Source organism: Lacrimispora sp., from assembly GCF_036758025.1.
Taxonomy (GTDB): domain Bacteria; phylum Bacillota; class Clostridia; order Lachnospirales; family Lachnospiraceae; genus Lacrimispora.
On record NZ_DAIOXM010000006.1, the window covers coordinates 1 to 182,167 of the forward strand.

The 182,167-nt window shown below is 45.3% G+C and carries 175 protein-coding genes, 3 tRNA genes, 1 pseudogene, 1 riboswitch and 1 other annotated feature; of the genes and pseudogenes, 145 read left to right on the top strand and 34 right to left on the bottom strand.

Annotated elements, in window-relative coordinates:
- Positions 1-179 precede the first annotated feature (179 nt).
- The 3 genes from V7M78_RS06915 (at position 180) to V7M78_RS06925 (ending at position 540) form a co-directional block, all read left to right on the top strand.
- Positions 180-252: transfer RNA gene (locus tag V7M78_RS06915), tRNA-Val, on the top strand.
- Positions 253-351: 99 nt separating this feature from the next.
- Positions 352-437, top strand: a tRNA-Leu gene (locus V7M78_RS06920).
- Positions 438-466: 29 nt separating this feature from the next.
- Positions 467-540: transfer RNA gene (locus V7M78_RS06925), tRNA-Arg, on the top strand.
- Positions 541-631: 91 nt separating this feature from the next.
- Here the strand turns inward: V7M78_RS06925 and V7M78_RS06930 are convergent.
- Complete coding sequence (locus V7M78_RS06930) at positions 632-1,555, bottom strand: LysR family transcriptional regulator (protein WP_333647799.1); 924 nt, start codon at positions 1,553-1,555, stop codon at positions 632-634.
- A 288-nt stretch (positions 1,556-1,843) separates the two neighbouring features.
- Between V7M78_RS06930 and V7M78_RS06935 the strand changes: the two genes are divergently transcribed.
- The 23 genes from V7M78_RS06935 to V7M78_RS07045 all read left to right on the top strand — a co-directional run bounded on the left by V7M78_RS06935 (position 1,844) and on the right by V7M78_RS07045 (position 31,338).
- Positions 1,844-2,788 carry an ABC transporter permease gene (locus V7M78_RS06935; RefSeq protein ID WP_333647800.1) on the top strand — a complete coding sequence of 315 codons (945 nt, stop codon included), beginning with the start codon at positions 1,844-1,846 and terminating at the stop codon, positions 2,786-2,788.
- Between the two features lie 12 nt (positions 2,789-2,800).
- Positions 2,801-3,655 carry an ABC transporter permease gene (locus tag V7M78_RS06940; protein WP_333647802.1) on the top strand — a complete coding sequence of 285 codons (855 nt, stop codon included), beginning with the start codon at positions 2,801-2,803 and terminating at the stop codon, positions 3,653-3,655.
- 14 nt (positions 3,656-3,669) lie between these two features.
- Positions 3,670-5,694, top strand: a complete 2,025-nt coding sequence (locus V7M78_RS06945; protein ID WP_333647804.1) for an ABC transporter ATP-binding protein — start codon at positions 3,670-3,672, stop codon at positions 5,692-5,694.
- A gap of 52 nt (positions 5,695-5,746) precedes the next feature.
- Positions 5,747-7,360 carry an ABC transporter substrate-binding protein gene (locus tag V7M78_RS06950; RefSeq protein WP_333647806.1) on the top strand — a complete coding sequence of 538 codons (1,614 nt, stop codon included), beginning with the start codon at positions 5,747-5,749 and terminating at the stop codon, positions 7,358-7,360.
- A gap of 30 nt (positions 7,361-7,390) precedes the next feature.
- Positions 7,391-8,374, top strand: a complete 984-nt coding sequence (locus tag V7M78_RS06955; protein ID WP_333647808.1) for a mannonate dehydratase — start codon at positions 7,391-7,393, stop codon at positions 8,372-8,374.
- Between the two features lie 12 nt (positions 8,375-8,386).
- Positions 8,387-9,502 (top strand): alginate lyase family protein, encoded by a 1,116-nt coding sequence (locus V7M78_RS06960; RefSeq protein WP_333647810.1) that lies wholly within the window; start codon positions 8,387-8,389, stop codon positions 9,500-9,502.
- 239 nt (positions 9,503-9,741) lie between these two features.
- Entirely contained in the window at positions 9,742-10,518 is a 777-nt protein-coding gene (locus tag V7M78_RS06965; RefSeq protein ID WP_333647812.1) for a serine hydrolase, read from the top strand.
- 18 nt (positions 10,519-10,536) lie between these two features.
- Positions 10,537-11,622 (top strand): dipeptide epimerase, encoded by a 1,086-nt coding sequence (locus V7M78_RS06970; RefSeq protein WP_333647814.1) that lies wholly within the window; start codon positions 10,537-10,539, stop codon positions 11,620-11,622.
- A 53-nt stretch (positions 11,623-11,675) separates the two neighbouring features.
- The gene (locus V7M78_RS06975; protein ID WP_333647816.1) at positions 11,676-13,604 is read left to right on the top strand and encodes a peptide ABC transporter substrate-binding protein; all 1,929 of its coding nucleotides are present in this window, start codon (positions 11,676-11,678) and stop codon (positions 13,602-13,604) included.
- A 161-nt stretch (positions 13,605-13,765) separates the two neighbouring features.
- A complete protein-coding gene (locus V7M78_RS06980; RefSeq protein ID WP_333647819.1) occupies positions 13,766-14,707 on the top strand; it encodes an ABC transporter permease in 942 nt (313 codons plus the stop codon).
- The gene (locus V7M78_RS06985; protein ID WP_333647821.1) at positions 14,704-15,690 is read left to right on the top strand and encodes an ABC transporter permease; all 987 of its coding nucleotides are present in this window, start codon (positions 14,704-14,706) and stop codon (positions 15,688-15,690) included. The genes V7M78_RS06980 and V7M78_RS06985 overlap by 4 nt, the downstream gene beginning before the upstream one ends.
- 11 nt (positions 15,691-15,701) lie before the next feature.
- The gene (locus tag V7M78_RS06990) at positions 15,702-16,754 is read left to right on the top strand and encodes an ABC transporter ATP-binding protein (RefSeq protein WP_333647823.1); all 1,053 of its coding nucleotides are present in this window, start codon (positions 15,702-15,704) and stop codon (positions 16,752-16,754) included.
- A complete protein-coding gene (locus V7M78_RS06995) occupies positions 16,754-17,683 on the top strand; it encodes an ATP-binding cassette domain-containing protein (RefSeq protein WP_333647825.1) in 930 nt (309 codons plus the stop codon). The genes V7M78_RS06990 and V7M78_RS06995 overlap by 1 nt, the downstream gene beginning before the upstream one ends.
- A gap of 116 nt (positions 17,684-17,799) precedes the next feature.
- Positions 17,800-19,839, top strand: coding sequence for a methyl-accepting chemotaxis protein (locus tag V7M78_RS07000; protein WP_333647827.1), 2,040 nt, complete (start codon positions 17,800-17,802; stop codon positions 19,837-19,839).
- Positions 19,840-19,986: 147 nt separating this feature from the next.
- Positions 19,987-20,877: a C40 family peptidase gene (locus V7M78_RS07005; protein WP_333647829.1), complete on the top strand. Its 891-nt coding sequence runs from the start codon at positions 19,987-19,989 to the stop codon at positions 20,875-20,877.
- On the top strand, positions 20,855-21,754 hold the full coding sequence (locus V7M78_RS07010; RefSeq protein ID WP_333647831.1) for a serine hydrolase: 900 nt from the start codon (positions 20,855-20,857) through the stop codon (positions 21,752-21,754). Before V7M78_RS07005 ends, V7M78_RS07010 begins: the two co-directional genes overlap by 23 nt.
- A 716-nt stretch (positions 21,755-22,470) precedes the next feature.
- On the top strand, positions 22,471-23,100 hold the full coding sequence (locus V7M78_RS07015; RefSeq protein ID WP_333647833.1) for a hypothetical protein: 630 nt from the start codon (positions 22,471-22,473) through the stop codon (positions 23,098-23,100).
- 520 nt (positions 23,101-23,620) lie between these two features.
- On the top strand, positions 23,621-24,790 hold the full coding sequence (locus V7M78_RS07020) for an ABC transporter substrate-binding protein (RefSeq protein ID WP_333647835.1): 1,170 nt from the start codon (positions 23,621-23,623) through the stop codon (positions 24,788-24,790).
- A 174-nt stretch (positions 24,791-24,964) separates the two neighbouring features.
- Positions 24,965-26,683, top strand: a complete 1,719-nt coding sequence (locus tag V7M78_RS07025; RefSeq protein ID WP_333647837.1) for an ABC transporter permease — start codon at positions 24,965-24,967, stop codon at positions 26,681-26,683.
- 15 nt (positions 26,684-26,698) lie between these two features.
- Positions 26,699-27,775, top strand: a complete 1,077-nt coding sequence (locus V7M78_RS07030) for an ABC transporter ATP-binding protein (protein ID WP_333647839.1) — start codon at positions 26,699-26,701, stop codon at positions 27,773-27,775.
- The gene (locus V7M78_RS07035; RefSeq protein ID WP_442914632.1) at positions 27,717-28,853 is read left to right on the top strand and encodes an extracellular solute-binding protein; all 1,137 of its coding nucleotides are present in this window, start codon (positions 27,717-27,719) and stop codon (positions 28,851-28,853) included. Before V7M78_RS07030 ends, V7M78_RS07035 begins: the two co-directional genes overlap by 59 nt.
- A 15-nt stretch (positions 28,854-28,868) precedes the next feature.
- The gene (locus V7M78_RS07040; protein ID WP_333647842.1) at positions 28,869-30,587 is read left to right on the top strand and encodes a sensor histidine kinase; all 1,719 of its coding nucleotides are present in this window, start codon (positions 28,869-28,871) and stop codon (positions 30,585-30,587) included.
- Entirely contained in the window at positions 30,559-31,338 is a 780-nt protein-coding gene (locus tag V7M78_RS07045; protein ID WP_333647844.1) for a response regulator transcription factor, read from the top strand. Before V7M78_RS07040 ends, V7M78_RS07045 begins: the two co-directional genes overlap by 29 nt.
- On the opposite strand, the gene V7M78_RS07050 is transcribed toward V7M78_RS07045, so the two are convergent.
- Complete coding sequence (locus V7M78_RS07050) at positions 31,335-32,012, bottom strand: YjjG family noncanonical pyrimidine nucleotidase (protein ID WP_333647845.1); 678 nt, start codon at positions 32,010-32,012, stop codon at positions 31,335-31,337. The genes V7M78_RS07045 and V7M78_RS07050 overlap by 4 nt on opposite strands.
- Positions 32,013-32,155: 143 nt before the next feature.
- On the opposite strand from V7M78_RS07050, the gene V7M78_RS07055 reads away from it, so the two are divergent.
- The 3 genes from V7M78_RS07055 to glyA all read left to right on the top strand — a co-directional run bounded on the left by V7M78_RS07055 (position 32,156) and on the right by glyA (position 36,124).
- Positions 32,156-32,968, top strand: a complete 813-nt coding sequence (locus V7M78_RS07055) for a M48 family metallopeptidase (RefSeq protein WP_333647847.1) — start codon at positions 32,156-32,158, stop codon at positions 32,966-32,968.
- A 67-nt stretch (positions 32,969-33,035) separates the two neighbouring features.
- On the top strand, positions 33,036-34,754 hold the full coding sequence (gene recJ / locus V7M78_RS07060; RefSeq protein ID WP_333647849.1) for a single-stranded-DNA-specific exonuclease RecJ: 1,719 nt from the start codon (positions 33,036-33,038) through the stop codon (positions 34,752-34,754).
- A 122-nt stretch (positions 34,755-34,876) separates the two neighbouring features.
- Complete coding sequence (glyA, locus tag V7M78_RS07065; RefSeq protein ID WP_333648135.1) at positions 34,877-36,124, top strand: serine hydroxymethyltransferase; 1,248 nt, start codon at positions 34,877-34,879, stop codon at positions 36,122-36,124.
- A gap of 58 nt (positions 36,125-36,182) precedes the next feature.
- Here the strand turns inward: glyA and V7M78_RS07070 are convergent, their stop codons facing one another.
- Both V7M78_RS07070 and V7M78_RS07075 read right to left on the bottom strand, forming a co-directional pair.
- Positions 36,183-36,689: an HD domain-containing protein gene (locus tag V7M78_RS07070; RefSeq protein ID WP_333647851.1), complete on the bottom strand. Its 507-nt coding sequence runs from the start codon at positions 36,687-36,689 to the stop codon at positions 36,183-36,185.
- Positions 36,690-36,842: 153 nt separating this feature from the next.
- A complete protein-coding gene (locus V7M78_RS07075) occupies positions 36,843-37,013 on the bottom strand; it encodes a DUF1540 domain-containing protein (protein WP_333647853.1) in 171 nt (56 codons plus the stop codon).
- A gap of 315 nt (positions 37,014-37,328) precedes the next feature.
- Here V7M78_RS07075 and V7M78_RS07080 point away from each other — a divergent pair, with 315 nt between their 5' ends.
- The 9 genes from V7M78_RS07080 (at position 37,329) to V7M78_RS07120 (ending at position 48,376) form a co-directional block, all read left to right on the top strand.
- Entirely contained in the window at positions 37,329-38,105 is a 777-nt protein-coding gene (locus V7M78_RS07080) for an FAD binding domain-containing protein (RefSeq protein WP_333647855.1), read from the top strand.
- Complete coding sequence (locus V7M78_RS07085; protein WP_333647857.1) at positions 38,106-38,567, top strand: (2Fe-2S)-binding protein; 462 nt, start codon at positions 38,106-38,108, stop codon at positions 38,565-38,567.
- Positions 38,568-38,575: 8 nt separating this feature from the next.
- Positions 38,576-40,849 (top strand): xanthine dehydrogenase family protein molybdopterin-binding subunit, encoded by a 2,274-nt coding sequence (locus V7M78_RS07090; protein ID WP_333648137.1) that lies wholly within the window; start codon positions 38,576-38,578, stop codon positions 40,847-40,849.
- 173 nt (positions 40,850-41,022) lie between these two features.
- Positions 41,023-41,994: an ABC transporter substrate-binding protein gene (locus V7M78_RS07095; RefSeq protein WP_333647859.1), complete on the top strand. Its 972-nt coding sequence runs from the start codon at positions 41,023-41,025 to the stop codon at positions 41,992-41,994.
- 47 nt (positions 41,995-42,041) lie between these two features.
- A complete protein-coding gene (locus V7M78_RS07100) occupies positions 42,042-43,040 on the top strand; it encodes a FecCD family ABC transporter permease (protein WP_333647861.1) in 999 nt (332 codons plus the stop codon).
- Positions 43,033-43,791 (top strand): ABC transporter ATP-binding protein, encoded by a 759-nt coding sequence (locus tag V7M78_RS07105; protein WP_333647863.1) that lies wholly within the window; start codon positions 43,033-43,035, stop codon positions 43,789-43,791. The genes V7M78_RS07100 and V7M78_RS07105 overlap by 8 nt, the downstream gene beginning before the upstream one ends.
- A gap of 199 nt (positions 43,792-43,990) precedes the next feature.
- Complete coding sequence (locus V7M78_RS07110) at positions 43,991-44,695, top strand: ABC transporter ATP-binding protein (protein WP_333647865.1); 705 nt, start codon at positions 43,991-43,993, stop codon at positions 44,693-44,695.
- Entirely contained in the window at positions 44,695-47,040 is a 2,346-nt protein-coding gene (locus V7M78_RS07115; RefSeq protein WP_333647867.1) for an ABC transporter permease, read from the top strand. Before V7M78_RS07110 ends, V7M78_RS07115 begins: the two co-directional genes overlap by 1 nt.
- Before the next feature lie 4 nt (positions 47,041-47,044).
- A complete protein-coding gene (locus tag V7M78_RS07120; RefSeq protein WP_333647869.1) occupies positions 47,045-48,376 on the top strand; it encodes an efflux RND transporter periplasmic adaptor subunit in 1,332 nt (443 codons plus the stop codon).
- An 80-nt stretch (positions 48,377-48,456) separates the two neighbouring features.
- On the opposite strand, the gene V7M78_RS07125 is transcribed toward V7M78_RS07120, so the two are convergent.
- On the bottom strand, positions 48,457-49,098 hold the full coding sequence (locus V7M78_RS07125) for a helix-turn-helix transcriptional regulator (RefSeq protein WP_333647871.1): 642 nt from the start codon (positions 49,096-49,098) through the stop codon (positions 48,457-48,459).
- Positions 49,099-49,348: 250 nt separating this feature from the next.
- Between V7M78_RS07125 and V7M78_RS07130 the strand changes: the two genes are divergently transcribed.
- The 14 genes from V7M78_RS07130 (at position 49,349) to V7M78_RS07195 (ending at position 67,779) form a co-directional block, all read left to right on the top strand.
- On the top strand, positions 49,349-50,689 hold the full coding sequence (locus V7M78_RS07130) for an ABC transporter substrate-binding protein (RefSeq protein WP_333647873.1): 1,341 nt from the start codon (positions 49,349-49,351) through the stop codon (positions 50,687-50,689).
- Positions 50,690-50,781: 92 nt separating this feature from the next.
- Positions 50,782-51,705, top strand: a complete 924-nt coding sequence (locus V7M78_RS07135) for a carbohydrate ABC transporter permease (RefSeq protein WP_333647875.1) — start codon at positions 50,782-50,784, stop codon at positions 51,703-51,705.
- A 2-nt stretch (positions 51,706-51,707) separates the two neighbouring features.
- Positions 51,708-52,532 (top strand): carbohydrate ABC transporter permease, encoded by an 825-nt coding sequence (locus tag V7M78_RS07140; protein ID WP_333647877.1) that lies wholly within the window; start codon positions 51,708-51,710, stop codon positions 52,530-52,532.
- A 15-nt stretch (positions 52,533-52,547) separates the two neighbouring features.
- A complete protein-coding gene (locus V7M78_RS07145; RefSeq protein WP_333647879.1) occupies positions 52,548-55,055 on the top strand; it encodes a beta-mannosidase in 2,508 nt (835 codons plus the stop codon).
- Between the two features lie 18 nt (positions 55,056-55,073).
- Positions 55,074-56,195 carry an alanine racemase gene (locus tag V7M78_RS07150; protein WP_333647881.1) on the top strand — a complete coding sequence of 374 codons (1,122 nt, stop codon included), beginning with the start codon at positions 55,074-55,076 and terminating at the stop codon, positions 56,193-56,195.
- A complete protein-coding gene (locus tag V7M78_RS07155) occupies positions 56,192-57,802 on the top strand; it encodes an N-acyl-D-amino-acid deacylase family protein (RefSeq protein ID WP_333647883.1) in 1,611 nt (536 codons plus the stop codon). The genes V7M78_RS07150 and V7M78_RS07155 overlap by 4 nt, the downstream gene beginning before the upstream one ends.
- 24 nt (positions 57,803-57,826) lie before the next feature.
- Positions 57,827-58,288 (top strand): RidA family protein, encoded by a 462-nt coding sequence (locus V7M78_RS07160; protein WP_333647885.1) that lies wholly within the window; start codon positions 57,827-57,829, stop codon positions 58,286-58,288.
- 19 nt (positions 58,289-58,307) lie between these two features.
- Positions 58,308-60,680 (top strand): glycoside hydrolase family 9 protein, encoded by a 2,373-nt coding sequence (locus V7M78_RS07165; RefSeq protein ID WP_333647887.1) that lies wholly within the window; start codon positions 58,308-58,310, stop codon positions 60,678-60,680.
- 75 nt (positions 60,681-60,755) lie between these two features.
- Positions 60,756-61,688 carry a BadF/BadG/BcrA/BcrD ATPase family protein gene (locus V7M78_RS07170; RefSeq protein WP_333647889.1) on the top strand — a complete coding sequence of 311 codons (933 nt, stop codon included), beginning with the start codon at positions 60,756-60,758 and terminating at the stop codon, positions 61,686-61,688.
- Between the two features lie 273 nt (positions 61,689-61,961).
- Positions 61,962-63,644 carry a peptide ABC transporter substrate-binding protein gene (locus tag V7M78_RS07175; protein WP_333647891.1) on the top strand — a complete coding sequence of 561 codons (1,683 nt, stop codon included), beginning with the start codon at positions 61,962-61,964 and terminating at the stop codon, positions 63,642-63,644.
- A 120-nt stretch (positions 63,645-63,764) separates the two neighbouring features.
- The gene (locus tag V7M78_RS07180; RefSeq protein ID WP_333647893.1) at positions 63,765-64,706 is read left to right on the top strand and encodes an ABC transporter permease; all 942 of its coding nucleotides are present in this window, start codon (positions 63,765-63,767) and stop codon (positions 64,704-64,706) included.
- Positions 64,699-65,751, top strand: coding sequence for an oligopeptide ABC transporter permease (opp3C, locus tag V7M78_RS07185; protein ID WP_333647895.1), 1,053 nt, complete (start codon positions 64,699-64,701; stop codon positions 65,749-65,751). The genes V7M78_RS07180 and opp3C overlap by 8 nt, the downstream gene beginning before the upstream one ends.
- A gap of 10 nt (positions 65,752-65,761) precedes the next feature.
- Positions 65,762-66,853, top strand: coding sequence for an ABC transporter ATP-binding protein (locus tag V7M78_RS07190; RefSeq protein ID WP_333647897.1), 1,092 nt, complete (start codon positions 65,762-65,764; stop codon positions 66,851-66,853).
- Positions 66,853-67,779 carry an ABC transporter ATP-binding protein gene (locus V7M78_RS07195; RefSeq protein WP_333647899.1) on the top strand — a complete coding sequence of 309 codons (927 nt, stop codon included), beginning with the start codon at positions 66,853-66,855 and terminating at the stop codon, positions 67,777-67,779. Before V7M78_RS07190 ends, V7M78_RS07195 begins: the two co-directional genes overlap by 1 nt.
- A gap of 68 nt (positions 67,780-67,847) precedes the next feature.
- On the opposite strand, the gene V7M78_RS07200 is transcribed toward V7M78_RS07195, so the two are convergent.
- The gene (locus V7M78_RS07200) at positions 67,848-68,492 is read right to left on the bottom strand and encodes a flavodoxin family protein (RefSeq protein ID WP_333647902.1); all 645 of its coding nucleotides are present in this window, start codon (positions 68,490-68,492) and stop codon (positions 67,848-67,850) included.
- A gap of 128 nt (positions 68,493-68,620) precedes the next feature.
- Between V7M78_RS07200 and V7M78_RS07205 the strand changes: the two genes are divergently transcribed.
- The 5 genes from V7M78_RS07205 (at position 68,621) to V7M78_RS07225 (ending at position 74,958) form a co-directional block, all read left to right on the top strand.
- A complete protein-coding gene (locus V7M78_RS07205; protein ID WP_333647904.1) occupies positions 68,621-68,986 on the top strand; it encodes a winged helix-turn-helix transcriptional regulator in 366 nt (121 codons plus the stop codon).
- A gap of 217 nt (positions 68,987-69,203) precedes the next feature.
- On the top strand, positions 69,204-70,967 hold the full coding sequence (locus tag V7M78_RS07210) for an EAL domain-containing protein (RefSeq protein ID WP_333648139.1): 1,764 nt from the start codon (positions 69,204-69,206) through the stop codon (positions 70,965-70,967).
- A 418-nt stretch (positions 70,968-71,385) separates the two neighbouring features.
- Positions 71,386-72,012, top strand: a complete 627-nt coding sequence (locus V7M78_RS07215) for a TetR/AcrR family transcriptional regulator (RefSeq protein WP_333647906.1) — start codon at positions 71,386-71,388, stop codon at positions 72,010-72,012.
- Between the two features lies 1 nt (position 72,013).
- Positions 72,014-72,709 carry an ABC transporter ATP-binding protein gene (locus V7M78_RS07220; RefSeq protein ID WP_333647908.1) on the top strand — a complete coding sequence of 232 codons (696 nt, stop codon included), beginning with the start codon at positions 72,014-72,016 and terminating at the stop codon, positions 72,707-72,709.
- Positions 72,709-74,958 carry an ABC transporter permease gene (locus V7M78_RS07225; RefSeq protein WP_333647910.1) on the top strand — a complete coding sequence of 750 codons (2,250 nt, stop codon included), beginning with the start codon at positions 72,709-72,711 and terminating at the stop codon, positions 74,956-74,958. The genes V7M78_RS07220 and V7M78_RS07225 overlap by 1 nt, the downstream gene beginning before the upstream one ends.
- A 377-nt stretch (positions 74,959-75,335) precedes the next feature.
- Here V7M78_RS07225 and V7M78_RS07230 read toward each other — a convergent pair whose 3' ends face one another.
- Both V7M78_RS07230 and V7M78_RS07235 read right to left on the bottom strand, forming a co-directional pair.
- The gene (locus V7M78_RS07230) at positions 75,336-76,751 is read right to left on the bottom strand and encodes a cell wall-binding protein (RefSeq protein ID WP_333647912.1); all 1,416 of its coding nucleotides are present in this window, start codon (positions 76,749-76,751) and stop codon (positions 75,336-75,338) included.
- 267 nt (positions 76,752-77,018) lie between these two features.
- The gene (locus tag V7M78_RS07235) at positions 77,019-78,917 is read right to left on the bottom strand and encodes a PfkB family carbohydrate kinase (protein ID WP_333647914.1); all 1,899 of its coding nucleotides are present in this window, start codon (positions 78,915-78,917) and stop codon (positions 77,019-77,021) included.
- A gap of 312 nt (positions 78,918-79,229) precedes the next feature.
- Here V7M78_RS07235 and V7M78_RS07240 point away from each other — a divergent pair, with 312 nt between their 5' ends.
- From V7M78_RS07240 to V7M78_RS07285, 10 genes are all read left to right on the top strand, one after another.
- Positions 79,230-80,342 (top strand): BMP family lipoprotein, encoded by a 1,113-nt coding sequence (locus V7M78_RS07240; protein ID WP_333647916.1) that lies wholly within the window; start codon positions 79,230-79,232, stop codon positions 80,340-80,342.
- 142 nt (positions 80,343-80,484) lie between these two features.
- Positions 80,485-82,002, top strand: a complete 1,518-nt coding sequence (locus tag V7M78_RS07245) for an ABC transporter ATP-binding protein (protein ID WP_333648141.1) — start codon at positions 80,485-80,487, stop codon at positions 82,000-82,002.
- Positions 81,999-83,030 carry an ABC transporter permease gene (locus V7M78_RS07250; protein ID WP_333647918.1) on the top strand — a complete coding sequence of 344 codons (1,032 nt, stop codon included), beginning with the start codon at positions 81,999-82,001 and terminating at the stop codon, positions 83,028-83,030. The genes V7M78_RS07245 and V7M78_RS07250 overlap by 4 nt, the downstream gene beginning before the upstream one ends.
- A 14-nt stretch (positions 83,031-83,044) precedes the next feature.
- Complete coding sequence (locus V7M78_RS07255) at positions 83,045-83,977, top strand: ABC transporter permease (RefSeq protein ID WP_333647920.1); 933 nt, start codon at positions 83,045-83,047, stop codon at positions 83,975-83,977.
- A gap of 15 nt (positions 83,978-83,992) precedes the next feature.
- Entirely contained in the window at positions 83,993-84,931 is a 939-nt protein-coding gene (locus V7M78_RS07260) for a nucleoside hydrolase (protein ID WP_333647922.1), read from the top strand.
- Between the two features lie 5 nt (positions 84,932-84,936).
- A complete protein-coding gene (locus V7M78_RS07265) occupies positions 84,937-86,220 on the top strand; it encodes a M20 family metallopeptidase (protein ID WP_333647924.1) in 1,284 nt (427 codons plus the stop codon).
- Positions 86,213-86,959 (top strand): glutamine amidotransferase, encoded by a 747-nt coding sequence (locus V7M78_RS07270; protein ID WP_333647926.1) that lies wholly within the window; start codon positions 86,213-86,215, stop codon positions 86,957-86,959. The genes V7M78_RS07265 and V7M78_RS07270 overlap by 8 nt, the downstream gene beginning before the upstream one ends.
- 93 nt (positions 86,960-87,052) lie before the next feature.
- Positions 87,053-88,228, top strand: coding sequence for a M20 family metallopeptidase (locus V7M78_RS07275; protein ID WP_333647928.1), 1,176 nt, complete (start codon positions 87,053-87,055; stop codon positions 88,226-88,228).
- On the top strand, positions 88,212-89,243 hold the full coding sequence (locus V7M78_RS07280; protein WP_333647930.1) for a LacI family DNA-binding transcriptional regulator: 1,032 nt from the start codon (positions 88,212-88,214) through the stop codon (positions 89,241-89,243). Before V7M78_RS07275 ends, V7M78_RS07280 begins: the two co-directional genes overlap by 17 nt.
- Complete coding sequence (locus tag V7M78_RS07285) at positions 89,240-90,127, top strand: ribokinase (RefSeq protein WP_333647932.1); 888 nt, start codon at positions 89,240-89,242, stop codon at positions 90,125-90,127. Before V7M78_RS07280 ends, V7M78_RS07285 begins: the two co-directional genes overlap by 4 nt.
- Here V7M78_RS07285 and V7M78_RS07290 read toward each other — a convergent pair.
- The 4 genes from V7M78_RS07290 to V7M78_RS07305 form a co-directional block, all read right to left on the bottom strand.
- Positions 90,111-90,617, bottom strand: coding sequence for an ECF transporter S component (locus V7M78_RS07290; protein ID WP_333647934.1), 507 nt, complete (start codon positions 90,615-90,617; stop codon positions 90,111-90,113). The two genes, V7M78_RS07285 and V7M78_RS07290, sit on opposite strands and share 17 nt — an antisense overlap.
- A 222-nt stretch (positions 90,618-90,839) precedes the next feature.
- The gene (locus V7M78_RS07295; RefSeq protein WP_333647936.1) at positions 90,840-92,165 is read right to left on the bottom strand and encodes a GntP family permease; all 1,326 of its coding nucleotides are present in this window, start codon (positions 92,163-92,165) and stop codon (positions 90,840-90,842) included.
- Positions 92,166-92,188: 23 nt separating this feature from the next.
- On the bottom strand, positions 92,189-92,689 hold the full coding sequence (locus tag V7M78_RS07300; protein ID WP_333647938.1) for a LeuD/DmdB family oxidoreductase small subunit: 501 nt from the start codon (positions 92,687-92,689) through the stop codon (positions 92,189-92,191).
- Positions 92,690-92,701: 12 nt separating this feature from the next.
- A complete protein-coding gene (locus V7M78_RS07305) occupies positions 92,702-93,952 on the bottom strand; it encodes a 3-isopropylmalate dehydratase large subunit (RefSeq protein ID WP_333647940.1) in 1,251 nt (416 codons plus the stop codon).
- A gap of 233 nt (positions 93,953-94,185) precedes the next feature.
- Between V7M78_RS07305 and V7M78_RS07310 the strand changes: the two genes are divergently transcribed.
- The 4 genes from V7M78_RS07310 to V7M78_RS07325 all read left to right on the top strand — a co-directional run bounded on the left by V7M78_RS07310 (position 94,186) and on the right by V7M78_RS07325 (position 98,175).
- Positions 94,186-94,842 (top strand): GntR family transcriptional regulator, encoded by a 657-nt coding sequence (locus V7M78_RS07310; protein ID WP_333647942.1) that lies wholly within the window; start codon positions 94,186-94,188, stop codon positions 94,840-94,842.
- Between the two features lie 234 nt (positions 94,843-95,076).
- Entirely contained in the window at positions 95,077-95,535 is a 459-nt protein-coding gene (locus tag V7M78_RS07315) for a DUF6323 family protein (protein ID WP_333647944.1), read from the top strand.
- The gene (locus V7M78_RS07320) at positions 95,522-96,385 is read left to right on the top strand and encodes a DUF6179 domain-containing protein (RefSeq protein ID WP_333647946.1); all 864 of its coding nucleotides are present in this window, start codon (positions 95,522-95,524) and stop codon (positions 96,383-96,385) included. Before V7M78_RS07315 ends, V7M78_RS07320 begins: the two co-directional genes overlap by 14 nt.
- A gap of 251 nt (positions 96,386-96,636) precedes the next feature.
- Positions 96,637-98,175, top strand: a complete 1,539-nt coding sequence (locus V7M78_RS07325) for an ATP-binding protein (RefSeq protein WP_333647948.1) — start codon at positions 96,637-96,639, stop codon at positions 98,173-98,175.
- Positions 98,176-98,253: 78 nt separating this feature from the next.
- Here V7M78_RS07325 and V7M78_RS07330 read toward each other — a convergent pair whose 3' ends face one another.
- Positions 98,254-102,525, bottom strand: coding sequence for an acyl-CoA dehydratase activase-related protein (locus V7M78_RS07330; RefSeq protein ID WP_333647950.1), 4,272 nt, complete (start codon positions 102,523-102,525; stop codon positions 98,254-98,256).
- Between the two features lie 243 nt (positions 102,526-102,768).
- Here V7M78_RS07330 and V7M78_RS07335 point away from each other — a divergent pair, with 243 nt between their 5' ends.
- The 5 genes from V7M78_RS07335 to V7M78_RS07355 all read left to right on the top strand — a co-directional run bounded on the left by V7M78_RS07335 (position 102,769) and on the right by V7M78_RS07355 (position 108,806).
- Positions 102,769-103,710, top strand: a complete 942-nt coding sequence (locus V7M78_RS07335; protein ID WP_333647952.1) for a magnesium transporter CorA family protein — start codon at positions 102,769-102,771, stop codon at positions 103,708-103,710.
- Positions 103,711-103,722: 12 nt separating this feature from the next.
- On the top strand, positions 103,723-104,568 hold the full coding sequence (locus V7M78_RS07340; protein ID WP_333647954.1) for a rhomboid family intramembrane serine protease: 846 nt from the start codon (positions 103,723-103,725) through the stop codon (positions 104,566-104,568).
- Positions 104,569-104,584: 16 nt separating this feature from the next.
- Positions 104,585-106,021, top strand: coding sequence for a pyruvate kinase (gene pyk / locus V7M78_RS07345; protein WP_333647956.1), 1,437 nt, complete (start codon positions 104,585-104,587; stop codon positions 106,019-106,021).
- Positions 106,022-106,158: 137 nt separating this feature from the next.
- Positions 106,159-107,430: a diaminopimelate decarboxylase gene (locus tag V7M78_RS07350; RefSeq protein ID WP_333647958.1), complete on the top strand. Its 1,272-nt coding sequence runs from the start codon at positions 106,159-106,161 to the stop codon at positions 107,428-107,430.
- Positions 107,431-107,597: 167 nt separating this feature from the next.
- Positions 107,598-108,806 (top strand): methyl-accepting chemotaxis protein, encoded by a 1,209-nt coding sequence (locus V7M78_RS07355; RefSeq protein WP_333647960.1) that lies wholly within the window; start codon positions 107,598-107,600, stop codon positions 108,804-108,806.
- A gap of 373 nt (positions 108,807-109,179) precedes the next feature.
- On the opposite strand, the gene V7M78_RS07360 is transcribed toward V7M78_RS07355, so the two are convergent.
- The 3 genes from V7M78_RS07360 to V7M78_RS07370 all read right to left on the bottom strand — a co-directional run bounded on the left by V7M78_RS07360 (position 109,180) and on the right by V7M78_RS07370 (position 111,744).
- Entirely contained in the window at positions 109,180-110,172 is a 993-nt protein-coding gene (locus V7M78_RS07360; protein ID WP_333647962.1) for a tyrosine-type recombinase/integrase, read from the bottom strand.
- A 348-nt stretch (positions 110,173-110,520) separates the two neighbouring features.
- Positions 110,521-110,994, bottom strand: coding sequence for an ImmA/IrrE family metallo-endopeptidase (locus tag V7M78_RS07365; RefSeq protein ID WP_333647964.1), 474 nt, complete (start codon positions 110,992-110,994; stop codon positions 110,521-110,523).
- Positions 110,995-110,997: 3 nt separating this feature from the next.
- Positions 110,998-111,744, bottom strand: coding sequence for a helix-turn-helix domain-containing protein (locus V7M78_RS07370; protein WP_333647966.1), 747 nt, complete (start codon positions 111,742-111,744; stop codon positions 110,998-111,000).
- A 210-nt stretch (positions 111,745-111,954) separates the two neighbouring features.
- Between V7M78_RS07370 and V7M78_RS07375 the strand changes: the two genes are divergently transcribed.
- The 19 genes from V7M78_RS07375 to V7M78_RS07465 all read left to right on the top strand — a co-directional run bounded on the left by V7M78_RS07375 (position 111,955) and on the right by V7M78_RS07465 (position 124,853).
- A complete protein-coding gene (locus tag V7M78_RS07375) occupies positions 111,955-112,161 on the top strand; it encodes a helix-turn-helix domain-containing protein (protein WP_333647968.1) in 207 nt (68 codons plus the stop codon).
- Positions 112,162-112,281: 120 nt separating this feature from the next.
- Positions 112,282-112,590, top strand: coding sequence for a hypothetical protein (locus tag V7M78_RS07380; protein WP_333647970.1), 309 nt, complete (start codon positions 112,282-112,284; stop codon positions 112,588-112,590).
- Complete coding sequence (locus V7M78_RS07385; RefSeq protein ID WP_333647972.1) at positions 112,590-112,736, top strand: hypothetical protein; 147 nt, start codon at positions 112,590-112,592, stop codon at positions 112,734-112,736. The genes V7M78_RS07380 and V7M78_RS07385 overlap by 1 nt, the downstream gene beginning before the upstream one ends.
- A 15-nt stretch (positions 112,737-112,751) precedes the next feature.
- Complete coding sequence (locus tag V7M78_RS07390; RefSeq protein ID WP_333647974.1) at positions 112,752-113,174, top strand: hypothetical protein; 423 nt, start codon at positions 112,752-112,754, stop codon at positions 113,172-113,174.
- A gap of 49 nt (positions 113,175-113,223) precedes the next feature.
- Positions 113,224-113,400 (top strand): hypothetical protein, encoded by a 177-nt coding sequence (locus V7M78_RS07395; protein ID WP_333647976.1) that lies wholly within the window; start codon positions 113,224-113,226, stop codon positions 113,398-113,400.
- The gene (locus V7M78_RS07400) at positions 113,393-113,545 is read left to right on the top strand and encodes a hypothetical protein (RefSeq protein ID WP_333647978.1); all 153 of its coding nucleotides are present in this window, start codon (positions 113,393-113,395) and stop codon (positions 113,543-113,545) included. The genes V7M78_RS07395 and V7M78_RS07400 overlap by 8 nt, the downstream gene beginning before the upstream one ends.
- Before the next feature lie 3 nt (positions 113,546-113,548).
- Positions 113,549-113,728: a hypothetical protein gene (locus V7M78_RS07405; protein ID WP_333647980.1), complete on the top strand. Its 180-nt coding sequence runs from the start codon at positions 113,549-113,551 to the stop codon at positions 113,726-113,728.
- Complete coding sequence (locus tag V7M78_RS07410; RefSeq protein WP_333647982.1) at positions 113,676-114,374, top strand: HD family phosphohydrolase; 699 nt, start codon at positions 113,676-113,678, stop codon at positions 114,372-114,374. The genes V7M78_RS07405 and V7M78_RS07410 overlap by 53 nt, the downstream gene beginning before the upstream one ends.
- Positions 114,361-115,143: a hypothetical protein gene (locus V7M78_RS07415; protein ID WP_333647984.1), complete on the top strand. Its 783-nt coding sequence runs from the start codon at positions 114,361-114,363 to the stop codon at positions 115,141-115,143. Before V7M78_RS07410 ends, V7M78_RS07415 begins: the two co-directional genes overlap by 14 nt.
- Positions 115,136-115,558 (top strand): single-stranded DNA-binding protein, encoded by a 423-nt coding sequence (locus V7M78_RS07420; RefSeq protein WP_333647986.1) that lies wholly within the window; start codon positions 115,136-115,138, stop codon positions 115,556-115,558. Before V7M78_RS07415 ends, V7M78_RS07420 begins: the two co-directional genes overlap by 8 nt.
- An 11-nt stretch (positions 115,559-115,569) precedes the next feature.
- Positions 115,570-116,088, top strand: coding sequence for an ERCC4 domain-containing protein (locus tag V7M78_RS07425; RefSeq protein ID WP_333647988.1), 519 nt, complete (start codon positions 115,570-115,572; stop codon positions 116,086-116,088).
- Positions 116,069-116,560, top strand: a complete 492-nt coding sequence (locus V7M78_RS07430; RefSeq protein ID WP_333647990.1) for a CHC2 zinc finger domain-containing protein — start codon at positions 116,069-116,071, stop codon at positions 116,558-116,560. Before V7M78_RS07425 ends, V7M78_RS07430 begins: the two co-directional genes overlap by 20 nt.
- A gap of 1 nt (position 116,561) precedes the next feature.
- Complete coding sequence (locus tag V7M78_RS07435) at positions 116,562-118,451, top strand: DUF927 domain-containing protein (protein ID WP_333647991.1); 1,890 nt, start codon at positions 116,562-116,564, stop codon at positions 118,449-118,451.
- Between the two features lie 304 nt (positions 118,452-118,755).
- On the top strand, positions 118,756-119,292 hold the full coding sequence (locus tag V7M78_RS07440; RefSeq protein ID WP_333647992.1) for a hypothetical protein: 537 nt from the start codon (positions 118,756-118,758) through the stop codon (positions 119,290-119,292).
- Complete coding sequence (locus V7M78_RS07445; protein ID WP_333647993.1) at positions 119,285-119,659, top strand: zinc-finger-containing protein; 375 nt, start codon at positions 119,285-119,287, stop codon at positions 119,657-119,659. Before V7M78_RS07440 ends, V7M78_RS07445 begins: the two co-directional genes overlap by 8 nt.
- A gap of 4 nt (positions 119,660-119,663) precedes the next feature.
- Positions 119,664-119,870, top strand: coding sequence for a hypothetical protein (locus tag V7M78_RS07450; RefSeq protein ID WP_333647995.1), 207 nt, complete (start codon positions 119,664-119,666; stop codon positions 119,868-119,870).
- A gap of 123 nt (positions 119,871-119,993) precedes the next feature.
- On the top strand, positions 119,994-122,306 hold the full coding sequence (locus V7M78_RS07455; RefSeq protein ID WP_333647997.1) for a hypothetical protein: 2,313 nt from the start codon (positions 119,994-119,996) through the stop codon (positions 122,304-122,306).
- Between the two features lie 61 nt (positions 122,307-122,367).
- On the top strand, positions 122,368-124,005 hold the full coding sequence (locus V7M78_RS07460; protein WP_333647999.1) for a DNA cytosine methyltransferase: 1,638 nt from the start codon (positions 122,368-122,370) through the stop codon (positions 124,003-124,005).
- A 101-nt stretch (positions 124,006-124,106) separates the two neighbouring features.
- Positions 124,107-124,853: a DUF2971 domain-containing protein gene (locus V7M78_RS07465; RefSeq protein WP_333648001.1), complete on the top strand. Its 747-nt coding sequence runs from the start codon at positions 124,107-124,109 to the stop codon at positions 124,851-124,853.
- A gap of 65 nt (positions 124,854-124,918) precedes the next feature.
- On the opposite strand, the gene V7M78_RS07470 is transcribed toward V7M78_RS07465, so the two are convergent.
- Complete coding sequence (locus V7M78_RS07470) at positions 124,919-125,209, bottom strand: hypothetical protein (RefSeq protein ID WP_333648003.1); 291 nt, start codon at positions 125,207-125,209, stop codon at positions 124,919-124,921.
- A gap of 83 nt (positions 125,210-125,292) precedes the next feature.
- Here V7M78_RS07470 and V7M78_RS07475 point away from each other — a divergent pair, with 83 nt between their 5' ends.
- From V7M78_RS07475 to V7M78_RS07640, 34 genes are all read left to right on the top strand, one after another.
- Positions 125,293-125,523 (top strand): hypothetical protein, encoded by a 231-nt coding sequence (locus tag V7M78_RS07475; protein WP_333648005.1) that lies wholly within the window; start codon positions 125,293-125,295, stop codon positions 125,521-125,523.
- A complete protein-coding gene (locus V7M78_RS07480) occupies positions 125,507-125,884 on the top strand; it encodes a hypothetical protein (RefSeq protein ID WP_333648007.1) in 378 nt (125 codons plus the stop codon). Before V7M78_RS07475 ends, V7M78_RS07480 begins: the two co-directional genes overlap by 17 nt.
- 15 nt (positions 125,885-125,899) lie before the next feature.
- The gene (locus V7M78_RS07485) at positions 125,900-126,109 is read left to right on the top strand and encodes a hypothetical protein (RefSeq protein WP_333648008.1); all 210 of its coding nucleotides are present in this window, start codon (positions 125,900-125,902) and stop codon (positions 126,107-126,109) included.
- Positions 126,110-126,142: 33 nt separating this feature from the next.
- Positions 126,143-126,595: a hypothetical protein gene (locus tag V7M78_RS07490; protein ID WP_333648010.1), complete on the top strand. Its 453-nt coding sequence runs from the start codon at positions 126,143-126,145 to the stop codon at positions 126,593-126,595.
- A gap of 378 nt (positions 126,596-126,973) precedes the next feature.
- Positions 126,974-127,909 carry a DUF4062 domain-containing protein gene (locus V7M78_RS07495; RefSeq protein ID WP_333648012.1) on the top strand — a complete coding sequence of 312 codons (936 nt, stop codon included), beginning with the start codon at positions 126,974-126,976 and terminating at the stop codon, positions 127,907-127,909.
- A gap of 233 nt (positions 127,910-128,142) precedes the next feature.
- Complete coding sequence (locus tag V7M78_RS07500) at positions 128,143-128,628, top strand: KGG domain-containing protein (RefSeq protein ID WP_333648014.1); 486 nt, start codon at positions 128,143-128,145, stop codon at positions 128,626-128,628.
- Complete coding sequence (locus V7M78_RS07505) at positions 128,603-129,946, top strand: PBSX family phage terminase large subunit (protein ID WP_333648016.1); 1,344 nt, start codon at positions 128,603-128,605, stop codon at positions 129,944-129,946. Before V7M78_RS07500 ends, V7M78_RS07505 begins: the two co-directional genes overlap by 26 nt.
- Positions 129,946-131,379 carry a phage portal protein gene (locus V7M78_RS07510; protein ID WP_333648018.1) on the top strand — a complete coding sequence of 478 codons (1,434 nt, stop codon included), beginning with the start codon at positions 129,946-129,948 and terminating at the stop codon, positions 131,377-131,379. The genes V7M78_RS07505 and V7M78_RS07510 overlap by 1 nt, the downstream gene beginning before the upstream one ends.
- On the top strand, positions 131,379-133,049 hold the full coding sequence (locus V7M78_RS07515; RefSeq protein WP_333648020.1) for a phage minor capsid protein: 1,671 nt from the start codon (positions 131,379-131,381) through the stop codon (positions 133,047-133,049). Before V7M78_RS07510 ends, V7M78_RS07515 begins: the two co-directional genes overlap by 1 nt.
- Positions 133,046-133,294 carry a hypothetical protein gene (locus tag V7M78_RS07520; protein WP_333648022.1) on the top strand — a complete coding sequence of 83 codons (249 nt, stop codon included), beginning with the start codon at positions 133,046-133,048 and terminating at the stop codon, positions 133,292-133,294. Before V7M78_RS07515 ends, V7M78_RS07520 begins: the two co-directional genes overlap by 4 nt.
- Positions 133,295-133,372: 78 nt before the next feature.
- A complete protein-coding gene (locus V7M78_RS07525; RefSeq protein WP_333648024.1) occupies positions 133,373-134,566 on the top strand; it encodes a DUF2213 domain-containing protein in 1,194 nt (397 codons plus the stop codon).
- Entirely contained in the window at positions 134,566-135,075 is a 510-nt protein-coding gene (locus tag V7M78_RS07530) for a structural cement protein Gp24 (RefSeq protein ID WP_333648026.1), read from the top strand. The genes V7M78_RS07525 and V7M78_RS07530 overlap by 1 nt, the downstream gene beginning before the upstream one ends.
- Before the next feature lie 14 nt (positions 135,076-135,089).
- Positions 135,090-136,130: a DUF2184 domain-containing protein gene (locus V7M78_RS07535; protein ID WP_333648028.1), complete on the top strand. Its 1,041-nt coding sequence runs from the start codon at positions 135,090-135,092 to the stop codon at positions 136,128-136,130.
- Between the two features lie 11 nt (positions 136,131-136,141).
- Entirely contained in the window at positions 136,142-136,375 is a 234-nt protein-coding gene (locus V7M78_RS07540) for a hypothetical protein (protein ID WP_333648030.1), read from the top strand.
- Between the two features lie 12 nt (positions 136,376-136,387).
- A complete protein-coding gene (locus V7M78_RS07545) occupies positions 136,388-136,900 on the top strand; it encodes a DUF4054 domain-containing protein (protein WP_333648032.1) in 513 nt (170 codons plus the stop codon).
- Positions 136,890-137,288, top strand: a complete 399-nt coding sequence (locus tag V7M78_RS07550; protein ID WP_333648034.1) for a hypothetical protein — start codon at positions 136,890-136,892, stop codon at positions 137,286-137,288. Before V7M78_RS07545 ends, V7M78_RS07550 begins: the two co-directional genes overlap by 11 nt.
- A gap of 13 nt (positions 137,289-137,301) precedes the next feature.
- On the top strand, positions 137,302-137,799 hold the full coding sequence (locus V7M78_RS07555; RefSeq protein WP_333648036.1) for an HK97 gp10 family phage protein: 498 nt from the start codon (positions 137,302-137,304) through the stop codon (positions 137,797-137,799).
- On the top strand, positions 137,796-138,242 hold the full coding sequence (locus tag V7M78_RS07560; protein WP_333648038.1) for a phage tail terminator family protein: 447 nt from the start codon (positions 137,796-137,798) through the stop codon (positions 138,240-138,242). The genes V7M78_RS07555 and V7M78_RS07560 overlap by 4 nt, the downstream gene beginning before the upstream one ends.
- Positions 138,232-138,405, top strand: coding sequence for a hypothetical protein (locus V7M78_RS07565; RefSeq protein ID WP_333648040.1), 174 nt, complete (start codon positions 138,232-138,234; stop codon positions 138,403-138,405). The genes V7M78_RS07560 and V7M78_RS07565 overlap by 11 nt, the downstream gene beginning before the upstream one ends.
- Positions 138,406-139,743, top strand: a complete 1,338-nt coding sequence (locus V7M78_RS07570) for a phage tail sheath family protein (protein WP_333648042.1) — start codon at positions 138,406-138,408, stop codon at positions 139,741-139,743. It abuts the gene before it with no gap.
- A 14-nt stretch (positions 139,744-139,757) separates the two neighbouring features.
- On the top strand, positions 139,758-140,228 hold the full coding sequence (locus tag V7M78_RS07575) for a phage tail tube protein (RefSeq protein WP_333648044.1): 471 nt from the start codon (positions 139,758-139,760) through the stop codon (positions 140,226-140,228).
- An 8-nt stretch (positions 140,229-140,236) separates the two neighbouring features.
- The gene (locus tag V7M78_RS07580) at positions 140,237-140,653 is read left to right on the top strand and encodes a phage tail assembly chaperone (protein ID WP_333648046.1); all 417 of its coding nucleotides are present in this window, start codon (positions 140,237-140,239) and stop codon (positions 140,651-140,653) included.
- Between the two features lie 158 nt (positions 140,654-140,811).
- Positions 140,812-142,890 carry a tape measure protein gene (locus tag V7M78_RS07585; RefSeq protein ID WP_333648048.1) on the top strand — a complete coding sequence of 693 codons (2,079 nt, stop codon included), beginning with the start codon at positions 140,812-140,814 and terminating at the stop codon, positions 142,888-142,890.
- 12 nt (positions 142,891-142,902) lie between these two features.
- On the top strand, positions 142,903-143,625 hold the full coding sequence (locus V7M78_RS07590) for a hypothetical protein (RefSeq protein ID WP_333648050.1): 723 nt from the start codon (positions 142,903-142,905) through the stop codon (positions 143,623-143,625).
- A complete protein-coding gene (locus tag V7M78_RS07595) occupies positions 143,622-144,599 on the top strand; it encodes an XkdQ/YqbQ family protein (protein ID WP_333648052.1) in 978 nt (325 codons plus the stop codon). Before V7M78_RS07590 ends, V7M78_RS07595 begins: the two co-directional genes overlap by 4 nt.
- Positions 144,600-144,614: 15 nt before the next feature.
- On the top strand, positions 144,615-144,908 hold the full coding sequence (locus V7M78_RS07600) for a DUF2577 family protein (RefSeq protein WP_333648054.1): 294 nt from the start codon (positions 144,615-144,617) through the stop codon (positions 144,906-144,908).
- An 8-nt stretch (positions 144,909-144,916) separates the two neighbouring features.
- A complete protein-coding gene (locus tag V7M78_RS07605) occupies positions 144,917-145,321 on the top strand; it encodes a DUF2634 domain-containing protein (RefSeq protein WP_333648056.1) in 405 nt (134 codons plus the stop codon).
- Complete coding sequence (locus tag V7M78_RS07610) at positions 145,318-146,466, top strand: baseplate J/gp47 family protein (protein ID WP_333648058.1); 1,149 nt, start codon at positions 145,318-145,320, stop codon at positions 146,464-146,466. Before V7M78_RS07605 ends, V7M78_RS07610 begins: the two co-directional genes overlap by 4 nt.
- Entirely contained in the window at positions 146,456-146,980 is a 525-nt protein-coding gene (locus V7M78_RS07615; RefSeq protein ID WP_333648060.1) for a putative phage tail protein, read from the top strand. Before V7M78_RS07610 ends, V7M78_RS07615 begins: the two co-directional genes overlap by 11 nt.
- Before the next feature lie 10 nt (positions 146,981-146,990).
- Positions 146,991-148,583: a hypothetical protein gene (locus V7M78_RS07620; RefSeq protein WP_333648063.1), complete on the top strand. Its 1,593-nt coding sequence runs from the start codon at positions 146,991-146,993 to the stop codon at positions 148,581-148,583.
- A gap of 18 nt (positions 148,584-148,601) precedes the next feature.
- Positions 148,602-149,486, top strand: a complete 885-nt coding sequence (locus V7M78_RS07625; RefSeq protein WP_333648065.1) for a DUF4376 domain-containing protein — start codon at positions 148,602-148,604, stop codon at positions 149,484-149,486.
- Entirely contained in the window at positions 149,470-149,886 is a 417-nt protein-coding gene (locus V7M78_RS07630) for a putative ABC transporter permease (RefSeq protein ID WP_442914633.1), read from the top strand. The genes V7M78_RS07625 and V7M78_RS07630 overlap by 17 nt, the downstream gene beginning before the upstream one ends.
- A 21-nt stretch (positions 149,887-149,907) precedes the next feature.
- Positions 149,908-150,327, top strand: coding sequence for a phage holin family protein (locus V7M78_RS07635; RefSeq protein WP_333648069.1), 420 nt, complete (start codon positions 149,908-149,910; stop codon positions 150,325-150,327).
- A gap of 86 nt (positions 150,328-150,413) precedes the next feature.
- Complete coding sequence (locus V7M78_RS07640) at positions 150,414-151,268, top strand: CHAP domain-containing protein (protein ID WP_333648071.1); 855 nt, start codon at positions 150,414-150,416, stop codon at positions 151,266-151,268.
- Positions 151,269-151,291: 23 nt separating this feature from the next.
- Here the strand turns inward: V7M78_RS07640 and V7M78_RS07645 are convergent, their stop codons facing one another.
- Positions 151,292-151,786, bottom strand: coding sequence for a hypothetical protein (locus V7M78_RS07645; protein WP_333648073.1), 495 nt, complete (start codon positions 151,784-151,786; stop codon positions 151,292-151,294).
- Positions 151,787-152,037: 251 nt separating this feature from the next.
- Here V7M78_RS07645 and V7M78_RS07650 point away from each other — a divergent pair, with 251 nt between their 5' ends.
- Positions 152,038-152,229, top strand: a complete 192-nt coding sequence (locus V7M78_RS07650; RefSeq protein WP_333648075.1) for a hypothetical protein — start codon at positions 152,038-152,040, stop codon at positions 152,227-152,229.
- 100 nt (positions 152,230-152,329) lie between these two features.
- Here the strand turns inward: V7M78_RS07650 and V7M78_RS07655 are convergent, their stop codons facing one another.
- Positions 152,330-152,809: a cupin domain-containing protein gene (locus V7M78_RS07655; RefSeq protein WP_333648077.1), complete on the bottom strand. Its 480-nt coding sequence runs from the start codon at positions 152,807-152,809 to the stop codon at positions 152,330-152,332.
- 90 nt (positions 152,810-152,899) lie between these two features.
- On the opposite strand from V7M78_RS07655, the gene V7M78_RS07660 reads away from it, so the two are divergent.
- From V7M78_RS07660 to V7M78_RS07680, 5 genes are all read left to right on the top strand, one after another.
- The gene (locus V7M78_RS07660; protein WP_333648079.1) at positions 152,900-153,133 is read left to right on the top strand and encodes a hypothetical protein; all 234 of its coding nucleotides are present in this window, start codon (positions 152,900-152,902) and stop codon (positions 153,131-153,133) included.
- An 88-nt stretch (positions 153,134-153,221) separates the two neighbouring features.
- Positions 153,222-153,413, top strand: coding sequence for a hypothetical protein (locus V7M78_RS07665; RefSeq protein ID WP_333648081.1), 192 nt, complete (start codon positions 153,222-153,224; stop codon positions 153,411-153,413).
- Positions 153,414-153,612: 199 nt separating this feature from the next.
- Positions 153,613-153,783 carry a hypothetical protein gene (locus V7M78_RS07670; protein WP_333648083.1) on the top strand — a complete coding sequence of 57 codons (171 nt, stop codon included), beginning with the start codon at positions 153,613-153,615 and terminating at the stop codon, positions 153,781-153,783.
- A 240-nt stretch (positions 153,784-154,023) separates the two neighbouring features.
- Complete coding sequence (locus V7M78_RS07675; RefSeq protein ID WP_333648085.1) at positions 154,024-154,449, top strand: hypothetical protein; 426 nt, start codon at positions 154,024-154,026, stop codon at positions 154,447-154,449.
- Positions 154,450-154,690: 241 nt separating this feature from the next.
- Positions 154,691-155,197, top strand: a complete 507-nt coding sequence (locus V7M78_RS07680; RefSeq protein ID WP_333648087.1) for a terminase small subunit — start codon at positions 154,691-154,693, stop codon at positions 155,195-155,197.
- 251 nt (positions 155,198-155,448) lie between these two features.
- Here V7M78_RS07680 and V7M78_RS07685 read toward each other — a convergent pair whose 3' ends face one another.
- Positions 155,449-156,627: a M20 family metallopeptidase gene (locus V7M78_RS07685; RefSeq protein WP_333648089.1), complete on the bottom strand. Its 1,179-nt coding sequence runs from the start codon at positions 156,625-156,627 to the stop codon at positions 155,449-155,451.
- A gap of 164 nt (positions 156,628-156,791) precedes the next feature.
- Here V7M78_RS07685 and V7M78_RS07690 point away from each other — a divergent pair, with 164 nt between their 5' ends.
- From V7M78_RS07690 to V7M78_RS07710, 5 genes are all read left to right on the top strand, one after another.
- On the top strand, positions 156,792-157,685 hold the full coding sequence (locus V7M78_RS07690) for a S8 family peptidase (RefSeq protein WP_333648091.1): 894 nt from the start codon (positions 156,792-156,794) through the stop codon (positions 157,683-157,685).
- A 303-nt stretch (positions 157,686-157,988) separates the two neighbouring features.
- Positions 157,989-159,083 (top strand): recombinase RecA, encoded by a 1,095-nt coding sequence (gene recA, locus V7M78_RS07695; RefSeq protein ID WP_333648093.1) that lies wholly within the window; start codon positions 157,989-157,991, stop codon positions 159,081-159,083.
- A 47-nt stretch (positions 159,084-159,130) separates the two neighbouring features.
- Positions 159,131-159,739: a regulatory protein RecX gene (locus V7M78_RS07700; RefSeq protein ID WP_333648095.1), complete on the top strand. Its 609-nt coding sequence runs from the start codon at positions 159,131-159,133 to the stop codon at positions 159,737-159,739.
- 125 nt (positions 159,740-159,864) lie between these two features.
- The gene (gene rny, locus V7M78_RS07705; RefSeq protein ID WP_333648097.1) at positions 159,865-161,424 is read left to right on the top strand and encodes a ribonuclease Y; all 1,560 of its coding nucleotides are present in this window, start codon (positions 159,865-159,867) and stop codon (positions 161,422-161,424) included.
- A gap of 76 nt (positions 161,425-161,500) precedes the next feature.
- Positions 161,501-162,937: a D-alanyl-D-alanine carboxypeptidase family protein gene (locus V7M78_RS07710; protein ID WP_333648099.1), complete on the top strand. Its 1,437-nt coding sequence runs from the start codon at positions 161,501-161,503 to the stop codon at positions 162,935-162,937.
- Positions 162,938-163,268: 331 nt separating this feature from the next.
- Here V7M78_RS07710 and thiD read toward each other — a convergent pair whose 3' ends face one another.
- The 6 genes from thiD to V7M78_RS07740 all read right to left on the bottom strand — a co-directional run bounded on the left by thiD (position 163,269) and on the right by V7M78_RS07740 (position 168,793).
- Positions 163,269-164,063 (bottom strand): bifunctional hydroxymethylpyrimidine kinase/phosphomethylpyrimidine kinase, encoded by a 795-nt coding sequence (thiD, locus tag V7M78_RS07715; RefSeq protein ID WP_333648143.1) that lies wholly within the window; start codon positions 164,061-164,063, stop codon positions 163,269-163,271.
- A gap of 8 nt (positions 164,064-164,071) precedes the next feature.
- The gene (thiE, locus tag V7M78_RS07720) at positions 164,072-164,713 is read right to left on the bottom strand and encodes a thiamine phosphate synthase (protein ID WP_333648101.1); all 642 of its coding nucleotides are present in this window, start codon (positions 164,711-164,713) and stop codon (positions 164,072-164,074) included.
- A complete protein-coding gene (thiM, locus tag V7M78_RS07725; protein WP_333648103.1) occupies positions 164,700-165,596 on the bottom strand; it encodes a hydroxyethylthiazole kinase in 897 nt (298 codons plus the stop codon). The genes thiE and thiM overlap by 14 nt, the downstream gene beginning before the upstream one ends.
- A gap of 10 nt (positions 165,597-165,606) precedes the next feature.
- A complete protein-coding gene (gene thiW, locus V7M78_RS07730; protein WP_442914634.1) occupies positions 165,607-166,107 on the bottom strand; it encodes an energy coupling factor transporter S component ThiW in 501 nt (166 codons plus the stop codon).
- A gap of 137 nt (positions 166,108-166,244) precedes the next feature.
- On the bottom strand, positions 166,245-167,552 hold the full coding sequence (gene thiC / locus V7M78_RS07735; protein WP_333648107.1) for a phosphomethylpyrimidine synthase ThiC: 1,308 nt from the start codon (positions 167,550-167,552) through the stop codon (positions 166,245-166,247).
- Between the two features lie 92 nt (positions 167,553-167,644).
- Positions 167,645-167,753, bottom strand: a riboswitch (TPP riboswitch).
- Positions 167,754-167,824: 71 nt separating this feature from the next.
- On the bottom strand, positions 167,825-168,793 hold the full coding sequence (locus tag V7M78_RS07740) for a helix-turn-helix transcriptional regulator (protein WP_333648109.1): 969 nt from the start codon (positions 168,791-168,793) through the stop codon (positions 167,825-167,827).
- A 325-nt stretch (positions 168,794-169,118) separates the two neighbouring features.
- Between V7M78_RS07740 and V7M78_RS07745 the strand changes: the two genes are divergently transcribed.
- From V7M78_RS07745 to V7M78_RS07765, 5 genes are read left to right on the top strand one after another with little or no spacing between them, the layout of a single operon-like run.
- The gene (locus V7M78_RS07745) at positions 169,119-170,051 is read left to right on the top strand and encodes an ABC transporter substrate-binding protein (protein ID WP_333648111.1); all 933 of its coding nucleotides are present in this window, start codon (positions 169,119-169,121) and stop codon (positions 170,049-170,051) included.
- A 33-nt stretch (positions 170,052-170,084) separates the two neighbouring features.
- The gene (locus V7M78_RS07750; protein ID WP_333648113.1) at positions 170,085-171,113 is read left to right on the top strand and encodes a FecCD family ABC transporter permease; all 1,029 of its coding nucleotides are present in this window, start codon (positions 170,085-170,087) and stop codon (positions 171,111-171,113) included.
- Positions 171,110-172,123: a FecCD family ABC transporter permease gene (locus tag V7M78_RS07755; protein ID WP_333648115.1), complete on the top strand. Its 1,014-nt coding sequence runs from the start codon at positions 171,110-171,112 to the stop codon at positions 172,121-172,123. Before V7M78_RS07750 ends, V7M78_RS07755 begins: the two co-directional genes overlap by 4 nt.
- A 10-nt stretch (positions 172,124-172,133) precedes the next feature.
- Positions 172,134-172,955, top strand: a complete 822-nt coding sequence (locus V7M78_RS07760; RefSeq protein ID WP_333648117.1) for an ABC transporter ATP-binding protein — start codon at positions 172,134-172,136, stop codon at positions 172,953-172,955.
- On the top strand, positions 172,952-174,676 hold the full coding sequence (locus V7M78_RS07765; protein WP_333648119.1) for an ABC transporter ATP-binding protein: 1,725 nt from the start codon (positions 172,952-172,954) through the stop codon (positions 174,674-174,676). Before V7M78_RS07760 ends, V7M78_RS07765 begins: the two co-directional genes overlap by 4 nt.
- A gap of 117 nt (positions 174,677-174,793) precedes the next feature.
- Here V7M78_RS07765 and trpA read toward each other — a convergent pair whose 3' ends face one another.
- The 8 genes and pseudogenes from trpA to V7M78_RS07805 form a co-directional block, all read right to left on the bottom strand.
- Positions 174,794-175,567, bottom strand: a complete 774-nt coding sequence (trpA, locus tag V7M78_RS07770) for a tryptophan synthase subunit alpha (protein ID WP_333648121.1) — start codon at positions 175,565-175,567, stop codon at positions 174,794-174,796.
- Positions 175,560-176,744, bottom strand: coding sequence for a tryptophan synthase subunit beta (trpB, locus tag V7M78_RS07775; RefSeq protein WP_333648123.1), 1,185 nt, complete (start codon positions 176,742-176,744; stop codon positions 175,560-175,562). Before trpB ends, trpA begins: the two co-directional genes overlap by 8 nt.
- Complete coding sequence (locus tag V7M78_RS07780; RefSeq protein WP_333648145.1) at positions 176,744-177,367, bottom strand: phosphoribosylanthranilate isomerase; 624 nt, start codon at positions 177,365-177,367, stop codon at positions 176,744-176,746. The genes trpB and V7M78_RS07780 overlap by 1 nt, the downstream gene beginning before the upstream one ends.
- 2 nt (positions 177,368-177,369) lie before the next feature.
- Positions 177,370-178,164 carry an indole-3-glycerol phosphate synthase TrpC gene (gene trpC, locus V7M78_RS07785; RefSeq protein ID WP_333648125.1) on the bottom strand — a complete coding sequence of 265 codons (795 nt, stop codon included), beginning with the start codon at positions 178,162-178,164 and terminating at the stop codon, positions 177,370-177,372.
- Positions 178,161-179,180: an anthranilate phosphoribosyltransferase gene (gene trpD, locus V7M78_RS07790; protein WP_333648127.1), complete on the bottom strand. Its 1,020-nt coding sequence runs from the start codon at positions 179,178-179,180 to the stop codon at positions 178,161-178,163. The genes trpC and trpD overlap by 4 nt, the downstream gene beginning before the upstream one ends.
- Positions 179,181-179,194: 14 nt before the next feature.
- On the bottom strand, positions 179,195-179,764 hold the full coding sequence (locus tag V7M78_RS07795; RefSeq protein WP_333648129.1) for an anthranilate synthase component II: 570 nt from the start codon (positions 179,762-179,764) through the stop codon (positions 179,195-179,197).
- A complete protein-coding gene (locus tag V7M78_RS07800) occupies positions 179,764-181,236 on the bottom strand; it encodes an anthranilate synthase component I family protein (protein WP_333648131.1) in 1,473 nt (490 codons plus the stop codon). The genes V7M78_RS07795 and V7M78_RS07800 overlap by 1 nt, the downstream gene beginning before the upstream one ends.
- Positions 181,237-181,358: 122 nt before the next feature.
- Positions 181,359-181,620 (bottom strand) — a binding site (T-box leader).
- Positions 181,621-181,667: 47 nt separating this feature from the next.
- Positions 181,668-182,167, bottom strand: a pseudogene (locus tag V7M78_RS07805) (hypothetical protein); the annotation flags it as partial.

Genomic DNA, 182,167 nt, shown 5'->3' on the forward strand with positions numbered 1-182,167 from the left:
TAGAGCGCCGCCCTGTCACGGCGGAGGTCGTGGGTTCGAATCCCATCCGGGTCGTAGGTATAATTTCTCAAAAAGAAGTTTGCCGTTCGATAAGCCAGAAGCAAGTCGAAATTCATTTTTTTAGCAATACAAGCTTTACAAACCAGTATGTAAGTTGTATAATACTTACTAGATTATTTGGGATCTTAGCTCAGCTGGGAGAGCATCTGCCTTACAAGCAGAGGGTCATAGGTTCGAGCCCTATAGGTCCCACTTTCATGAATGGACGAGTTTCACTCGTTGCCGCAGCAGTCGCCAACTGAACATGCAAGCATGTTCGCCTGGTTCGTTGTTTGCGCAAATCATGAAAATGCCGGCGTGGCGGAACAGGCAGACGCACAGGACTTAAAATCCTGCGGGCTTAATCGCCCGTACCGGTTCGATTCCGGTCGCCGGCACTTGCCTATAAAGGTAAACAATCAGATATGTGTGTGTAGCTCAGCTGGATAGAGCACTTGGCTACGGACCAAGGTGTCGGGAGTTCGAATCTTCTCACGCACGTAGGGAAAACCCTTTTCAATAAGGGTTTACAAAAAAGACATCCTGTAAAGGGTGTCTTTTTTGCGTTCAAATAAATATTTAAAAGGACTTCTCATTTAGGCAAGTGGTTCCAGTTTGTATCCACATATTTTTTGGCCAATTCAATCAGGAATTTATGGGGAGGATCCATGATTAGGTCTTTTCGGTAAAGTATGGAATGAATCCGGTATATTTTAGGTTCCAGAGAAAAGAAGGTGATCTGATCTGAGGAAATTCCATTCCATGACGGAATAAAGCCTACGCCAATATTATTGGATACCATATCACAAATGGATTGGGCGTGGGAAGTGCTGCAGGCTATGGTAGGATTAAAATCCTGCTTATCAAAAAAGTCTTCAATCAGATATCTGATACAGGAACCTTTGTGCTGTAAGATAAATGGAAATTTGGAGAACTGTTCTAAAAGAAGCTGGCTGTCTAAGGTGCGGCTCCGGCTTCCGCTCAGCTTTTGACAATAGGGATGAATGCTGGGTGCAGCGAATATAACTTCTTCTTTTTTTAATTCAATATTCTGGCCTTTATACTGTTCCAGAGAATTGGCTGCAATAAGAGCCAGGTCTAATTCGCCTCTGGAAATGAGATTGCTGGTGGACCGCAGATTATCATCCGATAGGACCAGTTCTACCTTGGGATAATATTTGCGGAAGTCCGCCAGGATATATGAGAGCATCTGCATGGAGCTGGAAGAAGAGGTACCTATTCGAATGCGGCTGGTATTGGATACACGCTTTATGTCCTTTTCCAGGTTTTCCGTTAAGGAAATTATCTTTTTGGCATACTCTGCGTAAAGACTGCCCACTGGTGTCAGTGTATATGTACCGCTGGATCTTTGGAACAGGGGAGTTCCCAGCTCAGTTTCCTGTTTAGTGAGAAATTGACTGAGGGTAGGCTGTGATACGTAAAGTTTTTTGGCAGCCTTGGTCATATTTCCGGTCTCAGCCAAGGCAAGTATGTATTCCAGATATCTGATGTCCATAGAATCTCCTGTTTTCTTGAAAAAAATAGATTTATTATAAGCGTGGACTATAATAAAAATAGGGAAGGGTTATTGGAAAAGGTGCACAAATCCAGATATAATTATAACATAAAAGTGATTGAAAAGTACATTAAAAAGGAAGGTGAAGTAATTTTATTTAAAAATAGGCTATTTTTTTATTATATCAAAGAAGATCAATAATAAAAATGGCAAAAAGGGTACAAATAAAAGGAGTGTTGTTCAGGAGGGAGGAATATGGCAGGATATAAGCTCCTGCTATAGAAAGAAATGAAAGCATACATAGCAAAACGCTCAGGTCAGATGATATTGATTATTTTTCTGATATCCATCTTTACATTTATGCTGGTATCGTTAATTCCCGGAGATCCGGTATATGCCATGCTGGGATCAGAAGTATCCCAGGAAGAGTATGACAGGGTATATCGGGAATTAAGACTGGATCAGCCTGTAATAAGCAGATATTTTGGCTGGCTTGGGGGAGCACTCCAGGGCGACTGGGGGCAATCCACACAGTTTCATAAAAGTACCTTGGAAGTAATCAATGAGCGAATACCCATTACTTTATTTTTTTCAATCACTGCATTTATAATAAGCATTCCTCTTGGAATATTTTTTGGGGTTATCAGTGCAGTATACAGAGGGCGGCCTGCGGATACGGCGGTGACTCTGATTGCTAATATAACAGCCTGTCTGCCCCAGTTCTGGATCGCTTTATTAGTGATGTATGTATTTGCTATGAAGCTGGGATGGCTTCCTTCTTACGGGTTTACATGGTTTCATGTGGATTTGGTAACGGGAATCAGACAGACCATAATGCCGTTGTTCTGTCTTGCCCTTGGGGGAATTGCAACAGTGACGAGACAGACACGTTCCAGTATGCTGGAGGTAATCCGTCAGGATTATGTCAGGACAGCAAGGAGTAAGGGAATTTCAAAGAGAAAGGTGATTTATATCCATGCCCTTAAGAATGCTTTGATTCCTGTTATTACGATTCTGGGGATGCGGCTTGGTTCTATGCTGGCGGGTTCCATGTTCGTAGAATCTGTTTTTAACATTCCGGGAATGGGCTCTTTATTTGTAAAGGCAATCCAGTCAAGGGACATTCCAGTTGTACAGGCATGTGTTCTGATTACGGCTCTTGTGTCCTGTATTATCAACCTTATGACGGATATTTTATATGCAGTGGTTGACCCGAGAGTCCGCTATGAATAAGGAGGCAGAATCATGAAAAATTCCGGAAGATGGAAAAAGACAGTTAAAACATTGTTTTCAAGGAAAATTGCTGCGTTTAGCGCCATTGTGGTTGCAATCTTCGTTCTCATGGCTATATTTGCTCCTTTGATAGCACCTTATGATCCTAATTATCCGGATTTTGCTGCCTTTTTACAAGGACCAGGTAAGGATCATATTCTGGGAACTGATAATTATGGACGGGACGTATTAAGCCGGATCATATATGGAACACGGGTCAGTCTGATTATCGGTGTCCTTGCAGTTATCATTGCCTGTATTGCCGGAACATTTTTTGGAATGGTGGCAGGATATTTCGGCGGGATTATAGATGATGTGATTACACGAATTATGGAAGCTATCCGTGCTATTCCTCAGATCATCCTGGCTATGGCCCTGACGGCCGTATTTGGAAGCGGAATCCGCAATCTGGCCATTATCCTGGGAGTTTCCTCTATGGCAGGTTACGTCAGGATGATGAGAGGACAGGTTCTTACCATAAAACAGGCAGATTATATTATGGCAGGAAAGCTGCAGGGGAATAAAAACTTCAGGTTAATGCTGAAACACATTTTACCTAACAGTATTTCTCCTATTATTGTAATGATGACCCAGCAGGTAGGACAGACCATTCTGGCGGAAGCGGGACTTAGCTTTCTTGGGCTGGGAATCAGTGCACCTACTGCTTCCTGGGGAGGTATGGTCAGTGACGGCAGGTTGTTTCTTCTCCAAAACCCGGTGTTTGCACTTACTCCCGGTGTCTGTGTGGCAGTTCTGGTCATATGCCTTAATATGTTTGGCGATGGAGTAAGAGATGCTTTGGATCCAAGACTTAGGGGAGAGGTTTGATAGGAGGAGACAAAATGGAACACTTGTTGGAAATAAAAAACATCGAAGCATGTTTTAAAACAGACGGACAGCGTGTAAAGGCTGTAGATGACGTATCTATGTATTTGAATCCGGGGGAGATTATCGGCATTGTGGGAGAATCCGGAAGCGGGAAATCCGTGACCATGATGAGCATGCTGCAGCTGATCAGTTCTCCTGGAAAAGTTACCGCAGGAAAGGTCTATATCCGGGGAGACCAACGCAATATGCTGGATTATGATCAGGACAGTGAAGAAATGCGTCATATGCGGGGCGGAAAGGTGAGCATGATTTTCCAGGAGCCTATGACCTCTTTAAACCCTGTCCTGACTATAGGTTATCAGATCCAGGAAAATATTATGGAGCATCTTAAGCTAAACAAGGAAGAGGCGAAAAAGCGTACCATTGAGATGCTGAAGCTGGTGAATATACCGGATGCAGAAGAGCGTTTCAACTATTATCCTCAGCAGTTTTCAGGAGGCATGCGTCAGCGTATTATGATTGCCATGGCCATGTCATCAAAGCCTATGGTACTGGTAGCAGATGAAGCAACTACGGCTCTGGATGTAACGACTCAGGCGCAGTTGTTGGAAATGATCAGGGATATTGCCAAGAAAACCAATACTGCAGTTATTATTGTCACTCATAACCTGGGAATTGTGGCAAGATTTGCAGAGCGCATTTATGTTATGTATTCAGGCAGTGTTGTAGAAACGACAGATGCAAAGAGGTTATTTGCAAATCCGGAACATCCTTATACCAGGGCACTGCTCCGGGCGATCCCAAGGCTTGATGATCCTAAAGACCGTATCCTTATCCCTATTGATGGTCTTCCGCCCAACCCCGCATCCAGACCGGATTACTGTCCCTTTTATGAACGATGCGAATACCGCATGGATAAATGCAAGGAACAGCCAAGGCCGGCCCTTAAGGAGAATGAAGAAGGGCATTTTGCGGCCTGTCATCTGTCAGAAGAAGAAAAGCTGGTAAAAGCGGAAGAAATTGCGGCCAAAGAAATAAAAAAATCTCCAAGAATTGAGATCGGAGAGGATATTTGCCTGGAAGTTAAAAATGTACGAAAGTATTTTCCCATCTACAAAGGTATGGTACGAAAGAAGGTGGGGGAGGTAAAAGCCATAGAGGAAATAAACTTTTCAGTCAGAAAAGGGGAAACTCTTGGCATTGTAGGAGAATCGGGATGCGGGAAAACAACCCTGGCCAGATGTATTATGAGGGTATATAAGCCGGAGGAAGGTCAGATTATTTTTAATGGTACGGATATTGCCGTTTTTAATGACAAACAGATGTATCCTTTCCGGAGAAAGTTATCCATGATCTTTCAGGACCCGTTCTCATCTCTGGATCCAAGGCAGACTGCTGAGTCCATTGTGGGAGAATCCCTTCTTCTTCATAAGCTGGTGAAGAATAAAGAAGAATATAATAACCGGGTGGATGAGCTGTTTCGCATTGTAGGACTGGATCCTGCTTTAAAGTACCGGGTGCCCCATGAGTTTTCCGGTGGACAGAGGCAGAGGATCGGAATTGCAAGAGCTCTTTCTTCAGAACCGGATTTAATTCTTTGCGATGAGCCTATTTCTGCGCTGGATGTTTCTATTCAGGCACAGATCATTAATTTGCTGGAGGAACTGCAATCTAAGCTGGGTCTTACCTACTTGTTTATTGCTCATGACCTGGCAGTTGTAAAACACATCAGCAACCGGATTCTGGTCATGTATCTGGGAAGGGTGGTGGAGATTGCAGATTGTGAAGAGTTGTATAGCAATACGCTTCATCCTTATACAAAAACATTGCTGAGTGCTGTCCCGGTAGCAGATCCTTCTGTTGAGGAGTCCAGAGAGCGGGTTCCCATCAGGGGAGAGGTGCCCAGTCTTACAAACCGGCCTGCCGGCTGTCCCTTCCATGACAGATGTGATCAGGCCCAGGAACGGTGCAGCAAGGAAATTCCTGAGCTTCGTGATGTTGGGAACCGCCATGAAGTAGCATGTTTCTTATATAACTAAAAGCTGTATGATCTATTAAATATAAGCTATTAATTAAAAGGAGGATTACATTATGAAACTAACAAAGAAAATTGCGTCCCTGGCACTGGCAGCAGTTATGGCAGCAGGTATAACTGCCGGATGCGGTGGAGGAAATACTGAGAACACCTCTAAAGCCGATTCACAAAGCAGTGAAACGACAGCAGCAGAATCCAAGGAAGGACAATCTTCTGCAGAGATTGCGGAGGGAGGTAAATTGGTAGTCGCAATTCCTCAGGTTCATAATACATTCTTTATGCCTCAGTCCACAACTACAAGCGACCGTTTTGCAGTACAGCCTGTTATTGAATCGTTGGGAAGAGCAGATGAAGATGGCAACTATTATCCATGGCTGGCAGAAGAATTTTATGCAGATCCGGAGGCTCTTACTTTTAACATTAAGCTGAGAGAAGGGGTGAAGTTCCATGATGGATCGGATTGCAATGCTGAAGCAGTGGCCTGGAACCTTCAAAAATATATTGATAATGGAAAAGCCAGTGAATTGGGGTCACCCAAAGAGATAACAGTAGTGGATGACAGGAACATTGTTATTCAGTACGAAGGATGGGCAAATAACTGGGACAATGTTATAGGAGATATTTTTGTTATTTCTAAAGAGGCCTATGATAAGAACGGAGAAGAATGGTGTAAAACTCATGCAGTTGGAACCGGCCCATTTATTCTGGAATCCTTTATTGCGGATAATAAGATTACATACGTTAAGAACCCGGACTACAGAATTGAAGGACTTCCCCATATTGACAATTTGGAAATTGATTTGATTATGGATACCAATACTTTGATGTCAGCCCTTATGAATAAAGAAGTCAGTGTGGCAATGAAGTTTGAAAATGATGCTATTATCAATACAATTAAACAGGCTGGATTTGAGAATATAGGAAGAAAAAATGCAAACTGTGCGGATATTAAGCATATTATCTGGAACAGCAAAAGCGATAAGCATCCAATGGGGGATTTAAAGGTCAGACAGGCGATTATGCATGCAATCCAGTGGGAACAGGTAGCTAAAGCTTTATCAGGCGGTCTGGGTGAGGCTACACCTCTGTTCTGTACTTCTGACTCCTGGGCTTACTCACCGGTAGATTTTTATGAATATAATCTGGATCTGGCAAAGCAAATGCTTTCTGAAGCAGGATATCCTGACGGATTTGAGACAACTATTTACACCAAGTCCAAGGACAATGATACGGCAACTGCATTTCAGGCTATATTGTCCCAGATCGGGATTAGGGCATCTGTAGAAACGTTGGATGCTTCTGCTCTTGATGCAATGCAGAAGGAAGACGATATTGACGGCTTTATTGCAAACCGCGGAGCAAGCAAGATGGATTTTACAAATAACTACATTCGTCTGTATTCTTCAGAGGGAATTAAAAATCATGGTATTATGCTTCGTCCTGCAGAATTTGAAGAGCCTCTGTTTGCCGCACGTGCAGCTGTAACAGTAGAAGAGAAGAAAGAAAATCTTCAGAAGGCAGCCAAAGCTCTTGTGTCGGATTACGTAATGATTACTCCTCTGGCAGTTATTTATTACGAATCATTTTCAGTTCCGGGTCTGGAAGACAGCGGAATCTATGATGTAAGTCTGGAGCAGTGGACACCGGAACAGGCCTACTGGACAAAATAGCTGATTATTTGACTTTAAGGAGGACCCAACATGCTGGGAGATAAGATAAAGGTACAGTCCAAGGTTGTTTCAGACTATACGGACGAACAGTTGCGATTCATTAAACAGATGGGTGTAAAATATGTGTATGTTATTTTTAATGATGAACACACCACCTATGATTCAGTTATGTCATTTCTGGAACGGCTTCATAAATTTGGATTAACAGTAACTGATGCAGGAAATGTGCATTTGTACAAAAGTGATGCCATCCATTTGGGGCTGCCCGGCCGGGACGAAGCCATTGAATCGTATAATAATTTTAACAGGATATTGGGAAAAGCAGGAATCCCGGTAGGATATATGACATGGGAGCCTAACCAGGTATTGACTACAAGATTTGGAGTAGGTGAGCATACAAGAGGCAGTATTGGCCGTATTGTAGATATTGAGGAGATGGAAAGACGGCCCTATTCTCACGGCAGACTTTATACAAAAGAGGAGATGTGGGAAAACTTTAAATATTTCATCGACAGGGCCTTGCCTGTATGCGAGGAAGCAAATATAAAGATCGCTCTTCACCCCAATGATCCTCCGGTGGACTGCCTCCTTGGAATTTCCAATCTGATTACTTCTGCTGAAGATTACAAGCACGCCTTTAAACTGGCAGGAAACAGTCCTTACCTGGGTATGAAAATGTGTCTGGGATGCTGGCTGGAAGGCGGAGAAAAGTTTGGAAATGTGATGGAAGACATTAAGTATTTTGTGGAAAACCAGAAGGTACTTCTGGTACACTTTAGAAATGTCAGTGCTGCAATTCCCTATTTTGAGGAGACACTTCTGGAAGATGGCTATATGGATATGTACGAAGTGATGAAGCAGCTGGTGCGTTATGATTATGACGGAGCTCTTCATGTGGACCATGTGCCCATCTGGGGAGAGGGGGTAGGCGGAGAAAATTCTGCCTGGGCCTACAGCACAGGATATATGAAGGCGCTTTTAAAGTGTGCAACAGCAGAATTAAATAAACCGTGAAGGTAAATATAAATGATACAGTATGAAAAGCGATATAAAATTGTTCCTGACTGGCGCAATAAGGAATGGGTGATGGAAAAGGCCCAGATAGCTATGAAAGCTCCTATGCTCCATATCACCGATGTGCCCAGCCCAAGAAGTGAAGGGGGGGCTCATGACTATTACTCCAATGGAGATTACTGGTGGCCGGATCCCAATTCTCCCGATGGGCTGCCCTATATTCAGAAAGACGGACAGACCAATCCCGGTAATTTTAACAGCCATAGAATCATTATGCGTCAGATGAGAACAAATGTGGTGTTTCTTACGTCAGCCTATTGTCTTACAGGAAAAGAAGAATTTGCAGAAAAGGCAGTGCAGCATTTAAACGAATTTTTTCTTGATAAAGAAACGTATATGGCTCCTCACTTGTCGTATGCCCAGGCAATCCTGGGCGTATGCTCAGGAAGGGGAATTGGAATCATAGACACTCTTCATCTGGTAGATGTGGTATTTGCAGTGGAGAAGCTGAAGACATCTCATTTTATGAAAACTGATACATATGAAGGTTTAAAAAAGTGGTTTGCCAGATATCTTGGCTGGATGCTGACTGACAGTAACGGAATTGAAGAAATGAACAAGGATAATAACCATGGTGTTTGCTTTTTTGTTCAGGCGGCGGCATTTGCTTTGTTTACGGACAATGAGCGGATTGCAGATTTTTGCAGGGATTTCTATAAAAAACATCTTTTAAGGCAGGAGGCAGAGGATGGTTCTTTTCCCAGAGAGCTGGGGAGGACAAAGCCTTATAATTACTCCATCTTTGTGGTAGATAATATGGCAGCTTTATGCCATCTGCTTTCTAAGCCGGACGATGACCTGTGGGAATATGTATCGGAGGATGGAAGAAGTATAAAAAAAGCATTGGATTTCATTACTCCTTATGTATTGGATAAGGAATCGTGGCCTTATCCGCCGGATGTGATGCATTTTAATGCGTTTCCGGCCAGAACAGGTTTTATGATGCTTGCGGGGTGTTCATTAGGCAGAAGCGAGCTTTTAGAACTTTATGACCGCCTTCCGGCTGAATCTACAGATGAAGAAGCCAGACGCAACATTGCTGCACGCCAGCCAATGCTATGGATATAATACTTATGGGGGTGGGATTCAAATGAATCCTGCTCCTTTTATTTTAGGCAGGAAATATCACTTTGCCAAAATTATCCCTTGATTTTTTTTGAAAATTTATTATACTTATAAATAGGGCTTTGGAAGATTTTCAAAGGTTTGAATCAGGTGCGATGAGGTAGCTGTATATTATGGGTGCAGTGCCTCTTTTTTTATATAAGGTTTCCAGATTTTACCTATTGGGAGTGGGACGGATATTGATGAGAGACAGCATAGTAAAGAAATTGGAAGGGCTTCCCGGAAGGGTCAGTTTTTTATATGAGAATCTGGCCACAGGGGACAAGGCTTCCTATAAGGAAGACGAGCCTATGATGGCGGCCAGTGTCATTAAGTTATTTGTTATGGCGGCGGCTTTTGATCGAATAGAAAAAGGACTTTTGGATCGGTCGGAAATGATAGGGGTAAGGCGGGAAGAGTGTGTGCCTTCTTGCGGAGCATTGACTTATCTTCATGATGGGATTTTAGTTACTGTTATGGATTTGATTACGCTGATGATTATTTTCAGCGATAATACGGCTACCAATTTGTTGATTGACCTTTTGGGAATGGAACAGATCAATGGGTTTATCAAGGATCAGGGGTTTGAAAAGACCCTGCTTCAGAGAAAGATGTATGATCTGGAGTTATCCAGCCGGGGAATTCAAAATTACATAACTGCCGGTGAGACTGGCAGGCTTTTAAAGATGATGTATGAAGGAAAATTGGTCAGCGGACAGGCCAGCGAGAAGATGATTGGTATTTTGAAAAACCAGCAGCTTTGCAGCAAGATTCCTTTTTATCTCCAGGCCCTTCCTGAGGAGCCGGAGATTGCCCATAAGACGGGAGAGGACCGGGGAATTACCCATGACGTTGGGATTGTTTATGGAAAAGAGCCATTTTTGATCTGCTTTTGCGGCAATGAAACGGATACTCCGGCTTTTGAGCGGGTTATGGCTGAGGTTTCTCTGGAATTATATGAGGGCTTAAATGAGATTTAGAAAAATGAGGTAGTCAGGATGAAAATTACAAAGATCGATACGGCGGAAATCAGCATTCCTTTGGTAACGCCTTTTAAAACAGCTCTCAGGACCGTAGACAGCGTCAATGATGTTGTGGTCAGAATTACTACGGACGACGGGCATGCAGGTTTTGGAGAGGCCCCTCCTACGGCAGTGATTACGGGGGATACCAGAGGGTCTATTCTCTGTGCCATTGAAGATTTTATTGCTCCAAGCCTGATTGGGATGGAGATTGAGGATTTAGATGGGATTATGGGACGGATTCATGGCTGTATATTGAAGAATACGTCTGCAAAGGCAGCGGTGGATATGGCTGTTTATGACCTTTTTGCAAAGTCCTGTAATAAGCCCTTATACAAGGTTTTGGGAGGACGGAAAAAGGAAATAGAGACAGACTTGACCATCAGCGTCAATGGCGTGGAGGAAATGGTTGAGGACAGCGTAAAGGCAGTGTCCCAGGGCTTTCGCATCTTAAAGATTAAGGTGGGCAAGGATGGAGCCGGGGATGTGGAGCGGATCAGGGCCATTCGTCAGGCTGTAGGGCCGGATATTAAGCTGCGCATTGATGCTAACCAGGGCTGGTCTTCTAAAGAGGCAGTCCGGATTATAAGAACCATGGAGGACATGGGAATTGGGATGGATCTGGTGGAGCAGCCGGTAAAGGCCCATGATTTTGAAGGAATGAAATTTGTGACGGGTCAGGTGGATACACCTATTCTGGCTGATGAGAGCGTTTTTTCTTCAGAGGATGCCATCCGCATTATTCAGGAGCGGGCGGCTGATCTCATTAATATTAAGCTTATGAAAACAGGGGGCATCCATGAAGCGTTAAAGATCTGTGCTATTGCGGAAAGCTTTGGTGTGGAGTGCATGATTGGATGTATGTTGGAGAGCAAGATTGCGGTCAGTGCTGCGGCCCATTTGGCGGCAGGAAAGGGAGTTATTACCAGGGCAGATTTGGATGGCCCGTCGCTTTGTAAGGAAGATCCCTATACAGGAGGCCCGGTTTTTGATGGTCCCAGGATTCTTATGGGGGAAGAGGCTGGACTGGGTATTACCAGGGTTCCCGTGTTTTTTGACTGAAAGTGATACTAATCCCAATGGGTTTAGAATATTAGGAAAATGGAGGAGTATTTATGAAGAAGAGAAGATTAATCGCTTCTATGCTATGTGCTGTTCTCACTGCTTCTGTGGCTTTAAGCGGATGCGGAGGAAAGACGGGAGGCAGTTCCCAGGGCGCAGGAAAGGAAACTGAAGCAGGTGGAGGCGAGGCTCCTGCAGTCTATACCAGACTGTATGGTTCTGAGGCTACCACAGTAAATTACCTGGTTACTTCATCACAGAATGACCATTGGCTGCCTGCAAATACCATCGACACCCTGATTGAATATGACAACAAGGGACAGATTAAGCCGGGGCTTGCTACCGAATGGGAGCATGATGAAGCTGCTCTGACCTGGACTTTTACTCTGAGAGAAGCTAAATGGGTTGATCATACAGGTGCTGAGGCGGCTGATGTGACTGCCCAGGATTTTGTGGATGCTATGAAATATGAGCTGACTCCTGAGTATGAAAGCGCAAACGTACAGAACCTTTTCGGTGTTATTGCAAATGCGGAAAAGTATTATAACGGTCTTGTTTACAATGGCGGCGCTGACGAAGACGGCAATGTGTGGGAGCCTATTGATTTCTCGGAAGTAGGTGTGAAGGCAGTTGATGAACATACACTGGTCTATACTTTGGAAGAAGAGGTTCCATACTTCCTTTCTTCTCTTGCTTATGTAGTATATATGCCTGCTTACGGCCCGCAGCTTGAGGAACTTGGCAAGGAGTTCGGAACCGGTGCTGACAAGATGTATTATAATGGCGCATATTATTTGTCAGAGTTTTCTCCTCAGGAAAGACAGATCATGAAGAAGAATCCTCTGAATTATGATGCGGATACGGTGTACATAGACGAAATCCACAGAGTCTACAACGCAGAGTATAATACCATTGGGCCTGAAATGGTAAAGCGTGGAGAAGTGGATTACGCAGAGATTCCTGCAGATATTCTGGATGACTGGTTAAGCGGTGAGGATACTAAGAACTTAATCAGCCGGGAAAGACCGAGAACCAGCTATTCTTATTTCTATGCCTTTAACTTTAATCCTCAGTTTGATGCTCAGTATGAGCCGGATAACTGGAAAAAGGCTGTAAATAATGAAAACTTCCGTAAGTCTTTATTTGCAGCGCTGAATAAGGTAAACCCAATCGCAATTACAGACGCCAATGCGCCTGAGGATTTTGCAATCAATTCCATTACACCGGCTAACTTTACTTTTAATGCAGATGGTGAAGATTTTACCACAGTAGGTGATATGGCAGCATTGGGACAGACTTTTGACGAGACAAAGGCAAAGGAATACCGGGATTTGGCAAAGACGGAGCTGGAGGCAGAAGGAGCAACCTTCCCTGTAAAGATTCTGATGCCTTATAATCCTTCTGAGCTTAACTGGGATAAAGAGTGCCAGATCGTAGAACAGCAGATGGAAGCACTTCTTGGATCAGATTACATTGACATTATTGTTGAGGCAGGTCCTGCTGACGGATTCTTAACAGAAGTACGCCGCAATGGCAAGTTTGCATTTATGAAGTGCAACTGGGGTGCTGATTATGCAGATCCGGAAACCTGGACAGACCCATTCTACCAGAAAAAAGGGGAAGAAGGATATGATCTGGGATATAAGTATGGAAATATTGCAAAAGCCATTGAAGAGGGAACTCCTTCTGCAGATGCAGCTTTGGAATACTTTACTCTGGTAGATGAAGCTAAGAGCCTTAAGACAGAAATTAATTCCCGTTATGAGGCTTTTGCCAAGGCAGAGGCAAGCCTTATTAACCATGCTTTTGTTATTCCTTTCAGTATTACCGTCAGCAGATATGTTGCGGACACCCTGAATGCATTTGACGGTCAGTATGCACCATTTGGTGTATCTAACCTTCGCTATAAGGGACAGACCATCAATGATCATTACATTTCTATGGATGAGTTTAAGGCCAACCAGGAAGCAAATGAAAAATAAACTGTAAAAATGACCGCCGGACCAGGCGTAAGGTTTCCTGGTCCGGCGAAAAATGCCGTCTGAAAGAGATGTGCGCAGTACGTCTTTTTCAGAGAGTATTTTTACTATGAGGAAGTATAATACTTGATTAAGAAAACTACATAAAAGGAGCCGAAAAACTGATGATAAAGTATTTAGGAAAAAGAATCGCCCGTTCACTTCTTACACTGGTCATTATTTTGACAGTGGTCTTTTGTCTGCTTCGTCTGATGCCCATTGAAGGGTATTTCCAGAATTTCGATAAAATGACAGAACAGCAAATACAGGTTGGCTTAAAGGAAATGGGGCTGACTGATCCTCTTCCGGTTCAAGTTCTTCGCTTTTTCAAGGATCTTCTTCGGGGAGATTTAGGCATGTCCAGAATTTATAGGGCCAATGTTCCGGTATCACAGGTTTTGGCTGATAAGATTCCTGTTTCCATTAAGCTGGGTTCCTGGTCCATGGTGGTGTCTCTTCTGGTAGGACTTCCTATGGGCGCTTTGATGGCCAGGTATAAATACCGGTGGTTTGACCGGATCGGAACACTTTTTATTGTCTGCATCCAGGCGGTGCCGGCGGCGGTTTATTTTCTGTATATCCAGCTTTATGGAACCAAGCTGCTTGATGTGGGACTGCTGTTTCAGATCAATGATCCTAAATACTGGGTGCTTCCGGTAATTTCCATGTCTCTTGGAAATATTGCTTTTTACGGCATGTGGCTGAGGCGGTATATGGTGGATGAGAGCAATAAGGATTATGTGAAATTAGCTAAAGCAAAGGGAATGTCTGAGGGAAGTGTGATGTTTAAGCATATTTTCCGCAATGCCTTTGTGCCTTTGGCTCAGTATATTCCTACGGCATTTTTAAATACGGTTATCGGCTCCATTTATATTGAGTCTCTTTACAGCATTCCGGGAATGGGAGGTCTGCTGGTTACAGTCATTAAAAAGCATGACAATACCATGGTTCAGGGAATTGTTCTGCTTTATGCCTGTGTGGGCGTCCTGGGACTTTTATTCGGAGATTTACTTATGGTGCTGTTAGACCCCAGAATCAGTCTGGGAAAGAAGGAAGGTGACAGATGATGAAGCAGTTTTCATACCGCCACTCAAAGGAAGCAGAGTTTATGGAGACCATGGAGGAGGCAGAGTTATTCTCTTTTCAGGAATTCAATGAGATGGAAGTGGAGAAGACGGGGTACAGCAATTACTCCTACTGGAACAGCACTCTTCATGCCTTTCTGAAAAACCGGGGAGCCTTTATTCTTTTGGTGCTTTTGGCACTTCTTCTGGCGTTTACCTTTATTCAGCCCTATTTACCGGGACAGTATGATCCTAATAAAATCATCAATGATGCATCAGGAATGCAGTTTAGAAATGTGCCTCCGGGAGAGGAATTCATTTTGGGAACCAACTCCATTGGGCAGGACTTGTGGGCCAGAATCTGGGCGGGGACAAGAACCTCTCTTATGATCGGCTTGTCAGTGGCTCTTGCAGAGGCTGTTATCGGCATCACCGTAGGCGTGATCTGGGGTTATGTGAGGAAAGCAGACTTTATTTTAACAGAAATTTACAACATCATTGACAATATTCCAAATACGATTATCCTGATTCTGATTTCTTATATTTTAAAGCCCAGCATTAAGACTTTGGTGTTTGCCATGTGCCTTACCGGCTGGATTCAGATGGCCCGGTTTATCCGGAACCAGATTCTCATTATCAGGGACAGGGATTATAATGTTGCCAGCCGATGTCTGGGAACTCCGGTAAGCCGGATTATTATTAAGAACCTGCTGCCTTATCTGGTGTCGGTTATTATGCTGAGAATGGCTCTTACCATTCCGGCTGCCATTGGAAATGAGGTATTTATTACCTATATCGGCCTGGGGCTTCCGGTCAATATTCCCAGCCTTGGAAACCTGATCAATGAGGGAAGGGCTTTGATCACCAGCCCGGCTCTGCGGTATCAGTTGGTTTATCCGACCATCATCCTTTCATTTGTCACCATTTCCTTTTATATCATCGGCAACGCTTTCTCCGATGCTGCTGATCCCAAGAACCACGTTTAAGGAGGACCGGAATGAATCAAGAGAAGATTTTAGAAGTAAATGACCTGGATATTAAGTTTGAGCTGAGGGGCAAAACTCTTCACGCCATTCGAGGAATATCTCTGGATTTATATAAAGGAGAAATTCTGGCTATTGTGGGGGAATCGGGAAGCGGAAAGTCTGTGTTTACCAAGTCCTTTATGGGCCTTTTGGAGAAAAACGGGCGTGTGGACGGAGGAAATGCCGTTTATTACGGATCTGATGACGGGAAGGAAATAACCCTGACTGATGTGAAAAGGGAAAGGGACTGGCTTAATATCCGGGGGCATGAGATTGCCATGATCATGCAGGACCCTATGACCAGTTTGAATCCTTTAAAGACCATTGGGGTGCAGATTATGGAAGCCGTGCTCATTCATCAGAAGGTGAATCGGGCGGAGGCTAAGAAGCGTACCCTTAAATATCTGATGGACGTAGGAATTCAGGACCCGGAACGGCGTTTTTCCCAGTATCCCCATGAATTTTCAGGAGGAATGAGGCAGAGGGTGGTAATTGCCATCGCCATTGCCTGTAATCCTCAGGTTCTCATTTGTGATGAGCCTACTACGGCTTTAGATGTGACCATTCAGGCTCAGATTTTGGATTTGCTTAAGGAGCTGCGCCATAAGTATAAATTGTCCGTCATTTTGATCACCCATGATCTGGGAGTGGTGGCTAATATTGCGGACCGGGTGGCTGTTATGTATGCCGGTGATATTGTGGAGATCGGCACATGCGAGGATATTTTTTATGATCCAAGGCATCCCTATACCTGGGCTCTGCTTTCTTCCCTGCCTCAGGTGGGAGTTAAGGGAACAGATCTCTTTTCCATTCCGGGCACTCCTCCCAATCTCTATACAGAGGTAAAGGGAGATGCATTTGCACCCAGAAATCCCAAAGCCCTTAAGATTGATTTTGTGAAGCAGCCCCCTTATTTTGAAGTGTCGCCCACCCATAAGGCAAAGACCTGGCTGCTGGACCCAAGGGCGCCTAAGCTGGACCCGCCGGAGGTGGTGGCTAAAATCAGGAATGGAGGTCTGATCTGATGGAACGGGAAGTATTATTAGATGTAAAGGATTTGGATGTGACCTTTGGAGAGCGCAGAAAAAAGTATGAAGCAGTGAAAAAGGTCAATTTTAAGATATACAAGGGAGAAACCTTTGGACTGGTGGGAGAGTCAGGCTCAGGGAAGACCACCATTGGCCGGGCCATTATGAGGATTGTTCCCAGCTCAGGCGGGGAGATTCTTTATAAAGGCCATAAAATAAACGGGAAGATTCCGGCAGAGCTGGACCGTCAGGTGATCAGAGAAATACAGATGATCTTCCAGGACCCTCAGGCTTCTTTAAATGAAAGGGCCAAGGTGGATTACATCATCAGCGAGGGGCTGATGAACTTGGAAAAGGGATTGGATGAGAGCGAGAGGAAAAAACGGGTGGATCAGGCTCTTTTGGATGTGGGTCTGCTGCCGGAGTTCTCAAGCCGTTTTCCTCACGAATTTTCGGGAGGTCAAAGGCAGAGAATCGGTATCGCAAGGTCTCTCATTATGAATCCGGAGTTTGTCATTGCCGATGAGCCTATTTCTGCCCTGGATGTATCGGTCCGGGCCCAGGTGCTGAACCTTCTTGCGGATATGCAGAAGAAGCGCCAGATTACCTATTTGTTCATTGCCCATGATTTGTCTGTTATGCGGTTCATTACGGACCGGATTGCGGTGATCAGGAAGGGTGAGATTGTGGAGATGGCGGAAACTGAGGAATTGATCACTCACCCCCTCCATCCCTATACCAGAGCTTTGCTTTCTGCAATTCCCATGCCTGATCCCAAGCATGAGAAGGAGAAGAAGCTTTTGGTTTACGAGCCTTCTATTCATGATTATTCAAAGGATGAGGCTTCCTGGCAGGAAATCAGGAAGGAGCACTTTGTTCTGGCAAATCAGAAAGAGGCAGAAGCGTATAAACGGTTATATGAATAATCAGGTTCTTATATAAAAAAAATTAATAGGCAAAGGGGTATACCTCATATTACTTTATAAGTGAAACTCTGGTATAATGAGAGAGATTTCAAAATCACGAAAGAGGAGAAAGCAGTATGAAGGTAAACCTTTTTAAAACGCTTCGGTTTAAGCTGAGTTTTATGCTGATTTTTTTTGCAATTGTTCCTTTGATAGGCATAAGTATTTTGTTTATAAGGAACCTGGAAGAAACGTCGTTTGCAGATCAGAAAAGTTCGGTTAACAAGCAGTTGTCTATGGTGAATAACAACGTGGATGCTGTGTTTAACGAAATGCTGAACAATGTCCGTTATTTTGCAGAAGGCAGTCTGCTTCAGACAACGGACCAGTCTATTACCAGTTACGCAGGAACCAAATCCCCTACCAAGATGACACCTGGGCAAAATGGTCTGGTAGAACGGGAGATATATAAAAGCTTTTCAGAATTTGGAAAGAGCCATCCGGATTACCAGTACGTTTATATGGGAACGGAACAAGGCGGTTATATCCAGTACCCTGACTCGGAGATAGGCGCTGCCTTTGATCCCAGGGTCCGCCCATGGTATCCAAGCGCCAAGGCAGCGCCGGGAGCGCCTGTTCTGGGAGAACCTTATTATTTTGAAACGGATGATATTGTTATTATCGGTGCATCTCAGGCTATTGTGGACAGCCGGGGAAATGTGATCGGGGTTATGGCAGCGGATATGAGTGTGGATTCTGTTACAAGGCTGTTTGAAATGGCGACTCAGGATTCTAAGGGCTACTATATGCTGGCTTCCGGTGACGGCACCATTATAGCGGACCCCAGCAATCCTGAGAATAACTTTAAAAACCTTTCTGAAGCATATGGAGAGGAATTTTTAAAGGCAGTCAGTCAGAATGCTGATTTTCAGAAAATTACTATAGAAGGACAGAGCTATTTTCTTAAGAGCATCAAGTCTGAAAAGACCGGTTGGAATTATATTTCCGTAGTGTCGGAAGCCGCCTTGTTTGAAAGCGTGCACCGTTTGCAAGGTGTTATTTACGTGGCTCTGGCAGTTATATTTTTCATCGTGCTGGCTGCGGGAGCTGTGGTGAGCAACAGCATTGCAAGGCCCATTAAGGCTGTAACCAAATCGGCCAGGGAGGTTTCAGAAGGAAACTTCAATGTGGATATTAAGGTTAAGGCTGACGGGGAAATTGGGCTTTTGATTGATGCATTTCAAAAGATCGGGGTGACCCTGAAGGAGTATAAAAAGTATATTGAGGAAATTTCTTCGGTTTTGAATCAGATTGCCCAGGGAAATATGGCATTTGAACTGGAGTCGGATTATGTGGGAGAGTTCTATTCCATAAAGACTGCCCTCTTAAATATTTCCGGAACTCTTACAGATACGTTGGAGCAGATTAAGGTGGCATCGGACCAGATCGCTTCCGGCTCCGGTCAGGTGGCTTCCGGGGCCCAGATGCTGAGCCAGGGTGCCACAGAGCAGGCGGCTTCCGTGGAGGAGCTTTCTTCTACCATCAGTGAGGTAACCAGGCAGATCAGTTCCAATGCGGAAATGGCTCAAAAGGCCAACGGACTTTCCAGAGTGACGGTTTCCGGGGTTCTGGAAGGAAACCAGCAGATGCAGAACATGATAAGCGCCATGGAGGAAATCAACTCCAGGACAAATGAGATCAACAGAATTATAAAGATTATTGATGATATTGCGTTTCAGACCAATATTTTGGCGCTGAATGCGGCAGTGGAGGCGGCCAGAGCCGGAGATGCAGGCAAGGGCTTTGCTGTTGTTGCAGATGAGGTGCGGAACTTGGCACAAAAGACGGCAAATGCAACCCATGATACGGCAGAGCTGATTGAAGGCTCTATCCGTTCTACCAGACGGGGAAGCAGCCTTGTTGGGAAGACGGCAGAGTCTCTGTCCAGCATTGTAGAGCATGTGGAGCAGGTGGCAGGAATGCTGGAGGAAATATCCAATGCTTCCCTGCAGCAGTCGGAGACTATGGAACAGGTGGCATTGGGAGTGGATCAGATTTCTTCAGTCGTACAGATCAATGCGGCTACGGCAGAGGAATCTGCGGCTGCCAGCCAGGAGCTTTCCAGCCAGTCTGTCCTGCTTAACGGTCTTGTGGGACATTTCCGGTTGAGAAAATAACAGGAAGGCATCTGGAACAGAAGTAATTGCTGACGAAAATTGAGGTATGCTCCCCTTGCTGCAGGTGGTTTTAATGAAAAGCCTGTCTGCTGCAGGGCGGGGCATATTTTTGTGGAATTAAGATGAAAAGGACGGGAGGAAATTGCTATGGAATGCTATGGAATTGTTAAAATACCGGTTGCCGTGATCTGGGAGGTACCGGGAGAAATTAAGGAGAACCGTTATGGAGAAGCGGTGTCTGCCATTGCTGATGAGGGCCTGTACGGCATGGGGCTGGCAATAACCGGGGAAGAGGTACGGGGATTTTATCCGGTGCGGACTTTTTATGAGTATACCGGATTTGTCAGGAAAGAGGATATTGAAATTACGGATCTGGCTGGGATGAAAGGCTGGGAGGAGAGCTGCCTGATGGTGGTGGATGGAATCCATGTGGATGTTCTTTCTCTTTCAAAGGTACAGGGGGTCTGCCTCATAAGCCTTTTTAAGGGGGCTGTTATAAAGGTGCTGGCTTTTGATTCCGAGGAAGAGGGTTGGGCTAAGGTGGAGCTTTTAGACGGACGGATCGGATATATGAGGAACCAGTATTTAAGGAAAAAGGAGTTTTCTCAGGCCGGATTGTGGACGGGAAAGCCGGTTCAGAAGAAAATTGTGGATGAAAACTCTTTCCGGAAGGCAGTAGTGGAGACGGCAAAGCAGTATTTAGGGGTTCAGTACCGCTGGGGAGGAAGGTCTACGGCAGGAATTGACTGTTCGGGGCTGACTTCGGAAAGCTATATGCTCAATGGAATCCTGACCTACCGGGATGCCAGGATTGAGCCTGGATTTCCGGTGCATCAGATTCCCAAGGAGGAAATGCTGCCCGGAGATTTGATGTATTTTCCGGGGCATATTGCCATGTATATGGGAAATGGGGCTTATATCCACTCCACTGGAAAGGTGGGAAGCGGAGGTGTGGTTATAAACAGCTTGAACCCGGAGGCAGAGGATTACAGGGCGGATCTGGTGGAAAGCTGGTATGCGTCAGGAAGCATTTTTTAATATAAGAAAAAAGAAAGGGCCTTATTATATGGATTCCAGACTTACATTAGAGAAAAGAATTGAAGCAGAGCTTATGAGCTATGACGGGAAAATGGGGATTTATCTGGATGATTTCAACGGCAATGTGATTTCCGTTCATGGTGATGAAGCCTTTGAAACTGCCAGTGCGATCAAGACCTATATTCTGGTATGTTTATTTGACCAGGTGGAAAAGGGGAATAAAAGCCTTGAGGATGTGATTGAATATAAGCAGGAGCACGTTGTGGATGGAAGCGGTGTGCTGCCTGCCCTGGAGCCGGGGGCTGTGCTGAGGGTCAAGGATGCAGCTACCTTTATGATCATTGTGAGTGATAACATTGCCACCAATATGATCATTGATTATCTGGGGCTTGAGACCATTAATCAATGCATCAGGGACCTTGGATGCAGGGATACGGTGCTTCACAATCCTATTCATTTTGAGAAATATGACAAGCTGGGAACCAGTACGCCCAGGGATTATGCCAGCATATTTGCCCGTTTGGCAAAGGGAGAGCTGATCAGCCCGTCGGCGGATGGGAAGATGGTGGAGATATTGAAGAAGCAGCATTACAACACCATGATCACCAGGGATTTTCCTCCTGTTTATATGGACAGCGACAATACGGATGACATTCTTATTTCCGTTGCCTCCAAAAGCGGAAGCATGGATGCCTGCAGAAATGACGGGGGAATCGTGTTCACTCCTTACGGGCCTTATGTGATTGTCATGTTTCATAAGGAATTTTCTGATGCCATGTATTATCCAGCTCATCCGGCTACTGTGTTCGGTGCCAGGGTCAGCCGGATGATCCTGGATCAGTTTTTGGCCCTGGAGGGTAGGTTTTATAGTAAATGATCTTATTGCTTAAGTTATGGTAGAGGCTTACAAAGAACATAGCAAAAGTGACTGATACAAAGAGTTAAAAAGGGTAGACATGCGATAGTGATATCTTTGGTTTTTCAAGAAGATTATATGCAGAAGATTCAAGAACAAGATTTTTGTATATATTCTAGAAAATAGGAAGATTATTAGTAGCTTTTTGCGATGGAGAAAAACTATCTTCAGAACAAGGCGAACAATTGAAGAAGATATTGAAGGATATGTGTGATAATTGATGTTTTGACTGTGTTACTGACACTGTTAAAATTCATATGCTGGGTTTATCTATTATGGAATGTTAGGAAATAACAATTATTATTTGCTATTCTCCAAATATGAACAATAAAGGGGCGTTGCAAAAACAATGTCGATAAGTCTATCATTTTAAATGTTAAAAACGTTCTTGACAAAAATAAGATAGTGTTATATTATTTAAATATAAAATTAAAAACTGTTTTTAATTATATGATATAATTTTATGGAACGTTATCAATACTAAAATTATAAGAGAAGTAACGATTTGAACATAAGATCACTTCAATTTTAAAATTATTATTAAATAGGCTTATATTGATGCTTTTATACATATCAAAAGAAAGGTGTGATGCCAATGCACGATCAATAAGGATTTAAGGGGGAGTCGATAAATATCTTTAAACTATTAATTAAAAAGTAAAGGGAGGATTAATATTATGAAAAAGTTTAAAAATATTTTTACATTTATTATCGCAGCTGTATTGTCTTTAAACAGCTTCAATTTTGTCCATGCTTCTGTAGCCATTGAGGATTTGAAAAAACAAGAAATTACCGAAGTGACAGAATATTTGAAAGATTTAGGGCCGGTAGCTTTAGAATTTAAAGAACAGAAGATGGTTTACTTTATTCCACTATCCACTGGTGGTACTGCTACCTACACTATAGAGATGAGAAAGCTGCCGTCTGCACAGACAGTAATGGAGGCGAAAGTGGGAAGGTGGAATATTGATACAAGCTTTTCTATACCAGTTAATGGTTCAATTAAGGCATCGGCTGTTCTTAATGTAACCTACGTTCCAAACATGAGTTCATCGGGGCTTGATTGTCCTAAATTTACGGTAAGTTCGCCGAGTATATCTGTAACACCACCTCAAGGTGCTAAGCTTCTAAGCTCAAGCTGTAGTGTGAAAGAAGTACAAACAAATCATGAATATCATTATGATGGATACTCCTCACTTGATTTTCTTGGTTTAACCATTAACCATTATCCTCATGTAACCTATGCGTGTCTGGGAAACAGTGGCACTAATAGAAATAAGTTGCTTGTGGATTCTTACTGGAAGTAATGAGGTATTAGTGTGCTTAGTGTTCTTGGATATTTATATGCCATATTGAAAATCTCTGCGATTATTTTATTAATAATTTGTAGCATTATCTATATAAAAGATAAAATGAAAAATAGATGACCATTCATTTGTTAATTATTATATTTTTATAGCATGGACTTTTGAGTTATAGTTGAGTTTTTATCAATTATGAAGCAAGAGTCCATTCTATTTGCTCCTAAAAAAATAATTGAAAGTAGGACCTTATGCGTTTTGCTCCATGATTGTATTTATAACTAATTCAATGGGCCATTTTACGATTATTTGTCTGGACTTTAAAGATTTTGTGAAAGTTGAAGTGGGCGATATTACTAATTTATAGCTAAAGGATATAAGGATATAAGGTAAAGATGTATAGGGTGTTAGACATTATAATAGTCGTGCAGTTCAAAAATTACGACATTATTACTGAATTCTCGGTATTTTCCTGAACCGTTTTTTGGTAAAATAAAAATAAAAAGAACGGAGGGAGAAATCTGTTATGAAGAAAAAAATGGCACTTTTAATGGCATGTGCGGCTGCTCTCAGCCTTGCTGCATGCGGATCCAAGGGAGGGGAGACATCTGCTCCTACGACAACGGCTGCGGCCAACGCAGAGACAACAACGGCGGCTGCCGGAGAGTCCGGAGGAACTGATGATTTATCAGCTCTTATTGAGGCTGCAAAGGCAGAAGGGGAACTGACCGTATACGGTTCCTGTGAAGAGGAGCATTTAGCAGCAGTATGCAAGAACTTTGAAAAGATCTATGGAATTAAGACCAAATTCCAGAGACTTTCCACTTCTGAAGTGTACACTAAGGTTTCAGAAGAGGGCGGAAAGCCGTCTGCTGATGTGTGGTTCGGAGGAACTACCGATCCTTACAATGAGGCTGTTGCCGCAGGACTTTTAATGCCATATGATGCTGTCAATGCAAAGAACTTAATCAGTGACCAGTATAAGGACACCACAAATTCCTGGTATGGTATCTATAAGGGAATCTTAGGCTTTATGGTAAATACGGAAGAGTTAGAAAGACTTGGCCTGGAAGCTCCGAAGACCTGGGATGACCTGACAAAGGAAGAATACAAGGGACTGATCATGCTGTCCAATCCCAATACTGCCGGTACAGCAAAGCTGGTAATCAACACCATGATCCAGATGAAGGGCCACGACGAGGCAATGGAGTACTTTAAGAAACTGGACAAGAACGTTGCACAGTACACAAAATCAGGTTCCGGACCTTCCAAGATGGTAGGACCTGGAGAGTGCGTAATCGGAATCGGCTTCCTTCATGATGGAATTTACCAGATCCTTCAGGGATATGATAACATTCAGCTCATCGTTCCTGAGGATGGAACCTCTTATGAAGTTGGTGCTACGGCAATCTTTAACGGCGCAACCCATCCCAACGCTGCAAAGCTGTGGGTTGAATACGCTCTGACTCCTGATGCTGTTGATATTGCCAAGGAAAACGGCGCTTACCAGTTCCTGGTACTCAGCAATGCAACTCAGCCGGAAGAGGCCGCTCAGTTTAATCTGGATATGAACAATACCATTGAATATGACTTTGAGGATGCAAAGGCAAACAGTGCAAAGTATGTAGAGGACTTCTTTGAAGCTCTTGGAAGCTCTGCTGAAAGCGCTGACGGAGGCCGTTTCCTGACAGAGTAATGCGGTATTTTAGCTCCGGCATAGCTGAACCGTAATGTATATGGCAGGGCGGGAATGCTGCCTGCCGGAGAGAAAAAGGATGCTGCGTAATATGGATGAGAACCATTACGCAGCATCTTTTGTATATGCGGGAGCAGGACGGTTCTGCTCAAACGGAAGAAAGGGGGTCTTTTTGTGGCCAGTTCTCAAAGTGTTCGCTTGGAACGTAAAAAGTTTTTTTCAGATCCAATTTTGGTCAGCATGATCGTGGTGCTGTTGATTTTCCTGGCCCTGTTTATTCTCTATCCTCTGCTTATGCTTTTGGTAGACAGCTTTTATGCGGAGGGAACCATTACCCTGGCTGTTTTTCAGAGGGTATTGAATTTACAGAGGTTTAGAAATGCATTTAATAATACCCTTGCCCTGGGCTTTATTACAGGGCTTGCCTCCACTGCCATCGGTCTTTTATTCGCCTATGTGGAGGTGTATGTGAAGCTTCGCACAAGGCTTTTAGAGAAGCTGTTTGGCTTGGTTTCCATGCTTCCGGTGGTATCCCCGCCCTTTGTTTTGTCCTTGTCCATGATTATGCTTTTTGGACGAAGCGGCATTATCAGCCGTTCCTTGCTGGGAATTTATGATTCTGATGTATACGGGCTTAAGGGAATTGCAATTGTTCAGACGCTGACCTTTTTCCCGGTATGCTACCTGATGTTAAAGGGGCTTTTGAAAAACATTGATCCTTCTTTGGAAGAGGCGGCAAGAGATATGGGAGCGACCCGCTGGAAGGTGTTTACAAGCGTTACCCTTCCCTTGCTTCTTCCCGGTCTTGGAAATGCATTTTTGGTGACCTTTATTGAGTCTGTAGCGGATTTTGCAAATCCTATGCTCATCGGCGGTTCTTATGACACACTGGCTACCACCATTTATCTCCAGGTGACCGGTGCTTACGATTCCACCGGAGCTGCGGCCATGTCTGTAGTTCTGTTGATGCTCACTGTGGTTCTGTTTTTGATTCAGAAGTATTATCTGGAGAGGAAGACGGCAGCTACCTTGACGGGAAAAGCTTCCCGTGTGAGAATGCTGATTGAGGAAAAAAGCGTTACGGTTCCTCTGACTGTATTCTGCGGGCTGGTAGCGGCTTTCGTACTGCTCATGTACATTATGATTCCTTTTGGGGCCATGTTTACGCTTTGGGGAAGGGATTACAGCTTAAGCCTTAAGTGGTTCCAGTACATGTTTAAGACCAGCGGGTTGAAGGCATTTAAGGACTCCTTTATGCTTTCCATGATTGCAGCGCCTTTGACAGCTTTCCTCTCCATGGTTATTTCTTATCTGGTGGTTAAGAAACAGTTTAAGGCCAAGGGCTTTATTGAGTCTGTTTCCATGCTGGCTATGGCTGTTCCGGGAACGGTTCTGGGTATCGGATACATTCGCGGATATGCCAACGGACTGTTCCGGTCAGGTTTTATGAGCGGGCTTTACGGGACGGGACTGATTCTTATTATCGTATTCATTGTTCGAAGCCTTCCGACAGGAACCAGAAGCGGTATTTCAGCCCTGAGGCAGATTGATAAGTCCATAGAGGAATCGGCTTATGATATGGGTGCCAATTCTGCCAAGGTATTTATGACAGTGACTCTTCCGCTGATCAAGGATTCGTTCTTCAGCGGTCTGGTAACGGCTTTTGTGCGGAGTATTACTGCTATTTCAGCCATTATTCTGCTGGTGACTCCGGAATTTTTGCTGATCACCTGCCAGATCAACGAACAGGCGGAAAAGGGAAATTACGGCGTGGCCTGTGCTTATGCAACCGTATTGATCATGATTACCTATGGCGCAGTTCTTATTATGAATACTGCCATGAAGTTCTTTGGTGTCAGCAGGAAGATTAAAGACGATAAAGAACCGGCTTAAACAGGAGGAAACAAAATGGATAAACAGAAAAAAGGGGTTCGTTTGGAGAACATTTCAAAAATATATAAGGACCCTAAGACGGGAAAGGATTTTTATGCGGTAAAGGAGACTTCTCTGGACATTGAGCCGGGATCCTTTGTCACCCTGCTGGGACCGTCAGGCTGCGGAAAGACCACGACCCTGCGTATGATTGCAGGTTTTGAAAGCCCGGATCAGGGAGAAATCTATCTGGGAGAGGAGGCCATCAACAGCCTGACTCCCAACAAAAGGGATACTGCCATGGTATTTCAAAGCTATGCCCTTTTGCCTCATTACAATGTTTTTGACAATGTGGCCTATGGACTTCAGATCAGGAAGGTGCCAAAGGATGAGATCAGGGAACGGGTTATGAACATCTTAAAGCTGGTGGAGATGGAAGGAATGGAATCCCGTATGACAAACCAGCTTTCCGGCGGTCAGCAGCAGAGAGTGGCTTTGGCAAGGGCTTTGGTCATTGAGCCGGGAGTTCTGCTCTTTGATGAGCCTTTGAGCAACCTGGATGCCAAACTGCGTGTAACCATGAGGACGGAGATCAGAAAGATCCAGCAGAAAGTAGGTATTACGGCCATTTACGTGACTCATGACCAGTCTGAGGCCATGAGCATATCCGATAAAATCATTATCATGAATAGGGGAGAGGTGGAGCAGATGGGAAGCCCGAGGGAGATTTATTACCATCCTGCTTCCAGATTTGTGGCTGATTTCATCGGAGAGGCAAACTTCTTAAAGGCAGAAGTTTTGGAAGGAAGGGGAGAAAAGGCTACCATCCGGGTGGCAGGAAATACTATTGAGGTCAACAATTTTGCCAAGGCAAACTCCGGTGACGAGGCAACTCTGGTAATCCGTCCGGAGGGTGCAACCCTGGCGGAAAGCGGAGTGCTGGAAGGCCATGTTACCCTTTCCACCTTTATGGGCTCCTATCAGTATTATCAGGTTATGGTAGGAGATATGGAGATTCAGATTACAGACTATAATCCGGTTAACCGGAGGATTTATGAAGTGGGAGAAAAAGCATATCTGGATTTTGACCCCAAGGGGGTTTACATTCTGTAACGGCATTGCTAAAATAAGATTATACATTGACAGGGCGGAGACGGGGCAGATGAAAAAATGGATCAGATACGCAGGAGCGGTTTTGTGCATGGCCTGTTTGGCTGGCTGTGCCTCCAAGCCCCCTGTTCCATCGGCAGAACTGAATATGGACAAGGAACTGGTGGTATACAGCCCCCATCCCCTGGAATTAATAAATCCTATTGTTTCTGAATTTGAGGAACGGACGGGAATCGGGGTGGAGGTATATACGGGAGGAACCGGGAAGCTGTTGCGGATGATAAAAGAAGGGGAGGAGCCTGAATGTGATGTTTTATGGGGTGGCTCCCTTTCTTCTGCTATGCCCGAAGGGGATTTATTTGAGCCCTATATCAGTGAAAACGAGTCTATGGTTCAGGAGGATTTTAAGAACAAGGAAGGGAATATGCCCCGGTTTACTGACATGCCCAGTATCCTTATGGTCAATACTAATCTGGCAGGGGACATTGTAATCCAAGGTTATGAAGATTTATTGAAACCGGAGCTGAAAGGGAAAATAGCCATGTGTGATCCTTCTGTTTCTTCTTCGGCTTACGAGCATGTGATCAATATGCTGTATGCCATGGGAGAGGGAGAGCCTGAGGCCGGCTGGGGCTATGTGGAAGAGTTTTGCAACAATTTAGACGGAATACTTCTCAAAAGTTCCCAGGAGGTGTATCAGGGAGTTGCAGATGGTCGCTTTACTGTGGGACTGACCTTTGAAGAGGGAGCGACCCATTACATTGCCTCCGGTTATCCGGTTAAAGTGGTGTATATGATGGAGGGAGTCATATCCAAGCCTGATGTGGTGTGTATCATAAAAGGAACCGGGCGCAGAGAGGATGCGGAGAAATTTGTGGATTTTGTGACGGGAAAGGATGCACAGACTGTCATATCCACCCGCTTGGGGCGGCGTTCTGTCAGGATCGATGTGGAGGAGCCGGGATATCTGCCTGATAAGCGGGAGATTTATTTGATTCACGACCAGGAAGATGTGGTGAGGGAAAATAAAGACAGGTGGTCCTCCCGTTTTTCAGATATTTTTCAGGGCACCTTGAAATAGAAGGGGGGCGGACTGATGAAAAAGGAACGGTATTTTAAGGATGAACTGCGGCAGTTGTTTATGGGTTATGCTATTATTCCGGCGGTAGGCTTTACTCTGGTCTGTACCCTGGTATTTTTCGGGGCTTTGATTTATGGAAAGAAAAGCGGAAATGAGTCCCATAATTCCTATGTGGCACAGGAGCTGGACCGGGCTTTAAGAGGATATGAAGAGAATCTGGAACGGCTGGCTTTGGATAAAAGGCTTTTTGAAAAAAGTCTGGAGGCTTCCGGGAGGATGGAGATATTTCAGGAGTTTTATCAGGTTTCCAATGGGCTGGGATATAAGGCGGATGTGTTTATCCTGGACCGGGAGAAGCAGCTTTTGCTCTCCAGCGGAGAGGTACCGGGGTATTTATCAGCTTCAGACGGCATTCAATGGGGGCTTATTGGGGCCATGGATGAGGAGCCTGAAAAGACAAAGGTGTTTCTGGCAGAGCCATGGAAGCGTTCTGACCGGGATATCGCCATGGGCCGGGCGGTTATCAATGGGACGGAAAAAACGGGATATGTGATTTTTACCATTAACAGCAGCCAGTTTAAGGCGGTGCTGGACCGGTCTGAGAGCCGCACCATCATTGCAGACCGGTTTGGCTGGGTCTATTTAAGCAATGATTACGGACTGCAGGATACCAGCAACCAGGTGGTAAAAGAGCTTAAAACGGCGGGCCAATATTTGTCCTATGACAAAAAGCTGTTTCTTGTATCCACACAGCCTGCATACGGCGGACGGTTTTTTGTTTATTCGGCAACAGATATCCACAATATTGTGATTTCCCTGGGGCTGAGCAGCACATTGATTATAACGGCCCTTGTGTTAATGACGGTATGGGTGTTCATCAGCACAAAGAAGGTGACGGAGAAAAAGACCAGGGATTTTTATAAGATTCTGGAAGTGATGGAAATGACCAGAAACGGAAACCTGGACACCCCGATTCAGTTGGAGAGGGAAAATGAGTTCCGGATTATAGCTGATGCTTATAATAAAACCATGGACAGCTTGAAACACCAGATGGAGAATAATAAGAGGATGGCGGAGCTTTTGGCAGCAGCTCAGAATAAACAGCTGGAGTCCCAGTTTAACCCCCATTTCTTATACAATACTCTGGAGAATATCCGGTATATGTGCAAGATTGAGCCGGAGACAGCGGGCAGGATGGTATTCAGCCTGTCAAATCTTTTGCGCTACAGCTTAGATGGAAGCAAGGCGGAGGTGACTCTGGAGGAAGATATGGAGCACCTGGAAAATTATCTGACCATTTTAAAATACCGGTTTAACCGCCGTTTTTCCTGCGTTGTTGAGGTGGAGCCGGAGGCCATGGGCTGCCGGATTCCCAAGCTGGTGCTGCAGCCTATGATTGAAAATGCCGTCAAATATGGCTTTGGCAGGCAGGAAAGTTTGAATGTGGAGATCAAGGTCTATATTCATGAGGAGCGCCTGATGATGATTTGCCGGGATGACGGGGCGGGAATGACCATGGGAGTTCTCAGGGAAGTTCTGTCACTTTTGGAGCAGGAGGAAAATAACAGCAGGCATTCGGGGCTTTATAATATCCACAGACGGTGCAGGATTCTATACGGCAGGCCCTACGGCGTGGATATACGGAGTACAGAAGGAATTGGAACCACCTTGATTGTCACTCTTCCGGTGAATAAGGAGGAACAGGATGTTACGGGTAATGATAGCAGAGGATGAGGATATTATAAGAAAAGGTCTGGTTTATATGACGGACTGGATCGGCATGGACTGTGTGGTTGTGGCAGAAGCGGCCAATGGGCAGGAAGGGCTTTTGAAAATACAGGAGCATAAGCCGGATGTGGTGATTACGGATATCTGTATGCCCTTTATGGACGGAATTGAAATGATAAAGGAAGCTTCTAAAAGCGTGAAGTTTAAAAGCATTCTGCTGACCAGCTATGCGGATTTTGAATATGCAAGAAGAGCCATTGAGGCAAGGGTCAGCGAATACCTTTTAAAGCCTGTGGATGAAGAAAAGCTGGCAGTCCTCATGAAAAAGCTGGGTGAGGAGATTGCCAGCAGCCGTCAGATGGAGTTTGCCATGGAAAAGGCAGATACAGAGGCCGGGGTCATGAATCTGGAATATTACATGAAGCTGGATGTTTCGGAAAACAAGTATGTTTCCAAAGCATTGGAGGAGATTCGCTCCCGCTATGGGGACAAGCTGAGCCTGGAGTCCATTTCCGAAGAATTGGGGGTCAGCACCAGCTATTTAAGCCGTAAGTTTAAGGAGGTGACGGGGCAGACCTTTCTGGATTTTTTAAATAAGTACAGGATTTCCCAGGCCATTGTCCTGTTAAATACGGGCCAGTATCGGATCTTTGAGGTGTCTGACGCCACCGGTTTTACGGATTATAAGCACTTTTGTTCAGTATTTAAAAAGTACACTTTAAAGTCACCTTCTAAGTTTATGAAGGGGATTGGTTAGTGGCTTAATTCGATCAATTCCGAAAGGTCTGTGATCTGGTAAGTGGCTTTGGTGGTGGCAGGGGCCTTTGGAGGGCTGATGAGGCAGGAGTCGATTCCGGCGTTGATGGCTCCCTGGATGTCAGAGGATAAGCTGTCTCCCACCATGATGGTTTTTTCCTTTGAAAAATCAGAAATATGCTTAAAGCAGTGTTCAAAAAAGGAAGGAGAGGGCTTTTCATACCCAATCTTTTCGGATATGAACATTCCGTCAAACAGGTCATAGATTCCTGCTTTTTTCAGCCTTTGTATCTGGGTGTGATAGACGCCGTTGGAGGCTGGATACAGCTTTTTCCCCTTCTGCTTTAAGTGCAGAAGGGTTTCTTTTGTGTGGGGCAGCAGGTCCGCGCCTTCTCCCAGATGGAGACGGTAGCGGGACTCTGCTTCTGCTCCGTTTATTTCTAAGCCGAAGGAGTGAAAGAGGCGGGTGAACCGGGTGTTTAAGAGTTCATCCCGGCTGATCTTTTCCTGCTCAAGCAGATCCCAAAGATCCCGGTTTAATTTTTTATATTCTTCCAGCATTCTGCTGCGGTATTCTATTCCATAGGATTCTATAAGCTTTTCAAATCCCCGCTTTTCGGCGGCATCAAAATCAAGGAGAGTGTTGTCGATATCCAGTAAGAAAATTTGGTACATGGTTGATTCCTCCGTATCAGAGAGTTGGGTGTTTTGAGGTTTCTACTATTATGATATCATAAGAAATGGGGGAATGACCAGAGGAAGTTTGAAAGAAGGCCGTTGTTTCTTTTGCTTTTTTTCGCTATAATGGGGGATATGGGATGAAAGCTATGATAGATGATGACGCAGAAAAAATGGAGATTGGATACATGCCGGTAAATAAGAAGGAAAAGGAAGAAGGGCTTCTTTCGTTTGAAGATGGGAGCAGCTATTCTTATGAGATTATAAAGTCAGACAGGCGCACCATGGCACTTCAGGTTAAAAAAAGCGGGGAAGTGGTGGTGAGGATTCCCAAGGGACTATCCTTTCGCTCCGGTCATGAGCTGGCGCAGAAAAATAAAAGCTGGGTTTATACTCACATGAAAGGGATTCAGGCCTCTTTAAAAAAGAAGGAAGAGTTTCACTGGGAAGAAGGGGCGAAGGTGCTTCTTTTGGGAAAGAGTTATATTCTCCGTGTGGTGCCCGACTCCTGGAGAAAGAATTTTCGGGTTTCTATAAGGGAGAGGGAATTGATCCTTGCGGGGCCGGCGGAGAAACAGGCAGGGCCTGAACTGGAAATGGTCATCAAGGAAGTGATGAAGCTGTTCTACCGGCAGGAGGCCAGGAAGTATCTGGAGAAAAAGACGGCTGGGTGGGCTGCGGATATGAAGATAGGCTATAGCCGTATTGCAGTCAGGGATCAGGCAACCAGATGGGGAAGCTGCAGCACAAAGGGAAATTTGAATTTTAACTGGAGGCTGGTGCTTTTGCCGGAGGAGCTGGCTGATTATGTGGTGGTTCATGAACTGGCTCACCGGATACATATGAACCATTCCAGAGCGTTCTGGGGAGTGGTGGAAGGAAAGCTGCCGGATTACCGGTTAAGGCGGAAGCTGTTAAAGAGCTATGAAGAAGAGATTTACGGAAATTATTAAGATGCAGGAACTATGGTTAGCCTGGCAGGGCTGAACCGGATGGATTGAAGCAAAGGAGATGTGAAAAGTGGCAGCAGAGAGATGGATGCTTCAAACGAAACGGGCTGATTTTGACGAGATAGCAAGGTGCCATCACATATCCCCGGTAACGGCAAGAATTATACGAAACCGGGATGTGGTTGGACAGGAAGCAGTAGAACGGTATTTAAGGGGAGGGCTGAGGGAATTATACAGCCCTTATTTATTAAAGGATATGGAACTGACTGTGGCAATTCTTAAGGAGAAGACCAGGGAGTCGAAACCGATCAGGATTGTTGGAGATTACGATATAGATGGGGTTTGCTCTACTTACCTTTTATACCAGGCATTGACCCAGGTGGGAGCTGTGGTGGATTATGAGATTCCGGACAGAATTAAGGATGGGTATGGAATCAATGAATCTATTATCAGGGCTGCGGCAGAGGATGGGATTGATACCATACTAACCTGTGACAATGGGATTGCTGCGGTTCAGCAGATACGCCTTGCAAAGGAATTGGGGCTTACGGTTCTGGTTACGGATCACCATGATATTATGAAGGAGGGGGACGGAGATATTCTGCCGCCTGCTGATGCGGTGGTGAATCCAAAGAGGAGCGACTGTTCCTACCCCTATCCGGAGATTTGCGGGGGGCTGGTGGCTTACAAGCTGGTTCAGGCACTTTATGAAGCTTTTGGCGTTCCTGTGGAGAAATGGCTGGAGATGTTGGAGTTTGCAGCTATTGCAACGGTTGGGGATGTGATGAAGCTGCAGGATGAAAACAGGATCATTGTAAAGGAAGGTCTGAAACGGATGGGGCAGACCAAAAGCCTGGGGCTTTTAAAGCTGATGGAGAAAAATAATCTGGATAAGAACCAGATCACTGCCTATCAGATCGGATTTGTCATTGGGCCATGTTTAAATGCGGGAGGCAGGCTGCATACTGCAAAATTGGCCTTATCCCTGCTTTTATCCCAGGATGAGGAGGAAGCGGACCGGATGGCTCTTGAGTTAAAGGCGCTTAATGATCAGAGAAAGGATATGACTAAGGAGGGGACTCTGGAGGCTGTCAGACAGGTGGAAGAGAACTATGCTGATGACAAGGTTTTGGTGGTGTATCTGCCGGATTGTCATGAATCTTTGGCAGGGATTATTGCCGGAAGATTGAGGGAGCATTTTCAGAAGCCGTCCTTTGTTTTGACAGATGGAGAGGAATCAGTAAAAGGGTCTGGACGTTCTATTGAATCTTACCATATGTTTGAGGCATTGGTGGAGGTGAAGGAGCTGCTGCTTAAGTTTGGGGGGCATCCCATGGCAGCGGGGCTATCTTTGTTAGAGGAGAATGTGGAGGAGTTTCGCAGGCGCTTAAATAAAGGGGCAGAGCTGACAGAGGAGGACTTTGTGCGGAAGGTCTGGATTGACGTTCCCATGCCTTTGGAGTACATAAATGAGCCTTTGATTGAGGAACTGGAGCTTTTGGAGCCTTTTGGACAGGGGAATGAGAAGCCGTTGTTTGCTCAGAAGGGGCTGCATATAAGGAGTGTGAGAGTACTTGGGAAGAACAGAAATGCGGTGAAAATGTCTCTGGCAACGGAGCAGGGGACGCCTATGGATGGGATGCTGTTTACGGATGGGGACTTATTTCTGGAGGAGTTGGGGGATAAGCGGAGGCTTGATGTGGTTTATTATCCAGGGGTGAATGAATATAACGGAAATAAGGCTTTGCAGATTGTAATTAGAAATTATAAGATTCCGGGGGAAGTGTAAGGAAGAAATCTTGAAATTTATTGACAAAAGAGAAAATAAGAAATAGAATACAGTAATATCAGTTAAAATTATAAAAGGTTTATTACATGAGCTGAGACAAAAGGGAAAGTGAGGGAATGAACGTGGTAAATGAAGTGATGAAGTTTATTACCGGATATGACAGGGAAGTGGGAGAGGCTATTGAAAAAGAGTGCGCCCGCCAGAGAAGAAATCTGGAGCTGATTGCATCAGAAAATATTGTTTCTGAGCCTGTTATGATGGCAATGGGAACTGTGCTTACCAACAAATATGCGGAAGGATATCCCGGAAAGCGTTATTACGGCGGATGTGAGGTCGTGGACGTTGTTGAAACTATTGCTATAGAGCGGGCGAAAGAAATATTTGGATGTGATTATGCCAATGTTCAGCCTCATTCCGGTGCTCAGGCCAATATGGCGGCTTTTGTTGCCATGCTGGAGCCGGGAGATACTGTTTTAGGCATGAATTTAAATCATGGCGGACATTTGACCCATGGAAGTCCGGTGAACTTCTCAGGTCTGTATTTTAATATTATTCCTTACGGCGTAGATGATCAGGGCTTCCTTGATTATGATGAGATGGAACGCCTGGCTCTGGAGCATAAGCCGAAGCTGATTGTAGCAGGCGCCAGTGCCTACGGACGTGAGATTGATTTTAAAAGATTCCGTGAGGTTGCTGATAAGGCAGGCTCTTATCTCATGGTAGATATGGCTCATATTGCCGGTCTGGTGGCAGCAGGCGTTCATCCAAGCCCCATTCCTTATGCTGATGTGACCACCACTACGACTCATAAAACCCTTCGTGGACCAAGAGGCGGAATGATTTTAGCCAATCAGGCTGCAGCGGATAAGTTTAATTTTAACAAGGCCATTTTCCCAGGCATCCAGGGCGGTCCTTTGGAGCATGTAATTGCAGGAAAAGCCGTATGCTTTGGCGAGGTGTTAAAGCCTGAGTTTAAAACTTATCAGGAACAGGTGGTAAAAAATGCAAAGGCTCTGGCTGCTGCTCTTATGAAGCAGGGCTTTAATATTCTGACAGGAGGAACCGACAACCATCTTATGCTCATTGATTTAAGAGGTATGGAGGTAACCGGAAAAGAATTGCAGAACCGCTGTGATGAGGTTTACCTCACCTTGAATAAGAACGCTGTTCCAAATGATCCAAGAAGTCCTTTTGTCACCTCCGGTGTCCGGGTAGGAACTCCGGCCATTACTTCAAGGGGATTAAAGGAAGATGATATGGAAAAGATCGCGGAGTGCATCTGGCTGGCTGCTACGGATTTTGAGAATAAGGCTGATTATATCAGAGGCGAAGTGACAAAGATCTGTGATAAGTATCCGTTGTATGAATAAAGAAATGTAAAAAAGAAGGCCGTAAAAGAATCATTCTTTTACGGCCTTCTTTTTGATTTTAAGGAGTTTCCGGAGCGTTGGCAAACATCTGGTTAAGCAGCCTTTTCCCTGCTTCTGTTTTAAAGATATTATGATAAGTATTTTGTATGGTTTCTTTTTGGCACTGGTTTTCGTATAGATTTACGAGAAAATCAGCTTCTACTAAAATCTGATAATCCATACCGTCAATATTTGAGTAAGTATGGTGATGGGCCACCAGGTAACTGACTCTTTCAATGACCTTCTGGTTAAAATCCAGGTTTTTCAGTAATTCTTCTGCATAGGCAGGGCCTTCCTGTTCCTGAAGCTTGCCGTTGCATTTTCCGTACTTTTCCATAGAAACTTTAATTCCGATATCGTGAACAATGGCAGCAGCTTCTAAGATTTCCATGTCATCAGATGGAATGTTTTCCATGGAACCAATCAATTTAGCAAATTGATGTACTTTTATAAAATGCTGGATGAGCTCTGGTTCTCCTGCGTCAAATTGGATCATTTCTAAAATCAGATTGCTTATCTTATCCATAGTGAATGCTCCTTTATTATTATTGTGGATACCTGCCATAACTGTCTGCATTATATCATCCCACATAAAAAGGAACAAGTTTATATTTTACACATGAAATACTGCGCAGTATGAGGCTGCGCAGTATTTTCAGGAGGAAACAAAATCTGGCTGTTATGCCTGGTTCTTAAAGGATTCGCAGTCAGTACACTCTTTTTTTACCGGATTTTTCTCGTGGGTTCCCACTTTGATCTGATCCAGAGTGCAGTAGTCTTCACTCTTTGCGTGATAAGCGCAGTTGTCGATGGAACATCTAATACATTCATTTTTCCCGTTTACTAACATAGATAAGCCCTCCTTAATTGATTGTTACATCTGTTATTGTGGACGGAAAATGACGAATTATTATACCAATTTTTTCTTAATAAAGGATTGTTTTGCAGCATTGATTTGAAAGAAATAGAATTTTGACGAATTTTAGAAAAAACAGGCAGAACCATTGCCAAAGCAGGCAAAGTTATGATATACTCTTTCGTGTTTTTAATATATAAAACCTTATTTATAAGTAGTACTAATTAAAAGTGAAGAATTTTAATGATAAATAAGGCCAGAACCGGATAGAAACAACGAGAAAAGTCAGAGAGTCAATAGGAGGTTCCAGTGATTCGATTTAAAAATTATGTAAAAGCGGGAAGTCTGGAAGAGGCTTACACCCTGAATCAGAAAAAAAGCAGCGCCATAGGCGGCGGGATGATGTGGATGAAGATGCAGAAACGGATGCGGATGACGCTGGTGGATTTAGTCGGATTGGGACTGGATGGAATAGAGGAAACAGAGGAAGAGTTCTCCATAGGGGCCATGTGCAGTCTGCGCCAGTTGGAGATTCATGAAGGTCTGAATGAATATTTTGGCGGCATTTTTAAGGAATGTACCCGTTCTATTGTGGGAATTCAGTTTCGAAACGGGGCCACTGTAGGAGGAAGCGTATTCGGACGCTTTGGATTTTCTGATATTATTACCTGCCTTTTGGCTCTCGACACCTATGTGGAGCTTTACCAGGGCGGGCTGGTTTCTCTGGAGGAATTCTGCCGGATGAAGCAGGACAGAGATATTCTTGTAAGGATTCGGATAAAAAAGGATGGGAGACAGGCGGCTTATGGATCCCAGAGAATAGCTAAAACAGACTTTCCCCAGATTGCCTGCTGTGTGGCGAAAAAGGGAGATCAGGTTTACGTTTCCATAGGTGCAAGGCCGGGTCTTGCTGAGGTTGTGGCTTTGAAAAAGACAGAGGACAGCGGTTTGGAAGAGCTTGCAAAAAAGGCTTCCGACAGCTTCCGCTACGGCACAAATATGAGAGGCAGTGCAGATTACCGGAAGCATCTGGCTGAGGTATATACCAGAAGGCTTTTAGCAGGACTTCATAAGGAGGAAAAGTAAATGAGAATCGAATTCACCTTAAACGGAAAGCTGATCTATGCGGAGGCAAAGGCTGATACCACATTATTTCAGCTTCTCAGGAAGAAGAACTGCTATAGTGTAAAATGCGGATGTGAAACGGAAAACTGCGGACTTTGTACGGTCTTAGTGGATGGAAAGTCCAGGCTCTCATGTTCCCTGCTGGCAGTGAGGGTAAATGGCTGCGAGGTAGTGACTTTGGAAGGCGTTCAGAAGGAAGCCGAGGAATTCGGTACATTTCTGGCGGGAGAAGGAGTGGAGCAGTGCGGATTTTGCAGTCCCGGTCTGATCATGAACGTGCTGGCAATGGAAAAGGAAGAAGGCGTTCTGGAGGACCAGGATATAAAGGAGTATTTATCCGGAAATTTATGCCGGTGCAGCGGTTATATGGGACAGCTTAGGGCGGTGAAAAAGTATTTAAGCAGAGGAGGAGACAGGGCATGAACTATAAAATGAAAAGCGTCAATACTTCTGTAGTGAAAAAGGATGCCATGGCATTGGTGACCGGAAAGCCGGTTTATACCGATGATCTGGTTCCTAAGGACTGTCTCATTGTAAAGGTGCTGAGAAGCCCTCACGCCCACGCATTGATCCAGGAAATTGACTGTTCCAGAGCTGAAAAATTGTCTGGAATTGCCTGTGTACTGACTTATAAGGATGTGCCGGGAAAACGGTTTACTATGGCAGGCCAGTCCTATCCTGAACCAAGCCCTTATGACAGGCTGATTCTGGATCAGAGATTGCGGTTTATGGGAGATGCGGTTGCCATTGTGGCCGGCGAGACAGAGGAAGAAGTGGATCAGGCCCTGAATCTTATTAAGGTAAAGTATGAGGTTTTGGAGCCGGTTCTGGATTTTAGGCAGGCAAAAGATAATCCTGTTCTGATTCATCCGGAGGAGGACTGGCAGAGTCTTCTTCCAGTGGGAGCGGATAATAAACGAAACCTGTGTGCTTCCGGAGGAAAGGAGCAGGGGGACGTAGATGAGGTTTTAGACCAGTGCGATTATGTGGTGGATCACGTTTACCATACAAAGGCCAACCAGCAGGCTATGATGGAAACATTCCGTGCCTACTGCTATCTGGATACATACGGACGTTTGAATATGGTGTCCTCCACCCAGATCACCTTTCATGTGAGAAGGATTCTGGCCCATGCCCTGGATATTCCAAAGTCAAAAATCCGTGTGGTAAAGCCCAGAATCGGCGGCGGCTTCGGAGCCAAGCAGACGGTTGTGGCTGAGGTTTACCCGGCTGTTGTTACCATGAAAACAGGAAGGCCTGCTAAGATGATTTTCAGCCGGTATGAATCCCAGATCGCTTCCTCTCCCCGTCATGAAATGGAAATCCGGGTCAGGATCGGTGCAAATAAGGACGGAATTCTCCAGGCTATTGACGTACATACCTTGTCTAATACAGGTGCCTTCGGAGAACATGGGCCAACTACCGTAGGACTTTCCGGAGAAAAAACCATACCTCTTTACCGGACGCCAAAGGCTTTCCGGTTTGCTTATGACGTGGTTTATACCAATGTGATGTCTTCCGGTGCTTACCGGGGCTACGGGGCGACCCAGGGAATCTTTGCAGTGGAGTCTGCGGTCAATGAGCTGGCAAAAAAGATGGGAATGGATTCGGTGAAGTTAAGGGAAATGAATATGGTAAAAGAGGGGGATTACCTTCCTGCTTATCATGGAGAAACCTTAAATAGCTGCGCCCTTGACCGATGTATGGCAAAGGCAAAGGAAATGATCGGCTGGGATAAAAAGTATCCGTCAGTGGATATGGGAAATGGAAAGGTCCGGGGCGTAGGTGTTGCCATGTCCATGCAGGGCTCTGCGATTTCCGGTCTGGATGTGGCTTCGGTGGAGCTGCGCCTGAATGATGACGGCTTTTATACCCTGATGATCGGGGCTTCTGATATGGGAACGGGATGTGATACTACCCTTGCCCAGGTGGGAGCGGATTGTCTGGAGTGTGATGTGGAGGACATTGTGGTTCATGGTACGGATACGGATGTGTCTCCTTATGATTCCGGTTCTTATGCTTCCAGCACCATGTATCTGACGGGAATGGCAGTTGTGAAGGCCTGTACGGAGATGAGGGAGAAGATTATAAGCAAGGCAGCCCAGTATCTTTCCTGTGATAAGGATTCCTTGGAGTTTGACGGAAAGAGGGTATATCAGCCGGAGGGAGAGCTGGAAATATCTCTAAAAGATATTGGAAACAGAGTTATGTGCTCTAATGAGGACATGCTGTCCGCAGGCGCTTCCCACACCTCCCCTGTATCTCCGCCGCCTTTTATGGTGGGAATGGCAGAGGTGGAAGTGGATCAGGAAACCGGCGAGATGGAATTGGTGGACTATGTGGCAGTTGTGGACTGCGGAACCCCTATTAATCCAAACCTTGCAAGAATTCAGACAGAGGGCGGCATTGCCCAGGGTATTGGTATGGCCATGTATGAGGATGTGACTTATACGGATAAGGGGCAGATGGTTCAGAATTCCCTTATGCAGTACAAGATTCCCACCAGATTGGATGTGGGAAATATCCGGGTGGAATTTGAAAGCAGCTATGAGCCTACAGGGCCTTTTGGGGCTAAATCCATTGGGGAGATTGTAATTAATACTCCTTCTCCGGCTATTGCAGATGCTGTTGCAAATGCGGTGGGGGCAAGGGTGAGAGAACTTCCTATTACAGCGGAGAAGGTTTACAGACATATGAGGGGATGAATTTAATATAAATGCTTTAAGCTTTGCCGCAGGATGCAGGAATTGTATTCTGCGGCTTTTTACCGATTTTAGGAAGAATAATTAATCCTGAAATATGTTGACTTAATAGGTTTATAGTGTTAGGATTAGAAAAATCTAGATTGAAAAGACTGTTTTGAAAGCGAGAAGGATATATGATAAAAAGATTTTTAAGATTAACCATGATTACTATTACACTTGCAGCCGCATTGTCCGGTTGCGGGAGTAATGAAAAAGCTGCTGCGAACGTGGAAACAACTGGAGAAATCATAGCAGAGGAGACAGGAGAATATACCTTTCAGGATGACTTGGGAAGAACCGTAACGGTAAAAAGCCATGAGCGTGTGGCAACTCTGATGGGAAGCTTTGCTGATATCTGGCTTTTAGCAGGCGGTGATATCGTTGCTTCTTCCAGGGATACCTGGACTTCTTTTGATTTGGGTCTGTCTGAAGATGTAGTTAATATCGGGAACTTGCTGGAGCCTGATATGGAACAGTTAATTGCGGTTCAGCCGGATTTGGTTATTGCCAGTGCCAATCTTGATGCACAAATAGAATTAGAGGAGACTCTTGCTCAGGCGGGAATTGCAACTGCATATTTTGATGTGAATAATTTTGACGACTATCTTCACATGCTGGATATCTGTACACAGATTACGGGAGAAACAGAACGGTATGATACATACGGAACTGCTGTGCAGAAGCAGGTGGATGGAGCCATTGCCAAAGCGGATGGAAGTACACCTAAAATCCTGTATTTAAGAGCATCTTCTGACAATGTGAAAGCAAAAGGAAGTGTAGGAAATGTGGGTTCTGAAATTCTCAGAGAACTTGGATGTCTGAATATTGCAGATTCCGATGAGAGCCGGTTGGAAGATATCAGTATGGAGACAATTATTGCAGAAGATCCGGATTATATCTTTGTGACCACGCAGGGAGAAAACACAGAACAGGCAATGCAGGTGGTGGAGGATATCTTGCTGACAAACCCGGCATGGAATTCTCTGACGGCAGTGAAAAATGGAAATTATTATGTATTAGATAAAAGGCTGTACAATTCCAAACCAAATGCAAAATGGGGAGAAGCCTATGAGCAATTGGCGGATATTCTATATAGTAAAGAGTAAAGGTTAGGCGTTGGCTGCAGCTAAAACAGAAGAATGGTCTATTGGATATGAGGAAACATAAAGGATTAATTATTATTTTATTAGTTATCCTGCTGTGTGTATCGGTTTTGGCAGGGATTTTACTGGGAAGTGTTTCTATTTCGGCACAGGATATTTTTGATTGTCTGACAGGAAAGGACACTTCCTCAAAGAATTATATATTGATTACGGCTGTCCGTCTTCCACGGGTGTTAGGTGGATTGGCGGCAGGAGTGGGTCTGGCAACTGCCGGAGTAATCCTGCAGGGAGTTATGAACAATGCCCTTGCAAGCCCCAATACCATTGGCGTAAATTCCGGTGCAGGATTCGCAGTAATGCTTGCCATGGCATTTTGGCCAGGTAATATGACGGCAACTGCGTCAATGGCTTTTCTTGGTGCATTAATTACCACACTTCTGATTTTCCTATTGGCATATCTTGCGGATAGTTCCAGAACCACCATCATTCTTGCCGGTGTTACGGTTTCCAGCTTTTTAAGTGCGGGGATTAACACAATTAAATTGATGGATGCGGATATTACGGTAAACATGACTTCGTTCATGATTGGATCATTATCGGGAATAACCTTCAAGAAGCTGATTCTGCCTGGGTATGCGGTAATGATTGCGGTAATTCTGGCGTGTATGCTGGCAAGAGCACTGAATATTCTGGGGTTGGGGGATGATATAGCAAGGTCATTGGGCCTGCGTGTGAATCTGGTGAGGTTTGTTCTGCTTGTCATAGCAAGTGTATTAGCCGGTGTGGTAGTAAGTTATGCGGGATTGCTCAGCTTCGTTGGATTGATTGTGCCTCATATATGCAGACATCTGTTTGGAAATGATAACCGCTTACTGCTTCCGTGCAGTGCGTTGCTTGGAGGAAGCTTTGTGCTGATTTGTGATATGATTGGAAGGACCCTGTTTGCACCGTATGAACTGCCGGTGGGCATTATTATGTCTTTCCTGGGAGGACCGTTTTTCTTATATCTTCTTCGGCGTAAGAATGGGGGGCGAAGGGTCAATGCTTAAATTTGAACAGGTCAGCATAGGGTATAGAAATACTCAGGTACTGGACAATATAACAGTAGAATTTCCGGAAGGGAAGATTACTTCTCTGATTGGTCCAAATGGCTGTGGGAAAACCACACTTTTACAGGCTCTCAATGGAAGCTGCAGGGTGGTATCAGGGAAAATATGGGTCAATGATTCTGATTTATTCTCATTATCCCCCAAAGAACGGGCAAGGCAAATCGCATTTCTGCCCCAGGTGCGAACTACCATACCGGCTCTTTCTGTCCGGGTATTGGTAGAGCATGGCAGATTTCCGTATATGGGTTTCTCCAGAAAACAGTCTTTAAAAGACAGGGAAAAGGTACATCAGGCTATGGAATATGCCAATGTTTTGCAGTATGCAGATGAGCAGGTAGATAAACTGTCGGGCGGAATAAGACAGCGTGTGTTTTTCGCCATGGTTTTGGCTCAGGATAGTGAGTATATTATTTTGGATGAACCGACTACTTTTTTAGATATCAAAGGACAGCGTGATTTCCTGAAACTGACAGGCGGATTAAAGGAGCAAGGGAAAACGGTGGTAATGGTATTACACGACATTCATCAGGCAATGGAAGTGTCGGATCATATTATTCTCATGAAGGACAGGCAGATCATTGCCCAGGGGACACCTGCGGAATGTATTGAAAATGGAATGGTAGAAAGGGCTTTTGATGTAAACTGTCTGCGGTTTAAGAAAGGTGAGAAGGAATATTATTTTTTCGAATAATATTCCTTCTCACCTTTTCTGCGTTTTCTCATATAAATTGCAGACATCTTTGACTGCAATGACCCTGATTCATTTCCGGGAGGTAAATCAGAGATAAGGCATTTGTCGATAAAAACAATCGTCAAGATTTATTGACGGATGCTTATATCATATAGTAACATTGTTATATATATGAATAAAAGGGGAGAAAGGAGGAGCTATGGAAGTTCTCATAAAGGCGGAGCAGGTTTGCAAGGATTATGTCCTGGGTGAGGTCAAGGTAGAAGCCTTAAAAAATGTGTCTTTTGAAATTCACCGGGGAGAGTTTATTGTCATATTGGGGCCCAGCGGGTCCGGGAAGAGCACTCTTTTAAATATCCTGGGCGGCATTGAAACGGTTACCAAAGGCGCTGTTTACTACGAGGGAACCCCTCTTTCCTGGGAGGATTTAAAAAGCCTTACGGCTTACCGCAGGGCCCATGCGGGATTCATTTTCCAGTTTTATAACCTGATGCCCGGGCTTACGGCACTGGAAAATGTGCAGTTGGCAGCAGAGCTTTCCAAAGATCCTCTGGACCCGGAAACACTTCTCGGACAGGTAGGGCTTCTGGACCGGGCGGGTCATTTCCCAAGCAGGCTGTCGGGAGGGCAGCAGCAGAGAGTGGCTATTGCCAGGGCATTGTGCAAGAATCCGGATATTCTCCTCTGCGATGAACCGACAGGGGCTTTAGACAGCGGCACCGGAAGCCAGATTTTAAAGCTTTTATCGGATTTTAACAGGACATATAAGAAGACAGTTCTTTTAATTACCCATAATGAGAACATTGCGGAGATTGCAGACCGGGTTTTTTATTTTAAGGATGGGTATCTGGAACGGATCAGGGTCAATGAGAAACCCTTAAAGCCGGAGGAGGTGGCCTGGTAGTGAAAAGCTTCCGCAAAAATGTATTTCGGTGTGCCATGCAGAATCCGGGGTCTTTTTTAGGAGCAGTCTTTATCATTGCCATCGGCATATTCGTATATGCGGCAATGATGGATACCCTGAGAAATTTAAGGGATCAGGTGGAGCACTATTATGAAAACAGTTCTATGGCCGATGTATTTGCCCAGGTATCGGGAATACCGGAGGTGGAGCTGGAGCGGCTGAAGGAAATTCCGGGAATATCAGAGGTTTCGGGGAAAATGGGGGCTGATGTAAGGCTGCTGGCTCCCTCCCAGACGGATATTGTGACAGTCCATTTGTTGTCCTATGATTCTTCTGATACCTTAAACCAACTGCTTTTTAAGGGGGTGGAGGCTGGGGAGGATGGCATTTACTTAGGAACCAGGATGGCGGGGATCTATCAATATGAAACCGGGACTCCTATGACCCTTTTGATTGACGGAAAAAGCGTGAAACTGGAGCTGGCAGGGACCTGCTATGGGCCGGAATACATATATGCCATTCCTCCGGGAGGGGCCATGATACCCGATGGCAAGATATACGATATTGCCTGTATGGAAAAGAGCAGAATGGAGGAACTGACCGGAAAAAGAGACTCCATGAATGAGCTGGGTTTTAAGCTGGAAAAGGGATACCGGTACGAGGATGTCCGTTACCAATTGACAGACCGCCTTCAGGGGTACGGCCTCATTTCCCTTTCTTCCAGAGAAAACCAGGCCAGCTATCAGATGGTGGAAGGAGAAATCAATGAGCTGTATTCCATGGGTACGGTCCTTCCCATCCTGTTTATGTCTATTTCCGTATTCATGCTTTACGTGGTTTTGAGGAAGATGATTGACAGGGACCAGAGCCTGATCGGAACCATGAAAGCCTTTGGAATGAGTGACGGTGAGCTGATTACAGCCTACTTATACCAAGGGGCAGAGGTGGGGCTTTTGGGAGCCATCCTTGGAAATATTCTGGCAGCACCCTTTGGGCGGTATATGTTTCAGATTTATGTGGGTATTTTTAACCTGCCCAATACCGTGTATCACAGCTATTGGAGCACCAGGTTTGGCAGCACGGCAATGGCTTTGGCAACGGGGTTTTTTGCAGTATATCTGGGAGTCCGGGGAATCTTAAAGATCAATCCGGCCCAGGCCATGAGGGCTAAGACTCCTTCATCTGCGGCCATATTACGCCTTCCCGGTTTTTTGGCTGATAGGCTGGATTCCATGGGAAAAATGGGAGTCCGCTCCATTGTAAGAAACCCCTTTCGGGGATTTTTGATCGTGTTAGCCATTGGGTTTCCCTTTTCTATGTCATCTGTGCTTTTTTCCTTTGAAGGGGTAGCCAATCAGATGTTTTTTGACCAGTTCAGCAAGGTGCAGACCTATGATTTGCAGATATCTCTGGACCGTTACGTGTCCCCTGTACGCGGAGAAACAGCAGGGGAGGGGCTGAGAGGAGTGGCAAAAAGTGAAGCTATCATTCATATGGCGGCGGAATTAAAGCATGAAAATTTATCGGAATTTGCCATGGTCTATGGCTTGAACCGGGAATCTGACATGTGGCGGATTATGGATTTATACGGGCAGTATCATGAACCGCCTGATGATGGGATGATCATAAACAGCCGGATCGCAGGTAAACTTCATCTGAAGGAAGGGGACTTAATGGAAATATCCGTTCCCGGTCTGACGGCAGAGCGGGTCAAGGTTCCGGTGAAATCTGTTATAGAGGAAAGCCTGGGCAGCGGATGTTATTTATCAACCAAGGCCTTTTACCGATTTTTCAATTCTGATCCCTTGGCGGGAACCGTTCTTTTAAAGGTGGAAAAGGGAAAAATGGAAGAGGTACGGGAACAGCTTTTAAAAACCAGCCGGGTGACCTGGATGGTGGATACGGACCGAATCAGAAGCGGTTACCAGGATATGATGGGCAGCATGATGGCCATGATTCAGATGTTTGCCTTTATGTCGGTGGCAGCGGGAGGAATTCTCATTTATAATATATCCATGATCAATATCCGGGAAAGGATTACGGAGCTTGGGACTCTGGTTATCATGGGAGGAACAGACCGGGAAATCGGAAGGATTCTTTTATTTGAGCAGGCGGTTTACTTTGTACTGGGAATCTTTACGGGAATATTGGGAAGCAGGGGAGTGAAATATCTGATTGAGCATCTGGTTGTATCTGATGCCTACACCATTGATCTGGCCATCAGTTCTTCCAGCTATCTGACCGCATTTCTCACCTGTCTGGGAATGGCAGGAGTTTCTTTGCTGGCTCAGACCAGGTTTGTGAAGAAGATCAAGCTTACGGATATTTTAAAGGAAAGGGAATAGGCTTATGAAAATCCGATTGGAAGGAAGAAAAAAGAAAATTTGTCTTTTAGCAGCAGGAGCCGTTGCCCTTCTGTTTGTGGGAGGAACGGTGATAAAGGGCTTAAGGGGAATGAAGGTGGAAACAACGGCGGCCTCCTTGCAGACAGTGGAAGACCGTTATACGGAAGAGGGGATTATCACATCGGGAGGAGAATTCCGTCTGGTTTCAGAGGTACCGGGCCCGGTAAAGGAGGTTCTGGTACGGGAAAATGATATGATAAAGGAAGGGGATACTCTGTTTACGATTGATGATTCCGACCTTCTGAGGGAAAAGTCCCTTTGTGAAAGTACCTTATCCGGCTACAGGGCCAAGCTGGAACAGAGCCGGATCGGACAGGTGATGACCTCGTCTCCTCAAGAGTATTTAGATTCCATCAGACAGGAAGTGGCTGCCAAAGAAGCCGATTACCAGGCGGCAAAAACCGTTTATGATGCCTCCCGGACCTTGTATGAGGCAGGAAGTATTTCTAAAGTGGAGTGGGAGCAGAACCGGGCTTCTTACGAATATTCGGCTTTGGCCTGGGAGCAGGCCAAGGGCAGGTATGAGGAGAGCCGCCGTTTTCTGGAGAGCTTAAAGACCCAGGGAATTGATGAAACCACCATTAACGGAAGGTTCTATGAGAGCGTGGAGGAACAGCTGAATGCCCAGATCAAGTCTCAGGAAACCACCTTGGAGCAGTTGGAAAGCAGGCTGCAAAAGTCTGTGGTAACCGCCGACAGGGATGGCATTGTGACTTCTCTTCCTGTTAAGGATATGTCTTATATACAGGCAGGAGAAACAGCGGCAATGATAAGCGGGCAGGGAAGTATTCAGGCTGAGTCCGACGTGCTTACCAGCATAGCGCCTTATCTGACGCCGGGGGACCTGGTTACAGTGGTTTTACAGCTTAGAAATCAGGATGTAACGTACAGCGGAACCATCAGCCAGGTCTATGATTATGCGGCTAAGGGAATCTCTGCTCTGGGAATGGAGGAATACCGGGTTCATGTGAAAATTGACATGGATGAGTCGGAAGACTTAAAGGGAAAAGAAGGATATGGAGTCAACATCCGCTTTCTGTTATACCAGGGGGAAAATAAGCTGGTGATTCCCTCCAGCGCCATATTTGAAGCTGACGGTCAGAATTATGTCTATGTGATTCAAAACGGAAGGGCGGTCAAACTGCCGGTGGAAGTGGAATACAAGACTACTTCCCAGGCGGTGATCAAAGAAGGGATTTCAGAAGGCCAGAAGGTCATTGACCATGTGGATTCGGAAGGAATTCATGAAGATGCAAAGGTATATGACGGTTCATAGACAGCAGAAATACAGATCTGCTTGATAAAAAAGAGGCGGCAGCATGGAGTCAGTGCTTCCGCCTCTTTTGCAGCACTGAATTAATGAGTGGTTTCATTTAAATAATTATAAATACTGTACCGGGACAGTCCTAAAAAATCAGCCAGCTTTTCGGCTGCTTTTTTTATGAGGAAAAACCCCTTGTCCTCCAGGCCGTGTACAATGGCTACCTTTTCTTCTTTTGTCAGATTTCCTACGGATTTTCCGGTCATATTGACCGCCTCTTTCATCATGATTTCCAGCAGCTCATCCACATTGCCCACAAAGAGTTCCGGTGTCTGGGGAATGGAGGCGTTGCTGGAGCTGGTGAGGGAGCGAAGGGTGTTTTCGCATTTGATCATATCTGTGATGTCCAGATTGATGCACATGCTTCCGTTTACTTTTCCATACTCGTCCCGGAAATATTTGCTGGAGGAGCGCAGGATCCGCCCGTTGGGGGTGGCATTGATGTAGCTGTACTGGTCATCCGGTGATGCGGAGCCTTTTAAAATCTCCAGTCCGGCGTTGGTACCGCCGTCTCCGATCTTTCTTCCGGTCACATGACCGTTCCAGATTGCGACGATTGTTTTGTCATATGGTAATGTGAGGTCGTGGAGAACCACCTCACAGTTTTCTCCGAACTGCATGGCAATACATTTGGCAATATCAGACAGCAGGTTTAAGTTATCAGAAACATATCCCATAGTAGTGTTTTCCTTTCAACAAAATGTATAAATAAATTATAAATGAAATGTGAGGCAAAGTCCAGTAATAATAAAGTATTTGTTTAAGATAAAAAATTAACTATTAAAAACAAACAAAAAAATAAGATAAATTAAAATATTATTGTTGACAAAATATAAAAATCATAGTATATATAAGATATAAATTAAACAAAAAGTTGAAATCGAGTCAACAAAAAGTTCAAAACCAAAATTTATAAGGAGGTAATTTATGAAAAGAGCAATCAGTATTATCATGGCCGCAGGCATGGCAGCATTGGCGGTTACAGGCTGCGGCGGCGGGTCAACAGGTCAGACCACAGCTGCCCAGACAACAGCAGCCGGAGGGACAACTGGGGCAGGAGAGACAACTGCAGTAGGAAATGCAGAAGCACAAGTCGTCACTTTCTGGTACAACAACACAGGTGATGAGGCCCTTGTCTATGAGAAGGCAATCAGTGAGTACAACGCTTCTCAGACCAAGTACAAGGTAGAAGGCTTAAGTGTTACCGACGATCAGAAAATAATCGTAGCCATGAGCAGCAACGAGTCACCTGACGTAATCAAGATCAGCAACCAGACCGTTATGCAGTATCAGAAGAACGGACTTCTGGAAAACCTGCAGCCATTTGCAGATGGGGAATCCTTTGATGCTTCCATTTATTCCGAGCAGGCTGTTGCAGCTAATACCATTGACGGAGATATTTATGCTCTTCCATTAGATGCATACACCATTCAGATGTTCTACAACAAGGATTTACTGGAAGCAGCAGGCTTTACCGAGCCTCCAAAGACCATGGAAGAAATGTATGAGATGGCAGTAGCAGCTACCAAGGTAGACGGCAGCGGCAACATTGAAGTTCTGGGCTATCCTTTATTCCCATATGCATCTGCCAGACAGGAGCTGATTTACGGCTTTGGCGGAAGATGGTGGAGTGAAGACGGAAAGCCAACCCCAGAGGACCCAGGCATTTTAGCCAGCTTAAACATGAACGTGAAGTTCAGGGATCAGTTTGGAGGAAAGGCTCTTGACGGCTTTATCGGAACTGCCAACACAAACCGTTACACCGAGCAGGATATGTTTTTCCAGGGCAAACAGTTATTCCGTCTTGACGGTTCCTGGCTGCCTACCATGATGAAGAACTTTAAATCAACTGTTAACTGGGGCATTACTCTGATTCCCGGAACAGAAGCCAACCCGGACTTAAGAGGAACCAGCCGTTTTGAGACTGACTCTGTAGCAGTTCCGGCTATGTCTAAGAACAAAGAAGGCGCATGGGATTTCACAAAATGGCTCTGCAGTGAAGAAGGCGCTAAGATCATTGACCTTGGAACCGGAAACCTTCCTGCTGTAAAGGCTTTATATGATGATGCTGAAATCATCGCAGTTCCAGGATTTGCTGAGTTCATCGATGCACTGAAGCTGGAAAAAGGAATCCAGTATCCTGCTATGGCAGACTACGGCGAATACATATCTATGGTAAATGCTACACTGGATACGGTTTATGCAGGAACAACAACTCCTGAAGAAGCACTGAAGGCTCTTGCCGGACAGAGCGCAAACTTAAAATAACAACTGCAAAAACTCATAAAACAGGGGCGCTGTAAGCAGAAATCTGCATCTTGCAGCGCCCTTAATATTAATAGTGGAGAGGGGACAAAGGAATGAAAGGACGAAATAAGACGCAGCGGAATTTTATCAATGGGCTGCTGTTTTCTTCCCCGTGGATTCTGGGGTTCTTGGCTTTTAGCGTATATCCGTTAATAAGCTCTCTGTATTACAGCTTTACGAAATTCAATGCAGTAACAGCACCTCAGTGGGTGGGACTTGATAACTTTAAAGACATTTTTGCCGATCCTCTGGTATGGAAGAGTTTGGGAAATACTTTATTTATGGCGTTTATATCCATGCCTGTTAACTTAACAGTGGCTCTTCTTTTAGCCAGCATTGTATGCGGAAACTTTAAAGGAAGAGGATTTGTCAGGACAGCGTTTTTCCTGCCTTCCGTCATTCCTATGGTTGCGGCTACTATGGTGTGGATTTGGATGTTTGATCCCACTTACGGTTATATCAACAATGTATTAAGCTGGTTTGGTATCAGCGGCCCTTCCTGGCTGATGGATGCCCGTTATACGAAATGGGCTCTGGTGCTCATGGGAACCTGGAACACAGGTACCATGATGCTGGTATGTATGTCCGCTCTCCAGTCTGTTCCAAGAAGCTATTATGAATCGGCAGAAATTGACGGAGCCGGCAGAATCGAGAGGTTTTTTCATATTACGATTCCGTGTATTGCTCACGTTTTGGTCTATCAGGCCATCTTAAGCCTGATTAATGCTTTCCAGTATTTCCAGCAGGCTTACATTATTATCAGTGCAAATGCAGGTGTAAAGGGCGGAAGTGCAGCAGGAGGCCCTGAAAACTCCATTCTCATGTACCCTCTGTACGTGTTCCACAATGCATTTACTTATTTAAAAATGGGTAAGGCTACGGCAATGGCATGGGTTCTGTTTGTCATTGTTGCAATTTTAACCGTTTTTATGACCAAGATAACCAAAAAAGCAACAGAAGATGCAGGAGGTGAATAAGCATGAAGAATCGTATAGGCAGGATTTTATTTTTTGCCATGGTTGCTGTGCTGGCTTTGATTTTCATATCCCCTTTTATGGTAATGGTGCTCACTTCTTTTAAAACTAACAGCGATGCATTTACCATTCCTGTAAAGGTATTTCCCAGGCAGTGGGTGACGGACAATTACCCGGCAGCATTTGCGGCAATTCCATATTTCCGGTACATGGGCAATACTGTGTTTATTACAGCTATTTCTCTGGTCGGACAGCTTTTGGTAACCCCTATGATCGCTTATTCCCTGGCAAAGATCAAGTGGAAAGGCGCTGATATTATTTCCGGTCTGGTCATGGCGACCATGATGATTCCTATTACCGTTACCATGGTTCCCATGTATAAGATTTATTCAAAGCTTGGACTGACCAGCACTTATGTTCCTCTGATTCTGCCCGCATTTTTTGGAAAGGCGTATTATATCGTCATTGTCCGGCAATTTTTTGCGGGAATTCCAAACAGCTTGATTGAGGCGGGAGAAATTGACGGTGCCACAGAGTTCCAGCGTTATTATAAGATTGCGCTGCCTCTTTGCAAACCGGTGCTGACCACAATCGGAATCTATGCATTTTTGGACGCATGGAGCGATTATCTCTATCCCTTGATTTTCATTACAAAACCCAATATGTATACACTTTCCCTGGGACTTCAGCAGTATATGAGTGAGTATTCCATAGACTGGTCAAGGCTTATGGCAGCAGCGGTTGTATTCGTGCTTCCGGTAATTGTCTGCTTTGCCGTTTTCCAGAGAAACTTTGTTGAAGGAATTGCAACCAGCGGATTAAAGGCGTAACAGGAGGCAGAAACCATGGGCAGAATACAGTCTTTAAATGGTGTTTGGCAGTGGAGGCGGGAAGGTGACGGTTCCGGCTCCGTATATGAAGGAAAGGTTCCGGGAACTGTGATCAGTCACATGCTGGAGCAGAAGCTGATTGAAGACCCTTACTGGAGATGCAATGAATACGGTGTCCGGGAGCTGATGGGAAGTAATTACATTTACGAAAGAAGCTTTCAGGTGTCAGAAGAGGATTTACAGTCTGATTTGGTGGAGCTTGTGTGTGATGGAATCGATACCATTGCTTCTATTTACATAAACGGCAGGCTGGCGGCAGAGCCGGATGATATGCACAGGACATACCGTTTTCCAGTGAAGGAGTACCTGAATCCGGGGGAAAACAGGATTGAAGTTTTCTTTTATTCCCCTCTTGACTTTGTGAGAAAAGAAGATGCGGGAAATGATATATTTTATGCCTCCACCGGCTGTATCCGTGGAAATGCGGCCCTCCGCAAAGCCCATTATATGTTTGGATGGGACTGGGGCCCTCAGCTTCCGGATATGGGAATCTTTCGTGACATTGCCCTGGAATATTCCAGCGGTGCAAAGCTGGAGGATGTGCGTATCCGCCAGGATCATGAAGAATCCGGAATGGTAAAGCTGAATTTTGAGGTAAAGGTTAAGGCTCTTTCCGATGAGGCAAAGCCAGGCCAGAAATGGCTTACAAAAGTAGAAATCAGGAACCCGGAAGGTGTTCTGATCTCAGAAAAGGTTCAAGACAGCAAAGAGGTACAACTGGAAGAGATCATCAAAAATCCCCGCCTGTGGTGGCCTAATGGCTTGGGAGAACAGCCTTTGTATAAGGTGGGCGTATTTCTTCTTGATGAGGCAGGAACCACCTATGACAGCTATGAGTGCAGAATCGGCCTTCGGACCGTGACCGTAAGCACAGATAAAAATGAATATGGAAATGAATTCGCCATTACGGTTAACGGGGTGAAGATATTCACCATGGGAGCCAATTATATTCCGGAGGACAGCATTTTAACCAGAGTGACAAGGGAGCGGACGGAACGTCTGATCGAAGACTGTGCTGCCGCCAATTTTAACTGCTTAAGGGTCTGGGGCGGAGGCTATTACCCGGATGATTATTTCTATGATAAATGCGATGAAGAAGGAATCTTAATCTGGCAGGATTTGATGTTCGGGTGCAATGTCTATGCCTTGAATGACCACTTTGAAGAAAATATAATAGAGGAAACCAAGGACAATGTACGCCGTTTAAGAAACCATCCCTGTCTGGCCCTATGGTGCGGAAACAATGAAATGGAATGGGGCTGGGGAGATGAGTGGGCCAGAATCAAAGGCCACCATCCCAGATATAAGGCGGATTACATCAAGATTTTTGAATACATCCTTCCCAAAGCCATAAAGTCCTGCGATGACGTAACCTTTTTCTGGCCTTCTTCCCCGTCTTCAGGGGGGGCCTTTGACAGCCCCAATGCAATTAACAGAGGAGATCAGCATTACTGGGAGGTCTGGCATTCAGGAAAGCCCTTTACCGAATATGGGGATTTCAGCTTTTGCTCGGAGTATGGATTTCAGTCTTTTCCTCACATCAAAACCATAGAGGCATTCACTCTGGAGGAAGACCGGAATATTTTCAGCAGAGTAATGGAATCCCACCAGAAAAATCCGGCTGCAAACGGAAAAATATTAAATTATATAGCTGATTACTTCCTTTATCCCAAGAATACGGATTCCCTGGCATATATCTCCCAGATTCTTCAATTAAAGGCCATTGAATACGGCGTGGAGCACTGGAGGAGAAAACGGGGGCAGTGCATGGGCTCTCTTTACTGGCAGCTCAATGACTGCTGGCCTGTAGCGTCCTGGGCCAGCATTGACTATTACGGCCGCTGGAAAGCCCTTCACTACGGAGCAAGACGGTTTTACAGCCCCTTTACCATTTCTATTGGGGAAGAGGAGGAGATGTCTCCCCATGTGTCCTATTATGTCCATAACGACACCAGAGAACAACAAGAGTGGAGGACGGAAATTCTGCTCCAGGATCATGATTTCCAGGTGTTATGGAAGGATACGGCAGAAGGAACAATTTCTCCTCTGTCCGTATTAAAAGCTGCAGAAGCTGATTTCTCCCAGTGGACGGACCGGGAGGAAATCCGTTCTTCCATCTTTTCTGCATTCCGGTTATACCGGGGAGGAGAGCTGGTTGAGGAACGGACGGTTCTGTTTGTAAAGCCAAAGCATTTTGACTATAAAGCCCCGTCTTATGACGTTGAAGTTTCAGAAACAGAGGAAAGCTTCCGGATCACAGTGGAGTCCTCCTGCTTCTGTCAGTATGTGGAGCTTTATTTAAAGGATTATGATGTTGTTTTCTCTGACAACTTTTTTGATATCACCTCACGGTCAGGGGTTACGGTCTGCATTAAGAAAAATGAGTTTAAGAACCCCATATCAGCGGATTTATTGTGGGAAAACCTGGTGATCCGCAGCGTGGCTGATAGTTACAGCAGATGAGAAAGGAGGAGATGAAACATGAAACTGACTGAGGAACAGATACAGCAGTTAGAAACGCCCTGCCTTGTCATTGACGTGGATTTGGCGAAGGAAAATATAAGGCGGATGCAGGAGGGGGCTGACAAGGCGGGCTGCCGTCTGCGTCCCCATATTAAAACCCACAAAATGCCCTTGTTTGCAAAAATGCAGACAGAGGCAGGAGCAGCAGGAATCACCTGCGCCAAGGTGAGCGAGGCCGAGGTTATGGCTGAGGGAGGCATGGAGGATATTTTTATCGCATATCCCATGATCGGAGAGTTCCGGATACAGAGGGCCATTGCCCTGGCAAAAAGGATCAAACGGCTGATTCTGGCTATTGACAGTCTGGAGGGTGCAAAAGCGCTGGAAGAGGCGGCTTCCGGTCATAATATGGTGCTGGAGGTCCGCATGGAAATCGACACTGGAGCCGGGCGCACGGGAGTGCCCATGGATCGGGCGGCAGACCTGGCCCTTGCGGTGAAGGAGATGAAGCATTTGAACCTGACCGGCATTTTCACCTTTAAGAGTCTGGTTTTATCGGGAAAGCCTACGGAGGATAATCAGCTTGCCGCAGAGGAAGAAGGAAAGATGATGGCTGAAACAGCCGGACTGTTAAAGGCAGCAGGAGTGGAAATACAGGACATCAGTGCCGGTTCCTCTCCTACAGGCCTCCAGGTAGCACGGACAGGAATGGTAAATGAAATACGGCCGGGGACCTATATTTTTGACGACTTTATGCTGACCAAGGAAAAAGTGGCTAAGCTCAGCGAAATCGCAGTCCGGTTTTATGCAACCGTGGTTAGCTGCCAGCATGAGGAGTATGCGGTGATAGACGGAGGAACCAAGTGTTTTCCAACGGATGTGGCTCCGGGGCAGCCGCCCTTTTACTATCCCGGCTATGCAGTGGTGGAAGGGGATGACAACCTGAAGCTGTCACGGATGAACGAAGAACACGGCATTGTAACCGTCTCAGAGGGAAGTCATGGGCTCAAGGTTGGACAGGTGTTGTCCTTAATTCCTATCCATGTGTGCACGGCTGTTAATATGCAGAACACGGTTTATCTTCTGGAACATGGTTCTCTCAGAAAACAAAAGGTAGATGCAAGGGGGATGCTTATATGACATGTACCCTGATCAAACATGGAATGATATATGACGGAAGCGGGGCACCGGGATTTGAAGGGGATATTCTCATAGAGGATGGGAAAATTGTAAAAATCGCTCCCAATATTGAGGCTGACGGTGCCAGGATCATCAATGGGTCGGGAAAGGCAGTGACACCGGGCTTTGTGGACATTCACCGTCACTGCGATATTGCTCCCTTTATTCACCCGCATTTTGGGGAAATCGAACTGGCCCAGGGCATTACCACTACATTTGTGGGAAACTGCGGTCTTGCGCCTGTGCCCTCGGTGCCGCAGTGGCGGAAGGATTTGTATGACTATCTGGAGCCTGTTATTGGAAAGGTGCCGGAGAATCTGGTTTTTGAAACTTATAAGGATTACTGCAATTCGCTGGACGGGGCAGACCTTCCTATTAACATGGGCTTCTTTGCCGCTTCGGACAGCATTAAGGTGGCTTTGAAGGGCTTTGGAAACAAGGCGTATACGGAAGAAGAACTGGCTAAAGCCCAGGAATATGTAAAAAGAGGGCTGGAGCAGGGCGCCTTTGGAGTCACTCTGGGAATCATGTACCAGCCGGAATGCTATTCCAATAAGGAAGAGCTTGCAGCAGTGGTAAGGGCAGCTTCCGGGCAGGGCGGACTGGTCTGCACCCATATCAGAGGGGAAGGGGACAGTCTGGTGGAATCTGTGGAGGAAGTCATTGACGTGGCGGCAAGAGGCGGAGTTTCCTTAAACATCAGCCATTTAAAGGCCACGGGAATCAAAAACTGGAACCAGAAGATTTTTGAAGCCATTGATAAAATTGAAAAGGCAAGAAAAAAGGGCCAGGATGTGACGGCAGATTTTTATCCCTATGACGGAGGCTCCACTACCTTGCAGTCCCTGCTTCCTCCTACAGTGATGGAGGATTCCATAGAGGCATTGGTCAATAACCTGTCAAAGCCGGAGGGAAAGGAATATCTCCGGTCAGAACTTAACAAGCTCCACCAGGGCTGGGATAATATGGCTCATAGCATTGGATGGAACCGGATTTTAGTCAGCTCCGTGAATTTAGAGAAAAATGGGTTCATGCAGGGGCAGACCATTGGCGCCCTGGCAGAAAAGCTGGGCTATGAAGAGCCTTCGGATCTGGTGGCAGACTTAATTGCGGAAGAAAAGGGAAAGGTGGGAATTATCGTGCTGAGCATGTCCCAGGAGGATGTGGATACTGTGGCCCGGCTTCCCTTTACCATGCTGATTTCAGATTCCCTTTACGGAGGCGACGGGAAAAATGCCCACCCCCGTCTCTTTGGAACCACAGCCAGATTTTTAAATGATTTCGTTTTAAAACGCCGGGTCCTGTCCTTTGAACAGGCCATCCACAAGATGACCGGAATGCCGGCCAGCCGGATGGGCATTAAGGACCGGGGATTGTTAAAGGAAGGGTATCAGGCCGATGTGCTGGTATTTAAGCCGGAAACCTTCCTGGATCATGCAGATTATACAGGAAAGCATGACCTGTGTACGGGCATGGAGCTGGTTCTCATAGGGGGAGAAACGGCCTTTGAAAATGGAGTACTGATAAACCGCAGCAGAGGAAAACTCTTAAGAAAGAGCTTATCATAATCAAAAGGAAAGAAGGAAACAGACATGAATGTTTATGAAAAATTAAAGGAACTGAATTTGGAAATCCCGGCTGCACCGCCCAAAGGAGGAGTGTACTCCCCATGCCAGGAGTTTGGAGATAATCTGGTGTACATATCCGGCTGCGGCCCTGTAACTGGAGAGGAAACGGTTTCCGGAAAGCTGGGAAAGGAATTTACAACAGAGGAAGGAAAAATACTTTCCAGAAATGCCATGCTCAATGTGCTGGCAGTGCTGCAGGATAAGATCGGAGATTTAAATAAGGTAAAAAAGGGCGTTAAAATCCTCACCTTTGTGGCAAGCACCGAGGACTTTTACGAGCAGCCTGCAGTGGCAAACGGAGGCAGCGAGCTGCTGGCTGCCCTTTTCGGCCAGGACAAAGTTCCGGCCCGTTCTGCCATAGGCGTCAATGTACTGCCCGGCAACATTCCTGTTGAAACAGAAGCTATATTTGAAATCGAAAAATAACGTCAGGTGAGGGACAATCATGGATAGTCAACTGAAGAATAATCTGATAGAATCACTGTATATACATTATCCTTTAAAGCCGGAACATGACAGAAGCATGGAAACCTACAACTTAAAGAAGCCGGTTTTGTCTTCTGTCAGCTTATGGGATGGAACCAGCATGGAGCCGTGGAGCTTTGAGGGAGAGGGAAATGCCCATGTAAAGGAAGGGAATATCCTGTGCCTGGAAACTAAGTCCCGGGCAGACCATTGGCCGGATAATGAGGTTCGGGCCAATGACGCAGCAGCAGGGCTTTATGCCACCTTTGGAAGCTATATTGCAAAGCTCAATGTAAAAGGAATGGACTTAAAAAAGACCAACCGGATATGGTTTAAAATCCGCCCTATATGTCCGGGACTTCACAGCCCCATTGTGCGGGTAGGCTTTGTCAACAACGGGGAAATCAAAATTCCGGATGTCTATTCCAGAGAGGGCTTTAATGCTATTAACTTGAATAACAATGAGTGGAATACCTGTACCTGGGAGATTGAAACCATTGCCCACGATGCCATTGAGGAAATTTCATTTAATATTCATCGCTACGGCAAGGAAGTGAGCACCGGCGAGGATATGTACTTTGAACTCTGCGACATCCAGCTTCAGGAGGTAAAGCCGGGAATCGTCCACGGATGGCAGTGTGAAGAGGAGGAAGCAGTATTTTCCACCACAGGCTATTTTACCGATGGGAAAAAGACTGCAATCGCCAATACCTCAGCCGAAGAATTTGAGATTGTGAAGGAAGAAAACGGCCTGGAAGTGATCGCATACAGGGGACCGGTGAAGGCGGTGGAAAATCACCTGGGTAAATTCAAGGTTCTGGATTTTTCTGATTTAAAGATACCGGGAACCTACAGAATCCGGTTTGGAAATACGGTAAGTGAGCAGTTCTCCATTGGGGATGACATTCTGGAAAGCTCCCTGTGGAAGCTGATTAACTTCCTCTATTGTGAGAGGTGCGGCTATCCCGTTCCCGACCGCCACGGAACCTGCCATCAGGATGTGGTTGCAGAGCACAACGGGGTGAAGCTGGTGTTTGCGGGAGGCTGGCACGATGCGGCTGACGTTTCCCAGCAGACCATGCAGACGGCGGAGATTCTGGATGCGGTCATTGCCTCCGCACAGAAGGTAAAAAATTCCGACCAGATGCTTTACCGCAGAATGATGGAGGAAGCCAACTGGGGCTTGGATTTTGTTCTGAGAATGAGATTCGGCGACGGCTACCGGGCCTCTAATTCGGCTATTCGCAGATGGACTGACAATCTTATCGGAAATATGGATGACTGTGAAGCTGACGTTCACAACCGTTCTTTTGAAAACTTCGTGTTTGCTGCTGTAGAAGCCGGAGCAGGAGAAGCATTTGTAGAGTTGGATAAGGAACTGGCATGGAAGTGTGTGGATGCGGCTAAGGAAGATTTTAAGTTTGCCCATGAGCGTTTCCAGAAGGTGGGAGTGGAAGGGCCTGAACACCTGCTGGAGCATACGGCAGGCTCCAGCCGTTCCCAGTATTATGCTGTAGCAGCCTGGGCGGCTGCCAGGATTTACAAGATCACCGGAGATTCTTATTTTGGTGACTGTGCCGCCGGGTATGCGGATCAGGTGGTTGCATGCCAGGAGACCGGTGATAAACTGCCTATGAAGGGCTTTTTCTACCGGGATGAAAGCAAGAGCCATATCGTACACTTTTCCCATCAGGCCAGGGACCAGGTTTTTGTCATGGGTCTGGCAGAGGCGTGCAGTGCTTTAACAGAGCATGAGAATAAAACGGTCTGGGAAGAGAGCATGAGGCTTCACGGAAAGTATTTAAAGGGGCTTCAGGCATATACGGCTCCCTATGGAATGCTGCCCGCCGGAATCCACCATATCAGTGAGGCGGACGACAGAGAGGCTTTCCATGTGGTTCATCCCAAAGTGGATTATGAAAGAGAGCGGGTCAATTACATCGAACAGCTTAAGCAGGGCGTTGATTTGGGAGGCGGATATTATATCAGAACCTTCCCGGTCTGGTTCTCCTACCGGGGAAATTCAGCCATTCAGTTGTCCATGGGAAAGGCCGCTTCTATTATAGGAACGTATTTTAAGGATGCAGAATTAATTGAAATCGGAAGAGAGCAGCTTTACTGGACCCTGGGAAAAAATCCCTTTGGTCAGTCCCTGATTTATGGGGAAGGAAACCACTATGGGCAGGAGTACACGGCCTTGCTGGGAGAAACGGTAGGCGAAATGCCTGTAGGCGTTCAGACCAGAAGGAATGAGGACTTACCTTATTGGCCCCCTGCTAATATTGCCACCTACAGAGAGGTATGGACAACACCGCCGGGGCGCTTTATGTGGATTGCAGCTGATGTGATTTAGCGAAAGCCAGTGACCGAAAGCCCGTAGGGTTTTAGGCTGTACAGATTATTGCGTATTGAAAGCGGAGGAAGTCATATGATGAAGCAGTACATTGCTGGATTGGATATTGGAGGCACAACCGGAAGGATGAAGCTGAAAAGCCTTGACGGGCAGCCCCTGGGAGAGTTTTACGGGCCGGGATGCAGCCTCAATACCGATGGAGAAGAAAAAAGCGGGGAGAGATACAGAGAACTGGTCCTTCCTGCCCTGGAAGAAAGCGGCTTAAGGCCCCAGGACTGCGCCTCCATTTGTATTGCGGCCAGCGGGGTTGATTCTCCTGAGCTGGAAAGCATCTGCCGCAGGGCTTTTCTTGCCATGGGGTTTGGGGAAGACGCCATTATCATTCAGAATGACTGTGAAATTTTTCTCAATCTGTCGGAAGCCCCTGCTCTGGTTCTGGTAGCAGGAACAGGGTCCATCAGCTATGGAAAGGATGAGAGGGGAAAGGTTGTGAGAACCGGAGGCTGGAACCATATTTTAAGTGATGAGGGAAGTGCTTTTCACATCGGAATGTGTGTCATAAAGAATGTAAGCAATCACTTAGACGGCAGGGAGAGCTGCCCGGTACTTTACGGGTACTTTTATGAAAAAACCGGGATCAGCGACTTGTCCAGGCTGGATGAATTCATCAATGCAAATTTAATGGATAAGGCGGTGATCGGGGCTTTGGCCCCCCTCTCCTCCCTGTCCTTTGAAGCAGGGGAGGCAGCCGGACTTTCCATTATAGAGGAAAGTGCCGGAGTTTTAGCTAATCTGGTGAAGGATACCTGCCGGAAGCTGGAGCTGGGACAGGATCAGGCTGCTCACCTTTGGTTATGGGGAAGCGTATTGGTTCATAACGGCCACATAAGAGAACGGGTGATAGATCTGGTTCATGACAGCTATTATAATATAGAAATAAAGATTCCGGAAAAACGTGCTCTTGATGTGGCGGTGTGGGTAGCGGAAAGCATTGTAAAAAGGGCATAAACGGACGTGATTTAAGGCGTGGTTACTCATATAAATATATGGAGCCATGCCTTAGATATCATTCAAGAGGGATATAAAGGAAATAAAGGTTTACAAAATTATGTTGACAAGCTACATAATAATTGGGTATAATAACAACGATAATTTAAGCATATGGTATCGGACAATGTAGTCTAAAAATTTTCTAGATTTTTTTGACTGCATTTTTTGTTACATATTTAACAAAGTTCCTTCCGGAATATCCGGTACTTATGCAAAAAAGAGGAGGACATTATGAAGAGAGTTGGTAAGTTTGCAGCACTCGTGCTCGGAACTCTGATGGTCGTTTCACTGGCCGGCTGCGGCGGCGGAAAGCCCAGCACCGGTACCGGTACAGAGACAACACAGGGCGGAAGCGAAGCAGGCGGCAGCACAGACGCTGCGTCAGGCAAGGTATTAAAAGTGCATTTTGATGTGGAGGTAGCCTCCATGGATCCGCAGATCGCTACAGACGGAACTTCTTTTGAGGCAATTGCAGCAATTACAGAGGGACTGTATTCTGTTGATGAAGCAGGATCTCCGATTCTGGCAATGGCTGAATCTGTAGACAAAAGCGAAGACGGTTTAACCTACACCTTTAAGCTGAGAGATGCTCAGTGGAGCAACGGCACTCCTGTAACTGCAAATGATTTCGTATTTGCATGGAGACGTCTGGTAGATCCTGTCGTAGCAAGTGAATATGCATTTATTGCCGGAATCGCCGGTATTACAAATGCAGAGGCAATCACTGCAGGCGAGGTAGCTCCTGACCAGCTTGGTGTAACAGCTCAGGATGACAAGACTCTTGTGGTAAACTTAGATGTTCCGGTACCATTCTTTGAGTCCCTGATGTCATTCCCATCCTTCCTGCCGGTAAATGAAGAGTTCTTTACCAATGCAGGCGACAGCTTCGGAACCTCACCAGCCACTATTTTAGGAAACGGACCTTTCATGATCACTTCCTATGAGCCGGCTGCAACCAGCATCACACTGGCTAAGAGCCCTACTTACTGGGACGCTTCCAAGGTTAATTTGGACGGCATTCAGTATCAGATCATCAAGGATTCCCAGCAGGCTATGTTATCCTACCAGAATGGTGATTTGGATTTGGCAGCTCTTTCCGGAGAGCAGGTAGAGCAGTTCCAGGCAGATCCTGAATTCCATAACATTATGGCAGGATACTTATGGTACATGTCTCCAAACCAGACCGTAAAGGGACTGGAGAACGTAAATCTTCGTAAGGCCATGGCTTTATCTTATGATAAAGAAGCTTTGGCAAAGAATGTCCTTAAGGACGGTTCCATTGTAGCGAACTTTGCAGTTCCTACTTTACTGGCTACCGGACCTGACGGAAAAGATTTCCGTGAAACAACAGGAACTTATTTTGAAACCGACAAGGCTAAGGCTCTTGAATATTGGGAGACTGCAAAGGCTGAGTTAGGGGTAAGCGAACTGAAGTATGTCATGATCGTAGAGGATACAGAATCTGCCATCAATGTGGCACAGTTTATCCAGTCTGAAATTCAGACTACCTTACCTGGAATTACCATTGAGCTTCAGACCATGCCAAAGAAAAACCGTGTAGAGAGAATGCAGCAGGGTGACTTTGAAATTGGTTTAACCCGTTGGGGACCTGACTATGCAGATCCTATGACCTATTTAGGCATGTGGAAAACCGGCAGTCCTAACAACTATGGTTTCTGGTCCAATGCAGAGTATGATGCAATCATCGACTCAGCGACTAAGGGCGAACTGGCTGTTGACGTAGAAGCCAGATGGGAAGCATTAAAGAAAGCAGAAGAAATTGCAATGGATGAAGCTGTTATCATGCCTGTATATCAGAAGGGTGATGCAGTAATGATTAAGACAGGTGTTGAAGGAGTTGAGTTCCACTCCGTAGGCATCAATCGAATCTATAAAAATGCGACTATGAATTAATCGGTAGAAGCAGACTATTCCGCTTTATTAGGAATGCATTGTAGTGACGCTGTCGGGTGTGCCTGCCACAGAAGACGGCGTCACTATTTTTTGCTTACTACAGACAAGGAGTGTGGATTTGTGAAAAAATATATAATGAAGCGGGTTGCAATATCCGTCGTGACCCTGCTGGTGATCCTTTTGATCTTATTTTTAATGCTGGAGTTTATGCCCGGATCACCATTTAACGACGAAAAGCTGACGGAGACCCAGCGGGCCATCCTCAACGCAAAGTATGGGCTGGATCAGCCTTTGATGGCACGTTTTTTCAATTACATCAGAGCAATGCTGAGCGGAGATTTTGGGGTTTCCTATACCATATCCAAGAATACGCCCATTACAGCCCTGCTTGAAACAAGACTGCCTATTTCCTTAAGAATCGGAGGACAGGCAATCCTGATCGGCACAATTATCGGCTTGATTCTGGGCATTATAGCTGCAATCAAGCATAACACCATTTATGACACCATTACCACTGTTATTTCCGTATTGGGTGTGAGCCTGCCATCCTATGTGTTTGCTATGGCTCTGATTTACTTCCTGGGATTCCGGCTGAAATGGTTCCCTCTGCTTTATCAGATGCAGGCGCCTGTTTATTCCTCTGTTATGCCTACCGTATCTCTTTGCATGTTCACCATAGCGACGGTGGCCCGTTTTACCAGAACAGAGATGTTGGAGGTATTGGGTTCCGATTACATGCTTCTGGCAGAAAGCAAGGGGTTAAACAGCTTCCGCCTGATTTTCAAGCACGCCTTGAGAAATGCCCTGATCCCTATTATCACGGTATTAGCTCCTTTGGTGGTGGGACTGATGACAGGAAGTTTGGTTATTGAGAAGCTCTTTTCCATACCTGGAATCGGAAGTCTTCTGGTATCGGCCATTCAATCCAACGACTATAACGTGGTTGTGGCTCTGACCTTTATTTACAGTATTATGTATATTGGAATTATGCTCGTGGTGGATATACTTTACGGTGTTATTGATCCGAGAATCAGACTGGCAAAGGGGGATGATCATGAATAATACAGAATTTGAATTTGCACCGGACGACTTTTTACTGGTCGGTGCGGAAAAAATCTCCCGTGTGGATGAAACCTTTCCAAGCAAACCCATGTGGAAGGATATTCTGGCAAGGTTTACAAAGAACAAAGGGGCAGTTGTGGGAACCATTCTCATTCTGCTTGTTATCCTCATGGCCGTCATCGGTCCTAATATGACGGAGCACACTTATGATTCCCAGATCATTTCCCATCAGAACCTGGCTCCCAGAATTCCGGGAATGGAAAAAGCGGGAATTTTTGACGGTTCTGAACAGATGAGCACTTCCACAGGTATCATTGTTCAGAATAAATATGTATCAAAAGACGGTACCCCTACCGGGCTGGAAGATATTTATTACTGGTTTGGAACTGATGTCCTGGGAAGGGATATCTTCACCAGAACCTGGACCGGAACCAGAATTTCACTTTATATCGCTTTAGTTGCTGTTATTGTGGACATGTGCTTTGGAATGATCTATGGCCTTGTTTCCGGATACTTCGGCGGCAAGGTGGACATGGTGCTGCAGCGTATTTCAGAGGTGCTTAACGGCATTCCTACACTGGTAATTGTTACCTTGTTAATACTGGTATTTAAGCCGGGTCTGGTCACCATTACTCTTGCTTTGGCTATTACCGGCTGGATCGGAATGAGCAGAATTGCAAGAGCCCAGGTGTTAAAGCTGAAGGAACAGGAATTCATTCTGGCTTCCAAGACACTGGGAGCAAAGGATTTGTTCATTATCTTTAAGGAAATACTGCCCAACATTTTCGGACAGCTGATTATTATGTCCATGTTTTCCATCCCTAACGCAATATTTACAGAAGCGTTCCTGGCCTTTATCGGTCTTGGAGTACCTCAGCCCCTTGCTTCTTTGGGCTCCCTGATCAGCGACTCATTTAAGTCGTTTACAACTCATCCTTATATGATTATCTTCCCGGTAATCGTACTGGCAATCATCATGCTCAGCTTTAACATGATGGCGGACGGTCTGAGGGATGCGTTTGATCCCAAGATGAAGGAAATGTAGGAGGCGGAAGATGGAAAAGAAAAAGATTTTATCAATCAAGGATTTGTCCATATCCTTTAAAACCTCAGCCGGTGAAGTGAACGTAATCCGGGGTATGAACCTTTCGCTGTATAAGGGTGAAACCCTTGCTATCGTAGGAGAAAGCGGCAGCGGTAAGTCGGTAACAGTAAAAGCGATTATGGGCATTTTAAGCAGCAACGGAAAGATCAACAGCGGAAGTATTGAGTTCACATACAACCGGGGAAATGAAGAAGTGGTAACGGACCTGCTCACCCTCTCGAAAAAGGACATGAGAAGCCATATCAACGGCAAGAGAATTGCCATGGTATTTCAGGACCCTATGACCTCTTTGAATCCGACCATGACCATAGGCGCACAGATTATGGAGGGAATGATTTATCATTATCATACTCCGAAAAAGGAAGCCTATGAAAAGGCCATCAAGCTGCTGGAGCTGGTAGGCATTACAGATCCGGAGAAGCGGATGAAGAATTATCCTCACCAGCTTTCCGGCGGTATGAGGCAGAGAGTGGTGATTGCCATTGCCTTATCCTGTGATCCGGAGCTGCTGATCTGCGATGAGCCCACCACGGCTTTGGATGTGACCATTCAGGCTAAGATTCTGGAGCTTATTAAGGATATTCAGGCAAAGACAGGGATTTCTGTTATCTATATCACCCACGATTTAGGAGTGGTGGCTAAGGTGGCCGATTATGTTGAAGTTATGTATGCGGGTAAGGTTGTGGAAATGGGTACAACCGAAGAGATTTTTTACCAGCCCAGACATCCCTATACCTGGGGACTGTTATCCGCTATGCCGGATTTAAACAGCACCGATGACAAGCTTTATACCATTCCCGGAAGCCCGCCCAATCTGCTGGGACGTGTGGATGGAGATTCCTTTGCTCCCCGGAATATTTATGCTTTGAACATTGATTTTAAGAAAGAACCGCCTATGTTTAAAATATCGGATACTCATTATGCTGCCACCTGGCTTCTTCATGAGAATGCTCCTGAGGTTTCTATGCCGGAAGAGCTGAGAAAGAGAATTGATGCGATGTTGAAAGACGGAACGGTTACGGAAAAGGAGGCAAGATCATAATGGAAAAGAGAGAGCCTCTGTTAAAGGTAAACGATTTAAAGCAGCATTTTAAGGTGAGCCGTAAGTTTACGGTCCGGGCAGTGGATGGCGTTTCCTTTGAGATCTATCCAGGGGAAACCTATGGACTGGTTGGTGAATCAGGAAGCGGAAAGTCCACCATCGGACGTTCCATTATCCGTCTGTATGAGCCTACGGCAGGTGAGGTGATTTTTAACGGACAGAATATTTCCGGAAAGCTTTCTGCCAAGGATACTAAGCTTCTCCGTACCAGGATGCAGATGATTTTCCAGGATCCAATGGCGTGTCTCAATCCCAGGAAAAAGGTTATGGATATTATTGCTCAGGGGCTGGACATCCACCAGTTGTATAACAGCCAGGAGGAGCGCCGGGAGAAGGTGTATCAGATTCTGGATATGGTGGGACTTGCAAGCGAGCATGCGGACCGTTATCCCCATCAGTTTTCCGGCGGACAGAGGCAGCGAATCGGCATTGCCAGAGCGCTGATTATGAACCCGGATTTGATTATTGCTGATGAGGCAATCAGTGCGCTGGATGTGTCCATTCAGGCTCAGGTGGTGAACCTGATGAAGGATATCCAGACCAGGACTAATACAGCTTATTTGTTCATTGCCCATGACTTATCCATGGTAAAATATATCTCTGACAGAATTGGTGTGCTTCACCTGGGACATTTGGTGGAGACGGGAACAAAGGATGAGATATTTGATCATCCAATTCATCCCTACACCAAGTCCCTGCTTTCCGCTATACCGCAGCCCAATCCCATTGAGGAGAGAAGCCGGACAGCCATTAGTTATGATTATAAGACCAGCGGAATTGATTATAGTAAGGGTGTGCAGCAGCATATCGGAGGCCAGCATTACGTTCTGGCAACACCCGAGGAGCTTGCAGCCTGGACTAAATAGAAGAAACGGAAGGGGGCGTTGCAAAATAGATGAAAAATCATCTGTGTAGCAACGTCCCCTTTACCACATTATACTTTTGCCATAGATTTTCCCAAGTCATAGGCTTTTTGACAGTCCGCCGGAAAAACTTTTTCCCTGCGTTCTTTCCGTTCTGCTTCATTAAAACTAGCCATATGATATTTGCTGTAATCATTTACCTGCAAAGTTTCAGTTGATACAATGGTTTGGTCGTATCCAAAATGTCTGAACATCATTTTATATTTTTCAAACAAGGCATTATATCCGATTTGGTCAGTCATGCTCTCCGGAACATTCATCGTATAAATAAATGCAGATTTTTTTATGTTTCCATCATAAAAGGTTTGAGAGTAATCATCATAAGAGAGATATTGGAATAGGAATCGTTCTAAAAATCCCTTTGTCATGGCAGTCACGTCACTATAATATATTGGTGAACCAATGATTAGTCCATCACATTTTTCTATTGTTTCAAGTACCGGTTTAAGCTCATCGTTTACAGTACAATGCCCCAGACTTTTGCCGTTTTTGACCTTACAGGCCATGCAGCTAATACAGCCTTTGTAGGCTAAGTCATAAAGATTGACAAGTTCCGTCTGTGCACCTTCGCTTTGTGCGCCTTCCAGCGCTTTGTTCAATAGGATATGCGTATTCCAGTTTTTGCGGGGACTTCCATTTACAGCTATAATTTTCATTGTATACCACCTTTACAAAAGATTTTGCAGTAAAGCAGATTGCTTTTCTGTATGATTTATTATATAATGCAGGGAACAAAGTAACAAGTACGCACATTTTTGTTCCCTATATGTACAATGGAGGATTTATGGAAAAAATAATATGCTCAGAGAGGCTGCCAAAGAAAGAGGGTGGGGAATGCCCCATTATTTATGCGATGAAGTTGATTGGTCAAAAGTGGAAGCTCCCTATTTTAGCGGAGCTTATGAATTATGACGTATTGCACTACAATGAGCTGAAACGTCATATTCCTGGGATTACCAATACAGCGTTGACGAGATGCTTACGAGAACTTGAAGAATTTGGTCTGGTCAATCGGTTTGAACATAGTACCATTCCGCCATCTGTGGAATATAGCTTAACAGACCGGGGAAAAGCGTTGCTGCCAACATTAATTGAGTTATCTCGCTGGAGCGAGGAGCAAATGAAATTAATGGCATTTAAGAACTTATAAAAAGATACTAAAAGATACTGGCAAGTTTTATATAAATTTACTTGTTTCCATTGGGGGAAGACACGGAGGTTACTAACTATGTACGAAGGGGAGGGCTATTTCACATTTTACAGGAAATATATGTAAAGTTTACATAAACTTACTTGCTCCCCTTGAGGGAAGGCAATAAACTAGAAGTCAGTAACTATGTGCGAAGGGGTGTGCTGTTGTGGAGACTATGCCGGTTTCAGAAGGTCTTGCGGAGCGGACCAATGCTCAGATACTTGATAAGATTATAGAAGGCAAATACATCATGCCGGTATATCAGCCGATTATCTCATTGACCGATGGGGAAACTTTTGGATATGAAGCCCTCAGCAGGATATCGGAAGACAGTCTGAAAATGGATATTGAAGAAATGTTCAAGACCGCTGATAGAACAAATCGGGCGTGGGAACTTGAAACCTTGTGCAGAATCAAAGCCCTGGAAGGGGCGGCGGGAATGAACAGGGAGAAGAAGCTTTTTCTCAATGTAAATCCCAATATAATCCATGATGACAGCTTTAAAAACGGGTTTACCAAAAGCCGTCTGGAGGAGTATGGCCTGGATTTTCGCAATGTGATATTTGAAATTACGGAGCGCGTTGCTATTGTGGACAGCAATGCGTTTTTAGGTTCTGTCAGCCATTACAAAAATCAGAATTATGGAATTGCAATCGATGATGTGGGGGCAGGTTATTCCGCATTAAATGTTATATCAGAGGTAAAACCTGGCCTGATTAAGCTTGATATGTCCCTTGTCCGGGGAATTGATAAGGACAGGACAAAACAATTATTGTGCAAGGCCCTGGTGGACTTTGGCAAGGGTGCGGGAATTCGGTTAATTGGGGAAGGAATTGAAACAGAAGAAGAACTGGAAACCCTTGTTAAGCTGGGAGTTGATCTTGGACAGGGGTATTTTCTGGGACTTCCGCAGAGATCTTTTGCGGACATTGCACCGGAAAAGATCGAGATGATTAAACGGTATTACACGAAGAAGTATATAAAAAATATAAGGAGCTCTGTTTATCCCATCATAGGGCATCTGGCAAAGCCGGGCAGCATTTTTTCTCCTGATGAAAGGGTTGAGACGGTTTATGAAATGCTGCGGTTAAATCCTTCCATTACTGAGTTTACTGTTGTGGAAAAGGGCCTGCCGGTGGGCTTTATGACCAGGACCAGCTTAAATGAGCTCTTGGGAGGCAGATATGGATTTAACCTCAATTTCCGAAAGACCATCCGGCAAGTGATTGATACCGGATTTTTACAGGTGGATTATCATATACCAGTAAACCAGGTGTCCAGGCTTGCCATGCAGCGGACCTTTGAAGAACTCTATAATCCCATTGTTGTGGAGCGGGAAGGGAAGTATTTTGGAATTGTAACGGTAAAGGACCTGCTTGATACCAGCACCAAGGTTGAGGTGGACGTTGCCGCCCATTCTAATCCTCTGACGGGTTTACCGGGGAATCTTTTGATTGAAAAAGAGATTGTAAACCGCGTCTGCGGGACTCTGCCGTATTGTATTACTTATTATGATATTGATAACTTTAAGGCGTATAATGATGCTTACGGTTTTCAAAATGGTGACATGATGCTTATGCTTGTGGCCGATATTTTGAAGAAATGCGCTGTCAGAGATGAGTTTATCGGACATATCGGAGGTGATGATTTCATTGTTGTCTGCGATTACCACGAAGGAGAGACTTATTGCAAATCCGTTATAGATAAGTTTGCGGCAGGGGTTACTTCTCTTTACCGCGATGAGGATGTGAAAAATGGTTATATTGTTTCTAAAAATAGAAACGGAGTGACGGAAAATTTTCCTATTGCCAGTTTGTCGGTTGCAGGGATTTCAAATAAAAAGCGTGATTATCAGGTTATTGATGATTTTTCCAAGGATATTGCACAGATTAAAAAGAGATGCAAGCAGCAGCCGGGGAATTATTTTGAGATTCATTAGTTGGGGAATGACAGCGGGAGTTTCTTTCACAAACTCTTCACAGATTTATCAAGATCCTTTCACAAATTCCAGGTATAGTAATAACTGTAAACAAGGCCAAGTCCTTTTGATATAGACTTTTTTTCATACTCAGCCGGCGGGAATTTTCCTGCCGGCTCCTCCCTTTTTGAGGGTATCTATTTTAACCGGTTCTATACTGAATGTTGGGGTGCATTTTCAAGCACACCCCAACATTCTTTTTTTTGTTGAAATTCTTGTATGGTTTTTGCAGATCAGTTCATTATAAATCCCATCAACTATTATGGAACGAATCTTTATATCTGCTATTGACAAAAGTGACCCACCAGTCATATAATGAAAATGTGACTGATGGGTCATCATAATGACTGGTAGGTCATTGATATAAGGAGGAACCTATATGCCCAAAAAAACATTTTTACGGCTTAGAGATGAGAAACAAGAAAGCATCATACGTGCAGCAATTCATGAATTCATTGAAAATGGATTTGCCCGTGCCAAAATCGCAGATATTGCTCAGAATGCAGGAGTTGCGAAGGGCAGCATGTATCAGTATTTTGAAGATAAAGAGGAACTGTACGTTTATTGTGCTGAGTGGGGCCTTGAAACCTTTATGAAAAAGCTGGATGAACGGGTGAATATCGCCGATATGGATGTATTCGAATACTTTGAGGATAATGTATCAAAAACGGAAATCATTAATGAAGAACATGAAATTATCTTATTCCTGCAGAACGTCACGAGAGAACCGGGACTGATCGTTCCATCTATGAAAGCCATGAATAACGCAGCAAATTTGTATGGGAAAAAATTGATCCAAAACAGCAAAAAAAAGGGTGTGGTTAGAACGGACATCGATGATGAACTGCTTATGGATTACTTTCTGGCTGTTGCCGAAAGATTTAAGATGCGGTGGATGGACCGGTACATCGATTTTACCACTGAGATTACAGAGGAACAAACCCGCGCCATGAAATCAGAAATGGCTCAAATGCTGCAATTATTAAAGAGAGGAATGGGGTGTTAATGTGTTTTTATCTGTAACGAACCTTACAAAAAGTTACCAAACGGGGATCACCACACAAGTCCTCAACGGTTTAAGTATGGAGCTGGAAAAGGGACAAATCGGGGTTATACTTGGCCCATCAGGGTCGGGAAAATCTACACTCATGAATATCATAGGCGGCATTGACAGGGCTGACAACGGAACCGTTCGAGTGGGGGATGTTTGTGTCACTGGTTTAAACGACGATCAATTAGTGGAATACCGGCGCGAAGGTGTAGGATTTATATTTCAATTTTATAATCTGATACCGAATCTGACTGTGGCAGAAAATGTTGAAGTTGTTTCAAATATCAGCAAAAATCCTCTGCCCACTGATGAAGTTCTTGCTTCGGTGGGGCTTGCCGATAAGAAAAACCGTTTCCCCCGGGAGCTTTCCGGAGGAGAACAGCAGCGTGTATCCATTGCCAGAGCAATTGTAAAGAATCCAGGGCTGCTGCTTTGTGACGAGCCTACCGGTGCATTGGACTTCAATACTTCACGAAGCGTATTAGCCCTGCTTCAAAGAGTGAATGTCCATTTCGGCACAACCATATTGATGATTACTCACAACAGCGCAATTTCAGGTATGGCACATACTGTCTATAAACTGAGAAATGGCGGCGTTGCAGAAATTATGCATAATACCCAGCTTGTTCCCGCAGAAAGGATTGAGTGGTAATGGCCTTGCAAAAACGAATCCGGCGCATATTGGCGGAAAATAAAGGACGCTATATTGGTGTATTTATATTGATTTTTATAGGAAGTTTCTCCTTTCTATGGTTCAGAGGCTTTTCTGGCAACTATGAAAGGCTTATAAATGATTTTGCTCAAAAAAATATGCAGGAAGATGTTTCGTTTACCAGTTATAGACCAATTGAGGACATTCCGGCTCTGGAGAAGGAGACTGGTGCAGTCATTGACATGTACCGGTATTATGACGCTGCATTGCCAGACCAGCGAGAGTTACGGCTGATCGGCAGCGGAAATAAGGTCAATCTTCCTGCAGTTTTAACGGGACGGGCACTACAGCGTTCAGGTGAGATATTGTTGTCTCCCAGCTTTTATGATACCTACGGCTATGAAATTGGCGACATCATAGAAGTAAGCGGAAATAAATACGAGATAGTTGGTACAGCAGCCTTACCTGACTATATTTATCCCTTAAAATATGTCAATGATATTATGCCGCCACCTGGATTTGGGTTAGGGATTATTTCTAAGGATGATATGGACATATTCCCGGAATCCAGTACGGTTTATACAGCACGTTTTACAGATAGGGCTAATATAAAAGAGCAGGTGACAGGGCTGTATAACACTCTTGCTGAAAATGGGCAGGCTCTTTCTGAGTGGATGGATGCTTCAACGAATAAGCGTATCCGCATGGCATGGGCGTCGATCGCAGGCATGAAAGCCATGGCCATTCCGGTTCCAACCGCCATGTTTCTGCTGTGCTGTCTTATTGTAGGACTTATGATTTGGCGGATGGTCCGTGCAGAAGGAGTCATGATTGGGACATTGTATGCACAGGGATACCGCCGCAAAGAACTGATTCGGCATTATTTAGCAATTCCGCTTCTCATTGCCGTTTCTGCCGGCTTTATAGGAGCATTATTTGCGGTGCCAACCATAGGCCCTACGGTTAAAATGATGGCCATTCTTTACTATATCGTGCCTTATGACGGCATAGTGATCCCTCTTCTGGATATAGCGTTGGCAGTATTAATGCCTGTGGCTTTCCTCAGCCTTGGGTGCTGGGCCGTTATCCGCAGAGAACTGAGAAAGTCCCCTGCCGAGCTCATGAAAGGTGACCGCCAAAAAGCAAAAGTAAATGCTCTGGAACGCATATTAAAGCTTGAACATTTACCATTTAATATAAAATTCAAGGTGCGTGAGCAGATGCGCAGCATACCACGGCTTCTGTTTTTGTTGTTTGGTGTTATGGCGGCTTCATTTCTCATGCTGGTCGGTTTCACAATCAATCATTCCATGACGACTGTATTGGGCAGTGAAACGGAAACAGAATATAACTACTCATGGGAATATTCGTTTAAGGAAATCAAGCAGGGAGAACCTGCGCCTGGAGCTGCACCGTTTAATGCAATCCGCTGCTATCCTGCTGGAAGGGAGACTGCGGAATTCTACTTAAACGGCATTCCCGCTAATGCTCCTTATGTCCATGATCTTGTTGACGCACAAGGGAATGAATTGCCCAAAGATCAGGTAAATATTTCTTATCTGCTGGCAAACCGGCTGAGGCTGGATGTGGGTGATTCTATTACTGCCATAAATAAGCTGGATGGAAAATCATATACCCTTGTCATTGAGGGGATTGTCCAGACCTACGCAGGTCAATTCATCTATATGCCGCTCCCGGATTTTAACCGGATGCTTGGAATGGCAGAGGACAGTTATTCCGGCGTATTCAGCAGAGAGGCCATAGAATACAGCCCAAGTGAATTGGCGGGAATAAAGGATTTAAAGAATTTGACAAACTCAATGGACGAATTGCTGATGCCTATGATGATGGTGGTAGTTGGCATGACTGCGGTTGCTACAGTTATTGGCGTCATTATTATCTTTTTGGTAACTTCTCTTACAATCGAAGAAAGCCGCGGGTCAATCTCTCTTCTTAAAGTATTGGGTTATCGCAGAAAAGAAGTGAAAAGACTGATACTTGGCGGATCTGCGCCGGTAGTGATTGCAGGGTTCCTGCTGAGTGTCCCGGTTATGCTGGTTTCTGCCGATGCACTGTACCGCTATCTTGGAGAAATGATAAACTTGGCGCTGCCAATGATACTCAGTCCGTTATACGTCGCAATCAGTTTCATTCTGATCTATGGGGTTTATGAGTTTACGAAACTGCTTTGCGGACGGAAGCTGGCCTTAATACCTATGAGTGATGCCCTGAAATCAGGAACAGAATAGACAGGATTGGAGTTATAGATACTATAAGAATGGTTGTAATGATGCCCGCCAGCTTGACTGGTGGGCATCATTATAAAATAAAATTCACCAGAGGTGCAGTTATCTCCAGATGCAAAAGTCATCTTTTTGATATTGACTTTGTCCTTTAAAAGGCTATAGAATACTTCAATTAAATTTTCCCAGGTAATACTCCAAATAAAATAATAGCCAAGCTAGGATATACCTCTATGCTTGACTATTATCTGATAGTTTATGAAAACTAAAGAACCGCCGTATACGGAACCGTATGTACGGTGGTGTGGGAAGAAGGTAGATAAAATAATTATCTACCTCCTACCCGATTGATTACCTATTTCATTTCTTCATCAAATCAATTCTTATTTAAATTTCTCATAGCCGGATTCCTTAATAGAACCGTCGCTGTTGGTTACGTAATACTTCTCGTCTCCGTCTTTGATGTTCTTCTTATTCTTAGCAAGCTTTCCGGAGGTACCAACTAAGTATTCTTTTCCATCGTATTCCACTACTTTGTATTTCTCGTCCCTGTCAGCCTTTAACAGTCTGCCCTGAACATAGATGCTGTCATCGTAGATGGCGTTGTAACCGGCTCCTCTGTTGCTTCCGGCTTTACGGAAGTTGTAAGTATAGGTTTCGCCGTCAATTTCAAGAGTGGTCTTGCCTGTAACCATTGCGCCTTCCTTTGGAGAATTGCCGAAGTAGTAAACCTCTGCAGCGTCATCAATTCCCGGCAGATCGTCTTCTGTTTCAATTTCCTCAGCGGAAGCGATTGTTCTGCCATCCTCAAAGGTCAGTTTGTAAAGGCCGTGAAGCATTTCACCCTTTTCGTTGAAGCCATAACGCAATCCATTGATGGATTTAATCTGGCTCTTTGTCAGTTCTCCGCTGTTTACAGCATAGAACCAGTATTCTGTACCATCTTCATGAGCTTCAAGATCAATGTCTTCGCTTGGAACGGTCTTGAACCAGCCTTTTGCAAGCCAGGACTGCTCAGGAAGGTTGTAGTATTTAGCGGAAGAAGAGGTAGAAGCAGTGTTTTCCTGCCATTCTGACTGGGCAGCACCGTTTTCATCAAAGAGGTATTTTAAGCCGTTGATGGTCTTGGTGGTATCCTTCAGCTTTTTACCGTTTGTTCCAAAATAGAACCAGTAAGCTCCTTCAAAGTTGTCTTTTGTATTGTTATCATCCTCTGCTTCGATGAGTTTCCAGGCACCATTGGTCTGGGCTCCGTCTGAGGAATCTCCGCAGTAATAAATGCCTTCTCTCCAGGCGTCATCTTCTGAAAGTCTTGTGGATTCTTCTGTAACCCAGCCAAACAGCATTCTTCCTTCGTCGTCAAATGCATAATTCTTGCTTTCTCCGCTTGCGATTTTGATGGATTTAAATGTGGTCTTTCCGGAGGTAGGAGCTTTGTAGGCCTTACCGTTGCTTCCGAAGTAATACCAGTATACATCAGGGGAATCCTCTTCCTCATAATCGGAATCAATAGATCTCCACTCATTTGCAACCATGGCACCTTCTGAGTTTACATAATAGTAATTTCCGTCAGACTCTACCAGGCTGCTGGTGACGATCTGTCCATCCTCGTCCAGATAGAACCAGTGGTCTCCGGATTTGCGCCATGAATCGGTTGTTAATTCCCCATCGGAATCATAGTACACCCAGGAATTGTTCTCCTGAGCCCAGCCCTGTGCCGCAAATGATGTCATGGAAGCACCTATTGTAAAAACAGCGGCAGCACATGGAATCAGCCATTTCAGTTTCTGTTTTTTCATTCTTGTTCTCCTTTCGGTTTAAGAAAATCCTGTTTGATTGTTCAGCGCTTTTTGCTGATGGAATGATCATAAACCATGGACTAAGTCCAGGGTCAAGTGATGTAAAAAAGGCGTAAGAATGCGTAAGAAATGGGTGAGAACTTAAGGAAATTGTTATGATATTGGCGTGATTTGGAAGGATAGGATGAGGATGGAAGAAATGGAATATGCTCCCCATAAGGGAGCATATAAAGATGGCGGAAGCCTTTGCTGCACTCTGTTTCGCTGTCACATATTCAGCAGCTCCGGCTCCATTCTGCTGATATAGGTTTCCAGGGAATTCCGGTCAATGAGAGCCGGAATCACGCCCTGCCTGGATACGCAAAAGCCTGCGGCATACGCTGCGATTCTGGCTGACGCTTCCATGGAATATCCGGAAGATAAATAAGCGGCCAGTGCGGCAATAAAAGCATCTGCGGCTCCGGTGGTATCCACAGAAGGGAAGGGGGAGGCAGGTAAGTAACCCTGAAAAGAAGGATCTTTTACATAACATCCGCAATGCCCCAGGGTGATAATCACGGTTTTTACCCCCTGTCGTATAAACTCATCGGCTTTTCCTTCTACATCGGGAATATCCGGGCACAGCAGTTCTGCTTCTTTCCGGTTGGGGACAAATATATCAATCAGCTTCATGAGGGAAGGTCGGATGGATTTCATGGCAGCAGGCTTTAAAATGTTCTTTGCACCGTATTTTTTTGCCAGCGCGGCAGCCGTTTCTACAGCGGATTCAGGAACCTCGGTTTGAAGAAGGCAGTAGCCGGAATGTTCGAAGGCCCTTTCACAGGAGATGACATCCTCGGGCCTTAAATTCTGATTGGCTCCGGTCAGAATGGTAATCATGCTTTCTCCGTCGTTTTGGACATGGATGTAGGCTTTGCCCGTTTCTGCGTCGGCCTCCCTTTTTACCCCTTGGGCATTAACCCGGTTTTCCTCCATACACGTATAGATCAGGCTGGAATCGTAATCACTTCCCACCCTGCCGATCAGGGAAACTTCATTTCCAAGCTTTGCAGCACCCACGGCCTGATTGGCTCCTTTTCCTCCCGGAATTACGGAATGCCTGCTGGTGCTCACGGTCCGCCCTGGCTGGGGAAGCTCATCCACGTTTAAGGTCACATCAATGTTAATGCTTCCCACCACCACAATCTTTTTTGCATGAGCGTCAAATGGAATGTCAAGACTTTCGGTATTTTCCAAAGAAAAGTCCATGTGAAAGGCCGAAAGCTCTTCTTCCCGCTTCTCACATTTTTCTATGAGACGTTTGCAGACAAAGGTGCCGAATTCATAGTAGGGAATCCGGAAGCTGGAGATGCCTGGGAAAGCGATGTTTTCACGGGCATCATCCCTCAGGCTTATAAGGGACAAATCTGATGGAACATGGAACCGGAGCTTTGATAAATGTTCCATGAGAGTGAGAGCGGATCCATAATGTGTGCTGACAATTCCGGTAGGAGTGTGGGTCAATATGACGTTGTACCATTCTTCCGTTTCTATAGGAAGATTCATGGAGCTGCTGTAAGGAATGCTGTTGTCGAACAGACATCTCTTAAACCCGTCAAGGACCATTTCAGACCGCAGACTGTCCTGTTTTGTAAGGCAGCCCAGTTTTGTGTGGCCGTATTGAATTAAGGTTTCTGCCGCGCAATACCCCATGGCTGTAAAATCAATGAAATAAAAATGGGGGTCTTCCCTGCTGTTAAGACAGCAGACCTCGATGCCCTGTTCTTCGAAATAATGTCTGTTTTCCAGGCTGTCATTGTTAACCGGTTCCCAAATGACTCCATCCACATGGTTTTTGCAGAGAGAAGCGATGTTTTTCAGTTCATTTTCAGAACTGTCCATGCTGTCATAGATTAAAATGCTGTAACCGCTTTTCTGCGCTGCAGCCAAAGCCCCATCTATAAACTTCCCGGTTTTACGAAGAGATTTAAGGAGGAGGCCGAAGACAAAAGTTTTTGACTCAGGGTTATTTTTAACACCGCTGTAAGGGGTGTAATGATAGTCTTTTACAATTTTAAGGACCCGGTTTCTCGTTTCGGGACTTATATTATTGTCTTTGTTGTTTACTATTTTTGACACAGTGGATATTGAAACATCGGCCAGCCGGGCGATTTCCTTAATGGTCACGTGATTTTCCTCCTCTGATTTTAATGATTTTAACAAAAAAATAATGATATTCAGTTAATTATGAAACATAAGTGTAGAATTGTCAATGGATAGCACAAAGTATAAGGGTAAAATTAATAAGGAAAATGATTTAATAAAGTATTTTTTTATGCAATAGTACTTGACATCTTATTCTGAGGATGGTAGCATGTGCTTAGAAGAAACGCAGGCCAAAAAGCTGTTTTATTTTTAAACGAAAAGGAAAAACGTTTTACTAAACGAAAAAGTAAGATGATATCCTTTTTCAATATTATTTTTAAAGGAGGTATTTTCATGAAAAAGAGGTTTTTAAGCATTCTGATGGCAGCGGCTCTGGTGGTATCCATGACCGGCTGCTCAGGCGGTGCGGGCACTGCCAAAGAGACGGAGAAGGGGGCAGGCACCGCAACAGAAGCAGCATCACAAAATGGGGGAGCAGGGGAAAAGGCCGGTGACGGAAAAAGGGTATGTATCGTGTATTCAGGAAACTTAGGGGACAAGTCCTACAATGACTCCTGTAATGAGGGAGCAAAGAAGGCTGCCGCAGATTTCGGGGTGGAAATCAAGAACCTGGAAGGAACTACAGCTGAGGAGTGGGAGTCCAATTTCTTGTCTGCCTGTGAAGAAGGCTATGATCTTGTTATCTGTTCTTCTTCCAATTTTGAAGAGTACATGAAGGAACACTGTGCAAACTACCCTGATGTGAAGTTTGCCATCATTGATACCACAGTAGAGGGAGACAATATTGTGTCCATCAGCTTTGCACAGAACCAGGGCTCTTTCCTGGCAGGTGCTGCTGCAGCCATGTTTACCCAGAAGACAGAGATTGAAGGCGTCAATGAAGAGAAGGTTATTGGCTGGGTAGGCGGAATGGATATTCCGGTTCTCCATGACTTCTATGTGGGATATGAGCAGGGTGCAAAATACATTGACCCGGACGTAAAGGTTCTTCAGTCCTTTGCAGGAACATGGAATGACCCGTTAAAGGGTAAGGAACTGACTCTGGCCCAGTTTGACCAGGGTGCGGATATCGTCATGAACGTAGCCTCCGGCACAGGCCCTGGAATCTTAGAGGGAGCCAAGGAAGCTGGAAAATATGCCATCGGCGTGGATTTGAACCAGGATAACGACCAGCCTGGAAGCATACTGACCTCCATGTTAAAGCGTGTGGACACAGCCTGCTATCTGGCAATCCAGTCAGTGGTTGAGGACACCTTCCAGGGAAATACCACTTCCTATCTGACCATTAAGGAGCAGGGCGTGGGCCTGACTGATTTCAGCGTTATGAGAGAGCATTTAGGAGATAAGTTCCCTGAGGACATCGTAGAGAAAGTAAAAGAATTGGAAGCAAAGGTTACTTCAGGAGAAATCGTGGTAGAAAATTATACCGGCTTTGGCCCTAAATAAATAACAAAGCCTGATAAGAATGGAAAATGGTTTGGAGCTCCTGATGCCCATGGGGGTTCCAAACCATTTTACAATCAGAGCCGCGTGAAAAGGCTTCTGCCACAAGAAAGAGGGTGAAAGTTTGAGCGAATATGTGATTGAAATGAAGGACATTGTAAAGTCATTCGGAAATGTCCAGGCTGTAAAGAACGGACAGTTCACTTTAAAAAAGGGTGAGATTCATTCCCTGATCGGAGAGAACGGAGCCGGAAAGTCAACCATGATGAAGCTGCTTTACGGCATGTATCCCATTGATGACGGGGTTATCCGGATTGATGGAGAACATGTTTCGGCCATCACTCCTAAAATTGCCATTGAAAAAGGAATCGGAATGGTACATCAGGAATTTATGCTGGTCAATGAACTGACGGTTCTGGAAAATATTATTTTGGGATTTGAGCCCAGCCGGGGAATTACCATTGACTTTGACAAGGCCAGAAATATGGTGGAGCAGTATGTGACCCAGTACGGAATGGACATCCAGCTTGGGAAAAAGATCAACCAGATTTCAGTGGGCGAGGCTCAAAGGGTGGAGATTATCAAGACTTTAACCAGAGGAGCCAATGTGATCATCCTGGATGAGCCTACGGCAGTTCTGACACCTCAGGAAACGAGACAGCTTTTTGTGATTCTGGAGAATTTGAGAAAAGACGGAAAATCACTGGTATTCATATCCCACAAATTAAATGAGGTTATGGAGATATCAGACCGCATCAGCGTCATGCGGCAGGGAAATTATATCGGAAGCGTAAATAAGGAAGAAACCTCTCCGGCTGAACTTGCAAAGATGATGATCGGAAGGGAAGTATTTTTAAATATCGAAAAAGCTCAGGCAAAGCCGGGGGAAAAGGTTCTGGAAGTAAAAGACGTATGGGTCTCCGGAGAAAAGGAGATTTCCAAGATCCGGGGCGTGTCCTTAGATGTCCGGGAAGGGGAAATCGTAGGCATTGCGGGAATCGACGGAAACGGACAGAGCGAGCTGATCGAAGCTGTCACAGGACTGCGCCCGGTTGAAAAAGGAACCGTGCTCTTAGGCGGAAAAGATATTACGGGCTTAAGTCCCAGGAAGATCAGGAAAGCCGGTCTCTCCCACATTCCGGAAGACCGCAATACAAGAGGCTTGAACCGTGCCATGAGCATTAAGGATAATATCATCGCCGTCCAGGTAGAGGAATCACCTTTTTGCCGGGGGCTGGTGTGCAATGACAAGGAAAGCCTGGATTACGCCAAAAAGCTGTCTGAGATCTTCGACATTCGTCCCAGGGACCCGGAAATATCCACCCAGTCCTTATCAGGCGGAAATGCGCAGAAGGTGGTGGTTGCAAGGGAGGTTTCCATTGGCGGAAAACTTCTGGTCGCATCCCAGCCTACCAGAGGCGTTGACATCGGAGCGATAGAATCCATACGAAAAATTTTACAGGAAGTCAAATCCAAAGGGCTGGGAGTTTTGCTGGTCTCTGCGGATTTGGAGGAAATACTGTCCCTTTCAGACCGGATCGTGGTCATGCACGAAGGCAGGATAACAGGACGGTTGAAAGCGGAGGAAGCAAATGAAGAAAATCTGGGACTGTTGATGATGGGCGGAACTGAGCCGGCCGAAGAGAGGGGAGGCACAACATGAATGCAGCGGTAAAAAGTATACAGAAAATTTTGCTCACCATGCTGCTTGCACTGGCTATCGGGGCTTTGTTCATCCTTTTTATCGGAGAAAACCCCATAGAAGCCTATATAGCCCTGCTGAAGGGGGCATTTAACGGAAAGCTTAAGGTAGGTGCCACTTTAGCCAGCTTCACGCCTCTTCTTCTCACCTCCTGCGCCTTTGCGGTAGCGGCAAAAGCGGGAGCGTTTAACGTAGGAGTGGAGGGCGAGGTATTTCTGGGAGGAATTACAGCCGCCTATATCGGAATCAACTGGACCTTTCTTCCAAAGCCTGTCCTTCTGCTGGTCTGCTTCTTGGGAGCCATGGTGGTGGCGGCTTTGTGGGCATTGATTCCTGCTGTTTTGAAGGCATATTACCGGGTGAGCGAGGTCTGCGTAACCATTCTCATGAACAGCGTGGCCCTTTACATAACTTCTTATCTGGTCAGCGGCCCCATGAGTGCAGGCGTAGCCAATGCACAGTCCCTGCCCGTAACGGTGAATCTGCATCAGTTTATGAAGCCCAGCAGTGCCAATGCAGGACTTTTCATTGCCATTATTACGGTGGTACTCATAATCTGGGTCTTAAACAAGACCACCTTTGGCTATAAGATAAAAACCGTAGGAACAAATCCGGCCCATGCAGAGTATGTGGGCATCAGTCCGAAAAAGATATTTATTCAGTCCATGATGCTGAGCGGAGCACTGGGCGGGATGGCCGGCTGTATTGAGGTTCTGGGAGTCCATGGATATTTCCTCAATAACTTTGCCGCAGGCCTTGGCTCCAACGGAATGCTGGCTTCTTTGATCGTCAAGAACAACATGGTTTTTGCTCCCTTTGTGTCATTTTTCCTGGCAGTGCTAAGATCGGGAGCCTTGGGGATGCAGCAGAGCACCGGCGTACCCAGATCCATTGTAGATACCATAACCGCAGTTTTTATTATCGTAGCCACCATGGAGCTTTTGTTTCAGTTTAAGGATAAGAAAAGTAAAAAGGAAAAGAGCAAATAGGAGGAGGCAGGACTATGGATTTTAGCAAAGTTTTCAGTGTATCCTTGATATATGCAACCTTTCGTTCTGCCACGCCTATTATTTATGCGGCGTTGTGTGCAGCCATTACCCAGCAGGCGGATATTTTAAATATCGGAACGGAAGGGATCATGCTGACCGGTGCATTTGCAGCGGTGGCAGTCAGCTATCTGACCGGAAGCTGGGTCCTGGGAGTTGCAGTTGCCATGATTGCCGGGCTGATTATGGCGATGATCATGGCAGTGGGCCATATCCGTTATAAAGCGGAGATATGTGCCATCGGAATGGGAATCAATTTGTTTGCGCTGGCAATTACCAAGTTTTTGCTGAACAGCGTTTTAGGAAAGAGCGGCACATTTTCAGAGCCGGGGATTATTGCGATTCCAAGGGTCAGCCTTCCTTTCCTGGCAAAGGTACCATTTTTGAAAGAGATCTTTGACAACTGGTGCATTACCGAGTGGTTCGTCATTGTACTGATTATTCTGATCTGGTTTGTATTTTATAAAACAGTCTGGGGGCTTCGTTTGAGAGCGGTAGGCCAGTTTCCCATGGCTGCCCAGACGGCAGGCATCAATGTAAATTCCATGAAGTACCGGGCCATTGCTATTTCCGGCTTGATCGGCGGTCTGGCAGGAGCTCATTTATCCCTGGGCTACAGCAAAATGTTTGTGGAGAACATGACCAATGCCAGAGGCTTTATGGGAGTGGCAGCCATGTATTTCGGAGGAGCCCATCCCATTTTAACCGCAATCGGCTGTCTGGTATTTGGCTTTACGGATTCCATAGGAGCCAGGCTTCAGGCTTATGGAGTACCGTCCCAATTGGTGCTTTTGATGCCATATGTGGTGACCATCGTCACACTGGCTGTTTCTATGGCTTCCAAATTAGCCAGGGAAAACAAGAAAAAGAGCGCATTGACAAAGGTCTGAAAAGGAGAATGATCAATGGAAAAACAAAAGGTCATCCTGGACTGTGATCCGGGACATGATGATGCGGTGAATATATTGCTGGCAGGAAAAAACAGCGGAATCGAGGTGCTGGGCATCACTGTTGTGGCAGGGAACCAGTCTCTTGAAAAAACCACAAGAAATGCTTTGCATGTCTGCCAGCATCTGGGGCTTGATATCCCGGTCTATGCGGGCTGCGGACAGCCTATGATCCGGGATAAGCAGCTTCTTGCAGGGGATATCCATGGGGAAAGCGGCCTTGACGGTCCGGTTTTTGAGCCCCTGACGAGAGATGCAGAACCGGAGCACGGGGTATTGTTTCTGGTGCGGACTCTGATGGAATCGGAAGGCGATATTATTCTGGTGCCTACAGGGCCTCTGACCAATATTGCCATGGCTATGAGGATGGAGCCCCGTATCATACCGAAGATAAAGAGAATTGTTCTCATGGGAGGCTCATATCAGTTGGGAAATGTGACTCCTGCGGCTGAGTTTAATATTATAGCCGATGCAGATGCCGCCCATGTGGTGTTTACCAGCGGCTGTCCCATTACCATGGTGGGGCTTGACGTGACCCGGAAGGTGCTTTGCTATCCTCAGATCGTAGAGAGAATGGCAGCCATGGACACGACTGCAGCCCGCCTGTTTACGGATCTTATGGGGCATTTCAACAAGAGCCAGAAAGAGGTGTTCGGCTGGGAGGGAGGGCCTCTCCACGACCCGGTGACCATTGCTTCCATCCTCGATCCCAAGCTTCTGGTGACAAAGCCCATGCATACGGAAGTGGATATCAGGAGCGTACAGAGCTATGGAAGGACTAACTGTGACTTTTTCGGATACAGCCACAGAGAGCCTAATGCTGATGTGGCAATCGACATTGATGTGGAACGTTTCTGGGATCTGGTTGAAGAGGGAATCCGGGCCTATGGCTCATGAGGTGGATGATGGAAAAGTTAAAGGAAGTGCTGGAAAGAAATAAGGAAGAATATATTAAGTATTTATCAGAGCTGATTGCCATAGATACCCAGGACCTGGGCCATGGCATTGCCGGAGGAAGAGAAAAAGAGGGACAGGATTATCTCATCCGTCTGCTGGAGAAAATGGGGGCCGATGAGATTGAACAGGACCCTATGACAGAAGAGACCATAGCAGCCTCCATAGAGAAATATAAGGAAGGCAATCCAGGCCATAACTATGAGGGACGCTACAATGTTTATGGTGTTTTTAAAGGGCAGAAGAGCAAGAGCCTGATGTTTAACGGGCATATGGATACCATGCCCCCGGGAGATGAATCCTTATGGATATCCTCTCCCCATACTCCCAGAATCGAAGACGGTAAGCTCTACGGCCTGGGAGCTGCGGATATGAAGGGCGGACTCATGGCCTCTGTCATGGCTGTCAAGCTTTTAAAAGATGCAGGAATCCCTATTCCCCTTGATGTTCACATCTGCTCGGTGTGCGATGAAGAGGGCGGAGGAAACGGGGCCATTCAGGCGGTCATGAGAGGAAAGAGGGCAGACGGAGTGGTAGTCTGCGAGCCTACCTCAAGAGAGCTGATCCTGGCCCACATGGGATTTGTATTTATGAAGGTGAAGATAGCCGGAAAATCCAATCACTCCGGTGCAAAATGGCTGGGTGTCAGTGCCATTGAAAAGGCTGCAAAGATCATGGAACGGCTCAACGAACTGGAGCATAGATGGCTGCTTACCTATAAGCATCCCCTTCTTCCGGCCCCTAATTTAAACGTAGGGACCATTCATGGAGGAAGCGCAGGTTCCACCGTTGCCGGAGACTGTGAGTTTGAAATGTGCATTCACTATCTTCCGGGTCAGATGAGCCATGATCAAGTGGTGTCTGAGGTCACGGACGAGATCAGACGTTTTGCAGAAAGCGACCTGTGGCTGAGAGAGCATATGCCGGAAATCAGCATTTACCAGGCCGGAGGCCCCTTTGAAATGGAGGGAGGCCCCTTTGTGGACAGCTTTAAACGGGCCTTTGAACATGCGGAGGGAGAACCGGTGGTTATAAAAGGCTCCCCGGCTGGCTGCGACTCCAGACTTTGGAGAAATATAGCCGGCTGTCCCACCATTCAGTTCGGCCCGGGAAACCTGGAGCAGTGTCATTCCATCAATGAATATATTCCAATTGAGGATTATCTTAAAACAATTCATATTTATGCACAATTAATTTTAGAGTGGGGAAAGGAAGATGAAGCAGATGAATAAGAAAATATTACTGGCAGGAGAATCCTGGATGAGTTATACTACACATGTAAAGGGGTTTGATTCTTTTTATACCTCTACCTATGAGACCGGAGAAAAGTGGCTGAAAAAGGCGCTGGAAAATGCCGGTTATGAAGTGACATTCCTTCCTAACCATCTGGCTACGGAAGAATTTCCCTTTACCATGGAAGAATTAAAGCAGTATGACGGAGTTATTTTGTCCGATATCGGAGCCAATACCCTGCTGCTGCCGGGTGCAACCTTTACTCACAGCAAGAAGATGCCTGACCGCTGCAAGCTGATCCGGGATTACGTTCTGGATGGGGGCGCTCTTTTGATGATCGGAGGGTATCTGACATTTTCCGGCGTGGATGCAAAAGGGAAATGGCATGACACGGCTGTTCAGGAAGTTCTTCCGGTGGAAGTTTTGACTGTAGATGACAGAATGGAACACTGCGACGGAGTGAAGCCTGTTGTAAAAGAAGATCATCCAGCCATATCCGGAATTCCGACAGACTGGCCGGAAGTGCTGGGATATAATAAAATAATAGCAAAACCGGAAGCCATGGTACCTGTTACTATAGAAGGTGATCCATTCCTTGCTTTCGGTACTTATGGAAAAGGACGAAGTGCAGCATTTGCCACAGACTGTGCTCCTCACTGGGCTCCCCCGGAGTTCTGCGAGTGGGAATATTACGATCAGCTCTGGAAGGGAATTTTTAACTGGCTGACAGAAGGCTGAAAGAAAACCATCTTTCAACCTTGAGTTTGTGAATCAACTGGATATGCAAGCATATCCAGTTGATTCATCAGAATACAAAATAGAGGATTCAGGATGGAAAAAAGAGGCTGGGAACAGGAAGCAATACAGCTTTTACAGGATTTAATGGAAATAAGGACTGTCAACGGAAAAGATGGAGAAAAGCCGGCTGCAGAATACATATGCCAATATTTAACCAGCCGGGGAATCGAAGCTTTTGTCCAGGATATTGGAGGCGGAAGGGGAAATGTCATTGCCCTGATACCGGGAGAGAATGCAAAGAAGGGCATGATCTGGAACGGACATCTGGATACGGTGGATTACGGAGAGCTGGATAGCTGGAATACCGACCCATGGACTCCGGTTATAGAAAACGGATTTCTCTTTGGCCGGGGAGCCAGCGATATGAAAAGCGGTCTGGCTGCCATGGTATACGTTCTTGGAAGGCTGGGGGAATCCGGGAAAAAGCCGGAAACCTCCCTCCAGTTCCTGGGAACCTGCGACGAAGAGCGGGGAGGAGCCGGGGCAAGGGCTGTTATTGCCGACGGACATATGATGGATGCAAAAACCCTGCTGATCGGAGAGCCGACAGGCTGTACTGTGGGAATCGCTCAAAAGGGCTGTATCTGGCTGGAGTTGGAAGTGAGAGGAAAGACCAGCCATGGAGCATATCCGCAGGAAGGCTGCAATGCAATCACCTGTGCATACGAAGCTGCAAAAAGTCTGGGAGACTGGATATGCGGCCACGGCCATCCGGTATTGGGAAATGCCACCGCTCAGATTACGGAAATACAGGGTGGAATACAGCCAAATATGACACCGGATCTGTGTACTGTGTTAATGGATATCCGGACTGTACCGGGACTTACCAGTGAAGGGATTCTAAGCCAATTGCAGACGGTATTTCAGGACATCAGCAAAAGCCGCGGAGGGATTCCAAGCCTGACTACCAGGATTAAGAATCATAGAATCAGCATTGAGGCAGATCAGGCTTCTGCAGGAGTTTCCCAATTGGTAAAAAGCATGGAGGCAGTGGGAATCCGGGAAGATTATTCCGGGATATCCTATTTTACGGATGCTTCCATACTGGCGGAAGGGAAAGAAGGGCTGACTACCGTATTATTTGGTCCAGGCTCGGCAGATATGGCACACAAGCCCAATGAATGCGTACAGATTGAGAATTACTTAAAGGCAGTACGGGCATTGGCAAATATGGCAGCAGTGAGGATTGAGGATGAGAGCGACAATTAAGGATATTGCTAACGACACGGGACTTTCAGTGACTACGGTTTCTCTGGTATTGAACGGGAAAGCCTATAAAATACCGGATGATACAAAAAAGAGAATTATGGAATCGGCCCGAAAGCTGAACTACAGGCCCAATCAGTTGGCGGTCAGCCTGGTTAAAAAGAGAAGCAAAACCATAGGTCTGATTATTCCTGACATTGGAAATGTCTTTTATGCACATATGGTAAAGGGAATTGAGGAGTGCTGCAGGCAGTACGGAAAAACCCTGATCCTGTGCAATACCAACGATCTTCATGAAAGAGATATGGAATACATCCACCTTCTGGCGGATCAGGGGGTGGGAGGAATCATCTATGTCATGTCCAGGGAATGCGGTGAGGCGGCAGGCAGGAAAGCAGTCCGCCTTCTGGAACAGCTTCAGATGCCTTTTGTGCTTCTGGATCGTTTTCTTACGGAAACAGACTGTGCTGAAGTGATTCTGGATCATGAAATGGGAGGATATCTGGCAGCCAGACATTTGGCGGAGCTTGGGCATAAGCGGATTGCTTGTGTTACAGGCCCCCAAAATCTGGCGGATTCAGCCAGAAGATTAAAAGGATATGCCCGCGCCCTGCAGGAATTTCACATTCCTTTTAATGAAAATTTAGTATATGAAGGCGATTATACCATGGAATGCGGGGCCCGTGCCGTCACGGCGCTGATGGAACATGAATTTACGGCCATATTTGCCTGCAACGATCTTTCTGCCTTTGGAGTGTGCAGGCAGTTGGCCGGGTATGGTAAGAGGGTTCCGGGGGATATATCGGTGGTAGGATACGATGATGCTTTTTATACGGAAATGCTGGCAGTTCCCCTGACAACAGTCAGACAGCCTGTATATGAAATGGGAGTGGAGTCTGTCAAACAGCTGATTTCCCAGATCAAGGGGAAAAAGGCGGAAAAAAGCCATACGGTATTTAAACCGGAATTGATCGTAAGAAGCAGTACCGTGGGAGTCGGACAGGAGTGGAGTGTATGAAAATATTGAATTTTGGTTCTCTGAATATTGATTATGTTTACCAGGTGGATCATTTCGTCAGGGAGGGGGAAACCATATCCTCGGATTCTCTGGAGACATTTTGTGGAGGAAAAGGCTTAAACCAGTCTCTGGCGCTGAGTAAGAGCGGTGTCAGGGTCTGGCATGCAGGGGCAGTGGGAGAGCAGGACGGCAGAATACTGACTGAAGAGCTGGAACGGTTCGGCGTGGACACAGGGAATATTAAACGGCTGAAAAATAAGACAGGCCATGCCATCATACAGAAGAATCCCAAGGGACAAAACGGAATTCTTTTGTTTGGAGGAGCCAATCAGGAAATTACAAGAGATCAGGTGGATCAGGTTTTAAGGGAATTTGAAGAAGGGGACTTTCTGATTCTTCAAAATGAGATCAATGAAGTGGGATATATGATGGAGCAGGCATATGGGAAAGGGATGAGAATCGTATTGAACCCCTCTCCCATGAACAGCAAGATATGGACCTTTCCCCTTCATTGCGTGGAGTTTTTCATATTAAATGAGATTGAAGCAGGAGATATCTGCCAGAAGTCCGGCAGCGGAGAAGAATTGCTGAATCAGCTGGCTGAAAAGTTCACGGGAGCAAAGATCCTTTTAACCCTGGGCCAGGATGGCTCTTTATACAAAGACGGCAGTTTGTGCCTTAAACAGGCAATCTATCCCGTGGAGGTGGTGGATACCACCGGGGCAGGGGATACCTTTACAGGCTATTTCATAGGCGGACTTGCTTTGGGGGAATCCCCTGAACAGGCTTTGGATCATGCGGCAAAGGCTGCTTCCATCGCAGTATCCAGGGCAGGCGCTGCGCCTTCCATTCCCACCAGGGATGAGGTTATAAAGAGTTACTGAATTCCCTGATCTCCCGGACACGCAAAAGAACAGGAAGCAGAACTCCGGCTGAAATCAAGCTGAATAGATTCTGTACCAGGTTAAAGGGCACATTGGAAGCGGCGGCAGCCCATCCGTACACGGCAAGCTCAAAGGCGAAATAGCCGCCTGTGACGATTGCACTGCATACTGCACCGGAAGTTAAAAAAGGCAGTGTACGAAGGTGTTTATACAGATATCCTGCTGAAAATGCCGCCAGCCCTTTGATAATCAGGGTAGCAGGTGCATAAAAAGCGTAGCCGGACAGCAAGTCCGCCATCATAGAGCCGATTCCTCCGGCAGCCGCTCCGGCCACAGGCCCAAGGAGTATGCCGCTCAATAGTACCAATCCATCCCCCAGATGAATATAACCGCTGAATGGGGAAGGGATGTGTATGATCATGGTGGCTGCTGCAGTGAGTGATGCCATTAAGGCGCTGAAAACGATTTTTTTTGTTCTGTTGCTGTTCATATCTTTCCCTTTCTCATAGACCATTTGTAGTTTATTTAGCTCTATGATATAGGCTGACTGGTATTTTTAAAATATCCAATTTGATAAAATTTATACATACCAGTTTGGAGCGGTTCTTTTATTCTCAAACTTACTTACAACTAGTGAAGGTGCTGCAAAATTACTCTGATTCCGTGATTTTGCAGCACCTTTCATGTGTTTCCCACAATCTGGCTGGATTAATTATAGGAACAAACTCACGATAAATGTTGCCAGCAGTCCTCCTAAGGACATAAAGATATTTGAAAAGCTCAATGTTTTCAGACCCGTTTTCATATCAAAACCGCTGCAGTTGGTGAACACCCAGAAGAAACTGTCGTTTACATGGCAGCATACCCTTGCTCCTGCTCCGGAAGCCAGGAATATTAAAATGGGATCAAGTCCTAACTGAGATGCAATAGGAGCTGTCAGCGTGGCCGCAGTTACAACGGCTACGGTACCAGATCCCTGTACCACTTTCAGAATTCCTGAGATCGCAAAGGGAATCAGAATAAATGGAAGGTTACTCTGTATAACAAAGTTTGCCAATGCATCTCCGGAACCGGATACTTTCAAAACCTGGCCCAAAGCTCCGCCTGCTGCCGTAATAAAGATAATGCCGCCCGCATCCTTTAAGCTGATATCCATGATCTTTGTGATATTATCTTTTCCAATCTTCTTCCAAAGCAAAGCAATTGCCGTCAATGCTCCGATTGCAAGAGCAATGTTGGAATCTCCCAAAAATCCGGCTATCTTGGCGATTGGGTTCTCTTCCGGCAGTAAAGCGGCGGTCGTCGTGTTAAGGAGAATAAGAACCATGGGTAAAAGCAGGGGAATCAATGAAACCAGACTTCCTGGCATGCTTTTTTCATCAATCTCCATCTCTTTCTCCTGTATACCTTCCACAAAGGTATAAAAATCAGGACTTTTCTTAGAGAGATAAAAATGTGCAAATGCCCAGCCAAACATGGTCATAAATACGGCTGCAAATGCTCCGTACATAATCGCCTTGCCAATGTCAATCCCCAAAAGGCCGGCTGCTGCCAGAGGGCCTGGTGTAGGGGGAACGTAAACATGGGTTGCCAGCAGTCCTCCGGCTAAAGATACCGCCAGAACCCCATATGGAACCTTGTTTTTCTTGGATATGGCTTTCACCAATGGAGAGAGAATGAGAAATCCCACATCGCTGAAAACGGGAATGGAAACCAGATAACCGCTGATTGCCATTGCCAGCGATGCATTTTTTGTCCCCACTAATTTGACTGCATCCAACGCCATTTTATGGGCAGCACTGGACTTTTCCAGATAATTGCCCAGCATGGTTCCAAAGATAATGACCAGACCGATGCTTCCTACCTGTTTTGCAAATCCATCTGTAATAGCAGAAATTGTTTCCCCTGTTCCCATCCCGGATAACAGCCCGATTGTCAGGGCGGTGGCAAGGAGAGCCATAAACGCGCTTGTTTTTACCTTCAAAGCTAAGACCAGTAACACCACAATACCTATAGCAAAAGCTAACTCCGTAGACATATCATTTCTCCTTTATATGTATTTTATTTTCCCATTCTCTTTTTGAAAACTTCCTTGATTCCACCTTCTTCTAATATGTGCAAGGCATATTCACCGATCTTTTCCCCCTGAATCACCTCACCGGTAGAAGTTATAGTAATAGTTCCTGCCTCTACATCCAGTGCAATCCCATCACCCTTTTTTAACTTCTTGCTGATCCCTTTGCACACAATGAGCGGCAAGCCGAGATTTATGGAATTGCGGAAGAATATCCTGGCAAATGAATCAGCCACCACTGCGGAAGCCCCCATATTGATCAAGGCAATGGGTGCATGCTCCCTGCTGGACCCGCAGCCGAAGTTGGTTCCTGCAATGACAATATCCCCTTTCTTAAAATCAGGGGCAATGTTTTCATCAACACCGGAAAGGCAGTGTCTTCCGATTTCCGCTGGCTCCACCAGGTCTAAATATCTGCCTGGATAAATCTGGTCTGTATCAATGTTATTACCTAAAACAATTACATTTCCATGAATAAGTTTTTCCATATCTGCCTCCTCCTATAAGACCTCTCTCGGATCAGCCAGATGGCCGGCCAATGCGGACGCTGCCACCGTAGCAGGTGATGCCAGGTAAATCTCAGCCTGATTGCTGCCCATTCTGCCGGGAAAGTTTCTGTTTGATGCCGTAACGCAGACTTCTCCGGCGGCCAGAACTCCCTCGTGTGCGCTTAAGCAAGGACCGCATCCTGGAGTGGATATGGTTGCTCCTGCATTCATACATGCCTGTAAATATCCCTTATCCAGGCACTCCATCATGACTTCACTGGAAGCGGGAATGATAATCATCCGGACCCAATCCGCAATCCGCTTGCCTTCCAGAATTTTAGCAGCAACGGCTATGTCTTCAACACGTCCGCCTGTACACGTTCCGATAAATGCCTGGTCGATTTTTACCTTATCTACTTTTTCCAGATCATGCACATTGTCAACGCTATGAGGCGCTGATACCTGGGGAGTCAAATCTGAAACATCGAACTGATAGCTCTCCGCATATTCATATCCCTCATCTGTAAACTGGACTTCAAAGGGCCGCACTGCTCTTTGAGAGACATAATCAAGAACCTCTGCATTAGGCTGCATATATGCTGTTTTTGCCCCCATTTCAACTGCCATGTTGCAAACTACCATACGTCCGGCCACATTCAGCTGTTCTATGTATGAACCGGTAAAATCAATGGCTTTGTAAACCGCTCCGTCGGCTTTGAGCTTGCCAAGCACATGCAAAATAACGTCTTTCGGCATGACACCTTTTTGAGGAATCCCATCGATGCGGATTTCTATAATCTCCGGAACCCTAAACCACAGTTCGCCGGAAATCATAATGGTCGCCATATCGGTAGCACCTACACCTGTTCCCATAGCTCCAAAAGCACCGTGAGTGGTTGTATGTGAGTCGGTTGCCACGATAATAGCGCCAGGATAAATCACTCCCTTTTCCGGCATTACCTGATGACAGACTCCGGCGTTTACATCAAAGTGATAGGTCAGGTTTTGTTCCCTTACAAATCCCCTCATCTCTTTATGAATCTGAGCTGATTTTATGGTCGGTGCCGGAGCATAGTGATCAAATACAAAGGCCAGCCTGTCCCGGTCCCAGACTTTTTCCCCTTTCATTTCCCGGAATGAATAAATTGTCTGTAAATACAAGTCGTTTACTTCAGCGAAATCAACCTTTGCAGTCACAATCTCTCCAGGTGTGACACTGCTTCTGCCGCTGTTTTTCGCTAAAATCTTCTCAATAGCATGCATAATTCTCCCTCCATGTGTTGATGTGGTATATGACATATCGTATATCGTATACGATATACAACTATTTTTATCATTTTCAAGGTGTAATGTCAATGATTTTATTAAATTATATTAATTATGTATATTTTGGATTGTGATTTTTGTACATTTTATACATGGCGTTTGTGCGCTGTTTGACGATCGGTTCTGCCTATGATATAATTGTTTCGTATCTATTTTTGGAGGTTTATAAAATGTCCGTGAAATTAAACGCCGTGGAAATGCTTCCTGTCCGGTTTAAAATCGCATCACAATTAAGAAAAGCTATTTTAGCAGGAGAATTTCAAGAAGGGGAAGAACTGTCATTGACTCACACGGCTTCTCAGATGGGGGTGAGCCGTACTCCGGTCCGGGAAGCCTTCCAGATGCTGGCTTCAGAAGGCTTGATTGAGCTGCATCTAAATAAAGGCGCTGTTGTTAAGGGGATCAACATTGATATGATCAGGGATCACTTTGATCTGCGGTGCGTTTTGGAATGCGAGGCTGTAGCCAGGGCTGCTCTCTCCAAAATGGACACTTCCGGCTTAGAGGACCGTCAAAGTGAGATAGAAAAAAAGGAAGGCCTCTTTACTTCTGATGAATACCGTTCCTATAATCAATATTTTCATCAGACGATCTGGGAACAGGCAGCCAACAAAAAGCTCTTTTCAACACTTGTTACGCTCTGGAATGGCAGCTCATTCGGTAAAACCACGCCTGAATGGGATCACTATATTGAATCCATACGAGAGCACCGGTCGATTTTAAACAGTATTATTAAAGGCGATCCTTATACGGCCCGGAAAGACATGGAAGCGCATTTACTTAGAAGCATGAGGAATATTATTGACAGTTATTCTGTGGGCAAGTAAGAATATTTAAATGAACAGGCGAAGGTGCTGCAAGATCACTTTGATTCCGTGATTTTGCAGCACCTTCTTATTGATATTTTTCATATTATTTAAATTTTTATTGACAGGAAACAATTTATAATCCCTCTCTTTTTATGTATATATCATACCACAAAAACGACTTTTTTTCAAGTCTTGTAATTTCCCCCCATTGGGCGTAGACTTGGTATTTATCAAAGGAAAGGGGCGTTTTTTATGGAAGATAAAAAATGGCTTGAGGCAGCAAATGACAGTATGCAGCTTGAGAGAATCAGGAAGGCCAATGACTATACAAAAAAGTTTGGCCTGTCCCTGACAGAGGAAGAAGGAGCCCTGCTTTTAAGGGAAAGGAAAGAGGTTTTAAGGAATCAGGAGCGGGTGGAGTTTGGAGAAGGAATCCTGCCTAAGCTGATTTATGCCTTCTGTGATTCTCCTTATATTTATCAGGACAATTACGTGGAAACAATGGGACGGCTTCAGGACATTTTTTATTTTTATAAAAATGAGTCCCTGGATGAGTATACGGATGATGAGCTGATTGACTTTATGAAGGAACAGTTTGACGGGCCCTGCCAGGGTTCCCTGGATTATCTGGAGGACACCCGGCTGGAAACCTTTGCAAGAAGGGCCCGCTTTGGACAGGGACGGTATGAGGAGGAAGATGAAGAAGGATAACATGGAAGAACTGCTTCCTCTTGTAGGGGAACTGGCTGAAAAATATACGGGTAAGGAGAGTACTTCCATTACCTATGAAAAAGCAAGACAGCTTATGGGAGCTGTCCTGTACTGCATCCGGGAATATGAGGTGGGGCTGGAACAGAAAGAGGGCCTTATTTCCCCTGATGACCGGGTGGAGGCAAAAGCAGCTTACCGGCTGGGCTATGAAAAAGTTCTTGAAAAGGTAAAGGAAACCCAGGCTCTGTATAACCACATCATAGGGGATTTTAATTCCTACGGGAACCGGTGCTATTATGATACCTTTGCAAAGGGACTTCCTTCTTTCTTTTTATATTATGATCCTCGTTTTACCCCTCAAGATCACCTTCTCACTCTGGATTATCCTGTTTTATGCCCCATGAATTCCTTGCGGGGGATCGATGCCATCCATGTCTATGTGAAGAGCATTGGCCTGGAACAAACCCTTCTTGGGAAGTTCCCGGAAGAATATATCTTTCATGTGCTGAAAGCCTATTCTGCGGATTATAAGAGTCTGTTCATCAATATTGCTTCTATTGTACTTCGAAATGTTTTAGGATGCAGGATGGCAGGAAAGGGGATTCATACAGGTAAATATACGGATGAGGAAATAAAACGGCTGGAAAACTGCATAAACTGCAATACCGCCGAAGAACTGGAACGTTATCTGAAAGAGCTGACTGATGAACTTATGGATATTGGATACGGAAACAATGAGGAATTAGGAGAGTATCTAAAAAAGGATCTCCATGATTATGCTTTTGAACTGAAGCAAGGGATTAAAAACCGGTGCCTGGACCGGATTGTTGCCACATGGGGTGAAAAGTGAGGCATTATATGTTGGAAGAATAGCTCATCTACAAACATTATGACACACTACCATCTTGTGTTTATGGTTCCGAATAAACTGAAAATCCTTTGGCAAGACCTATGTTTTATGCTATCATTACAGAAATAGGAAAAGAGTAACATGTTTATTGGTGATTCTTCGTGTTTTGGGGTACTATCACATAATGAGAATATACGAAAGACTATGTGCTTAGAAAATGGAATTATTACTAATACGCTGCCAGGGGGTGGGTGGAATTGAAAATTGAGGAAGTGTTAGCATTTGAAGAAATGCAGATTTTTGACCGTAAAAGTATAAATATTGAACCGAAAGCATTGGCAATACCACTTGTTGCTTTTGCAAATGCAGATGGAGGAACCATTGCTATAGGAATTTCAGATAAGACACGCAGAATAGAGGGAATAGATTACGAAGTTCAGAAATTAAATGAACTTCTGAGAGTACCATTTGATTTTTGCAATCCAACTATCAAAGTAGAACTGGAAAAGGTACCATGTACAGATTTTCAAGGTAGAAAAAATCATGTACTACTGATGCACATTGATCCTAGTCCACAGGTACATGCAAATCAGGCTGATGAAGTTTTCTTACGGGTGGGAGATAAATCAAAATCACTTTCATTTGATGAAAGATTACAACTCACTTATGACAAAGGAGAACGATACTTTGAAGATAAGCCAGTTCCGGATGCCGGCATTGAAGATATTGATATGGATTTGGTAAAAACATATATTGATAAAATAGGCTACAGTAAAACTCCGCTAGAATATCTGATGCAAAACAAAAGCTTTGTAAGAGAAAAAGATGGACTTTTACTGGTTAGTACCGCAGCAATTTTGTTGTTTGGTAAGAATCCTCAGAACTTCTTTCCTCGTGCCAGAGTGCGTTTTATAAGATATGAGGGAATGGAAGAAAAGTTTGGAACAGAGATGAACGTAATAAAAGATGTCATCTTTGAAGGAACAATTCTTAAGATGATTATTGATGCTGTCGCATATTTGGACACTCAGATAAAAGATAAAACTTATCTTGGTAACGATGGAACATTTGTAACCGAAGAAGAGTATCCGAAGTTTGTACGCCAAGAATTAATTGTTAATGCAGTAACTCATCGTGCATACAGTATCAGTGGAACTGACATTCAGATAAAGATGTTTGATAACCGTATTGCGGTAGAAAGTCCTGGTAAATTACCGGGACTTGTAAGAGTTGACAATATTCGTTACACTCATTTTTCAAGAAATCCGAAAATAGCAGAATTCCTGAAGGCCTATAATTTCGTTAAGGAATATGGGGAAGGAGTTGATCGTATGTGCGCAGAACTTGAAACAGCAGGGTTAAAAGATCCGGAATATCATACGAATGCATTTATGCTTCAAGCGATTATTTATAATACAAATGTCAATAAGGAAACGAGCGTTATCAATAAAGATGTTGATTCGTTCAGGGAATTGGTACTTGAAGCTAATAAGTCGGCGGTTGATAGAAAAAAATCGGCGATTGGAACTGAAAAGCTGGCGATTGATGCATTAAAGTCGGCGATTGAAAAACAAAATTATAATGAACCTACAAAAAAGAATATTACTTTAGTATATAAAGAAATTGAAACAAACCAAATTTTTAGCACTGGGGATATTGAAAAGATATTGGACTGTTCATCCTCAACTGCAAGGGCTATTATGGCTAAAATGCGCGATATGGAAGTTGTTGTGGGTGTAATAGGCAAAGGTAAAGGTAAATACCGTTTCATATATATGAATGAAAAATAAATTATATTTGTTTATGTAAGAAGAGGGTGCTACAAAATCACTTTATTTTAGTGGATTTGCAGCACCCTCGTTAACCTGTTAACTCATTTCCCGCTCCATATCAGCAGGATTTTCTTTATTCAAATTTTTCTGAGCCGTAGAAAGCATCAGTTTAATCCGGTTTAACTGGTTTACCTCACTGGCACCTGGATCATAGTCCACGGCAATGATGTTGGACTCGGGATATGCCTTTCTCAGCTCCTTGATCACGCCCTTTCCAACGATGTGGTTGGGAAGGCAGCCAAAGGGCTGGGCGCAGACGATGTTGTTGGTTCCCGTATGAATCAGCTCCAGCATTTCTCCTGTCAGGAACCAGCCTTCGCCGGTCTGGTTTCCGATGGATACAAATTCCTTTGCCATGTCAGCCAGATTTCCGATGTGAGCCGGAGCAGTAAAATGTCTGCTCTTTACAAGCTCTTTTTTTGCAGTCTTACGGAAGTATTCCAGCAGGGAAATACCCATGTTGGAAAGGGCAGCAGTCTTTTTCCTGCCTCCCAGGTTTTCCGCTTTAAAGTTATTGTTATAGAAGCAGTACAGCAGAAAGTCCATTAAATCCGGCATGACAGCCTCGGCCCCTTCTGCCTCCAGAAGCTCTACGATGTTGTTGTTAGCCAAAGGAGAGAACTTGACCAGGATTTCCCCTACAATGCCCACCTTAGGCTTTTTAACCTCATTTCTGGGCAGGTTGTCAAAGTCTCTGATGATTCCCTTTAAATTCCGGGAAAATGTCATCATGCCCGGTGTTTTTGCCGACAATGCTTCGATGCAGCGCTGTTTCCACTTATCATGAAGGGAGTTGGCGGAGCCGGGAATCTTTTCGTAGGGGCGGGTGGCATATAACACTCTCATAAAGACGTCCCCGTATACCACAGCCTGCATAGCCTTCGTCAGAAGGGGCAGGGTGATGGTAAAGCCCGGATTGGTCTCCATGTTTCCCGCATTGACGGAGATAACCGGAACCTGGCTCATACCGGCCTTTTCTAAGGCCCTGCGGATGAAGCCAATGTAATTGGAGGCCCGGCAGCCTCCGCCGGTCTGGCTCATAAAAATGGCCGTGCGGTCTAAATCATATTTGCCGGAAAGAAGAGCGTCCATGATCTGCCCCACCACAATGAGGGAGGGGTAACAGGCATCGTTGTTCACGTACTTTAACCCGGTGTCAACGGCGGAACGGTTGTGATTTTGAAGAATCTCAATCCGATAGCCAAAGGAACGGATAGCAGGCTCCACTAAGTCAAAGTGAATGGGTGACATCTGGGGGCAAAGGATGGTGTATTCCTTTTTCATCTCCTTGGTAAAGGTGACTCGGTGATAAGCGCTGGAAACCACTTTCTGCTCATAATGGCTCTTGTCCCTGACCTTTAATGCGGCAATGAGGGAACGGATGCGGATTCTGGCGGCTCCTAAGTTATTGACCTCGTCGATCTTTAAAACCGTGTAAATCTTTCCCGAGCCGGTCAGGATGTCACTGACCTGGTCAGTAGTAACGGCATCCAGGCCGCAGCCAAAGGAATTGAGCTGAATTAAGTCCAGGCAGTTTTCATGCTTTACCAGGCTGGCTGCCTTATAGAGGCGGGTGTGGTACATCCACTGGTCTGTCACCACCATGGGGCGCTCAATTTCAGCCAGATGGGAAATTGCATCTTCAGTGAGGACCGCAAAGCCATAGGAGGTGATCAGCTCAGGAATTCCGTGATTGATCTCCGGGTCCACATGGTAGGGGCGGCCTGCCAGCACAATACCCCTCTTGCCATTTTCTTTAAGCCAAAGAATCGTCTCTTCTCCCTTTTTCTCCATATCGGAGCGGGAGGCAAGAAGCTCTTCCCAGGCCTTGTGAGCGGCCTCAGCGGTTTCTGAAACCGGAATTCCAAAGTCTTCAGCAAATACTTCTGTCAGACGTTTTGTCAGTATTTCTTCATTGGTGAAAGCCATAAACGGATTTAAGAAACGGATGTTTTCTGTCTGAAGCCCTTCCACATTGTTTTTTATGTTTTCAGCATAAGAGGTGACAATGGGGCAGTTGAAATGATTTCCGGCGTCAGGTGTTTCGTTCCGCTCATAGGGGATACAGGGATAAAAAATGGTCTTGATTCCCCGGCGGATCAGCCATTCCACATGGCCGTGGGCAATTTTTGCCGGATAGCATTCCGACTCGCTTGGAATGGACTCAATGCCCAGCTCATAAATCTTTCTGGTGGACTGGGGAGAAAGCACGGTGCGGAACTTTAATTCTTTAAAGAAAACGGCCCAGAAGGGATAGTTTTCATACATGTTCAAAACTCTGGGAATGCCGATGGTGCCTCTTTCGGCCAGGTCCTCTTCCAGAGGCTCGTAATCGAACATGCGGTGGAATTTGTAGTCAAAGAGGTTTGGCACCTCCCGTTTGGCCTTTTCTTTTCCAAGGCCCCGCTCACAGCGGTTTCCACTGATGAACTGGCGGCCTCCGTCAAAGCGGTTGACAGTCAGAACACAGTTGTTGGTACAGCACCTGCAGCGGGTCATAGAGGTCTCATAGTGAAGGCCCAGAATCTTGTCAAGACTGAGCATGGCAGTGGTCTTTGAATCCTCGTACCGCTCCCTGGCAATGAGGGCGGCCCCAAAAGCGCCCATAATGCCTGCGATGTCAGGACGAACGGCTTCACAGCCAGCTATTTTCTCAAAGCTTCTTAAGACGGCATCGTTGTAAAAGGTGCCGCCCTGAACCACCACATGCTGTCCTAAATCAGAGGCGTTGGTGATCTTAATAACCTTAAATAAGGCATTTTTAATAACCGAATAAGCCAGGCCTGCGGAGATGTCGGAAACCTCAGCTCCCTCTTTCTGCGCCTGCTTAACGTTGGAATTCATAAATACGGTGCACCTGGTACCTAAATCCGTGGGATTTTTGGCAAACAGGGCTTCTGTAGCAAAGTTTTCCACAGTGTAGTTTAGGGAATTGGCAAAGGTTTCGATGAAGGAACCGCAGCCCGAGGAGCAGGCTTCATTGAGCTGAACGCTGTCCACAGTGTTGTTTTTAATGCGGATGCACTTCATATCCTGTCCGCCGATATCCAGGATGCAGTCCACCTTCGGTTCAAAAAAGGCGGCGGCATAGTAGTGGGAAATAGTCTCTACTTCCCCCTCATCAAGGAGAAAGGCTGCCTTTAACAGGGCCTCCCCGTATCCGGTGGAGCAGGACCATACAATCTGACTGTCCTCTGTCATCTGCTCCTTGATTTCTCCCATAGCCCGGATAGCCGTTGCCAGGGGATTTCCGTTGTTGCTGCTGTAAAAGCTGTATAATAGGGTGCCGTCTTCTCCTACAACTGCCACCTTTGTGGTGGTGGAGCCGGCATCAATTCCCAAAAAGCATTTTCCGTGATAAGAAGACAATTCTCCTTTTTTTACGCAGTGGCTGTTGTGGCGTGACAGGAATTCGTCATATTCTGACTGGTCAGCAAACAAAGGCGCCATGCGCTTTACTTCAAAATCCATCTGAATGCCGGTGGACAAACGATCAATCATCTCTTCCAAAGAGACAGTTTCCCCCTTGATTTCTTCGGCGTTTATGGCGGCTCCCACGGCAGCAAATAAGTGGGAGTGATCCGGAGCGATAATAGCATCCCCGGACAAATTTAAGGTGCGGATGAATGCCTTGCGAAGCTCCGGAAGGAAGTGGAGAGGCCCTCCTAAAAAGGCAACATTTCCCCTGATGGGCTTTCCGCAGGCCAGTCCGCTGATGGTCTGGTTTACTACAGCCTGAAAAATAGAGGCCGATAAATCCTCCCTGGTAGCCCCTTCATTGATGAGAGGCTGGATATCTGTCTTTGCAAATACTCCGCAGCGGGCCGCAATGGGGTAAATGGCCTTGTAATTTGCTGCGTATTCGTTCAGTCCGGAAGCGTCAGTCTGTAAAAGAGCGGCCATCTGGTCGATAAAGGACCCGGTGCCTCCGGCGCAGATTCCGTTCATTCTCTGGTCAATTCCGCCGGTAAAATAAATTATTTTCGCATCTTCTCCCCCAAGTTCGATTGCCACGTCGGTCTGCGGGGCATAATCCTTAAGAGCGGAGGCTACAGAAACCACCTCCTGAACAAAGGGGACCTTTAAGTGTTTGGACAGAGTTAACCCTCCGGAGCCTGTAATAGCAGGCTGGAGATCCATAGGCCCCAATTTATCGTAGGCCTTCTTTAAAAGACCGGCCAAAGTTTCCTGTATATTAGCAAAATGCCGTTCATAATCAGTAAATAGCATTTCGCGGCTGCTGTTTAATATAGCAATTTTTACGGTTGTGGAACCGATATCGATTCCTAATGTGTTATATGTAATCATACGCGCGGGATAATCCCTTGCCTCCTTTTGTGCAAAAGTAAGTTTACGACTCACCGGACATCAGTTTACCATAAAATAAGAAATAATACAATTCCGTTCACGTGATAAATATATGTTAAAACTAGCAAAATTTGTTTAAGTTCACTAAATCTGCCTTCATTTTATTTGACAAAAAGACTTCTGGAATCTATAATGTATAAGTCGAAGTATGCAAAAATTTTTTAGTAGAAAGGGGAGAAAGCCATGATTCGGATTTATAAAACAGAGAACGGCCTGATCCAGCAAAAGGATGAACTTCTGCCAGGCTGCTGGGTGGCTCTTACGAACCCTACTGCGACGGAAATTCTGGAAATTGCCGATACGTATCAGATTGATCCCGACGATTTAAGGGCTCCTCTGGATGAGGAGGAGCGTTCCCGTATTCAGGTGGAGGATCATTATACCCTGATTTTAGTGGACGTTCCCACTGTAGAGGAAAGAGGAGGAAAGGACTGGTACGTGACCATTCCTGTGGGTATTATCACCACAGAGGATGCCATTATTACGGTCTGTCTGGAGGACACCACAGTACTCAATGCATTTATGGATGGAAGAGTCCGGGATTTTCACACCTATATGAAAACCCGTTTTATCCTTCAGATCTTGTATAAGAATGCATCCCTTTATCTGCAATATCTGAGAGTTATCGACAAAAAAAGCGGAGAGGTGGAGGAACAGCTTCACAAGTCCACCAGAAACCGGGAGCTGATCGAGCTTCTGGAGCTGGAAAAGAGTCTGGTGTATTTCACCACATCTTTGCGTTCCAATGAAGTGGTGCTGGAAAAGCTTATGAGAATCGAAAAGATCAAGAAGTATCCGGAAGATACGGAGCTTTTGGAAGATGTTATCGTCGAAAATAAGCAGGCCATTGAGATGGCTAACATTTACAGCGGCATTTTAAGCGGAACCATGGATGCTTTTGCATCCGTTATTTCCAATAACCAGAACATTGTAATGAAGTTTTTGGCAACCATCACCATTGTCATGTCCATCCCTACCATGGTAGCCAGCTTTTATGGAATGAATGTGAATACCAGAGGAATTCCCTTTGCGGACAGCCCCTACGGCTTTTCCGTTGTCTTGGGCCTGACCCTGGTTCTGACCCTGATTGTGGCATGGATTTTTTCCAAAAAAGATATGTTTTGAAAAGAGGAAAGCATGAAATTTTTTTACAACCTGGAGCGCAGATTCAGAAAATATGCGATTCCAAATCTGATGTATTATATCATCGGCATGTACGGTGTGGGACTTTTAATCACCTGGTTTGCCCCGGGATTTTATCTGCAGTATTTATCTCTTGATGCAGGAAAAATCCTTCAGGGTCAGGTGTGGAGGATTGTTACCTTTATGATTTATCCTCCTGGAACCGACCCGTTTTTTGCCATTCTCAGCCTGTATTTATACTACATGCTGGGAACCAATTTAGAGAGGGTATGGGGCTCGTTCCGTTTTAATGTCTACTTCTTTATGGGAGTGGCTGGACATGTGGCCGCTGCTTTAGTGGTTTATGCCCTCACAGGGATGAGTGTGTTGATGACCACCCAATTTCTCAATTACTCCCTGTTTTTTGCTTTTGCCGTCACCTTTCCGGATATGGAATTTCTGCTGTTTTTTGCCATTCCTGTCAAAGCTAAGTGGATGGCCCTTTTTAATGGCATTTACTTCATTTACGGATTCTTAGTGGGAGGCATGGCAACCAGAATCACCATTGTTATGTCACTGCTCAACTGCATTATCTTCTTCCTTATGACCCGCAATTTAAGCCGTTTTAATCCGAAGGAGATCAAAAGAAAGCAGACATTCCGCAGGCAGATGAAAATAACACCCCAGGGAGGAGCCCATCACCGATGCGCCGTGTGCGGACGGACGGAAAAAGACTCCCCTGACCTGGAATTCCGTTATTGCTCAAAGTGCCAGGGCAGCTATGAATACTGTTCTGAGCATTTGTATACACATAAACACGTTACGCCGGATCACCCTGTATCCGGAGACACGATTAACTAGCTACGGAGGACGATTCATGAAGAGAACCAAGATTATTTGCACCATGGGACCTAACACCAATGACCGGGAACTAATGAAAGCTCTGGCTGAACACGGAATGGATATTGCCAGATTCAACTTTTCACATGGTGACTATGAAGAGCAGCAGGCCCGCCTTGATGCCTTAAAGAGCATCCGCGAGGAATTAGATCTTCCCATTGCAGCCCTTCTTGATACCAAGGGACCGGAGATCCGTACCGGACTTTTGGAAGATGGAAAGAAAGTAATTTTAAAAGATGGAGATACTTATATCCTGACAACAGAAGAGATTGTGGGAAATGCCTCAAGAGGACATATTAACTATGACGGACTGAACCAGGATGTAAAGGCCGGAAACCGGATTCTCATTGACGACGGTCTCATTGAGCTGGAGGTTCTTGAAGTAAAGGGCAGTGAAATCGTCTGCAAGATCATTAACGGCGGGGAACTGGGAGAGAGAAAAGGCGTTAACGTGCCTAATGTAAAGGTAAAGCTTCCGGCTCTGACAGAAAAGGATAAGCAGGACATTCAGTTCGGTATTGAACAGGGCTTTGATTTTATCGCAGCTTCCTTTGTCCGTACCGCAGCAGCTATTTATGAAATCAAGGAAATTCTGGAAGCCAGCAATTCCAATATCAGCGTTATCGCCAAGATTGAAAATGCAGAGGGCATTGAAAATCTGGATGAGATCATTGAAGCCAGTGACGGCATCATGGTTGCCCGCGGCGACATGGGTGTGGAGATTCCGGCTCAGGAGGTTCCATTTATCCAGAAGAGTATCATTGAAAAGTGTAACGAAGCATGTAAGCCGGTTATTACCGCCACCCAGATGCTGGATTCCATGATCCGCAATCCCCGTCCCACCAGAGCAGAGGTGACGGACGTGGCAAACGCTGTTTATGACGGAACTGACGCTGTTATGCTTTCCGGAGAAACTGCCATGGGCAAGTATCCGGTGGAAGCCCTTTCCATGATGGCCTCTATTGTAGAGGAGACAGAAAAGCATCTGGATTACAACGGCTACCGCAAGCGCAAGGTTTCAGCTGTTAACGTTCACAACGTGTCCAATGCCGTATGTTATTCTTCCGTGTCAACAGCTCATGACCTGGGAGCAAAGGTAATTGTAGCTCCAAGTATTACAGGCTTTACTGCAAGGCTTTTATCCAAGTGGAGACCGGAAAGCCAGATCATCGGTTTGTCCCCAAGCTCTGCGGCACTTCGCCAGATGCAGCTTTACTGGGGAGTCCAGCCCCTTCATGCAAAGCGCGCGGAATCCACCGACGTCCTCATCTATTCCTCTATGGAGCTGTTAAAGTCCAAGGGAATTGTAAAGGAAGATGATATGGTAGTAGTAACTGCCGGAGTGGTGAGCCCGGTGAGAAAGCATGAACCGGCCGCACATACCAACATCATGCGTGTGGTGACTGTGGACTGATTAAGTTACAGGTAATTTGAATATTTATACAATATATATATAGACAAAGGAGTCTATCCCCGGTACAATAATCTGGAAAGCAGATGTGCTGGAGACAGGCTCCTTCTGCTGTCTAAAGCTGCGAGAGGAGAAAAAACATGGAAAAGAGACCATTTGTAACAAAGGAAAAGTTAGAAGAAATTGTGAGGGAGTATCCAACACCCTTTCATTTATATGATGAAAAAGGAATCCGGGAAAATGCGGCGAAGCTGAAAGAGGCATTTGCCTGGAACGAGGGATTCCGGGAATATTTTGCGGTAAAGGCCACGCCAAATCCCTTTATCTTAAAGATTTTAAAGGACTATGGCTGCGGAATGGACTGCTCTTCCCTGACAGAGCTTATGATGTCTGAGGCGACAGGCTTTGCTGGACCGGATATTATGTTTTCTTCCAACAATACCCCTGCTGAAGAGTACCGCTATGCGGACAAGATGGGAGCCATCATCAACCTGGATGACATCACCCACATCGATTTTCTGGAAGAGTCCATCGGCTATATACCGGAAACCATAAGCTGCCGTTACAATCCAGGCGGTTTATTTAAAATCAGCACTGATATTATGGATAACCCGGGAGATGCCAAGTACGGAATGACCACGGAGCAGATCTTTGAAGCGTACAAGATATTAAAGAGCAAGGGAGCCAAAAGGTTTGGAATTCACGCTTTCCTGGCAAGCAATACAGTGACCAACGAATATTACCCCCTTCTTGCCAAGGTGCTGTTTGAACTGGCGGTGAAGCTGGAGAACGAGACAGGAGCTGATATCGCATTTATCAATCTGTCAGGAGGAATCGGAATCCCTTACCGTCCCGATCAGGAGCCTAATGATATCCATGTGATCGGAGAGGGTGTGCGCAAGGTCTATGAGGAAATTCTGGTGCCTGCAGGCATGGGAGACGTAGCCATTTATACGGAGCTTGGACGTTTCATGCTGGCGCCTTACGGCGCTCTGGTGACAACGGCGGTTCATGAAAAGCATACCCATAAGGAATATGTAGGCGTGGATGCCTGCGCCGTGAATCTGATGAGGCCCGCCATGTATGGAGCTTACCATCACATTACGGTCATGGGCAAGGAAGAGGCTGCCTGCGACCATAAATACGATGTGGTAGGATCTCTTTGCGAGAACAATGATAAATTTGCCATTGACCGGATGCTGCCTGAGATTTCCAGGGGGGATCTGCTGTTCATCCATGATACGGGTGCTCACGGCTTTGCCATGGGATATAATTACAACGGAAAGTTAAAATCAGCGGAGCTGCTGTTAAAGGAAGACGGTTCCGTCCAGATGATCCGCAGAGCGGAAACTCCGGAGGACTATTTTGCCACCTTTGATTTTTGTGATGTATTAAAAAATACCGAAAAATAATGTGATAGGTTAAAATAAATTTTCTGTTTTGCTAAAATTATTTTAGAAACTGCCGATATACACAATATAAAACATAAAAACTAACAAGGGGTGCAGTACAAATGGGAGAACAGGAAAGACAGAATTCAATTGCTCTTAGTAAGAGATTAGCAAGGGGATTCAGGATAGTGAATATCACCACGGCTTTGATTTCGCTGGTAAGTATCTTCGCTATTTACGGGTTATATTCTAAAGATAATGTTTCATCAGGGTTTTTTGTGCTTTTTTCGGCCGCAATACTGCTTTTGACCGTCTTATCTTTCGTTGTAAGCATAGTTGTGAGCAGGGTCTTAAATAAGAGCATTGTCCGTCCTCTTAAGATACTCAGCAACATAGCGCAGCAGTTATCTGTGGGGGATGCCAGCGCAAATGTAAAGGTTCTTACCACTGATGAAGTAGGGGAGCTGATGCAGTCCTTTAAGACAATGGTGGAAAACACCAGAAACCAGGCTCAGACAGCCGAGGCAATCGCCAATGGGGATTTGACGGTTCATGTAAGGGTTAATTCAGAAAAAGATGTTCTGGGCATTGCCTTAAGCCGGATTGTGGAGAAAAACAACCGCGTTCTGTCCCAGATCTGCGGCGCATCAGGCCAGGTAGTGGGCGGTGCAGGACAGATTTCAGAAGCCAGTGTACGCCTTTCAGAAGGAGCAAGCCGTCAGGCGGCTTCTCTTGAGGAGCTGGCAGCAGCAGCGGAGGAGGTAAAAAACCAGATCCGCCTAAGCGCAGACCATGCAGCAGCAGCCCGGACATGTGCCAACGATGTGAGGGACGGGGCTGTGGAAGGAAACAAGCACATGGAAGAAATGCTCCGTGCCATGGACGAGATCAACGTATCCTCAGCCAATATCTCAAAGGTAATAAAGGCCATTGAGGACATTGCTTTTCAGACCAATATGCTGTCTTTAAACGCTTCCGTAGAGGCTGCAAGGGCAGGCAAATACGGAATGGGTTTTGCGGTTGTGGCAGATGAGGTGCGCAGTCTGGCAGCCCGTTCTGCAAAGGCTGCAAAGGAAAGTACGGACATGATAGAAAGCTCCATACAAAGGGCTGAGTACGGAACCAGGATTGCAAAGACCACTGCAGATGCCTTTAATAAAATCGTGGGAGGAATCGAGGAGGTTGCAGACCTGGCAGAGAAAATAGCCGGAGCATCGTCAGAGCAGGCCCAGGGCATCTCCCGGATTAATGATGAGCTGAATCAGGTTTCCTCAGTGGTGCAGGCCAACTCAGCAGCGTCTGAGGAGAGCACTGCAGCTACTTCCCATTTATACCGGCAGGCTGAAACCCTGAAGGATATGGTACAAACCTTTAAATTGAAAAATCCATGTGAATGAGAAAGAGCCGTTGTAAAAAGGTGATTAACTGCCTTTTTACAACGGCTTTTGTGTGTATTCTTTCCCAAATCAACAGAAAAATCCCTGTGCCACATGACACAGGGAGATTTTTCTTAGGATTTTCGGATTTCAAAAAGGATGTAAGGATAATTGTTTCTTGTGCATTTCTTATGTCATTAGTATATCATAAGACCTCAGGAAAAGTTTGTATATTGTTTGAATAGATTATGAAGATTTTCTTAATTCAATCGATTCTCTAAGAAATTGGATGTGGTTGAGAGTGGGACAAAATGGGTATTTCAGCAAAAACGGGGTTTTAGAAAAACAATGGATTTTTTGCAACTAGTGACATAAGTATGACGCATTAGTAACACTATGGAATCAGACAAACAGCTTTACGCAGATCTTCGATTGATTTATGGATATAGCGTTCATGGGCGTCTCTGGGAACATGGCCAAGGAGTTTTCTTGAACATATCTCATTGGCTTCATATCTGTTAAGCAAGCTGCCAAAGGTGTGCCGGCAGTCATGAGGTGTGTGCTCATATATTCCTATCTGGGCGAGTGCTTCCGCAAACATGGATGAATATTCTTTGTACCCCATTCTTTTTCCTGATACTGATGGATATAGGTAAGTGGTGCTTTGAGAATACAGAGACTGGACAAGCGGCTGAATTTTTGGATGTATGGGGACGGGCCGCCTTTTGCCGGCATCAGTTTTTGAACCGCTGGTAAAAACCATATTTTCAAGATCTACCATTGTGACAGGCATTTTTAAAAATTCGTTGATGCGCCATCCAGAATAGCAGAGGATCAGGATGGAGTCCATACCTTTTATATCTTTATTTTTCCAGAACCGTGCAAGCTCATCTTCAGTAAACGGAACCCCTGGCTCATCATCGTCTTCTTTTCCGATGGTTAGGAGTTTTGCTATATTTTCCGAACATGCTTTGTATTTTAATCCGGTCTTATACATTTGATTGAGAAGGTTCTGGTCATGCTCCAGCGATGCGTGGGAAAGCTTCTTATTATTTAAATAAGGCTGCAGGTCAAGGGCGTTGATATCACGGAAGATTTTATCATGCACAGCGGACATTCTGCGGTATGAGCTCTGAAAACAATATCGCAGATCCTTTGATAATCCTTTAGGAGTATTTTCCTTTTCTTTTAACAGAAGTTCATATACTCCAGAAAATGTCATGTAATAGTATTTTGGATCAAAGGGATTTTTTTGATATTCGTCCAACGCTGTATGTGCCTGGTCCCAGGTCTCAAAGTAGCCTACAGTTAAATATATCGGATATCCCCGTGAATCGACTCCCTGGCTTTTCTTGGCCCAGTAGGGGCGGCGCCTCTTTCCGGACAATGTGGTGATGCTTCCAAAGCCATTTGGCAGACGCAGTCGGCCGTCAGATCGTTTTGGTCGCCCGGGGCTGCGCTTCTGAGGAGCTGAGGCCGGAGAAGGGAGTGGGTATCCGCAGTGAGGACAGGCGGCTGCTTTATCGCTGACTTTGCCCTGGCATTCCGGGCATTGAATAAGTGCCATTATATCATTTCCTTTCTGTTTTGGGTATAAAAAATACGCCCCTTGCCAGGACGCTCTGAAAATGATATAATCTGCTTGGGAATGATCATATCTTTCCGGGCATGCCTGGTAAGAGAAATCTATGTGAAAAGCTCTGGGAGTTGGTAGCTCCTGGGGCTTTTTATGTTTTCACTCTATTGAAAACATCATTGTATGTATTTGAAGGTTGGGTTCGAATTGAATCATGTATTTATTACCATAAGTAACCCCTGTTCCATATATCTGGCGATAGCATTCAAGCGCTTCCTGAAGGAATTCCTCTGTTACCCCTAAATAATCTGCCATATCGTAGCCAGTATGGCAATTTGCCTTGAAGGCAGAGATAATTCCAGTGAGTCCTATTTGCTTATTGTAAGCCCAAAGTCTAGCAGTTCTCTCCTGTTTTCTGTTTCGCATATCTTTCAAATTTAGGATATTTCCTGTACTGGTGTGATGATGGCCAAGTTCTTCTGAGAGGACGCAAGCCTTTTCCACCGTTGTCAAGTTTTGATGTATAGCTATGTTTCCATCTATATACAAGCCTTTTAAATCAGAAACTCCTGAAAGGTCTAATTCCTGGATATTCAAATCTTCATTATCCATTTGAAGCTCTTCATAAGTCAAAATCTAATCCCCCTTATTAGGACGAGCTGCTAAGAGCAGCTTTTTATATTCCTCTATTTTATTTAATTCTTCCGGTGTCCATTCGGAATCTTTATGAGCTGCGATGGTTTGTGGTTGCGCTTCTTGAGGATAATAAATAGATTCCCCATTTGCAATTCCGGACAAGATTCCGTATTCTTTTATTATTTTTTCACTCAATTCAGTGTCAAGATGTTTTCGATATTTTTCATTGTTCATCATCATCGCAACATATTGTTCAAAATTTACATGGTTTAAATTAAAATTATTTGCATCAACGCTTCTGGAAAACAAACACCTTAAAACCAAAAGTTCCGCATCATATCTATCTTTCAAAGGAAGTGAGAGATTATTGCGTATATTTCTATTTTCTCCTTTTATCCTCTCGTTTTCGGCATAATTACAATACAATTTTCCGAACTTATTTACAGCCTTCTCCCATCTTAAGTGGTTTTTTTCGTGATACTTTACATCATCATATTCATCTGCTGCATATTCCAAGCCGCAATCGGGACATTTTGTGAGAAGAGTACTCCCTGTTCGCCCAGTCATAAGGTAATCAAGCGTAACCCCAAAATATTCTGCAATTTTTTGCAGTTTATCTGCGCTAGGGACAGTACTTCCTTTCCATTTCGATATAGTACCTTTTCCAAACCCCAACTTCTTTTCTAGTTCTGATTGAGAAATATTACGTTCATTAATTAGTTGTTGAATTCGATCTGATAAAGTCATAAAACCACCTCCTGAAAAAATTCAACAAAAACTATTGACAGCGATGAATATATTCGGTATAATTCGAAATAAGAGATGAATATATTCAACGAAGCCATGGCGGTTGAATTTGTTCTATGTATTTAGTGTCGTTACTATATATAATAGAATATTTTCAACTATATGTCAATATAAAACGGTGAATATATTCAAATAAAAGGAGGTGATATTTTGCTTTTCGACAAAATAAAAGCACTGGCAGGGAAAAAAGGAGTATCCATTTACAGACTGGAAAAGGAAGCTGAGTTTTCTAAAGGTAGTATTTGCAAATGGAATGACAACATTCCTTCTGTTGACAAGATTCAAAAAGTGGCAAAGCTGTTAGGCGTAACGGTAGACAGCTTACTGGAAGATACCCAGGCAGAAGAGAGGAGGTGAGTTGGATGGAAGAAAAGATTATGTGTCGGTCGTGTAAGTCTTGCCGGAGCCAGCCTCATTGCCCAGATCGTAGCCGGCGATATCCTTGCAAAGACTATATCTATAAAAGGAGGGAGATAGATGGCAAAGCAAAAGCGTATTACTACCGCAATGGCAGGTAAGCTCATAGGGGTCAGTCCTGCCTGTATTCAACAGAATATGCGCAACGGAAACCTTCCAATTGGCTTTTATACAGGAGAGAGCGGAAGGGATTATTTCTTCATATCCCCAATTAAGCTAATGATGTTCACTGGCGTAAAAAAGGAGGCCATCGAAAGGATCTGCGAAATTGATCTGTCCGACTTTATGGACATTGAAGACTGGCAGATTATGAACGGTGCACTGCAGGAGTGGAAGGAATTAGTTTTTGGAAAAACTGGGGTGGCCTGATGAAGTACTATGAAAACTTAGATGATTTTGACGATGGCAGCCGTTCCCCGGTTCTTGACTGGGTGGAGTGGTTTGTGAGTCGGGTAATTATAGTTGGAGCCGTCGGGCTGGTGCTTGCGATCTGCGGGACGCTGGAGAGCTTGTGAGAGGAGGAAAGCAGTATGAAAACTGGAGATAAAGTGAAATACACACCTGACGTTCACCTGGATTACATAGGCCAGGTGGCTGAGGTGGTGGAATTTGACATGCCGGGTGGAATGGTAGACCTGAAATTTCATGACGGACAACTCTTGTGGGTGTTCTGGGATGAAATTACGGAAATGGTTGAAGAGGCGCAGGATGTGCCAGATGATCAGGCAGATGTAGACAAGTTGTATGAGGCACTGAAAACTGTAAAAGAGTATTGTTCAGCGCAGGAGATTAGCTGCTGGAACTGTGCTCTGTATACGGAGGGTGGTTGGGGTTGCTTGCTTAACGATCCGGATGAACTCCCGGAGAATATGAACCTTGAATTTTTAATCAAGAAGAGAAATCAAACCATTAAAAAAGACCCGGCTGCGGGAACAGTCAGGGTCAGTAAATAGAAAAACATATTTCATCCCTATTATACGTGGGGATCAGGAGGAAATCAAGATGGGAAATAATACTGTGACCATAGGCTTAGAAAAATATGAGCGTCTTGTTGCAGCGGAAGCCAGATGCAATATATTGACGGACTACACCCTCCGCAATAAATACAGCGTTGAGAGAGAAGTGATTGCTAGTATTTTGGGGTTTGAGCTTCCCGGAAAGGCGGAAGAAGATGAGTAAGAAGTATCACAAACTCTGGATTCTCCTCAGAGAAAAGCTGACCGACTATGAAAACGATGAGACGGATTCAGAGGAATCGGCAGTCTATCACTTTATACTGACTGAAATGGCTCAAATGGAGGCCGCAGAATTTCTGGAGGATTAAGGCATGGACAGGCATAAGTGCGACATGTGCGGAATGTATCTGCATTCAGATGGGGCCGCATGTGAGCAATGCCAGAAGCGCATAGGCGTTGTTAAAAAAACTATTAATCAGGATCAGATTGGAGGATACGATGGGAGAGAAAATAAAGATAGAAACACCGGAAACTATGTTTCCTTGGAATGATGGGGTAGAACAGAAAGAGTACTCCATCAAGAATCAGATTGAAGAAATGCTGCTGTTAGCTGGAAGTGACGATAAAGAGGGCATGAAGCACCTGTTAGATCACATGGAGGACATTGGCTTTTATACAATGCCTTGTTCCGGAGGAAATCATCTTGCCAAGGCCGGAGGATTGGCGGAACACAGTCTTAACGTTGCCCGGTATGCTCTTTCTCTTTTGAATGTCTGGTATGAGGAACCATACATCACGCAGTGGACTGATTCCGTTGTTATCTGCAGCCTTCTTCATGACATTGGAAAGTGCGGACAGTTCCAGAAGCCCGGATATGTGCCCAACATCATTAAAGATGGACGGCCAACCAAGGCGGATCCGGTGCAGAAGTACAAGCAGTCAGAGGGCAAGCCGTTTAAGGTGAATCCGGATCTGCTGAACGTACCGCATGAGATCCGGAGCGTAACGATCATCAATGAGTACATAGCTTTGACAGAAGAAGAATACCACGCAATCCTGTATCACAATGGCCTGTATGGTCCCCTGTATCGGGAGATCAACGGCAAGGAGACAGCTTTGTATATGATCCTGCATTTTGCGGACATGTGGTGCAGCCGCATTGTTGAGGGAGGTGATGAGCCGGATGGAGAAGCTTGATTTCCGGACTCTGCTGGCGAGTGAGATTGATTGCCGTATATCTACGGTAAAAGAAAACGGTATTTCCCTGCTCCTTTATAAAGATGCCAGGGTTGATCAAAACATCCTTGATGAAACAGTAGGTCCTATGAACTGGCAACGTCGCCATACCCGTGAGAATGCAAACTGTATCGTTTCTCTATGGGATACTGAAAAAGGTCAGTGGATAGAGAAGGAAGATACCGGGACGGAAAGCTATACCGAAAAAGAAAAAGGACTTGCTTCTGACAGTTTCAAAAGGGCCTGTTTTAACTGGGGGATAGGAAGGGAATTGTATACCGCTCCATTTGTTTGGATTAATTCCAACAATTGCAATATTAAGGACTTGGGAAATAAAAAGTTCACCTGTTATGACGCTTTTTATGTGTCACAGATTGGGTATGACAAAAATCGGAACATTAATTCCTTGGTCATATGTGGATCGAGGGATCATAAAGAAGTGTTTTCCATGGGACAGAAAGCGAATAAGCAGGAAAAGAAGAAAGCTGATACACCACCTGCAGAATCTAAATCCCAACAGGGAGGGACAAAACCCTTGGATAAGGTGACGGCACCCATGATAGCCTCTGTCCAATCCTTAGTTGAAAAATACAGCGGGAAGGGGCTAAAGATGGAGAAGATCCTGGCCATGTACAAGATTAAAAAGATCGAGGATATGACCCTGGAGAATTACAAGGATTGCATGAACAAACTGAAACTTTATGAGAAGGAGGATCCTAAGAATGAATAACGTGCAGCTTGTTGGGAGATTTACCAAGGATCCGGAGGTCCGGTATTCAGATGGCGGCACAACGGTTGCCCGATTTTCCGTGGCTGTAGACCGGCGCTTTCGCAAGGAAGGTCAGCAGGATGCGGATTTTATTTCCTGCGTCGCCTTTGGGAAAACAGCAGAATTCATAGAGAAATGGTTTCACAAAGGAGAACGTATCGGATTGACTGGCCACATTCAGACCGGGTCCTACACCAATCAGGAAGGGCAGAAAATCTACACTACGGATGTAATCGCAGATAACGTGGAATTTGTGGAAAGCAAAGGAGCTTCCGAGGGCAACCAGGGAGGTTCCAGGCCAGAGCCTTCCAGCGCAGGGGACGGATTTATGCATGTCCCTGATGACGTGGGGGATGAAGGACTCCCATTTAATTAGGCGGTGATTGATTGAATATACAAATTGACTCCCGGGAAAAGGCAAAAGCAATCAAGGGGATCCTGACAGAGTTTAACCATCAGGGCGTGGACTATTATGTATCAAAGCTGTATGTCGGAGATTACATGAACCTGGACAACCCCAGGCTGATCATAGACCGGAAGCAAAACCTGATAGAGCTTTGCAATAATGTCTGCCAGGATCATGACCGCTTCCGTAATGAGCTGATCCGGGCAAATGAAGCAGGTATTGATGTGATTATCTTGTGTGAGCATGGAAAGGGCATAGAGCGTCTGGAAGATGTGATCTGGTGGGACAATCCCCGGCGCCATAAAAGGATTCAGGATCCTGAGACAAGGAAGTGGAAAGACATCACAACCAAGGCAATCACCGGGGAAAAGCTGTATAAGATTCTCCTCACTTTGCAAAGGAAATATCAGTGCCGGTTTGAGTTTTGCAACAGAGAAGAGACAGGGAAGCGCATCATAGATCTTCTGGGAGGTGTTCCGGGTGACGGTAGAGGAGATTAAGGCTGCATACAGCATGAGGGATATTGTGGCCCGGTATGGCTTTCAGCCAAACAGGAGAGGATTTATTTCCTGCCCGTTTCACCAAGGAGACAGACAGGCTTCTTTAAAGATATACGACCGGGATTTTCATTGTCATGCCTGCGGGGCGAATGGGGATATATTCGATTTTGTGGAACGAATGGAGAATGTTTCTTTCAAGGAAGTATTTCAGACTCTGGGAGGGGCTTATGAAAAGCCCACCTTTTCCTCTAAGCTCGCCATTTACCAGTCTCAGAAGCGGCGGGATATGCTGCGGAAGGAGCGGGAGCGGCTTGACAGAAAGAAGGAGCTTAACAATATGCTCATAGGCATATACCGGGCTTATATGGACCGTTCAGAGCCTTTCAGTGACATCTGGTGCGACTGCTGCAACGCCTTGCAGTATCAACTTTATATACATACAGAATTAAATGAAACAGAAGCGAGGTGGTAGCATGGTGCCGTTGAATGAGCTCACGGCAGAAACAATTTTATCCAAGGAGATTTTGACAGAAGTTTTTGACCAGGAAGATGAGCTGTATCGGGCAGAGCTGCTTGCCTCTCTAGGTTTAAAAGCTGCGGAGCTGAAGGTTAAAACAGAATTCAGAGAAATGGTGACGGCCTACAAAAAGGTGGAAAGAGAAATTAAGCGCCAGGAACGGGAGAGGCAGAAACAGCCTTCCTGCAGCCTGGAGAACTGGACAAACTTCGCCGGTCCTTATGACAACATGCAGTGTAAGGAATGGCTTGCTACGGAAAGCGGGATATGCCTCCGGAATCCGTCCACTGGATACACAGATATTCTGGCCTGTTATCATCCAATTCTTCCGATTGAACGTTTAAAGAATCTGGAAACAGGAGAGGAACAGGTCAAGTTGGCCTATAAGCGGAATGGGCGGTGGGAGGAAATCATTGTCCCCAAAACCATGGTCACATCAGCCAATAAGATTGTATCCCTGTCAGGCCGTGGAATTGCGGTAACCAGCGAGAATGCCAAGTATCTGGTAAGGTACCTGGCGGACGTGGAAAATGCCAATGAGGAGCACATAGCAGTCCAGTATTCCACCTCAAAGCTGGGCTGGATCCGGGGCGGGTTTCTGCCTTATGATACGGAGATCGTCTTTGATGGAGACGCACGATTCCGGCAGATAGCTGAGAGCATTGGACAGGTTGGAAGCCGGACAAAGTGGTTTGATCATGTATCGGCTTTGCGTAAGGCTGGGAGAATCGAAGTTAAATTCATGCTGGCTGCAGCGTTTTCTAGTGCACTGGTGCAACCACTTGGTGGGCTTCCCTATTTTGTTGATCTCTGGGGAGAAACCGAAGGCGGTAAGACCGTATCACTGATGGTGGCGGCATCTGTCTGGGCTGATCCCGATGAGAGCGCCTACATAAAAGATTATAAAGGAACGGAGGTAGGCCTGGAGGCCATCTGTGACTTATTAAATAACCTTCCCTTGATCCTGGACGATTCCTCCAAAAAGAACCGGAAGATCGAAGATAACTTTGAAGGCCTGGTATATGATCTTTGTTCCGGAAAGGGGAAGACCCGTTCCAACAAGGAGCTGGGATTGAACCGGGAAAATCACTGGAAGAACTGCATCCTGACAAATGGAGAGCGGCCTTTAAGCTCCTATGTGACCCAGGGCGGAGCGATTAACCGCATCCTGGAGATTGAATGCGGGGAACGTGTTTTTGAAAGCCCTGGCAATACAGCGGAGCTGGTTAAGCATAATTATGGTCACGCTGGCAGAGAGTTTGTTGAAGTTATAAAAGAGCTTGGCATTGAGAAGATCAGAGAGATCCAGCAGGAATTTGCAAAGCTTCTGGCCGATGACGAGAAGATGCAGAAGCAGAGCCTGTCTCTGTCAATCGTCCTGACGGCGGATAAGATCGTTACAGATTATCTCTTCAAGGACGGGGCCTATATCAGTCTGGAGGAGGCCAGGGAGGTCTTGGTGGACCGCAATGAGCTTTCCGATAACGAGCGCTGCTATCAGTTTATCCTGGACAAGGTGGCCATGAATCCGGCCCGGTTTGATGTTCAGAATGAGAGCGTTGAGAAATGGGGCACGATTGAGAATGGGTATGCCATTATTTATACCACAGCTTTTACGGTATTGTGCAAAGAAGGAGGATTTTCAAAGGCTTCGTTTCTTTCATGGGCGAACCGTAAGGGATTGCTCCAGGTTGAAAGCGGAGGGAAAAAGCTGGATAAAGGTAAAAGTTTTAAGGGAAATAAGGTGCGCTGCGTGTTCCTTAAACTGAATGATGGTGCTGACAAGGACGGTTTTGTGAGGGTTGATGATGTAGAAGGAGTTCAGGAGGAACTTCCATTTAACTGAGAGTAACCTAAGAGAGGTTACCACGAAAAGCTAGGTTTTATGCGGGCTTGATGGTGTTTTTGAGGGTGAGTAACCCAGTAACCCAGAAAAACACACTCCTATATATAAGAAAATAATTCTAAAACTTTTGTATTTTATTTAACAATGTTTTTATAAAAATGTCTCGCGCGTAAGGAAACCTAAAAAAGTGGGTTACCGGGTTACCGTAGCTAGAAAACAGTTATTCTATGCGGATTTGAGCGGTAACCTAAAAAGTAAAAAAGTGGGTTACTGTAACCCAAAATCCGGTTACTGAGGTGATGATATGACGGAAGAAGTGAGGAAATATGCGGAAATGCGCATTCTGGAGAGTGGAATTAGAAGGGTTCCCGGCCATTATCCTGAGTTTGAGAGCAAGGAACATGTAGATCAGTGGCTAAAGATATGCAAGGTTTCTTTTGAAGAATATCTTAATGAACCGTTAAATCTGGCTGCTCTGACAGAAATCGATCTGGATGAGTACCAGGAGTTGCTGGATCGCCTGAAAAGGAACAAGGAAAATGTCCCCCTGGAGCTCCTTCTGACAAAGTACCGGAAATCCTATAACCAACTCCGGGAAACGCTTCAGGCCATGACGAAACAGATCTTGCAGGATATTGTGTTCAGCGGACTGAAAATAGAGCGGGGCCAGGCTTACCAGAAGTACATAGGAATCAACACGGCAATCCGGGAGTCCGGGGTCCTGGAAAAAGTGAGTCATGCGGTGTGCCGCCAATACAGTGCAGATCGGGTTCTTGAATACGCCCTACAGTTACGGGAGATGGTCCACCGGATTGTGAAAGGAAGTGAAATAAATGGTTAATACACAACCTACAGAATGTAATTTGTGCGACGGGAAAGTGGTTTATATATCAAATGCCAAGATATATGGCAAACAATATGGAAGCGGGTATTGCTATTACTGTACGAGCTGCGGTGCTTTTGTTGGAACACATGAACCCCGCCCCAGGGAAGCTCTTGGAATCCTTGCTAATAAAGAGATGAGGGAGTGGAAAATAAAGTGCCATGGCCTATTTGATCCTTTATGGAAAAGCAAGAAAAAGAAGCGAGCTCAATTATATTCTGCCTTGGCATCACAAATGGGAATTCCGATGAACCAGTGCCACTTTGGCTATTTTGATTTGGTGGAGCTAAAGAGGGCATATGAAATTTTGAAAACATGGAGCTGATGTTATGGAGGAGAGAAGATGGCCAGTAAAAAGAAATCCAGTGCCCCCCCAACAGGAAAAGATACACCTCTGCTATATCTGCGGCAAGGAGATCCACGGGGAGCATGTGTACATAGAAACCAAGAGAAAGAGTAAGCTGCATATACATTTTGGGTGTATGCCGGGAAATGATGAGGAAAAGTGGAGGAGGTTAAACAAACATGAAAATTAGAGTATCGATGCCGGAAGTAAGTGTTGTTGTTGATTTTGAGGAGAGCAAGGCTCCTGTTGCAGTCAAGTGGAATGAGAATAAGCGAACCTATGAAACCATCAAATAATGCAGGGAGGTGTTATTGTGGACGGAGTGAGGTATTACAGTACCCCTATGACTTTGAAGGAGGCGGAGCAATACATACAGGGTGGTCTGATCACGGCGGCCAGGGCCTATGTGGCAAACGGATATTACCTTCGTAGGATCCGAGATGATAAGCTGTTTGAAGAGGCTGGATACCAGAATTTTGAGGAGTATGTCCGTGGGAAGTATAACAAGGACAAAGGCTGGGCTTCCAAGTGTATCAAGGTCAACCAGCAGCTTTCTGAGGACGGAAACTCTCCCATTCTTAGCAAGCAATATCTGGAATATACCACCTACCAGTTGGTAGAACTGGCTTATATGACAGAGGATCAGCGTGAGGAAGCGGAGCCTGACATGACGGTTAACCAACTGAAACAGATCCGGAAGCCGGAGGAAGCTGTTTCAGTGGAAAAAAGTTGTGATGTTACAACTTTTGGGCTGGAGGAAAAGGAGAAGGATCCAGATGAAATTCAAGAACCGGAGATTGATCATTTTTTAAACCAGAATAAATCCATAGATGATGCTTATGGAGCTATGCGGTCAGATATGGTGGTGAAATATCTTAGAACTGGTTATAAGAGCCCAGACAAAGAATGTGAGATCGAGTCCTTTGGGCAGATACATAGGGTTCTGAAAGAGGAGCATGTTACTGTATTTTACGGTTCTTCCGGGAAGGCTATATTTGATGTTGAAAACACAAGGCTGGAGCGGGAATATAATTTCTTTTTCGGAAACAAGGAGGAACCTGAATCTAGGGAACCAGAAGAACAAGAGGAGGTTCCACACCCGGAATTTTATAATCCGGACGATGAAGAAAAGGTGGACGAATCTTACAGTATGGCAGGCTTTCCCAAAGCCTCTAACAGGCATGTGACTATGCTGGCTCAGCTGTTTGTTCGGGAAAATGCAAGGCGGCTGTTTGGAAACGGCGAACTTATCGGGATTACTGATGATGATATCATCAGCCTGCTTAAACTGTTTCAACGGCGCAGCAACATTGATGGAATCATTATTGACGGTGATGTGGAGGTAAGTGTTGCCGAGGGCATCATTGAGTTTTACAGAGGCGATGAGGACCTGGGAATCTGCCTTTTTCAGAAGTTTGCCAACTATGTGCATAATCAGATTAATGAATATATAAAGGAACGTGCGGCAAAGGAAAGGCAAGATGAGACCCTTGGTCAGCAACAAGAAAATAACCAGAAAAGAGGAACACTTAATTCTACCCCCACCAGCTGCCCACATCGGGAAGAATACAGCTGCACTGTTTTGGAGGAGAACAGATCAGTCCCCGGAGATGGAAGCAAATGCGGATCCTCCTGCTGTTGGATCTGTAAATTTCAAGGTAAGTGTAAGTTAGAGTGCAATGCTTCCGCTAGTCGTGATGGAGGCTTTCCGGAATATGATGCAGCATGGTTTATAAAACAGTGGGCGAAGTACTCACCTGGAGATTTAAAAAGGGTACTGGAGGCTTGTCGCAGGGGTTCTACCAATGCAGAGCGGGCTAAGGCTGTACAGGAAGAGATTTCTCCTTACGGAGCTCATTGCAGTTGTTGCTGGGAGTATGATTTTTCCTTTCATGGATTTGCAGGAGGTATGGATTTCAGGGTTGGTAAGGTTGATATCCACTTGAAGTATGGCCGGTTCGTGCGTGAGCTTATGAACCTGTATCCGGATTTTGAGGAGTCTGAGAGTAAAGATCCTGATGTTGTTGAAACACAGGAAAGCGTACCTGAACAATCAGAAAGTGCACTGGATCAGTCTGAAACCGTAATCGATGGAGAATTTGTGGAAATTACCTCAGACCTATCAGCACCTATAAAAACAGTTCTTGAAGAAGCAAAGAAAACTCTCAAAGACTGGATGAGTACATTCGAAGGAGTAACACCGGAGAAGTGGCCGCCATTCATTGAACGTCAGAAGATAATCGTTGCAGCATTGGAGGCTATGGCAGAAGAGCAAAAACGGCTTGAATCCGAACCAGAGCAGCCGGAGCTGCCGATCCTGAAGAATAATGACCAGAGAGCCGCTTTCGTGGATGCTTATGAGACATGGCCGTTATGGATCGAAACCAAGGAGACAGGGGAACGGTATTACCGGTATGACCTGCCAGATGGTACCAGCATGGTGGTTAAGGTGTATCATGCCAGAATATTTGATTACAAAGCGCCAGGATCATATGAAGATAAATTTAAGGAAGGCTGGGGAGAGGCGGAATATTATCTTTTGAAAGAGGGATCATTCTTCCGGAATTGCAGGACAAGCAGGCCAGAGCTGATTGAGAAGCTGAAGGAGATTCAAAAAACGAAATAACAACAAGAAAGGAGGCTGGAGCGGTGGCCGCCGTAACAGGATATCCTGGCTCCTTTCAAAAATGAGAGATTTAATAATTGACTGTTTTGCTGGCGGAGGCGGAGCCAGCGTTGGAATTGAAATGGCATTAGGGCGGCATGTGGATATTGCGATTAATCATGATCCGCAGGCTATACGAATGCATAAAACAAATCACCCTGATACTTTACATTTGACAGAAGATATTTTCAAGGTAGATTTGCAGAAGTATGTAAAAAGCCGTCATGTGGCTTTGATGTGGGCAAGTCCGGATTGTACCAGTCATAGTAAGGCAAAAGGTGGTAAGCCACGAGAGAAAGGTTTAAGAATTCTTCCATGGGCTGTACATAAACATGCTAGAGAAATTCGTCCAGATGTAATAATAATGGAAAATGTTGAAGAAATAAGGCAATGGGGGCCATTAAATAAAAAAGGATATCCAATACGAAAGAAACAGGGGAAAGAATACAAGAAAATTTTAAAGAAAATGTATTTACTTGGATATACAAAAATAGAAACAAAAATATTAATAGCAGCTGACTATGGAGCTCCTACCACAAGAAAAAGATGGTATGCAATCTTCAGGAGAGACGAGAAGCCGATTATCTGGCCGGAGCCAACGCATAACAAATATGGCATTGATGGATTAAAAAAATGGGAGCCTATTTGGAAGTACCTGGATTTAGCTGATCTGGGAAAATCCATCTTTGGCAGAAAGAAGCCACTTGCAGATAAGACGATGAACCGGATTGCTAGAGGATTAGATAAATTTGTTTTTAACTGCCCGGAACCGTTTGTTGTTCAGGTGAATCATGGAGGAGATAACTTCCGTGGGCAGAGTATTCACGAGCCAATGCCCACCATAACGCAAAAGCATGGCTTTGGAACTGTAACCCCGGTTGTTGCACCTCTTATAGAAAAATCTTATGGAGGAAATTATAAAGGGGCAGGTAGTGGAATGAATGAACCGCTGCATACAATTACGACAGTTGATCATAATCACTTGGTTGCACCGCTTCTGATTCAGTACCACTCTGAAACATCTAAATCTGAAGTGAGAGGCCAGATGGTTGACGAACCGATCATGACTATAGATACCAGTAACCGCTATGGACTGGTGGCGGCCTTTCTGACAAAGTTTTATAAGACAGGAGAAGGTCAACCATTATGGGAGCCAATACATACAATCACAACAAGCCCAGGGCATTTTGGGCAGGTAAGCGTTCTGGCAATCAGTAAGGAAGAGTTGCTGAAGAATGGCGTTGATGAAGAAACAGCCCAGAAATGCACATGGGTAAGTAAGTTCATTATCAAATACTATGGCGGTGATGTAACTGGTGTAGGCTTGAATGAACCTCTACATACCATCGTGACAAAGGACAGATTTGCTCTGGTCACAGTGCTTGGCAATGAATATGTGATTCTGGATATTTTCCTGCGAATGCTGAAAGCCGAACCAGAGTTGAAATTAGGACAGGGGTTCCCAGAGGATTATATCATTAACCATGATTACGAAGGAAAGAGATACCCAGTAAAAGAACAGGTTGCCCGTATCGGAAATAGTGTTGTTCCCATTGTGGCTGAATCATTGGTTAGGGCGAACTGCCCATATTTGAAGGTTGGGGAGCGGATGCCGAACTTAATAATTGATGATAGCCAGGAGCAACTTAGATTTGCCTGATACATCGTAGAATTAAAGATTTATTGTTCCTTGATAATTGAATATTGATAGTTGGAGTGATATAATTATTTCTATTTAAATAACACTCAAAAGGAGCGGTTATGGGCTGGAAAGAAGATTTTATTGAAGCTATGTTTTCTAAAAAGAAAAATATTAAGAAAGGTTTAGAAATGTATGTAAGGAATGCACCGCAAACTGTCTTTAGATACAGGCAGGGAAATTCAAATGATATTGAAGCTCTTACTTCAAATAAGATATGGCTATCAAATATTAAAAATGTAAATGATAAATTTGAAGGAAAGAATGAAATTTTATTTGATGATCTAAATCTTAACTACGAATTTGTTAAAGATTTTATTGTGGATTATTACGATGAAGTAATTGATATGACTTTAGAAATGTTTTATATAGCCTGTTTTAGTGAGAATGAAACAATGGATAACTTGTGGACTCATTATGCAGATGATCATAAAGGTTTTTGCATAGAATATTATAAAGATGATTTTGAATTTCCTGTATTCCCGGTTATATATAAAGATAAAAAACCAGTGCATTCTCAAAAATATAACGAAGATGAGTTTAGAAAAAGCCTTCTTACCAAATACTCTAAATGGTCAGATGAAAAAGAATGGAGAATACTTTATCCATTTAACGAAATGCCACAAAAAGGAAAGCCTATTGATCAACCATTACCTAAAGCAATATATATGGGAGTAGATATTAGTGATTCGCTAAAGGAAATAGTTGAAAAATATTGCAATGAGAAATTTATTGATCTTTATCAAATGGAATTAAATAAAAAAGAGCAGAAGCTAGAATCTAGATATATACCATTTGATTTCATATAAAAAATGACCAACTATCAATATTCGGTAGTTGGTTTTTTGTTGCCCCAAATCAGGTAAATCAAGATTTAATTGGTTTCAAGTGCCCACATCCCATCATCCCGAAAATGGGTGAATGTAACCCTTTTACGAGCATCGTTTACAGTAATATCGCAAACGTAAGCGGTCTGGCGGAATCGCTTATCCGTCATGATGACACGATCAATGGCAATATCAGAGTAAGTGCCGTCAGAAAAAGTGTATCGAAAATAAAGCGGAACACAATCACCGTGAGCATTAAAACTGGCGATTACTGGCACAGTGCGGTTTCGGGGCAAATTAATGTATTCTTTTTGTAGGGTCTTCGTATTAGCGGACATTTTCATCACCTCAATACGAATTATAGCAAACGTGTGTTCGAAAATCAATAGGAAGTAAGAGGAAAAAAGACAGGAGGGATATATTGAGAAAATCATCAAAAGAGCGCCGGGAGGAGCAGGCGCAGGTACATAGAATCACCATGGCGGAAGCTGCTAAGTCCATAAAGGGGCCAAGGCCTCAGACCTTTTCAGCAACAATGCCACCTTATGCATATACAAGTTTATGCCCTGATCCGAACCTGCGGACGTCTCCGGCTTGTACGGCAGCATATCTCAGAGTGAGAGAGGAGAGAGCAAATGGCGGAAAAAGTTAAAAGCCCAGCAGAGGAGTTGACTGAGTTCCTCGTTTTTGTGGATAGGTGCATAACGGTTCACCGACTTGCATGTGAAGCAGTGGGCGAGGAGGACAAGCGCCTCCAGGATCTGCTTCATGCAATGGAATTTGCTGAAACGAGATCAGAAGCGGATAAGGTAACAACGCAGCTCCGCAGAAGCCGGAAGCAGAGCAGGGAGAGTAAAGATGCTGTAAAGCGGTATCAGCTGATTGTGGAGTTTTTCAATGATCAGAACAACCGGGCCACTCTTAACAAGATGCGGCAGCTCCTGGGACGGCAGCGGAAGGAAGAAGAATATTTAAGCAGTAAGAGAACTTATAAGCCCAGAGCGGGCAATTGATAGGAGGAAAGCTTTATGGATTGCCAAATAGAGAAAATACCGTTTATCAGGTTTCTGTACGCAGATGCCGAAGGGGTGAGGAAGATTTATGACGCTGATTGGCCTGATCAGTTTATAGCATACTTTACAGATAAAGAGGTGACAGAAATAGGCGGATTCTTTGTTATGGGATTTCCCCAGCCTGTAAGGACATTGGAAGATGCATTTAAGATTTGCAGAGGGTGAGAAGGAAGATATTGACAGCAGGGAGGTGACAGAGTGGACAAAGAGATACTGGTCCAGTATTGTGAGATGAAAGGGGAAATCAAGGACATCCGGCGTCGTAAGGAAAAGCTGGAAAAGGAGATTAAGGGCCTGAGCATTGTTTCGGACTCTGTAAAGGGGACAAGGTCTGACGGAACCTATGGCAGCATAAAAATTACTGGCTATCCCACGCCAGAATACTACCGGAAAAAGGCCGCCATTGAAAAGCTACAGAAAATGCTTGGAACCAAAGAAGCAGAGCTTTTTGAGCTTACGGTCCAGGCCGAAGAGTATATTGAGACTATCCCAAAGAGTGAGGTTCGGACAATGTTCCGACTGTATTACATAGATGGGCTTCCCTGGTGGAAGGTGGCGCAGGCCATGAACAAAATGTTTCCGAAACGGAGGGTAAAATTTACGGAAGACGGGTGCAGGATGAGAAATAATAGATTTTTTGGAGAAATTTAGAAATGTTTGGCCATGTTCGGAAGAAATATGTTAGAGTGCTATTATGCAGAAGCCAGATGAACAGGTTTTGCATACTCTTCGTTTAGACAGTGACCCTCCTGCGGCTGCCAGGTGTAACAGCTTGGCAGCTGACTACAGTTCTTTGTTTCCTGGTTTCTTTGGGCATCTGTTGAAAAGCCAAACAAAAACCAGAGCGGAACACATGATGGCAGCTCCCTTCCCCCTGAGGGAGATCTCGGTTCAACTCCGAGGGTTCCGATTGGTTTTCAGCTATATGTACCCTCCTTTTTGAAAGCACCTTTTGATTTTATGTCGAAGGGTGTTTTCTTTTGGTAAAATATGGTATACTTATCCATATTAATAATTGGGGGATGTGATATGGACAAAAGATATCAGGTTTTCATTAGTTCTACATTTGCAGATTTAGAAGAGGAACGTAAGGAAATTATGCAGGCTATAATTGAATTGGATTGTTTTCCAGCAGGAATGGAAATGTTTCCAGCTACAGATAGTGAACAATTTGAATACATTAAGACTATTATTAACGAAAGCGACTATTATGTCTTAATCGTAGCAGGTAGATATGGTTCTGTTGCTGAAGATGGAATTAGCTACACTGAAAAAGAGTTCGACTTTGCTAAGGAAAAAGAAATACCAATTCTCGCGTTTGTAAAAAAAGATATTAATAGCATAACAGTTGGAAAAACAGACCAAGATCCTGAAAAGCTAAAAAAATTAGAGGTGTTTAGAAAAAGGGTATTAGATGGAAGGATGGCGAATTTTTGGGATACCGCTGACGAATTAAAGTACAAAATACATAGTAGTTTATCTAAACAGTTTAAAACACATCCAAGGATTGGTTGGGTAAAAGGGAATTCAATACCGAGTTATGAAGTATTAGAACAGCTAAGTAAACTACAAGAAGAAAATAAGCAATTAATTATTGACCTTGAAGAAATTAGTAAAAATAATACATTTAAAGATCAGAGTGTATATATAATGAATACATTTACTGTACACTGTGAGATGGCATATACAATGGATATTTTAAGTAGAGATATATCTATTCAAGAGGTTGTTAATAAAACTGGACTTTCCTTAAGTAAAGGAGTATGGTTAGACGAATTTGAAGATATAATAAACAAAAAAGTAATTAGTTTGACTGATGCCACCATCACAAATGAGTCTTTAGAGGAAATTGTAAAAAGGTTATTAGCTTTAGGCATTATAGAATTAAAGGCTGTCCGCGAAGAAACACATTTAAAATTTACTGATTATGGAAATAAGGTTTTTATAAAAAGTATAGAATTGTGAAATAAAAAAGCAAGAGGCACCCACCCGGTGTCTCTTTTCTTTTCCATACAATGGTGATATGATGGATAGGGAGGTAAGAATATGTTGTTGACAATACTAAATGTGATTAATGCAATATTAACCGTCTCTATCATTGTTGAGGCGATTAAATATTATAGGAAAAATAAAAAGAAGTAGAGGCGGCCACCCCGTCTCTTTTTTAATATAAAACAGCCAGATAGGAAGGTGAGGTGATGGCTCGAGGACATGAAAACTTAATCCCGTTTAATAAGCGAAGCGAGGACGAAGCAAGGGAATTAGGAAGAAAAGGCGGAAAAGCCTCTGGTGAAGCCAGGAGGAAAAAGGCAGACTTCCGCAAGACATTAAATGCTTTGCTTACTACTGAAATAGACAGCCCTGAATGGACTCCGGTCCTGGAGGCTCTGGGCCTTGAGAGCACCCTGGAAAGTGCTTTAAACATGGCTATGATAAAAGAGGGACTGGCTGGAAATGTGAAAGCCTATGAAGCTATTGCTAAATACTCCGGCCAGTCTGAAAAGACAGATACCGACCAGGAGGAGCAAAACCTGCGAATGGCAGCGTCCAAGGCGAAGATGGGTGTTGACGATGAGGGAGAAGCAGAGGACGACGGTTTCCTCGATGCATTAAACGGATCAGCCGGTACAGATTGGGGGGATTGGGAAGAAGATGAGGATGAGGAAGAAGAGACCGATATTTAAGTTTCAACCGTTTTCCCGTAAGCAGAGAATGGTTCTGAACTGGTGGACAAAGAACTCCCCAGTAAAGGATATGGACGGGATTATTGCTGATGGTGCGATCCGATCAGGTAAGACGGTTTCCATGTCACTATCTTACGTCATGTGGGCTATGAGTTCTTTTGATGGACAGAACTTCATAATGGCAGGTAAGACGATCAGTTCCTTTCAGCGTAACGTACTTACAACATTGAGAACCATGTTAAGCAGTCGAGGGTATAAACATGTCTATCATATATCCGGTGAAACGCCTAACATGCTGGAGGTGACGAGAGGAAAGGTCACCAATTATTTTCATATATTTGGTGGAAAGGATGAAGGATCCCAGGAGCTGGTTCAGGGTATTACTGCAGCCGGAGTGTTTCTTGATGAAGTGGCTCTAATGCCGGAATCCTTTGTGAATCAGGCAACTGGACGTTGTTCTGTTAAGGGTTCAAAGTTCTGGTTTAACTGCAATCCCGCAGGCCCCATGCACTGGTTTAAGATCGGCTGGATTGACAAATGTATAGGATATCTTGGTAGAAAGAAAGCAGAAGCATTAAAAGCCGCCGACAAGGAAGTCAAGAACATCTTATATTTGCACTTCACCATGGAAGACAATCTATCCCTGGACGAAGCAATTAAGAAGAGATACCGAAGCATGTATGCGGGTGTCTTTTTTTTACGCTATATCAAGGGCTTGTGGGCGGTTGCCGAAGGGCTTATTTATACCATGTTTACAGAATCGGCCAACATCTACAACGATGAAACACGGCCCAAGGGATTGGAGTATCTGTCCGCCCGTACAATTTCCCTGGACTACGGAACTACAAATCCCTGCGTCTTCCTAGATATTTATGATGATGGAGACACCATTTGGGTGGATCGGGAATACCGATGGGACAGCCGAGTGGAGAAGGAAGGTCAAAAAACAGACAGCCAGTACGGTGATGATATGGTTGTCTTTATGGGTGACAATCCGGATCTGCAGTGCGACGTTGTAGCGGATCCATCAGCGGCCAGTTTTACCGCGGAGCTGAAAGGCCGGGGCTACATCGTGAAGCCTGGGGACAATGAAGTGATTGACGGAATCCGGGTGGTTGCGGCTCTGTTTCAGTCCGGAAAGATCAAAGTGCATGAACGCTGCGAGGGATTGATTACAGAGTTACGATCCTATGTTTGGGACGATAAGGCAGCGCAGCATGGAGATGAAAAACCGGTGAAGCAACTGGATCATGGCCCAGATGCCCTGCGATACTATTGCATGACCAAGCTACCAAAATGGAGGAGGAATGTTCAATAATGGCAAGACCAAAAAGAAACCGCCCGCAGAGAGAGCGGGCTGATAATAGAATACAGGTAAACGATGCCTTTTCAAACCCGATTGCGCGGTTAGGCTACGGGACACAGGACCTTTTACAGGCAACCCAGTACCCACTTACACGCATGACCCAGAACTACCAGCTGCTTACAAGCCTTTACCGGGATAACTGGATCGTCCAGAACATCATTGCGACCATTCCGGAGGATATGATCCGTAAGTGGTACACGGTGAAAAGCAATGTGGCACCGGAGCGGATCGACTCCCTGCAACGCCTGGAAAGAAAGGTTCATCTGCGAAAATCGATTCTGGAGGGAATGTACTGGGGCAGGCTTTACGGAGGAGCTGCAGCAATTATCATGGTAAAGGGACAGGACGATCTGTCAAAGCCCCTGGACTATGGATTGATCCTTCCGGGGACGTTCCTGGGACTACAAATCCTTGACAGATGGAGCGGTATCTATCCAGAAATGGGGATCGTTACAGATCCGTCTGATCCTGACTTTGGGTTCCCGGCTTATTACACAATTCGAGATGAGGAAAGCGGCGTCCTGGTATCCAGAGTTCATCACAGCAGGGTAATCAGATTCACGGGCCGGGAGCTTCCCTATAATGAGAGAATTGCAGAGCAGTATTGGGGAGAATCAGAGATTGAGTCCATATACAGCGAGGTGGTAAAGCGGGACAATGTTTCCTCCAATATTGCAGCTCTTACCTTTCGGGCGAATGTAAATTACATGGAAACGGATTCCCTGGATCAGATGCTTGCCGTAAACAACGCGCAGGCCCAGCAGCGTTTCTGGCAGGTAATGCAGGCTCAGAGCGTTCTGGAAAGTAATTTCGGTACCCGTCTGGTAAATAAAGGTGATGTTATGCACAATACGCAGTACACCTTTACCGGATTATCGGATGTATATGACAGGGTGATGATGGATGTTGCGGGAGCTGCCAGAACGCCGGTGACAAAACTATTCGGGCGTTCACCTGCTGGCATGAATTCCACAGGCGAAAGTGACATGAACAACTATTATGATTACATCGATGGACTGAGAGAAAATCAGTTCCGGCCACTACTCGAAAAGATACTTCCAGTTATGTTGCTGTCTGCCTGGGGCGCTGTTCCCGATGATTTGGACATTGACTTCCCACCGCTTCAGACGCCTGATTCCAGCGAGATTGCCGACATCGTGGAGAAGAAGTCGCAGGCGGTTGTGACAGTATATCAAAGCGATCTGATCGACGCGGCCACCGCTCAAAAGGAACTTAAGGCCCTGGCCGACGAAACCGGCATGTATAGCACGATTTCTGATGAAGCCATCAAAGCGGCTAAGGGAAAGACCTATTCTGACTATAAGGCTATGACGGATCCCATGGCAGGGCTTACGCTTCCGCAGACATTTGAGGAGGATGAGTAATGCCGCAGATGATACGGCCACCTAATAGCAAGGATGAAACAGCCTACCTCAGGATGTTGTTCCTGAAAACAGAGCAGAGGTTGGTTGCTGAGATAAATCGGAAGCGTAGCCAGGAGTATGTAGATTATGCCGAAGTGGCCGCTCTTAATCGTACTCAGCAGATCCTGCAGGAGATGGTGGACGATAGCTGGGGTTATGTTCCGGCCATGATCGAGAAGATCTTCTACAAATCCGAAGCGGCTGCCAACGGGTACAAGAATGCCGCTGGGCTCACTGCCTCTCAGCTGGGAATTGTGCAGCAACTATCCAATAACCTGCTGGGTGATATCGTGGAAGCATCCGTTACTGCGCAGAGAAGCATTGAAGAATCTTTTCGGATCGGAAAGCGGGAAGCTGACAAGGTAAGGGAAGCCGCCCTGAAATCAGTAGCAGAGGCAAGAGCTGCAGGGTACGGCTCAGGCAAAGCGGCGGTCAGTATGGCCCGGGAGTTGCGGTCTGAGAATATAACAGCCTTTGTCGATAAAGCTGGACGCAATTGGGGTTTGCAGGATTACTGTAACATGGCTACCAGGGCAACAGCCAGGCAGGCCGAAGTATCCGCCGTATTAACAGCTGATCCGGACCACGATCTATACCGTATCGTTAAAATCGGGAGTACCTGTCCTATATGTGCACCTTTGGAAGGAAGAGTTTACAGTCGATCTGGAACAAACCCGGATTACCCTCCGCTGGCTTCTGCGTTTGGTAAAATTGATCCCAACGGTAGCGACGACTTAAGTAATACATACTTAAATATCCATCCGAACTGCCTTCATGCCCTGGTTAAATATACCACGATCGGGAAAAGTGAAGCCCAGATTCAGAAGGATAAGGACTTTTCCAGTTTTGAGAAGAATCCTGTTACAGTGGATCCGAGAAGTAAGAAACAGATCGCGGCCTATAAAGAAAAAATCAGAAACCGACAAAGGCTACTTAATGATTACAAGCAACATGAGCGGTACCGGGCGGTGCTTGGTAACGATGTTCCGAAAAGCTTTGAAAAATTCAGAGAACTAAAGTATAATGGTGGTGAGGGCTGGAAGAGTGCACAGGCGCTTTACCGTAAGACCAATGCTTATAATAAGATAATCCTTAAAGAGCCATCGATCACTGCTGATTTAATGAAAATATCCAATGACACCGGGGTGTCTATGGTGGGTTTGGAATACCGGCTAAAAGCAAAAGATTCCTTCCTGCGAAAAGTTGGAAAAGAAAGTGAGTACAGCCTTGATCCTGAAAGAATAAAAACTGTTATTAGCTCCACCAATGATATCATCAGGTATACTTATCAGGATAATGCGTTAACCCTTGTGGACTCATATAAGAATATTACACAAGTGTTACAGGAAAAAGGGTACAGCGTTGTAAGGGTAAAGAACTTCTGGCATAAAAGAGATAATCCATATAACGGCATTAACTGTACCTTCAGAACATTAGAAGGACAGGACTTTGAAGTTCAATTCCATACACCTGAAAGCTATGGTGTGAAAGATCGAATGCACAAGGACTATGAAACCTGGAGGCAGTTAAATGCTGCATCTCCTGAGGCCATTGCGCTTAGGCGAAAGATGATGGAGCAATCACGAGGAATGGCTATACCGGCAAATATCGGAGAGGTGAAAAATAAATGAATGTGACATTTTACCGCATCAAGGATTTAGGTTTGTTGGGGAAGGAAGAAGATTATGTCCCCTATTTGTATAAGGCGGGCAAAGGCTGGGTTGTGGATAATGATAATATCTTGATGGATAGGATCATGGGATTCGATGAGTCAGAGCCAGCGAAATCACCATATAAGACTGGGAATACAAGCATCATAGAGCTTGTGGAAGAAATTAGCCAGAAGGAAGCAGAAAAGATTATAGCTAATTTGTAGGTACCATCGGTCAATAAATGGCTGATGGTATTTTTGTACTCAGAAATCATTGCGATATCGCAATAGAAAGGAAATGGAATGCTTGCATATTACGGATATACCATAAGCCCAAACCAGATAGAAACTGGCGAGGGCTTTTTGATTTGCCGGAATGTTCCCATTGCCCGGACCGGGAGCATGGACTACCTGGAAAGCGAATTGAACCCCGCAGGCAGTTCTTCCAAGATGGTTAAGGTGTTGCGCTCTCCGGAGGAGGTATTCTCCGAAGCGGCAATGTCGAGCTTTGAGGGAAAACCTGTAACTGATGAACACCCTCCAGAGCTGATAACTCCGGAAACCTACCGGCAGTATTCCAGGGGGTGTGCCGAAAACGTCCGTAGGGGCAGTGGAGAGTGGGAGGGATATTTGCTTGCGGACCTTCATATTCAGGATGAGGAACTGATCCGGGCGGTGCAGGAGGGAAAGCGGGAGATCAGCTGCGGATATGAATGTACCTGGTCAGACAATAAAGATGGAACCTATTCGCAGCATGAAATCCGGGGAAACCATGTGGCCGTGGTAACACGGGGCAGGGCTGGGAAAAATGTTGCGATTTTAGATTCAAAAAATAAGATAGAGGCAAAGGCCAGCAGTTGGCCAGAAAGGAAAGGTAATATGAAAAACAGTTTATTTTTTAAGTTATTTGCTAAAGCAGCAAAAGACGCTTCTCCGGAAGAACTGGAGACAATGGCAGCTGATGCGGCAGATGCACTGGGTGCGGAGGAGGAACCGAAAAAGACGGAGCCAGTAACGCCTCCTACAAAGGAGGAAGTAAAAGACTTTTCCAGCCTGGATGCAAAATTGGATAAGCTCATAGAGCTATTGTCTGCTAAAAATGCACCGGAAGTCGATCAGGATCCTCTGGACGGCCTGATTAAATCACTTACGGGACAAACAGAAGAACCGGCTTCCGGTGCGGAGGCGAAAGTGATTCCCGCAGAGGAGCTTGACAAGGCTACCGGTACAGCAGATAAGGCTGTCATGGCAGAGGTTATCAAACAGCTTCGCCCAGTAATTGCCGGTATTAAAGACTCAGCTGACAAAAAGGCTGTTACGGACTCTCTTATCGCCTGCTTGTCAGATGAGGGCACCGTGAGCGACATTGCAAAGATCGCAGCGACTACTCAGAAGAATGCTGCCAGACTGACAGATAAACAGCCAGGCATTGATTTAGACGCTTATCAGTCGGCTTATGATGCTATGAACCCACACAAAAACGGAGGTAAGAAATAATGAGAGGACAGGTTATTGGAAAGAGCATGACACACGGATATGCCGGAGATTATTCCAGGCAGCCGGATATGATTATCGATACTCACCCGCTTGGCGGAGCAGTCGCAGTAAAGTTCGGCACACCTCTGGTCTATGACAGCAATAGCAATGTGGTGGCTTTCGGAGCCAGCAATATCGCTGCAGACTTTGTAGGCGTGGCTTCCAGGGAGTTTAAGTCTGCAACGTCTTATTTGTCCCAGTCAGCTGGACAGTACGAACCAGGAGAAGCAACCAGCGCTTTTAAGCGTGGCTGCATTAATGTGCTTTGTAAAGTGGGTAGCCCGAAGTTGGGAGGGAAAGTGTATATCCGAACAGAGGCGAATGCCAGCTTCCCTACGGGAGTGATCGGTGGCTTTGAAGCTACGGAGGATACTGGAAAGACCGTGCTGCTTACCAACTGTGAATGGCGTGGAGAAAAGGATGCAAACGGTGTAGCAGAGATCAGAATTTTATCCTGCAATAGAGCATAAGGAGGACGATTCATATGAAATATAAGAACATGGGAACATTTGACGCGGGGGTGGTGACAGCCCCATCAACCGGAGCTGCGGTTCCCCAGAGATACCAGGCTATGGATGCGGCTGCAGTTGCAAACGGTGGAGCTTTCTTGCACTCGGAATTGGAAAAAAGAGATAATTTGATTCGCCAGCCCCTTACCAGCTTTACATATGGACGTGATATTCCTGTCCGTGTTGGCGGCGGCTGGGCAGAATATATATCAGCTATGAATGTAGAGTATGGAGTAGCTGGGGGCAGTGAGGACGGTCCGGTCCATGCCGGTGGAGCCAATGGCATCCCGATGGTTCAGGCCAACTTTGATAAAGAGCTTTTTAAGACCCATATTTTTTCCGTGGGTATGCGGATCATGTTCGTGGATATGCAGCGTGGCAACATGACAGGGCGGAGCTATGAAAGTATTTTAAGAGATGGTATTAGAATGACCTATGATAAGCACATGGATGCCAATGTTTATGCGGGTATCAAAAAGTACGGATCCACCGGGCTTATTAATAATCCAAACGTAACCACCACAAATGCAGCTTCTACGGGAACCGGCAGCTTAACGACGTTTAAGAGCAAAACTCCGGACAATATCTTACAGGACATCAATGACGCCATTCTTGCGGTATGGGCAACGGCGGAATATGACAGAAGTGCTATTCCGAATCACATCCTGATGCCGTATGAGCAGTTCAACTACCTTGCAACCACCAGGGTTTCAGATCTGGCAGAAAAGACGATCCTTACATTCTTATTGGAGAATAATGTTTCCAAACAGAATGGAACAGATCTTTTTATCGGCGGTGCATCTTGGTGCAAGGGCGCTGGTGCAGGCAGCACTGATAGAATGGTGGTCTATATCAATGAAGAACGCTTCGTTGCAATGGATGAGCTGGCTCCGCTTAATCGGGTTATGACGCAGCCGAATACAACGAATGTCTGCTATGATACTGCGTACTTGGCAAACCTGTCCGAAGTGCAGATGTTTTATGAAAATATCATGCGCTATGTTGACGGAATTTAAGGAGGGCAGCTATGTTTATAAACAGTAAAAAGAATTTTGAGATCTGCGAGGGAGAGAAGAAATTTTCTATCCCTCGTGATTATATTGGAGAGGTCCCGGCTTGGGTGGCTAAGCACTGGTTGGTACTTGCAGCGATAAAAGACGGATCTATTGCCACTCCTAAAGCAAAAAAGGATAAATCACTGGAACTGGCGGATGTAGAAGCTGAGGAAAAGGCAGAAGCCGCTGACAAGCGGGAAGAATAAGGAGGGTACGGCATGTATGAGCAGTTTCATGGTTTAATATCCGCAGCGGCCAACATGCCGCAGCCGGGAGAACTGGGGACTTACACAAAGGAAATGTTCCTGACTGATTTCCCGCAGTTTACAAAAAAACAGGTCAGCCAGGGAGAGGGAGAAGAGAACCGGATTATAAGTCTGGTTCCTGATCCCATGCTGCAGATATTCATCAATAATAGCAATGCCAGCATTTTACCCAGCCGGTACGGAGATATATGGAGGTATGCAGCCGGGCTTTATGTGGCCCACTTTTCTGCACTATACTTAAAAACTTACTCTGATGGATCCGCCACACCTGCCAGAGCTGCCGCAACCGGTCAACAGGCTGGGCTTGTAAAAGAGGCTACCATGGGAGATACAACAATCAGATATGATAATGAGGCCATCACAGAAGCCAGCGCCAAGTGGGGATCCTGGAACGCTACGCAGTACGGCCAGCAGCTTGTGACCATGGCCCGCATGATTGGAATGGGAGGCATGTATGTTATTTGACAATCCAATCTTTGAGAACTGGTATACGGATTCCATGAGCATATCCCGAAATGTCAGCTATAAGGTCGGGAACATTGATAAAAAGAAACGAGAAGAGATTTGTAAAGATATTCCCTGCCGGGTTTACAGTACAAAAAGAAACGGCCCTGCCATGAAGGACACTGCGGCTACGGCTACTGCCACGGATAAAGTGGCTTGTGATGTATCAGTGGATCTAAAAGCTGGGGATATGCTTATGATTGTAAGAGGTGGACTCTTGGGAAGCAACCGGGAACCAGAACGATATTTCGCAGGTCATCCGCAGCCTTATTATGATCCGGTTGGTGGAGTGCTTTCCGGATTGGAGCATCAAGCAGCCGTCCTATTGATGGACGAAGTAATTAAGTAGGGGAGGGACTTAAATGTCAACCTTTGGTCAGGCAACCAGGAAGCGCCTGGAGCAGCTTCGAACGCAAGGGCAGAATGTACCGAAGATTATGGCGGAGGTCATGGAAGGAGCCACGATTGCGGCTGTAGAACGGGCAACGGAATTAACTCCACCAAATGGATCCGCTATATCCGGAACCGGAACCCGATCAGGGGATATGGCGCAGGCATGGGCGCTGGATAGCATTACAAAGCCGGTTATAACTGGAGGAAGTGTCCGGACTGCTCTTGCTAATAATATGCAATATGCGTCTTATGTAAATGATGGACACCGTATGGATGAACACTTTGTTCCCGGCTTAGTAGTTAATGGGGGTATGCTTGAAAAAGTAGACCCCAGCCTTGGTGGTATCATGGTGGGAACGAAAACCCCTTATGTACAAGGTAAATACATGAAGCAGGCCGCCATAGGGCGATATAAAAATATTGTAAAACGGGAACTTGATAAGCGGGTGAAGGAGAATTTTAAATGACATTTACGCTTGCGCAGTTATTGGACTCCATCGGTGGAGTTTTGAAAGAAAATTATCCGGATATTTCAGTATATAGCAATCCAAATCAGCAGGGGACAGATGTTCCTTGCTTTTTTATATTCTTCATGCCAACTGAAACAGAAAACCAAATGGGGCGCCGCTATATGCGAAATATCGGAATTGATGTGGTGTATCTGGTTGAAAGAAACGATCCGGATGCGCATGATCAGCTGGTGTCTGTTGCTGATCAGCTGGACTTTGCTCTGGAGTTTATTCCCTATGATGGAGGAGAGTTGCGAACCTATGAACGAGAATGGAAGATTGATGATGAAGAGCTGCATTACCAGTTCAAAGTTAAAGCTATTGTTTCTCACCCGGACAATACTCCCTCGATTGAATCAGTAGAATCCTATAAAGGAGGTATAAAACAGGATGACAAATAAAAAGACACCAGTTAAATATAAGACAGAATCCCTGCTTAAGAGCAAAGGGTTTGCAAACTATCAGCAGGATTTTGCCAGAGTGTTACTTCCTGATCCGGAGTACACCATTAATGCGGCAAAGAAAATATTAAATCAGTTTTTTGATAAGAAGGAGGGATCATAAATGGCCGGAGGAACATGGACCAGTCAAAATAAAAAGCAGCCCGGTGTTTACATCAATGTTAAATCAAGTATGGCACAGGCTGTCAGCGTGGGAGATCGGGGCGTGGTTGCTATCTGTGAGCCGTTGTCCTGGGGACCAGAGGGTGAGATCATGACCATTCATGTGGGTGATGACTTCACACCATATATTGGATACGACTCTGCCAATGACAAAGCCCTGTTTTTGAGGGAGATTTTTAAAGGCAGCGGACACACAAAAGGGCCCGTAAAGGTTATGCTATATCGTCCAAGCGCTATCGGGGCCGCTAAGGCAACCGCTACTATTGAGCCGCTTACTGCTACTGCAAAGTACAACGGAGTGAGGGGAAATGACGTTTCTATTACAATCATAGCAGATCCGGACAATGAAGGTAGTTTCACAGTACAAACTGTTGTTGATGGAGCCGTGAAGCACACCCAGGCCGGAAAGACTGTTGCAAATTTGCAGGGTAATGACTGGGTTGTATTTTCAGGAACCGGAGATTTAGCAGCCAGCGCAGGAACTTCCTTGACCGGAGGTATTGATGGAACTGTAAGCAGTGCAGCGTATTCCGCATTTCTTACAGCTTTGGAGCCTTACACCTTTAACGTCCTGATCTATGACGGGGCGGACAGCACCGTTCAGGCCGCTTATGTGGCTTTCATTAAGAGGATGCGGGATAATCTGGGTAAGAAGTGCCAGGCTGTTATGGCAGGCGTCCAGAGCGATTCTGATGCCGTTATTTCCGTGAGAAATGGGGTGGTTCTGTCAAATGAATCAATTCTCACTCCGCAGCAGACTACCTGGTGGGTTGGAGGAGCAGAGGCCGGGGCGAATTACAGTGAATCCCTGGTATACGCACAATATCCAGACGCTGTAAATGTTTCTCCCCGCCTGACCGCATCGGAGATTGACGAGGCACTGAGTAAAGGTCAGATTGTGTTCTTTGAGGAGTTTGGAAGCGTAAAGGTGGTTTCTGATATCAATACCCTTACTACTTACACTCCGGACAAAGGGGAAGCATTCAGCTTGAACCAGGTAATCCGAACCCTGGATACCATTGCAAACGATGTTTACAAGAACTTTTCCCAGAATTACATAGGAAAGATAGCAAATAATTCAGCTGGCCGGGATTTGCTTAAGGCTTGGATCGTTGGATATGTAAATGAGATCCAGGCAAACGGAGGTATTCAGAACTTTGTTGCAGATGATGTAGTGGTGGAAGCTGGAGAAGCGATCAATGCGGTGGTCATAACTTTGGCGATCCAGCCGGTGGCAGCTGTCGAAAAGATTTACATCACAGCAACCCTTACAGATTAACAAGGAGGTAGAGTATGTCATTTTTATTAGAACAGGATGCTTTAAACGGTAAAGCCGGCCGGGCCTTTGCTGTGATTGATGGCCGAAATGTAGAAATGTTCGGCTTAAAGAAGATGCAGGCCGACGCTGAGTTTCAGGAGGCAGATTTTACAGTGGTAGGTACTAACTTGGTGCAGAAGAAAACCAAGGGTGTAACCTTAACTGGCAGCTTTACAATTTATTATGGTACACCTGAATTCCTTAATATGTTAAAGACTTATTTAAAAACAGGTAGGCTGCCCTATTTTACTATTCAGATTACAAACGACGACAAGGGAACGACGGTGGGGGCTCAGACTGTAGCCCTTTATAATGTCAAGCTTAGCAAACTTCCCATCGCGATATTGGATGATAGTGCGGATTACCTGAGCATGGACGTTTCATTCAGTTTCACCAATATAGAAGTATTAAACGCATTTGGATCCCCGGCACAGCTGGGAGAATAGGAGAGTTTATGAGCGCATTAAAAGCATTTTTACAGCCATCAATATCTGGCAAAACAAAAGAGGTAGTTATTTCTGAGCGCTTCCAAGATGAAAATGGGCAGCCGGCTCCTTTTGTGATTAAGGCAATTTCGCAGAAAGAAAACGAAAAGCTTTCCCAGATGAGTAAAATCAAAGAAGTGATTGATGGAACTCCTGTTGAAAAACTGGATAACATCCTTTACACAAAAAGGCTTGTTCACGCCTGTGTTCAGGAGCCTGATTTCAGTGACCAGGAGATTTGTCAATATTATGGAACAGTGGACCCTTTAGATGTCCCTTCCCAGATGCTGAGCATTGGGGAATACAGCCGCCTGTCAGAGGCTATTCTGGAACTTAATGGGTTGAAAGACCCCAGGAAGAAGCTGGAAGAAGCAAAAAACTCCTAAACGGGGAAGATATGGACGTGCAACTGGCATATTACATGTTTATCAATCACGGCCGCTTCCCTGGGGAGATAGCAGACCTCCCAGAAAATGAAAAAATATTGTTGTATCAGATGGCCGTAAAAGAAATCAATAACAGGTCCAAGAAATAAGGAGGAACTATGGGAGAGATAAGAGAAAATTTTATACTAAGCGACCAGTTCAGCGCGCCATTTTCCAAGTTCCTTGATCTTGGAAATTCTGCTATCGGCCAGATGCAACGCATTGACCAATCCGTCACAAGAACAGAAATGACCATGCGCCGGTCCATTGGAGGAGCTACCGGCGCTGTAATTGGGAATATGAGGCAGATCGGAGAATCCGCCAATGCGATCTCCGCTTCTGGATTTGATCGTCTGGAAGCACAGTTGATCAAGATTGCAAGTAATACCTCTAAGGCAGCCAGAGAGCAGGATAATCATAATAAAAAAGTAAAAGAAACTAATGTTTCAGCGGACAAATTGTTGTCAACGGTTAAACGTATTGTAGTTGCGGCGGCTGGCTTTAAAATTGGAAAAGATCTTTTAGGGCTATCAGATAAAATGACGCAGACCACGGCCCGCATAAACCTCATGAATAAAGGCTTTCAGCCAGCCGCCAATACGGGTGGGCAGGGAAACGAGTACATGAATAACAGCCTGCAGGAAACTGCACGGATTCAAGAACTTATATATCAGTCTTCACAAAGAACCAGGACCAGTTATTTGCAAACCGCTGATATTGTGGCGAAACTGGGGCAAAGGGCGGGGGATGCCTTTTCGGGAAGTGATGAAGTGGTGGCTTTTGTTGAGAATTTAAACAAACAGTTTATCATTGCAGGTGCCAGCCAGCAGGAAATTTCCTCCGCATCTCTGCAGCTTACCCAAGCACTAGGATCTGGGGTTTTAAGGGGAGAGGAATTAAATGCAGTGTTCGAAGCTGCACCAAACGTAATCCAGACTATAGCGGATTATCTTAATGTTCCTATTGGAAAAATTCGCGAGATGGCGTCAGACGGCGAAATTACAGCCGAGATTGTAAAAAATGCAATGCTGGCCGCTACTGACAAAATCAATGAACAGTTTGATGATATGCCAATGACTTGGGGACAGGCATGGAACTTAATGAAAAACGCCGCCGTACATTCCATGGATGAGGCCTTGGTTAAAATGAACGAATTCTTAAGCAGCGACACGGGCCAAAAGGCATTGGAAGGGGTCATTGGGGCCATTGATATTCTTGCTGATGTTGCAGGAGGAGCCATTGATATGCTGGCCTCGGGAGCTGGCTTCATCATTGAAAACTGGGATTATATTTATCCACTTCTGATAGGTGTGGGAGTCGCTCTTGCTGTTGCAGGAGCTTTGGGATTGGCTTCTGGCTTATCGGTTGCAGCTGGATGGATAGCGGCAGCATGGCCGTTTATCTTAATTGCAGCCCTGGTTGGAGCGTTGGTATTGGGGCTCTCTCAAGCAGGTGTTACATTTGAGCAGGTAGGGCAGATTGCCGGAACGGTTTTTGGGTTCGTTTATGCAGTAGGTTATAATTTGGCAGCTGATTTATGGAATCTGTTTGCTACGTTCGGAGAGTTTTTTGCAAACTTTATGAACGATCCGGTATCGGCAGTGGCTCATTTAGTATCCGGACTTTTAGACACTATCTTGGGCATGGTGGAAACTGTAGCCAATGCGATCGACGCCTTAACAGGAACAAATATATCCGGAGCAATATCTGGTTTTCGAAATAATTTAAGTGACTGGGTTGATGATAAGTTCGGAGAACAGGCTGTCACAATAAAGAGAATGACCAAGCTGGATACTGGTGCAACCTCTAAAGCCGGAGGAGAAATTGGTGCCGATCTTGGAAAAAAGATGGACAATATGAATTTCAGCCTTGAATCCATTACCGGCAAACTGGGCGAGGGCCTTGGCATGGGCGCTCTTGGTGCAGGAGCCGGAGATATAGGGAAGGTTGGGAAGGTTGGCAGTGTTGGCAAGATTGATCAGGATGTAAATATTGCTGATGAGAATATTAAGCTCCTCCGGGATTTATCGGAGCGCCAGTATGTTGCCTTGGTAAACCTAACTGTACCACAAACCAATGCCACTATAAATCAGACAGTTAATGGCGGAGGGGGATCCGATGTTGATTCCATGCTTAAGGCTTTAAGTAATGTTTTAGGGGCGCAGCACGCGTCTGGCAGTAATGTTGTTGTAGGATAGGAGGATCGAACCATGAGGAATAAGTACAAGTTTTTTGCGGACATAGGCGGGGATACTATTGAATTTCCGGTCAATCCAAAAGAGTACACGGTTTCCTATCCTGCTGATCACAAAATCTATGACATATTAGATGTAGGAGAAATCGTTGTTCCCAGGCTGCCGTCCCTAATGGAGGTGTCCTGGGAATCTTACTTTCCCGGAGACAGTGATGATCCCCTTATTTATGGACATGATTGGACAGAGCCAGGGGATTACGTGGAAGCCATAAAGGACGCCATGGACAATCAGGAAATATGCGATCTGGTTATAAGCCGGTACGATGCCAGGGGAAGCCGCATGTACGACACCAATATCAGCGCAGTGATTGACAGCTTTGAGACAACAGAAAAAGGCGGGGAAGCTGGGGATGTGTACTATAAGATCAAATTTAAAGAATATCGGGATTATGCTCCTATCAAGATTGCGCTTCCTCAGCCAGAACAGCCCGCACAGACAGTGCAAGTCGAAGAACAGCCGAGGCCCCTATCAGCAGCACCAGAGCTGCGCGTCGGCGCCACGGTGATCGCAAACGGTACATATTACAGTAGCAGTTATGGGGATAAGCCCACCGGTACGGCAAACAACTTATCAACGACGGTTTCAAGGATTATTCCAGACGCTTCCAGGCCGTATCCGATTCTGATCGGCGGGAGCCGTGGCTGGATTAAAGCAGATCAGCTGCAGGTGACAGGATGAGTTATAAACTTTTGGTATTCAACGCCGAAGCCAATACCATGTATGACTATGCTCCTATTACCCAGAAGATTGATTATACAACAAACAGGAACGGCAGCGCAGGAAAGCTGACATTCTCATACCTCCAGGAAAAACCCATCAATCTTACAGAAGGTGCAAAGGTTCAATTTTACGCTGATGGAAAAGAAATCTTTCTGGGCTTTGTTTTTGTTATTGAGCAGGATCGGTGGGGTGTTGTTTCCGTTACTGCTTACGATCAATTGAGGTATTTAAAGGCAAATGCGAGCTATAGCTTTGTTGGAAAGAAGCTGGGTGAAATAATACAGCAGATCGCTACGGATATGCAGCTTCAAGTTGGAATCCTGGAGGATACCGGATACACCATTCCCACGCTGACTAAAGAAAACGCAGAGTGTCTGGATATTGTTGAATATGGATTGCAGGTAACTCAGTACAATACGGGACGGACTTTTGTTTTTTATGATGATTTTGGAAAACTCAGCCTCCGGGAGGCAAAGAACATGATGTCCAATGTGTTAATTGGAAATGGCAGCGTGCTGACGGAGTATTCCTATAAGTCTGACATTGACTCCGATACTTATAACCAGGTGAAGCTTGTCCGGCCCAATAAGGAAACTGGACAGGGAGATACTTATGTATTCAATGATAGTGCCACCATTAAAAAGTGGGGTCTCCTGCAGAAATATGAAAAGGTAGATGAAAACCTGAATGAGGCTCAAATCAGCCAGCAGGGAAATATAATGATGGCTTATTATAACCGGGTGCTTAAAACAATCTCTGTTGACGGTGTCGGCGGCGTGCCGGGGCTTAAGGCAGGGACCATGGCAATGTTTAAGATTAAAGATGTTCCAGAGCTTTCAACCGGGCTCTTTTTGCTTCTCGATAAGGTAAAGCATATCTTTTCCGATGGAGAACATACCATGAGTGTTGAGGCTAAAATTATAAATACTTAAGGGGAGTGATGTTGTATGGAATTAATTGATCAGCTGAAACTCATTATAAATGATACGGTGTCAGCTATGGACCTACTGGATACTGGCTACGCTACCGTTGTTTCCACCTCTCCTCTGATCTTTAAGATTCAAGCTACCCAATTGGAAGTAATGGAGCCTGTTGCAGCAATGGTAGATAATTTGAGATACCGGGCTGTCACTGTGCAAGGAGAAACTGTAGTTATAAACCCTGGTCTGAAAGTCGGAGATAAGGTTTTGCTATTGAAAGTTAATGCGGGACAGGATTATATAGCAATATCGAAAGTGTAGGTGATAAGATGGCAACATTACCGGATTCTGCAGGAGTAGCGGTTTATGAATATGAAGAAAAAGAATATCCCACAGAAACATATTTAGTGGATAAAAGTACTGGTACCATCAAAAAGGTGGATGGCGGTCTGGAGGCTATGAGGCAGGCCGTGGAGATTGCGCTGAGTGTGGAGCGATATCAGGAGCAGATATACACTTCAAATTTTGGCAGAGAATTAAAAAAATTAATTGGGAAGCCCCCGGAGTACGTTTCTAGCATGTTGAAAAGACGTATTCAAGAGGCTTTTTCTGTTGATAAGCGGTTCCTTTCGGTAGGTAATTTTGTGTTTGATACCTCGGAACTGAGGACGCTGAAATGTACTTTTGAAATCAAGACCGTGTATGGTACGATCCCAGGGGAGGTGGAAATTTGATTGATCTTAGTAAAAAAACTTATGCAAATATACTGGCGGCTCAACTAAGCCGTGTACCGGATACGATTGATAAAAGGGAGGGATCCATAATCCAGACTGCCCTGGGTCCCGAAAGCTGGTACATGGAGGGCTTGTACCTCGATCTGGATTCTGTGCAAAAAAATGCCTATGCAGAAACTGCTGGAGGGGACTGGCTGGATATGCTGGTGGCCGAGCGAGGCCTTTCCCGGAAAGCCTCCACCCGAGCCGTAAAAAAAGGAATTTTTAATATCCAGGTGCCTGTTGGTTCTCGTTTCTCAGCCCTCACCGGAAGTGGATATCTAACGTATAAAGCGATCGAATTTGTTGAGCAGATATCCGGGGAGTATGCTTACAAAATGGAGTGTGAAACGGTAGGTGAGGTTGGAAATAATTATTCAGGCCAGCTGATCGCTGTTGATTATGTGACCGGGCTTTCTTCGGCGCAGCTTACAGATCTCCTTTCCGGGGGGACAGAAGAAGAAACGGACGCTTCCCTGCGAGAACGATACTTTGCGACATTCGATGTCGCTTCTTTTGGCGGAAATATCGCATCCTATCGTAATACCATTCTTGCAATCGAGGGAGTGGGGGCCGTGCAGGTATATCCGGCATGGCAGGGAGGAGGGACAGTATTGTGCAGTATTCTTGACGGAAATTATGTACCCGCTGGCAGCACGCTTATTAGTCAGGTACAAAATACGATTTGTCCTCCGGAAGATGGAGATGCAGCGCCTTCCCCCAATGGGTATGGTCTGGCGCCGATCGGAGCTGCGGTGACCATTAGAACGGGTACCGAACTGGTGCTTGATATCTCCCTGACCGTCCAGTTTTTGTCAAGCGTGCAGAACGGAGAAGTAACCTACAGGAGTCAGATTGAGGAAAAGATAGAGGAATATCTGGAATCAGTCCGGCAGTCTTGGGGAGCTATGCTGAAAGGTCAAAAAATAGAATATGCCGTGACGGTATATGTCTCCAGGATTATCTATGCGATTCTTACAATCCCGGAGATTGTCAATGTGACTGATGTAACCATAAACGGATCTGCATCGGATGTGGTGTGTGTGGAGACTTCGGCAGTTCAACAGGTGCCAGTGTTGGGGACGGTGACGATTAATGGCGGTTGACTTAAAAATGCTTCTCCCGGAATGGTTTAAGGACATTCTGGAATTTAACAGGCTCCTGGAGGCGGAGGAGTTGGAGCTGGAAGAGGTTGAAAATAGCATTCAGGCGGTGAGGAATAACTGCTTTATTCAAACAGCAGATGAAAATACTATTCTCCTTTATGAAAAGCGCTTCGGGATTACATATCAATATGGTGAGACGTTGGAATATCGGAAGAGCCGCATCCTGCAGAGATATAATACCGTCGTTCCTTTTTCCATTGGATTTTTGAGAAGCCGCTTGACTGAGCTTTACGGAGCTGGTGGTTATGTTCTGACAGTAAACAGTAAAACCTGCGTCCTGACCATTAAAGTCACCTCTGATCGGTATGGAGCCGTTAATCTCCTGTATGATCTTTTATGGGATATCATTCCTGCACACATGCAGATAATAGCCAATCAGCAGGTTACTAATTATATTTCAAGTGACATCTATGCAGCAACAGCGGTGTCAAGAACCTATACACAAATTATATAAGGAGGTTATTGTGGGAGTATATAAAAAAGTAGTGATCACAAATGCTGGACGTGCAATGATGGCCCGGTCGATTGCAGGTGAGGTAACCATGCAATTTTCACGTGCAGTTACATCAAGTCATATATATCCGTCTGATACGGATTTCAAGGGCTACACATCATTAGAGGGGATCCAGCAGACAGTTATCCCATCAAATGTTCAGGTGGTAAACGACACGCTGATAAGTGTCAGGAACATGTTCGGAAATGAGAGCATATCAGAATCTTACTTGATTCAGAATATTGGTTTGTATGCCACAGACGGCAATGAAGAGGTCTTGTTTTCCGTGTCGCAGGCTACGGCTCCGGACGAAATGCCGGCATATAACGGTGTGGCCCCGTCCTCATTTATCTATACGATCCAGGCCACGTTTTTGCAAGCAAGCTCATTGTCTTTGACGATTAACCCTGCGGGGACCGCCACGGCACAAGACATACAGGATTTGGATGGAGCCAAGCTCGACAAACTGGGAGATATCTCAGAAACAGTAGTAGAGACGCTGGAGCCCAATGAGAATAAATTTCCTATCCCGGCTGCAGGTGAGACTATTAAGCGGTTCATGGGGAAAATACTTGCATTTCTAAGGAATATTAAACCTCTTGAAGCGGATATGACCTACTATGTGGCAACAACCGGATCAGATGTGACCGGTGATGGTACATTTTTAAATCCATTTAAAACTATACAACGTACATTAGATTCAGTCCCGAAAGATTTAGGAGGATGCAATGTTAATATCATAATTGCGAACGGGACTTATGAGGAGGAAGTTAGAATACAAGGATATACTAACGGACGCATAGAATTGCGTAGCAATGACGCTAGTATAATATCCACCAACGTCAATATCACAAACATAATTATCTCCAAATGCCTTGCCTCTATCCAGATGTCCGGTGTAAATATTACAACAACTTCAAAATCGGCTATCAATATATCTATCGCATTTCGTGTGGTCCTAAGTTATGTTAGAATAGCAGGCACTGCCACAAATCAAATTGGAGTTGAGTGTGGAGCAACTCCAATGATGCAAATATACGGTTGTATGATATCGAATAGGCGCATCGCAACCACATTTACAGATGCTTCTGGATATATCAATAATTCCACCGGCATAAATAATGTATATACATCTGAGGTACGAGGTGTGGCTACACTGCATATAGTTGGCACAGTTCCAAGTAGTACAAATGGACATATTCAAGCTAGTTCTGGCATGATTATCAATGAGAACGGCACACAAATAACTCATATCATAAACACTGGATTATCGTGTACGTGGGGAACAATACAGGCAGGGTATAATCGTCATGGAAATTCAAATATGGCAATGATAACAATACAGATAAGGATAATAACATCAACCACATTAACTGGTGGTAACGAATATACAATAAATGGGTTTCCAGCACCGTTTATAGATACCGCATGTGCCGTGAGTAATCAGTCAAATGCCGGGAACTGCTATATTCGTACCACTGGTCAGATTGTTTTTAAGCCCAATAGTAATGTAGTGGCGTCAACAGCCTTGGCATTTAACTGTACCTACTTGACAGCTATTTAATTCTTAAGGAGGATAAAAATGAAAAATGAGAAAATAAAAGTAGGTGAAACAACCTACGACATTGCAAATGGTAGTTGCAGCTTAAATAATTTAAGTGGTTATACCGCCACGGTGGCAATAATCATTGGAGAAAATAGCATTGAAGATATACATAGAAATCTTTCTGGGAATCCCACAATTATCAAGTATTCGGCAGACGGTGTGGAAGAATGGAGATCAAGCGGTCTGGTGTATACGGGTAAGATGAGACCTGACTTAGAATTTCCAGTCAGAATTGATGCTACAACATGCAGTGAGGTAATGGACGCAGTTGTTATTGTTGAATACCGGACACCAACCATACAGGATGAAATAATGGCTCAGAGAGCACAAATGACGGGCTTGAACGGTAATATCTCACATCTGTCAAAAATTACCGGAGTAGGGGTGGAGGTGCAAACCTCCGGGCAGCCTACCCTGGAGGAATTAAAAGAAGCAAAGCGTGCAGAGGTAAACGCTGCCTGCGGCCAGATTATTTGCAACGGAATCACCGTGGAATTGTTTACTGGCCATGAGCATTTCAGCCTGTCCCAGACCGACCAGCTGAACCTCTTCGGGCTACAGGCGCAGATTGCCTCAGGAGCGCAAGAAATTATCTATCATGCAGATGGACAATCCTGCCGTTTCTATCCAGCTTCTGACATAGCTTTACTGATTGAAAAGGCCATGTTCCATGCCTCATATCATACCACTTATGCGAATAGCTTAAGATCATGGATTGATAGTGTGGAGACAGCGGAGGAGCTGCAGGGGATCTATTATGGTGCCGACATTCCGGTGGAGTATCAGTCCGATGTTTTAAAGGCCTATCTGGCGCAGATCGCCGCCATGGCCGGAGGGGAGAATGATGAAGCAGATACTTAAATATTTGTTCTTGTGGCTGGTGGGAGGATTTATTTACATAGGCATGGAGCTGCTTTTCCGTGGCCGATCCCACTGGACCATGTTTATATTGGGCGGGATCTGTTTTGTAGCCCTGGGGCTGATCAATGAATGGATACCCTGGCAGATGTCCTTGATAAAACAGATGCTTATCGGAACGTTTCTGATTACATACTTTGAGCTGTTAACCGGCTGCGTGGTAAATGTCTGGCTGGGCTGGGGAGTCTGGGATTACAGCCACATGCCTGGAAACATCCTGGGTCAGATCTGTCCCAAGTTTAGCCTGATATGGTTTTGGATCAGTGGGGCCGGGATTATACTTGATGATTGGTTGAGGCACTGGCTGTTCAGTGAGGATCGACCGCATTACACATTATTATAAGAAAGAGTGAGGAAAATGAAAGTGAAAAGTATATTATGTACGGCCGCAGGAGTCGTGGGAAGCTTTATAGCGTCATTATTTGGGGGCTGGGATACCGGATTGGGTACCCTGGTTCTTTTTATGTGTATTGATTTTCTTTCCGGATTGGCCGTGGCCGGAATCTTCAAAAGAAGTACCAAGACTGAAACTGGTGCCCTGGAATCAAAAGCCGGCTTTAAGGGGCTCTGTCGTAAGTGCATGACCCTCCTGTTTGTCCTGGTGGCTCACCGGTTGGATCTGTCCATCGGGACGAGTTACATAAGAGATGCGGTGATCATTGGTTTCATGGCAAATGAGCTTATATCCATCGTGGAAAATGCAGGACTTATGGGAGTACCGCTTCCTGATATTTTGGTGAGAGCTATCGACATACTTAAAAAGAAAGCAGAAGTAACCGGATAATCTGTTGCGACGGTCGCAACAAGTTGTGACATTACAACTTTTTAGGCCTGGGACATCCTGGGCCTTTTTTGATTGGAGGAAATATCATGAATGTAGTAAAGAACCTAATAGATAAGGCTGCATCCTGGATTGGTTATCTGGAAAAGAAGAGTAATAAGGACCTGGACGATTTCACCGCCAATGCTGGCAGTAACAACTATACCTGCTTTGCCAGGGATTATAAAATACATACCGGATACAGCCTCCAGGCGCAGGCTTGGTGTGCTATGTTCGTATCAGAAGTATTTGTACAGATGTTTGGTCTGGAAGCGGCCAGGAAGCTCCTGGGAGGGTCGTTGTACCATTATTGTCCTACGGGAGTAAATCAGTTCAAGGTAGTCGGACAGTGGCATACAAAGCCGGAGCCCGGGGACATTATCTTTTTTACCAACGGTACCAGGGCATATCATACCGGTATTGTCATAGAGGTTACAAGCACCAGGGTTAAGACCATTGAGGGAAACACTTCCGGGGCCAGTGGCGTGGTCGAGAATGGGGGCGGCGTCTGCCAGAAGTCTTACAGTTTATCGGAGAGCAGGATTATGGGGTACGGTCGGCCAGACTGGAGCCTTGTCCAGGCAAAGAATTCCGGCTGGTACCAGGAAGACGGTGGCTGGCGCTTTTATAATGGCGATACCGGTCAGACTGTCAGAAACGACTGGCTCCAGGATCAGGACAAATGGTACTGGTTCGATGGCGCTGGGTTAATGGTAACTGATAAATGGTATGAGTACAAGGGTGATTGGTATTATCTGGGAACTGACGGAGCCATGGTCAAGGGCCTGCAGGCGGTTGATGGAAAGTGGTACTATCTGGACCAGGACGGAAAGATGTCCACGCAGCCGGTGACGCTTACCCCGGATCAGGATGGGGCGCTGCGGTGGCCGGGCCTGGCAGAGTAATAGGAAATAAAGAGGTAGGGAGTTTATACCCCTACCTCATGTAATATTGCCTCATACAAATTATGTGTATTATTAATAATTCCGCTCATAGCAGGGCCACTTCCCCCAACGCAAATTAGTATGTCCTGATCCAAAACATTTGTTTTAGGGACAATTCTTATCCACGTGATATTATAATGGTTTATACTGGCATAATTATGTTTGTACAGATCAATAGACTGAATGTCTGAATAATCAATTTCAAAAGACAAATCACTATTTAAGTTTCTACAATCCTTCGTTGCCTTCGATTTTTCATGATGTGCAGTATATTTTAATGCTTTTTCATCAAGAGTGATGTGCCCTTCAGAAATAAGTACGATCGGCATGCGAAAAAAGTTATACATATTATTCATAGGAAAGTTTTCAGGCATAACATACCGACTGATAAGCTTTCTCCAGAATGGCGTACCGGTAGTAATTGAATGAAATGTTGTAAGATGATTAACTGAACTTACCCAAATTGATTGAACTTCCATAACAATCCCTCCCCCTTTTTTCTTTTAATAATACCATATTCTTCTGCTATGCTCCACACAAATAAATCAAAGGCGGGTATCCTTTCGGGCCCGCCTATTAAGTGAAAAGAAAGCAACCTAAAAATGAATAAACCAGTGACAAATTAGTGACAAATCCCGCATAAATCCCTTAAATCCACCGACTTTATATTAAGATTTTCTTAATTCAATCGATTCTCTAAGAAATTGGATGTGGTTGAGAGTGGGACAAAATGCAGTCTGAAGCCGAACTGGAATCCCCTGAAACCGTAATAGATGGGGAGTTTGTGGAAGTTACATCAGACATATCTGCTCCTGTAAAATCAGTTCTTGAAGAAGCAAAGAGAACGCTCAAAGAAACCTTTACAGGGCGGTGTGAGATAACAGATGGGGAATGGGATTATGGAGAGCACGTTATTGCATAATACCGATTCCGGAGCCATACCGTCCACAAAACTGTTATTTAAAGCAACTGAGAGATAAGCAAAAACCCGCCAATTCTTTAAGAGAACTGACGGGCAATAATTAATAATGATTTGCATCTGCTTCTGCAACAGCTTTAGTTTGGTGAATAGTACCCCAAGGGTGATGGGGCGGCGCATAAATGGAGAATAATTTTAAAGGAATCTCGCCGGTGTTTATTACATTGTGCCAGATTCCAGCAGGAATAAAAACAGCACTGTTAGTGAAAATGGGTTGTTGAAAATATAAATAATCCTCTTGAGTGCCCATTAGAACTACACCGTGACCAGATTCAATATACAAAAATTGATCATCATCAGGATGCATCTCTAATCCTATTTCGTCGCCAACCTGTATGCTCATTAGAGTAAGCTGTAAATGAGCACCTGTCCATAAGGCGGTGCGGAAAGCATTATTATTTATAACAGCTTTACTAATGTCAATAGTAAACGGATTTGGGCCGTAATCGGTTGGAGCTAAAGGCTGAGACCTAAAGCAGGTGTTATCCAGGTTACTGGGAGAAGCACTATTATAGTTAAACATTTTTCCTCTAAAAAAATATTAGTTTGTAAACTATATGAAAAGCATTCAAAGATATGTCTAAATTTAAAATCTAAAAGAGAAGGGGATAGATTGAGAAAAACATCAAAAGAGCGCCGGGAGGAGCAGGCGCAGATACATAGAATTACCATGGCGGAGGCCGCTAAGTCCATAAAGGAGACAAGGCCTAAGACCTTCTCAGCAACAAACCCGCCTTATGCATATATGAGCTTATGCCCTGACCCGAGCCTGTGGACCTCTCCGGCCTGTACGGCGGCGTATCTTAGAGTGAGGAAGGGGGCGGGAGAAGATTCCGTTTATCGGTGACAGAAATAGGTGGATTCTTTTTAATGGGATTCTACAAGTGATGAGCTGTTTGAGAATGCCGTGCTAGTTGATCAGCAAGGAGGATTCTATGATTGGAGCGCTACGGCGGTTTGGGTATGCCCAGTGTGCAGATGCGAGTTTGAGACATGGGAAAGTAACTGATAATTACATTCACAATAAAAGCCCAAGCAGGGGAAATAGAGTACTTGGGCTTTCAATGAAACAAACAGTATTATACACCAATATCTATGAAAAAGAAAGTATTTTGACATTCAAATAAAAATTAAAATTAAAAATAAAAAAAAAAAGAGCACCGAAGTGTTTTGGGGAAACCGGTGCCCTTTGAAAGAGTTGATAATACAATTATAGCTGACGAAACCGTTTTCGTAAAGATATAACCATAAAACCCTTAGGAAATAAGGTGTTAAGGGGTGTGACGAGGTTAGGACGCGGATATTGGCAGCAGGGAGGTGAATGTATTGGAAAAAGAAGCTGCGGAGTTACTGGAGAGAACAGCGGTCCTGGAGGCTGTAAGAGAGCTTGAAAAGTCTCAAAGAAAGAACAGGCGGGTAAAGGTATTCCAGAACGACAAGAAGCTGATGGAGAATTATAACCGGATTTGCCGGAGTGTCCAGGAGGGAAACTCCTGAAAAGCTGGATTAGGGGACTTGACAAACAGTGTCAAAATGGTGTCCTTGTAATTTCCACATAGAGGGTTCATACTTGTAATATCCAAAATTGTATAAGCTTGGAAATTCCCGTGAATTCCGGATCTTCTCCTTTTTGAAAATGCCTGTCGATTTTTATGTCGATGGGTGTTTTCTCGAAGAAAGTTCACGTTTCCGATGTAACTGTATATGTTATATTAAAATGTTGTATAAAGGAGTAACATGGCATACTTTGAAACAAAGATACACGTATATGTAACCGTAGAGACGTATATAGCTAAATGCAAAACAAAATCCTGTTATTTTGAGGAATGTGTAGAAATTGAGTACCCCTGTATTAGTACCAGGTATGTAGAATATAGTATAGTCGTTGGTTTTAGTTATCCTGATGTAGCTGAAAATGATATGGCTATTTTTATGCGGTGTATCGATGATACGATTTATGCTGTAAGCGGAATTATAAATTCAGCGGTTACTTCATGCAAAGTAATGGACCAATCGTGTATAAATGCCATTAATAATTCAATGTTTTTAGCTAATACAAAAGGAAAAGATGAATTTTATGGTTGTCTAAGACGGTCGGGACTATCTAATGAAGTTATTAATGCTAGCAGAGTTGAGGTGTTTATTAGAAAAGACTTTAATTAATATATGAGTTCAGAGGCACCCACCCGGTGTCTCTTTTCTTTTACGCATTGTGGTGATATGATATAGCAAAAAGCAAAGGAGATAGCTAATGTCAATTATGATGCTTGCCGGAATTGCGGTTGCCGTTATAGTAGTGGTGGCTATTGTTATAGCTATGACAAAGAAATAGTTTCTGGGAGGCGGCCAACTCCGTCTCTTTTTTAATATAAAAACAGTCAGATGGGAAGGTGAGGTGAGACTGATGGCATTAACAGCCAAACAGAAAATATTTGCAGATGAATATCTGATTGATCTTAATGCTGCCAGAGCTTACAAGGTAGCTTACCCGAAGGTCAAGAAAGATGAAACGGCTGCAGTTAATAGCAGTAGAATGCTAAGAAATGCTAAGGTTGAGGATTATATCCAAAAGCGAATGAAAGACCGGGAAGAGCGCACTGAGATCTCTCAGGACATGGTTTTAAAGGAACTGGCTAAGATCGGCCTTGCAGATGTTACTGACTTCGTGACAATTGAAAGCGATGGAACCTATAAATCAGTAAAAGTAAAGACAACTGATGATATGCCCAGGGATAAGCTGGGAGCTATTGCGGGAATCAAAGTATTCCCAAACTTTGACCGCAGGAAGCATGTGGTATCAAAAGCCCAGATACCATTTACAACTACTGACGGAGCACTGACAAAAATAAGTTTAGATTTGACGACTTTAGGTTTTTCGCTTAATAAACAGGTCTTTCTTTCACTTGTGTAGCTTACTAAATAACATTTACGACGTAGAAGAAGATGAATCTTACAGCTATCTGATTGAAGAGTTTCCTGCTGGTAACTCTCTATATGACTTTGATGCCAGATCAGGGCGGTGCGGTGTCTTGGACTGGCAGAATAAATAAAATAAAATAAAATAAAATAAAGCGGGTATCCTTTCGGACCCGCCTGTTAAGTGACAAATCCCGCATAAATCCCTTAAATCCACCGACTTTATGTTAAGATTTTCTTAATATCTCACCCCACCGGGAAATCTTCAAATAAAATGGACCGGGCCAGCCGGGTCAGAACCTTTTCACATCTTGAAATATCCTCACATGGGACAGATTCATCAGGCTTATGGGCCCTCTCCAAGTCACCGGGGCCGTAGGAGATGCAGTTGTGATTGCCCAGCTTTCCTGCAATGACGGCGGTGTCCGTATACCCCGGAAAACAGGTGACAGGAACAGGCTCGCCGGTAATTTCCTCCGCGGCAGTCTTTAAGGCTTTTATTAAAACAGAGTTTTCATCCTTTTCAATATAAGGCCTGTCACCTGTGATGACATAAGAGGCGCTTATGCCGGGAACTTTCTCTGCAGCGTCTTCAATGGCCTGGGTGACAATACCGACGGCAGTCCGGGTGTCAGCAGGGGGAACGAGACGCATGTCGATCCACATTTTGCAATGGTCAGGAACTACATAAGGGCGGTATCCCCCTTCGATCTGTCCAAAGGTGACGGTGGAAATGCCCAGGTCTTCATGGGAGGGGCATTCCCCGATCTTTCGGCGGACAAAGGAGATAATTTCCGCAGCTCCCGCAATGGCATCAGCCCCTTTCCATGGAGTGCTGGCGTGAGCGGTTGTGCCGTTTACTGTGATTTCAAACCAGGTGCGGCCCTTGTGGGCTACCTGGATCTGTCCATTGGTGGGCTCGGTATCCAGGACAAGACTGTTTTTTGTGACCCAGCCTTCTTTTATCACATCCTCTGATCCTCTCATAAAATCTTCTTCGTCAACGGTCCCGATAAATACAAAGGAATGTTTGGGCTTCTTTCCTGAAGCGGCTTCCCCTGCCATGGACTCAAAGGAGGAAAGGGCACAGGCCAGCCCGGATTTCATATCGCAGGCACCCCGTCCGTAAATCCGGCCATCCTGGATTTCTGCGCCAAAGGGGTCTTTGGTCCAGCCTTCTCCAACAGTAACGGTATCCATGTGGCAGATGTAGACCAGGGCCGGATCGTCAATTTCCCCTTCTATTTTAGCCATAATATTAAAACGTCCCGGCAGGACTTCTTTTTTGATTACAGGAACAGAAAGGGAGGAGAGGCGTTCAAAAATAAATTCCCCTATCTTTGTTTCGTATGCGCCGGGGTCCGTGCTGTCAATGCGGATCAGGGCCTGTGTCAGCGAAATAGCGCCGGATGATTGGTCTTGCATATCAAAATTCTCCTTATATGTTTTTATTTTTATTATAGAAAGAGGAAGGTGGAAAGTAAATAACATTTTAAACAAAAAATCTTCTCCTTGCATTTTCCAGAGGAAAAGAAACCAAGGGGCTTGGACCGGAATATCCTAATAAAAAAGGATTAAGGTAGTGGATTGTGGATCATGTAAGAGAAGAAATACATTGTGATGCGGCTTACCGCATGGGATTGACTGGGCGGGGAGTCGGTGTTGCGGTGCTTGATACAGGGATTTATCTCCATGAAGACTTTAAACATAGAGTTGCAGCGTTTGTAGATATCGTACACAGGAAAAGAGACCCTTATGACGATAACGGCCACGGAACCCATATTTCCGGAATCATCGGAGGCGGAGGAAATGCTTCCGACGGAAAATATATGGGAATTGCTCCGGAGTGCCATATTATTATGCTTAAGGTGCTGGATAAAAAGGGAAACGGATATGCCTCCGATGTGCTGGCCGGACTGAAATGGGTCCGGGACAACAAGGAACGGTATGGAATCCGGATTGTAAATATCTCCGTCGGCTCTTTCTCAAAAAAGGGGATGACGGAAAGCTCTGTTCTTGTGAGAGGGGTCAATGCGGCATGGGATGACGGATTGGTGGTCTGCGTGGCTGCAGGGAATATGGGCCCCGGAATGAACACCATCACCACTCCGGGAATCAGCCGGAAGGTGATCACAGTAGGCTGCTCCGATGATTATAAGGAAGTCAATGTCATGGGAAACCGGATGGTCGATTATTCCGGCAGAGGCCCTACCGGGGCCTGCATCTGCAAACCGGAAATCATTGCTCCCGGAGCAGGGATTATGAGCTGTGCCAATGAGGCCGGGCAGTACCAGGTCAAAAGCGGTACCTCTATGTCAACGCCTCTGGTCTCAGGGGCCATTGCGCTTTTACTGGAAAAATATCCCTATATGAGCAACCGGGATGTGAAGCTGATGCTGAGGGAACGGTCGTTGGATCTGGGTCTTCCCATCAATCAGCAGGGCTGGGGGCTGTTGGATGTGGAACGGCTTATAGCGGATTAGAACGAGGCAGGATTTCAGGCATCCCAAAATAACAGGATTTTGGGATGCCTTTTAAAATTCCTTGCAGCCTCCCGGCAGATGTGCTATAGTAGCTTTAGAAATCAAAAGGCGGTCTGCCTTTCTTACCATTCGTTTTTCAGGCGTTTCGCCGGGATTTTTCCAGGAAAAAATTATTTTTGGCCGGACAGGCAGGGAGTGTGATGTGCATTGGCCTTAAGAAGATAAAAATTCGGTTGACATTTTTACGGAAGTGTACTATTATGATAAGTAGAAAAAGAACATTTGTTCGTGTCGGAGGATAATATGAATAAAGATGAGAAGATGAAGGCCCTGGATGCGGCCCTTACCAACATAGAAAAAGCTTATGGAAAAGGTTCCATCATGAGGCTCGGTGATTCAGGAAAGAATATGAATGTGGAGACGATACCCACAGGAGCCTTAAGCCTTGACATTGCCCTTGGACTGGGAGGAATCCCCAAGGGAAGAGTTGTGGAAATTTACGGACCTGAGTCCAGCGGTAAGACCACTGTGGCCTTACATATGGTTGCAGAGGTGCAGAAGCGTGGAGGCATTGCAGGCTTTATCGATGCGGAGCACGCCCTTGACCCTGTCTATGCCAAGAACATTGGAGTGGATATTGACAACCTCTATATTTCCCAGCCGGACAACGGAGAGCAGGCTCTGGAGATCACAGAGACCATGGTTCGTTCAGGAGCCGTGGATATCGTGATCGTGGACTCTGTTGCAGCCCTTGTGCCAAAGGCCGAGATTGAGGGTGATATGGGAGATTCCCACGTGGGCCTCCAGGCCCGTCTCATGTCCCAGGCTCTCAGAAAGCTGACAGCCGTTATCAGCAAGTCCAATTGTATTGTCCTCTTCATTAACCAGCTTCGTGAGAAGGTGGGTGTCATGTTCGGAAGCCCTGAGACCACCACAGGAGGACGTGCCCTTAAGTTCTATGCCTCCGTCCGTTTGGATATCCGGAAGATCGAGACTTTAAAACAGGGCGGGGACATGGTAGGAAACCGGGTTCGTGTAAAGGTAGTAAAGAATAAGATTGCACCTCCCTTTAAGGAGGCTGAATTTGATATTATGTTCGGCAAGGGAATCTCTACAGAGGGAGATGTCCTGGATCTGGCCGTAAAGGAAAACATCGTGGAAAAGAGCGGATCATGGTTTGCCTACGGCGGCACCAAGGTCGGCCAGGGCCGTGAAAATGCCAAGATCTATCTCCAGGATAACCCGGCTGTCTGCCAGGAAATCGAAGCCAAGGTAAGAGCTAAATATGGAGCCGGCGGGGCTTCCGGCCAGCCTCAGGAGGCGTCAGGTGAAGCTGCGGCAAAGGAGAGCAAGAAAATCAAAACCGTAGAAAGCAGTGCAGGGGAATCCAAAGAGTAATCCTGAAACCGTTTTTAAAGGAAACATTTATAAATTAAGAGGCATCTATGACAGTGACAGAGATTGTGCCCGTGGATAAGCGCAGGAGTAAAGTCTTTCTTGATGAGGACTTTACTTTTGTTCTTTATAAAGGGGAGATTAAGAGATTTGGAATTGAAGAAGGAGAGACTCTTTCCCAGGAGGTTTACCAGGAGATCCTTAAGGATGTTTTGATGAAGCGGGCCAGGGAAAGGGTGATTTTTCTTTTAAAGGCTTCGGATAAGACGGAGCAGGAGCTGAGGAGAAAATTAAAAGAAGGGGGCTACCCCCAGGAAGCCATTGATTATGCCATTGGCTTTTTAAAGGATCACCGGTTTATTGATGATCAGGACTATGGACGCAGGTACGTGGAATATCATTCCAGACAAAAGAGCGAAAGACAGATCCGGTATGAGCTGCAGAGAAAGGGACTGGATAAGGAGATGATCCGGGACATACTGGAGGAGCAGCCGGTGGATGAGGAAGCGCGCATTCGGGAATACCTCCGGAAAAAGGGCTTAAAGCCGGAAAATATGGAGTTTAAAGAAAAGGGAAAGGTCATGGCTTCCCTGGGCAGAAAGGGTTTTTCTTACGAAGCAATCAATAGGGTTTTAAGCGGCGGCTGGGATATGGACTGACTTCATTACGAATATGTATAAGTATGCTGGAAACAGGGGCGAAATGCTTGACATAATGTATAAAACAGTTTAAAATTGTAGTGTTGTATTGTCGTACAATGAAAAACGAATAAGGAGGTGCTCCTGTGTCAGTACCAGTATTAACGACTGCATTGATTGCGATAGCCGCATCAGTAGTAGTTGCTTTTATCACCTGGTCTGCTGCCATAGCTTATCGTAAGAATACCTACGAGAGCAAAATTGGTACTGCAGAAGAAAAATCCCGGGAAATAATAGATGAAGCATTAAAGACCGCTGAGACAAAGAAGCGTGAAGCTCTCCTTGAGGCAAAAGAAGAGTCTCTAAAGACTAAGAATGAGCTTGAAAAGGAAACCAGAGAAAGAAGAGCTGAGCTTCAACGTTATGAAAGACGAGTATTAAGCAAAGAAGAAAACCTGGACAAGAAGTCCGACGTTATGGAAAAACGGGAGGCAAGTCTGGCTGCCAGAGAGGATGCTTTAGCCAAGAGAAATGCCGAAGTGGAATCTCTCTATGAAAAAGGCATTCAGGAGCTGGAAAAAATTTCCGGACTTACCTCCGAACAAGCAAAAGAATATCTTTTAAAATCTGTTGAAGATGATGTAAAACATGACACTGCGAAATTAATTAAGGAACTTGACAACAAAGCAAAAGAAGAAGCCGATAAAAAGGCAAAGGAATACGTGGTAACGGCCATTCAAAGATGTGCTGCCGATCACGTAGCGGAAACAACCGTTTCCGTTGTACAGCTTCCTAACGATGAGATGAAAGGCAGAATCATCGGAAGGGAAGGACGGAACATTCGTACTTTGGAAACCCTTACAGGAGTAGAGCTGATTATAGACGATACCCCTGAGGCAGTGGTATTATCCGGATTTGATCCGGTTCGCAGGGAAGTAGCCAGAATTGCCCTGGAGCGTCTTATTGTAGACGGGCGGATTCATCCTGCCCGGATCGAAGAGATGGTAGAAAAGGCGCAAAAAGAAGTGGAAACCAATATGAGAGAAGAAGGAGAGTCCGCTGCTCTTGAAGTAGGCATTCATGGGCTTCATCCGGAACTCATACGGCTTCTTGGAAAGTTGAAGTACAGAACCAGCTATGGACAGAATGCATTAAAGCATTCCATTGAGGTCGCTCAGTTATCCGGGCTGTTAGCCGGAGAGATTGGCCTTGATATCCGAATGGCCAAACGGGCGGGCTTATTACACGACATTGGAAAAGCCGTTGACCATGAGATGGAAGGTTCTCATATTCAGCTGGGTGTGGATCTGTGTAAAAAGTACAAGGAATCACCTATTGTGCTGAATACGGTGGAATCCCATCACGGCGACGTTGAGCCGCAGAGCCTCATTGCATGTATTGTTCAGGCCGCAGATACCATTTCTGCCGCAAGGCCTGGAGCCAGAAGAGAGACTCTGGAGACATATACAAACAGATTAAAGCAGTTAGAAGATATTACCAACTCCTTTAAGGGAGTTGACAAGTCCTTTGCCATTCAGGCAGGACGTGAAGTTCGGATTATGGTAGTTCCGGACCAGATCGGTGACGATGACATGATTCTGCTGGCCCGCGAGGTCTCCAAGAAGATCGAAGAATCCTTGGAATATCCGGGACAGATCAAGGTCAACGTGATCCGGGAATCCAGAGTTACAGATTACGCGAAGTAAAGCAAATAGTGCCCTAAAACCGTATAAGTATTTCCATGCGGTTTTAGGGCATATTTCATGTCAGGAGGATTGATAGATGAGAGGCCGATTAAAGGCATTGGTAAGCTTTTTGCTGGCCAGCCACATGTTACTTATGACTGTATATGCAAATCCGGAGTGGCCTGCTGATACGGGAATTCAGGCCGAAGCAGGAATTGTGGTAGACGTGGATTCCGGCGCCGTCTTATTCGGTCAGAAAATCCATTCCACTTATCCCCCGGCCAGCATTACGAAGGTTTTGACTGCCCTGGTAGTGTTAGAAAACAGCGGCCCTGAGGAGATGGTTACATTTTCAAAGAATGCTGTTAATAATGTGGAACCGGACAGCGGAAATAAATTAAATGTGACGGAAGGGGACCAGCTTTCTGTAGAGGATTGTCTTTATTCCCTTCTGCTGAATTCCTGCAATCAGGCAGGAAATGCTCTTGCAGAGCATGTGGCAGGCAGCATGGAAGAGTTTGTCACCATGATGAATGAAAAAATAGAAGAACTGGGATGCCAGGAAAGCCATTTTGACAATCCGTCAGGACTTAACGGTGACACCCAGTACGTGTCCGCCTATGATATGGCATTGATCGCAAGAGAAGCTTACAGCAATAAAAAGCTTGTGGAGATCAGTTCTGCTCTCAGCCATACATTTCCGCCTATGATTAAAAACCCGGAGGGGCTTACCATTTACAACGAGCACCGTCTGGTGAAGACAACAGACCCTAACAGTGAATTTTATTTCCCTTCTGCAGTGGCGGGAAAGACCGGATACCTGATCAAGGCCGGAAATACCCTTGTCACTTATGCGGAACAGGATGGAAGACGGCTGGTTTCCGTCATCTTAAAGGGCAGCCCAAGGCAGTACTTTGTCGACGGGAAAAATCTTCTGCAATTCGGCTATGACCGCTTTGAAAATATTCCTGTTACAGGGAATGAAACCAGTTATATATCAGGAGAGGATTCCATTGAAATCAATGGAACTGCTTATAAGCCGTCTGATCTGAAGCTGGAGGCGGACCAGGTCATAACCCTGCCTAAGGGCTCTGAGTTTTCCCAGGCAGAGAAAACCCTGGTAACAGATCTTCCCGGCACCAGTCCGGAAGGTGCGGTAGCCCTGATTCAATATTCCTATAATGAAAGGAATGTGGGACAGGCTTATCTCATTGCAGAAAGTGAGGTTTTGCCATCTTCTGAAGAGTCGGAGCAGGAATCAACAGAGGAAAGCACCGGAGAGCCGGAAACGATTTCCGATTCAGAAGAGACAAAGGCTGCACGGGGCAAGGGATTTTTAGGAGTCATTGCAGTTGTGGGAATCATACTGGTTCTGGCGGCAGGCGGGACGGGATTTCTGATGTACCGGAAGAAGAAAGAAGCCAGGGAGTATGCCCTTCGGAGAGAAGCTAGAAGAAGACGTTTAAGGGAAGAAGGAAGTACGGAAGACTTTGAGAGGATTCTTAGGGAGCGCCGCAATATAAAGAAAAAGTGATAAAAAGAGAAATGAAAAAGACCGGCTGGGGAGGCCGGTCTTTTTCGGAGAAGGTATTTCGTTTCTTATGGGGTGTAGCAAAAACTATATAATGTATTGGGGGGTTACATTTAATAATATACCCTATTTTGAGCAGAAAGTGTTAACAAAGATTTGGAAATTTAAGGGGAAAAATTGTGTACTTTTACTTTTGAATAAACCAAATTGTTCCGGCAGTGACACAAAGGCCTCTTGCTTTTGCCTTTGGTAATAGGGGCTCAAGTCCTCTTATGAAACAGTGCAGAAAATTTATGGTGCTTAGCAAACATTTATAAATTTTAAAATACACATATCACCTGGAATTGCTCCAACTGTGCCACAAAGGACCGCTTCCTTTTCCAAGGTTCAAGCCTGCTTTTAGGGCGCCTTTAAGATAGTCCTTTGCCGCACGGATGCTTTCTTCCAGCCCCAGCCCTTTTGCCAGCCCGCAGGCAATGGCAGAAGAAAGGGTGCATCCGGTTCCGTGGGTGTTTGGATTGTCAATGCGCTGTCCAGGAAACCAGGTGATTGATCCGTCCGAACACAGCACATCGTCAGCCCCTTCCTCATGATGGCCGCCTTTTACGAGGAAAGAGGTTCTGTACAGACGGGAAAGCCCCATAGCAGCTTCTTCCATGTCTTTTCTTGTGTGTATCCTGCGGCTTGTTGTGGATAAAAGGGCTTCTGCTTCCGGTATATTGGGGGTAACTAAAGCAGCCAGGGGGAACAGTGTATTTGTTAAAGCCTTTACATCCTCTGGATTTAAAAGAGAATGACCGCTGGTGGATACCATGACCGGGTCTACCACAATGGGGCAGTGTGCATGTTCTGCCAGCTTTTCTCCAATGGTTTCTATGGAACGGGAAGTTCCTGCCATGCCGATTTTTACTGCCTGAGGCGGAATGTCGGTAAATACGGCATCTAACTGGGCCTCAAGCATTTCCCTGCTCACAGTTTCCGCCAGATAGACTCCAGTGGTGTTTTGTGCGGTCAGTGCGGTAATGACGCTGGAGCCATAGACTCCCAGGGCCGAGGCAGTCTTTAAATCCGCCTGTATTCCGGCTCCTCCGCTGGAATCGGAACCTGCAATGGTAAGAATAGAAGGGATCATCAGACTCATAAATTCACCACCTTTGACAGTTGTTCTTTTAAACGGCCTGCAGCCCCGGAAATATCTGCTTGTCCAAAGATGCCGGAAACTACTGCGGCTCCGGCTATGCCTGTTCCTTTCAGAAGATGGACATTTTCGCAGGTAATTCCTCCTATGGCCGTTACAGGAATGGGAACAGAGCAGCAGATGGCTGTCAGCCGTTCTAAAGGAAGGGGAATTGCATCTTTTTTTGTGGAACTTGGAAATACGGCTCCGGACCCGATATAATCTGCTCCGTCCTTAAATGCTTTCTCTGCCTGTTCCACAGTCTTTGCAGTAACACCCACAATGCGGTCCGGTCCCATAATACGGCGGGCTTTGGAAGGTGATAAATCGCCCTGGCCCACGTGTACACCGTCAGCTCCGCATTTCAGGGCGATTTCTGCATCATCATTGATGATGAGGGGAACCTTGTAGCGCCTGGTCAGTTCCCGGACCATAAGGGCCTCTTCCAGAAATGCTTTTTTATCTAAGTGCTTTTCCCGAAGCTGTAAAAGGGTCACTCCGGCGGAAAGCGCTTCTTCAATTTGTTCAAAGAAATTTTTCTCTCCTGTAAGCCCCTGATCTGTTATGGCGTAGAGAAGAAGCATGTCTTTATAAAATTTCAACGTTTATTCCTCCTTTTAAGCTGGTTTCTTCCAAAAGGCTTAGCTGATCCATAAAACAGCAGCGGAAACTGCCTGTTCCGGCCTGGATTTCTACTATTCTCTTTGCTGCCTGTTCCCCGCAAAAGCCGGCAGCAGCCGTGGCAAGGACGGCTGCCTGTAAAATATCATTCTGGGATGGGGCAGAGCCATTCTGAGAAAAGGAAGCTGCGGTAAAAGCAGCGATTATTCCGTCCAGCATACAGCCCATTCCCGTAATACGGCTCATCTGAGGGCTGCCGTTTTTAATAAGCCAGGTTTCTTCTCCGGTTGAAACGATGTCCATGGCGCCTGTCATGACGGTTACGGCTCCGGTTAAGACACTTAAAGCTCTGGCTGTTTCCGCAAAAGACGGCAGTGTTTCTGATTTTATCCCATCAGAGGGAGAGGCATCAATACCCCGGGTGAAAGGGAGCGGAATGTTTCCAGTGTCTTCAAGCCGGTTTATGGCATTTAACATAATCCGAAGCTCTGATGCATTTCCTCTGATAACGGTCATCTTTACCTCTTTTAAAAGGGAGAGGATGGCTTCTGTTCTGTAGCGGGATACTCCCATCCCCACCGGGTCCAGGATGACAGGGTGATTTAACCGGTTTGCTTCCCTTCCTGCCTTTTCCATGGCCGCCTTTGAGGTTTCCTTAGGCGTGCCCATGTTTAAAAGCAGGCAGTCCGATATTGCCGTCACTTCTGCCGCTTCCTCCGGGTGGTCTGCCATAATGGGAGAACCGCCGCATGCCAGAATGGCATTTGCCACATCTGCTGCAGTAACGTAATTGGTGATGCAGTGGATGACAGGCTTTTTTTCTCTAACCAGTCCGGCCAGAGAGAAATTGAGTTTTACATTCATATTCAGTCCTCTAGTCTTCTATCAGCCTGACGAAATAGGAAAACAGGTTCAAACGGCGCAGCAAGACCAGTAAAAATGCAGCCATTATGGTTCCGGCTAAGGTACTGATGAGGAAGGGAGCCACAAAGAAAAAGACAGCGACCTCTTTTCCCATGAGGAAAACAGCTACGGGGTAACAGAGGACTCCTCCTATAATCCCGGTTCCGATTATTTCTCCAAGGCAGGTCAGCCAAAGCTTCCCGGTTTTATGAAACAGAAGAGCGCTTAAAAATGCTCCTACCATGCTTCCCGGAAATGCCAGTAGGCTTCCTGTTCCCATGAGATTTCTGATGAGAGAAGTACAGAAAGCCATAGAAACGCCATAGACAGGCCCTAAGAACACAGCTGCCAGAACATTGACCAGATGCTGTATGGGAAAGCATCTGGAGGCCCCCACCGGAATGGAAAAACCGGAAAGAGCTACAGTGAGGGCTGCCAGCATTCCGCTGATTGCCAGTTTTTTAATCCGCATTCCGGATTTGTCCGGAGTCTTGTTGGAAATTGTTGTTGGTATTTGATTATTCATGAAAGTTACTCCTATATATGTAATTTTGTGAAGTTCGGTTTCAATGATATTTTATTTTAGGAAAATATATCTGCAATCAATGATCACTCATCGAAAATATCCACAATTCCCCCTTCCATAATCCGGTTCATATTTTTCATAGCACAGAAATTACCGCACATGGAACAGGTATCTTCTTTTTCCGGCTTTGACATGGCCCGGTAGCGCCTTGCTTTTTCCGGATCAATGGCCAGGTTGAACATGGTCTCCCAGTCCAACCGTTTTCTGGCATCGCTCATCTGATGATCCCATTCTTTTGCGCCCTTAATTCCCTTGGCAATATCAGCAGCATGAGCGGCAATACGGGCGGCAATAATGCCTTCCTTTACATCCTCTCCATCAGGCAGCTTTAAATGTTCTGCCGGTGTTACATAGCAGAGGAAAGCAGCACCTGCAGAAGCGGCAACGGCTCCGCCAATGGCCGCAGTGATGTGATCATAACCGGGTGCAATATCTGTTACAAGAGGGCCCAGGACATAAAAAGGTGCCCCCTTGCAAATGGTTTCCTGTATTTTCATATTAGCGGCAATCTGGTCCAATGGCATATGGCCCGGTCCCTCTATGATGACTTGCACATCCTTTTCCCAGGCCCTTCCGGTTAATTCCCCAAGGGTTACTAATTCCTCGATTTGGGAAATATCAGAGGCATCTTCAATACATCCCGGACGGCAGGCATCTCCAAGGCTTAAAGTCACATCATACTCCCGGCAGATATCCAGAATCCGGTCATAATGCTCATAAAATGGATTTTCTTCTCCGGTCATTTCCATCCAGGCAAATATAATAGATCCGCCCCTTGAAACGATATTAGTCAGTCGCTTGTTCTCCTTAAACCTTCTTGCAGTCTGTTTGTTGATTCCCACATGAATGGTCATGAAATCAACTCCGTCCTCTGCGTGCATTTCTACAACACGAATCCATTCTTCGGCGGTGATTTCCCGAAGGGGCTTATTGTAATAAACCACTGCATCATAAATGGGAACCGTACCGATAATAGCCGGGCATTCCCCAGTCAGCTTTCTGCGGAACTTCTGGGTATCCCCGAAAGAACTTAAATCCATAATGGACTCTGCCCCCATGGAAACCGCATCCTGTACCTTCTTAAGCTCCATGTCCAGATCATTTAAATCCCTGGAAGTGCCAAGATTTACATTGATCTTGGTTCTCAGCATGGAGCCGATTCCGCTGGGATTTAAACAAGTGTGATTTTTGTTGGCTGGAATAGCAACCTTTCCCTCTGCCACCAGCTCCTTAAGCTTTTCTGGTTCCCATTGTTCGTGTTCAGCTACTTTCATTAATTCTTTTGTCAGAATGCCTTTCCTTGCGGCATCCATCTGCGTGGTGTAATTCATCTGTGATCCTCCTTTTTGTTTTGCGGAGGGATTACGAGAACTTTTGAAAATACAAAAAGAGCCCATACCAACAGGTATAGGCTCAGATAGAATCAATAATCTCGTGTGAATCCCTACGTTGGCATTACCCAAATCAGGTTATAAAGGTCGAAGTTCGATTACTTCCTCTCAGCCCGCTTACGAGCTCCCTCTTACGGCTATCAGTGTAGCAGTTTGTTTGTGTGGTGTCAAGAAAAAATTTCCAGAAAAGAGTTTCTGTGCAAAGTCAAGCCTTATAAATTAAAAGCTTTTCTGAATTCACTTGGTGTAATACCATGGACATCCTGAAAGGCAGCAGCAAATTTGGAAGCATTTTTATACCCGCACCGTTCCGAGATATCCCGGATACTCAGATGATCTGCTGATAAAAGCTGCATGGCGCGTTTCATTTTTTCTCTGCGGATATAATCATAAAGGGGAATCTGATAAATGTTTTTAAAGCTGAGGCGCAATTTGCTTTCGCTCATGCCTGCTATCTTTGTCAATTCTTCCATCGGCGGAACCTGGAGAATGTTTTCGTCAATTTTCAGTTTTACAGAGTAAACTTTCTGCTCATTTTCCCATGTTACATAGTTTCTGCGGCTGCTCCGGCGCTCCGGAGTTACAGGATAGTTTCTGGCGATTGAGCACAGCAGATGAAGCACCATTCCTTCAAAAGCCAGAAGAGGCATATCCGCATTGCGTAATGCCCAGCGGATCTGTTCCAGGATCAACATAGTATTTGAAGTGTTATAGTGCTCTGTTTCCCATGCTTTTGCATCTTCAATGCTGATTTTGGGAGAGTCATTTCTTGTCTGCAGAAAAGGCTGTAAAAAATCATCGAAAACCAGGACGCTGGTAAAACAGGTATGGACTCCTTTGGGAAAGGTCAGATGAAAGGGACGCTGGGGATTGACCAGAACATGGGTCATGGGGGTAAACACGGATGCCGCCCGGCCTTGCTGGGAATATGTTATATTTCCGCAGTCAATACAAAAGATCAATAAACATGGCTTTTGTACATCTATGGCGTGGACGATGTTCTTATCCGGAGTAAACCATGCGCTGGAAACAAACAGGCCTTCGGCAGGGCATGCTTCCACAATCCATCCATTGGACCAGTGGGGCGGAAAATAATACCCTGTGCCCGGTCCGTAAGTGTTCTGTTTTAGGTTGTATTTTTTCGCCATGGCTCCCCATGAGGCGGCTTGATATTCATTCATTGCATGGCAGCTCACTTTCTATCGTTTTCTATCGGAAAATTATACCTGAAAGCAGACAAAAAAACAATGTAATAATGATCCGATTTGATTTAGTTGTGCTCCAAATGTGTGAGAATAAATAAGGGAAAGTATCAAAAATCAATGAGAAACCGTGTGTTTCAACAGCTTATTAAAAAACCAGCTTCCTGACTAAGGCTCCAGGCCGTATTGACGTATATTTTTTATTATGCTAGTATTCTGATTAGTTAGTTTAAGCTAACAAAAAGAGGAAAAGCAGACTTTCATACTGCAAAAAGAAGTTTATTACATTTTAAGGAGAATTGATATGAAGAAAATAGGCTCTGTATTTTGCTTCACGCTTATAGCTTTATCTCTGCTGACAGGATGCAGCAGCACAAGCCCGGAAAATCCCAATGCGCCGGACATGCACACCATAAATACAGTCATGGGAGAAATAGAGGTTCCAAAGGAGCCACAGCGTGTAGTGGTGAACTGGTACATAGGAGATGTGCTTTCTTTGGATTTAAATGTAGTTGGATACAATGCATGGGAGCAGGAAACCATGCCTTTTTATGAGAAGTTTTCTTCTGCTGTCAAGCTGGAAAACTGGGCAGCGGAAGATATTATGGCTGCAGAGCCGGATTTGATTATCACTTATCAGACAGAGGATTTTGAAAAGTTTGGAAAAATTGCCCCGGTTCTGGTCATTCCGGAAGAAGGCGTAAGCTCCCTTGAACGCCTGCGCATCATCGGAGAGGCGTCAGGAAAAGAAAAAGAAGCAGAAGCTCTGATTATAGCCTTTGAAGAGAAGCTTGCCTCAGCCAAGGAAGAGCTGCAGAGCGGAAAATACCAGGGAAGAACATTCAGCATTATGGAAGACTGGGGGCCAACCGGTGATTGGAACGGTGTGGCCTATGAGACTGGTTCCAGAGGAGGAACTTTGGTTTACAACTATCTGGGCCTTAAGAAACCGGAGAAGCTGGAAAAGCTGGTTGAAGAATCCGGTAACGGAAGAGGGACTTTAAGTTATGAGGTTGCTCATGAATATTTTGGAGATTATATCCTATGGTTCCAGCAGGAAGGAAAAGAATCAGAATATGCAAAGTCAGATATCTGGAAAAGCATTCCTGCTGTTGCAGAAGGCCGGATTGCAGAAATTCCGGGAAACTATCAGGGATTGTTTTATTATTCTGATGTAGCCAGTTTAACTGCGCAGATGGATTATCTTTTGGATGCCATATTAAGTATGCCTGAGTAATTTAATGGTCTTTACGGAAAGGAACAGGCAGCAATGAAAATTATATCAATAAAGGGGCGGCGAAAAGGCTCCGCCGGCTTTACCATTTATATCCTTCTTGGATTAGGGCTATTGCTTTTCATGTCGGCAGCTTCCATTTCTTTTGGTGCTGCCGACATGGACCTTACTACGGCCTGGAAGGCGGTTTTTCGGTTTGATCCAAGTCTGACAGAGCACCAGATTATTCAGACACTTCGGTTTCCCCGGACGGTGGCAGATTTAATGGTGGGATGCAGCCTGGCAATTTGCGGAGCAATCATGCAGGGGACAACACGGAATCCCCTTGCTGATTCCGGACTTATGGGAATCAGTTCCGGGGCCACCTTTGCAGTGGCCTTTTGTATGGCATTTCTGCCGGGGAGCACCTACGGCCAGACCATGTTGTTTGCATGCATCGGTGCGGCGGCTGCAACAGCAATGACCTATTTTACTGCTTCCCTTGGAAAAGGCGGAATGACACCTCAGCGCCTTGTATTGGCAGGAATTTCAATTTCCATGCTTTTTGGAGCATTCAGCCAGTTTCTGTCCATTAAATACCATCTTGGATATGCCCTTGCTTATTGGACAGCAGGAGGAACCGCGGCAGCTAAATGGAGTGAGCTTATGATGATCCTGCCTCTTTTTGCAGCAGGAGTGCTGGCATCCCTGTGTCTTTCCCCTTCCGTCACTGTATTGAGCTTAGGGGAAGATGTTGCAATCGGATTGGGGTTAAAAACCAGATTGGTCAAAGGCGTTTCTACGTTGATTGTGCTGCTTCTCACTGGAATTTCTGTCATTATCGTAGGGCCGGTTGGCTTTGTGGGGCTTATTACACCTCATATTGTCCGGTACATGGTAGGAGTGGATTACCGGTATATTATTCCTGCCTCAGGACTTTACGGAGCCTTGCTCACGGTTTTTGCCGATTTAATAGGAAGGCTGATCAATAAGCCTTATGAAACACCAATCGGTATTATATTTGCAGTGATCGGAGTTCCTTATTTCCTTTATCTTGCAAGAAAGCAAAGGAGGGAATTTGAATGAAAAAACACGGTTACTCAGCAGAACGGGGTAGACTGGTTTTTCTGATTATGACGGCCGTCATGGTACTCGTGGCTGTGATCAGCATGAATTCCGGAAAAATGAATCTCACCCCCGGAGAGGTCTTACATGTGATCATAGGAAAAGGCACTTCCCAGCAAAACTTAGTCGTTTTAGAATTCCGCCTTCCCCGCATGATCCTGTCAATCCTCGTGGGAGTGGGAATGGGGGTTTCCGGCTGTATTATGCAGAGCCTTCTTCGAAATGATATGGCAAGCCCCGGCACCTTAGGGATCAGCTCCGGTTCAGGGCTCTTTGTGCTGATTTTTGTGGTATTGTTTTCTGCAAAGACCGCATCATCTGCAATTTTGATGCCATTGCTGTCTTTTTTGGGAGGAATGACCGCTGCGGGATTGATTTTTCTGCTCTCTTATAGAAAGGGGAGAAATATTTCTCCCACAGGGCTGATATTAACAGGTGTCGCCCTGGGAAGCGGGTATGGAGCATTGACCACACTGCTGACTCTTAAGCTGGATGAGAGCCAAATGGATTTTATACAGCGCTGGAGCGCCGGCAGCTTATGGGGAGATCAATGGCGTTATCTTGTCATACTGATTCCATGGACATTGATCTTATGTGTATACGTATTTTCCAAAGCCCATATTTTAAACCTTCTTAACCTTGGAAATGAAACAGCTTCAGGTCTTGGTGTTGCAGTGAAGCCTGAATTTATTGGATTGACAGCAGCAGCAGTAGCACTTTCTTCAGGAAGTGTATCCCTGGGCGGCAACTTCTTCTTTGTAGGAATGATTTCCCCTCATATGGCAAGAAAATTAATGGGGCCAAACCATAAATTGATCCTTCCCGCCTCAGGGCTTTGCGGTGCCATCATTGTACTGCTTGCGGATACTGTAACGAGAACCATCAGCCTGGGGGCAGATGTGCCTACGGGCATTGTAATTACGGCGCTTAGTACACCGTACTTTTTATATCTACTGGCGAAAGCAAATTAAGGAGGACGGTATGAATAGTATCGCGACAAAAAAATTAGATATTGCCTATGACAATGCTTTGATTGTGGAAAATTTAGATATGGCAATTCCCCATAAAAAGATCACTTCCATCATTGGTCCTAATGGCTGCGGGAAGTCCACAGTGTTAAAAGCCATCGGGCGCATTCTGAAACCGAAAAATGGAATGGTTTATTTAAATGGCGGTGATATCGCAACACTTCCCACTAAGGAAATTGCAAAAAAGATGGCCATACTGCCCCAGGCCCCTTCAGCTCCCAGCGGGCTGACAGTAAGTGAACTGGTTGCATACGGGAGGTTTCCTCACCAAAATGGATTTGGAAAATTGACCTCTGAGGATAAAGAGATTGTTCGGTGGGCAATTTCGGCTACCAAGCTTACGGATTTAGAGCATCGTGAAGTCAATACATTATCCGGAGGACAGCGGCAGAGGGTATGGATTGCCATGGCACTTGCCCAGCAGACAGACTTGATTTTACTTGACGAACCCACCACTTATCTGGATATGGCTCATCAGCTTGAAGTTCTGGAGCTTTTGTATGGGCTGAACCGCAGTCAGGGCTGCACCATTGCTATGGTTCTTCATGATTTGAATTTAGCAGCCCGTTTTTCCGATTATATGATTGCAGTCCGGGAGGGGAAAATTGTTCAGCACGGCAGTCCGGAGAAAGTAATGACAGCTCATGTTTTAAAAGAGACATTTTCCGTTGATGCTGAAATTGTGAAAGAACCAAGAACGGGGCGGCCTGTGTGTTTGACCTACGCTCTTTTACGTCAGGAATATTTGTCTCCAAAGGAGGCGGTTTCTGTATGAGAATTGCACTGAGGATATTCCGGGAAGCAGAAAAATACCGGATTCATCTGGTGGCTGCACTTTTTGCTCTGGCGGTATCTACGGCAGCCGGATTTTATACGCCGTGGGCATTGAGGGAATTAACGGCACTTGCGGCAGAAGGGATGAACGATTTTCAGGCCCAGGCCCTGCGCATCGGACTTTTTCTTCTGGGTGCAGCTACCCTCCAGGCAGCAGGAACTTCAGCAGCCGGATACTTAAATCATTATGCAGCCCTCCATTATGTAGCGGACTTGCGCAAGCGGCTTTACGGAAAGCTGCAGCATATGAGCCTGAGCTATTTTCACAAAAGCAGGACGGGTGATCTCACCAGCCGTGTGGTAAATGATGCCCTGGATGCGGAAGTACTTTTGGCTCATGTAATCCCGGATTTTGCGGTCAATATTCTTACCTTTATAGGAGTAGGGGCTTTGCTGTTTACAATCAATGGCAGGCTTGCCGCGATGAGTCTGGTTACCATACCATTTCTTCTGGGGATTACCATGTGGCAGAGCCGCCACGTATCCCCCACATGGAAGGAAAATTCCCGGGTAAGGGGAGAACTTGCGGGAAAGGTCCAGGACAATCTTTCCGGAATCAAAGAAATCCAGATATTTAACCAGCAAAGCTATGAAGAACATAAGGTTGCCAGTCTTTCTCTCCGCCATAGTTTAGCCTACCTCCGTGCAAGTTTCTTTTTCGAAACAACTTATCCCCTGCTTTCCTTTGTCACTGCATTGGGAACGGTGGTTGTAGTGGTTTACGGCGGATACTTAGTGGGAATCGGAGATGTGGACATTGCAGATATTGTTGGATTTGTCATGTATCTGTCCATGTTTTACGGCCCGGTGAAAAGTTTTTCCGGTCTTGCAGAAAGGGCAGGAGAAGCCGGAGCCGGGTGCAAACGGGTATTTGATGTAATCGATGAAATTCCGGAAGTAAAGGAAAAGAAAAATGCGATAACTCTTAAAAGAGTACAGGGTGAAATTGTGCTGAAGGATCTGTCTTTTTCTTATCAGGAAGATATTCCAATTATGGAAAATGTTAACCTGACCATTAAAAAGGGTCAGACAGTAGCCCTCGTAGGAACAACAGGTGTGGGAAAAAGCACCATTGCAAACTTGATTAACCGGTTTTATGACCCTCAGGAAGGGGCTGTCCTCATCGACGGAGTTGATATCCGGGATGTGACGCTTTCCAGCTTACGGGACAACATTTCTATGGTGCTGCAGGACACATTCCTTTTTAATGGAACTGTGTATGAAAATATTGTATACGGCTGGAAAGACGCCGCAAGGGAAGATGTCATAGCAGCAGCGAAAGCGGCAAATGCTCACCAGTTTATTGAAAAAATGGAGCATGGATATGATACATTTATAGGGGAGCGGGGTGTTTTGCTGTCTGGGGGACAAAGACAGAGAATTGCCATTGCCCGCGCAATTTTAAGGGATTCCCCAATTCTGATTCTGGATGAAGCAACCTCTGCCTTGGATACGAAAACAGAAAAGGAAATACAGGCAGCGTTAAATGAGATTTCAAAAGAACGTACCACCATAATGATTGCACACAGACTCTCTACGACCCGTGAGGCTGATTTAATTGTGGTGCTTGAGGGAACCGGTATTGCAGAGATGGGCACTCATGATGAGCTGATTGCAAAAGGAGGAATTTTTGCCCGTTTGCATGGGGCTCAGGCATCGTAGAAGCGTATAGTTGAGAGATCAAAAAATGCGTCTTGATTGGGCTTTCATGTTTTATAAGCCGTTTCAAGGCGCATTTTTATGCTATGAATATGATTTTTTCATGTTGCAGCAGCTTTTTTAACCGCTGACAGCAGCTTTCATTTCCTTTACATACTGGCAGATGGGCTCTACACAGTCCTTTCCGTATTTGGCGGCAATTTTTACAATGGCGCTGCCTACGATGACTCCGTCCGCATGTCTGCTCATTTCCTTTGCCTGTTCCGGTGTGGAGATTCCGAAGCCTATGGCACATGGAATGTCTTTGACTTCTTTTACAAGAGAAACCATTTCCGCGATGTTGGTGTTGATTTCCGTTCTCACTCCGGTCACACCCATGGAGGAAACGCAGTAGATAAAGCCTTCTGATTCAGAGGCAATGGTCTGTATCCGGTCCTTGGAGGTGGGGGCAATGAGGGAAATCAGTTCAACTCCAAACCTTTGGCAGAGGGGAAGAAGCTCCTCCCGCTCCTCAAAGGGCATATCCGGCACGATGAGAGCGTCAATGCCGCATTCTGCTGCATTCTTAATAAATCTTTCACTGCCATATACGAAAATCGGATTGATGTAGGTCATAAATGCCAGAGGCACGTCAGTTTCCTTTCTGATTCTTTTTACAGAGTCAAAAAGCTTATCTGTGGTAGTTCCTGCCTCCAAAGCCCGCATATCGGCTTCCTGAATGACAATTCCTTCTGCAATTGGATCAGAAAAAGGGATTCCAAGTTCAATTAAATCAGCGCCTGCCTTTGCCATGGCGGGAACCAGCTTTTCCGTGGTAGCCAGATCCGGGTCACCTGCTGTAATAAATGGGATAAATGCTTTTCCTTTTGAAAATACGTCTCTTACTCTACTCATAGATATCAACCCCCTTGTAACGGGCAATGGCTGCCACATCCTTGTCGCCGCGCCCTGATAAATTAATAACAATAATTTCATCCTTGCTCATAGAAGGAGCCACTTTTCTGGCGTAAGCCACCGCATGGGCGCTTTCAATGGCCGGAATAACCCCTTCCAAACGGGATAGGTATTCAAATGCATCAACAGATTCCTGGTCAGTAATGGGCACATAGCTGGCTCTTTTGGAGTCATAGAGAGCTGAGTGCTCCGGTCCGATGCCCGGATAGTCAAGTCCTGCGGAAATGGAGAAAACAGGGGCGATCTGGCCGTATTCATCCTGGCAGAAATAAGACTTCATGCCGTGGAAAATTCCCAGGGAACCGGTGGTAAGGGTGGCAGCGTGCTTTCCGGTTTCAATGCCGTGACCTGCCGCTTCACATCCCACCAGCTTTACGGATGGTTCATTGACAAATTCGTGGAAGATTCCCATGGCATTGCTGCCGCCTCCCACACAGGCAATAACCATGTCAGGAAGCTTTCCTTCTGCTTCCATAAGCTGAGAGCGAACCTCTTTGCCGATGATGCTCTGAAAATCCCTTACAATGGTAGGGAAGGGGTGAGGGCCCATAACAGAGCCTAAAACGTAGTGAGTGTCCTCCACCCGGTTGGTCCATTCTCTCATGGTTTCGTTAACAGCATCCTTTAAGGTCTGGGTTCCGCTGGTAACGGAGTGAACCTTTGTGCCTAAAAGTTCCATACGGAATACGTTTAAGGCCTGACGGTCTGTATCCTCTTTACCCATGTAGACCTCGCACTCCATTCCCATAAGTGCGGCCGCTGTAGCAGTGGCAACGCCGTGCTGTCCGGCTCCTGTTTCAGCAATAACACGGGTCTTTCCCATTTTCTTGGCTAAAAGAACCTGACCTAAGGCGTTATTGATCTTGTGGGAACCGGTGTGGTTTAAATCTTCCCTCTTTAAATAAATTTTTGCGCCGCCTAAGTCCTCTGTCATTCTCTTTGCATAGTAGAGAAGAGAAGGTCTTCCGGTATATTTTTGGTGAAGTTCCTGAAGTTCTGCTATAAATTCCGGGTCCTTGCTGTATTTTTCGTAAGCTGCTTCCAGTTCATTGACTGCGTTCATCAGCGTTTCCGGGACAAATTGCCCTCCGTGCTGTCCAAATCTTCCTTTTGACATTATTCTTTACTCCTTATTATTTGTATAATTTCTTTGATTTTCTCAGGGTCCTTTTTCCCCTCTGTTTCCAGGGAACTGCTTAAATCCAAGCAGAATGCGCCGGTGTCCATGGCAAGCCTTATGTTTGCAGCGTCGATGCCTCCCGCCAGAAACCAGGGAGTTTTGATGGCTGGAATCATGGACCAGTCAAAGGTCTTCCCGCTTCCTCCGTAGACTCCTTTTGTATAAGTATCAAAAAGCAGAAAGTCTGGGGGAAGTTCCTCGGCCTGTATGATATCCGCCTCTGTCCGGACCCGTACGGCTTTTATAATGGGAAAGCCGGGTCCTAAATGTTTTTTTAATTCCAATATATAATTACAATCCTCATCCCCATGGAGCTGTATGCAGTCAATGGTTTTCTGCTCTGCCAAAGCCAGAACTTCTTCCATAGGACTGTTTACAAAAACTCCCACCGCCGGAATCTGCGGCAGCAATAATTCCCTTAATTCTTTTGCCTTTAAAGCTGTAAGCTGACGCTTTCCCGGGGCAAACACAAAACCGATATAGTCCGGCTTCCATATGTTGACGGCCAGAATGTCTTCCTTTCGGGTCAGCCCGCATATTTTAATCCGGTTTTCCTTCATGCTCATCGTGCAGCCCTCTTAAAACCGCTTATAATCTCTTTTTTATCCGGAGAGCGCATCAGGCTTTCTCCGATCAGAACCGCATTGACACCTGCTTCGGATAACTGTCTGATATCATCGTCCGTCTTGATTCCGCTTTCCGCCACAAAGAGCACATCAGGGGGAACCAGGGACCTTAAACGGATGGAGTTGTTAAAATCCACTTCAAAGGTTTTCAAATTCCGGTTATTTACGCCGATGATTCTGGCTCCTGCCTCCAGAGCGGAATGGATTTCCTCCTCGTCATGGGCTTCTACCAGAGCGCTTAATCCCAGCTTGTCGCAAAGTTCAATTCCTTCCCTCAAAGCTTTTGTATCCAGAAGAGCGCAGATCAGCAGAACTGCCGAAGCGCCGATGACCTTTGCTTCATAAATCTGGTAAGGGTCTACTGTGAAATCCTTTCTCAGCAAGGGAATGGACACTTCCCGGCTGATTTCCGTCAGATAGTCATTGCGCCCCAGGAAATACTCCGGTTCCGTAAGGACTGAGATAGCATTTGCCCCAGCAGCCTCATAATCCTTTGCGATATCCACATAAGGAAAATCAGGAGCAATGAGTCCTTTAGAGGGGGAAGCCCGTTTTACCTCGCAGATAAAGGAAATATCAGGAGAGGAGAGGGCCTGTTCAAAGGAAGGTGTTTGGTCCTTTGTTTTCTCATAAACCTGAAATGCCAGCTTTTCCATTTCCCACATGGAAACGAACATTTTTGCAGCCAGTGCCCTATTTTTTGAGGCAGCAGCCAGAGTGTCCAGAATCATGAAGTCACCTCCTGAGTTGCTTTCACAAATTCCTCCAGCTTGGCGGCAGCCTTTCCGGAGTCGATTAAGTCCGCTGCTTTTTCTATACACTCTGCGATGGTGCAGTCGTCAATTCCCAGGTACAGGCTTAAAGCGGAGTTTAAAATAACGATATCCCGTTTTGGCCCTTGAAGCTTTCCGTAAAGAATATCCCTGGTGATTTCTGCATTATCAGCCGGTGTGCCCCCTACCAGATCAGAAAGAGAAGTTCTGTTTAAGGAAAAATCTTCCGGTGTAATCACATACCGGGTCAGTTCCCCGAAACGGATTTCACATACATGGGTAGGGCCAGTCACTGTAGCCTCGTCAAGTCCGTCGTCTCCGCATACCACCATTCCCCGCTTCACTCCAAGGTTGCTTAGCACCTGGGCCAGGGGGTCTACCAGTTTCTGATCGTAAACACCCAGAAGCTGCATGGTGGCTCCCGCAGGATTGGAAAGAGGGCCTAAGATGTTAAATATGGTCCTTACTCCAAGTTCCTTGCGGACCGGGCCTGCATACTTCATGGAAGAGTGGTAAGCCTGAGCGAAGAGAAAGCACATGCCGGTTTCTTTTAAGATCTTTCCGGACTGTTCTGAGGTGAGATTTAAGTTCACCCCAAGGTGTTCCAGCACATCGGCAGCCCCGCTTTTGCTGGAAACGCTGCGGTTTCCGTGCTTTGCCACAGGAACGCCTCCGGCAGCAACCACAAATGCGCTGGTGGTGGAAATGTTAAAGGTTCCCGCCTCGTCGCCTCCGGTGCCCACAATGTCGATAACCGGAAAATCCGGTTCCAGTTTCAGGGCTTTTTCCCTCATGACCGTGGCACATGCGGTGATTTCATCAATGGTTTCCCCCTTCATCCGGAGTCCGGTTAAAAAGGCCGCCATCTGGGCGGGAGTGGTTTCTCCGCTCATGATTTCGTTCATCACTTCTCTGGCTGCGTCAAAGCTTAAATCCTGCCCTGTGATTACTTCGTGAATTGCCTGTTGAATCATTTCGTCTGCCTCCTTTATACAATGGATAAGAAATTTTCAAGTATGGTCTTCCCGTCCGGCGTCAAAATGGATTCCGGGTGGAACTGAACACCGTAAACGGTATAATCTTTATGTTTTACTGCCATGATCTCTCCCATATCATCGGTGGCAATGACGGCCAGACAATGGGGAAGGGATTCCTTTTTCGCGATAAGGGAATGGTATCTGGCAGCAGGAAGCTGTTTTTCCAGACCCTTAAATATAGGATCAGCGGTGTCAATGGTGAGAATGCTCTGTTTTCCATGCATCAGCTTTCTGGCATGGGTGATCTCTGCTCCGTATACCTCGCAGATTCCCTGATGCCCCAGACACACCCCCAGAATGGGAACTGCTCCTGCCAGCTTTCTAACCACATCCTCACACACGCCCGCATCTTTTGGATAACCGGGGCCGGGAGAGAGGATGATGTGGCTTGGGGAAAGTTCTTTGATTTCCTCCACAGTCATTTCATCGTTTCGTATGACCTTGATATCCGGGTTAATGCTTCCGAACATCTGAACCAGATTGTAAGAAAAACTGTCGTAGTTATCGATTAAGAGAATCATCAGTCATTCACCTCTCCTGCTGTTTCAATGGCCTTGATCACGGCCTTTGCCTTGTTTGCCGATTCTTCATATTCCGTCTCCGGCACGCTGTCGGCCACAATGCCGCCTCCGGCCTGGACGTACACCTTTTCCCTGACCTTCACGGCCATCCGTATGGCGATGCAGGTATCCATGTTTCCGGTAAAATCGATGTATCCAAGGGCTCCGCCGTAAATTCCTCTGGGCTCTGATTCCAGTTCTTCAATGATTTCGCAGGCCCGGATTTTAGGAGCGCCGGAAAGGGTACCTGCCGGAAGAACGGCTTCAATGGCATGGAAGGCATCCCGGTCAGGAGTGATGTCGGCCTCCACCTGGGAACAGATGTGCATGATCCGGGAATAGCGGTGGATCATCTGATAGCCGGTCACTTCTACGGTGGAAAATGCTGCGATTCTTCCTAAATCATTTCTTCCCAAGTCCACCAGCATATTGTGTTCTGCCAGTTCTTTTTCATCGGCAAGCAGTTCTTCTTCCAGCCGTCTGTCTTCTTCCTCACTTTTTCCTCTTGGCCTGGAGCCTGCCACCGGGAAGGTGGTGAGCCGTCCGTCCTTTAATCGGACCAAAGTTTCCGGAGAGGTGCTCATGATCTCCATGTCGTCCATGTGGAGATATACCATGTAAGGAGAAGGATTGGTCGTTCTTAATACCCGGTAGGCATTTAACAGGCTGTCATGATAATCACTTGTAAACTGTCTGGAAAGTACTGCCTGGAAAATGTCTCCGTCCACGATGTATTCCTTTGCCCGCTCCACCATGGTGCAGAATTCTTCTTTTGTCACATTGCAGCGGAACTGAGGCCGGCTGGTGACAGAGGATTTTTTCAAGGGGGTATTTTCTGCGATCATGCCTGCAATGCTTTCCAGCCTTGCACAGGCTTTCCCGTAATTCTCCATAACCCGGTCTGTTTTCATGTTGACCACAAGGCTGATTTTCTGTTTTAAGTGATCATATGCAATGACCGTATCAAAAAGCATTAAGTCAAAATCGTTGCATTCCCCCTTTTTTATGGATAAGACCGGCTCTGCATATCCGATCATGCTGTATGCAAAATATCCGACGAAGCCTCCGGTAAATGGAGGAAGCCCTGGAAGCTTTGGAGAACGGTAATCCTTTAAGATATTTCGGAGAACATCGTAAGGCTTTCTGGTTTCAGTTACCTGGTCGGCTTCACTGCTATGATAATGATGAACCGTCACCACATGGTCCTTGCAGGAAACCTTTAAGACCGGATCGTAGCCAAGGAACGAGTAGCGGCCCCAATTTTCGCCCCCCTCAATACTTTCAAGCAGATAATAACGGCTGTCTAAGGCTGCGATCTTGCGCAGCAGGGTAATTGGTGTGACAATGTCTGCAAAGATTTCCCTGCAGACTGGTATGACGGGATAGGAAGCAGCAAGCGCTTCAATTTCCCTGCAATCCGGTGTGATGTTCATGGTTTAACTCCTTTCAACTTTTTTGTCCGGGTTCTCAGGACATAATGGTATACCCGTAGGGTGCTTCAACTTTTTTGTTTTAAAATCAAAAAAGCTCCCGTCCCTTAACCATATAAATATGGCTAAGGGACGGAAGCTTATAAATCGCCTTCCGCGGTACCACCCTGATTGAAGAAGATAGACTTCTTCCGCTCTGTAACACACTAACATGTGCCTCCCCTTGGTAACGGATAGGAAACCCGTCAGCATCTACTCCCAGTTATTTCTGGTTTCAAGCCGCCCTCGCAGGTCCATTCAGATTAAACATCAACGCTTCCTCCCACCAACCGGAAGCTCTCTGGGCATGATGAAGAAATCTTACTTACTCCTGCTCAACAGTTTGTTATTTTGATATAGTATAGGAGATGGGGATAGAAATGTCAATAGGGAATTTATTTTTTTAAATATATTTCGGCTTCTTCTTTTGCCAGTTTGAATTTATCCTGTATTTTTTGCGATATAATCAGATCAGATATTCCGACTTCCCTGAACGCATCAACCAGGTTAAGAATTCCTTGTTCTAGTCCTTCCTCTCTGCCCAGTTCTATAAATTGTTCCATAACCTCACACATAGTATCATGGCCTCCTTCCTCACATTTCAAAAAATGTACCCGTTTTGACAAGTGCCCCTGACTGGCATCATCCGGGTCTGCTTCTTTAAAATACTTCATCATCCGGGCTATCTCTGTGCCATCGTCTACTGCTGCATTCACATATAATATAGTTACTCCGTCTTCATATACGGTGTCCGTACCTTCAAAAAATTTCTTGACAGAATAGGTTGTCCTCCCTGCCCTCCATAGGTCTGTCTCACTTATATAGATGATATGGACATCCGGCAGTTCATCATAATCTTTCCCCTTTTGCAGGAATTCGCTGTCTATCATGGAAT

Bases quoted from the DNA above. Each gene is read 5' to 3' on its own strand.
- V7M78_RS06930 (WP_333647799.1), bottom strand. From the start codon at position 1,555: ATGGACATCAGATATCTGGAATACATACTTGCCTTGGCTGAGACCGGA.
- V7M78_RS06935 (WP_333647800.1), top strand. From the start codon at position 1,844: ATGAAAGCATACATAGCAAAACGCTCAGGTCAGATGATATTGATTATT.
- V7M78_RS06940 (WP_333647802.1), top strand. From the start codon at position 2,801: ATGAAAAATTCCGGAAGATGGAAAAAGACAGTTAAAACATTGTTTTCA.
- V7M78_RS06945 (WP_333647804.1), top strand. From the start codon at position 3,670: ATGGAACACTTGTTGGAAATAAAAAACATCGAAGCATGTTTTAAAACA.
- V7M78_RS06950 (WP_333647806.1), top strand. From the start codon at position 5,747: ATGAAACTAACAAAGAAAATTGCGTCCCTGGCACTGGCAGCAGTTATG.
- V7M78_RS06955 (WP_333647808.1), top strand. From the start codon at position 7,391: ATGCTGGGAGATAAGATAAAGGTACAGTCCAAGGTTGTTTCAGACTAT.
- V7M78_RS06960 (WP_333647810.1), top strand. From the start codon at position 8,387: ATGATACAGTATGAAAAGCGATATAAAATTGTTCCTGACTGGCGCAAT.
- V7M78_RS06965 (WP_333647812.1), top strand. From the start codon at position 9,742: ATGAGAGACAGCATAGTAAAGAAATTGGAAGGGCTTCCCGGAAGGGTC.
- V7M78_RS06970 (WP_333647814.1), top strand. From the start codon at position 10,537: ATGAAAATTACAAAGATCGATACGGCGGAAATCAGCATTCCTTTGGTA.
- V7M78_RS06975 (WP_333647816.1), top strand. From the start codon at position 11,676: ATGAAGAAGAGAAGATTAATCGCTTCTATGCTATGTGCTGTTCTCACT.
- V7M78_RS06980 (WP_333647819.1), top strand. From the start codon at position 13,766: ATGATAAAGTATTTAGGAAAAAGAATCGCCCGTTCACTTCTTACACTG.
- V7M78_RS06985 (WP_333647821.1), top strand. From the start codon at position 14,704: ATGATGAAGCAGTTTTCATACCGCCACTCAAAGGAAGCAGAGTTTATG.
- V7M78_RS06990 (WP_333647823.1), top strand. From the start codon at position 15,702: ATGAATCAAGAGAAGATTTTAGAAGTAAATGACCTGGATATTAAGTTT.
- V7M78_RS06995 (WP_333647825.1), top strand. From the start codon at position 16,754: ATGGAACGGGAAGTATTATTAGATGTAAAGGATTTGGATGTGACCTTT.
- V7M78_RS07000 (WP_333647827.1), top strand. From the start codon at position 17,800: ATGAAGGTAAACCTTTTTAAAACGCTTCGGTTTAAGCTGAGTTTTATG.
- V7M78_RS07005 (WP_333647829.1), top strand. From the start codon at position 19,987: ATGGAATGCTATGGAATTGTTAAAATACCGGTTGCCGTGATCTGGGAG.
- V7M78_RS07010 (WP_333647831.1), top strand. From the start codon at position 20,855: ATGCGTCAGGAAGCATTTTTTAATATAAGAAAAAAGAAAGGGCCTTAT.
- V7M78_RS07015 (WP_333647833.1), top strand. From the start codon at position 22,471: ATGAAAAAGTTTAAAAATATTTTTACATTTATTATCGCAGCTGTATTG.
- V7M78_RS07020 (WP_333647835.1), top strand. From the start codon at position 23,621: ATGAAGAAAAAAATGGCACTTTTAATGGCATGTGCGGCTGCTCTCAGC.
- V7M78_RS07030 (WP_333647839.1), top strand. From the start codon at position 26,699: ATGGATAAACAGAAAAAAGGGGTTCGTTTGGAGAACATTTCAAAAATA.
- V7M78_RS07035 (WP_442914632.1), top strand. From the start codon at position 27,717: ATGAAGTGGGAGAAAAAGCATATCTGGATTTTGACCCCAAGGGGGTTT.
- V7M78_RS07040 (WP_333647842.1), top strand. From the start codon at position 28,869: ATGAAAAAGGAACGGTATTTTAAGGATGAACTGCGGCAGTTGTTTATG.
- V7M78_RS07045 (WP_333647844.1), top strand. From the start codon at position 30,559: ATGTTACGGGTAATGATAGCAGAGGATGAGGATATTATAAGAAAAGGT.
- V7M78_RS07050 (WP_333647845.1), bottom strand. From the start codon at position 32,012: ATGTACCAAATTTTCTTACTGGATATCGACAACACTCTCCTTGATTTT.
- V7M78_RS07055 (WP_333647847.1), top strand. From the start codon at position 32,156: ATGAAAGCTATGATAGATGATGACGCAGAAAAAATGGAGATTGGATAC.
- V7M78_RS07070 (WP_333647851.1), bottom strand. From the start codon at position 36,689: ATGGATAAGATAAGCAATCTGATTTTAGAAATGATCCAATTTGACGCA.
- V7M78_RS07075 (WP_333647853.1), bottom strand. From the start codon at position 37,013: ATGTTAGTAAACGGGAAAAATGAATGTATTAGATGTTCCATCGACAAC.
- V7M78_RS07085 (WP_333647857.1), top strand. From the start codon at position 38,106: ATGAGAATCGAATTCACCTTAAACGGAAAGCTGATCTATGCGGAGGCA.
- V7M78_RS07090 (WP_333648137.1), top strand. From the start codon at position 38,576: ATGAAAAGCGTCAATACTTCTGTAGTGAAAAAGGATGCCATGGCATTG.
- V7M78_RS07095 (WP_333647859.1), top strand. From the start codon at position 41,023: ATGATAAAAAGATTTTTAAGATTAACCATGATTACTATTACACTTGCA.
- V7M78_RS07100 (WP_333647861.1), top strand. From the start codon at position 42,042: ATGAGGAAACATAAAGGATTAATTATTATTTTATTAGTTATCCTGCTG.
- V7M78_RS07105 (WP_333647863.1), top strand. From the start codon at position 43,033: ATGCTTAAATTTGAACAGGTCAGCATAGGGTATAGAAATACTCAGGTA.
- V7M78_RS07110 (WP_333647865.1), top strand. From the start codon at position 43,991: ATGGAAGTTCTCATAAAGGCGGAGCAGGTTTGCAAGGATTATGTCCTG.
- V7M78_RS07120 (WP_333647869.1), top strand. From the start codon at position 47,045: ATGAAAATCCGATTGGAAGGAAGAAAAAAGAAAATTTGTCTTTTAGCA.
- V7M78_RS07125 (WP_333647871.1), bottom strand. From the start codon at position 49,098: ATGGGATATGTTTCTGATAACTTAAACCTGCTGTCTGATATTGCCAAA.
- V7M78_RS07130 (WP_333647873.1), top strand. From the start codon at position 49,349: ATGAAAAGAGCAATCAGTATTATCATGGCCGCAGGCATGGCAGCATTG.
- V7M78_RS07135 (WP_333647875.1), top strand. From the start codon at position 50,782: ATGAAAGGACGAAATAAGACGCAGCGGAATTTTATCAATGGGCTGCTG.
- V7M78_RS07140 (WP_333647877.1), top strand. From the start codon at position 51,708: ATGAAGAATCGTATAGGCAGGATTTTATTTTTTGCCATGGTTGCTGTG.
- V7M78_RS07145 (WP_333647879.1), top strand. From the start codon at position 52,548: ATGGGCAGAATACAGTCTTTAAATGGTGTTTGGCAGTGGAGGCGGGAA.
- V7M78_RS07150 (WP_333647881.1), top strand. From the start codon at position 55,074: ATGAAACTGACTGAGGAACAGATACAGCAGTTAGAAACGCCCTGCCTT.
- V7M78_RS07155 (WP_333647883.1), top strand. From the start codon at position 56,192: ATGACATGTACCCTGATCAAACATGGAATGATATATGACGGAAGCGGG.
- V7M78_RS07160 (WP_333647885.1), top strand. From the start codon at position 57,827: ATGAATGTTTATGAAAAATTAAAGGAACTGAATTTGGAAATCCCGGCT.
- V7M78_RS07165 (WP_333647887.1), top strand. From the start codon at position 58,308: ATGGATAGTCAACTGAAGAATAATCTGATAGAATCACTGTATATACAT.
- V7M78_RS07170 (WP_333647889.1), top strand. From the start codon at position 60,756: ATGATGAAGCAGTACATTGCTGGATTGGATATTGGAGGCACAACCGGA.
- V7M78_RS07175 (WP_333647891.1), top strand. From the start codon at position 61,962: ATGAAGAGAGTTGGTAAGTTTGCAGCACTCGTGCTCGGAACTCTGATG.
- opp3C (WP_333647895.1), top strand. From the start codon at position 64,699: ATGAATAATACAGAATTTGAATTTGCACCGGACGACTTTTTACTGGTC.
- V7M78_RS07190 (WP_333647897.1), top strand. From the start codon at position 65,762: ATGGAAAAGAAAAAGATTTTATCAATCAAGGATTTGTCCATATCCTTT.
- V7M78_RS07195 (WP_333647899.1), top strand. From the start codon at position 66,853: ATGGAAAAGAGAGAGCCTCTGTTAAAGGTAAACGATTTAAAGCAGCAT.
- V7M78_RS07200 (WP_333647902.1), bottom strand. From the start codon at position 68,492: ATGAAAATTATAGCTGTAAATGGAAGTCCCCGCAAAAACTGGAATACG.
- V7M78_RS07205 (WP_333647904.1), top strand. From the start codon at position 68,621: ATGGAAAAAATAATATGCTCAGAGAGGCTGCCAAAGAAAGAGGGTGGG.
- V7M78_RS07210 (WP_333648139.1), top strand. From the start codon at position 69,204: ATGCCGGTTTCAGAAGGTCTTGCGGAGCGGACCAATGCTCAGATACTT.
- V7M78_RS07215 (WP_333647906.1), top strand. From the start codon at position 71,386: ATGCCCAAAAAAACATTTTTACGGCTTAGAGATGAGAAACAAGAAAGC.
- V7M78_RS07225 (WP_333647910.1), top strand. From the start codon at position 72,709: ATGGCCTTGCAAAAACGAATCCGGCGCATATTGGCGGAAAATAAAGGA.
- V7M78_RS07230 (WP_333647912.1), bottom strand. From the start codon at position 76,751: ATGAAAAAACAGAAACTGAAATGGCTGATTCCATGTGCTGCCGCTGTT.
- V7M78_RS07240 (WP_333647916.1), top strand. From the start codon at position 79,230: ATGAAAAAGAGGTTTTTAAGCATTCTGATGGCAGCGGCTCTGGTGGTA.
- V7M78_RS07245 (WP_333648141.1), top strand. From the start codon at position 80,485: ATGAAGGACATTGTAAAGTCATTCGGAAATGTCCAGGCTGTAAAGAAC.
- V7M78_RS07250 (WP_333647918.1), top strand. From the start codon at position 81,999: ATGAATGCAGCGGTAAAAAGTATACAGAAAATTTTGCTCACCATGCTG.
- V7M78_RS07255 (WP_333647920.1), top strand. From the start codon at position 83,045: ATGGATTTTAGCAAAGTTTTCAGTGTATCCTTGATATATGCAACCTTT.
- V7M78_RS07260 (WP_333647922.1), top strand. From the start codon at position 83,993: ATGGAAAAACAAAAGGTCATCCTGGACTGTGATCCGGGACATGATGAT.
- V7M78_RS07265 (WP_333647924.1), top strand. From the start codon at position 84,937: ATGATGGAAAAGTTAAAGGAAGTGCTGGAAAGAAATAAGGAAGAATAT.
- V7M78_RS07270 (WP_333647926.1), top strand. From the start codon at position 86,213: ATGAATAAGAAAATATTACTGGCAGGAGAATCCTGGATGAGTTATACT.
- V7M78_RS07275 (WP_333647928.1), top strand. From the start codon at position 87,053: ATGGAAAAAAGAGGCTGGGAACAGGAAGCAATACAGCTTTTACAGGAT.
- V7M78_RS07280 (WP_333647930.1), top strand. From the start codon at position 88,212: ATGAGAGCGACAATTAAGGATATTGCTAACGACACGGGACTTTCAGTG.
- V7M78_RS07285 (WP_333647932.1), top strand. From the start codon at position 89,240: ATGAAAATATTGAATTTTGGTTCTCTGAATATTGATTATGTTTACCAG.
- V7M78_RS07290 (WP_333647934.1), bottom strand. From the start codon at position 90,617: ATGAACAGCAACAGAACAAAAAAAATCGTTTTCAGCGCCTTAATGGCA.
- V7M78_RS07295 (WP_333647936.1), bottom strand. From the start codon at position 92,165: ATGTCTACGGAGTTAGCTTTTGCTATAGGTATTGTGGTGTTACTGGTC.
- V7M78_RS07300 (WP_333647938.1), bottom strand. From the start codon at position 92,689: ATGGAAAAACTTATTCATGGAAATGTAATTGTTTTAGGTAATAACATT.
- V7M78_RS07305 (WP_333647940.1), bottom strand. From the start codon at position 93,952: ATGCATGCTATTGAGAAGATTTTAGCGAAAAACAGCGGCAGAAGCAGT.
- V7M78_RS07310 (WP_333647942.1), top strand. From the start codon at position 94,186: ATGTCCGTGAAATTAAACGCCGTGGAAATGCTTCCTGTCCGGTTTAAA.
- V7M78_RS07315 (WP_333647944.1), top strand. From the start codon at position 95,077: ATGGAAGATAAAAAATGGCTTGAGGCAGCAAATGACAGTATGCAGCTT.
- V7M78_RS07320 (WP_333647946.1), top strand. From the start codon at position 95,522: ATGAAGAAGGATAACATGGAAGAACTGCTTCCTCTTGTAGGGGAACTG.
- V7M78_RS07330 (WP_333647950.1), bottom strand. From the start codon at position 102,525: ATGATTACATATAACACATTAGGAATCGATATCGGTTCCACAACCGTA.
- V7M78_RS07335 (WP_333647952.1), top strand. From the start codon at position 102,769: ATGATTCGGATTTATAAAACAGAGAACGGCCTGATCCAGCAAAAGGAT.
- V7M78_RS07340 (WP_333647954.1), top strand. From the start codon at position 103,723: ATGAAATTTTTTTACAACCTGGAGCGCAGATTCAGAAAATATGCGATT.
- pyk (WP_333647956.1), top strand. From the start codon at position 104,585: ATGAAGAGAACCAAGATTATTTGCACCATGGGACCTAACACCAATGAC.
- V7M78_RS07350 (WP_333647958.1), top strand. From the start codon at position 106,159: ATGGAAAAGAGACCATTTGTAACAAAGGAAAAGTTAGAAGAAATTGTG.
- V7M78_RS07370 (WP_333647966.1), bottom strand. From the start codon at position 111,744: ATGACTTTATCAGATCGAATTCAACAACTAATTAATGAACGTAATATT.
- V7M78_RS07380 (WP_333647970.1), top strand. From the start codon at position 112,282: ATGGCAAAGCAAAAGCGTATTACTACCGCAATGGCAGGTAAGCTCATA.
- V7M78_RS07385 (WP_333647972.1), top strand. From the start codon at position 112,590: ATGAAGTACTATGAAAACTTAGATGATTTTGACGATGGCAGCCGTTCC.
- V7M78_RS07390 (WP_333647974.1), top strand. From the start codon at position 112,752: ATGAAAACTGGAGATAAAGTGAAATACACACCTGACGTTCACCTGGAT.
- V7M78_RS07395 (WP_333647976.1), top strand. From the start codon at position 113,224: ATGGGAAATAATACTGTGACCATAGGCTTAGAAAAATATGAGCGTCTT.
- V7M78_RS07400 (WP_333647978.1), top strand. From the start codon at position 113,393: ATGAGTAAGAAGTATCACAAACTCTGGATTCTCCTCAGAGAAAAGCTG.
- V7M78_RS07405 (WP_333647980.1), top strand. From the start codon at position 113,549: ATGGACAGGCATAAGTGCGACATGTGCGGAATGTATCTGCATTCAGAT.
- V7M78_RS07410 (WP_333647982.1), top strand. From the start codon at position 113,676: ATGGGAGAGAAAATAAAGATAGAAACACCGGAAACTATGTTTCCTTGG.
- V7M78_RS07415 (WP_333647984.1), top strand. From the start codon at position 114,361: ATGGAGAAGCTTGATTTCCGGACTCTGCTGGCGAGTGAGATTGATTGC.
- V7M78_RS07420 (WP_333647986.1), top strand. From the start codon at position 115,136: ATGAATAACGTGCAGCTTGTTGGGAGATTTACCAAGGATCCGGAGGTC.
- V7M78_RS07435 (WP_333647991.1), top strand. From the start codon at position 116,562: ATGGTGCCGTTGAATGAGCTCACGGCAGAAACAATTTTATCCAAGGAG.
- V7M78_RS07440 (WP_333647992.1), top strand. From the start codon at position 118,756: ATGACGGAAGAAGTGAGGAAATATGCGGAAATGCGCATTCTGGAGAGT.
- V7M78_RS07445 (WP_333647993.1), top strand. From the start codon at position 119,285: ATGGTTAATACACAACCTACAGAATGTAATTTGTGCGACGGGAAAGTG.
- V7M78_RS07450 (WP_333647995.1), top strand. From the start codon at position 119,664: ATGGAGGAGAGAAGATGGCCAGTAAAAAGAAATCCAGTGCCCCCCCAA.
- V7M78_RS07460 (WP_333647999.1), top strand. From the start codon at position 122,368: ATGAGAGATTTAATAATTGACTGTTTTGCTGGCGGAGGCGGAGCCAGC.
- V7M78_RS07465 (WP_333648001.1), top strand. From the start codon at position 124,107: ATGGGCTGGAAAGAAGATTTTATTGAAGCTATGTTTTCTAAAAAGAAA.
- V7M78_RS07470 (WP_333648003.1), bottom strand. From the start codon at position 125,209: ATGTCCGCTAATACGAAGACCCTACAAAAAGAATACATTAATTTGCCC.
- V7M78_RS07480 (WP_333648007.1), top strand. From the start codon at position 125,507: ATGGCGGAAAAAGTTAAAAGCCCAGCAGAGGAGTTGACTGAGTTCCTC.
- V7M78_RS07485 (WP_333648008.1), top strand. From the start codon at position 125,900: ATGGATTGCCAAATAGAGAAAATACCGTTTATCAGGTTTCTGTACGCA.
- V7M78_RS07495 (WP_333648012.1), top strand. From the start codon at position 126,974: ATGGACAAAAGATATCAGGTTTTCATTAGTTCTACATTTGCAGATTTA.
- V7M78_RS07500 (WP_333648014.1), top strand. From the start codon at position 128,143: ATGGCTCGAGGACATGAAAACTTAATCCCGTTTAATAAGCGAAGCGAG.
- V7M78_RS07505 (WP_333648016.1), top strand. From the start codon at position 128,603: ATGAGGAAGAAGAGACCGATATTTAAGTTTCAACCGTTTTCCCGTAAG.
- V7M78_RS07510 (WP_333648018.1), top strand. From the start codon at position 129,946: ATGGCAAGACCAAAAAGAAACCGCCCGCAGAGAGAGCGGGCTGATAAT.
- V7M78_RS07515 (WP_333648020.1), top strand. From the start codon at position 131,379: ATGCCGCAGATGATACGGCCACCTAATAGCAAGGATGAAACAGCCTAC.
- V7M78_RS07520 (WP_333648022.1), top strand. From the start codon at position 133,046: ATGAATGTGACATTTTACCGCATCAAGGATTTAGGTTTGTTGGGGAAG.
- V7M78_RS07525 (WP_333648024.1), top strand. From the start codon at position 133,373: ATGCTTGCATATTACGGATATACCATAAGCCCAAACCAGATAGAAACT.
- V7M78_RS07530 (WP_333648026.1), top strand. From the start codon at position 134,566: ATGAGAGGACAGGTTATTGGAAAGAGCATGACACACGGATATGCCGGA.
- V7M78_RS07535 (WP_333648028.1), top strand. From the start codon at position 135,090: ATGAAATATAAGAACATGGGAACATTTGACGCGGGGGTGGTGACAGCC.
- V7M78_RS07540 (WP_333648030.1), top strand. From the start codon at position 136,142: ATGTTTATAAACAGTAAAAAGAATTTTGAGATCTGCGAGGGAGAGAAG.
- V7M78_RS07545 (WP_333648032.1), top strand. From the start codon at position 136,388: ATGTATGAGCAGTTTCATGGTTTAATATCCGCAGCGGCCAACATGCCG.
- V7M78_RS07550 (WP_333648034.1), top strand. From the start codon at position 136,890: ATGTTATTTGACAATCCAATCTTTGAGAACTGGTATACGGATTCCATG.
- V7M78_RS07555 (WP_333648036.1), top strand. From the start codon at position 137,302: ATGTCAACCTTTGGTCAGGCAACCAGGAAGCGCCTGGAGCAGCTTCGA.
- V7M78_RS07560 (WP_333648038.1), top strand. From the start codon at position 137,796: ATGACATTTACGCTTGCGCAGTTATTGGACTCCATCGGTGGAGTTTTG.
- V7M78_RS07565 (WP_333648040.1), top strand. From the start codon at position 138,232: ATGACAAATAAAAAGACACCAGTTAAATATAAGACAGAATCCCTGCTT.
- V7M78_RS07570 (WP_333648042.1), top strand. From the start codon at position 138,406: ATGGCCGGAGGAACATGGACCAGTCAAAATAAAAAGCAGCCCGGTGTT.
- V7M78_RS07575 (WP_333648044.1), top strand. From the start codon at position 139,758: ATGTCATTTTTATTAGAACAGGATGCTTTAAACGGTAAAGCCGGCCGG.
- V7M78_RS07580 (WP_333648046.1), top strand. From the start codon at position 140,237: ATGAGCGCATTAAAAGCATTTTTACAGCCATCAATATCTGGCAAAACA.
- V7M78_RS07585 (WP_333648048.1), top strand. From the start codon at position 140,812: ATGGGAGAGATAAGAGAAAATTTTATACTAAGCGACCAGTTCAGCGCG.
- V7M78_RS07590 (WP_333648050.1), top strand. From the start codon at position 142,903: ATGAGGAATAAGTACAAGTTTTTTGCGGACATAGGCGGGGATACTATT.
- V7M78_RS07595 (WP_333648052.1), top strand. From the start codon at position 143,622: ATGAGTTATAAACTTTTGGTATTCAACGCCGAAGCCAATACCATGTAT.
- V7M78_RS07600 (WP_333648054.1), top strand. From the start codon at position 144,615: ATGGAATTAATTGATCAGCTGAAACTCATTATAAATGATACGGTGTCA.
- V7M78_RS07605 (WP_333648056.1), top strand. From the start codon at position 144,917: ATGGCAACATTACCGGATTCTGCAGGAGTAGCGGTTTATGAATATGAA.
- V7M78_RS07615 (WP_333648060.1), top strand. From the start codon at position 146,456: ATGGCGGTTGACTTAAAAATGCTTCTCCCGGAATGGTTTAAGGACATT.
- V7M78_RS07625 (WP_333648065.1), top strand. From the start codon at position 148,602: ATGAAAAATGAGAAAATAAAAGTAGGTGAAACAACCTACGACATTGCA.
- V7M78_RS07630 (WP_442914633.1), top strand. From the start codon at position 149,470: ATGAAGCAGATACTTAAATATTTGTTCTTGTGGCTGGTGGGAGGATTT.
- V7M78_RS07640 (WP_333648071.1), top strand. From the start codon at position 150,414: ATGAATGTAGTAAAGAACCTAATAGATAAGGCTGCATCCTGGATTGGT.
- V7M78_RS07645 (WP_333648073.1), bottom strand. From the start codon at position 151,786: ATGGAAGTTCAATCAATTTGGGTAAGTTCAGTTAATCATCTTACAACA.
- V7M78_RS07650 (WP_333648075.1), top strand. From the start codon at position 152,038: ATGCAGTCTGAAGCCGAACTGGAATCCCCTGAAACCGTAATAGATGGG.
- V7M78_RS07655 (WP_333648077.1), bottom strand. From the start codon at position 152,809: ATGTTTAACTATAATAGTGCTTCTCCCAGTAACCTGGATAACACCTGC.
- V7M78_RS07665 (WP_333648081.1), top strand. From the start codon at position 153,222: ATGATTGGAGCGCTACGGCGGTTTGGGTATGCCCAGTGTGCAGATGCG.
- V7M78_RS07675 (WP_333648085.1), top strand. From the start codon at position 154,024: ATGGCATACTTTGAAACAAAGATACACGTATATGTAACCGTAGAGACG.
- V7M78_RS07680 (WP_333648087.1), top strand. From the start codon at position 154,691: ATGGCATTAACAGCCAAACAGAAAATATTTGCAGATGAATATCTGATT.
- V7M78_RS07685 (WP_333648089.1), bottom strand. From the start codon at position 156,627: ATGCAAGACCAATCATCCGGCGCTATTTCGCTGACACAGGCCCTGATC.
- recA (WP_333648093.1), top strand. From the start codon at position 157,989: ATGAATAAAGATGAGAAGATGAAGGCCCTGGATGCGGCCCTTACCAAC.
- V7M78_RS07700 (WP_333648095.1), top strand. From the start codon at position 159,131: ATGACAGTGACAGAGATTGTGCCCGTGGATAAGCGCAGGAGTAAAGTC.
- V7M78_RS07710 (WP_333648099.1), top strand. From the start codon at position 161,501: ATGAGAGGCCGATTAAAGGCATTGGTAAGCTTTTTGCTGGCCAGCCAC.
- thiM (WP_333648103.1), bottom strand. From the start codon at position 165,596: ATGAATGTAAAACTCAATTTCTCTCTGGCCGGACTGGTTAGAGAAAAA.
- thiW (WP_442914634.1), bottom strand. From the start codon at position 166,107: ATGCGGATTAAAAAACTGGCAATCAGCGGAATGCTGGCAGCCCTCACT.
- thiC (WP_333648107.1), bottom strand. From the start codon at position 167,552: ATGAATTACACCACGCAGATGGATGCCGCAAGGAAAGGCATTCTGACA.
- V7M78_RS07740 (WP_333648109.1), bottom strand. From the start codon at position 168,793: ATGAATGAATATCAAGCCGCCTCATGGGGAGCCATGGCGAAAAAATAC.
- V7M78_RS07745 (WP_333648111.1), top strand. From the start codon at position 169,119: ATGAAGAAAATAGGCTCTGTATTTTGCTTCACGCTTATAGCTTTATCT.
- V7M78_RS07750 (WP_333648113.1), top strand. From the start codon at position 170,085: ATGAAAATTATATCAATAAAGGGGCGGCGAAAAGGCTCCGCCGGCTTT.
- V7M78_RS07755 (WP_333648115.1), top strand. From the start codon at position 171,110: ATGAAAAAACACGGTTACTCAGCAGAACGGGGTAGACTGGTTTTTCTG.
- V7M78_RS07760 (WP_333648117.1), top strand. From the start codon at position 172,134: ATGAATAGTATCGCGACAAAAAAATTAGATATTGCCTATGACAATGCT.
- V7M78_RS07765 (WP_333648119.1), top strand. From the start codon at position 172,952: ATGAGAATTGCACTGAGGATATTCCGGGAAGCAGAAAAATACCGGATT.
- trpA (WP_333648121.1), bottom strand. From the start codon at position 175,567: ATGAGTAGAGTAAGAGACGTATTTTCAAAAGGAAAAGCATTTATCCCA.
- trpB (WP_333648123.1), bottom strand. From the start codon at position 176,744: ATGTCAAAAGGAAGATTTGGACAGCACGGAGGGCAATTTGTCCCGGAA.
- V7M78_RS07780 (WP_333648145.1), bottom strand. From the start codon at position 177,367: ATGAAGGAAAACCGGATTAAAATATGCGGGCTGACCCGAAAGGAAGAC.
- trpC (WP_333648125.1), bottom strand. From the start codon at position 178,164: ATGATTCTGGACACTCTGGCTGCTGCCTCAAAAAATAGGGCACTGGCT.
- trpD (WP_333648127.1), bottom strand. From the start codon at position 179,180: ATGATTCAACAGGCAATTCACGAAGTAATCACAGGGCAGGATTTAAGC.
- V7M78_RS07795 (WP_333648129.1), bottom strand. From the start codon at position 179,764: ATGATTCTCTTAATCGATAACTACGACAGTTTTTCTTACAATCTGGTT.
- V7M78_RS07800 (WP_333648131.1), bottom strand. From the start codon at position 181,236: ATGAACATCACACCGGATTGCAGGGAAATTGAAGCGCTTGCTGCTTCC.